General features: G+C 55.9%; 228 protein-coding genes, 3 tRNA genes, 1 other RNA gene and 1 pseudogene (1 of these 233 cut by a window edge). 128 read left to right on the top strand and 105 right to left on the bottom strand.

Annotated elements, in window-relative coordinates:
• Positions 1–1,881: the 5' portion of a type I DNA topoisomerase gene (gene topA / locus ACNY69_RS08775; RefSeq protein WP_293771029.1), read on the bottom strand. The gene continues 744 nt to the left of window position 1, outside the view; 1,881 of the gene's 2,625 nt are visible here — the first part of the coding sequence; its start codon is at positions 1,879–1,881; its stop codon lies beyond the left edge, outside the window.
• Between the two features lie 383 nt (positions 1,882–2,264).
• Here topA and ACNY69_RS08770 point away from each other — a divergent pair, with 383 nt between their 5' ends.
• Positions 2,265–2,513, top strand: coding sequence for a YciN family protein (locus tag ACNY69_RS08770; protein WP_111140071.1), 249 nt, complete (start codon positions 2,265–2,267; stop codon positions 2,511–2,513).
• A 27-nt stretch (positions 2,514–2,540) separates the two neighbouring features.
• Here ACNY69_RS08770 and sohB read toward each other — a convergent pair whose 3' ends face one another.
• Positions 2,541–3,587 (bottom strand): protease SohB, encoded by a 1,047-nt coding sequence (gene sohB, locus ACNY69_RS08765; protein WP_111140070.1) that lies wholly within the window; start codon positions 3,585–3,587, stop codon positions 2,541–2,543.
• Positions 3,588–3,762: 175 nt separating this feature from the next.
• Here sohB and ACNY69_RS08760 point away from each other — a divergent pair, with 175 nt between their 5' ends.
• Together ACNY69_RS08760 and cobO are read left to right on the top strand one after the other, a co-directional pair.
• Complete coding sequence (locus ACNY69_RS08760; protein WP_111140069.1) at positions 3,763–4,524, top strand: YciK family oxidoreductase; 762 nt, start codon at positions 3,763–3,765, stop codon at positions 4,522–4,524.
• Positions 4,524–5,114: a cob(I)yrinic acid a,c-diamide adenosyltransferase gene (gene cobO / locus ACNY69_RS08755; RefSeq protein ID WP_418797961.1), complete on the top strand. Its 591-nt coding sequence runs from the start codon at positions 4,524–4,526 to the stop codon at positions 5,112–5,114. The genes ACNY69_RS08760 and cobO overlap by 1 nt, the downstream gene beginning before the upstream one ends.
• A gap of 55 nt (positions 5,115–5,169) precedes the next feature.
• Here the strand turns inward: cobO and rluB are convergent, their stop codons facing one another.
• Positions 5,170–6,060, bottom strand: coding sequence for a 23S rRNA pseudouridine(2605) synthase RluB (gene rluB, locus ACNY69_RS08750; protein ID WP_293771031.1), 891 nt, complete (start codon positions 6,058–6,060; stop codon positions 5,170–5,172).
• Positions 6,061–6,839: 779 nt separating this feature from the next.
• Between rluB and ACNY69_RS08745 the strand changes: the two genes are divergently transcribed.
• Positions 6,840–7,487 carry a serine protease gene (locus ACNY69_RS08745; RefSeq protein ID WP_293771032.1) on the top strand — a complete coding sequence of 216 codons (648 nt, stop codon included), beginning with the start codon at positions 6,840–6,842 and terminating at the stop codon, positions 7,485–7,487.
• 12 nt (positions 7,488–7,499) lie between these two features.
• Here the strand turns inward: ACNY69_RS08745 and ACNY69_RS08740 are convergent, their stop codons facing one another.
• Together ACNY69_RS08740 and rnm are read right to left on the bottom strand one after the other, a co-directional pair.
• Positions 7,500–8,120: an L-threonylcarbamoyladenylate synthase gene (locus ACNY69_RS08740; RefSeq protein WP_111140065.1), complete on the bottom strand. Its 621-nt coding sequence runs from the start codon at positions 8,118–8,120 to the stop codon at positions 7,500–7,502.
• 12 nt (positions 8,121–8,132) lie between these two features.
• Entirely contained in the window at positions 8,133–9,017 is an 885-nt protein-coding gene (gene rnm, locus ACNY69_RS08735; protein WP_418797959.1) for an RNase RNM, read from the bottom strand.
• Between the two features lie 278 nt (positions 9,018–9,295).
• On the opposite strand from rnm, the gene ACNY69_RS08730 reads away from it, so the two are divergent.
• The 6 genes and pseudogenes from ACNY69_RS08730 to ACNY69_RS08705 all read left to right on the top strand — a co-directional run bounded on the left by ACNY69_RS08730 (position 9,296) and on the right by ACNY69_RS08705 (position 16,319).
• The gene (locus tag ACNY69_RS08730; RefSeq protein WP_418797957.1) at positions 9,296–10,861 is read left to right on the top strand and encodes an anthranilate synthase component 1; all 1,566 of its coding nucleotides are present in this window, start codon (positions 9,296–9,298) and stop codon (positions 10,859–10,861) included.
• Positions 10,861–12,454: pseudogene (gene trpD / locus ACNY69_RS08725) on the top strand (bifunctional anthranilate synthase glutamate amidotransferase component TrpG/anthranilate phosphoribosyltransferase TrpD). The gene ACNY69_RS08730 and the pseudogene trpD overlap by 1 nt, the downstream one beginning before the upstream one ends.
• A 2-nt stretch (positions 12,455–12,456) precedes the next feature.
• Positions 12,457–13,818: a bifunctional indole-3-glycerol-phosphate synthase TrpC/phosphoribosylanthranilate isomerase TrpF gene (trpCF, locus tag ACNY69_RS08720; protein ID WP_418797955.1), complete on the top strand. Its 1,362-nt coding sequence runs from the start codon at positions 12,457–12,459 to the stop codon at positions 13,816–13,818.
• Positions 13,819–13,862: 44 nt separating this feature from the next.
• Positions 13,863–15,053, top strand: a complete 1,191-nt coding sequence (gene trpB / locus ACNY69_RS08715) for a tryptophan synthase subunit beta (protein ID WP_111140059.1) — start codon at positions 13,863–13,865, stop codon at positions 15,051–15,053.
• On the top strand, positions 15,053–15,856 hold the full coding sequence (trpA, locus tag ACNY69_RS08710) for a tryptophan synthase subunit alpha (RefSeq protein WP_111140058.1): 804 nt from the start codon (positions 15,053–15,055) through the stop codon (positions 15,854–15,856). The genes trpB and trpA overlap by 1 nt, the downstream gene beginning before the upstream one ends.
• Positions 15,857–16,004: 148 nt before the next feature.
• Complete coding sequence (locus tag ACNY69_RS08705; protein WP_111140057.1) at positions 16,005–16,319, top strand: BON domain-containing protein; 315 nt, start codon at positions 16,005–16,007, stop codon at positions 16,317–16,319.
• Positions 16,320–16,365: 46 nt separating this feature from the next.
• Here the strand turns inward: ACNY69_RS08705 and ompW are convergent, their stop codons facing one another.
• Entirely contained in the window at positions 16,366–16,998 is a 633-nt protein-coding gene (gene ompW / locus ACNY69_RS08700) for an outer membrane protein OmpW (RefSeq protein ID WP_233498986.1), read from the bottom strand.
• 254 nt (positions 16,999–17,252) lie between these two features.
• Between ompW and ACNY69_RS08695 the strand changes: the two genes are divergently transcribed.
• The 4 genes from ACNY69_RS08695 to yciA are packed head-to-tail and all read left to right on the top strand — an operon-like array spanning position 17,253 to position 19,504.
• Positions 17,253–17,669, top strand: coding sequence for a YkgJ family cysteine cluster protein (locus tag ACNY69_RS08695; protein WP_111140055.1), 417 nt, complete (start codon positions 17,253–17,255; stop codon positions 17,667–17,669).
• A gap of 27 nt (positions 17,670–17,696) precedes the next feature.
• Complete coding sequence (locus ACNY69_RS08690; RefSeq protein ID WP_111140054.1) at positions 17,697–18,431, top strand: YciC family protein; 735 nt, start codon at positions 17,697–17,699, stop codon at positions 18,429–18,431.
• Positions 18,432–18,482: 51 nt separating this feature from the next.
• A complete protein-coding gene (locus ACNY69_RS08685) occupies positions 18,483–19,022 on the top strand; it encodes a septation protein A (RefSeq protein ID WP_111140053.1) in 540 nt (179 codons plus the stop codon).
• Positions 19,023–19,081: 59 nt separating this feature from the next.
• Positions 19,082–19,504 carry an acyl-CoA thioester hydrolase YciA gene (yciA, locus tag ACNY69_RS08680; RefSeq protein ID WP_111140052.1) on the top strand — a complete coding sequence of 141 codons (423 nt, stop codon included), beginning with the start codon at positions 19,082–19,084 and terminating at the stop codon, positions 19,502–19,504.
• Between the two features lie 35 nt (positions 19,505–19,539).
• On the opposite strand, the gene tonB is transcribed toward yciA, so the two are convergent.
• Positions 19,540–20,301 (bottom strand): TonB system transport protein TonB, encoded by a 762-nt coding sequence (tonB, locus tag ACNY69_RS08675; RefSeq protein ID WP_418797950.1) that lies wholly within the window; start codon positions 20,299–20,301, stop codon positions 19,540–19,542.
• Positions 20,302–20,498: 197 nt separating this feature from the next.
• On the opposite strand from tonB, the gene ACNY69_RS08670 reads away from it, so the two are divergent.
• Entirely contained in the window at positions 20,499–20,795 is a 297-nt protein-coding gene (locus ACNY69_RS08670) for a YciI family protein (RefSeq protein WP_111140050.1), read from the top strand.
• Positions 20,796–20,877: 82 nt separating this feature from the next.
• On the top strand, positions 20,878–21,063 hold the full coding sequence (locus ACNY69_RS08665; protein ID WP_111140049.1) for a hypothetical protein: 186 nt from the start codon (positions 20,878–20,880) through the stop codon (positions 21,061–21,063).
• A gap of 187 nt (positions 21,064–21,250) precedes the next feature.
• Here ACNY69_RS08665 and ycgZ read toward each other — a convergent pair whose 3' ends face one another.
• Positions 21,251–21,493 carry a regulatory protein YcgZ gene (ycgZ, locus tag ACNY69_RS08660; RefSeq protein WP_418797948.1) on the bottom strand — a complete coding sequence of 81 codons (243 nt, stop codon included), beginning with the start codon at positions 21,491–21,493 and terminating at the stop codon, positions 21,251–21,253.
• A 334-nt stretch (positions 21,494–21,827) separates the two neighbouring features.
• Between ycgZ and ACNY69_RS08655 the strand changes: the two genes are divergently transcribed.
• Positions 21,828–22,145 carry a hypothetical protein gene (locus ACNY69_RS08655; protein ID WP_367395532.1) on the top strand — a complete coding sequence of 106 codons (318 nt, stop codon included), beginning with the start codon at positions 21,828–21,830 and terminating at the stop codon, positions 22,143–22,145.
• A 38-nt stretch (positions 22,146–22,183) separates the two neighbouring features.
• Here the strand turns inward: ACNY69_RS08655 and ACNY69_RS08650 are convergent, their stop codons facing one another.
• Positions 22,184–22,357, bottom strand: a complete 174-nt coding sequence (locus ACNY69_RS08650; RefSeq protein WP_128084052.1) for a YciY family protein — start codon at positions 22,355–22,357, stop codon at positions 22,184–22,186.
• A 159-nt stretch (positions 22,358–22,516) separates the two neighbouring features.
• On the opposite strand from ACNY69_RS08650, the gene cls reads away from it, so the two are divergent.
• Positions 22,517–23,977 (top strand): cardiolipin synthase, encoded by a 1,461-nt coding sequence (gene cls / locus ACNY69_RS08645; RefSeq protein ID WP_111140046.1) that lies wholly within the window; start codon positions 22,517–22,519, stop codon positions 23,975–23,977.
• A gap of 45 nt (positions 23,978–24,022) precedes the next feature.
• Positions 24,023–24,346: an HI1450 family dsDNA-mimic protein gene (locus ACNY69_RS08640; protein ID WP_009089915.1), complete on the top strand. Its 324-nt coding sequence runs from the start codon at positions 24,023–24,025 to the stop codon at positions 24,344–24,346.
• 43 nt (positions 24,347–24,389) lie between these two features.
• Here ACNY69_RS08640 and oppF read toward each other — a convergent pair whose 3' ends face one another.
• The 7 genes from oppF to ACNY69_RS08605 form a co-directional block, all read right to left on the bottom strand.
• Positions 24,390–25,391, bottom strand: coding sequence for a murein tripeptide/oligopeptide ABC transporter ATP binding protein OppF (oppF, locus tag ACNY69_RS08635; protein ID WP_111140045.1), 1,002 nt, complete (start codon positions 25,389–25,391; stop codon positions 24,390–24,392).
• Positions 25,388–26,401, bottom strand: coding sequence for an ABC transporter ATP-binding protein (oppD, locus tag ACNY69_RS08630; protein ID WP_418797945.1), 1,014 nt, complete (start codon positions 26,399–26,401; stop codon positions 25,388–25,390). The genes oppF and oppD overlap by 4 nt, the downstream gene beginning before the upstream one ends.
• An 11-nt stretch (positions 26,402–26,412) precedes the next feature.
• Complete coding sequence (oppC, locus tag ACNY69_RS08625) at positions 26,413–27,321, bottom strand: oligopeptide ABC transporter permease OppC (protein WP_111140043.1); 909 nt, start codon at positions 27,319–27,321, stop codon at positions 26,413–26,415.
• Positions 27,322–27,335: 14 nt separating this feature from the next.
• Positions 27,336–28,256: an oligopeptide ABC transporter permease OppB gene (gene oppB, locus ACNY69_RS08620; protein ID WP_111140042.1), complete on the bottom strand. Its 921-nt coding sequence runs from the start codon at positions 28,254–28,256 to the stop codon at positions 27,336–27,338.
• An 89-nt stretch (positions 28,257–28,345) separates the two neighbouring features.
• Entirely contained in the window at positions 28,346–29,986 is a 1,641-nt protein-coding gene (gene oppA / locus ACNY69_RS08615; RefSeq protein WP_111140041.1) for an oligopeptide ABC transporter substrate-binding protein OppA, read from the bottom strand.
• A gap of 151 nt (positions 29,987–30,137) precedes the next feature.
• Positions 30,138–31,763, bottom strand: a complete 1,626-nt coding sequence (locus ACNY69_RS08610; protein ID WP_418797943.1) for an ABC transporter substrate-binding protein — start codon at positions 31,761–31,763, stop codon at positions 30,138–30,140.
• Between the two features lie 582 nt (positions 31,764–32,345).
• Complete coding sequence (locus tag ACNY69_RS08605; protein ID WP_111140040.1) at positions 32,346–32,993, bottom strand: YchE family NAAT transporter; 648 nt, start codon at positions 32,991–32,993, stop codon at positions 32,346–32,348.
• A 461-nt stretch (positions 32,994–33,454) separates the two neighbouring features.
• Between ACNY69_RS08605 and adhE the strand changes: the two genes are divergently transcribed.
• Positions 33,455–36,142 carry a bifunctional acetaldehyde-CoA/alcohol dehydrogenase gene (adhE, locus tag ACNY69_RS08600; RefSeq protein WP_293771061.1) on the top strand — a complete coding sequence of 896 codons (2,688 nt, stop codon included), beginning with the start codon at positions 33,455–33,457 and terminating at the stop codon, positions 36,140–36,142.
• Positions 36,143–36,199: 57 nt separating this feature from the next.
• Here the strand turns inward: adhE and tdk are convergent, their stop codons facing one another.
• Positions 36,200–36,832 carry a thymidine kinase gene (gene tdk / locus ACNY69_RS08595; protein WP_111140038.1) on the bottom strand — a complete coding sequence of 211 codons (633 nt, stop codon included), beginning with the start codon at positions 36,830–36,832 and terminating at the stop codon, positions 36,200–36,202.
• Positions 36,833–37,241: 409 nt separating this feature from the next.
• Between tdk and hns the strand changes: the two genes are divergently transcribed.
• A complete protein-coding gene (gene hns, locus ACNY69_RS08590) occupies positions 37,242–37,652 on the top strand; it encodes a histone-like nucleoid-structuring protein H-NS (protein WP_111140037.1) in 411 nt (136 codons plus the stop codon).
• Between the two features lie 82 nt (positions 37,653–37,734).
• Here hns and ACNY69_RS08585 read toward each other — a convergent pair whose 3' ends face one another.
• The 5 genes from ACNY69_RS08585 to rssA form a co-directional block, all read right to left on the bottom strand.
• Entirely contained in the window at positions 37,735–38,742 is a 1,008-nt protein-coding gene (locus ACNY69_RS08585) for an NAD-dependent epimerase (protein ID WP_293771064.1), read from the bottom strand.
• A gap of 14 nt (positions 38,743–38,756) precedes the next feature.
• A complete protein-coding gene (locus tag ACNY69_RS08580) occupies positions 38,757–40,097 on the bottom strand; it encodes a UDP-glucose dehydrogenase family protein (RefSeq protein WP_111140035.1) in 1,341 nt (446 codons plus the stop codon).
• A gap of 22 nt (positions 40,098–40,119) precedes the next feature.
• On the bottom strand, positions 40,120–41,028 hold the full coding sequence (galU, locus tag ACNY69_RS08575) for a UTP--glucose-1-phosphate uridylyltransferase GalU (RefSeq protein ID WP_111140034.1): 909 nt from the start codon (positions 41,026–41,028) through the stop codon (positions 40,120–40,122).
• Between the two features lie 192 nt (positions 41,029–41,220).
• Positions 41,221–42,237, bottom strand: coding sequence for a two-component system response regulator RssB (gene rssB / locus ACNY69_RS08570; protein ID WP_111140033.1), 1,017 nt, complete (start codon positions 42,235–42,237; stop codon positions 41,221–41,223).
• Positions 42,238–42,336: 99 nt separating this feature from the next.
• A complete protein-coding gene (rssA, locus tag ACNY69_RS08565) occupies positions 42,337–43,242 on the bottom strand; it encodes a patatin-like phospholipase RssA (protein WP_111140032.1) in 906 nt (301 codons plus the stop codon).
• A 96-nt stretch (positions 43,243–43,338) separates the two neighbouring features.
• On the opposite strand from rssA, the gene ACNY69_RS08560 reads away from it, so the two are divergent.
• From ACNY69_RS08560 to xthA, 6 genes are all read left to right on the top strand, one after another.
• Positions 43,339–43,794: a YchJ family protein gene (locus ACNY69_RS08560; protein WP_111140031.1), complete on the top strand. Its 456-nt coding sequence runs from the start codon at positions 43,339–43,341 to the stop codon at positions 43,792–43,794.
• Between the two features lie 55 nt (positions 43,795–43,849).
• On the top strand, positions 43,850–44,698 hold the full coding sequence (purU, locus tag ACNY69_RS08555) for a formyltetrahydrofolate deformylase (protein WP_111140030.1): 849 nt from the start codon (positions 43,850–43,852) through the stop codon (positions 44,696–44,698).
• Between the two features lie 144 nt (positions 44,699–44,842).
• A tRNA-Tyr gene (locus ACNY69_RS08550) sits at positions 44,843–44,927 on the top strand.
• 36 nt (positions 44,928–44,963) lie between these two features.
• Positions 44,964–45,048, top strand: a tRNA-Tyr gene (locus ACNY69_RS08545).
• A 42-nt stretch (positions 45,049–45,090) separates the two neighbouring features.
• Positions 45,091–45,218: non-coding RNA, RtT sRNA (locus ACNY69_RS08540), on the top strand.
• A gap of 199 nt (positions 45,219–45,417) precedes the next feature.
• On the top strand, positions 45,418–46,224 hold the full coding sequence (gene xthA, locus ACNY69_RS08535; RefSeq protein ID WP_111142072.1) for an exodeoxyribonuclease III: 807 nt from the start codon (positions 45,418–45,420) through the stop codon (positions 46,222–46,224).
• A 33-nt stretch (positions 46,225–46,257) separates the two neighbouring features.
• Here xthA and ACNY69_RS08530 read toward each other — a convergent pair whose 3' ends face one another.
• From ACNY69_RS08530 to ACNY69_RS08520, 3 genes are all read right to left on the bottom strand, one after another.
• Positions 46,258–46,566 carry a YnjH family protein gene (locus tag ACNY69_RS08530; RefSeq protein WP_418797939.1) on the bottom strand — a complete coding sequence of 103 codons (309 nt, stop codon included), beginning with the start codon at positions 46,564–46,566 and terminating at the stop codon, positions 46,258–46,260.
• The gene (locus ACNY69_RS08525) at positions 46,563–48,479 is read right to left on the bottom strand and encodes a DNA topoisomerase III (protein ID WP_418797937.1); all 1,917 of its coding nucleotides are present in this window, start codon (positions 48,477–48,479) and stop codon (positions 46,563–46,565) included. The genes ACNY69_RS08530 and ACNY69_RS08525 overlap by 4 nt, the downstream gene beginning before the upstream one ends.
• A 193-nt stretch (positions 48,480–48,672) precedes the next feature.
• Positions 48,673–49,224: an NAD(P)H nitroreductase gene (locus ACNY69_RS08520; protein ID WP_111142075.1), complete on the bottom strand. Its 552-nt coding sequence runs from the start codon at positions 49,222–49,224 to the stop codon at positions 48,673–48,675.
• A gap of 173 nt (positions 49,225–49,397) precedes the next feature.
• Here ACNY69_RS08520 and sppA point away from each other — a divergent pair, with 173 nt between their 5' ends.
• The 3 genes from sppA to pncA all read left to right on the top strand — a co-directional run bounded on the left by sppA (position 49,398) and on the right by pncA (position 52,984).
• Complete coding sequence (sppA, locus tag ACNY69_RS08515; RefSeq protein ID WP_367395535.1) at positions 49,398–51,260, top strand: signal peptide peptidase SppA; 1,863 nt, start codon at positions 49,398–49,400, stop codon at positions 51,258–51,260.
• An 85-nt stretch (positions 51,261–51,345) separates the two neighbouring features.
• On the top strand, positions 51,346–52,359 hold the full coding sequence (gene ansA / locus ACNY69_RS08510; protein WP_111142077.1) for an asparaginase: 1,014 nt from the start codon (positions 51,346–51,348) through the stop codon (positions 52,357–52,359).
• A gap of 16 nt (positions 52,360–52,375) precedes the next feature.
• Positions 52,376–52,984: a bifunctional nicotinamidase/pyrazinamidase gene (pncA, locus tag ACNY69_RS08505; RefSeq protein ID WP_111142078.1), complete on the top strand. Its 609-nt coding sequence runs from the start codon at positions 52,376–52,378 to the stop codon at positions 52,982–52,984.
• A 37-nt stretch (positions 52,985–53,021) separates the two neighbouring features.
• Here pncA and ACNY69_RS08500 read toward each other — a convergent pair whose 3' ends face one another.
• Together ACNY69_RS08500 and msrB are read right to left on the bottom strand one after the other, a co-directional pair.
• The gene (locus ACNY69_RS08500) at positions 53,022–53,303 is read right to left on the bottom strand and encodes a YeaC family protein (RefSeq protein WP_111142079.1); all 282 of its coding nucleotides are present in this window, start codon (positions 53,301–53,303) and stop codon (positions 53,022–53,024) included.
• A gap of 4 nt (positions 53,304–53,307) precedes the next feature.
• Entirely contained in the window at positions 53,308–53,718 is a 411-nt protein-coding gene (gene msrB / locus ACNY69_RS08495; protein ID WP_288361828.1) for a peptide-methionine (R)-S-oxide reductase MsrB, read from the bottom strand.
• Positions 53,719–54,059: 341 nt separating this feature from the next.
• Here msrB and gapA point away from each other — a divergent pair, with 341 nt between their 5' ends.
• Both gapA and ACNY69_RS08485 read left to right on the top strand, forming a co-directional pair.
• Positions 54,060–55,058: a glyceraldehyde-3-phosphate dehydrogenase gene (gene gapA, locus ACNY69_RS08490; protein WP_111141837.1), complete on the top strand. Its 999-nt coding sequence runs from the start codon at positions 54,060–54,062 to the stop codon at positions 55,056–55,058.
• A gap of 74 nt (positions 55,059–55,132) precedes the next feature.
• On the top strand, positions 55,133–56,032 hold the full coding sequence (locus tag ACNY69_RS08485; protein ID WP_111141835.1) for a D-hexose-6-phosphate mutarotase: 900 nt from the start codon (positions 55,133–55,135) through the stop codon (positions 56,030–56,032).
• Here ACNY69_RS08485 and ACNY69_RS08480 read toward each other — a convergent pair.
• The gene (locus ACNY69_RS08480) at positions 56,029–56,880 is read right to left on the bottom strand and encodes an aldo/keto reductase (protein WP_418797934.1); all 852 of its coding nucleotides are present in this window, start codon (positions 56,878–56,880) and stop codon (positions 56,029–56,031) included. The two genes, ACNY69_RS08485 and ACNY69_RS08480, sit on opposite strands and share 4 nt — an antisense overlap.
• A gap of 72 nt (positions 56,881–56,952) precedes the next feature.
• A complete protein-coding gene (locus ACNY69_RS08475) occupies positions 56,953–57,702 on the bottom strand; it encodes a MipA/OmpV family protein (RefSeq protein ID WP_111141831.1) in 750 nt (249 codons plus the stop codon).
• Between the two features lie 419 nt (positions 57,703–58,121).
• On the opposite strand from ACNY69_RS08475, the gene yeaG reads away from it, so the two are divergent.
• The 6 genes from yeaG (at position 58,122) to ACNY69_RS08445 (ending at position 67,022) form a co-directional block, all read left to right on the top strand.
• Positions 58,122–60,056: a protein kinase YeaG gene (gene yeaG, locus ACNY69_RS08470; protein ID WP_111141829.1), complete on the top strand. Its 1,935-nt coding sequence runs from the start codon at positions 58,122–58,124 to the stop codon at positions 60,054–60,056.
• An 88-nt stretch (positions 60,057–60,144) separates the two neighbouring features.
• Positions 60,145–61,422, top strand: coding sequence for a YeaH/YhbH family protein (locus tag ACNY69_RS08465; RefSeq protein WP_111141827.1), 1,278 nt, complete (start codon positions 60,145–60,147; stop codon positions 61,420–61,422).
• Between the two features lie 396 nt (positions 61,423–61,818).
• Positions 61,819–63,546, top strand: coding sequence for a potassium/proton antiporter (locus ACNY69_RS08460; protein ID WP_293771088.1), 1,728 nt, complete (start codon positions 61,819–61,821; stop codon positions 63,544–63,546).
• Between the two features lie 79 nt (positions 63,547–63,625).
• Positions 63,626–63,859: a DUF1480 family protein gene (locus ACNY69_RS08455; RefSeq protein ID WP_111141824.1), complete on the top strand. Its 234-nt coding sequence runs from the start codon at positions 63,626–63,628 to the stop codon at positions 63,857–63,859.
• Between the two features lie 374 nt (positions 63,860–64,233).
• A complete protein-coding gene (wbaP, locus tag ACNY69_RS08450; RefSeq protein ID WP_111141822.1) occupies positions 64,234–65,700 on the top strand; it encodes an undecaprenyl-phosphate galactose phosphotransferase WbaP in 1,467 nt (488 codons plus the stop codon).
• 128 nt (positions 65,701–65,828) lie between these two features.
• Complete coding sequence (locus ACNY69_RS08445) at positions 65,829–67,022, top strand: multidrug effflux MFS transporter (RefSeq protein ID WP_293771091.1); 1,194 nt, start codon at positions 65,829–65,831, stop codon at positions 67,020–67,022.
• Here the strand turns inward: ACNY69_RS08445 and dadX are convergent.
• Both dadX and ACNY69_RS08435 read right to left on the bottom strand, forming a co-directional pair.
• The gene (gene dadX / locus ACNY69_RS08440) at positions 67,015–68,085 is read right to left on the bottom strand and encodes a catabolic alanine racemase DadX (RefSeq protein ID WP_418797931.1); all 1,071 of its coding nucleotides are present in this window, start codon (positions 68,083–68,085) and stop codon (positions 67,015–67,017) included. The two genes, ACNY69_RS08445 and dadX, sit on opposite strands and share 8 nt — an antisense overlap.
• 18 nt (positions 68,086–68,103) lie before the next feature.
• Positions 68,104–69,405 carry a D-amino acid dehydrogenase gene (locus tag ACNY69_RS08435; RefSeq protein ID WP_111138886.1) on the bottom strand — a complete coding sequence of 434 codons (1,302 nt, stop codon included), beginning with the start codon at positions 69,403–69,405 and terminating at the stop codon, positions 68,104–68,106.
• A 503-nt stretch (positions 69,406–69,908) separates the two neighbouring features.
• Here ACNY69_RS08435 and ACNY69_RS08430 point away from each other — a divergent pair.
• Positions 69,909–71,444 (top strand): SpoVR family protein, encoded by a 1,536-nt coding sequence (locus tag ACNY69_RS08430; RefSeq protein WP_111138885.1) that lies wholly within the window; start codon positions 69,909–69,911, stop codon positions 71,442–71,444.
• 37 nt (positions 71,445–71,481) lie between these two features.
• Here the strand turns inward: ACNY69_RS08430 and fadR are convergent, their stop codons facing one another.
• Positions 71,482–72,201: a fatty acid metabolism transcriptional regulator FadR gene (gene fadR / locus ACNY69_RS08425; protein ID WP_111138884.1), complete on the bottom strand. Its 720-nt coding sequence runs from the start codon at positions 72,199–72,201 to the stop codon at positions 71,482–71,484.
• Positions 72,202–72,542: 341 nt separating this feature from the next.
• On the opposite strand from fadR, the gene dsbB reads away from it, so the two are divergent.
• Entirely contained in the window at positions 72,543–73,073 is a 531-nt protein-coding gene (dsbB, locus tag ACNY69_RS08420) for a disulfide bond formation protein DsbB (protein WP_111138890.1), read from the top strand.
• Positions 73,074–73,128: 55 nt separating this feature from the next.
• Here the strand turns inward: dsbB and ACNY69_RS08415 are convergent, their stop codons facing one another.
• The 3 genes from ACNY69_RS08415 to ACNY69_RS08405 form a co-directional block, all read right to left on the bottom strand.
• Entirely contained in the window at positions 73,129–73,575 is a 447-nt protein-coding gene (locus ACNY69_RS08415; protein WP_111138883.1) for a YcgN family cysteine cluster protein, read from the bottom strand.
• A 64-nt stretch (positions 73,576–73,639) separates the two neighbouring features.
• Positions 73,640–74,299: a fumarylacetoacetate hydrolase family protein gene (locus ACNY69_RS08410; RefSeq protein ID WP_111138882.1), complete on the bottom strand. Its 660-nt coding sequence runs from the start codon at positions 74,297–74,299 to the stop codon at positions 73,640–73,642.
• 316 nt (positions 74,300–74,615) lie between these two features.
• On the bottom strand, positions 74,616–74,891 hold the full coding sequence (locus tag ACNY69_RS08405) for a YcgL domain-containing protein (protein ID WP_111138880.1): 276 nt from the start codon (positions 74,889–74,891) through the stop codon (positions 74,616–74,618).
• Between the two features lie 155 nt (positions 74,892–75,046).
• On the opposite strand from ACNY69_RS08405, the gene minC reads away from it, so the two are divergent.
• The 3 genes from minC to minE are packed head-to-tail and all read left to right on the top strand — an operon-like array spanning position 75,047 to position 76,885.
• Positions 75,047–75,766 (top strand): septum site-determining protein MinC, encoded by a 720-nt coding sequence (minC, locus tag ACNY69_RS08400; RefSeq protein WP_111138879.1) that lies wholly within the window; start codon positions 75,047–75,049, stop codon positions 75,764–75,766.
• Between the two features lie 33 nt (positions 75,767–75,799).
• A complete protein-coding gene (gene minD / locus ACNY69_RS08395) occupies positions 75,800–76,612 on the top strand; it encodes a septum site-determining protein MinD (protein ID WP_111138878.1) in 813 nt (270 codons plus the stop codon).
• Positions 76,613–76,615: 3 nt separating this feature from the next.
• The gene (gene minE / locus ACNY69_RS08390; protein ID WP_111138877.1) at positions 76,616–76,885 is read left to right on the top strand and encodes a cell division topological specificity factor MinE; all 270 of its coding nucleotides are present in this window, start codon (positions 76,616–76,618) and stop codon (positions 76,883–76,885) included.
• Between the two features lie 53 nt (positions 76,886–76,938).
• Here the strand turns inward: minE and rnd are convergent, their stop codons facing one another.
• The 7 genes from rnd to ACNY69_RS08355 form a co-directional block, all read right to left on the bottom strand.
• On the bottom strand, positions 76,939–78,060 hold the full coding sequence (rnd, locus tag ACNY69_RS08385; protein WP_111138876.1) for a ribonuclease D: 1,122 nt from the start codon (positions 78,058–78,060) through the stop codon (positions 76,939–76,941).
• Positions 78,061–78,157: 97 nt separating this feature from the next.
• On the bottom strand, positions 78,158–79,831 hold the full coding sequence (gene fadD / locus ACNY69_RS08380) for a long-chain-fatty-acid--CoA ligase FadD (protein ID WP_146240824.1): 1,674 nt from the start codon (positions 79,829–79,831) through the stop codon (positions 78,158–78,160).
• A gap of 208 nt (positions 79,832–80,039) precedes the next feature.
• Positions 80,040–80,636 carry a Slp family lipoprotein gene (locus tag ACNY69_RS08375; protein ID WP_111138874.1) on the bottom strand — a complete coding sequence of 199 codons (597 nt, stop codon included), beginning with the start codon at positions 80,634–80,636 and terminating at the stop codon, positions 80,040–80,042.
• Between the two features lie 59 nt (positions 80,637–80,695).
• Positions 80,696–81,394 (bottom strand): tRNA (adenosine(37)-N6)-threonylcarbamoyltransferase complex dimerization subunit type 1 TsaB, encoded by a 699-nt coding sequence (gene tsaB / locus ACNY69_RS08370; protein WP_111138873.1) that lies wholly within the window; start codon positions 81,392–81,394, stop codon positions 80,696–80,698.
• 45 nt (positions 81,395–81,439) lie between these two features.
• A complete protein-coding gene (locus ACNY69_RS08365; protein WP_367395539.1) occupies positions 81,440–83,356 on the bottom strand; it encodes an ATP-dependent DNA helicase in 1,917 nt (638 codons plus the stop codon).
• Between the two features lie 193 nt (positions 83,357–83,549).
• On the bottom strand, positions 83,550–84,287 hold the full coding sequence (locus ACNY69_RS08360) for a carbonic anhydrase (RefSeq protein ID WP_418797925.1): 738 nt from the start codon (positions 84,285–84,287) through the stop codon (positions 83,550–83,552).
• 574 nt (positions 84,288–84,861) lie between these two features.
• Complete coding sequence (locus tag ACNY69_RS08355) at positions 84,862–85,029, bottom strand: hypothetical protein (protein WP_179895566.1); 168 nt, start codon at positions 85,027–85,029, stop codon at positions 84,862–84,864.
• Between the two features lie 336 nt (positions 85,030–85,365).
• Here ACNY69_RS08355 and ACNY69_RS08350 point away from each other — a divergent pair, with 336 nt between their 5' ends.
• Both ACNY69_RS08350 and ACNY69_RS08345 read left to right on the top strand, forming a co-directional pair.
• Positions 85,366–85,731 (top strand): hypothetical protein, encoded by a 366-nt coding sequence (locus ACNY69_RS08350; protein WP_111138870.1) that lies wholly within the window; start codon positions 85,366–85,368, stop codon positions 85,729–85,731.
• Positions 85,732–85,791: 60 nt separating this feature from the next.
• Complete coding sequence (locus tag ACNY69_RS08345) at positions 85,792–86,136, top strand: RidA family protein (protein WP_111138869.1); 345 nt, start codon at positions 85,792–85,794, stop codon at positions 86,134–86,136.
• A 12-nt stretch (positions 86,137–86,148) separates the two neighbouring features.
• Here the strand turns inward: ACNY69_RS08345 and ACNY69_RS08340 are convergent, their stop codons facing one another.
• Positions 86,149–86,343 (bottom strand): YoaH family protein, encoded by a 195-nt coding sequence (locus ACNY69_RS08340; RefSeq protein ID WP_111138868.1) that lies wholly within the window; start codon positions 86,341–86,343, stop codon positions 86,149–86,151.
• A gap of 110 nt (positions 86,344–86,453) precedes the next feature.
• Here ACNY69_RS08340 and pabB point away from each other — a divergent pair, with 110 nt between their 5' ends.
• The 4 genes from pabB (at position 86,454) to ACNY69_RS08320 (ending at position 91,697) form a co-directional block, all read left to right on the top strand.
• Positions 86,454–87,833, top strand: a complete 1,380-nt coding sequence (pabB, locus tag ACNY69_RS08335; protein WP_418797922.1) for an aminodeoxychorismate synthase component 1 — start codon at positions 86,454–86,456, stop codon at positions 87,831–87,833.
• Positions 87,817–88,380, top strand: a complete 564-nt coding sequence (locus ACNY69_RS08330) for a CoA pyrophosphatase (protein WP_418797920.1) — start codon at positions 87,817–87,819, stop codon at positions 88,378–88,380. Before pabB ends, ACNY69_RS08330 begins: the two co-directional genes overlap by 17 nt.
• Before the next feature lie 171 nt (positions 88,381–88,551).
• Positions 88,552–89,916, top strand: coding sequence for an L-serine ammonia-lyase (locus ACNY69_RS08325; RefSeq protein WP_111138865.1), 1,365 nt, complete (start codon positions 88,552–88,554; stop codon positions 89,914–89,916).
• A gap of 218 nt (positions 89,917–90,134) precedes the next feature.
• On the top strand, positions 90,135–91,697 hold the full coding sequence (locus tag ACNY69_RS08320; RefSeq protein WP_111138864.1) for an EAL domain-containing protein: 1,563 nt from the start codon (positions 90,135–90,137) through the stop codon (positions 91,695–91,697).
• Positions 91,698–91,797: 100 nt separating this feature from the next.
• Here the strand turns inward: ACNY69_RS08320 and ACNY69_RS08315 are convergent, their stop codons facing one another.
• Positions 91,798–93,378, bottom strand: coding sequence for a TerC family protein (locus tag ACNY69_RS08315; protein WP_367395543.1), 1,581 nt, complete (start codon positions 93,376–93,378; stop codon positions 91,798–91,800).
• Positions 93,379–93,627: 249 nt separating this feature from the next.
• Complete coding sequence (locus tag ACNY69_RS08310; RefSeq protein ID WP_418797917.1) at positions 93,628–93,846, bottom strand: hypothetical protein; 219 nt, start codon at positions 93,844–93,846, stop codon at positions 93,628–93,630.
• A 38-nt stretch (positions 93,847–93,884) separates the two neighbouring features.
• Here ACNY69_RS08310 and manX point away from each other — a divergent pair, with 38 nt between their 5' ends.
• Genes manX through ACNY69_RS08290 form a run of 4 tightly spaced genes read left to right on the top strand, consistent with a single transcriptional unit; the run spans position 93,885 to position 97,048 of the window.
• Positions 93,885–94,841 (top strand): PTS mannose transporter subunit IIAB, encoded by a 957-nt coding sequence (gene manX, locus ACNY69_RS08305; RefSeq protein WP_293771155.1) that lies wholly within the window; start codon positions 93,885–93,887, stop codon positions 94,839–94,841.
• Between the two features lie 56 nt (positions 94,842–94,897).
• Positions 94,898–95,698, top strand: a complete 801-nt coding sequence (locus ACNY69_RS08300; protein WP_111138889.1) for a PTS mannose/fructose/sorbose transporter subunit IIC — start codon at positions 94,898–94,900, stop codon at positions 95,696–95,698.
• A gap of 15 nt (positions 95,699–95,713) precedes the next feature.
• Complete coding sequence (locus ACNY69_RS08295) at positions 95,714–96,559, top strand: PTS mannose transporter subunit IID (RefSeq protein ID WP_111138860.1); 846 nt, start codon at positions 95,714–95,716, stop codon at positions 96,557–96,559.
• Positions 96,560–96,589: 30 nt separating this feature from the next.
• On the top strand, positions 96,590–97,048 hold the full coding sequence (locus ACNY69_RS08290; RefSeq protein WP_418797915.1) for a DUF986 family protein: 459 nt from the start codon (positions 96,590–96,592) through the stop codon (positions 97,046–97,048).
• Here the strand turns inward: ACNY69_RS08290 and rlmA are convergent.
• From rlmA to ACNY69_RS08270, 4 genes are all read right to left on the bottom strand, one after another.
• Positions 97,045–97,854, bottom strand: a complete 810-nt coding sequence (gene rlmA / locus ACNY69_RS08285) for a 23S rRNA (guanine(745)-N(1))-methyltransferase (RefSeq protein ID WP_111138858.1) — start codon at positions 97,852–97,854, stop codon at positions 97,045–97,047. The two genes, ACNY69_RS08290 and rlmA, sit on opposite strands and share 4 nt — an antisense overlap.
• Before the next feature lie 137 nt (positions 97,855–97,991).
• On the bottom strand, positions 97,992–98,201 hold the full coding sequence (gene cspE, locus ACNY69_RS08280; RefSeq protein WP_003852684.1) for a transcription antiterminator/RNA stability regulator CspE: 210 nt from the start codon (positions 98,199–98,201) through the stop codon (positions 97,992–97,994).
• 644 nt (positions 98,202–98,845) lie between these two features.
• The gene (locus tag ACNY69_RS08275) at positions 98,846–99,856 is read right to left on the bottom strand and encodes an MBL fold metallo-hydrolase (protein WP_418797913.1); all 1,011 of its coding nucleotides are present in this window, start codon (positions 99,854–99,856) and stop codon (positions 98,846–98,848) included.
• Positions 99,857–99,874: 18 nt separating this feature from the next.
• Positions 99,875–100,147: a YebO family protein gene (locus tag ACNY69_RS08270; protein ID WP_111138856.1), complete on the bottom strand. Its 273-nt coding sequence runs from the start codon at positions 100,145–100,147 to the stop codon at positions 99,875–99,877.
• A gap of 212 nt (positions 100,148–100,359) precedes the next feature.
• Between ACNY69_RS08270 and ACNY69_RS08265 the strand changes: the two genes are divergently transcribed.
• Entirely contained in the window at positions 100,360–100,596 is a 237-nt protein-coding gene (locus ACNY69_RS08265) for a YobH family protein (protein ID WP_111138855.1), read from the top strand.
• 30 nt (positions 100,597–100,626) lie between these two features.
• Here the strand turns inward: ACNY69_RS08265 and kdgR are convergent, their stop codons facing one another.
• The gene (kdgR, locus tag ACNY69_RS08260; RefSeq protein ID WP_111138854.1) at positions 100,627–101,418 is read right to left on the bottom strand and encodes a DNA-binding transcriptional regulator KdgR; all 792 of its coding nucleotides are present in this window, start codon (positions 101,416–101,418) and stop codon (positions 100,627–100,629) included.
• 185 nt (positions 101,419–101,603) lie between these two features.
• Between kdgR and ACNY69_RS08255 the strand changes: the two genes are divergently transcribed.
• Positions 101,604–102,974, top strand: coding sequence for an MFS transporter (locus ACNY69_RS08255; protein WP_111138853.1), 1,371 nt, complete (start codon positions 101,604–101,606; stop codon positions 102,972–102,974).
• Positions 102,975–103,028: 54 nt separating this feature from the next.
• On the opposite strand, the gene htpX is transcribed toward ACNY69_RS08255, so the two are convergent.
• From htpX to ACNY69_RS08235, 4 genes are all read right to left on the bottom strand, one after another.
• Entirely contained in the window at positions 103,029–103,910 is an 882-nt protein-coding gene (gene htpX, locus ACNY69_RS08250; RefSeq protein WP_111138852.1) for a protease HtpX, read from the bottom strand.
• A gap of 244 nt (positions 103,911–104,154) precedes the next feature.
• Positions 104,155–106,194, bottom strand: coding sequence for a carboxy terminal-processing peptidase (gene prc, locus ACNY69_RS08245; RefSeq protein ID WP_418797910.1), 2,040 nt, complete (start codon positions 106,192–106,194; stop codon positions 104,155–104,157).
• 19 nt (positions 106,195–106,213) lie between these two features.
• A complete protein-coding gene (gene proQ / locus ACNY69_RS08240) occupies positions 106,214–106,915 on the bottom strand; it encodes an RNA chaperone ProQ (RefSeq protein ID WP_111138850.1) in 702 nt (233 codons plus the stop codon).
• A gap of 96 nt (positions 106,916–107,011) precedes the next feature.
• Positions 107,012–107,512: a GAF domain-containing protein gene (locus ACNY69_RS08235; protein ID WP_111138849.1), complete on the bottom strand. Its 501-nt coding sequence runs from the start codon at positions 107,510–107,512 to the stop codon at positions 107,012–107,014.
• A gap of 214 nt (positions 107,513–107,726) precedes the next feature.
• On the opposite strand from ACNY69_RS08235, the gene yebS reads away from it, so the two are divergent.
• From yebS to rsmF, 3 genes are all read left to right on the top strand, one after another.
• Positions 107,727–108,971: a membrane integrity lipid transport subunit YebS gene (gene yebS / locus ACNY69_RS08230; protein WP_293771180.1), complete on the top strand. Its 1,245-nt coding sequence runs from the start codon at positions 107,727–107,729 to the stop codon at positions 108,969–108,971.
• On the top strand, positions 108,940–111,573 hold the full coding sequence (locus tag ACNY69_RS08225) for a PqiB family protein (RefSeq protein ID WP_111138847.1): 2,634 nt from the start codon (positions 108,940–108,942) through the stop codon (positions 111,571–111,573). Before yebS ends, ACNY69_RS08225 begins: the two co-directional genes overlap by 32 nt.
• A 141-nt stretch (positions 111,574–111,714) precedes the next feature.
• Positions 111,715–113,148, top strand: coding sequence for a 16S rRNA (cytosine(1407)-C(5))-methyltransferase RsmF (gene rsmF, locus ACNY69_RS08220; protein WP_418797907.1), 1,434 nt, complete (start codon positions 111,715–111,717; stop codon positions 113,146–113,148).
• 215 nt (positions 113,149–113,363) lie between these two features.
• On the opposite strand, the gene ACNY69_RS08215 is transcribed toward rsmF, so the two are convergent.
• The 3 genes from ACNY69_RS08215 to ACNY69_RS08205 form a co-directional block, all read right to left on the bottom strand.
• Entirely contained in the window at positions 113,364–113,612 is a 249-nt protein-coding gene (locus ACNY69_RS08215; RefSeq protein ID WP_418797906.1) for a DUF1272 domain-containing protein, read from the bottom strand.
• Positions 113,613–113,719: 107 nt separating this feature from the next.
• On the bottom strand, positions 113,720–115,135 hold the full coding sequence (locus tag ACNY69_RS08210; RefSeq protein WP_418797904.1) for an MFS transporter: 1,416 nt from the start codon (positions 115,133–115,135) through the stop codon (positions 113,720–113,722).
• Positions 115,136–115,269: 134 nt separating this feature from the next.
• The gene (locus ACNY69_RS08205) at positions 115,270–117,300 is read right to left on the bottom strand and encodes a choline transporter (protein ID WP_111138843.1); all 2,031 of its coding nucleotides are present in this window, start codon (positions 117,298–117,300) and stop codon (positions 115,270–115,272) included.
• 255 nt (positions 117,301–117,555) lie between these two features.
• Between ACNY69_RS08205 and betI the strand changes: the two genes are divergently transcribed.
• The 8 genes from betI to ACNY69_RS08165 all read left to right on the top strand — a co-directional run bounded on the left by betI (position 117,556) and on the right by ACNY69_RS08165 (position 124,442).
• A complete protein-coding gene (gene betI, locus ACNY69_RS08200) occupies positions 117,556–118,149 on the top strand; it encodes a transcriptional regulator BetI (protein ID WP_293771193.1) in 594 nt (197 codons plus the stop codon).
• Between the two features lie 14 nt (positions 118,150–118,163).
• Positions 118,164–119,636 (top strand): betaine-aldehyde dehydrogenase, encoded by a 1,473-nt coding sequence (betB, locus tag ACNY69_RS08195; RefSeq protein WP_111138841.1) that lies wholly within the window; start codon positions 118,164–118,166, stop codon positions 119,634–119,636.
• A gap of 23 nt (positions 119,637–119,659) precedes the next feature.
• Positions 119,660–121,342, top strand: a complete 1,683-nt coding sequence (gene betA, locus ACNY69_RS08190) for a choline dehydrogenase (protein ID WP_418797901.1) — start codon at positions 119,660–119,662, stop codon at positions 121,340–121,342.
• Positions 121,343–121,758: 416 nt separating this feature from the next.
• Positions 121,759–122,109 carry a multidrug/spermidine efflux SMR transporter subunit MdtJ gene (gene mdtJ, locus ACNY69_RS08185; protein ID WP_111138839.1) on the top strand — a complete coding sequence of 117 codons (351 nt, stop codon included), beginning with the start codon at positions 121,759–121,761 and terminating at the stop codon, positions 122,107–122,109.
• A complete protein-coding gene (gene mdtI / locus ACNY69_RS08180; RefSeq protein ID WP_111138838.1) occupies positions 122,096–122,425 on the top strand; it encodes a multidrug/spermidine efflux SMR transporter subunit MdtI in 330 nt (109 codons plus the stop codon). The genes mdtJ and mdtI overlap by 14 nt, the downstream gene beginning before the upstream one ends.
• A 199-nt stretch (positions 122,426–122,624) precedes the next feature.
• The gene (locus ACNY69_RS08175) at positions 122,625–123,767 is read left to right on the top strand and encodes an acyltransferase family protein (protein ID WP_288491759.1); all 1,143 of its coding nucleotides are present in this window, start codon (positions 122,625–122,627) and stop codon (positions 123,765–123,767) included.
• Between the two features lie 141 nt (positions 123,768–123,908).
• Entirely contained in the window at positions 123,909–124,169 is a 261-nt protein-coding gene (locus ACNY69_RS08170; RefSeq protein ID WP_111138836.1) for a hypothetical protein, read from the top strand.
• A gap of 87 nt (positions 124,170–124,256) precedes the next feature.
• Positions 124,257–124,442 (top strand): hypothetical protein, encoded by a 186-nt coding sequence (locus ACNY69_RS08165; RefSeq protein WP_288491823.1) that lies wholly within the window; start codon positions 124,257–124,259, stop codon positions 124,440–124,442.
• Positions 124,443–124,660: 218 nt separating this feature from the next.
• On the opposite strand, the gene ACNY69_RS08160 is transcribed toward ACNY69_RS08165, so the two are convergent.
• The 3 genes from ACNY69_RS08160 to ACNY69_RS08150 all read right to left on the bottom strand — a co-directional run bounded on the left by ACNY69_RS08160 (position 124,661) and on the right by ACNY69_RS08150 (position 126,636).
• Positions 124,661–124,798, bottom strand: coding sequence for a hypothetical protein (locus ACNY69_RS08160; protein WP_199559971.1), 138 nt, complete (start codon positions 124,796–124,798; stop codon positions 124,661–124,663).
• Between the two features lie 213 nt (positions 124,799–125,011).
• Positions 125,012–126,034: an alcohol dehydrogenase AdhP gene (adhP, locus tag ACNY69_RS08155; protein ID WP_293771268.1), complete on the bottom strand. Its 1,023-nt coding sequence runs from the start codon at positions 126,032–126,034 to the stop codon at positions 125,012–125,014.
• A 296-nt stretch (positions 126,035–126,330) separates the two neighbouring features.
• Positions 126,331–126,636, bottom strand: a complete 306-nt coding sequence (locus ACNY69_RS08150; protein ID WP_146240822.1) for a hypothetical protein — start codon at positions 126,634–126,636, stop codon at positions 126,331–126,333.
• Between the two features lie 686 nt (positions 126,637–127,322).
• Here ACNY69_RS08150 and ACNY69_RS08145 point away from each other — a divergent pair.
• Positions 127,323–128,333, top strand: a complete 1,011-nt coding sequence (locus ACNY69_RS08145; RefSeq protein ID WP_418797897.1) for a hypothetical protein — start codon at positions 127,323–127,325, stop codon at positions 128,331–128,333.
• 352 nt (positions 128,334–128,685) lie between these two features.
• Here ACNY69_RS08145 and ACNY69_RS08140 read toward each other — a convergent pair whose 3' ends face one another.
• The 5 genes from ACNY69_RS08140 to ACNY69_RS08120 all read right to left on the bottom strand — a co-directional run bounded on the left by ACNY69_RS08140 (position 128,686) and on the right by ACNY69_RS08120 (position 133,161).
• On the bottom strand, positions 128,686–129,111 hold the full coding sequence (locus tag ACNY69_RS08140; RefSeq protein ID WP_418797895.1) for an antiterminator Q family protein: 426 nt from the start codon (positions 129,109–129,111) through the stop codon (positions 128,686–128,688).
• Positions 129,112–129,453: 342 nt separating this feature from the next.
• Positions 129,454–130,494, bottom strand: a complete 1,041-nt coding sequence (locus tag ACNY69_RS08135) for a DUF4238 domain-containing protein (RefSeq protein ID WP_418797893.1) — start codon at positions 130,492–130,494, stop codon at positions 129,454–129,456.
• Positions 130,495–130,877: 383 nt separating this feature from the next.
• Entirely contained in the window at positions 130,878–131,501 is a 624-nt protein-coding gene (locus ACNY69_RS08130) for a hypothetical protein (RefSeq protein ID WP_418797891.1), read from the bottom strand.
• Complete coding sequence (locus ACNY69_RS08125; RefSeq protein WP_418797889.1) at positions 131,498–132,175, bottom strand: DUF6610 family protein; 678 nt, start codon at positions 132,173–132,175, stop codon at positions 131,498–131,500. Before ACNY69_RS08125 ends, ACNY69_RS08130 begins: the two co-directional genes overlap by 4 nt.
• A gap of 131 nt (positions 132,176–132,306) precedes the next feature.
• Positions 132,307–133,161: a helix-turn-helix domain-containing protein gene (locus tag ACNY69_RS08120; RefSeq protein WP_418798248.1), complete on the bottom strand. Its 855-nt coding sequence runs from the start codon at positions 133,159–133,161 to the stop codon at positions 132,307–132,309.
• Between the two features lie 114 nt (positions 133,162–133,275).
• On the opposite strand from ACNY69_RS08120, the gene ACNY69_RS08115 reads away from it, so the two are divergent.
• From ACNY69_RS08115 to ACNY69_RS08070, 10 genes are all read left to right on the top strand, one after another.
• On the top strand, positions 133,276–133,677 hold the full coding sequence (locus ACNY69_RS08115; RefSeq protein ID WP_418797887.1) for a hypothetical protein: 402 nt from the start codon (positions 133,276–133,278) through the stop codon (positions 133,675–133,677).
• Positions 133,678–133,708: 31 nt separating this feature from the next.
• Entirely contained in the window at positions 133,709–134,218 is a 510-nt protein-coding gene (locus tag ACNY69_RS08110) for a phage regulatory CII family protein (protein WP_418797885.1), read from the top strand.
• Positions 134,219–134,227: 9 nt separating this feature from the next.
• Positions 134,228–134,416 carry a phage filamentation protein Fil family protein gene (locus ACNY69_RS08105; protein ID WP_187507370.1) on the top strand — a complete coding sequence of 63 codons (189 nt, stop codon included), beginning with the start codon at positions 134,228–134,230 and terminating at the stop codon, positions 134,414–134,416.
• Positions 134,380–134,721: a DUF5347 family protein gene (locus tag ACNY69_RS08100; RefSeq protein ID WP_111208993.1), complete on the top strand. Its 342-nt coding sequence runs from the start codon at positions 134,380–134,382 to the stop codon at positions 134,719–134,721. The genes ACNY69_RS08105 and ACNY69_RS08100 overlap by 37 nt, the downstream gene beginning before the upstream one ends.
• Before the next feature lie 67 nt (positions 134,722–134,788).
• Positions 134,789–135,019 (top strand): DUF2732 family protein, encoded by a 231-nt coding sequence (locus tag ACNY69_RS08095; protein ID WP_111208992.1) that lies wholly within the window; start codon positions 134,789–134,791, stop codon positions 135,017–135,019.
• Complete coding sequence (locus ACNY69_RS08090; RefSeq protein WP_150029483.1) at positions 135,019–135,246, top strand: TraR/DksA family transcriptional regulator; 228 nt, start codon at positions 135,019–135,021, stop codon at positions 135,244–135,246. The genes ACNY69_RS08095 and ACNY69_RS08090 overlap by 1 nt, the downstream gene beginning before the upstream one ends.
• Positions 135,243–135,827 carry a hypothetical protein gene (locus tag ACNY69_RS08085; protein ID WP_418797882.1) on the top strand — a complete coding sequence of 195 codons (585 nt, stop codon included), beginning with the start codon at positions 135,243–135,245 and terminating at the stop codon, positions 135,825–135,827. The genes ACNY69_RS08090 and ACNY69_RS08085 overlap by 4 nt, the downstream gene beginning before the upstream one ends.
• Before the next feature lie 66 nt (positions 135,828–135,893).
• Positions 135,894–138,122 (top strand): replication endonuclease, encoded by a 2,229-nt coding sequence (locus tag ACNY69_RS08080; protein ID WP_418798246.1) that lies wholly within the window; start codon positions 135,894–135,896, stop codon positions 138,120–138,122.
• A 109-nt stretch (positions 138,123–138,231) separates the two neighbouring features.
• Positions 138,232–138,408, top strand: coding sequence for a hypothetical protein (locus tag ACNY69_RS08075; RefSeq protein WP_052270553.1), 177 nt, complete (start codon positions 138,232–138,234; stop codon positions 138,406–138,408).
• 490 nt (positions 138,409–138,898) lie between these two features.
• Entirely contained in the window at positions 138,899–139,978 is a 1,080-nt protein-coding gene (locus ACNY69_RS08070) for a M48 family metalloprotease (protein WP_418797880.1), read from the top strand.
• Positions 139,979–140,028: 50 nt separating this feature from the next.
• Here the strand turns inward: ACNY69_RS08070 and ACNY69_RS08065 are convergent, their stop codons facing one another.
• Positions 140,029–141,060: a phage portal protein gene (locus ACNY69_RS08065; RefSeq protein WP_418797878.1), complete on the bottom strand. Its 1,032-nt coding sequence runs from the start codon at positions 141,058–141,060 to the stop codon at positions 140,029–140,031.
• Positions 141,060–142,823, bottom strand: a complete 1,764-nt coding sequence (locus ACNY69_RS08060) for a terminase ATPase subunit family protein (RefSeq protein WP_418797876.1) — start codon at positions 142,821–142,823, stop codon at positions 141,060–141,062. Before ACNY69_RS08060 ends, ACNY69_RS08065 begins: the two co-directional genes overlap by 1 nt.
• Positions 142,824–142,967: 144 nt before the next feature.
• Between ACNY69_RS08060 and ACNY69_RS08055 the strand changes: the two genes are divergently transcribed.
• The 28 genes from ACNY69_RS08055 (at position 142,968) to ACNY69_RS07920 (ending at position 162,792) form a co-directional block, all read left to right on the top strand.
• Positions 142,968–143,816: a GPO family capsid scaffolding protein gene (locus ACNY69_RS08055; RefSeq protein ID WP_418797874.1), complete on the top strand. Its 849-nt coding sequence runs from the start codon at positions 142,968–142,970 to the stop codon at positions 143,814–143,816.
• A 52-nt stretch (positions 143,817–143,868) separates the two neighbouring features.
• On the top strand, positions 143,869–144,942 hold the full coding sequence (locus ACNY69_RS08050) for a phage major capsid protein, P2 family (RefSeq protein WP_418797872.1): 1,074 nt from the start codon (positions 143,869–143,871) through the stop codon (positions 144,940–144,942).
• A 3-nt stretch (positions 144,943–144,945) separates the two neighbouring features.
• Positions 144,946–145,614, top strand: a complete 669-nt coding sequence (locus tag ACNY69_RS08045) for a phage terminase small subunit (RefSeq protein WP_418797870.1) — start codon at positions 144,946–144,948, stop codon at positions 145,612–145,614.
• A 92-nt stretch (positions 145,615–145,706) separates the two neighbouring features.
• Positions 145,707–146,177, top strand: coding sequence for a head completion/stabilization protein (locus ACNY69_RS08040; protein WP_150045045.1), 471 nt, complete (start codon positions 145,707–145,709; stop codon positions 146,175–146,177).
• Positions 146,177–146,380 carry a tail protein X gene (locus ACNY69_RS08035; protein ID WP_418797868.1) on the top strand — a complete coding sequence of 68 codons (204 nt, stop codon included), beginning with the start codon at positions 146,177–146,179 and terminating at the stop codon, positions 146,378–146,380. The genes ACNY69_RS08040 and ACNY69_RS08035 overlap by 1 nt, the downstream gene beginning before the upstream one ends.
• A gap of 2 nt (positions 146,381–146,382) precedes the next feature.
• Positions 146,383–146,601, top strand: coding sequence for an HP1 family phage holin (locus ACNY69_RS08030; protein WP_418797867.1), 219 nt, complete (start codon positions 146,383–146,385; stop codon positions 146,599–146,601).
• Complete coding sequence (locus tag ACNY69_RS08025) at positions 146,585–147,094, top strand: lysozyme (protein ID WP_418797865.1); 510 nt, start codon at positions 146,585–146,587, stop codon at positions 147,092–147,094. The genes ACNY69_RS08030 and ACNY69_RS08025 overlap by 17 nt, the downstream gene beginning before the upstream one ends.
• Positions 147,091–147,513: an Rz-like lysis system protein LysB gene (gene lysB, locus ACNY69_RS08020; RefSeq protein WP_267369937.1), complete on the top strand. Its 423-nt coding sequence runs from the start codon at positions 147,091–147,093 to the stop codon at positions 147,511–147,513. Before ACNY69_RS08025 ends, lysB begins: the two co-directional genes overlap by 4 nt.
• Complete coding sequence (gene lysC / locus ACNY69_RS08015; protein ID WP_418797863.1) at positions 147,410–147,682, top strand: Rz1-like lysis system protein LysC; 273 nt, start codon at positions 147,410–147,412, stop codon at positions 147,680–147,682. The genes lysB and lysC overlap by 104 nt, the downstream gene beginning before the upstream one ends.
• Complete coding sequence (locus ACNY69_RS08010) at positions 147,615–148,082, top strand: phage tail protein (RefSeq protein WP_111207778.1); 468 nt, start codon at positions 147,615–147,617, stop codon at positions 148,080–148,082. Before lysC ends, ACNY69_RS08010 begins: the two co-directional genes overlap by 68 nt.
• Entirely contained in the window at positions 148,079–148,528 is a 450-nt protein-coding gene (locus ACNY69_RS08005; RefSeq protein ID WP_418797862.1) for a phage virion morphogenesis protein, read from the top strand. Before ACNY69_RS08010 ends, ACNY69_RS08005 begins: the two co-directional genes overlap by 4 nt.
• A gap of 33 nt (positions 148,529–148,561) precedes the next feature.
• A complete protein-coding gene (locus ACNY69_RS08000; RefSeq protein ID WP_418797860.1) occupies positions 148,562–149,095 on the top strand; it encodes a Pycsar system effector family protein in 534 nt (177 codons plus the stop codon).
• 9 nt (positions 149,096–149,104) lie between these two features.
• Positions 149,105–150,454 (top strand): nucleotide-binding domain-containing protein, encoded by a 1,350-nt coding sequence (locus tag ACNY69_RS07995; RefSeq protein WP_418797858.1) that lies wholly within the window; start codon positions 149,105–149,107, stop codon positions 150,452–150,454.
• Positions 150,455–150,521: 67 nt separating this feature from the next.
• Positions 150,522–151,106, top strand: coding sequence for a phage baseplate assembly protein V (locus tag ACNY69_RS07990; RefSeq protein WP_418797856.1), 585 nt, complete (start codon positions 150,522–150,524; stop codon positions 151,104–151,106).
• Positions 151,103–151,453 (top strand): GPW/gp25 family protein, encoded by a 351-nt coding sequence (locus ACNY69_RS07985; RefSeq protein WP_418797854.1) that lies wholly within the window; start codon positions 151,103–151,105, stop codon positions 151,451–151,453. The genes ACNY69_RS07990 and ACNY69_RS07985 overlap by 4 nt, the downstream gene beginning before the upstream one ends.
• A 4-nt stretch (positions 151,454–151,457) precedes the next feature.
• Positions 151,458–152,366 carry a baseplate assembly protein gene (locus ACNY69_RS07980; RefSeq protein ID WP_418797852.1) on the top strand — a complete coding sequence of 303 codons (909 nt, stop codon included), beginning with the start codon at positions 151,458–151,460 and terminating at the stop codon, positions 152,364–152,366.
• Positions 152,359–152,967 carry a phage tail protein I gene (locus ACNY69_RS07975; RefSeq protein ID WP_418797850.1) on the top strand — a complete coding sequence of 203 codons (609 nt, stop codon included), beginning with the start codon at positions 152,359–152,361 and terminating at the stop codon, positions 152,965–152,967. The genes ACNY69_RS07980 and ACNY69_RS07975 overlap by 8 nt, the downstream gene beginning before the upstream one ends.
• Positions 152,964–154,385, top strand: coding sequence for a phage tail protein (locus ACNY69_RS07970; protein ID WP_418797848.1), 1,422 nt, complete (start codon positions 152,964–152,966; stop codon positions 154,383–154,385). Before ACNY69_RS07975 ends, ACNY69_RS07970 begins: the two co-directional genes overlap by 4 nt.
• 5 nt (positions 154,386–154,390) lie before the next feature.
• The gene (locus tag ACNY69_RS07965) at positions 154,391–154,852 is read left to right on the top strand and encodes a tail fiber assembly protein (RefSeq protein WP_418797846.1); all 462 of its coding nucleotides are present in this window, start codon (positions 154,391–154,393) and stop codon (positions 154,850–154,852) included.
• A gap of 134 nt (positions 154,853–154,986) precedes the next feature.
• Entirely contained in the window at positions 154,987–156,156 is a 1,170-nt protein-coding gene (locus ACNY69_RS07960; protein WP_418797844.1) for a phage tail sheath protein, read from the top strand.
• A 12-nt stretch (positions 156,157–156,168) separates the two neighbouring features.
• Positions 156,169–156,678, top strand: a complete 510-nt coding sequence (locus ACNY69_RS07955) for a phage major tail tube protein (RefSeq protein ID WP_418797842.1) — start codon at positions 156,169–156,171, stop codon at positions 156,676–156,678.
• Positions 156,679–156,736: 58 nt separating this feature from the next.
• The gene (locus ACNY69_RS07950) at positions 156,737–157,015 is read left to right on the top strand and encodes a phage tail assembly protein (RefSeq protein ID WP_418797840.1); all 279 of its coding nucleotides are present in this window, start codon (positions 156,737–156,739) and stop codon (positions 157,013–157,015) included.
• A 32-nt stretch (positions 157,016–157,047) separates the two neighbouring features.
• On the top strand, positions 157,048–157,173 hold the full coding sequence (locus ACNY69_RS07945; protein ID WP_111207766.1) for a GpE family phage tail protein: 126 nt from the start codon (positions 157,048–157,050) through the stop codon (positions 157,171–157,173).
• Complete coding sequence (locus ACNY69_RS07940) at positions 157,163–159,625, top strand: phage tail tape measure protein (protein WP_418797838.1); 2,463 nt, start codon at positions 157,163–157,165, stop codon at positions 159,623–159,625. The genes ACNY69_RS07945 and ACNY69_RS07940 overlap by 11 nt, the downstream gene beginning before the upstream one ends.
• 3 nt (positions 159,626–159,628) lie before the next feature.
• Positions 159,629–160,156 carry a phage tail protein gene (locus ACNY69_RS07935; protein ID WP_061704108.1) on the top strand — a complete coding sequence of 176 codons (528 nt, stop codon included), beginning with the start codon at positions 159,629–159,631 and terminating at the stop codon, positions 160,154–160,156.
• A complete protein-coding gene (locus ACNY69_RS07930; protein WP_418797836.1) occupies positions 160,153–161,328 on the top strand; it encodes a phage late control D family protein in 1,176 nt (391 codons plus the stop codon). The genes ACNY69_RS07935 and ACNY69_RS07930 overlap by 4 nt, the downstream gene beginning before the upstream one ends.
• A 78-nt stretch (positions 161,329–161,406) precedes the next feature.
• A complete protein-coding gene (locus tag ACNY69_RS07925) occupies positions 161,407–161,622 on the top strand; it encodes an ogr/Delta-like zinc finger family protein (RefSeq protein WP_418798244.1) in 216 nt (71 codons plus the stop codon).
• A 105-nt stretch (positions 161,623–161,727) separates the two neighbouring features.
• On the top strand, positions 161,728–162,792 hold the full coding sequence (locus ACNY69_RS07920; protein WP_260058381.1) for a phage integrase: 1,065 nt from the start codon (positions 161,728–161,730) through the stop codon (positions 162,790–162,792).
• A gap of 295 nt (positions 162,793–163,087) precedes the next feature.
• Here the strand turns inward: ACNY69_RS07920 and ACNY69_RS07915 are convergent, their stop codons facing one another.
• Genes ACNY69_RS07915 through copC form a run of 3 tightly spaced genes read right to left on the bottom strand, consistent with a single transcriptional unit; the run spans position 163,088 to position 164,720 of the window.
• Positions 163,088–163,435: a YebY family protein gene (locus ACNY69_RS07915; RefSeq protein WP_111138829.1), complete on the bottom strand. Its 348-nt coding sequence runs from the start codon at positions 163,433–163,435 to the stop codon at positions 163,088–163,090.
• Positions 163,436–163,461: 26 nt separating this feature from the next.
• Positions 163,462–164,337, bottom strand: coding sequence for a copper homeostasis membrane protein CopD (gene copD / locus ACNY69_RS07910; RefSeq protein WP_418797834.1), 876 nt, complete (start codon positions 164,335–164,337; stop codon positions 163,462–163,464).
• 5 nt (positions 164,338–164,342) lie between these two features.
• Positions 164,343–164,720 carry a copper homeostasis periplasmic binding protein CopC gene (gene copC, locus ACNY69_RS07905; protein WP_111138827.1) on the bottom strand — a complete coding sequence of 126 codons (378 nt, stop codon included), beginning with the start codon at positions 164,718–164,720 and terminating at the stop codon, positions 164,343–164,345.
• 151 nt (positions 164,721–164,871) lie between these two features.
• Here copC and ACNY69_RS07900 point away from each other — a divergent pair, with 151 nt between their 5' ends.
• The gene (locus ACNY69_RS07900) at positions 164,872–165,105 is read left to right on the top strand and encodes a DNA polymerase III subunit theta (protein WP_111139805.1); all 234 of its coding nucleotides are present in this window, start codon (positions 164,872–164,874) and stop codon (positions 165,103–165,105) included.
• Positions 165,102–165,773, top strand: coding sequence for an exodeoxyribonuclease X (exoX, locus tag ACNY69_RS07895; protein ID WP_199560001.1), 672 nt, complete (start codon positions 165,102–165,104; stop codon positions 165,771–165,773). The genes ACNY69_RS07900 and exoX overlap by 4 nt, the downstream gene beginning before the upstream one ends.
• Here exoX and ACNY69_RS07890 read toward each other — a convergent pair.
• Both ACNY69_RS07890 and ACNY69_RS07885 read right to left on the bottom strand, forming a co-directional pair.
• Positions 165,767–167,830 carry a prolyl oligopeptidase family serine peptidase gene (locus ACNY69_RS07890; RefSeq protein ID WP_111139771.1) on the bottom strand — a complete coding sequence of 688 codons (2,064 nt, stop codon included), beginning with the start codon at positions 167,828–167,830 and terminating at the stop codon, positions 165,767–165,769. The genes exoX and ACNY69_RS07890 overlap by 7 nt on opposite strands.
• A 127-nt stretch (positions 167,831–167,957) precedes the next feature.
• The gene (locus ACNY69_RS07885; protein WP_111139772.1) at positions 167,958–168,611 is read right to left on the bottom strand and encodes a tellurite resistance TerB family protein; all 654 of its coding nucleotides are present in this window, start codon (positions 168,609–168,611) and stop codon (positions 167,958–167,960) included.
• Between the two features lie 165 nt (positions 168,612–168,776).
• On the opposite strand from ACNY69_RS07885, the gene purT reads away from it, so the two are divergent.
• Positions 168,777–169,955 carry a formate-dependent phosphoribosylglycinamide formyltransferase gene (purT, locus tag ACNY69_RS07880; RefSeq protein WP_418797831.1) on the top strand — a complete coding sequence of 393 codons (1,179 nt, stop codon included), beginning with the start codon at positions 168,777–168,779 and terminating at the stop codon, positions 169,953–169,955.
• 34 nt (positions 169,956–169,989) lie between these two features.
• Here purT and ACNY69_RS07875 read toward each other — a convergent pair whose 3' ends face one another.
• Positions 169,990–170,628: a bifunctional 4-hydroxy-2-oxoglutarate aldolase/2-dehydro-3-deoxy-phosphogluconate aldolase gene (locus ACNY69_RS07875; RefSeq protein WP_418797829.1), complete on the bottom strand. Its 639-nt coding sequence runs from the start codon at positions 170,626–170,628 to the stop codon at positions 169,990–169,992.
• 211 nt (positions 170,629–170,839) lie between these two features.
• On the bottom strand, positions 170,840–172,315 hold the full coding sequence (zwf, locus tag ACNY69_RS07870; protein ID WP_111139774.1) for a glucose-6-phosphate dehydrogenase: 1,476 nt from the start codon (positions 172,313–172,315) through the stop codon (positions 170,840–170,842).
• Positions 172,316–172,678: 363 nt separating this feature from the next.
• Between zwf and hexR the strand changes: the two genes are divergently transcribed.
• The 3 genes from hexR (at position 172,679) to ACNY69_RS07855 (ending at position 176,424) form a co-directional block, all read left to right on the top strand.
• Positions 172,679–173,557 (top strand): transcriptional regulator HexR, encoded by an 879-nt coding sequence (gene hexR, locus ACNY69_RS07865; protein WP_293771301.1) that lies wholly within the window; start codon positions 172,679–172,681, stop codon positions 173,555–173,557.
• A gap of 107 nt (positions 173,558–173,664) precedes the next feature.
• Positions 173,665–175,107, top strand: coding sequence for a pyruvate kinase (gene pyk, locus ACNY69_RS07860; protein ID WP_111139775.1), 1,443 nt, complete (start codon positions 173,665–173,667; stop codon positions 175,105–175,107).
• 84 nt (positions 175,108–175,191) lie between these two features.
• The gene (locus tag ACNY69_RS07855; protein WP_111139776.1) at positions 175,192–176,424 is read left to right on the top strand and encodes an MFS transporter; all 1,233 of its coding nucleotides are present in this window, start codon (positions 175,192–175,194) and stop codon (positions 176,422–176,424) included.
• A gap of 164 nt (positions 176,425–176,588) precedes the next feature.
• On the opposite strand, the gene lpxM is transcribed toward ACNY69_RS07855, so the two are convergent.
• The 3 genes from lpxM to znuA form a co-directional block, all read right to left on the bottom strand.
• On the bottom strand, positions 176,589–177,560 hold the full coding sequence (gene lpxM / locus ACNY69_RS07850) for a lauroyl-Kdo(2)-lipid IV(A) myristoyltransferase (RefSeq protein WP_418797826.1): 972 nt from the start codon (positions 177,558–177,560) through the stop codon (positions 176,589–176,591).
• Positions 177,561–177,683: 123 nt separating this feature from the next.
• Positions 177,684–179,015, bottom strand: coding sequence for a murein DD-endopeptidase MepM (gene mepM, locus ACNY69_RS07845; RefSeq protein ID WP_111139778.1), 1,332 nt, complete (start codon positions 179,013–179,015; stop codon positions 177,684–177,686).
• A 13-nt stretch (positions 179,016–179,028) separates the two neighbouring features.
• Positions 179,029–179,976, bottom strand: coding sequence for a zinc ABC transporter substrate-binding protein ZnuA (gene znuA / locus ACNY69_RS07840; RefSeq protein WP_418797824.1), 948 nt, complete (start codon positions 179,974–179,976; stop codon positions 179,029–179,031).
• Positions 179,977–180,053: 77 nt separating this feature from the next.
• On the opposite strand from znuA, the gene znuC reads away from it, so the two are divergent.
• Both znuC and znuB read left to right on the top strand, forming a co-directional pair.
• Entirely contained in the window at positions 180,054–180,809 is a 756-nt protein-coding gene (znuC, locus tag ACNY69_RS07835) for a zinc ABC transporter ATP-binding protein ZnuC (protein ID WP_111139780.1), read from the top strand.
• Positions 180,806–181,591, top strand: a complete 786-nt coding sequence (gene znuB, locus ACNY69_RS07830) for a zinc ABC transporter permease subunit ZnuB (RefSeq protein WP_293771312.1) — start codon at positions 180,806–180,808, stop codon at positions 181,589–181,591. Before znuC ends, znuB begins: the two co-directional genes overlap by 4 nt.
• Here znuB and ruvB read toward each other — a convergent pair whose 3' ends face one another.
• From ruvB to aspS, 6 genes are all read right to left on the bottom strand, one after another.
• Complete coding sequence (gene ruvB / locus ACNY69_RS07825) at positions 181,592–182,596, bottom strand: Holliday junction branch migration DNA helicase RuvB (protein ID WP_111139782.1); 1,005 nt, start codon at positions 182,594–182,596, stop codon at positions 181,592–181,594.
• 8 nt (positions 182,597–182,604) lie between these two features.
• Positions 182,605–183,219: a Holliday junction branch migration protein RuvA gene (gene ruvA / locus ACNY69_RS07820; RefSeq protein ID WP_111139783.1), complete on the bottom strand. Its 615-nt coding sequence runs from the start codon at positions 183,217–183,219 to the stop codon at positions 182,605–182,607.
• A gap of 96 nt (positions 183,220–183,315) precedes the next feature.
• Positions 183,316–183,843, bottom strand: coding sequence for a crossover junction endodeoxyribonuclease RuvC (ruvC, locus tag ACNY69_RS07815; RefSeq protein WP_111139784.1), 528 nt, complete (start codon positions 183,841–183,843; stop codon positions 183,316–183,318).
• Positions 183,844–183,880: 37 nt separating this feature from the next.
• Positions 183,881–184,624, bottom strand: coding sequence for a YebC/PmpR family DNA-binding transcriptional regulator (locus ACNY69_RS07810; protein WP_111139785.1), 744 nt, complete (start codon positions 184,622–184,624; stop codon positions 183,881–183,883).
• A 278-nt stretch (positions 184,625–184,902) separates the two neighbouring features.
• On the bottom strand, positions 184,903–185,334 hold the full coding sequence (gene nudB, locus ACNY69_RS07805; protein WP_418797821.1) for a dihydroneopterin triphosphate diphosphatase: 432 nt from the start codon (positions 185,332–185,334) through the stop codon (positions 184,903–184,905).
• The gene (gene aspS / locus ACNY69_RS07800; RefSeq protein WP_418797819.1) at positions 185,334–187,112 is read right to left on the bottom strand and encodes an aspartate--tRNA ligase; all 1,779 of its coding nucleotides are present in this window, start codon (positions 187,110–187,112) and stop codon (positions 185,334–185,336) included. Before aspS ends, nudB begins: the two co-directional genes overlap by 1 nt.
• 211 nt (positions 187,113–187,323) lie before the next feature.
• Between aspS and ACNY69_RS07795 the strand changes: the two genes are divergently transcribed.
• From ACNY69_RS07795 to cmoB, 4 genes are all read left to right on the top strand, one after another.
• Complete coding sequence (locus tag ACNY69_RS07795; RefSeq protein WP_367395559.1) at positions 187,324–188,145, top strand: DUF72 domain-containing protein; 822 nt, start codon at positions 187,324–187,326, stop codon at positions 188,143–188,145.
• 69 nt (positions 188,146–188,214) lie between these two features.
• Positions 188,215–188,610, top strand: a complete 396-nt coding sequence (locus ACNY69_RS07790; RefSeq protein ID WP_111139788.1) for an MAPEG family protein — start codon at positions 188,215–188,217, stop codon at positions 188,608–188,610.
• Between the two features lie 81 nt (positions 188,611–188,691).
• Positions 188,692–189,420, top strand: a complete 729-nt coding sequence (cmoA, locus tag ACNY69_RS07785; protein WP_111139789.1) for a carboxy-S-adenosyl-L-methionine synthase CmoA — start codon at positions 188,692–188,694, stop codon at positions 189,418–189,420.
• A complete protein-coding gene (gene cmoB / locus ACNY69_RS07780) occupies positions 189,417–190,385 on the top strand; it encodes a tRNA 5-methoxyuridine(34)/uridine 5-oxyacetic acid(34) synthase CmoB (RefSeq protein WP_111139790.1) in 969 nt (322 codons plus the stop codon). The genes cmoA and cmoB overlap by 4 nt, the downstream gene beginning before the upstream one ends.
• A 4-nt stretch (positions 190,386–190,389) precedes the next feature.
• Here cmoB and ACNY69_RS07775 read toward each other — a convergent pair whose 3' ends face one another.
• Positions 190,390–191,016: a LysE family translocator gene (locus ACNY69_RS07775; RefSeq protein ID WP_367396345.1), complete on the bottom strand. Its 627-nt coding sequence runs from the start codon at positions 191,014–191,016 to the stop codon at positions 190,390–190,392.
• 126 nt (positions 191,017–191,142) lie between these two features.
• Here ACNY69_RS07775 and ACNY69_RS07770 point away from each other — a divergent pair, with 126 nt between their 5' ends.
• Complete coding sequence (locus ACNY69_RS07770; protein ID WP_111139792.1) at positions 191,143–192,240, top strand: glycerol dehydrogenase; 1,098 nt, start codon at positions 191,143–191,145, stop codon at positions 192,238–192,240.
• 30 nt (positions 192,241–192,270) lie between these two features.
• Here ACNY69_RS07770 and ACNY69_RS07765 read toward each other — a convergent pair whose 3' ends face one another.
• Together ACNY69_RS07765 and cutC are read right to left on the bottom strand one after the other, a co-directional pair.
• Positions 192,271–193,134 (bottom strand): hypothetical protein, encoded by an 864-nt coding sequence (locus tag ACNY69_RS07765; RefSeq protein WP_111139793.1) that lies wholly within the window; start codon positions 193,132–193,134, stop codon positions 192,271–192,273.
• A 330-nt stretch (positions 193,135–193,464) separates the two neighbouring features.
• Positions 193,465–194,217: a copper homeostasis protein CutC gene (gene cutC / locus ACNY69_RS07760; protein WP_418797816.1), complete on the bottom strand. Its 753-nt coding sequence runs from the start codon at positions 194,215–194,217 to the stop codon at positions 193,465–193,467.
• An 85-nt stretch (positions 194,218–194,302) separates the two neighbouring features.
• Between cutC and ACNY69_RS07755 the strand changes: the two genes are divergently transcribed.
• Entirely contained in the window at positions 194,303–195,448 is a 1,146-nt protein-coding gene (locus ACNY69_RS07755; RefSeq protein WP_418797814.1) for a MalY/PatB family protein, read from the top strand.
• On the opposite strand, the gene ACNY69_RS07750 is transcribed toward ACNY69_RS07755, so the two are convergent.
• Positions 195,445–196,005, bottom strand: coding sequence for a VOC family protein (locus tag ACNY69_RS07750; protein ID WP_111139797.1), 561 nt, complete (start codon positions 196,003–196,005; stop codon positions 195,445–195,447). The two genes, ACNY69_RS07755 and ACNY69_RS07750, sit on opposite strands and share 4 nt — an antisense overlap.
• Before the next feature lie 647 nt (positions 196,006–196,652).
• Here ACNY69_RS07750 and argS point away from each other — a divergent pair.
• The 3 genes from argS to ACNY69_RS07735 all read left to right on the top strand — a co-directional run bounded on the left by argS (position 196,653) and on the right by ACNY69_RS07735 (position 200,516).
• Complete coding sequence (argS, locus tag ACNY69_RS07745) at positions 196,653–198,383, top strand: arginine--tRNA ligase (RefSeq protein ID WP_111139798.1); 1,731 nt, start codon at positions 196,653–196,655, stop codon at positions 198,381–198,383.
• Positions 198,384–198,464: 81 nt separating this feature from the next.
• Entirely contained in the window at positions 198,465–199,367 is a 903-nt protein-coding gene (locus ACNY69_RS07740; RefSeq protein WP_111139799.1) for a LysR family transcriptional regulator, read from the top strand.
• 150 nt (positions 199,368–199,517) lie between these two features.
• On the top strand, positions 199,518–200,516 hold the full coding sequence (locus ACNY69_RS07735) for an aldo/keto reductase (protein ID WP_418797811.1): 999 nt from the start codon (positions 199,518–199,520) through the stop codon (positions 200,514–200,516).
• Between the two features lie 494 nt (positions 200,517–201,010).
• Here ACNY69_RS07735 and flhE read toward each other — a convergent pair whose 3' ends face one another.
• From flhE to otsB, 18 genes are all read right to left on the bottom strand, one after another.
• On the bottom strand, positions 201,011–201,403 hold the full coding sequence (gene flhE / locus ACNY69_RS07730; protein ID WP_111139801.1) for a flagellar protein FlhE: 393 nt from the start codon (positions 201,401–201,403) through the stop codon (positions 201,011–201,013).
• Positions 201,403–203,496 carry a flagellar biosynthesis protein FlhA gene (flhA, locus tag ACNY69_RS07725; protein ID WP_111139802.1) on the bottom strand — a complete coding sequence of 698 codons (2,094 nt, stop codon included), beginning with the start codon at positions 203,494–203,496 and terminating at the stop codon, positions 201,403–201,405. Before flhA ends, flhE begins: the two co-directional genes overlap by 1 nt.
• A complete protein-coding gene (flhB, locus tag ACNY69_RS07720) occupies positions 203,489–204,640 on the bottom strand; it encodes a flagellar biosynthesis protein FlhB (protein WP_111139803.1) in 1,152 nt (383 codons plus the stop codon). Before flhB ends, flhA begins: the two co-directional genes overlap by 8 nt.
• Positions 204,641–204,833: 193 nt before the next feature.
• The gene (gene cheZ / locus ACNY69_RS07715; protein WP_111139804.1) at positions 204,834–205,475 is read right to left on the bottom strand and encodes a protein phosphatase CheZ; all 642 of its coding nucleotides are present in this window, start codon (positions 205,473–205,475) and stop codon (positions 204,834–204,836) included.
• 9 nt (positions 205,476–205,484) lie between these two features.
• On the bottom strand, positions 205,485–205,874 hold the full coding sequence (cheY, locus tag ACNY69_RS07710) for a chemotaxis response regulator CheY (RefSeq protein ID WP_010258559.1): 390 nt from the start codon (positions 205,872–205,874) through the stop codon (positions 205,485–205,487).
• A gap of 39 nt (positions 205,875–205,913) precedes the next feature.
• Positions 205,914–206,963: a protein-glutamate methylesterase/protein-glutamine glutaminase gene (locus ACNY69_RS07705; protein ID WP_293772093.1), complete on the bottom strand. Its 1,050-nt coding sequence runs from the start codon at positions 206,961–206,963 to the stop codon at positions 205,914–205,916.
• Entirely contained in the window at positions 206,963–207,835 is an 873-nt protein-coding gene (gene cheR, locus ACNY69_RS07700; RefSeq protein ID WP_111142288.1) for a protein-glutamate O-methyltransferase CheR, read from the bottom strand. Before cheR ends, ACNY69_RS07705 begins: the two co-directional genes overlap by 1 nt.
• 80 nt (positions 207,836–207,915) lie before the next feature.
• Positions 207,916–209,592, bottom strand: coding sequence for a methyl-accepting chemotaxis protein (locus ACNY69_RS07695; RefSeq protein ID WP_293771351.1), 1,677 nt, complete (start codon positions 209,590–209,592; stop codon positions 207,916–207,918).
• Between the two features lie 106 nt (positions 209,593–209,698).
• Entirely contained in the window at positions 209,699–211,261 is a 1,563-nt protein-coding gene (locus tag ACNY69_RS07690; RefSeq protein WP_111142240.1) for a methyl-accepting chemotaxis protein, read from the bottom strand.
• Between the two features lie 186 nt (positions 211,262–211,447).
• Positions 211,448–213,121 (bottom strand): methyl-accepting chemotaxis protein, encoded by a 1,674-nt coding sequence (locus ACNY69_RS07685; protein ID WP_293771356.1) that lies wholly within the window; start codon positions 213,119–213,121, stop codon positions 211,448–211,450.
• A gap of 163 nt (positions 213,122–213,284) precedes the next feature.
• A complete protein-coding gene (gene cheW / locus ACNY69_RS07680; RefSeq protein ID WP_111141558.1) occupies positions 213,285–213,782 on the bottom strand; it encodes a chemotaxis protein CheW in 498 nt (165 codons plus the stop codon).
• Positions 213,783–213,805: 23 nt separating this feature from the next.
• Positions 213,806–215,797: a chemotaxis protein CheA gene (gene cheA, locus ACNY69_RS07675; RefSeq protein WP_199560036.1), complete on the bottom strand. Its 1,992-nt coding sequence runs from the start codon at positions 215,795–215,797 to the stop codon at positions 213,806–213,808.
• Between the two features lie 11 nt (positions 215,798–215,808).
• Positions 215,809–216,753 (bottom strand): flagellar motor protein MotB, encoded by a 945-nt coding sequence (gene motB, locus ACNY69_RS07670; protein WP_111141560.1) that lies wholly within the window; start codon positions 216,751–216,753, stop codon positions 215,809–215,811.
• On the bottom strand, positions 216,750–217,637 hold the full coding sequence (motA, locus tag ACNY69_RS07665) for a flagellar motor stator protein MotA (RefSeq protein WP_111141562.1): 888 nt from the start codon (positions 217,635–217,637) through the stop codon (positions 216,750–216,752). Before motA ends, motB begins: the two co-directional genes overlap by 4 nt.
• Positions 217,638–217,766: 129 nt before the next feature.
• On the bottom strand, positions 217,767–218,345 hold the full coding sequence (gene flhC, locus ACNY69_RS07660; RefSeq protein ID WP_111141564.1) for a flagellar transcriptional regulator FlhC: 579 nt from the start codon (positions 218,343–218,345) through the stop codon (positions 217,767–217,769).
• Positions 218,342–218,695, bottom strand: a complete 354-nt coding sequence (gene flhD / locus ACNY69_RS07655) for a flagellar transcriptional regulator FlhD (protein WP_111141566.1) — start codon at positions 218,693–218,695, stop codon at positions 218,342–218,344. The genes flhC and flhD overlap by 4 nt, the downstream gene beginning before the upstream one ends.
• A gap of 997 nt (positions 218,696–219,692) precedes the next feature.
• A complete protein-coding gene (gene otsA / locus ACNY69_RS07650) occupies positions 219,693–221,129 on the bottom strand; it encodes an alpha,alpha-trehalose-phosphate synthase (RefSeq protein WP_111141568.1) in 1,437 nt (478 codons plus the stop codon).
• Positions 221,126–221,914 carry a trehalose-phosphatase gene (otsB, locus tag ACNY69_RS07645; RefSeq protein WP_418797806.1) on the bottom strand — a complete coding sequence of 263 codons (789 nt, stop codon included), beginning with the start codon at positions 221,912–221,914 and terminating at the stop codon, positions 221,126–221,128. The genes otsA and otsB overlap by 4 nt, the downstream gene beginning before the upstream one ends.
• 451 nt (positions 221,915–222,365) lie before the next feature.
• On the opposite strand from otsB, the gene eptA reads away from it, so the two are divergent.
• From eptA to ACNY69_RS07615, 6 genes are all read left to right on the top strand, one after another.
• Positions 222,366–223,994, top strand: coding sequence for a phosphoethanolamine transferase EptA (gene eptA, locus ACNY69_RS07640; RefSeq protein ID WP_418797804.1), 1,629 nt, complete (start codon positions 222,366–222,368; stop codon positions 223,992–223,994).
• Complete coding sequence (gene pmrA / locus ACNY69_RS07635; RefSeq protein ID WP_111141572.1) at positions 223,994–224,674, top strand: two-component system response regulator PmrA; 681 nt, start codon at positions 223,994–223,996, stop codon at positions 224,672–224,674. Before eptA ends, pmrA begins: the two co-directional genes overlap by 1 nt.
• The gene (gene pmrB / locus ACNY69_RS07630; RefSeq protein WP_418797801.1) at positions 224,671–225,729 is read left to right on the top strand and encodes a two-component system sensor histidine kinase PmrB; all 1,059 of its coding nucleotides are present in this window, start codon (positions 224,671–224,673) and stop codon (positions 225,727–225,729) included. Before pmrA ends, pmrB begins: the two co-directional genes overlap by 4 nt.
• Before the next feature lie 289 nt (positions 225,730–226,018).
• Positions 226,019–226,585: a flavin reductase family protein gene (locus ACNY69_RS07625; RefSeq protein ID WP_199560035.1), complete on the top strand. Its 567-nt coding sequence runs from the start codon at positions 226,019–226,021 to the stop codon at positions 226,583–226,585.
• Positions 226,586–226,644: 59 nt separating this feature from the next.
• Positions 226,645–227,178, top strand: coding sequence for a peptide-methionine (S)-S-oxide reductase MsrA (gene msrA / locus ACNY69_RS07620; RefSeq protein WP_111141576.1), 534 nt, complete (start codon positions 226,645–226,647; stop codon positions 227,176–227,178).
• A 256-nt stretch (positions 227,179–227,434) separates the two neighbouring features.
• A tRNA-Ser gene (locus ACNY69_RS07615) sits at positions 227,435–227,522 on the top strand.
• The last annotated feature ends 35 nt before the right edge of the window (positions 227,523–227,557 follow it).

Below are 227,557 nucleotides of genomic sequence, written 5' to 3'. Positions count from 1 at the left end.
GCCCAGGAAGACGCCGGTGCTGGCGGTGCGGATACCCATCTGACGACTACAGGTCGGGCAGTCAATCGAGGTCAGTACCATCTGGTTCGGCTGCATACCGCCCTCTTCGGGATCTTTCTCGGCCAGCTCAAGCTGCTGAGTAAAGTCGCTGAAGAAGTGATCGAGCACCGCTTTCCATTCCGCCTGATTGTTGGCGACCTGGTCCAGGCTGCTCTCCATGTGAGCGGTGAAATCGTAGTTCATCAGTTCGCGGAAGTTCTCTTCCAGGCGATCGGTGACGATTTCGCCCATTTTTTCCGCATAGAAGCGGCGGTTTTCCACTCTGACGTAGCCGCGATCCTGAATGGTCGAGGTGATGGCCGCATAGGTAGAAGGACGACCGATGCCACGCTTCTCCAGCTCACGCACCAGCGAGGCTTCGCTGAAGCGCGCCGGTGGCTTGGTGAAGTGCTGACCCGGCACCAGCGTCGTGAGATCCAGCACATCACCCACGCTGACCGCAGGCAGTGTGCGATCTTCATCGTTCTTGCGCAGTGCGGGCATCACTTTAGTCCAGCCGTCAAACCGCAGGATCCGGCCTTTAGCTTTCAGGCGGAAATCGCCAGCCGCGGCGGTAATGGTGCTGGAGTCATACTTCGCTGGCGTCATCTGACAGGCAACAAACTGGCGCCAGATCAGCTGATAGAGTTTCTGCGCATCCGCTTCCATATCCTTCAGCTTTTCCGCCACCACTTCCACGTCAGAAGGACGAATCGCTTCGTGCGCCTCCTGAGAGTTCTCTTTGCTGGCGTAGGTGATGGCGTTGTCAGGCAGATATTTCTTGCCGAAATGGTTTTCGATGTAGCCGCGCGCCATGGCAACCGCATCCTGACTCAGGTTGGTTGAGTCGGTACGCATATAGGTAATGTGACCCGCTTCGTAGAGCCGCTGGGCCATCATCATGGTTTTTTTCACGCCAAAGCCCAGACGGGTGCTCGCCGCCTGCTGCAGGGTCGAGGTGATATAGGGCGCGCCCGGCTTGCTGCTGGTCGGCTTATCTTCACGATCCACGATTTCAAAACGCGCTTTTTCCAGCAGCGCCACGGCGGCGTAGGTTTCGTCACGGTTGACCGGACGGAAGGCTTTGTCGCCGTGATGGGTGACATCCATCGACAGCTCATCGCCCTTCGGCGTGGTCAGCGCGGCATTGATTTCCCAGTACTCTTCAGGAACGAAGGCTTTAATCTCGCGTTCACGCTCCACCACCAGGCGAACCGCAACGGATTGCACACGTCCGGCCGAGAGGCCGCGGGCGATCTTCTTCCACAACAGCGGCGAGACCATGTAGCCCACCACGCGATCCATAAAACGACGCGCCTGCTGAGCATTGACCCGATCGATATTCAGTTCGCCCGGCTTTTCAAACGCCTGGCGGATTGCATTCTTTGTGATTTCGTTAAACACGACGCGGCTGAAGCGTGAGTCATCGCCGCCAATGACTTCCCGAAGATGCCAGGCGATGGCTTCCCCTTCGCGGTCAAGGTCGGTTGCGAGATAGATGTGGTCAGCACTGGCGGCTAACGCTTTCAGCTCGGCCACGACTTTCTCTTTGCCGGGCAGGATCTGATAATCCGCTTCCCAGCCGTGATACGGGTCTACGCCCATACGGCTGACGAGCGCGGCTTTCTCATCTTTTTTAACTTTTTTGACTTTCTTGTCGGTCGAAGCGTCTTTGGCTTTCTTCTCTGTCGAGGCGTCAGCACTCTTCTTTGCGGTTGACCCACTGGTCGGCAGATCCCGGATATGACCCACGCTGGATTTAACCACGTAGTCACTGCCCAGGTATTTATTGATTGTTTTAGCCTTTGCCGGGGACTCAACAATAACGAGTGCTTTACCCATATTTACCTTTACCTAATGAAAACATCCTGCTTAGCGGGAGAGAATTGGATGCCCAAAAACCCATTGGGTTCAATATTGCTGCGCCTGTTTAACATTTCAAGGCGGAGGGGTCAATCTCAGAACAGATGATGTGACTTTATGCAACTACATGATAAAGAGTGCTTTTTCCATCTGAACTTATCGCACATCCCGGTGCAAAATCCCTGAAATCGGAATCGCCCACACTCTACCTGATAAAATCTGTTACGCAACTTAATTAGCACTCCACCCGGACTTACGCCAGATTTCCGCACAGAATCCGGCATCTGGCTCCAGGTTGTCACGCCCTGTGGCTCGCCAGTAATATAGAAAGGATTTGGGTACTGTCAAAAAGGAGTGAATAAATGCAGAAAACGACTCAGGCTATTTCCCGCCAGGCATTGCTGGAAAAAGCCAACGCGCTGATCAGGGAACACGATGATTATGTCGCGGGAATGCAGGCGGATGAAGTCACCCAGCAGGGCGATGTGCTGGTCTTTCGCGGTCCGTTTTTTCTCGACGCCGATGGGCTGCCAACCCCCAAAACCACGGCGGTGTTTAACGTCTTCAAACACCTGGCCGTTGCGCTGTCGCCGCTCTACCACCTGGAATAAAAAACCCGGCTCGCGCCGGGTTTCGCATCACAGCAGCGGCTTCTCACCGCGCTGCCAGAGTTTCAGCAGCAGCCGCTCCGCCACTGAACCGGCGCTCTGCGTAAAACGGTCCATCATTTTACGCCGACGGGCGTAGTGCACGCCGAGGACGCTGAACCGCTCCATGTGACGGATGATCAGGTCGTCACTGGTGCCGATTTCGTCAACCAGACCAAGATCCAGCGCCTGACGGCCATACCAGTGTTCACCGGTTGCCACCCGATCGATATCCAGTGACGGCCGCATCTGGTGAACAAACTGTTTAAACAGCAGATGAGTCTCATCCAGATCTTCCTGGAATTTTTCCCGTCCTTCCGGCGTATTTTCCCCGAACAGCGTCAGCGTACGCTTGTACTGCCCGGCGGTGTGCAGCTCAACGTCAATGTCGTTGCGCTTCAGCAGACGGTTGAAGTTCGGGATCTGCGCGACGACGCCGATGGAGCCGATAATTGAGAACGGCGCGGCCACAATACGGTCGGCCACGCAGGCCATCATGTAACCGCCACTGGCCGCCACTTTATCCACCGCGGCGGTGATGCGCACGCCCTCATCACGCAGACGCTGCAGCTGCGAAGCTGCGAGGCCATAGCCATGCACCACCCCGCCCGGACTCTCCAGACGCAGCAACACCTCATCGCCCGGCTGCTTCACCGCCAGCACGGCAGAGATCTCTTCACGCAGTGAGCTCACCTCACCGGCGTCCATGCTGCCTTTGAAATCGAGCACATAAAGCGTGGGCTTCACACTGTCGGTCTGCCCCTGTTTCGCCGCCTGCTTTTCCGCTTTAGCTTTCTGCTTTTCGCTCTTTTTATGGTTTTTCAGCCAGACCTTTTGCGCCTGCGGTTTCATTTTTGCCAGCTGCAGATCATCTTTCATCTGCTGATAGTCATCACCCAGATGCGTCAGACGAAGCTGGCCGCTTTGTGCCCGCTTGCGGAGCGCAGCATTCATAATAATCATGACAATCGCAGCGACGGCAACCACCAGCGTCACCGCTTTCGCTAAAAACAGTCCATACGTCGAAATAAAATCCATCAGGTCGCCTTAGTAAACAGAAAATCGAAAACAGTCTGCCAGTTTAGCCGCTTTGCCCCGCCTCGTCGCCTGAAATGCCAGCAGCCGGCACAGAATGCGCACCCTGGCGATTGCGCCGATTCGTTATTTCAGGCATAAAGCGGAATCATGCTGTTTTCGCCGGAGGAACCCCGCTGTGCATTATCAACCGAAAAGCGACCTGCTCAATAACCGTATTATTCTGGTCACTGGCGCTTCAGATGGCATCGGCCGGGAAGCGGCGCTGACCTATGCGCGCTACGGCGCTGACGTGATTCTGATGGGTCGCAATCCTGAGAAACTTCAGCAGGTCGAACAGGCCATTAATCAGCTGAATAAACGCCCTGCTCACCGCCTGGTGTTCGATCTGGCCGAGGCGACCCCGGAACGCTGCCGCCAGGTCGCCGATCGGCTGCAGCAGCAGTTTCCGCGTCTGGATGGCGTGCTGCACAACGCCGGGATCCTCGGAGAAATCGTGCCGCTGGCCGAGCTGGAGCCGCAGATCTGGCAGGACGTGATGAACATCAACCTGGACGCCACCTTCTTCCTGACCCAGGCGCTGCTGCCGCTGCTGCTGAAGTCAGACGCAGGCTCTCTGGTCTTTACCACCTCCAGTGTCGGCCGCACCGGGCGCGCTGGCTGGGGCGCCTATGCCGTCTCAAAATTTGCGACTGAAGGGATGATGCAGGTGCTGGCTGACGAATATAAGAACCAGTCGCTGCGGGTCAACTGTATCAATCCGGGCGGCACCCGGACCAAAATGCGCGCCAGCGCGTTTCCGCAGGAAGATGCCAGTAAGCTGAAAACCCCCGCCGACCTGATGCCGCTCTACCTCTATCTGATGGGCGATGACAGTCGCCGCAAGACCGGCATCAGCTTCGATGCGCAGCCAGGCAGAAAACCGGGAGCCGCAGAATAATGGCGGACGATCGTCATCAGCAGCGTCAGCAGCGGCTCAAGGAGCAGGTGGATGCGCGGATTGCCGCGGCGACCGAGGTACGCGGCATCCTGATGGTCTTTACCGGCAACGGCAAAGGCAAGACCACCGCCGCCTTTGGCACCGCACTGCGCGCCACCGGGCACGGCAAAAGCACTGCGGCTATCCAGTTTATTAAAGGTGAGTGGCCGAACGGCGAGCGCAATCTGCTGGCGCAGCACGGCGTTGAATTTCAGGTGATGGCCACCGGTTTTACCTGGGATACCCAGAACCGGGAAACGGATACGGCCGCCTGCCTGGCCGTCTGGCAGCATGCAAAACGGATGCTGGCCGATGAACAGCTTGACCTGGTGATACTCGACGAGATCACCTATATGGTCAGCATGGATTATCTGCCGCTGGAGGAAGTGATCGCGGCCCTGCAACAGCGTCCGGCGCATCAGAGCGTCATTATTACCGGCCGTGGCTGTCATCGCAGTCTGCTGGAGATGGCGGATACGGTGACCGAGATGCGGCCGGTTAAGCACGCATTCGACGCCGGTATTCAGGCCCAGCAGGGCATCGACTGGTAGCAGAAAAAGAAAACGCAGCCCCGGGGCTGCGTTTTTTGTGTCGTCAGCGACGTCGTTATCCGGCGTTGCGTTTGCTGCCCGGATTACGGCGTGGCGTACGCGGCGTGCTGCTCACTTTGCTGTGGCGTTTCACGGCGCGGCGGATCTGATTCGCTTTGGTGCGACGACGATCTTTCTCCACCACCAGCTTTGTGACGGTTTCATCATCCATCCCGACCAGGTTACGCAGGTAGTTGACCGCTGGCAGATCCAGTTCGGTCCAGCCGCCCCGCGGCAGCCCTTTCGGTAAGGTAATATCGCCATAGCGGACACGCATCAGACGGCTGACCTGCACACCGACGGCTTCCCACAAACGACGGACTTCACGGTTACGTCCTTCGGTCAGGGTCACGTTGTACCACTGGTTGATCCCCTCTCCGCCACCAAAACGCAGGGTCTTGAAGGCAGCCGGGCCATCTTCCAGTTGCACACCCTTGCTCAGCTGACGGATTTTATCGTCATCAACCTGGCCAAAGACACGCACCGCATATTCACGTTCCACTTCACGGCTTGGATGCATCAGGCGGTTAGCCAGTTCACCATCGGTGGTAAAGAGCATCAGACCACAGGTGTTCACATCCAGACGGCCAACGGCAATCCAGCGTGAGCCGCGCAGACGCGGCAGGCGGTCAAAGACAGTCGGGCGACCTTCAGGATCGCTGCGGGTGCAGAGCTCGCCTTCCGGTTTGTAGTACGCCAGCACGCGGCAGACTTCGGTTGCTGATTCAGCAATCGACACCAGATGACCATCAATACGGATTTTCAGGGATTTGCTGCTCTCGACACGATCGCCCAGGGTGGCGATTTTGCCGTCGACGCTGACGCGGCCAGCAGCAATCATGGATTCGATTTCACGCCGCGAGCCATGACCGGCCCGGGCTAAGACTTTCTGTAACTTTTCGCTCATGGCGCTTCCTCTTTGTCGCCTTCCCAGGCGTCACGGTAGGGTGATAATTCTATATGAATCAACAGCTTAAACTATCAATTTGGGCCCATTATACAGATATTTAACCCCGAAGTAACGCCCTTTGTGAGCGAGCCTGTAACAAATAAAGAAGCCTCGATCGCTGAAAGTTTTATTCCGGATAATTCAACATCTCATTAATTTAACAGCAGAGGTTTGATTAGAGAATATGTTTAATAAAACGGCTTTCGCAGAAACTTTAGAGCTGATGGCAATTAAATTTTCTGTTCTGCCCTGCTCAACGGGCCTGTTGTTCTGATGATCAAAATATTAACACTATCTTACACTTCACCCGATTCCATCCCGCTTCCAATTCTCTGCAAAAAAGATTAAAGGTAGCATATAACACTGGATGATTGCGTTTAGTCAACCTGACCCATGGGCGTAAATGAAAAGGTCAGATTATTCTTAATGGAGATTTAATTAAAACCTTATTTTCAGAGATATTTCCTTTTTATCAGCATTAATAAATTGTATGACACTATTAAGCTGATACACTTTATCTCAGCAGCACCATAAAAAAGCAGAGCCTGCCGTTATAAGGGGGTCGCGAAAAGAAAGTTTTACCTTAGTGATTCGTTAATAAATATCGTGCTTTGATTAATCCAATAAACCGGCGCATACGGAATTATTGCGTTAATACGGTTCAGTGATGAACCTTGTTTGCATGTCAAAAGTCTTCACCAGGGATTTCCTGACATGCCAGAAGAAAGAAACCCATCATGAGAAACCTGACGCTGTTTCCGGTGCTTGCTGCACTGGTGCTGAGCGGGTGTTCTGTGGGCCACACCGAGTACAGTCGTACGGCGATGCAGCACGTAGATATGAGCGTGACTGGCATTCCGACGATCCTCGGGCTTGGCACACTGGGCACCAGCATTCCTTTGACGCCTGAATATAGCCTGACGGCGGCGCACGTCGCTAAAACGGCCGTGCAGCGCGTAAAGTCCTATCACCCCTATTGCGATCTTGCGATTATTTATCACAAGAACGATGCCGGAACGCTGGCTAAATTCCGCAGCGGTGATATTGGCGATCCCGTTAAAATGTATGGCTACAGTTTTATTTCCGCCATGCCGGTGGAGTCGAAGGGCGTTAATTTAGCCCGCACCGCTATCCGGAATAACTGGAATAAAAGCCCCTGCCTGGCGATGGCGTCAAATGCCGGTGTGGTTCAGGGCATGTCGGGCGGCGGCGTGTATAACAGTGATGACACGTTAAGCGGCGTTATTGTGGGATATTCCGATGCCATTAAAAATGGCCGTAATGGAAAAGTGATCCTGAAAGATGTTTCACTTTATATTCCCTACGGCCAGTTTAAAAACTGGTTGCAGTCAAACCTGCAACAGGCACCCGAACGCGGTGCCTGACACCCGGCTTAATTACTGAAACGGGCGGGTATCACCGACGCCTTCACGTACAATTTCCGGCGCATCGGTGGTCAGATCGATCACCGTCGTCGGCTGTTGCCCCAGCGTGCCGCCGTCAATAATCAGATCGACCAGCTTACCGATGCTGTGCTGAATTTCTTCCGGATCGGATTCGGTGAAATCGTTGCCCGGCAGGATCAGGGAGGTCGACATCATCGGCTCATTCAGCGCGTCCAGCAGCGCCAGCGCCACCGGATTGGACGGCACGCGCAGACCGATAGTTTTACGTTTTTCATTCATCAGGCGGCGCGGCACCTCTTTGGTCGCCTTGAGGATGAAGGTGTAGTTGCCTGGCGTATTATTTTTCAGCAGTCGAAACGCGGAGTTACCCACCTGCGAATAGACGGAGAGCTCCGAGAGATCACGACACATCAGGGTGAAATTGTGGTGCCCGTCGAGCTGACGGATACGACAGATCCGCTCCATCGCGCCTTTCTCCTCCAGCCGACAGCCCAGCGCGTAACCGGAATCCGTTGGATAAACGATGACGCTGCCTTTGTTCAGGTAGTCGACCGCCTGCTTAATCAGACGCGGTTGCGGGTTGTCCGGATGAATATGAAACAGTTGACTCATAGAAACCTCGTGTCACCTTTCCGTGATGGCCGGGCATGGCGCGAGTGCCGGGAAACGTTCCCAGACCGGCTCCACCCCTGCTGGCAGCCAGAGTTTGCGACCCAGCTCAATCCACGGGCAGGGTTGATGAAAATCAGAACCTTGTGATGCGGCCAGATCGTTATCTCTGGCGTAGTGCGCCAGCTGTGTCCGCTCATTCGGCGGCTGCTGGCACTGTGCGACCTCAATGGCATCGCCACCCGCCTCGCGGAAGTGGGCGATCAGACGTTTCAGCCACTTCGCCGATAAACCGTAGCGGCCCGGATGGGCCAGCACGGCACAGCCGCCAGAATGATGAATCGCATCAATAGCTTGTTTAATTGTACACCATTGTGGCGGGACGTAGCCGGTTTTGCCGCGCGCCAGATAATTTTTGAATACCTGGGCCATGTTGTCCGCTTTGCCCTGCTCAATCAGGAAGCGGGCGAAATGTCCGCGGGTAAGGATGCCGCCATCGGCCAGGCGCGTAGCGCCCGCCAGCGCATCGGGAATCCGCGCCCTTGCCAGCCGCTCGCCAATCTCGGCCGCCCGCGTCTGGCGGCAGGCCAGCTGCCCGGCCAGAAAGGTCACCATCGCCGGATGATCGATATCAATGTTCAGCCCCACGATGTGAATCTCATGGTTCTCCCACAGCGTTGAGAGCTCGGCTCCGGCCAGCACGCTGATCGGCAGATTCAGCTCACTCGCCGTCTGCTGCGCCTCTGCCACCCCGGCGGTGCTGTCGTGATCGGTGATCGCCAGCACGCCGACGCGCATCTCAACGGCCCGCTGCACCAGCGCGGCGGGCGACAGCAGACCATCCGAGGCGCGCGTGTGGCTGTGTAAATCGTAAACCGGGAAACGGGCGATATCGCTCAAGAGAACTCCTGCTGAAACTAAACCGGCCAGCATGATAACGATTTTCGCGGTCAGTGAAAAAGTGTATTGACATTTTCGACCTGAACCCGTTAACTAGTACACAAGTTCACACGCAAGGGGTATTCAGTCATGGCGGAAGTAATGATGCATTCAGAGGGTTGGCGCGCTGTTCCCGATTAAGGGCGACAGGATCGTGCACACTTTGCGTAAACGCCGTGTGAAAACCTGAGCCCGCCAAGACGCGGGCTTTTTTTTGAGCGAAATTCAGAGAAATCATCATGCCAAATGCGAAACCTACAGTGAAGTTGATTACCGGCACCGCGCCTTACCGCGAAGATCCGGCCGCAGTGTTTCACCAGCTTTGCGGCGCACGTCCGGCAACCCTGCTGCTTGAGTCTGCTGACATCGACAGCAAGCGCAATTTAAAAAGCCTGCTGATCGTCGACAGCGCGCTGCGCATCAGCGCAATGGGCCCTACTGTCACCGTACAGGCGCTATCGGAAAATGGCCGCGCCCTGCTGCCGCTGCTGGATGAGGCGCTGCCCGCCGCCGTGGGCAATCAGGTGCGCCCCGATGGACGCGAGCTGACCTTCCCGCCGAGCCACGACCATCAGCAGGATGAAGATTCCCGGCTGAAGGCGCTGTCGGTCTTTGATGCGCTGCGTCTGATCCCGCAACTGGTCAACTCCTCAGCCGACGAGCGCGAAGCCGTGCTGCTGGGTGGCCTGTTCGCCTATGACCTGGTGGCCGGTTTTGAGACGCTGCCCGTGCTGGATAATCAGCAGCGCTGCCCCGACTACTGCTTCTATCTGGCAGAAACCTTACTGGTGATCGACCATCAGACCCGCAGCGCGCGTCTGCAGGCCAGCCTGTTCTGCCCTTCCACCAGCGAGTTCCAGCGCCTGCAGCGCCGCATTGAGCAGCTGCATGGCCAGATCCTGCAGCCCGCTCCGGCGCTGCCGGTGCAGCCGGTGGCGCAGATGACGCTGACCACCAGCCAGAGCGACGAAGCCTATTGTGAGGTGGTGCGTGAGATGCAGCAGGCGATTCGCATCGGCGAGATTTTCCAGGTGGTGCCGTCCCGCCGCTTCTCACTGCCCTGCCCGTCGCCGCTGGCCGCCTATGACACGCTGAAAAACAGCAACCCCAGCCCCTACATGTTCTTTATGCAGGATCAGGATTTCTCACTGTTCGGCGCCTCGCCAGAGAGTTCGCTGAAGTATGACGCCACCTCGCGTCAGATCGAAATTTATCCGATTGCCGGTACGCGCCCGCGTGGCCGCCACGCTGACGGCTCGCTGGACCGCGATCTCGACAGCCGGATCGAGCTGGAGATGCGCACCGACCATAAAGAGCTGGCTGAACATCTGATGCTGGTGGATCTGGCACGAAACGACCTGGCCCGTATCTGTGTGCCGGGCAGCCGTTACGTCGCGGACCTCACCAAAGTGGACCGCTATTCGTTTGTGATGCACCTGGTGTCCCGCGTGGTGGGTACGCTGCGCGCCGACCTGGATGTGCTGCACGCCTACCGCGCCTGCATGAACATGGGCACCCTCAGCGGTGCGCCAAAAGTGCGCGCCATGCAGCTGATTGCCGGTGCCGAAGGCACACGCCGTGGCAGCTACGGCGGCGCGGTGGGCTACTTCACGGCGCAGGGCGATCTGGATACCTGTATCGTCATCCGTTCGGCCTATGTCGAAGATGGCGTCGCCACCGTGCAGGCCGGTGCGGGTGTGGTGCTGGATTCTCATCCGCAGGCTGAAGCGGATGAAAGCCGCAACAAGGCCCGCGCCGTTCTGCGCGCAATCGCGACTGCCCATCACTGCAAGGAGATCTTCTGATGGCCGATATTCTGCTGCTCGATAACATCGACTCATTTACCTACAACCTGGTTGATCAGCTGCGGACCTTTGGTCACAACGTGGTGATCTACCGCAATAACCTGCCTGCGGAGCTGTTGATCGAACAACTGCAGCGAATGGAAAACCCGGTGCTGATGCTCTCTCCGGGTCCCGGCGCGCCAAAGGATGCGGGCTGTATGCCCGCGCTGCTGCAGGCGCTGCGCGGTCGTCTGCCGATTATCGGTATCTGTCTGGGACATCAGGCGATTGTGGAAGCCTACGGCGGCCATGTCGGTCAGGCGGGAGAGATCCTGCACGGTAAAGCCTCCTCGATCGATCACGACGGCGAGGCGATGTTTGCCGGTCTGAGCAATCCACTGCCGGTGGCGCGTTATCACTCACTGGTGGGCAGTAACACACCGCAAGCGCTGACGGTCAATGCCAGTTACAACGGGATGGTGATGGCGGTGCGCCATGAAACCGACCGGGTTTGCGGCTTTCAGTTCCACCCGGAATCGATTCTGACTTCTCAGGGCGCGCGGCTGCTTGAGCAGACGCTGGCCTGGGCGCTGGCGAAGTAAAGGGAGAATAACGATGCAACAGACACTGGAAAAACTTTACCAGGCGCAGACGCTGAGTCAGGCGGAGAGTCACGCCCTCTTCAGCGCCATTATTACCGGACAGCTGGAGCCGGTACAGCTCGCCGCGGCGCTGGTCGCCATGAAAGTGCGCGGTGAGTCGCCGGAAGAGATCGCCGGGGCCGCCACGGCGCTGCTGGAAGATGCCAAACCCTTCCCGCGCCCGGGCTATGCCTTCGCGGACATCGTCGGCACCGGCGGCGATGGCAGCAACAGCATTAATATCTCCACCGCCAGCGCGTTTGTGGCCGCCACCTGCGGACTGAAAGTGGCAAAGCATGGCAACCGCAGCGTCTCCAGCAAGTCCGGCTCTTCCGATCTGCTGGCGGCCTTTGGCATCGATCTTGATATGCCTGCAGAGCGGGCGCGCCAGGCGCTGGACGATCTGAACGTCTGCTTCCTGTTTGCGCCGCAATACCATACCGGTTTCCGCCACGCGATGCCGGTTCGCCAGCAACTTAAAACGCGCACGCTGTTTAACGTGCTCGGCCCGCTGATCAATCCTGCACGTCCGCCGCTGGCCGTGATTGGTGTCTACAGCCCGGATCTGGTGATGCCGATTGCCCAGACCCTGAAAGTGCTGGGCTACCAGCGCGCCGCGGTGGTGCATGGCGGCGGCATGGATGAGGTGGCGCTGCACGACGTGACACATGTGGCCGAACTGCGCGATGGCGAGATCACCCGCTATCAGCTCTCGCCGGAGGACTTTGGTTTTGGCTTCCATCCCAAAGAGGCACTGGCGGGCGGCACGCCGGAAGAAAATCGTGACATTCTCACGGCTTTACTCCAGGGTAATGGCCAGCAGGCCCATGAAGAAGCGGTCGCCATCAACGTGGCGATGTTGCTTAAAGTATTCGGTCAGGAAGATCTGCGTGAAAACGCCCGGCAGGCGCTTAACGCCATCCGCAGCGGACAGGCGTATGAGCGCGTCGTCGCACTGGCAGCAAGAGGATAATCATGAAAGGCACCGTGTTAGAAAAAATTGTTCAGGATAAAGCGATCTGGGTGGAAGCCCGTCAGCAGCAGCAGCCGCTCTCTACCTTTCAGAACAGCATTGAACCTGCCAGCCGTCATTTCTACGACGCGCTGCAGGGTGCACGCACCGCGTTTATCCTGGAGTGCAAAAAAGCGTCCCCTTCGAAAGGCGTGATCCGCGAGGATTTTGACCCGGCCGCTATTGCCGGCGTCTATCGCCACTACGCCTCTGCGGTCTCCGTGCTGACCGATGAGAAATATTTCCAGGGCGACTTCGCCTTTCTGCCGATAGTCAGCGCGGCGATTACCCAGCCGGTGCTGTGCAAAGATTTCATTATCGATCCCTACCAGATCTACCTGGCGCGTTACTACCAGGCGGATGCCATTCTGCTGATGCTCTCTGTACTGGATGATGAGCAGTATCGTCAGCTGGCCGCCGTGGCGCACAGCCTGAAGATGGGCATCCTGACCGAAGTCAGCAACGAAGAGGAGCTGGAGCGCGCCATCGCTCTGCAGGCAAAAGTCGTGGGGATCAACAACCGCGATCTGCGCGATCTCTCTATCGATCTTAACCGCACGCGCCAGCTGGCTCCGCGCCTGTCGCATGGCGTGACGGTCATCAGCGAGTCGGGGATCAACAGCTATGCGGATATTCGCGAGCTCAGCCATTTTGCCAACGGTTTCCTGATCGGCTCCGCCCTGATGGAAGAGTCCGATCTGACCGCTGCGGTGCGTCGGGTCACGCTGGGCAGTAACAAGGTATGCGGCCTGACCCGCCCTGAAAATGCGCGTGCCGCTTATGAAGCCGGTGCCATCTATGGTGGCCTGATCTTTGCCGAAGGCTCACCGCGCCTGATCGACACGGCCACGGCGCAGTCGGTGATGGCGGCTGCGCCGCTGCGCTATGTCGGCGTCTTTCGCAACAACACAATAAGTGACATTGTCACGCAAACGGAAACCCTTTCGCTGTCAGCCGTTCAGCTGCATGGCGATGAGAGCCCCACGTTTGTAGCCGAACTGCGCGCCGCGCTGCCCGCAGAGGTTCAGATCTGGAAGGCGCTGCGCATTGAGGGAAGCGTCCCGGCCCGCGACTGGCCGCATGTGGACCGCTACGTGTTCGACAACGGCAACGGCGGCACCGGCGAACGTTTCGACTGGTCACTGCTGCAGGGGCAGGCCCTGGACAATGTGCTGCTGGCCGGTGGCCTCAGCGCAGATAACTGCGTTGAAGCCGCGCAGCTGGGCTGTGCCGGACTGGACTTCAACTCTGGCGTGGAAAGCGCGCCCGGCATCAAAGATGCCCGTAAAATCGCTGCTGTGTTTCAGACACTGCGTGCCTACTGATTTGCCTGGCCCGCTTTACCCGGGCCCGAGAAAGGAAGATAAAAATGACGTTACTCAATCCCTACTTTGGCGAATTTGGCGGAATGTACGTTCCGCAGATCCTGATGCCCGCGCTGCGCCAGCTCGAACAGGCGTTTGTCGACGCGCAGAAAGATCCGGCGTTTCAGGCCGAATTTACCGACCTGCTGAAGAACTATGCGGGTCGTCCGACCGCGCTGACGCTGTGCAAAAACCTGACCAAAGGCACCAGAACCCGTCTCTATCTCAAGCGTGAAGATCTGCTGCACGGCGGCGCACACAAAACCAACCAGGTGCTGGGTCAGGCGCTGTTAGCCAAACGCATGGGCAAAAACGAAATTATCGCTGAAACCGGTGCGGGTCAGCACGGTGTGGCATCCGCCCTGGCCTGCGCACTGCTGGGCATGAAGTGCCGCATCTACATGGGCGCAAAAGATGTGGAGCGTCAGTCACCAAACGTGTTCCGTATGCGTCTGATGGGCGCGGAAGTGATCCCGGTGCACAGCGGCTCTGCCACGCTGAAAGACGCCTGTAATGAGGCGCTGCGCGACTGGTCCGGCAGCTATGAAACCGCGCACTATATGCTCGGTACGGCGGCGGGTCCCCATCCCTTCCCGACGATTGTGCGCGAGTTTCAGCGCATGATTGGCGAAGAGACCAAAAAGCAGATTCTGGAAAAAGAGGGACGCCTGCCGGATGCGATCCTCGCCTGTGTGGGCGGCGGTTCCAACGCCATCGGGATGTTTGCCGACTTCATCGACGAGACCAGCGTGAAGCTGATCGGGGTCGAACCGGCGGGTCACGGCATCGAGACGGGCGAACATGGTGCGCCGCTGAAGCACGGTCGCGTGGGGATCTATTTCGGCATGAAAGCGCCGATGATGCAGACGCACGACGGCCAGATCGAAGAGTCCTACTCTATCTCTGCCGGCCTAGATTTCCCGTCGGTAGGCCCGCAGCATGCGCATCTCAACAGCATCGGTCGCGCAGACTACGTTTCGATTACCGATAATGAAGCGATGGACGCCTTTAAACAGCTCTGCCGCGCGGAAGGCATTATCCCGGCGCTGGAGTCCTCCCATGCGCTGGCTCATGCACTGAAGATGATCCATGCGGAGCCGGAGAAAGAGCAGCTGATTGTGGTCAACCTTTCCGGCCGTGGCGACAAAGATATTTTCACCGTTCATGACATTCTGACTGCGCAGGGAGAAATCTGATGGAACGTTACAATCAACTGTTTACCCGCCTGTCAGCGAACAACGAAGGCGCTTTCGTTCCCTTTGTGACGCTCGGCGACCCGTCCCCTGCGCTGTCACTGCGTGTGATCGACGCGCTGGTTGAAGGGGGCGCAGATGCTCTGGAGCTGGGGATCCCCTTCTCCGATCCGCTGGCCGATGGCCCGACCATCCAGAACGCGACGTTACGCGCTTTTGCGGCGGGCACTAACACCAGCCAGTGCTTTGAGATGCTGGCGACCATCCGCCGCAAATATCCGGATCTGCCGATTGGTCTGCTGATGTACGCCAATCTGGTCTTTACCAACGGCGTGGATGCGTTTTATGCCCGTTGTGCCGAAGCCGGTGTCGATTCCGTCCTGGTGGCCGACGTACCGGTTGAAGAGTCTGCGCCCTTCCGTCAGGCGGCGCTGCGTCACGGTGTGGCACCGATCTTTATCTGTCCGCCCAATGCCAGCGATGAGCTGCTGCGTGAGATCGCGTCACACGGTCGCGGTTACACCTATCTGCTGTCGCGTGCAGGCGTAACCGGTGCTGAAAACCGCGCCAGCCTGCCGCTGCAGCATCTGATCGACAGGCTACGTGAATATCACGCCGCGCCGCCGCTGCAGGGCTTTGGTATCTCGGAACCGGAACAGGTGAAGGAAGCGATCGCGGCGGGTGCGGCGGGCGCCATCTCCGGTTCAGCGATTGTCAGAATCATCGAAAAGCATCACGCCGAACCGGACGTGATGCTGAGTGAACTGAAGCAGTTTGTCAGCCGCCTCAAAGCTGCCAGCCGCTAATCCTGCCATCATGCCTTATCACCCGATAAGGCATGATTTGTTTCCTTTTTTATCCGCCGCCATTTGCCCTTTTCGTCAAATCTGCACCACAATGACAGTGCGCCGTTACGGTAACGTCGCATCCAATTTGTGACAGGGAGAGAAAGCAATGAAATTCGTTAAAATGCTGGCAGGTGCTGTACTGGCAGGCGTGGTTGCGCTGACACTGAGCGCCTGTGCGCCAACCGCAACTAAAGAGGGAACCGGTGGCTATATCGATGACACCGTCGTTACCACCAAAGTCAAAGGTGCGCTGCTGAAAGATGAGTCGCTGAAGTCGACGGAAATCAACGTAGAAACCTTTAAAGGCAAAGTTCAGCTGAGCGGCTTTGTTTCATCACCACAGATGGCCAACCGTGCCGTTCAGGTGACACGCAGCGTGGCGGGCGTAAGATCGGTTGTTAACAACATGCAGATCAAGTAACCTCTGATCGACAAAAAGGCCGCGGATTCAGCGGCCTTTTTTATTGTCAGAAACGGTAGCCCGCGCCGAAGAAGAACACCCAGGGATCGACGCGCATGTTGATGTTCTGCTGTTCGCCCCCCGCTTTAAACTTCACTTCCGTATCGATATCCATGTACCACAGCGACGCATTCAGCATCCAGTCGCGATTGATCTGATAATCGAGACCCACCTGACCCGCCACGCCCCAGGAGTCCTTCACGCTGAGGTCGGTCAGACCCGCATCACGGCCGGTCTGGTTGAATTTAGCATCGTAAAAAGTGGTGTAGTTCACGCCCACGCCCACGTAAGGACGCACCGGGCTTTTGCTGTCAAAGAAGTAGTACTGCGCCATCAGCGTAGGTGGCAACTGGCGCACCGTCGCCAGCGTACCGGTCGGGCCAAGGCCCACTTTATGCCGGAATGGCGTGGCGGCCAGCAGCTCGACCCCTATATTATCTGTTGCCATATAAGTAAATGTCAGGCCCAGCTGCGTGTCATTGGAGGCACTGAATTCCCCCATGCCTAACACGTTATCGGAACCCTCGGTGGGCCGGACGGTGGCACTGCCAGCCCGCATAAAGAAGTCACCCGCTTCGTGGGCCATTGCCAGCTGAGGCAACGCCAGTGCCAGCAGCATTGCGCATTTTGCCAGTTTCATTATCACTCCTTTGCTTAATGTTAACATCGCGAACGTCATCGCTTTTTTAGCTGGCAATTTTTTAACGTGATTTACAGAAAATTGCACTCTGAACGCTTCAGATAAACTGCTTATAAAACAATGAATTGATTTAGATCAATTTCAGCACCGGCTGGCTGCGAAAAATAGCGCTTGCTGAATAATTTCGGCCAGCCTATTTTGCTTCTCTTCCTTGTTGATTTTGGTTCGATGCCCTGGGAGGGGCGGGTGATCAAATGCATGAAATAACGAATCCCTGTGTCAGCTGTGGCGCCTGCTGCGCCCATTTCCGCGTCTCTTTTTACTGGGCCGAAGCCGATGATGCTGGCGGACTGGTGCCAACCCACTTAACCGAACCACTGAGCCTGTTGATGCGCAATATGCGGGGGACGAACGATCGCACGCCCCGCTGCGTCGCTCTTGAGGGCGAAATCGGTGGCTGTGTCTCCTGCGGGATTTATGAGCAACGTCCGACGCCCTGTCGGGAGTTTGCCATGTCTGGTGAGGCGGGCATTCCTAACGAAGCCTGCGATCGCGCCCGCGCCCGTTATGGTCTTCCTGCGCTTTTTGCGCCTTCTTTACCTGATATGACAGAAAGTTATGCCACGGCGGGTGCCCGCGAGCTGCCAGAACATGTACAATCGCCGGGTTAATTAACCCGGTTCCTCCAAGGAGTGTACATGTCTATCACGGCCAGCTCGTTATACCGTGACACAGGAAATTTTGCGCGTCATCAACTGGCTACGTTGCTGTTGCTGTCGCTGCTGACCGCTTTTATTACCGTTATGCTGGTGCATGTGCTGACACCCGGTGCCGACCAGATGGCCATACTCCAGCAGAGTGACGTCAGCGCCAGTTCGCTGTTTGAGATGGTGCAGAATATGTCTCCGGAGCAGCAGCAGGTCCTGCTGCACGCCTCGGCTGCCAGCACCTTTGCGGCGCTGATGGGCAATACGCTGCTGCTGGGCGGCATGCTCTGCCTGATCCCGCTGGTCTCTTCCGGCCAGCGTGTCAGCGCGCTGCGGGCAATTGGCGCCTCCGTGCCAATGCTGCCTAAACTGCTGCTGCTCACCTTCCTGATGACGCTGGTGGCGCAACTGGGCTTTATGGTGCTGGTAGTGCCTGGGATTCTGCTGACCATGCTGCTGTCGCTGGCGCCGGTAATGGTGGCCCGTGAGAAAATGGGCGTCTTTGCCGCCATGCGCGCCAGCATGCGGATGGCGTGGAAGAACGTGAAGCTGATCGCGCCCGCGATCCTGCTCTGGCTGCTGGCCAAAGTTGTGGTGATGCTGTTCTTCTCGTCGCTGACTGTGTTACCGCTTAATGTCTCATCGGTGATTTTCACCGCAGCGGGTAATCTGGTTTCGGCGATGTTGATTATCTATCTCTATCGTCTCTATATGCTGTTACGTTGATTCGCGATCTGCCCCCGGGCAGATCCGCAGCCAACTCTGAATGGAAAAACTATGAAGCAGCTACTCGACTTTCTTCCCCTGGTGGTTTTTTTCATCTTCTACAAGCTGTATGACATCTTTGTAGCTTCCGGCGCACTGATCGTCGCCACCGGCCTGGCGCTGGTCGTCAGCTGGGTGCTCTATCGTAAGCTGGAAAAGATGACGATTTTCACCTTTGTGCTGGTGGCCGTGTTTGGCACCCTGACGCTGGTATTCCACAACGATGAGTTCATTAAGTGGAAAGTTACCGTGATCTACAGCCTGTTTGCCGCCGCCCTGCTCTACAGCCAGTGGTTTATGCAGCAGACCCTGATTCAGCGTATGCTGGGCAAAGAGCTGCAGCTGCCCGACGCTGTCTGGCGACGGCTCAATATTGCCTGGGCGCTGTTCTTTCTCATCTGCGGCCTGGTGAATATCTATGTCGCCTTTTGGTTATCGCAGGCCTTCTGGGTTAACTTCAAAGTTTTCGGTCTTTCCGGCCTGACGCTCCTGTTTACCCTGCTCAGTGGGCTCTATATCTGGCGACAGATGCCGCAGCAGGAACAAAAATAATGACGCAGCCCGGTTCGCCGGGCATTTTTTTAGCACTAACCTGCAAATAAGTGGACGCAATGGACGAAAAACATAAATTGCCGCAAGGCGAAATGGTGCTGCGTACGCTCGCCATGCCGGCAGATACCAACGCCAACGGTGATATTTTTGGCGGCTGGCTGATGTCACAGATGGATATGGGCGGCGCAATTCTGGCTAAAGAGATTGCAGAAGGCCGCGTGGTGACCGTGCGGGTCGATGGCATGTCATTCATGAAACCGGTCGCGGTGGGCGACGTGGTGAGCTGCCATGCGAGCTGCATCCGCACCGGCAACAGCTCCATGACGATTAACGTCGAAGTGTGGATCAAAAAGGTGTCGTCTGAGCCGATCGGTCAGACTTACTGTGCCACGGAAGCGGTATTCATCTACGTGGCTGTCGATAACGAGGGCAAATCGCGCCCTCTGCCCGCCGGTCGCGCCAATCAGCCCGCAGGCGAGTGAGTGACGGGTCAGCCCTGGCGGTCTGACCCCCGCGCTTATTCGATACTGGCTCCGCCATTGATTTTGAACACGATATTCATGGTCATACCCTGCGCAGGACGGCCGCTCTGGTAGCGCCACGTTTTCATCGCCTGCTTAACGGTCCGTTCGAACATGTTCGCCGGCTGCGCGGAGAGAATGTCGATATTATCGACCCGTCCGTCACTGTCTACATCGAACTTCACCCTGACGCGCCCCTCTATCCGCAGGGCAAACGCGCGCGGTGGATAGCCCGGCTTGCTGATGCTTAAAGCTTTCGGTCCCGTTGACGCAGAGGCGCCGGGTGACGGCGTGGCTTGTGGCGCGGCGGCCGGCTTCTTCTCTTCAGCGGGTCTCTTTTGCTGGAAAGGATTGGCCTGCGGTTTGTTCTCCTGACGCGGCTTCACCTCGCGCACTGGCTGCCGGTGCTCAGGTTTGGGTTTAGGTTTTGGTTTAGGTTCAGCCTTCGGCTTTGGCTTTGGTGCAGGTTCAGGCTTCGGTATCGGCACCGGCTCCGCCTTTGGCGGTTCCGGAGCTGGCTGCGGTTCCGGTATCGGTTCAGGCTGGGGTTGCGGTTCCGGTGGCGCGACTGCTGTGGGCGCGGGCTGAATGTCCGGTGCCACCATGGTAACGCTGATGGGCTGCGATGCCTCAGGTACCGTGATCTCCTGCCCGAACGACGCGTAGAGAATTCCGGCGATCACGGCCCCATGCAGGATGACGGACAGCAGCATGGAGACAGACGTGCGTTTAGGTAGTGGCATAGTCAGCGTGGTCATAACGGTCGCAGTGATTGAGTGAAGCCGCAATTTTAAATGCAAATAGCAATCAGTTTCAATAACTCCCACTCTCCGCTCTGCATAAAAGCGCTTTTTAGCCCTTTATGCTGAGCCCTGCACTACCCACAGGTTTCGTTTGCACTCTGCCTGACGATCCCTTAACGTGTTGCGAAATTCTGAATACTGGGAGTTACTGAGTGCTTTACGTCATTTATGCAGAAGATACTGCAGATTCACTGGAAAAGCGTAATGCCGTCCGCCCTGCCCATCTGGCCCGGCTTAAACTACTGCAGGAAGAGGGACGCCTGATTGTCGCCGGTCCGATGCCTGCGGTTGACAGTAACGATCCCGGCGTGGCGGGTTTTACCGGATCAACCGTGATTGCTGAATTCCCGTCGCTGGAAGCCGCACAATCCTGGGCGCAGGATGACCCCTATTTTGCGGCGGGTGTGTACGCCCAGGTGTCGGTTAAGCCGTTCAAACGCGTCTTCTGACCGTCAGCGGGCTGTAAAAATGGCTTCTGTGTCTGACACAGGAGCCATTTTTCTTTGGGACAGGGTCAGGGTAAGAGAAAAGATGCAGAGTGTGATTATCGGTTTACTGGCGATTATCGCTGTATTGACTGGCGGTGCCGTTTATCTCTGGCGGACGCGGGGCTGGCGGAAGAGTAAGCAGTGGATTGTGATGCTGATTGTACTGGCGGCAGCATTGCAGATGGTTAACGTCACGCTGATGCTGAACGCGCAACGCCTGTTGGGATAATAGTCACTGAGACAAGCCGTATGAAAAGGTGATTGCGAACTGAACCTGCTGCTGACATTTCCGGCATATTGTCACTCACGAGCAGAGGCAGAGACGGAATGCGCGTTAAAAGGCAGCGACCGGTTATGTCAGCTTAGCGGGCCAGGTCGCGGTTACTGACCGCCCTGGCTCTGCCGCTACGCGCTGATTAACCACGATCCAGGATCAGGCCAATCAGTTCGTGATAATGCTGCTCTTCTTCGACGCTGGTCACATGCTGCAGGCGTTTGATCAGTTTTGAGCAGATAGCCTTGCGGTTAAGAGTGCGGCCTGAACCAATGATCTCAGCAACGACTGAACCCAGAATCGCCTGCTGTGAAGGCTGCGAAGCGCTGTGCAGATAGGCAGAGATATCAGATACTGAAGCGGGGATACGCGTGTTAGTCTGCATAATAGACCTCAAAGTGTTTAGTTAAGTTTGCTCACCGATAGGGTAAAGTTATACAACAACACCTCTATTGTACAGGTATTTCGCCAGAAAATTCCTGAAAGCCTGAGCTAATCTTAATAAAACCCTGAATAACATCCACTTAAACTAATGTAAAGTTGTACAAGTTTTCGGTATTGTCCTGTACATCCCCCGTTCGCCTCCTCTTTTTGCGTTAAAAAACGATCTCTCTATCATTTTTTCAGTCACGAAGAGGAATTTTCTGGCAGAGCTGTCTACATTTGGATCTTATGAGTTAACCCTCTGAATGGATGCGCATTGCAGTCGCGACTTAATTATGCATAAAACTTATCCTGGCCAGACCCTTACGCTGTTTCAGCCACTGCTGTCATGTCTTGCAGCGATTGCTGACCCTAAGATTGAAGTGATGAGCGGTTATCCGGCGCATTGCTCGGCGTGGCTGACGATCTACTATCAGCGAAAATCGGGACGCTGGTCCTGTGAATGGTACGATCGGCCGGGTTGTCGCCGGCCAGCGGCGCTGGGTGACAGGATGGTGTGTCTGATGCATGAGGTCAGCGACCGGGGGGCTACGCAGCAGGAGCACCTGATGGCGCGACGCCTGCTGGCCGAAGCGGGATTTATGGAAGCCTGACGAAGCGGTTATCGTCAGGCACCCCGCACCGGGTGAGGCTAGACCATCTGCGTAATAAACAGAATCGAGCGACGCTGCTGCTGTGCCAGCTGGTGGCGAATGCAGTGAATACGCTTATATCGTCGTGACTGCCCTTCCAGCCAGCGTGAACGGCGACGATGAACCTGTCTCAGCATTCTCCAGCGCGCCACTTCATTTCTGCTTCTTTTCATCACTTCCTCTCTGACATCGGATCCGCGTGGGCATTATAGAGATCTCTGTGCGAATGCCAAATCCGATTGCCCGCCCGGCGAGTCCAGGATAAAAGGTTTCGTTAGTACGCTTCTGCACGTAAACTTGCCAGACGAAAGCGCGAACGGGATGTCCACTTTATGACCACTTTTTATACGCTCATCAGCTGGTTGCTGCTGTTTGGATACTGGCTGCTGATTGCCGGTGTCACCCTGCGCATTCTGATGAAACGCCGGGCCGTAACATCTGCGATGGCCTGGCTGCTGGTGATCTATATCCTGCCGCTGGTAGGTATTATCGCTTATCTCTCTTTTGGCGAACTGCATCTGGGTAAACGTCGCGCGGAGCGCGCACGCACTATGTGGCCGTCAACCGCCCGCTGGCTCAACGATCTCAAACAGTGCCGTGAAATCTTCGCCACCGAGCACAGCGACGTGGCGCGTTCGCTGTTTGAGCTCTGCTACCATCGGCAGGGGATCGCCGGGGTCAAGGGCAATCAGCTCCAGTTGCTGACCAGCTCTGACGATGTGATGCAGGCGCTGATCCGCGATATCCAGCTGGCCCGACACAACATTGAGATGGTGTTCTATATCTGGCATCCCGGCGGCCTGGCGGATGAGGTGGCGGAATCTCTGATGGCCGCCTCACGCCGGGGTGTGCATTGCCGTTTGCTGCTCGACTCCGCAGGCAGCGTGAACTTTTTCCGCAGCCCCTGGGCGGGCATGATGCGCAATGCCGGTATCGATGTGGTGGAAGCGCTGCAGGTGAGCCTGCTGCGCGTGTTCCTGCGCCGAATGGACCTGCGTCAGCACCGTAAAATCGTCCTGATCGACAACTACATCGCCTACACCGGCAGCATGAACCTGGTCGATCCGCGCTTCTTCAAGCAGAGCGCAGGCGTCGGCCAGTGGATCGATTTGATGGCGCGAATGGAAGGCCCGGTGGCAACCGCGATGGGGATTGTCTTCAGCTGCGACTGGGAGATCGAAACCGGTAAACGTATTCTGCCACCGCCGCCCGATCGCAATATCATGCCGTTTGAACAGGAGAGCGGCCACACCGTACAGGTGATCGCCTCCGGTCCCGGCTTCCCGGAAGATATGATCCACCAGGCGCTGCTGACGGCGGTCTATTCGGCGCGAGAGCAGCTGATCATGACCACACCCTACTTTGTGCCCAGCGACGACCTGCTGCATGCCATCTGCACAGCGGCGCAGCGCGGCGTCAGTGTCAGCGTCATTATCCCGCGCAACAATGACTCTCTGCTGGTGGGCTGGGCCAGCCGCGCCTTCTTCAGCGAGCTGCTGGAAGCCGGTGTAAAAATTTATCAGTTTGAAGATGGCCTGCTGCACACCAAGAGCGTGCTGGTCGACGGACAACTGAGCCTGGTAGGAACCGTAAACCTCGATATGCGCAGTTTATGGCTGAACTTTGAAGTCACGCTGGTGGTGGATGATGCGGGCTTTGGCAGCGACCTGGCCTGTGTACAGGATGATTATATTGCCCGTTCCCGCCTGCTGGATGGCAAGCGCTGGGCAAAACGTGCCTGGTGGCAGCGCATCGTCGAACGACTGTTTTACTTCTTCAGCCCTTTACTGTAAAACGAGCCAGATTGTGTAAATGGCCACAGGCCGACAGGACAGACTATGGATTTAAATAATCGCCTTACCGAAGATGAAACGCTGGAACAAGCCTACGATATTTTTCTCGAACTGGCAGGCGACAACCTGGATCCGGCCGACATCATTCTCTTCAATCTGCAGTTCGAAGAGCGCGGCGGCGCGGAGCTGTTCGACCCCTCAGAGGACTGGAAAGATCATGTCGATTTCGATCTGAACCCGGACTTCTTTGCCGAGGTGGTCATCGGGCTGGGTGAAGCGGACGGCGAACCGATTACCGACGTCTTTGCGCGCGTGCTGCTCTGCCGCGAGAAAGATCACAAGCTCTGTCACATCCTGTGGCGGGAGTAATCGCCAGATAAGAAAACGCCGGGCTTCTGCCCGGCGTTTTGCTTTACAGCGGGTCGACCTTGAGACAGGAGACCGCATGGTGGAAACTGCCTTCCAGCAGTGGCCGGGTTTTGGCGCACTCCGGTCCGGCAATCGGGCAGCGGGTACGGAACACACAGCCTGACGGCGGATTGATTGGCGAGGGCAGCTCCCCTTCCAGCAGCTGAATCTGTTTATTCTTCTCCAGATCCGGATCGGGGATTGGCACGGCGGACATCAGCGCGCGGGTGTAAGGGTGCTGCGGATTGCTGTAGACCTCGTTATAGGTGCCCAGCTCCACCGCATGGCCCAGATACATTACCAGCACCCGGTCAGAGATGTGCTTCACCACTGCCAGATCGTGGGCGATAAAGATCAGCGACAGCCCCATTTCACGCTGCAGCTGCTGCAGCAGGTTAACCACCTGTGCCTGAATCGAGACGTCCAGCGCGGAGACCGGCTCGTCACAGATAATCAGCTTTGGCTCCAGAATCAGGGCGCGGGCGATACCGATACGCTGGCACTGCCCGCCCGAAAACTCGTGCGGATAGCGGTTAATCAGGTTGGGCAGCAGCCCCACCTTCATCATCATATTTCTGACGCGCTCTTTGACCTCCTGACGCGCCATTTTCGGATGATAGGTTCTGAGCGGCTCCGCGATGATATCGCCGATGGTCATACGCGGGTTCAGCGACGCCAGCGGGTCCTGGAAGATCATCTGGATATCGCTGCGCGCCTTGCGCCACTCCTCTTCGCTCTGGCCCAGCAGATCGCGCCCCAGCCAGGCGACACGGCCATCGGTTGCCTTAACCAGACCAATAATGGCACGCGCCAGGGTCGATTTTCCGCAGCCTGACTCGCCCACCACGCCCAGGGTTTCCCCCTCATAAAGACGCAGGCTGACGCCATCGACCGCTTTCAGGGTCTTCGACGGCTGCCAGAACCACTGCTTGCCATCTTTGATATCGAAATGCACTTTGAGATCGGCGATTTCGAGTAACACTCTTTTTTCCGCTACGGTGCTCATACTAACTCCTCCACCGGCTTAAAGCAGGCGCGCAGACGGCCATCGCCGAACGGTTTCAGCGGCGGTGCCTGGGTGCAGATATCCATCGCATGCGGACAACGCGGCTGGAACGGACAGCCCTGCGGCAGACGCAGCAGATTAGGCGGATTGCCCGGGATAGTGGTCAGGCTCTCGCCTTCCGCATCCAGACGCGGCACGGCATTCAGCAGGCCGATCGAATAAGGATGAGCGGGCTGATAGAAGACGTCGCGCGCCCGGCCATACTCCATGGTCCGGCCCGCATACATCACCAGCACCTTGTCGCAGATCCCTGCCACCACGCCGAGATCGTGGGTGATCATAATGATGGCCGTGTTGAACTCGCGCTTCAGCTCATTAAGCAGCGTCATGATCTGCGCCTGCACCGTCACATCCAGTGCGGTCGTCGGCTCATCTGCGATCAGCAGTTTAGGACGGCAGAGCAGCGCCATAGCGATCATCACGCGCTGGCGCATCCCGCCGGAGAACTCATGCGGAAACATCTTCATGCGCTTGCGCGCCTCCGGCATTTTTACCGCATCCAGCATCCGCACCGACTCTTCAAACGCCTGTGCGTTATTCATGCCTTTGTGCAGTTTCAGCACCTCCATCAGCTGCTCGCCCACCCGCATATAGGGGTTGAGTGAGGTCATGGGGTCCTGGAAGATCATCGCAATCTGCTCGGCACGCAGTTTATTCAGCTGATTTTCCGGCAGATTGAGGATCTCTTTGCCGTTGAAAATCGCCGAGCCGCCGATGCGGCCATTTTTAGCCAGCAGCCCCATCAGGGCAAACGCGGTCTGCGACTTGCCGGAGCCGGATTCACCGACAATACCCAGCGTCTCTCCCGCGCGCAGCGAGAAGTTAAGGTCATTGACGGCGGTGACGTCCCCGTCGTGCGTGCCAAAGGTCACGCGCAGATCTTTGACCGTCAGTAGCTGTTCGCTTCCCGCGCGGGCCGCCATCGCGGGCTGAAATTCATGAATGGTCATCGGGAAACTCCTTAACGATCTTTCGGGTCGAGGGCATCACGCAGGCCATCGCCGATAAAGTTGAAACAGAACAGTGTGACCACCAGGAACGCCGCCGGATAGAGCAGCAGCCACGGCGAGACTTCCATGGAGTTAGCCCCGTCGCTGAGCAGTGCGCCCCAACTGCTCAGCGGCTCCTGCGTTCCCAGGCCCAGGAAGCTCAGGAAGGATTCGAACAGGATCATGCTTGGCACCAGCAACGAGGCGTACACCACCACCACGCCCAGCACGTTCGGAACGACATGGCGCACGACGATCTTCCAGGTCGACACGCCACCGACATGGGCCGCTTCAATAAACTCTTTGCGCTTCAGGCTGAGCGTCTGGCCGCGCACGATACGCGCCATATCCAGCCAGGAGACCATGCCGATGGCGGCAAAAATCAGCAGGATGTTGCGGCCAAAGAAGGTCACCAGCAGGATCACAAAGAACATAAACGGAAAGGAGTTCAGGATTTCCAGAATACGCATCATCACCGAGTCGGTTTTGCCGCCCAGATAGCCGGCAATCGAGCCGTAGAGTGTGCCCACAATCACCGCGATCAGCGCAGAGGCGACACCCACCATCAGGGAGATGCGTCCGCCGATGGCCACACGCACCAGCAGGTCACGTCCCGATGAATCGGTGCCGAACCAGTGGCCGGAAGTGGTATCCGGTGGCGAGGACATCATGGCCCAGTCGGTGTCATCATAGGTAAACTGCGCCAGCATCGGGGCAAAGATTACAAACAGCGTAATCAGCAGCAGCACCAGCAGACTGATCAGGGCAGCCCGGTTATGAATAAAGCGACGACGCGCATCCTGCCAGAGGCTACGCCCTTCTACTTCCAGCTTCTCACTGAACGCATCCAGAGCTTCGCTGTTTTTCTTACTTAACATCATGGCGAACTCCGCAATCAGTAACGAATTTTCGGATCGATAACGGCGTAGAGCACGTCAACAATCGCGTTAAAGACAATGGTCAGCAGACCAACCAGAATGGTCAGGCTCATCACCAGTGAGTAGTCACGGTTCAGCGCGCCGTTGACAAACAGCTGGCCGATACCCGGCAGACCGTAGATCGACTCAATCACCATCGATCCGGTGATGATGCCGACGAAAGCCGGCCCCATGTAGGAGATCACCGGCAGCAGAGCCGGTTTCAGCGCATGGCGCAGCACGATGCGGCGCAGCGGTAAACCTTTCGCCCGTGCGGTGCGGATAAAGTTCGAGTGCATCACTTCGATCATCGATCCACGGGTAATACGGGCGATGCTGGCGATATAGGCCAGCGACAGGGCCACCATCGGCAGCAGCATGTAGTTCCACTGCCCGCCATTCCAGCCGCCGCCCGGCAGCCACTTCAGGCTGATGGCGAACAGCAGGACCAGCAGCGGTGCCACCACGAAACTCGGTATCACCACGCCGGTCATTGCCACCCCCATCACCGCAAAGTCCCACAGCGTGTTCTGCTTAAGCGCGGCGATCACACCCGCCGTCACGCCCAGCACTACCGCGAGCAGAAACGCGGCCAGGCCGAGTTTGGCCGAGACCGGGAAAGCGTGCGCGACCAGATAGTTGACCGAATAGTCTTTGTATTTAAACGACGGGCCGAAATCGCCGTGTGCCAGCTGCACCAGGTAATCGACATACTGTTTGCCGATCGGATCGTTGAGGTGATATTTCGCCTCGATGTTCGCCATTACTTCCGGGGCCAGCGTACGCTCGCCGGTAAAGGGGCTGCCCGGGGCCAGGCGCATCATAAAGAAGGAGATGGTAATCAGAACGAACAGCGTCGGTAGCGCTTCAAGCAAGCGACGCAGGATGAATTTTAACATTGCCGTACCTACCAGGCTGTTGCTTCACAACATAAAAATAGTAAAAGGCGGCGCCAGACGCGCCGCCACTGCTGATAGCCTGAATGCTATTAGTGTTTAATGATGTAGAAGTTTTTATCCAGGGTTTTATCCAGTGGATCTTTACCGGTGTAGCCGCCAACGTAAGGTTTAACCAGACGCGTGTTCACGTAGTAGTAGACCGGAACGATGGTGCTGTCTTTATCCAGAATCTGCTCCGCCTTCTGATAATCCGCGGCACGCGCTTTCTCATCAGAAGCCTTGATCGCGTCACGCACCACTTTATCGAACTCCTCGCTCTTATAGTGCGCGGTGTTACTGCTGCTGTTGGACAGCATGGTGTTCAGGAAGGAAGTCGGTTCGTTGTAGTCGGCACACCAGGCGGCGCGTGACACATCGAAGTTACCCTGATGACGGGTATCCAGGAAGGTTTTCCACTCCTGGTTTTCCAGCTTAATGTTCACGCCGATGTTTTTCTTCCAGATTGACGAGGCGGCAATCGCCAGCTTCTTGTGCAGATCGGAAGTGTTATAAAGCAGGTTAAAGGTCAGCGGTTTATCCGCGGTGTAGCCCGCTTCAGCCAGCAGCTTTTTCGCCTCGGCGTTACGTTTGTCCTGTGACCACTTGAACCAGTCTGGCGGCAGAATGTCCATGCCGTCGGTGGCTGGCGGCGTGTAGCTGTAAGCCGGCTTCTGGCCCTGCGCCAGCACTTTGTTGACCATGATGTCACGATCCAGACCCAGCTTCAGAGCAGCACGTACGCGCGGATCGGTGAATGGCGCTTTCTGGTTGTTAATTTCGTAGTAGTAGGTGCAGAGATAGGGATCGACGTGCAGCTCTTTGCCGTTGTCACGCTGCAGCTTTTTGAACAGCTCAATCGGCAGGTTGTTGTAGGTCATGTCGCTGCCGTTTTCGGAGAAGTAGCGGTTAACGTCGCTGACTTCTGAACTGATTGGCAGGAAGGTCACTTTGTTCAGCACGGTGTGCTCGTTGTCCCAGTAGTTCGGGTTACGCACCAGGGTGATGCGCTCATTGATAACGTGCGCGTCCAGCTTAAAGGCGCCGTTGCCGACCCAGTTCTGAGGCTGAGTCCACTGATCGCCAAACTTCTCGATGGCCGGTTTATAAACCGGGGACATCACGGAGTTGATCAGCAGCTTATCGAAGTAAGGTACCGGCTCGCTCAGGGTGACTTCCAGCGTGTGATCATCAATGGCTTTAACGCCCAGATCGGTGATCGGTTTTTTGCCGGCGATGATGTCATCGACGTTCAGGATATGGCCATATTGCGGGTAGCTGGCGTACGGTGAGGCGGTTTTAGGATCGACCAGGCGCTCCCAGCTGTAGACGAAGTCCTGTGCGGTGACAGGTTCGCCATTAGACCATTTGGCATTTTTGCGCAGGTGGAACGTCCACACTTTGAAATCTTTGTTTTCGTAACTTTCCGCCACGGCCGGGATCGGTTTACCGTTGCTGTCGTTGACCAGCAGACCTTCATAGAGGTCGCGCGCCACGTTGTCTTCCGGTACGCCCTCAATTTTGTGAGGATCCAGCGACTGCACTTCATCGCCATTGCCGCGTACCAGCTCCTGTTTTGCAGCCAGCTCAACGCCCGCAGGCACGGTAGCCGCCAGAGCCGCATTCCCTGCCAGGGCACTCACTGCGGCGAAAACGCCCGCTGCAATCAGGCTTTTTTTCGTGATGTTGTTCATTATTACACTCCAGTTTTATTATCGTCACCGTGGCGATGCACTGCCACGGCGTCCCCCGTCTCCGGGCTCCCCGGCCTGTACCAGGGATATTGACCCAAAATGGTCTTTATGCGGATGCGTTTTCTGACTGTCTCGCCGGACGGCGATCAGATCAGTGTTGTCTGATGAAGTAGTACTTCAGGTCTGTCATGTCCTGCGGGTCTTTGCCCGTAAAGCCGCCAACCCAGGGCTTTACCAGGCGCACACTTACGCGGTAGTAAACTGGCACAATTGGTGAGTCTTTGTCGAGTTGTGTTTCAGCCTGCTGATAGAGGTCAGCGCGTGACGCTTCACTGCCCGCCGTGAGGGTCTCTGACATCAGCCGATCGAAGGTTGCACTGCTGTAGAATGCGGTATTAATTGAGGCGTTGCTGATCAGCATATTCAGGAAGGTGGACGGCTCGTTGTAGTCGGCACACCAGGTTGCCCGCACCACGTCGAACTGGCCCTGATGCCGGGTCTCCAGCATGGTTTTCCACTCCTGATTCTGCAATGTGACTTTCGCGCCCAGGTTTTTCTGCCACATTGATGCGGCCGCAATCGCCTGACGTTTATTCTGATCGGAGGTGTTGTAGAGCAGTGTGAAGCTCAGCGGATGGGCGGCATCGAATCCCGCCTCTGCCAGCAGCTTCTTCGCCGCCTCATTGCGCTGCGCCTGCGTCCAGGTGAACCAGGCGGGTGGCGTCAGCCGGATACCGGCGGTAAAGGGTGGCGTCAGGCTATAGGCGGGGATCTGTCCCTGGGCCATGATCTTATTGGCGATGATATCGCGATCCAGCGTCATCTTCAGCGCGCTGCGCACCCGCGCATCGGTAAATGGCGGCTTTTTGTTATTAATTTCGTAGTAGAAGGTGCAGAGCAGCGGACTGACTTTCACTTCGTCGCCCAGCTCTTTGCGCAGTTTGCCAAACATCTCAGGCGGCACCGCGCTGTTGGTGATATCCGTGCCGCCGCTGCGGTAGCGGTTGATGTCGCTGTTTTCCGAGGCGATCGGCAGGAATGTCCCCTGCTCAATCACCGTATGGACGTTGTCCCAGTAGTGCGGATTACGCTTCACAACGATTTTCTCATTCACCACCCAGTCGCTGAGCTGGTAGGCACCATTGCCGACATAGTGTTCCGGGCGCGTCCAGGCCTCACCCCACTGTTTAATAGCGGGTGCGTAGACCGGCTTCATCGCCGTATGCGCTAACATCGCCACCAGATAAGGTACAGGCTCGCTCAGGGTAATCTGCAACCGATGCGCATCCAGCGCCTTAACACCCAGTTGATCGGGTGACGCTTTACCTGTCAGGATGGCGTCGATATTGGCGAAGTGCGCAGCCTGCAGATAGCTGGCATAGGGTGACGCGGTTTTCGGATCCACCAGACGACGCCAGCTATAGACAAAATCATCGGCGGTGACGGGCTGCCCGTTGCTCCACTTCGCATCCTGGCGCAGTTGAAAAATCCAGGTGTCAGGCTGCGGGTTCTCCCAGCTTTTCGCCACGCCAGGCACCACCTCACCCCGGTTATCCGTGTTGACCAGTCCATCCAGCAGATTGTGAATAATATTGGATTCCGGCACGCCTTCAGTTTTATGCGGATCCAGCGAGGAGACTTCACTGCCGTTATTAATCACGATCGCCTGACGGGCCGCCAGTGCGGTCCCCGGCGGAACCGTAGCGGCATAAGCTGGCGAAAACGCCATCAGCAGAACAGTTGCGATAAGTGATCGCTGTTGCTGCAATTTATTCATCCCAATCATGCGACACGCCAACCCTTTATTAAGTATCCCGACAGGCTTAAGCAAAAAGCGTTCTCACTTTGGGCTTTCGGAGAAAAAAATTACGCTGGGCCAGAAATTATCAGAAGCCCTTGTGGGGTGCCAAAGTAAAATAGCTAAAATGTTAACTAATTCTCTTTTATCATGAGAAGCGCGGCAGCGAAAGCGTTAATTTTTGTTCTGAAAATAACTTATGCTATTGATAAATAGATAAATTATTCGAAATCGCCGCATTAAAGGGATGAGAAGAAAAAAAATGTGCCCGATCTGTCAGTTATCGGGAAAAAAGGCGCCTCTCTGCGATGAAATCGATTTCCTGAGGCGTTATCTGGCGGTTTATGAGGCTGGCTGAAAAATTTGTAGCAGAAAATGATGTGAAAATAGTGACATTCTTTTGCAGAAAAAAGTCTGTGATCTGAAACGCAGTAATGAAATTTATAATTTCCAGCCCGAGTTAAGCTGCGCGAATAAATGCATCGTTATGGTGCAATGAAATTCCCTTTTTGCACCATAACGGTTCACCTGATCAATTCATTGCCTGAAATAAGTGCGCTGCTAATTGAGCAGACCGGGGAAAATGGCCTTCATGCCGGTGACAACAAATTCGATCCCCAGCGCCATCAGGAGCAGGCCCATGATACGCGTGATGACGTTAATCCCGGTCTGGCCCAGGATGCGCACCATTAAGGGTGCGGCCCGGAACAGCAGCCAGCAGCAGAAGGCAAAGATAGCTATCGCCAGGGTAAAGCCCAGCAGGTTGAGCCAGCTGTGATAGCGGGTGCTCCAGACGATGGTTGAACTGATCGCCCCCGGCCCGGCCATCAGCGGTAACGCCAGTGGCACCACACCCACGCTTTCGCGAATGGCGGTTTCTGATTTCTCCTGCTTGTTCTGTTTATCTTCACCCAGCTTGCCGCTAATCATCGACATTGCAATGGTGACCACCAGAATCCCGCCCGCAATACGGAAAGAGTCGATGGAGATGCCAAACACCCGCAGAATAGCATCGCCCAGAAAGAGCGACGTCCAGAGGATAATAGCGACCGCCAGATTGGCGGTAAGATTGGTTTTATTACGCTCAGCCACGCCCTGATAGCGGGTCATGCTGATAAACACCGGAATAATTCCCACCGGATTAACCAGCGCAAAGAGCCCGACAAAAAATTTTATATAGCCTGATAGATCTAACAGCGCAGGATTCACGACTTTACTCCGTACCGCAGGGGGGAAAACGCGCCTAATGTATGTGAAAACGGACACAGACGCCAGATGCGGGCTCAGCAATTTATGCTGTTGAACTGTGGCACATTTAGCGCTTTACGCCAGTGATTAAATAATGGCTGGCGATAGGCGCTGCCGGGCCCCGGTGCTTTGGATACGATAAGTTTGAGAAACCCGGGCGCTGAACCCGCAGCTGAATGGTGTCAGCTTGCGTTTAAATTGATCTGAATCAAAATCGCCCTACCCCGAACCAGGTAATCTTTTCGCAACGGAAGCATTAGCGGCAGCGAAGTAAACTCTCACGGCCGCCAGAAAAGACTTATTCAGTAAACAGTTGAAAATCCAGCCGTTCCTCCGCTATCAGACGCATTAAAGCAGCGTGACTATACTCAGGGACGCAGGATTGTTTACTAAAAAAGTTTAACTTCCTTCAGGAGAACACCATGGCCGTAACCAATATCGCGGAACTTAATGCACTGGTTGAACGTGTAAAAAAAGCCCAGCGTGAATATGCCAACTTTTCTCAACAGCAGGTCGACGCCATTTTTCGTGCCGCCGCCCTCGCCGCCGCCGATGCCCGCATTCCCCTCGCCAAGATGGCCGTTGCCGAATCCGGTATGGGTATCGTCGAAGATAAAGTCATTAAAAACCATTTTGCCTCTGAGTATATCTACAACGCCTATAAAGATGAGAAGACCTGTGGTGTGTTAGCCACTGACGATACCTTCGGCACCATCACCATCGCCGAGCCGATCGGCCTGATTTGTGGCATCGTCCCGACCACTAACCCGACCTCAACCGCCATCTTTAAAGCCCTGATCAGCCTTAAAACCCGCAACGGGATTATCTTCTCGCCACACCCACGCGCCAAAGATGCCACTAACAAAGCCGCAGATGTCGTTCTGCAGGCGGCGATTGCAGCCGGTGCGCCAAAAGACATTATCGGCTGGATCGACGCCCCTTCCGTGGAACTTTCCAACCAGCTGATGCATCACCCTGATATCAATCTGATTCTCGCCACCGGCGGGCCGGGCATGGTGAAAGCAGCCTACAGCTCCGGTAAACCCGCGATTGGTGTCGGTGCCGGTAATACGCCGGTCGTGATTGATGAAACCGCCGACCTGAAGCGCGCTGTCGCCTCTATTCTGATGTCAAAGACCTTCGACAACGGGGTGATCTGCGCCTCTGAACAGTCGGTGATTGTGGTGGATTCCGTCTACGACGCGGTGCGTGAACGCTTTGCCAGCCACGGCGGCTACCTGCTGCAGGGTGCCGAACTCCAGGCGGTGCAGGATATCATCCTGAAAAATGGCGGACTGAACGCGGCCATCGTCGGTCAGCCTGCGGTAAAAATTGCCGAAATGGCTGGCCTCCGTGTGCCTGCCGGCACCAGGATCCTGATCGGTGAGGTAAAACGGGTGGACGAGTCAGAACCGTTCGCTCACGAAAAACTCTCGCCAACGCTGGCGATGTATCGGGCGAAGGATTTCCAGGATGCCGTCGACAAAGCCGAGAAGCTGGTCGCCATGGGCGGTATCGGCCACACCTCCTGTCTCTACACCGATCAGGATAACCAGACCGAGCGCGTGCACTACTTTGGCGACAGAATGAAAACGGCGCGTATTCTGATCAACACACCGGCTTCGCAGGGGGGTATCGGTGATCTCTACAACTTTAAACTGGCACCTTCTCTGACGCTGGGCTGTGGTTCATGGGGCGGTAACTCGATTTCTGAGAACGTCGGGCCGAAACACCTTATCAACACCAAAACTGTCGCCAAGCGAGCTGAGAATATGTTGTGGCATAAACTTCCTAAATCCATCTATTTCCGTCGCGGTTCACTGCCGATTGCGCTGGAAGAGGTGGCAACAGATGGTGCAAAACGAGCCTTTATCGTCACCGACCGCTTCCTGTTCAACAACGGCTATGCTGACCAGGTGACCCGCGTACTGAAATCGCACGGCCTTGAAACGGAAGTCTTCTTCGAAGTTGAAGCGGACCCGACGCTGAGCATCGTGCGCAAAGGGGCGGAACAGATGAACAGCTTCAAACCGGACGTTATCATCGCGCTGGGTGGCGGTTCCCCGATGGATGCTGCCAAAATTATGTGGGTGATGTACGAGCATCCTGAAACCCACTTCGAAGAGCTGGCGTTACGTTTCATGGATATCCGTAAACGTATCTACAAGTTCCCGAAAATGGGCGTGAAAGCGCGCATGGTCGCCATCACAACCACTTCCGGTACCGGGTCAGAAGTCACGCCGTTTGCCGTGGTGACCGATGATGCCACCGGTCAGAAATATCCTCTGGCGGACTATGCGCTGACGCCGGATATGGCGATTGTCGATGCCAACCTGGTCATGGATATGCCGCGCTCACTCTGCGCGTTCGGCGGTCTGGATGCTGTGACCCATGCGCTGGAAGCCTACGTTTCTGTACTGGCGAATGAGTACTCTGACGGACAGGCGCTGCAGGCACTGAAGCTGCTGAAAGAGAATCTGCCGGCCAGCTATGCCGAAGGGGCGAAAAACCCGGTTGCGCGGGAGCGCGTTCATAACGCCGCGACCATTGCCGGTATCGCCTTTGCTAACGCCTTCCTCGGGGTCTGTCACTCCATGGCTCATAAACTGGGTTCAGAGTTCCATATCCCACACGGCCTGGCGAACGCGCTGTTAATCTCGAACGTCATCCGCTACAACGCAAATGACAATCCGACCAAACAGACGGCTTTCAGCCAGTATGACCGTCCTCAGGCTCGTCGTCGCTACGCCGAAGTGGCAGACCACTTAGGTCTGAGCGCACCTGGCGACCGCACCGCACAGAAAATTGAGAAGCTGCTGGCATGGCTGGATGAGATCAAAACCAAACTTGGTATCCCCGCCTCTATCCGGGAAGCCGGTGTGCAGGAAGCGGACTTCCTGGCGAAAGTCGATAAACTGGCCGACGATGCGTTTGACGATCAGTGTACCGGCGCGAACCCACGCTATCCGCTGATTGCTGAGCTGAAACAGATCATGCTCGACACCTTCTACGGTCGTGAATTTGTCGAGCCGTTCTCAGGCGTCGCTGAGGCGGTGGCTGCTGAGCCGGTAAAAGAGATGAAGAGCGAGAAAAAAGCGAAAAAAGTCTGATAGTCCCGCTTTAACAGGCTGATAAAAAAAACCCGCCACGGCGGGTTTTTTTCTGTCTCAGCAATGAGGATCGGGCAGCGGCGTCTGCGCGCCGTGAATCGCCTGCAGCGACCCCTGCTCTATCGCCTGTTTGTAGTGCTTGCGGCAGACGGAGATATAACGCTCGTTCCCCCCAATCACCACCTGTTCACCTTCGCTGAACGGTTTTCCTTCGCTGTCCAGACGCAGCACCATGCTGGCCTTACGGCCACAGTGACAGATCGTTTTCAGCTCAACCAGCTTGTCTGCCCATGCCAGCAGATACTGACTGCCAACAAAGAGTTCACCGCGGAAATCGGTTCTCAGACCATAGCAGAGCACGGGAATATCCAGGTCATCGACAACATCAGAGAGCGCTTTAACCTGCTCGCGGGTCAGAAACTGACTCTCATCAACCAGAACGCAGTGAACCGGACTGGCGGCGTGCTCGGCAGCGATCTCGCTGAAGAGCGACGTCTCTGCATTATAGAGAGAAGCTGGCGACGAAAGACCGATGCGGGAGCTCACCTGCCCGGCACCAAAGCGGTTATCAATTTCAGCGGTGTAGACCAGTGAACGCATCCCGCGCTCCTGATAGTTGTAGGAGGATTGCAGCAGTGCGGTCGACTTCCCTGCATTCATGGCAGAGTAATAAAAATAGAGTTGAGCCATAGAAACGTATCTTCATCAGGACTGAACGGAATGGCGCGCATATTAACACAAAGTGCCGGCATTACATTGTCGCTGATGCCCCTCTGAAGCGTAACGGCGGAGCGGCCCGAGGCTGGCAACCGGTTTATCCGGCGGATTCCGGGTGCGACCGGTGCGACTGAATTTAATTTCTTTAACCGTAATAACAGAGATGACATTTTTACTACGGTCCGAAATACATTAAATTTTTTTCACATCCACCCGTATGAAACTATTTTTTAAATTCTTCCTGACACCTTTTTTTTCAGCCGCGATTATTTTTTACCGCCTGGCTAAGTAGTGCTTTTATTTTTTTATGATTGAGTTTATTTAATGTCACCACTACTATTAGCGGGCAACACAACTTTTTCCTTATTCAGAGACCAGGACAATGAGCGAAGCACTAAAAGTTCTTAATAATATCCGTACGCTGCGCGCCCAGGCCAGAGAGTATTCCGTGGAGACACTGGAAGAGATGCTGGAAAAACTGGATGTGGTGGTAAAAGAGCGCCGTGAAGAAGAGTCACATTTTCAGGCTGAAAATGAAGAACGCACGCGTAAACTTAATCAGTATCGTGAAATGCTGCTGGCCGATGGTATTGACCCGAACGAACTGATTGGCTCGCAGGCTCCCTCTGCACGGACAACGGCAAAAGGTAAACGCTCAGTGCGCCCGGCTAAATATGGCTACACCGATGAAAAAGGCGAATCCAGAACCTGGACCGGCCAGGGACGGACACCAGCCGCGATTAAAAAAGCGCTGGAAGAACAGGGTAAAAAGCTGGACGATTTTTTACTTTAATCGCACCCGGTTTTGCGGTCTGAAACCTTCGTGACCCGATAGCCATTAAAAAAGGAAGCCAGAGCTTCCTTTTTCTTTTTCATCAGACGCGATAAAAATCCCGATACCACTCCACGAAGTTTTTAACGCCCTCTTCAACGCCCGTCCTGGGTTTAAAACCGATTGCCTTAAACAGCGCCTCGGTATCCGCACTGGTTTCCAGCACATCGCCGGGTTGCATAGGCATCAGATTTTTCTTCGCCGTAATACCGAGTGCTTTTTCCAGCGCCTCAATATAGTTCATCAGCGTGACAGGCTGGCTGTTACCAATATTATAGACGCGATAAGGCGCGGAACTGGTAGCAGGTGAACCGGTTTCAACGGTCCAGTTATCATCCTGCTGAGGAATAACAGCCTGCAGACGGACAATCGCTTCTGCAATATCGTCGATATAGGTAAAGTCGCGTTTCATCTGCCCCTGGTTATACACATCAATCGCCTCACCCGCAATCATGGCACGGGTAAATTTGAACAGCGCCATATCCGGGCGACCCCAGGGGCCGTAAACGGTAAAGAAGCGCAATCCGGTCGTCGGTAACTGATAAAGATGCGAATAGGTATGCGACATCAGCTCGTTGGCTTTTTTGGTCGCCGCATACAAAGAGACCGGGTGGTCCACGCTATCTTCAGTCGAGAACGGCATTTTACGGTTCAGTCCATAAACGGAACTGGATGACGCGTAGAGCAGATGTTCAATTTTATGATGACGGCATCCCTCAAGAATATTGAGGTGACCAATGAGGTTGGCATCGGCATAAGCATGCGGATTTTCGATGGAATAGCGGACGCCGGCCTGAGCACCAAGATGGATTACGCGCTGGAAGGCGTGCTGGTCGAACAGTGACGCCATTGCGTCACGGTCCGCCAGGTCCATCTCAATAAAAGTAAAACCTGGGTCGGTGTTAATTAAATTGAGACGGGCATGTTTGAGATTTACGTCGTAATAATCATTCAGGTTGTCGATACCGACAACCTGGTGACCGGCAGCCAGCAGACGTTGGCTGACATGAAAACCAATAAAACCTGCGGCGCCGGTGACCAGAAAGTTCATAAATCCCTCGTTAATTATGCAGGTTGAATAGACGCTCCGCGGCCGATTGCATAATAAACGAAACCGCGTTTGCTGATACGCTCTGGATCATACAGGTTACGACCATCAAAAATCACGGCTTCTTTCAGCGCATTTTTAATGATGTCGAAGTCAGGTGCACGGAAGTTCTGCCACTCCGTACAGATGACCAGCGCGTCAGCGCCCTGCAGTGCAGCTTCTTTGGTGCCCATCAGCTTAAGATCGCTGCGGTGACCATAGATGCGCTGCGCTTCATCCATCGCTTCAGGGTCAAACGCCTGCACAGAGGCGCCCGCTTCCCACAGCGTTTCCATCAGCACGCGGCTGGAGGCTTCACGCATATCGTCGGTATTCGGCTTGAATGAAAGGCCCCAGAGTGCAAACGTCTTACCTTTCAGGTCGTCACCAAAGTGACGCTTGATAAAGGTTGGCAGCTTGGTTTTCTGGCTGTCATTCACATCTTCCACCGCCTGCAGCAGGCGTGGCTGATAGCCGATGGACTCAGCGGTACGGATCAGCGCCTGCACATCTTTCGGGAAGCAGGAGCCGCCGTAGCCACAGCCAGGGTAGATAAAGTGATAGCCGATGCGGGGATCTGAACCGATACCCTGGCGGACTTTCTCAATATCTGCGCCTAAACGTTCAGCCAGGTTAGACATCTCGTTCATGAAGCTGATTTTGGTGGCCAGCATACAGTTGGCCGCATATTTGGTCAGCTCTGCACTGCGAATGTCCATCATAATCATGCGATCGTGGTTGCGGTTAAACGGCTCATAAAGCTCGCGTAACAGTTCAATCACTTCGTCGTTGTCGGTGCCGACAACGATACGCTCAGGACGCATACAGTCGTTGACTGCCGCACCCTCTTTCAGGAATTCCGGGTTAGAGACCACATCAAAGGTGATGTTGGCGTCACGCGCTTTCAGCGTTTCCGTCATTACTGCACGAACTTTATCTGCTGTGCCAACCGGAACGGTTGATTTGTCGATAACCACTTTGTGATCGTTCATATGCTGCGCAATAGTGCGCGCTACGGCGGTCACATATTTCAGATCGGCAGAGCCGTCTTCGTCCGGTGGTGTACCCACTGCAATAAACTGCATAACACCATGGTTTACGCCCAGTTCAGCATCAGTGCTGAACTTCAGTCGACCGGCTTCGTAATTTGACATTACCAGCGGCGTTAAACCTGGTTCGAAAATAGGAATGATGCCTTTCTTCAGATTTTCGACTTTATTCGCGTCGACATCAATGCAGAGAACGTCATGTCCGACTTCGGCTAACACCGCAGCCTGAACCAGACCGACATAGCCGATACCAAATACAGTGACTTTCATCGAGTTATCCTGTGTTTATGAATTACTTTTTGTTGCCAACTGCGCTATCGAGCCATTCAGAGAAATCTTTGCCCAATACCGGATGACGAACACCGTACTCAACGAAAGCCTGCATGTAGCCCAGTTTGTTACCACAGTCATGGCTGACGCCTTTCAGGTGATAAGCTTCAACAGTCTCTTTTTCCATCAGCATGGCAATAGAGTCAGTCAGCTGAACTTCGCCGCCTGCACCTGGAGGCGTCTTCGCCAGCAGTGGCCAGATATCAGAAGAGAGCACGTAACGACCTACAACGGCCAGGTTTGATGGCGCTTCTGCCGCTTTAGGCTTCTCAACCACACCGACCATTGGCGCGCTGTCGCCTGGGTTCAGTTCTGCACCCTGGCAATCGACTACACCGTACGCGGTGACATCGGCAACCGGCTCAACCATGATCTGGCTGCGGCCAGACTCTTCATAACGGCTCAGCATCTCTGCCAGGTTATCTTTGGTTGGGTTAGATTCATATTCGTCGATGATGACGTCTGGCAGGATAACCGCGAATGGCTCATTACCGATCAGCGGGTGTGCACACATAACAGCGTGGCCCAGGCCTTTTGCGATGCCCTGACGAACCTGCATGATGGTGACGTGTGGCGGGCAGATGGACTGGATTTCATCCAGCAGCTGACGCTTAACGCGTTTTTCCAGCATTGATTCCAGTTCGAAGCTGGTATCAAAGTGGTTTTCGATGGCATTTTTTGAGGAGTGCGTTACCAGCACAATTTCATTGATGCCCGCAGCAATACATTCGTTAACGACATACTGAATTAACGGCTTATCAACCAGCGGTAACATCTCTTTTGGAATCGCTTTGGTCGCAGGCAGCATACGCGTACCCAAACCCGCTACCGGGATTACCGCTTTTTTTACTTTGGTATTATTGGCAGACATTAAGATACCTCTCTCATAGGCCGTTCAAGTTAATACTTGATATGTCGGTTAAAATCGAAAATGAGTATATCAGTTAGTATCGAACGGATTTATCCTGGAAGGCATGAAACCGTCGAAATTAAGACTATTACCCAACTGTAAAGCTAAACTCTGGCCCTGCGATCAGCGCCAGAATCTTACTGTAATCAACCTCTATTCTTCCGTGGAAAGCATCAGCCGGATACGTCCTCCGGCGCCCCAGACGTGACATTGCCAGTTCTCGGCGCGCTGACTGATCTGGTTAAGATGGGTACTGCCCATAGTGCCAAGCGGTACACCATTACTGAGCTGAATCTGATGAGCCTGAACATGAAGGGTGGCGTTTAATCCGGCCGACACCAGGATCAGGTTTTTGAGACCGCGATGGTAATAGCCCACCAGCAAGGGGAACTGGCCGCTCAGGTTCGCCTGACGCAGCAGCAGATTGACCTGTCTGAGCAGACCATTCAGCTCCGGCAACCGCTGTTTTTGTCCGCTGAGCTGCTCCTGCAGCAGGCCGTTGAACAGCGCACGCAGCAGCAGGGCCGCCAGTACGCCATTGTCCCCGGCGCGCGTCACGTCGAGGCAGTAAAAGGCCAGATCCCTGTCGGAGAGCGCCGCGATGTCGAGCACCAGGCCGGGCTGCTCCGCCATCGTTAACTGACGGTAGTTCACCCGGCAGTTGGCAATGGTCTGCTGCACCGGCGGCTGCAGCTGCTTAAGCAGTTTAGCGGCGGCCTGTGGGTCGCGAACCAGCGCATCCCAGTCCTGGAATAGCTGCTCATCCTCTTCCACTTTGGAGGTGAACATTGAGGGATAGAGGCACTCGTAGACCGCTTCACGGAAGCGTTCAAAATTCTTTAATGGTTTAAGCAGCACATCCTGCACCCCAAGACGCAGCACATGGGCGATATCAGACATGTTCTCGGTGGCCGAGACGATCAGAATCGGTACCACGTTGCCGCGGGTACGAATATGCTCAACGAACTGGATCCCACTCATGCGGGGCATCTCCAGATCGCAGATAATCAGGTCGACAGTATGCTGTTGTAGTTGTGCAATTGCTTCCAGACCATCTTCCGCTTGTAACGTCACAGCACCCATCGATAACAAAAATTGGTCCAGCAACGAACGGAAAACAGCCTCATCTTCGACAATGAGTATCTTTTTGCCGAGTAGTGGTTTTTCCATTCTTTCCCCCTGCGTACCAGATATTTCAATAGTGGTTCATAAAACGCAGTTGCGCCTTTCAGAATTGCCCAAAGTCACCGCTTTGAATGAACAACCTGATTATCTGCCACGGACCAGTGGTAATAGTTCATCCATTTTCTTCTCTACGGCGGCCCTGCCTGCCTCAATCGCTTCTTCAGCCCGATGAAAGTCCAGCGTTGAAATCTGCGGGCAGACCGGCTGGATCAATACGTCGGGTGGATCGCCTGCCATCCGATTTCTTTTCAGACGATTCTCCAGCACCTGGATAGAGGTCGACATGATCTCCATCGCGCCGGGTGACTGCGAAGCCCGACGCTGGGTGAAATTCACCAGCCGCTGTCGGAGCTTTCCGCCCCAGCTTAAGGCCGCTGCGGCCGCTTCTTCTTCACTATTCTGAGGCGTGACGGAAAAGAGATCCTGCTGCATGAGATGCGCGTCATGCTGTAAGTCCACGGCGATCACAATGTCTGCCCCCAGGGCCCGGGTCAGTGAAATCGGCACCGGATTGACGACGGCACCATCCACCAGCCAATACCCATTGTAGCCCACGGGCGGTAATAAACCTGGCATACTGCAGGAAGCCCGAACGGCCTGATGCAGCCCCCCCTCTGTCAGCCAGAGTTCACGGCCGGTGCTGAGGTTGGTTGCCACCACGCCAAAGGGTTTGTGGCACGCTTCGATAGCATCATTCGGGATAAGCTGACGGACATGATTAAACACCCGTTCCCCGCGTAACAGGCCGCCACGCTGCCAGGAGACATCCATCAGGCGAATCACATCCCAGTAGCGGAATGCACTGACCCATTTTTCCATCAGCGGCAGGCGATGATTGACATAGGCAGATCCCACCAGCGCGCCCACAGAGCAGCCGGCGACGACGTCGATCTCAATACCTGCACGCTCCAGCGCATTAATCACGCCAATATGTGCCCATCCTTTGGCGGCTCCTGACCCCAGAGCCAATCCAATTTTTACCTTTCTCATTTGTACCTGGTCCTGCCGTCAATACGTAGCGTCACAACGTGGGGTCCGCTAACATAGCGCGCTTCTGAAATCGACTCATCATTCTCTGGAGATAATGTGTCAAAAATCTGCCCATGCTGTAGCGGGGAGCAGTATAGCGTATGTTGCGAGCCCTTTCTGCAGGGTAAACAGATTCCTGTTACCGCTGAACAACTTATGCGATCCCGCTATTGCGCCTATGTTGAGCATAATGCGGACTATCTGGTTGCAACCTGGCACCCTGACAAACGCCATCCGGGCCTGTCCGGGCTTTTATCTGAAAGTTTTCCGGGCACCGAATGGCTTAGCCTGAATGTAACCTGTTGTAATCATGGACGCCACGAGAACGAAGCCTCTGTGACCTTTTTTGCGCGTTATCGCGAGAAAACGAACATTCATGCCATTCATGAGTGTTCACGCTTTCTTCGCGAGGATCAACGCTGGTACTATGTTGACGGTACCGCGCCCTCAACAGGCCGTAACGACCCCTGCCCCTGCGGCAGTGGCAAAAAATACAAAAAATGTTGTGGCTAAGCTGACGGCTTCCCAACGGTTTCACCCCTAATGCTTTGACAGGACTCTGATTGAGATGCAAGCGCAAACCATGCAAAGAAAAGTTTTACGAACCATTTGTCCCGATGCAAAAGGTCTGATCGCCAAAATCACCAATATCTGTTACAAGCACGAGCTGAATATCGTGCAGAACAATGAGTTTGTTGATCATCGCACCGGGCGTTTTTTCATGCGCACCGAGCTGGAAGGGATTTTTAACGACAACACACTGCTTGCCGATCTCGACAGCGCCCTGCCGCAGGGCTCGGTACGTGAACTGCACAGTGCCGGCCGTCGTCGCGTCGTCATTCTGGTCACCAAAGAGGCGCACTGCCTGGGCGACCTGCTGATGAAGAGCGCGTTTGGTGGTCTGGACATGGAAATTGCCGCGGTGGTGGGCAACCACGATACCCTGCGTTCACTGGTCGAGCGTTTTGATATTCCGTTCGTACTGGTGAGCCATGAAGGGTTAACGCGCGAAGAGCATGACAATCGCATGGCAGAAGAGATTGACCGCTATCAGCCCGATTATGTCGTGCTGGCGAAATATATGCGCGTCCTGACACCCGCCTTTGTTCAGCGTTACCCGAACCAGATCATCAACATTCACCACTCGTTCCTGCCCGCCTTTATCGGCGCCCGTCCTTATCACCAGGCGTATGAGCGTGGGGTGAAGATCATCGGGGCGACTGCGCACTATGTGAATGACAATCTCGATGAAGGCCCGATCATCATGCAGGATGTGATCAACGTCGATCACAGCTATACCGCGGATGAGATGATGCGAGCCGGTCGTGACGTCGAGAAGAACGTCCTGAGCAATGCGCTGTACAAAGTACTGGGGCAGCGTGTGTTTGTTTACGGTAACCGGACGATCATTCTTTAATCAGCTAGCGCACTGAATTGACGGCAGATTCAGCGCTACGCGTAAAAAGTGGGCAAACAGTTACTGTTTTGTCAGTGGGCGCTTTACACCCTTATCGCATTTGGTATGATGCGCCCCGCTTTACGCAATAACGATTCAGGCCATGGTGGGATTCCCGAGCGGCCAAAGGGAGCAGACTGTAAATCTGCCGTCACAGACTTCGAAGGTTCGAATCCTTCTCCCACCACCATCTGAATCTGCATTCGCGTAAGCCAGCCATATCCCAGGTGGGATTCCCGAGCGGCCAAAGGGAGCAGACTGTAAATCTGCCGTCACAGACTTCGAAGGTTCGAATCCTTCTCCCACCACCATCTCATATAGTGCACCCTTTTCGCATACCGACATCTTATTCTCCTGTTCTGCGGGGGAGAGGGATGAGAACCTTCTATTAAGGTTCGGGTCGAGCTTTGCGAGACAACGCGCTTCAGCGCGGCCCGCAGGGTGAGGCGCAACGCGCCGAATTATCCTTCTCCCACCACCATCTCATATAGTGCACCCTTTTCGCATACCGACATCTTATTCTCCTGTTCTGCGGGGGAGAGGGATGAGAATCTTCGATCCGGCTTCCGTTATCCCTGCCCTTTCCTTTCTGCTGTAATTCTCCGCCTGTTCCGCCATGACTTTTTCAGCAAAAATCGCTACCATCTTCGCCCATCACTTGCTGAACAATGGTCGAACTCATGAAATTTGTTTCATTTAACATCAACGGCTTGCGTGCCCGTCCGCATCAGCTTCAGGCGCTCGTCGAACAGCATCAGCCCGATGTTATCGGTCTGCAGGAAACCAAAGTCCATGACGACATGTTCCCGCTGGAAGAGGTATCAAAGCTCGGCTATCACGTCTTCTATCACGGGCAGAAGGGCCACTACGGCGTCGCGTTGCTGACCAAAGCGCAGCCAGTCTCTGTCAGCCGTGGCTTCCCGGGTGATGACGAGGAGGCCCAGCGCCGCCTGATCACCGCTGAACTTCCCAGCCCGATAGGCGATATCACGGTCATCAACGGCTACTTCCCGCAGGGTGAAAGTCGCGACCACCCCACCAAGTTCCCTGCCAAAGAGAAGTTCTACCGCGATCTGCAGCGTCTGCTGACCGAGGATCTGCCTGCCGATAAGCCGGTGCTGATTATGGGGGATATGAATATCAGCAGCACCGACCTGGATATCGGTATCGGTGAGGAGAGCCGCAAGCGCTGGCTGCGCACCGGCAAGTGCTCTTTCCTGCCGGAAGAGCGTGAGTGGATGGACCGTTTGCTGGGCTGGGGTCTGGTGGATACGTGGCGTGAGCAGAATCCGGCGGTCGCCGATCGCTTCTCCTGGTTCGACTACCGGTCTAAAGGCTTCGATGACAACCGCGGACTGCGCATCGACCTGCTGCTGGCCAGCAAAAACCTGGCCGCGCACTGCGTGGAGAGCGGCATCGACTATGAGATCCGGCGCATGGAGAAGCCGTCTGACCACGCGCCTGTCTGGTCAACTTTCCGCTTTTAAGTAACGGTCGCGTGGCCGAACGCCACGCGATGATTATTTCACAATCTTCCAGATCAGATTGTTGGTACCCAGCGATTGCTCATCACGGGCACACTGCAGCAACACGCCTTCCGATTTCACCACCGCGCCTTCTGTATAGTTACGGTTTTCGAAGATGCAGCAGCGCAGACAGTCCGGCTGACGACGCTCTGCCTGCGTCCAGGCTTCCGGCGGCAGATCCACCACCACATCCGTGTTCGTCCCATTATTACCTGGTGGCATCGACTGATAACGGCCGTTAGCCTGCGCCAGCCCGCTCGCCAGCGACAGGGCCACGACCACTAAACCTGAATAACGCCTCATTCCGTCTCCTTTACTTTACGCCTGGTTTTGCGCACCGGACGTTTCTGTCCGGTGGACGGTAATCCCCGAAATGCATGCGCCGCAGGCTGCTGTCGCGCCTGCTGAATCAGGCCGGTCAGGGTCTGAACCAGCGGCTGCATAAAATCATCATAGCGGCACGCCTTTTCACTGATGCGCGTCAGTGTCGATTCCCACTGCGCCGTCATATCGGGACGCGCTGCCAGATCGGGCAGGGAGTGAATCAGGGCGCGTCCGGCCTCAGTTGAGTGGATATAACGCCCCTTTTTCACCAGGAAGCTACGACGAAACAGGAGTTCGATGATCCCCGCGCGTGTGGCTTCCGTTCCTAAACCATCGGTCGCACGCAGCACTTTCTTTAATTCTTTATCCTGAACGAAACGCGCGATGCCGGTCATCGCAGAGAGAATGGTGGCGTCGGTAAACGGCCGCGGCGGCTGAGTCTGCTTCGCCACTACTTCACCCCGCTCGCACAAGAGCTCATCCCCTTTGGCCACCACCGGCAGCGGCATCCCATCGTTCTCCTCATCCCGCTCTTTGTTGCCCAGCAGCGCGCGCCAGCCCGCCTCCGCCAGAAAACGCGCTTTCGCCACGAATTTTCCGCCCGCGATATCAAGATCGATGACACATTTGCGGAACACCGCATCCGGGCAGAACTGCATCAGATACTGCCGCGCCACCAGCGCATAAATCTGCTGTTCGTTTTCGGTGAGTTTTACCGCGCCGGATCGGGCGGTCGGAATAATGGCGTGGTGGGCATCCACCTTTTTATCATCCCAGCAGCGGTTCCGGCGATCGGCATCGAAATCGGCTGGCGGTGTCAGGGCAGACTGGTGCGACTGTATCGCTTTTAACACCGCATGACGGCCGGCAAAATGCTCTTCCGGCAGATAGCGGCTGTCCGAACGCGGATAGGTGATCAGTTTGTGGGTTTCATACAGGCGCTGACAGGTATCCAGCACCGTCTGCGCGCTCAGTCCGTAGCGTTTTGCCGCCTCAATCTGCAGGCTGGACAGCGAGAATGGCAGCGGCGCCACCTCATTTTCCCGCTTATCGCTGTAGGCAGAGACGATCGCAGGCTGGCCGGTAATGCGCGCCACCACATGGTCGGCCAGCGCCCGTTTCAGCAGACGACCCTCTTCATCCTGCCAGGGTTCACAGGCTTCGCTGGGGATCCAGCTGGCGACAAACCGGACACCCTCCGGCGTCAGGATATGCGCTTTCACTTCAAAGTAATCTTTTGGCACGAAGTTCTCGATCTCTTCATCGCGCCGCACCACCAGTCCCAGCACTGGCGTCTGAACACGTCCCACCGACAGCACCCCGTCATAGCCCGCATTACGGCCCAGCAATGTCCAGGCGCGGGTCATATTGATGCCGTAGAGCCAGTCTGCTCGGGCTCGCGCCAGCGCAGAGACGCAGAGCGGTATGAACTCGCGGTTTTCACGCAGCCGGTTAACGGCCCGGTCCACCGCCTGCGGGTTGAGATCGTTGATCAGACAGCGCTGCACCTTGCTGCGCTTTTCAGCCGACAGATTCAGGTAGTCGAGCACCTCATCCACCAGCAACTGCCCTTCCCGATCCGGGTCACCGGCATGTACCACTTCCGTGGCCTGCGCCAGTAATCCTTCGACCACTTTCAGCTGTTTTACCACTGAAGGGCGCGGCTGTAGCCGCCATTTCTCCGGGATGATCGGCAGATCGGCCAGCGACCAGCGCGCATAACGGCTGTCATAACTGTCAGGTTGCGCCTGCTCCAGAAGATGCCCCACACACCAGGTGACAATCTGATCGTTACCGCAGGCAATAAAGCCCTCACCGCGTCGATGCGGTTTTGGCAGCACATCTGCAATAGCACGCCCAAGGCTCGGTTTTTCCGCAATAAACAAACGCATTGAATCAGGTAATCCTTAACATCAGGGGTTACTCAGCGATAACCGGTTATCCACTGTCGGTTTGAATCCTGGCGCTATGTTAGCCTGGCAGGGACGCGGGTGTAAGCATGACGCACGGCCTTAGCGATCGTTCGCACAGGAACCGTGCAAACGGCAGGGGCAGACATCGTCCCTGCCGTTTGCTGCGGGCAGGTCAGAAGTAACGAACGAACGGCGCGGTGTCGGGCGGAAGAACCGTGGTGCTGGATTTCAGTTGCGGGGTCCCGAGATAGAGGAAGCCGACAATGGCATCCTGTTCGCGGCAGCCGAACCCCTGTCGTACCCGCTCATCCTCGGTCCAGATACCGCTGCGCCAGATACCGTTAAAGCCCTGAGCGACCGCCGCCATCTGCATGGCCATAACGGCACAACTGGCAGAGGCAATCTGTTCCCAGCGCGGCACTTTGTGGTGCGCTTCGCAATGGGCCACGACCGTGATTATCATGGGCGCGCGGAACGGCGACTGACTCGCCTTGTTAATCCCCTTCTCATCCAGCTGTTGATCGCGTGCGGCCTGCTCCAGCAGCTGGCTCATCCGATCGCGTCCTTCGCCCTCGACAATAATAAAACGCCAGGGTTGCAGCGTGCCGTGGTCCGGGGCGCGCATGCCTGCCCGCAGGATATTCTCCAGTGCGTCGCCCGCCGGGGCCGGTTCCGTCAGGCGTGAAGCCGAACGTCGGTTGACCAGTAACTCCAGTGCGTCCATGTTTCTCTCCCGATCTCTGTAATGTTGCCATTATCCTGGCACAGGCAGATTTTTTGTAACAGTACGCAGTGATTTCCTGCTGACTTTTAACACGCTGCTCTTTAGGATGAGCTCGTCGGGGAAGCCCGGGCCGCGCGGCGGCCACTTCCTGCTACATGAATATGGAGAGTCGGATGCGCACATTGTGGCGAATAATTGCAGGTCTGTTCCGCTGGAGCTGGCGGGTACTGAATTTTATCAGGGAATTCATTCTGAATATCTTCCTGATTTTTTTGATTGTGATAGGTGTCGGGATCTGGCTGCAGGTCAGCGGTTCCGGCGGCAGTTCAGCGCCGATTCAGCAGGGCGCGCTGAAGGTTGACCTCAGTGGTGTGCTGGTCGATAAACCCTCGGTCAGCAATCGCCTGAGTAAAATCGGTCGTCAGCTGCTGGGTGCCAGCAGCGACCGTCTGCAGGAAAATTCGCTGTTTGATGTGGTCGATGCGATCCGTCAGGCCAAAGATGACAGCAATATCAAAGGTATGGTGCTCGACCTGCGTGAGTTTGCCGGTGGCGATCAGCCATCGCTGCAATACGTTGGCAAGGCGCTGCGTGAATTCCGCGACAGCGGCAAGCCGATTTATGCCCTGGGCGACAGCTACAGCCAGGCGCAGTACTATCTTGCCAGCTACGCTACCCGCATCTATCTGTCGCCGCAGGGCACGGTCGATCTGCACGGTTTCGCCACCAACGGCCTCTACTACAAGACGCTGCTGGAGAAGCTGAAAGTCACCTCGCACGTCTTCCGCGTCGGCACCTACAAGTCGGCGGTAGAGCCTTTCCTGCGTGACGATATGTCTCCGGCTGCACGGGATGCCGACAGCCGCTGGATCGGTCAGCTCTGGCAGAACTACCTGAATACGGTCGCGGCTAACCGCCAGATTACGCCGGAGCAGCTCTTCCCGGGCGCGGCGGCGATCATTGCCGGACTGAACGCGGTAAATGGGGATACGGCGCAGTATGCGCTGGATAACAAGCTGGTCGATGTGCTGGGGTCGCGTGCGTCGGCCGATCAGGCGCTTATCAAGACTTTTGGCCTGGATAAGCAGAGCAACGATTATCGCAGCGTCAGCATCTATGACTATCCGGTGAAACAGGCCGCCACGCAGCAGGATGGCAACATCGCGGTGGTGATGGCCAGCGGTGCCATCATGGATGGCGAAGAGACGCCGGGCAATGTCGGTGGCGACACCACGGCGGCACAGATCCGCGACGCGCGTCTCGATCCTAAGATCAAGGCGATTATTCTGCGCGTCAACAGCCCGGGCGGCAGCGTCACCGCGTCGGAAGCCATCCGCGAAGAGCTGGCGGCGGCGCAGGCAGCAGGCAAGCCTATCGTGGTGTCGATGGGCGGTATGGCCGCCTCCGGCGGTTACTGGATCTCCACGCCCGCCAGCTACATTGTGGCAAACCCCAGCACGCTGACCGGTTCGATTGGTATCTTTGGCGTGATCAATACGCTGGAGAACAGCCTGGACAGCATTGGTGTTCACACCGATGGTGTGGCGACCTCGCCGCTGGCGGATATCTCCACCACCAAAGCCCTGCCGCCGGAAGTTCAGCAGCTGATGCAGCTGACCATCGAAAATGGCTATCGCAACTTTGTCGGCCTGGTAGCGAAATCGCGTCATAAAACGCCGGAGCAGATTGATGCGATCGCGCAGGGCCACGTCTGGACCGGCAGCGATGCCAAAGCCAACGGTCTGGTCGATGCGCTGGGTGACTTCGATGATGCCGTGAAGAAAGCGGGCGAGCTGGCGAAAGTAAGTAAGCCACAGCTGAGCTGGTATCAGGATGACCCGAGCTTCCTGGATATGATGCTGGGTCAGATGAACGCCTCTGTACAGGCTATTCTGCCGGATACGCTGAAAGCCTGGCTGCCTGCACCGATGCTGGATGTGATGAGCGCGATGAAAGCGCAGCCGGGTTTCTCAGATCATCTGAACGATCCTCAGAACCGTTACGCCTTCTGCCTGAACTGCGGCGAAGTGCGATAAACCTTGCAGCCCGGCCGCTGGTCGGGCTGCTTTTCCCCGCTATTCCCCTTATACTGCGCCTTTTATGGCGAGTCTGAGTTCTCTAATGCAAAAGAAAAACATCTACGTAGCCTACACGGGCGGGACCATCGGTATGCAGCGTTCGGCGCAGGGCTATATTCCGGTCTCCGGACATCTGCAGGAGCAGCTGGCAAACATGCCAGAGTTCCATCGCCCCGAGATGCCTGATTTCACCATTCATGAATATCAGCCGCTGATCGACTCCTCCGATATGACGCCGCAGGACTGGCAGTCCATCGCCGAAGATATCCGGCAGAATTACGATCGCTATGATGGCTTTGTGATTCTGCACGGCACTGACACCATGGCGTTTACCGCTTCTGCGCTCTCTTTTATGCTGGAAAACCTGGCCAAGCCGGTGATCGTGACCGGTTCGCAGATCCCCCTGGCGGAGCTGCGCTCAGACGGTCAGCAGAATCTGCTGAACTCCCTCTATGTCGCTGCCAATTACCCGATCAACGAAGTGTCGCTGTTCTTCAACAACACGCTCTATCGCGGTAACCGGACCACCAAGGCGCACGCCGACGGCTTCAACGCCTTCGCTTCCCCTAACCTCTCCGCACTGCTGGAGGCGGGCATTCATATTCGCCGCCTGAATACGCCGCCCGCCCCGGCCGGCCAGGGTGAGCTGAAAGTGCATACCATTACGCCACAGCCGATCGGTGTCGTCACCATCTATCCGGGGATCTCCGCAGATGTCGTGCGTAACTTCCTGCGCCAGCCCGTTAAGGCGCTGATCCTGCGCTCCTATGGCGTCGGCAATGCGCCACAGAACAAAGAGTTTCTGGCGGAACTTCAGCAGGCCAGTGAGCGTGGCATCGTGGTGGTCAACCTGACCCAGTGTATCTCTGGCAAAGTGAACATGGGCGGATATGCCACCGGCAATGCGCTGGAACATGCCGGGGTGATCAGCGGATTTGATCTGACGGTGGAAGCCGCGCTGACCAAGCTACACTTTTTACTGAGTCAGGATCTCTCTGCCGATCAAATTCGCGCGAAGATGCAGCAGAACCTGCGTGGCGAACTGACTGAAGACTGACACGGAGCGACATGTAATGAAGCGGGCTCTTATCATTATTGATATTCAGAACGATTTCTGCCCGGGCGGCCCGATGGCTGTCCATGAGGGGGACCACACCGTTGAGGTGGCGAATCGTTACGCGCGGATGTTCCATGAGCAGGGTGAGTGCGTGCTGGCCTTACAGGACTGGCATCCGGCCAATCACGGCAGCTTTGCCTCCGTCTCCGGCGAGCCGGTCTACACGCTGGGCGAATTAAACGGTCTGGCTCAGATCTGGTGGCCCGATCATGGCGTTCAGGGATCGGCTGGCGCAGATTTCCATCCGGGTCTGGATCGCTCGCTGTTTGATGCCACGTTCCATAAAGGTCAGGATCAGGATGTCGACAGCTACAGTGCCTTTTTTGACAATGGCCATCGCCGCAAAACCGAGCTGGACAGCTGGCTGCGCGAGCGCGGGATCACCCATCTGGTGATGCTGGGTCTGGCGACCGATTACTGTGTGAAGTACAGCGTGCTGGATGCGCTGGAACTGGGGTATCACGTTGAGGTGGTTAAAGAGGGCTGCCGTGGCGTCAATCTGAATCCGGAAGACAGCGAGATTGCTTTTGCGCAGATGACCGCCCAGGGGGCCATTCTGATCTGATAAAAAAGCTGGCAGGAGGCCAGCTTTTTTTTCGCCATCAGTGCAGATGGATTCGGGTCACGTCGGAGTCGATACCGAACTCTTCCTTCAGCTCTTTTTTCGACTTCATGACCATCTCACCGCCCTTGCCAATAGTCATATGCTGGGGCGTATCGTTGTGCCTGGCCTGCCACATCATCACCAGCTGCAGGCAGTTGTCGCGCTGCTCCTGCGTCAGGGCCACGCCATCCGGCCATTTACCAATCTCAACCGCCGTGGCCAGCCGCTGGTAAACTTCCGGCGTCATCGACGCAAGCATTGCTTCGAGTTGCTCCTTCATTATTTTACCCTTTGGTCTGAACGCCCTGCTCATCGGTGAAATTCAGCGAGGCGGAGTTGACACAGTAGCGCTCGCCGGTCGGTTGCGGACCGTCCGGGAAAACATGTCCCAGATGCGCATCACAGCTGCCACAGCGGATTTCGACGCGCTGCATGCCGTGGGAGTTATCTTCGATATAGCGAATCGCATCGTCACTGACCGGCTGGTAAAAGCTCGGCCAGCCACAGCCTGAATCATATTTGGTTTCTGAGAGGAAAAGAGGCGCCTCGCAGACCAGGCAGTGATAGATCCCTTCCTGCTTGTTGTGCAGCAGTGCGCCGCTGTAAGGCGGTTCCGTTCCGCGATGCTGAGTCACGTAACGCTGCATTTCGGTCAGCTGCGCAATTTTTGCTTCGGGTGCGGTGTCTTTAGCCATTTTAAGATTCCGGGAAGTGCCATTCTGAAAAATTCGACTATTATTCTAACAAATGATCAACATAACCCGGGTCTTTTTTTGTGCTCACCCTTTCACGTCGTCGTCCGCTACGCGGATTTGTGACTTCGATCACCTTTTCTCCGGAGCATCCCTATATATTCGGCGATTGATTCAACGAAGCGCGATATCATTGGCGGCGCGCAAGCGGTTGCGCATCGAATAATTCCTCTCAGGCGAATTGATTTGTCGCAACAATTGACACGATTCCGCTTGACGCCTGGTAAGGTTTTTGTAATTTTACAGGCAACCTTTTATTCACTAACAAATAGCTGGTGGAATATATGACTATCAAAGTAGGTATCAACGGTTTTGGCCGTATCGGTCGCATCGTTTTCCGTGCTGCTCAGAAACGTTCTGACATCGAAATCGTTGCTATCAACGACCTGCTGGACGCGGATTACATGGCGTACATGCTGAAGTATGACTCTACTCACGGTCGTTTCGACGGCACCGTAGAAGTTCAGGATGGCGCACTGGTTGTGAACGGTAAGAAAATCCGTGTTACCGCTGAGAAAGATCCAGCCAACCTGAAGTGGGATGAAGTGGGCGTTGACGTTGTTGCTGAAGCAACCGGTATCTTCCTGACCGACGAAACCGCGCGTAAACACATCACCGCAGGTGCCAAGAAAGTCGTTCTGACCGGTCCATCTAAAGATGACACCCCAATGTTTGTTCGTGGTGCAAACTTCGACAAATATGAAGGCCAGGATATCGTTTCTAACGCATCCTGCACCACTAACTGCCTGGCTCCACTGGCAAAAGTAATCAACGACAAGTTTGGTATCGTTGAAGGTCTGATGACCACTGTTCACGCGACCACCGCAACGCAGAAAACCGTTGATGGCCCGTCTCACAAAGACTGGCGCGGCGGCCGCGGCGCATCGCAGAACATCATCCCTTCATCAACCGGCGCAGCGAAAGCAGTAGGTAAAGTCCTGCCAGAGCTGAACGGCAAGCTGACCGGTATGGCTTTCCGCGTTCCTACTCCTAACGTTTCCGTTGTTGACCTGACCGTGCGTCTGGAAAAAGCGGCCTCTTACAAAGAGATCTGTGCAGCTATCAAAGCAGCAGCAGAAGGCGAGATGAAAGACGTGCTGGGCTATGTTGAAGATGACGTGGTTTCCACCGACTTCAACGGCGAAGTACTGACTTCCGTATTTGATGCTAAAGCAGGTATCGCGCTGAACGACAACTTTGTGAAACTGGTTTCCTGGTACGACAACGAAACTGGCTACTCAAACAAAGTTCTCGACCTGATTGCACTGGTTTCTGCTAAATAAGGCAGCCAGACATTATTGAGAATAAGGGCGACTTCGGTCGCCCTTTTTTTGATCCGTACAGGAAGGAATCGCACATGCAAGACAAACTGTTTTCTCTGCCGGTGGTCACGCAGATCTCCCCTTACCTTTCGCAGCGTCAGGCTGGCGACCTGCCGACGATTGTGGTGAGCCATCCCAGGGTCCGGGCAGCCATTACGCTGCAGGGCGCGCATCTCATCGCCTGGCAGCCCAGCGGTGAAAAACCGGTGCTCTGGCTGAGCGACAGGAGCCTGTTCGCGCCGGGTAAGGCGATTCGCGGCGGAGTGCCAATCTGCTGGCCGTGGTTTGGCCCGGCAGGTGAACCAGCGCACGGCTTTGCCCGCACCCAGCCGTGGAAACTGACGGCTCACGATGAAAATGAAGAGGGTGTGATGCTGACGCTGGTGCTGGAGAGCAATCCCCAGACCCTGAAACTCTGGCCGCATGATTTCACCCTGATTGCCCGCTTCCGTCTGGGTCAGCATTGCGAAATCGAGCTGGAAGCCTATGGCGACTTCGAAGCGACAGCGGCGCTGCACAGCTACTTCACCGTCAGCGATATTCAGGGCGTTGAGGTCTCCGGGCTGGGCGACAGCTTCATCGATAAAGTCAATGATGGGCAGGTGGGCAGCAGCGACGGCAGACAGCGTTATCCGGGCAGAGTTGACCGCATCTTTACCGCTCCGCAGGATTGCACCGTCATCAATGACACCGAGGGTCAGCGCCAGATCGAAGTTTACCATCATCATCACAGTGACGTTGTCACCTGGAACCCGGGTGTGGAGCTCTCCTGCAGCATGGCCGACATGGCAAATGAAGGCTATAAAACTATGGTCTGTGTGGAAACCGCGCGTATCAGCAAGCCGTTGCGCAGTGCGGGTGAAAAACCGGCCCGGCTGGCCACCACCTTCCGCCTGAAGAAGAAAGCCGCAGCCAGCGATAAAGCAGGCAGCTAAACTATATCCAGCGGCACCCTGTGCTGCGGTGCTGGCCAGACACGATCGATGCTGGCCAGCTCCTCATCCGTCAGTATCACCCCCAGTGCCGCCGCATTGTCCTGAACGTGAGCGACTGAGCTGGCTTTGGGAATGGCGATCACCCCCTGCTGCCGAACGACCCAGGCCAGCAGGAGTTGCGCCGCGCTGATGCCCTTTTGCTGTGCAATCTGCGTCAGACATGGATCGCTAAACAGCGATTCACGCAAGCGGCCTGCCTGAGCCAGCGGGCAATAGGCCATGACCGGCATCCCGCGCTGTTGACAGGCTGGCAACAGGTCAGACTCAATCCCGCGTGACGCGAGATGATAAAGCACCTGATTCGTCGCGCACTGATTGCCGCCAGGCTCATCCCACAGTTCCGCCATATCCTCATTATCGAAGTTCGAGACGCCCCAGTAACGGATCTTGCCCTGCTGCTGCAGGCGCTCCATGGCGCGCAGTGTCTCTTCCAGTGGAATGTTGCCTCGCCAGTGCAGCAGATAGAGGTCGAGGTAATCCGTCTGCAGGCGACGCAGACTGCGCTCGCAGGCGTCGATGGCATCCACTTCACCCGCGTTCCACGGATAGACCTTAGAGACCAGCAGCGCCTGCTCGCGACGTCCGCGCAGCGCCTCGCCGACCACCTCTTCAGCGCCGCCGTCCGCATACATTTCAGCGGTATCGATAAGCCGCAGTCCGCAATCAATCCCGGCCTGCAATGCCGTGATTTCAGCGGCACGCTGCGAGGCGGTTTCGCCCATATACCAGGTGCCCTGCCCAATCACCGGCAGCGCGTCGAATCCGGCAAAATTAATCGTGTTTCGCATTCTGCCCTCCCGCCCCATCACGAGGCCCCATAAAAGAACAGAGGGCCGTAAATGCCCTCTTTTAGTGCGTTATCAGAAGCTGTAGCTGACGCCCGTCCAGAGGGTCGCCTGCCCGCTCTTGTCGATCATCGGGCTGTCTTTAATTTCGCTGTCGAAGCGGGTATAGCGTCCGGTAATGCCGATGTTCCACTGTGTTGCAATCTGATAGCTGGCGGTCAGCTCAACATAAGGCGACCAGCTGTCATCCGGATTGTAGCGGCTGATACCGGTACGGGCGCTTTCATGTCCTGAAACGCCATAGTAGTAGCGGTTCTGATTGGCGCTGTTCCACATCGCACCGATACCCGGCGTCAGGCTGAAGTCGCCCAGCTGGAAACGATAGAGATAAGTGAGGTCCCAGATCATGCCGTTGCTGTTGTTCAGGACATCACCCAGTAAGGCGGTGCGGAGAATCCCCCACTCTGCGGTGTGACGATAAGTCAGGCCGCCCATCAGCGTCATGCGGCGCTTATCCAGTCCTTTCATGTCACCCAGATCGTTGTCACTGGGTTTGTATTCCTGCGGCGAACCCAGCAGCGTCAGCGACAGCTGGTCCTGGGGATCTTTCCAGAGGTAGTAACCGCCCTGCAGGCTGCGAAACCAGAAGTTTTCACCCTCATAGTTGATCACCGGAACCGGAAGATAACGGTCCTGACCACCACGATAAGGTGACTCAGCGTAGATGACTGATGCGCCCACAGAAAGCGGAGCGGCATTTGCCTGCGGCATCAGTAAATAACAGGGCAGAAGAGCAACAAGCGTCTTAAATTTGAATTGGTTCACAATTTATTCATTCCATAAATATAACAATCAAACAGGAAGTCTAACGGTTTTTCGCGGCTGGATTAACTTATATCGAAATCCTTTAAGGCGCTCACCAGATAAAGTGGCATTAAAGGTTAAAAACACGTTAAGTTAAAGCATCACCGATATGAACTCATCTCACAACAAACCAAATTACTTTTGAACACTCACCTTTTCACCCCAACTCATGGAGGAAATTTCCTAGAAGCCATCTACAGTTAGAAGTAACAGCAGAGATTTTGACCGAGCAGAGTAACCACAAACGTTGTGTATACCGATAAAAAAGATCAGGTTGGCATAAGGGTTGCTGTACTCAACAAAGAATATCTTCCGGGAGCTGCTACAAGCCTCTAATTACGCTCCTTACCTGTGCTAAAAACGAAAGGACGGGCATCGCTATGAATATATTCGATCACTATCGTCAGCGTTATGAAGCGGCCAAGGACGAAGAGTTCACACTGCAGGAATTTCTTGCCATCTGTAAGCAGGATCGCAGTGCATACGCCAACGCGGCAGAACGACTGTTAATGGCTATCGGTGAGCCGGTAATGGTCGACACTGCCCAGGAGCCACGCCTTTCCAGAATCTTTTCCAACCGTGTGATGGGACGCTATCCGGCGTTCGAGGAGTTCTACGGCATGGAGGAAGCGATTGAGCAGATCGTCTCCTACCTGAAACATGCCGCCCAGGGACTGGAAGAGAAGAAACAGATCCTCTATCTGCTGGGCCCGGTGGGTGGCGGTAAATCCTCCCTGGCGGAACGGCTGAAGTCGCTGATGCAGCGGGTGCCGATCTATGTGCTCAGTGCCGACGGCGAGCGCAGCCCGGTGAACGACCATCCGCTTTGCCTGTTCAACCCCCAGGAAGATGCGCATATTCTTGAAAAAGAGTATGGCGTGCCGCGTCGTTACCTGGGCACGATTATGTCGCCGTGGGCGGCGAAGCGCCTGCACGATTTCGGTGGCGATATTTCACGCTTCAAGGTGGTCAAGGTCTGGCCGTCGATTCTGGAGCAGCTGGCGATCGCCAAAACCGAACCGGGCGATGAGAACAACCAGGATATCTCTGCGCTGGTCGGCAAAGTGGACATCCGCAAGCTGGAAAATCATGCCCAGAACGACCCCGATGCCTACGGATACTCCGGTGCGCTCTGCCGCGCTAACCAGGGCATCATGGAATTCGTCGAGATGTTCAAAGCCCCTATCAAGGTGCTTCATCCGTTACTGACGGCGACTCAGGAGGGGAACTACAACGGAACCGAGGGGATCTCGGCGCTGCCGTTTAACGGCATTATTCTGGCGCACTCCAACGAATCTGAGTGGGTTACGTTCCGCAATAACAAGAATAATGAGGCGTTCCTGGACCGCGTCTACATTGTTAAAGTGCCTTACTGCCTGCGGGTCTCTGAAGAGATCAAAATTTACGACAAGCTGCTTGCCCACAGTGAGCTGGCGACCTCGCCCTGCGCACCCGGCACGCTGGAAACATTGGCACGCTTTTCTATCCTGTCGCGTCTGAAAGATCCTGAGAACTCCAGCATCTACTCCAAAATGCGGGTTTATGATGGGGAAAGCCTGAAAGACACGGATCCCAAAGCGAAATCCTGGCAGGAGTACCACGATTACGCCGGTGTGGATGAGGGGATGAACGGTCTTTCCACCCGCTTTGCCTTTAAGATCCTGTCGCGTGTATTTAACTTCGATCACGCGGAGGTGGCGGCTAACCCGGTGCATCTGTTCTACGTGCTGGAGCAGCAGATTGAACGCGAGCAGTTCCCGCAGGAGCAGGCAGAGAAGTACCTTGAGCATCTTAAAGGCTACCTGATCCCCAAATATGCGGAGTTCATCGGCAAAGAGATTCAGACTGCCTATCTGGAATCTTACTCTGAATATGGTCAGAACATCTTTGACCGCTATGTCACCTATGCCGACTTCTGGATTCAGGATCAGGAGTATCGCGATCCCGATACCGGACAGCTGTTTGACCGTGAGTCGCTTAACGCGGAACTGGAGAAAATCGAGAAGCCAGCCGGCATCAGTAATCCGAAAGATTTCCGTAACGAGATCGTTAACTTTGTGCTGCGCGCACGGGCACATAACAACGGTCGCAATCCGAACTGGACCAGTTACGAGAAACTGCGCACCGTGATTGAGAAGAAAATGTTCTCTAACACGGAAGAGTTGCTGCCGGTCATCTCGTTCAACACCAAGACCTCGACGGATGAGCAGAAAAAACATGATGATTTTGTCGATCGCATGATGGAAAAAGGCTATACCCGCAAGCAGGTTCGTCTGCTCTGCGAATGGTATCTGCGTGTGCGTAAATCGTCCTGATCAGAGTCTGTAAGCTTGCCGGTAAGTGATACCGGTCTGAAAGGTCGGGTTCGCCCGGCCTGCTTACAATGTAGTTTGGGGGAATACCATGGCCTATTTCATCGATCGCCGGCTTAACGGCAAAAACAAGAGCGCGGTTAACCGCCAGCGATTCTTGCGCCGCTACAAGTCTCAAATCAAGCAGTCGATTTCCGAGGCCATCAATAAACGCTCGGTGACCGACGTAAGCAGCGGTGAGTCTGTCTCGATCCCGATCGACGACATTAACGAGCCGATTTTTCATCAGGGCCGCGGCGGCAATCGCCATCGGGTCCATCCGGGCAATGACCATTTTGTTCAGAATGACCGCGTAGAGCGTCCGCAGGGTGGCGGCGGTGGCGGCGGCAGCGGCCAGGGCAACGCCAGTCAGGATGGTGAGGGTCAGGACGAATTTGTCTTTCAGATTTCCAAAGATGAGTATCTGGATCTGCTGTTCGAAGATCTGGCGCTGCCTAACCTGCGCCGCAACCAGCATCGCCAGATGAATGAGTACAAGACCCACCGTGCCGGTTTTACCTCGAATGGCGTGCCGGCCAACATCAGCGTCGTGCGTTCGCTGCAGAACTCGCTGGCGCGGCGTACCGCGATGACGGCGGGTAAACGCCGGATGCTGCATGAACTGGAAGAGACGCTGCAGGAAGTGCAGAAAAGCGAACCGGCCCGGCTGCTGGAGGAGGAGCGGCTGCGCAAAGAGATTGCCGAGCTGCGGGCGCGCATCGACCGGGTGCCCTTTATCGACACTTTCGATCTGCGCTACAAGAACTTCGAGAAACGCCCGGAGCCCTCCAGCCAGGCCGTAATGTTCTGTCTGATGGACGTTTCCGGCTCTATGGATCAGGCCACCAAGGATATGGCAAAACGCTTTTATATCCTGCTCTACCTGTTCCTGAGCCGCACCTACAAAAACGTGGATGTGGTTTATATCCGCCATCACACTCAGGCGAAAGAGGTGGATGAACAGGAGTTCTTCTATTCGCAGGAAACCGGCGGCACCATCGTCTCCAGTGCCCTGAAGCTGATGGATGAGGTGGTCAAAGAGCGTTATGACCCGGCGCAGTGGAATATCTATGCTGCTCAGGCGTCCGATGGCGATAACTGGGCCGACGATTCACCACTCTGCCATGAAATCCTGGCGAAGCAGATTCTGCCGGTGGTGCGTTACTACAGTTACATTGAGATCACCCGTCGCGCGCATCAGACGCTGTGGCGCGAATATGAACATCTGCAGGCGACGTTCGATAACTTTGCGATTGAACATATTCGTGAGCCGGAAGATATCTATCCGGTATTTCGTTCGCTGTTTCATAAGCAGGCAACGGAGGCCTGACGCTGCAGAAGCGCTGAAACGCCTCACGGCGCGATCCGGGTCTGTGTGCACTGTGCGAAAACGTCATTTCTGGCGGCCGGATGCGGGCTATCTGAGCTCCGTGCTGCGTTGCTGAAGACAAAAGCGTCTCTCGCTTTGACAAGCTGTATCCCCTGAGCCGGTTTATCACCGGCTTTTTTTATCAGCCGAATAACCTGTTAAAACAGTCTCTTTTCCTCCACTTGCCTGCCAACCCCCTCATTCTTCACATTAATCTGATACCGCAATGGGTTAAGCAATTCGTATAATACGCATTTTCACAATGACAACTCCTTGATAAAACATTATCTTTCAGAGATAGCATGGATATTTGTCACCAGTTGCGCCTTCGCACTGTCATATCTCAGGAGACCGGGTTTGAACCACACTATTGTCTACAGTCTGTTTATCATCGGTTCCGTGCTGGTAGCATCGAGTATTTTGCTAAGTTCCTTCTCTTCCCGGCTGGGGATCCCGATTCTGGTGATCTTCCTCGCGCTGGGTATGCTGACCGGGGTGGATGGCATCGGCGGTATCGCCTTCGATAACTACCCGGCAGCCTATCTGATCTCAAACCTGGCGCTGGCCATCATCCTGCTGGATGGCGGAATGCGCACCAAAGCCAGCTCGTTTAAGGTGGCGCTCGGCCCGGCACTGTCGCTGGCGACCGTCGGCGTGATGATTACCGCCGGTCTGACGGGTGTAGTGGCCGCCTGGCTGTTTAACCTCGATATGATGCAGGGCTTCCTGATCGGCGCGATTATCGGCTCCACCGATGCCGCCGCCGTCTTTTCACTGCTGGGTGACAAAGGGCTGAATGAACGTGTCAGCTCCACTCTGGAGATTGAATCGGGCAGTAATGACCCGATGGCGGTCTTTCTGACCATCACCCTGATCGAGATGATCGAGCAGGGCCGCAGCGGCCTCGACTGGATGTTCCTGGTACATCTGGTGCAGCAGTTCGGTCTGGGTATCGTGCTGGGTCTGGGTGGCGGCTGGGCGCTGCAGCAGCTCATTAACCGCATCAGCCTTGCCGGGGGGCTCTATCCGCTGCTGGCGTTGAGCGGCGGGATACTGGTGTTCGCCCTGACAACGGTGTTAGAGGGCAGCGGCATTCTCGCTGTCTATCTGTGCGGCTTTCTGCTGGGCAACAGCCCGATTCGCAACCGTCACGGCATCCTGCAGACCTTTGACGGGATGGCGTGGCTCAGTCAGATTGGCATGTTCATCGTGCTGGGGCTGCTGGTGACGCCGTCCGATCTCTGGCACATCGCCCTGCCCGCGATGATCCTTTCGCTGTGGCTGATTCTGGTGGCGCGTCCGCTGTCGGTCTTTATCGGCCTGCTGCCGTTCCGCAGTTTCACCACCCGCGAACGGTTCTTTATCAGCTGGGTCGGCTTGCGCGGCGCGGTGCCGATCATTCTGGCGGTATTCCCGATGATGGCCGGATTAGAGAATGCCTCGCTCTATTTTAATATCGCCTTCTTTGTGGTGCTGGTCTCCCTGATGCTGCAGGGTACCTCGCTGGGCTTTGCTGCCAAAAAAGCCAAAGTGGTGGTGCCGCCGACCGCCTCGCCCATCAGCCGGATCGGTCTGGATATCCATCCGGAGAATCCGTGGGAGCAGTTTGTCTATCAGCTCAGCGCAGACAAGTGGTGTGTGGGCGCGGCCCTGCGCGATCTGCAGATGCCACGAGAAACCCGCATCGCCGCCCTGTTCCGTGACAATGTGCTGATGCACCCCAATGGCGGCACGCGGCTTAAAGAAAACGACGTGATCTGCGTCATCGGCCGTGAGCGCGACCTGCCTGCGCTGGGCAAGATGTTCAGTCAGACGCCGCCGGTTTCACTCGACCAGCGCTTCTTCGGCGACTTTATTCTGGATGCGGAGGCGCGTCTGCGTGACGTTGCGCAGATCTACGGCCTTGAGCTGGATGAGAGCACCAACGATCAGCAGTCGCTGGGGCAACTGGTGCTGGCGATGCTGGGCGGCGCGCCGGTCGTCGGCGACCAGGTTGAGTGGAATCAGCTGACGTGGACCGTTGCGGAGAAAGAGGATAACCGCATCGTTAAGATTGGTGTCCGTCCGGCTGAAGAGAAGGAATAATCCTAATCATTCAGTGACGTTATTTTCTGCTGATACGCTAAGCTTAATACTCTGTGTCAGTAAAAAACGGGAGAAATGAATGGGACACGTCGTTAAAATTGGTCGTTATGAGATTGTTGATGCCGATCTTGACGGTGAGAACACCGACACCGTCAGTATCCCCTGCCATACCAATCCCGGCTTAATTACCCAACTCGACGGATGGGATCGCGATACCAGCGTGCCAGCCTGGATTGATGGGGAACCGGTGGATCTGCAAATCGGTCATTATGATAAACAGCAGGACCGCTGGATTTTAAAAAAACCTGCCTGAATTTTTTCATTACCGCCAGTCTGAAGTACTGGCGGTAATTCCTAAAAAGCGTCTTAAACGGTTTGGTTATAATTGACTGCACTCTTATTTTATCTCAATTAATCATCAGCTTAGCCATTTAAAACTTTAATCACTTTCGCGGTTTTCAGATTTTTTCCGTATTAACTCTGTCAAATATCTCCTGCATACTCATTCTCAATGCTGCAACATTTCGTGAGTACCATCACGCTTTAATCGTTATCTTTTTGCAGCTGTACTGGCTTGACTGACTGCACCAGCCTGAAAATGACTTTTTGAATTTTCAGCAGCCCACTCCTGAGCGCGTACCTGATTCTGATCAGGCCATCTTTTACTTAAGAAAGAGAGCAGGTTTTATGGCAAGTACATTGATAATGAATAGCCCGAGCCGCTCGTGGAGCGGCACGCGCAAAAATATCATCGTGAAATTCGCCCTGAGTTTTTCCGATCTGATTGCACTTAATCTGGCTTTGTTTTTATCTGCCGCCACAATACAGGGTATTTGGGGCGAGCTGGACACCTTTATTCCCCCGCATCAGATTGAATATCGTTTTATCGCGCAGTTTATTATGTCGGTGCTCTGTACCGGCTGGTTCTGGGTCCGTCTGCGCCATTACACCTACCGCAAACCTTTCTGGTTTGAGCTGAAAGAGATCGTCAAAACCTTATTTGTTTTCTCACTGCTCGACCTCGCGCTGATTGCCTTCTCGAAGTGGGACTTCTCGCGCATGGTGTGGGTCTTCAGCTGGACTTATGCGCTGCTGCTGCTGCCGCTGATGCGGGCGATGGTCAAACGCGCTATCAACAAGGCGGGCCAGTGGCAGAAAGAGACGATCATCATCGGTTCCGGCCGTAACGCCACCGAAGCCTATGCGGCGCTGCAGAGTGAAGAGATTCTGGGCTACAACGTGCAGGCGTTTATCTCGGTGGATGATGTTCCAGCTGAACAGAGTGTCAATGGCGTACCGGTGATCACCTGGAAAGATATTAACTGGCAGACCATCGACCGTGACAACGTGCAGTTTATCGTGGCCATGGAGTATGAGCAGCAGCCGATGCGCGACCGCTGGCTGAAGTTCCTCTCGAAGATGAACTGCCGATCGGTCTCCGTGATCCCGACGCTGCGCGGCGTGCCACTTTATGGCACCGACATGTCATTTATTTTCAGCCATGAAGTGATGATCCTGCGCGTCAGCAATAATCTGGCGAAGCACTCTTCTCGTTTCATGAAGCGCGCCTTTGATATCGTGGTGGCGTCGATGCTGCTGCTGTTCCTCGCTCCTGTCTTCGCCCTGCTCTGCTTTATGGTGAAGCGGGATGGCGGCAATGCGATCTATGGTCATGAGCGTGTCGGTCAGAACGGCAAAAAATTTAAGTGCCTGAAGTTCCGTTCGATGGTGACCAACTCCAGAGAAGTGCTGGAGAAGCTGCTGGCGACCAGCGAAGAGGCGCGCAGAGAGTGGGACAAAGACTTCAAACTGAAGAACGATCCGCGTATTACCGCCATTGGTGGATTCCTGCGTAAAACCAGCCTTGATGAGTTGCCGCAGCTGTGGAACGTTATTCGCGGTGAGATGAGCCTGGTCGGCCCGCGTCCGGTGATTGAAGCGGAGCTGGAGCGTTATGCCGGTGACGTGGATTATTACCTGATGGCTAAACCGGGCATGACAGGACTCTGGCAGGTAAGCGGACGAAACGACATCGACTACGATACCCGGGTCTATTTTGACTCCTGGTATGTGAAGAACTGGGCGCTCTGGACCGACGTCGCCATTCTGTTTAAAACCGCCGGTGTGGTGCTGCGCCGCGACGGTGCCTACTGAGTCTGACCCAGCGATGCCTGTTTACGGCAGGCATCGCACTTTCCGCACCCCTTTCCTCTATCTTTTTTGCCCCTGAATCATTACCCTTTGCGATCGTTTTTTAACAGACCGTTTACCCTCTGGTTGTTATGCAAAAATTTACTCTGCTTTTATTAAGCCTGGTGCTGCTGGCACCTTTAGGCATCGATCTCTATTTGCCCACGCTGCCGCAAATCGCGGTCGGGCTGAATACGCCGGTTACCCTGGTGCAGACCACCATTCCCCTGTTCCTGCTGGTGATGGGGCTGGGACAACTGGTCACCGGTCCGCTGGTGGATAACTACGGCCGTAAGCCGATCGCGCTGCTGGGCCTGGCGCTCTACATTACCGGCAGCGCCATCGCGGCAACCGCCACCTCTTTCCCGCTGTTTGTCATCGCCCGCCTGGTGCAGGGCTGTGGCGTCTGCTGCAGCGCGGTTGTGGCCTTCAGCGGCGTGCGTGACCGGCTCAGCGGGGATGATGCGGCCCGTGCCTATGGCTTTCTGAATGGTGCGCTGAATATCGTTCCGGCCCTGGCGCCGCTGCTGGGGGGCCTGCTGGCCAGCGCCTTCGACTGGCGCGCGCCCTTCTGGTTCCTCTGTGGCTACGGCGCGCTGATTACGCTGCTGGTGCTGATCTGGCTGCCGGAGACCCGCCCGGCGGATACCCTGCGCGTCAAAGGGTTGCCGGTTAAACAGTATGCCGCGATCCTGCGTCAGCCCCGCTTTCTGGCGTTTGCCTTTGCCAATGCCGGCGCCCTGGGTATGGTGCTGACCTATGTATCGCTGGCACCGCAGGTGTTGATGAGCGAAGGTGGCCTGACCCCGATCCAGTTCTCCTTTGCGTTTGGCGCGAACGGCTTCTGGATCATGTTTGTCAGCATGTTCGTCAACAAAGCGATTCGTAAAGCGGGACGCCCGTTCTGTCTGGCGATGGGTTTCCTGACCATGCTGCTGGGCGCGCTGCTGCTGGTGGCCGGTATGCAGATCTTTCCGGCCGCGCTGCAGACCCACTGGGCGCTCTATATGTTCCCGGTCGCCGTGGCGGTGGCCGGACTGGCCTTTACCGTGGGGCCTGCCACCAGCTATGCGCTGGAGCCGTATCAGCAGCAGGCGGGCGTTGCGTCGGCCCTGCAGGGCTTTATTCAGATGGCAGGGGGGGCGGCAGGCAGCCTGATTATCGTGGCGCTGCCGGTGGCAGAGAAGCTCTCACTGAGCCTGATGATGCTGGTGGGTGCAGCGCTGGCGTTCATCGCCTGGCGCTGCAGCAGGAAGATGCGCGGCACGCTGACCGCGCTTAAATAGCCGTTACCGGCACGCGGGGGGCGAGCGCACACATCAACTCGTACCCTACCGTTCCGGCCGCTTTGGCGACCTGATCGATTTTGACCTGCTCGCCCCACAGCTCGACGGCAGAGCCGATGCCCGCCTGAGGACAGGGGGTCAGGTCCACCGTAATCATATCCATGGAAACCGCGCCCACCACCTGGGTCATCACCCCATCCACGCAGACGGGGGTGCCGGTTGGCGCATGACGCGGATAGCCGTCGGCGTAGCCACAGGCGACGACACCGATTCGCTGGGCACTGCTGGCCCGGTAGCGGTAGCCGTAGCCGACGCCATCACCCGCCTGAAGCTGCTGCACCGCGATAATCTCGCTGCTCAGGGTCATCACCGGCTGCAGGCCGCTGCCCGCGATATCCTGCCAGTCGCCGCTGGGCGAGGCCCCATAAAGCACGATGCCAGGGCGAATCCAGTCATAGTGCGCTTCAGGGTGCCACAGGGTACAGGCGGAGTTGGAGAGAGAACGCGGGCAGTTCAGCCCTTCGGCCGCCTGCTCAATGCGCTGCAGCGGGGCAATCAGCCCCTCGGGATTCTCCGCATCGGCAAAGTGTGCCATCAGCGTCATCTCACCCACGTTATTCAGCGCGCGCAGCTTCTGCCATGCGTTACTGACCTGTTCCGGGCGGAAGCCCAGTCGGTTCATGCCGCTGTTAACCTTGAGATAGATATCCACGGGCGCAGAGAGCCTGGCCGCGGCCAGCGCGTTGATCTGCCAGTTGCTGTGAACACTGGTTGTCAGGCGATAGCGGTCGATCAGCTGCAGATCGTCGGGATGAAAAAAGCCCTCCAGCAGCAGAATCGGTTTTTTCCAGCCCTGCTCACGCAGCTGTATCGCCTCTTCCATATTGAGCAACGCAAAGCCGTCGGTGGCAGACAACGCTTCGCGCACGCGATCTATGCCGTGGCCGTAGGCATTCGCTTTGACCACTGACCAGACGCGGGATGCGGGGGCTGCCTGGCGCACAATCGTCAGGTTATGACGTAACGCCTGCTGGTTAATGGACGCGACAATCGGACGTGACATCTTCCTCTCCCTGAATACTTAACGAGTTGCGTTAGCGTTACGCAGCGGGGATGACGCCGCCGCGAAGCCGGGTAAGTAGCGGAACACCGCCAGGTCATCGGCAGCGATGGCGGGTTTTTTACCGGAGATGAGATCGGCCAGCAGCTGACCCGATCCACACGCCATTGTCCAGCCCAGCGTACCGTGACCGGTATTCAGGTAGAGGTTAGAGATGGGCGTGGCACCTACGATTGGCGTTCCGTCTGGCGTCATCGGGCGCAGGCCGGTCCAGAAACTCGCCTGCGCGACATGACCGCCTTCAGGATAGAGATCACTGACGACCATCTCCAGCGTTTCCCGCCGCGCTTCGGTGAGTCTGGTGTTAAAACCAACAATTTCCGCCATTCCCCCTACGCGGATGCGATCGTCGAAGCGGGTTACCGCCACTTTGTAGGTCTCATCCAGGATGGTTGACACTGGCGCCGCATCCGGGTTTTTAATCGGAATGGTCAGCGAGTAGCCTTTCAGCGGATAGACCGGAATGTCGATGACATTCTTCAGCAGCGCAGTCGAGTAGGAGCCAAACGCCACCACGTAGCTGTCTGCTTTAACGATCTCGTCGCCGCACTTCACGCCATAGATGCGGTTGCCATCGCGCAGCAGGTGGTCAACGGTGGTGTTATAGCGGAAGATCACGCCCGCCTCTTCGGCCATCTTCGCCAGCCGCTGTGTAAAGAGCTGGCAGTCGCCGGTTTCATCGTTAGGCAGGCGCAAGCCGCCTGTGAGCTTATGCCGTGTCGCCGCCAGCGCCGGTTCAACGCGCGACAGCTCGTGCGCCTCTAACAGCTCATAGGGCACGCCCGCATCACGCAGCACGGCAATATCCTTGCTGGCGCTGTCGAACTGCTGCTGGGTGCGGAAGAGCTGCAGCGTGCCGCCCTGACGGCCCTCATAGGCGATGCCGGTTTCACTGCGCAACGCTTTCAGGCAGTCACGGCTGTATTCGGCGATCCGCACCATCCGGCTTTTGTTCTGCTGATAGTGGTTGATGTCGCAGTTGCGCAGCATGTGCCACATCCACTCCAGCTGGAAACTGCTGCCATCCAGCCGGATAGCCAGCGGCGCATGACGCTGGAACATCCATTTCACCGCCTTCAGGGGTACGCCGGGGGCCGCCCAGGGGGCCGCATAGCCCGGTGAGATCTGTCCGGCATTACCCGCACTGGTTTCCATCGCCGCCGCAGGCTGACGATCGATAACGGTAACCTGATGTCCGGCACGGGCCAGATACCAGGCGCTGGCCACACCGACTACCCCACTTCCAAGAATGACAACGTGCATAGCTCCCCCACCCGACCTCTAAAAGCATAATTCACTGTTCAAATGATGATAACCAGCGGATTAACACAGCGGATATCACCCCGGAATTTCATCTTCTATTTCACATCTTTTTTACTTTTCAGGTAACTGAAATCTTATGGCACGGCTCATTTCAGCAATTTATGCGTCTTAATCCTTAAATGCAGAAATAAATGACAACAAACGCAGTGAAATCTGCCTGTTTCAGGAGAATCCTTCAACCCCATACATTCTGCTTATAAACAGGATGATATTCCGTGATCGGCGCCATAGCCCGGATGAAAAACGGTTAAATATGCCTTTGCTTCTATCTGAATGATTTTGTGCCAAAGATTTCGTTTGAGTTCGCATTTCGGATAGGCGACAGTGGGCTATCATTGTTGTGTTCGCCTAGTTTTTTTGGGTTCCCTTTTTCAGGACGAAGCCTTAAATAACCAGAACGGGTTGTCTCTCGGGTCAGCCGGTTTGCAAACAAGAGGTGCGCTATGACGATAATCTTTGACGAAGCCATCAGAGACAGCAAACGACTCAACGACGGACCAGACTGGACATTCGAACTGCTGGATGTCTATTTAGCCGAGATCGACCGGGTCGCAAAACTCTACCGGCTGGATACCTACCCGCACCAGATCGAAGTCATTACCTCTGAACAGATGATGGATGCCTATTCCAGCGTAGGTATGCCGATCAACTACTCTCACTGGTCATTCGGTAAAAAGTTTATCGAGACCGAGCAGCGTTACAAACATGGGCAGCAGGGCCTGGCCTATGAAATCGTCATTAACTCCAATCCCTGCATCGCCTATCTGATGGAAGAGAACACCATGACCATGCAGGCGCTGGTGATGGCGCATGCCTGCTACGGTCACAACTCATTCTTTAAAAATAACTATCTGTTCCGCAGCTGGACTGACGCCGGATCGATCGTTGACTACCTGCTGTTTGCGAAAAATTACATCAGCGACTGCGAAGAGCGCTACGGCGTTGAAGAGGTCGAACGCCTGCTCGACTCCTGTCACGCCTTAATGAATTATGGCGTCGATCGCTATAAACGCCCGCAGAAAATCTCTCTGCAGGAGGAGAAGGCGCGGCAGAAGAGCCGTGAAGAGTATCTGCAGAGTCAGGTAAATACGCTCTGGCGCACGCTGCCGCGCCGTGAGAAAGAGGCGGTGCCCTTTGAAGCTGCGCGCTATCCCTCTGAGCCGCAGGAAAACCTGCTCTACTTTATGGAGAAAAACGCCCCGCTGCTGGAGCCGTGGCAGCGCGAGATCCTGCGCATCGTGCGCAAGGTCAGCCAGTATTTCTATCCCCAGAAACAGACTCAGGTGATGAACGAGGGCTGGGCAACCTTCTGGCACTACACCATTCTTAATCACCTCTACGATGAGGGTAAAGTGTCGGAACGCTTTATGATGGAGTTCCTGCACAGCCACACCAACGTCGTTTATCAGCCGCCCTATAATAGTCAGTGGTACAACGGCATCAACCCCTACGCATTAGGCTTTGCCATGATGCAGGACATCAAGCGAATCTGTCAGTCACCGACGGAAGAGGATCGCTACTGGTTCCCGGATATCGCCGGATCCGACTGGCTGGAAACGCTGCATTTCGCCATGCGCGAGTTCAAGGATGAGAGCTTCATCAGTCAGTTCCTCTCGCCGAAGGTGATGCGCGATTTCCGTCTCTTCACCGTACTGGACGATGACCGCAATAACTACCTTGAAATCGCCGCGATCCACGATGAGGCAGGCTACCGGGCCATTCGCCAGCAGCTCTCGGCCCAGTACAACCTGAGTAATCTGGAACCCAATATTCAGGTCTATAACGTCGATCTGCGTGGCGACCGCTCACTGACGCTGCGCTATGTGCCGCAGGGCCGCACGCCGCTGGATAAGAGCCGTCGCGAAGTGCTGAAGCATGTTCATCGCCTGTGGGGATTTGATGTGATACTCGAACAGCAGAATGAGGATGGCAGCGTCGAGCTGCTGGACCGCAATCCGCCACGCGGCGTTGCACTCTGAAGAGATAAAAAAAACCGGACGCGAAGTCCGGTTTTTTTTAACGTTTGTTGCCGAGATCGTCAGGCAGGTTCTTCTGCATGCTGTGCCAGATCTCACCGCTGCGGCGGCCATAGTTACGCACCACCTCAACAATCTCATCCTGCCCTGGCGAGGTGTCGCACAGCGCCAGCAGCTTCAGATAGAAATCACGCGCCACCTGGCGGGCTTCAGGGTTGGAAAAGTAGTGGCGACCCACGCGCGTATAGAGACCTTTCAGCCCATTCAGGATCAGGCCGTAAATCGGGTTGCCTGAGGCAAAGGCCAGGCCCCGGAAGACCCGATAGTCGAGTTCAGTATAGGCATCCGCCTGGTCGGCGACTGCGCTGACCGTTTCCAGCACTTCACGCGCTTTATCGGGATGGTGGCGCAGGGCCCGGCTGATAAAGATCGATGAAATGTTACTGCGCACCGACAGCAGGTTGTCGATCAGCACCGGCACGCTGTCGTGATCGAGACGGGCCAGGGTTTCCAGGATGTTCAGCCCGGATGTTTCCCAGAAGTCGTTTACCCGCGTTGGCTTACCGTGCTGGATCGTAAGCCAGCCATCGCGCGCCAGGCGCTGCAGCACTTCACGCAGTGTGGTGCGCGTCACCCCAATCAATTCAGAAAGCTCACGCTCAGCAGGAAGAATCGACCCGGGCGGAAAGCGACTGTTCCAGATGCTTTCAATAATATACTCTTCAGCAAATCCCGCTGGACTCTGAGCCTTTATAACCATAGCAATGTGTTCTCGTTGCTTTTCTAATCATGATGGGCACTCATCATACCAGACGCCCTATAGCGGATATAGCCTGCGTCACCATTAAAACCGGGCGCGGGCGCATATTTCAGACTGGCCGTCAGCCAGCGCGACGGCCAATGGCGGCGGCCTTGCTGGCTGCCGCGCGCCGCCTGTCGCCACCAGTGAATGTCCGCTTCGGCCTTTGCGGCGTCTCCCCCTGTAACCTGCGGTGGATCAGCATCAGGTTATGTTTACACACGATTTTTCCCTGGCTGTGGCTGGTTTGCCTGCGCTTTTGGTTTACACTGCGTGGCATTCACGTTTACAGGGAATGCAATATGTTGAGATATCTGAATCGCTGCTCACGCGGTCGCGGTGCCTGGTTATTACTGGCCCTGACTGCGCTGGCGCTGGAGTTGGCGGCGCTCTTTTTTCAGCACGTCATGGGTCTGAAACCCTGCGTGATGTGCATCTATGAGCGGAATGCGCTGTTCGGAGTGCTGGGCGCGGGGCTGGTGGGGGCGATTGCGCCGAAATCGCCGTTGCGCCTGGGGGCGCTGGCGCTCTGGATCTACAGCGCCTGGGAAGGTCTGCGCCTCGCTTATGAACACACCATGATTCAGCTGCATCCAAATCCTTTTACCACCTGCGATTTTGCGGCCCGCTTTCCCGGTTTTCTGCCGCTCGACAGGTGGCTGCCGTCGGTCTTTCTGGCCAGCGGTGACTGCGCAGAACGCAGCTGGACGTTTCTGACGCTGAGTATGCCGCAGTGGATGATTGTAGTGTTTGCCGGCTATCTGCTGGTGGCGGCGCTGGTCCTGATTGCGCAGCCCTTCAGACCGAAACAGCGCGACCTCTTTGGCCGCTGACAGAAAAAAGGCTGCCCGAGGCAGCCTTTTTTTCATCCTTCCGCGTTTACGACACTCAGCCGTTGCGGTCGGGCCGATCAATGATGTGATCTTCCCAGTCGCGCACTTCACTTTCCCGCACCGCGATATAACGCACCGAAATGCGCTGGGCATGCATGGCGCTTTTCGAACCGGCACGCAGCGGATGCCAGGCCGGAAGCGGTTTGCCCTCGCCCAGCAGCCGGTAAGCACAGGTGCGCGGCAGCCAGTCAAAAGTGGTCAGATTTTCGCGGGTGAGCTTGATGCAATCCTCTTCTAACTCGAAGCGGCGCTCATAGTTGCGGCACTGGCAGCTTTTGATGTTGAGCTGATTACAGGCGACGTTGGTGAAGTAGATCTCATCCGTGTCGGCGTCCTGTAACTTGTTCAGGCAACACTGACCGCAACCATCACACAAGGATTCCCACTCCTCATCGCTCATTTGTGCCAGGCGTTTGTGTTGCCAGAAAGGGGTATCAGTCATGATGATTGTCCGGGTTGTGCCTGAAACGCACCTTATAAAGCCTCTGCCGCAGTGATGCAAGTGTTTAGAGTACGCGTGTGCTGATGCCGTGGCCCGCTAATGAGACCTCCAGCTGATCCCCGGAACGCATCGGGCCGACCCCTTCCGGCGTGCCGGTCAGGATCACATCGCCGGCGCGCAGCGTAAAGTAGTGGCTCATATGAGCAATCAGCGGCAGGATTTTATGGATCATATCCGCAGTGGTGCCCTGCTGGCGGACCTCGCCGTTAACCAGCAACTTAAGCTCACTGTTCTGCGGGTCACCACTGAACCCGGCGGCCGGAATAAACCCGGAGATGGGACAGGCATTATCAAAGCCTTTGGACTTCTCCCACGGCTGACCCGCTTTTTTCAGTCCGGCCTGCAGGTCCCGCAGCGTCAGATCCAGCGCCACACCATAACCTGCGATAGCCTGAGCCACATGCGCTTCAGTAGCCTGCTTCAGGGTGGCACCGATCAGCACCGCCAGTTCTACTTCATGGTGAACGTCGCCAAAGCCGTCGGGAATCGAGAGCGGCTGGCGCAGATCACACAGCGCAGTTTCCGGTTTAATGAAGATAACGGGTTCAGTCGGCGTTGCACTGCCCATCTCTTTAATGTGTTTTGCGTAGTTACTGCCGACGCAAACCACTTTGCTGACCGGAAAATCTATCAGAGCGCCTTGCCAGTTCCGATGCTGATACATGCTCATCCCCTGTTCAGGTTAGGTGTGATGCCAGCGTTGCTGGCGGATTGATGTTTGCCTGTGAGCTGATCGAAATGCCAGCCTCATGGCGTGATAATAAGATCCTTTTAACGGTCCGGGGGGTAGAATTTGTCAATAAGCGTAAACAGGGGCGCATAATCGCTGAAGTTTCGACCAATCCGGGAGGGAATTCAGGCGAAAAATTTAAGAAGCGGAGAAAACAGATAAGCTGCGCCGTCTATTTTGCGCAGCCTTAAAGTCATATTATCCTGGCAGCATCGCGCTGAGAGGATTTATATTTACAGATGAATCTGAGTTAAACTTTTTTATCAGCCTGTAAATGAATTTTTAGCAGACTTTCGATTGGTGGAGGAAGCTGTAAATAATAGCCCTGTTCACTCAATCCCTGCTTAACTTTATTGATATCCGCATTAGCCAGTCTGTCGCGGCCCTCCAGCTTCAACACCATTGCCAGCTGGGGCTTGCCAAATCCTTTCAGCAACGCTTCAGGAACGCGCGAAAAATCGTCCTTTTTTTCAACATAGAGATAAGTCTGGTCACGTAACGGGCTTCTGTAGATCACACAAAACATATTTTTTACTCGAATTAACCGGCGTTGAGGCTTGTCTGAATATAGCTGTAACTATAACATGCTTGCAGAACTTCGAATATTCACCGTAAGCGCATAAACGATGATTTTATCATCGCCTGGCTGACGGTAGTGAAAACAGGACTGAGTCGGGACTGATGTCGCAAACGCCAATCGAATTTAAAGGTAGCAGTTTCACCCTGTCTGTCGTCCATCTGCATCACCATGACCCTGTGGTGATCCGCAAGGCACTCCAGGACAAGATTGACCAGGCGCCAGATTTCCTGAAGAACGCTCCGGTGGTGCTTAACGTCGCCACACTGAGTGCAGATGTTAACTGGAAGCAGCTACAGCAGGCGATTCTTGCCACCGGTTTACGCATTGTCGGCGTGAGCGGCTGTAAAGATGATGCCCTGAAACGCATTATCGTCCGGGCCGGCCTGCCGGTACTGGCTGAAGGTAAAGAGGCCCGGCCGCGCAGTGAAGCGCCCGCCCCTGCGCCTGCACCGGTTCCTGAACCCCAGCCTGTGATGGCTGAAGCCGTCGCCGCCAAAACCCGCATCGTGAATACCCCGGTGCGCTCAGGCCAGCAGATTTATGCGCGTGACGCTGACTTAATCGTCACCAGCAGCGTCAGCGCCGGGGCCGAACTGGTCGCCGATGGCAACATTCATATTTACGGCATGATGCGCGGCCGTGCGCTGGCAGGCGCCAGCGGTGACCGCAACTGCCAGATTTTCTGTACCCATCTGGCCGCCGAGCTGGTCTCGATTGCCGGGGAGTACTGGATCATGGATCAGATCCCGCAAGAATTTTTTGGTAAAGCTGCGCGCCTGTGCCTGCAGGATGGCGCGCTGACTATCCAGACACTTAATTAGGCCCCTTTTCTTTTGTTAAGGAAATCAACATTTATGGCACGCATTATTGTAGTTACATCCGGTAAAGGGGGCGTTGGTAAGACCACGTCAAGCGCGGCCATCGCCACCGGTTTAGCGCAGAAAGGCAAAAAGACGGTTGTGATCGACTTTGATATCGGTCTGCGTAACCTGGATCTGATCATGGGCTGTGAACGCCGTGTGGTCTATGACTTCGTTAACGTCATCCAGGGCGATGCCACGCTGAACCAGGCGCTGATTCGCGACAAACGCACTGAGCAGCTCTACATCCTGCCTGCGTCACAGACCCGCGATAAAGATGCGCTGACCCGTGAAGGTGTTGAAAAAGTCCTGAACGACTTAGCCGCAATGGAGTTCGATTTCATCGTCTGCGACTCACCGGCGGGTATCGAAACCGGTGCGCTGATGGCGCTCTACTTTGCCGATGAAGCCATCATTACCACCAACCCGGAAGTCTCCTCTGTTCGCGACTCCGACCGTATTCTGGGCATCATCTCATCTAAATCCCGTCGCGCTGAAAACAGTCAGGAGCCGGTAAAAGAGCATCTGCTGCTGACCCGTTATAATCCTGGCCGCGTAAGCCGTGGCGACATGCTGAGCATGGAAGATGTGCTGGAGATCCTGCGCATTCCGCTGGTCGGTGTGATCCCTGAAGATCAGTCAGTCTTGCGCGCCTCTAACCAGGGCGAGCCGGTGATCCTTGACAGTGAGTCAGATGCTGGCAAAGCCTATGCCGATACCGTTGAACGGTTGCTCGGTGAAGTTCGTCCCTTCCGCTTTATCGAAGAAGAGAAGAAGGGTTTCCTGAAACGCCTGTTCGGGGGATAAACCATGGCATTACTTGATTTCTTTTTATCCCGGAAGAAGAACACTGCCAATATAGCCAAGGAAAGGCTGCAGATTATCGTGGCAGAACGGAGAAGGGGCGACAGTGAGCCCCACTATCTTCCGCAACTTAAGCGCGACATTCTGGAAGTGATTTGCAGATATGTAAAGATTGACCCGGAAATGGTGACGGTGCAGCTGGATCAGAAAGGGGATGATATCTCCATTCTGGAGCTGAACGTCACGCTGCCGGAAACGGATGACGTGACGAAATGACGCTGACCGTTTCCTGAATTTCCCCTGCGCTCTGGCAGGGGAAATTTTATCGGTCAGACATCCGCCAGAATGGCATCAATGCCAGGCTTCAACAGTTCGCCCCGCCATCCGGTGAGTAACTCCGGCTGACGTCCCTGTGGCTTCAGGCCCCAGTGCTGGCTGAGAACCTGATTGATCTGACGGCGTGACGCCAGCAGTTCCTGACTGAACCCACTCTGCTCACTCACCTGCTGCACCAGTGCTTTTACTGCTTTAAACACCTGCTTATAGTGCGGATGATCGATCAGATTACCCAGCGGTGCGGGTAATTCACTCTCGTCCAGCGCCGCAGCGTCGGCGACCAGCGCCACCAGCGTTTTGCCGTGGAAACGAATCTCATGTCCCGACAGCCCCAGATGGTCCAGCTCGCCCAGTGAGCCAGGCATAAAGCGGGCGACCTTCCAGAGATGCTCTTCGCGCACCACAAAATTGACCGCCATATCCTTTTCACGCGCCAGCTTCAGACGCCAGGCCGCCAGCCGCTGTAATGCCGCCAGCTGACGGGGGCGCAGCTGCCAGGCATTGGTGATATCCCGCCAGGCATCATCCGGTACAACCGTGTCGAGACGGCGCTGACAGAGGTTTTCGCACTCGCTGAGCGCCGCTGCCATATTACCGGCAGCCTCAGTATTCGCCATCAGCTGACGGGCAATCGGCAGCAGATAGTGGACATCTGCTGCTGCATAGGCGCACTGACGCTCGGTCAGCGGACGCGCCAGCCAGTCTGTGCGTGATTCACTTTTATCAAGCTCAACCTGGGTGAAATGGGCCACCATGGCGGCAAAACCCCATGAGAGTGGCTGGCCGGAGAAGGCTGCCAGAATCTGGGTGTCGATCATCGGCGTCGGCAGAACGCCGAAGCGGTGCAGGAAAACTTCCAGATCTTCCCCGCCGGCATGCAGGAATTTGGTGACGCGCGTATCCGTTAAGAGTTCGATAAAGGGTGACCAGTCACGGATATTCAGCGGATCGATCAGCACCAGTTGCTGATCGTCAAACAACTGGATCAGACCCAGCTGAGGATAGTAAGTGCGGGTACGGACAAATTCGGTATCCAGTGCCACCGCCGCGTGCTGGCGCGCTTTCTGACACACGTCTGCCAGTTGATCATCCTGGTCGATAAGGGAATAGTTCACGTCTTATTTTCACCGCAGCCAACAACGCGCGGCGCTCCATGTTAAACACAATAAAAACGCCGGACATGCCGGCGTTCAACCTCAATTCAGTCCTGCTTCAGCGCCCGGACTTTGCCTCGTCGCGCAGTTCACGTCGCAGTATCTTGCCAACGTTGGTTTTAGGCAATTCATCCCGGAACTCGATGATCTTCGGCACTTTGTAACCGGTCAGCTGACGGCGACAGTGGTCGAGCACCTCCTCTTTTGTCAGCGAGGGATCTTTTCTGACGATGCAGACTTTCACCGCTTCGCCCGAGAGATCGCTGGGCACGCCAATCGCCGCCGCTTCACGTACTTTAGGATGTTGCATCAGCACATCTTCGATCTCATTCGGGTAGACATTAAAGCCTGACACCAGAATCATATCTTTTTTGCGGTCGACGATGCGAATAAAGCCTTCCTCATCAACGGTAACAATATCACCGCTGTGGAGCCAGCCATTTTTCAGCACCTCGGCCGTGGCTTCGGGGTGCTGCCAGTAACCCAGCATCACCTGCGGACCGCGGATGCAGAGCTCGCCCGGTTCACCCGGTGGCACCTCATTACCGGCATCATCCAGAATCAGGACATCGGTAGAAGGCACCGGCAGGCCGATACTGCCGGTGTGACAGCTGATGTCATAGGGATTGACCGACACCAGCGGCGAACACTCGGTCAGGCCATAGCCCTCCAGCAGATAGTGCCCGGTGAGCTTTTCCCAGCGCTCAGCCACCACTTTCTGCACCGCCATTCCGCCGCCCGCAGAGAGACGCAGCGTGGAAAAATCGAGTTTATTAAACTGCTCATCGTTGAGGAGCGCGTTAAACAGCGTGTTCACGCCGGTGATGGCGGTAAAGGGCACCCTGCCCAGCTCTTTGACAAAGCCGGGGATGTCGCGCGGATTGGTGATCAACAGGTTCTGACCGCCCAGTTCCAGGAACAGCAGGCCATTCACGGTGAGTGCAAAGATGTGATACAGCGGCAACGCGGTGACCACAAACTCTTTGCCATCGCGCAGCATTTTGCCATAGGTCGCCCGGGTCTGCTCAATGTTCGCCTGCATGTTGCGATGGGTCAGCATCGCCCCTTTGGCAACGCCAGTGGTGCCGCCGGTATACTGGAGGAAGGCGAGATCGTCATTGGAAACCGTCGGACGCTGATAAGGCAGCGCGGCCCCACTCTCCAGCACCTGACGAAACGAGATGGCGCCCGGCAGATGGTATTTTGGCACCAGCTTTTTCACATATTTGACGACAAAGTTTACCAGTGTGGCTTTAAGCGGGGCCAGCTGATCGCCCATCCGGGTCAGAATGACGTGGCGAACCGGGGTTTCTGCCACCACTTTTTCCAGCGTGTGGGCAAAATTGGAGACGATAACGATGGCGCTGGCGCCGCTGTCATTAAGCTGATGCTTCAGTTCACGCGGCGTATAGAGCGGATTGACGTTGACCACGACCATGCCCGCACGCAGCACGCCAAACAGGGCCACCGGATACTGGAGCAGGTTAGGCATCATCAGCGCCACCCTGTCTCCGGCTTTCAGGCCCAGCTGTTGCTGGAGATAGGCAGCAAACGCGCGGCTCTTCTCCTCCAGCTGGCGAAACGTCATTTTCTGACCCATGTTCAGAAAGGCGGGTTGATCGGCGTAGCGTTTTACGGCCTGCTCAAACAGATCGACCAGAGAAGTATAACGATCTGCACTTATTTCGGCAGGCACATCTGCCGGGTAGCGTTTCAGCCAAACCTTATTCAAGGATCCACCCCGATAATTATGTTGTATTTCCATCGCTGCCTCAGCCAATCTGGTTTGTTAACAATATTTTAACTGATTGTACCAGTTTGCCTGTTTCGGCATGTTGAGGTTGCGAAGTCCATCACTAAATTTCGTGCTGATAAAACAGACAAATAAAAAGCCCGGCTGCGAGCACCGCGACCGGGCTGAATAAAGACGATGTTCACACTTACTCGGTCAGGATAGTCTGCACCTCTGTCGGGCCGGTATTCATCATGCCCCAGTAAGGATTAGGCCCCCAGTAGCCCCCGCGATGGCGGGTAGGCCCATACCAGATCCAGGGATCCACAGGCTGAGGCGGCGCCATCACCTGCTGCGTCAGCCGCCAGCGCTGATAGCCGCGCACATCGATGACCACGAATTTATAATCCGCCTCTCCGATTTTGCCCTGCTCGGTGCCCTTCAGCGTGCCCAGCACCGTAACATACTGATTACGGACATCCACCGGATCGACAAAACCGTGGATGTCGGCAAAGATCCGGCCAACTGACGCCGCCCCCAGACGCGGTCTGGCGCTGTCATCCAGCGGCTGAGCCGCAATCTCCAGCCGGGTTTTGCCATTCAGATTGGTAACATTGACTACCTTGCCGCCAAAGCGCGACTCCTGCCCGACAAACAGCGACGGATCGCTCATCACCCGCAACAGATCCTGTTGCGGCTGCGGCGAACTGCCCTGCAGCGTGTCAGGAATAGAGACACAACCGGTTAACGCCAGCACGCAGGTCAGCAACAGACCTGAAAGCCCTTTACCACAGATTGACGACATAGAGATTCTCCCATCAGGTAAAGATTAGACTGGACGCATAACAATAAGTTGCGTCTCTTTTACCGGCCAGGTAACTTTTTCCAGGCGACCTCATTGCGCAGATAGGTCGGCTCTGCCGTTTCCGGCAGACACGTTTCACCACGGGCCAGCGCCAGGGCGGCCAGCGGCAGCATATCCTCTGCGGCAGGCAGGGCTACGTCGCTGGCGCTGAGCGTCAAAGAATGGCCCTGCTGAAGCCCCGGATAAGCCTGCCAGCCGGTGCCTGCGGTCATCCATTGGCCGGACAGCGCCTGCATGCGTGCCAGCGCCGCCTCCGGTGAGAGCACGCTTTCGGTGGCCTCGCCCTGCCAGACACCCTGCTCATCGCGCTGATATTCGGCCCAGTAGACCTCCCCCATGCGCGCATCAATCGCGGTTAACACCCGCGTGGCACCGTGCAGACGCCATGCACCTTCCGCCAGGGTTGCCAGAGTAGAGACGGCGATCATCGGCAGAGCGGCACCCAGTGCCAGGCCTTGCGCAATCCCAATCCCGATTCGTACACCGGTAAAACTGCCGGGACCGCGGCCAAACGCCAGCGCGTCAAGATCGGTCAGTTCCAGCCGCTGCGCCAGCAGCAGCTCCTCGACCAGCGGCAGAATGCGCTGGGTGTGATCGCGCGGGGCGATCTCAAATCGGGCATCCATCTGTTGCTGATTCAGCAAAGCGGCTGAACAGGCTTCTGTTGCCGTATCCAGCGCTAAAATTCGGGCTGACATGACTACCTCAGAAGAAAGAAAAACGGCGCGCATCTTAGCACAGAATTACGCGTCTGGTTCGGGTTGCTGGCGGATAAAGGCGATGGCGCGGGCGATATCCCGGGTACGCGGCGTGGGCGGCAGGCTGTTGAGAAACAGTGCACCATAGGGCCGCGACACCAGCCGCTGATCGCAGATCACCAGCACACCGCGATCGTTCGTGTCGCGGATCAGGCGTCCCACCCCCTGCTTCAGGGTGATCACCGCATCCGGCAGCTGCACGTCGGCAAAAGGGTCGCCGCCGCGGATACGACAATCTTCCATCCTCGCCTTCAACAGCGGATCTTCCGGTGAGGTAAAGGGAAGCTTGTCGATGATCACCAGCGACAGCGCATCGCCGCGCACGTCCACGCCCTCCCAGAAGCTGCTGGTCGCCACCAGCAGAGCATTGCCCTTCTCAATAAATTGTTTCAGCAACTGGCCTTTACTGGTTTCACCCTGCACCAGTACCGGCAGCGTCATTGAGGCGCGAAACTCTGCGGCCAGCTCGCGCATCATAAGGTGCGAGGTGCAGAGAAAGAAACAGCGGCCTTTGTTGGCGTCAATCAGCGGCTTCATCATCGCGGCCAGCTGGCGCGCGCCACCAGGCCGGTTCGGTTCCGGCAGATTACGCGGCACGCAGAGCAGCGCCTGCTTCGCAAAGTCGAACGGGCTGTTGAGGATCAGGCTCTTCGCTGCATTGACCCCCAGCCGTTCGGCGAAGTGCGCCATGTTCTCGTCGACCGCCAGCGTTGCAGAGGTAAAGATCCATGCGGCCTTGCGGTTGTCCATCACTTCACGGAAGCGTTCCGCTACCGAAAGCGGCGTCAGCGCCAGGATAAAGTGGCGTGAGGTGCATTCATACCAGTAGCTGTAGCCCGGCTCGTTAATTGCCCGCAGCCGTTTCAGCCGCCCACGATAGAGCGCGGCCCGCTCAAAGGCGGCATCCAGCAGGGCCGATCGGCCCAGCGACAGTTTGATGACGTCGTAGCAAAGCTCAAGCGCGTCATCCAGCAGCGTGAACATGCGCAGAATCGCGTTATCGCTCAGCAGTTCGCGCAGATTACCGCGAAAGCCGGGATCGCCTAATGCCAGCCGGAAATCCTGCGCGCACTGCGCCAGCCGGTCTGCCGATTTCTGCAGCTGCCGGGCATCACGCACTTCGGTGCGGTAGGCGGTAATAATGTCTTTGGCCAGATCGAGTAACTGGCGGCTGGAGAGTTGCTGACCAAAATAGTGGCTGGCGATATCGGGCAGCTGATGGGCTTCGTCGAAGATCATCACATCCGCTTCGGGGATCAGTTCACCAAAGCCCCCCTCCTTTACCACTAAGTCGGCAAGGAACAGATGGTGGTTAACCACTACGACATCGGCGTCCATCGCACGCTTTCGCGCTTTGACCACAAAACACTCTTTGTAACGCGGACAATCGGTGCCGAGGCAGTTATCGTTGGTGCTGGTGACCAGCGGCCAGACCGGGCTGTCTTCGGTTACGCCTGCGCAGCTGCTGATGTCTCCATCTTCCGTCTGCGACGACCAGCTTCGCAGCGTCACCAGGTCGGTCAGCGCCTGAACAGTGAGATCGCCTCCCGCCATCGACTGCTGTTCCAGCCGTTCCAGGCAGAGATAATTTGAGCGCCCCTTCAGCAGGGCGGTTTTACCCGTGAACTTCAGCGCGCGGGTCATAGTGGGCAGATCGCGGCCATAGAGCTGATCCTGCAGCGCTTTGGAACCGGTGGAGACAATCACTTTTTTACCGGCCCGCAGAGCGGGCGCCAGATAGGCATAGGTTTTGCCGGTGCCAGTGCCGGCTTCCACCACCAGTTCACCCTGCTGTTTTACGGCTTCTGAAACCGCCTGCGCCATCTCACGTTGTGCTTCGCGCGGCCTGAAACCTGCGATCGCCTGCGCCAGGGCGCCATCCACTGCAAAATCGTCTGCCACATACCCTCACAAAGAACGGCAAAAACACTGTAATTATGTCAGTATTGCCATAACAAAGCAAAATAGAGGTTTTTCAACAGATTAGGCAATTATGGCAGAAACAAGCGGGCCCTGTAACCGCTTCGCGGAAACAAAAAGGCGGCACATGGCCGCCTGAGGATATGGGCTCCCTGCCAAAGCACCGGGTTGGGGCTTACTCGACGATCATGCGGCCGTTAAGGTGCTGCAGCGGACGATTGTTGGTGGTTTTCAGAGCCCGCTTAAAGGCGTCGAGCTGGGCCTGCGAGAGTGTGACCGGCTGCTTCATCACCAGCCAGCGGATGCCTTCGCTGCAGGGAGGCGTGGTCAGCGAACCGCTGAAACGATAATAGTGCAGGTCTTCCGGGAAGAGCTCGCGCAGATCGACCTGACGATTGATGCTGACCTGCTGATTCTCCTTTTTCGGCATCGCGTCAATCAGGGGAGTCAGCGCCGGGTTCTCTTTGCCGACTTCAAACATCACCGCGACTACGGCCAGGTCGCCATCCTCTTTGCTGTGAACAAAATGGGCTTCCAGCGGAAAGGTATGTCCATTGATCTGGTTTTCACCGGGCGTGTGAAAATGATACTGACGCAGAGTGAACTTTTCACCGTCCAGAATAAAGTCATCTTCATGATCGACGGTAACCTGAATAGTGTGGCCATTATTAATGACTTTTTCCGCCGACGCCTGATAAGCCAGATTCAGGGGCTGCAGATGCCCCTGTATGGGATCTTTAATATTTATGGGCGACTGCGCCTTTCCTTCGTGGCAGAGGTGAAAATCGCTGCTCAGTTCGCTCCAGTGCTTCGGCCCTGCTTTGCCTTCGTAGCTCCAGTGCGGCTCTGCTGCGCTGGCGACACCCATGGACGACAGCGCGATGATCAGACTTAACCGTGTTAATCGTTTCATTTTTATCCCTGCTGATAAGCTAATGTGCGGCAGCGATAATATTCCGCGCCCTTTTATATCAGCAAGGTGACAAAATGCGATCGTTCACCTTCTTCAGGAATAATGAGTTTACTATTTTTATCGATGTTAATTTAATTAACATTCTCGTTTTATCATTATTCAGAATTAAATGGCCGGTGTGGTCCGGGCGCTGAATATGTCCGTTAACGATTAAATGCCAGAGCATTTTTCAGAAGCTGAAGGAAAAAAGAAACCGCAAAACGGGCGTTTTGCGGTTTATCTGTCACGCAGAAGAGACGGGCGGCCCGTTCCCGGTTAGCAGATCAGACATCCTTTTCCAGCGGATCCTCTTCCTCATCCTCTGCGTCATCTTCAGGATAGATCTCAGCATCATCTGGCAGGGGTTCATCGTAATCAGGACGTTCAGACATAATTACCTCCGGTGATAAATAGCAGTGCTGCTATTTCAGATGAGCATAGTTAACCGGCACGCCCCGCCGCACAATTTCCGCCTGAAGTGTGAGCCGGGCTTAAGATCGCTGTAAGAGCGTGAAAAGGTTCAAACGGCTCTGCGTTAATGGTGTATGTAGAGCGCGCCCGCCAGCATAATGATGAAGAGCACAGCAAACGTTATTACTCCCTGCCGGGTGCCTTTGGATAACCCCACAAAGGCCGCGATAACAATAAAGAGCAGCGTCAGTGCGCCCGCCATCACCCAAAACAGATACTGCGTATTCGCCATGTGTTCATCCTCATTCTGTGGCGCTATCTTTTGATTGATTTATAACATTTTTCAGCCCGTCCTGCCGGAGTTTCACCGCAGACAGCGGCTGATTGCGCGATTTGCAGACGTGCGCCCGGTCTGACGCCCGCCATGGCGCGGCGGACAGTGTGATGCAGTTATCAAATGCAGAGGAACGCCGCGAGGAAACTAACACCCGGATTATACTAATCAAATCAGCTGACCGTTGGGATGTGGCACCTGCTGGCTGATGTGCCGACACTGGCTTAACGTTGCCTCAGGCACTGTTAAGCAGATGGCCTTAACCCGACTGCCTGACTCAGGCGGAGGAATGTGATGAACTATTTCCGCATCGGCTCTCTCGCCGGCGTGCTGCTGCTCTGCGGCTGCCAGGCCCCCACGCCCGACCAGGCTCGTCAGCAGGCACCGCTCTTTCAGGGCCAGAGCACCCGAACCGCCCCCCAGCTCAGCGACTGTATCTATCGCGGCTGGTCCACCACGACAGTCATTGCCAGCGATAACACTACCCACACTCAGCCCAGAGGCAGTGACATCAGCGTTTACACCTGGGAGGATTCCATTTTTGCGGATATCACCCCACAGCGGAAAGGATCGGAGGTGAAATATTTCACCACGTTCAGGATGGCGCCTCAGGTGATGGCGGACAGGCAGGCAATCGTTCAGCGCTGCCTGCGGGCGTAAAGGGTGACAGCGGTGTCAGGAGTGTGCCAGGCTAATGCGCAAATAACGAGGGAGAAACCGATGAGCATTACCCGCATTGATCCGGAACACCGCATGTCCGAGGCTGTCATTCATAACGACACCATCTACTACACCAGCGTGCCAGAAAACCTGGACGCCGATGCCGAAGCACAGACAGCGAATGCGCTGGCCGTCATTGATGCGATGCTGACGCGCCTGGGCAGCGACAAAAGCAAAATCCTGGATGCAACGCTGTTTCTGGTCGATAAAGCCGACTTCCCTGCGATGAACCGCGCCTGGGACGCCTGGGTCTCGCCGGATAATGCGCCGGTGCGCTGCACGGTTCAGGCCGGACTGTTGAATCCGAAATATAAAATCGAAATTAAGATTATCGCGGCCCGTTAACCGCGCCGGGCGTTATTCCTCTTCGTTTTCATCATCTTCGTCGTCGAATAGCGCCCGAATCTGTTCACCCGTATGGCTCTCACGAATTTCCTGCGCCACCTGGGCGATCGCCTGGCCGCTCGTCAGCCCGCCAGCCATTAATTCCTGAATGCGTTCGACGGCCTGTTGCTGCTGCTCATGAGAGAGCGCCGGTAATCCTGTTATCATGTTCTACTCCTGCGTTGGGGCTGACAGTATCCCACGCCGAACTAACAGGTGCCAGTCAGGAAAAAATATGTCAGTCTGACCGCCTCTTTGCCTGCTGATTTCTCTGCACGATGATTGTTGAAACCCTGACGCTTGATTACACCCCGGATGCGCTGATACAGCGCTTCGCGCCCCTTTCCTCTCTGCCGTGGGCGATGCTGCTCTCCTCCGCGCAGGCCAGCCACAGCGACAACCGCTTTGATATTCTGACCGCCGACCCGCGTGCGACGCTGGTTACCCGGGGAGCCACCACCACTATCAGCGACCGGAACGGCAGCCGCGACTCCACCGCCGATCCGCTGCTGCTGGTTCAGCAGCAGTGTGATGCACTCGGCGTCACGCCGGTGACCAGCGAAGCTTTACCGTTTCAGGGCGGGGCGCTGGGCCTGTTCGGTTACGATCTGGGCCGCCGGTTTGAATCCCTGCCGCAGCACGCCGAGGCCGATCTCACCACGCCGGACATGGCGGTGGGGATCTATGACTGGGCGCTCATTGCCGATCACCACCAGCAGACGCTGACGCTGGTGGCGACAGAAAACGTAGCGGCGCGGGCCGCCTGGCTGACAGCCTGGCCCGCGCGCAAAACCACGCCTTTTTTACTGACCAGCCGCTGGCGTTCGAATCTGAGCTATGCCGACTACGCCGCACGCTTCGACCGGGTACAAGCCTACATTCAGGCGGGCGACTGTTACCAGGTCAACCTGGCCCAGCGTTTTCAGGCGGGCTATCAGGGGGATGAGTGGCAGGCGTTTACCCGGCTGAATGCGGCCAACCGCGCGCCGTTCAGTGCGTTCCTGCGTCTGCCTGGCAGTGCGATCCTCAGCCTGTCGCCCGAGCGTTTTCTCTCCCTGAATCAGAAACAGATCGAGACCCGACCGATAAAAGGCACCCGGCCACGTTGCAGCGATCCCGTCGCCGATGCGCAACAGGCCGAGGCGCTGCGCAGTGCGGAGAAAGATCGGGCCGAAAACCTGATGATTGTCGATCTGCTGCGCAACGATATCGGCCGCGTCGCCGTGCCCGGCTCGGTGACGGTGCCGGAGCTGTTTGTGGTTGAGCCCTTTCCTGCGGTGCATCACCTGGTGAGTACGGTGCGGGCGCAGCTGCCTGAGACCCTGCAGGCCACCGATCTGCTGCGCGCCTGTTTCCCGGGCGGATCGATAACCGGTGCGCCCAAAATCCGGGCGATGGAGATTATTGATGAACTGGAGCCGCAGCGCCGCAATGCCTGGTGCGGCAGTATCGGCTATCTCAGCCTCTGCGGAAGGATGGATACCAGTATCACCATCCGCACGCTGATCGCCGAGGGGCAGCAGATCTACTGTGCCGCGGGAGGCGGGCTGGTGGCCGACAGCGATCCGGCGGCGGAATATCAGGAGACGCTCGACAAAGTGAGCCGGATTTTACCGGCGCTGGAACAGATCGGAGGTACCGTTGGCCCTGACGCTTGAGACCTTCCGCAGCCGTTTTCTGTTGCAGCAGCCCGCCCGCAGCACGCAGCGCCTCTCAGGACGTCATGCTGCGGTGCTGGTGCCGGTGGTGGCGCGGGCTGAACCTGGCCTGCTGCTGACGCAACGCTCGCATGCGCTGCGAAAACATGCCGGGCAGGTGGCCTTTCCCGGCGGGATGCAGGATGCCACCGACGCCTCGCTGATCGCCACCGCACTGCGCGAAGCGCAGGAAGAGGTCGGGCTGGACCCGCAGCAGGTCGAGGTGCTGGGCGCGATGCCTGCCGTAACCAGCAGTACCGGTTTTCAGGTGACGCCGGTGCTGGGGATTATTCCGGCCGGTCTGCGCTTGACCCTGAATCAGGATGAGGTCAGCAGCGCCTTTGAGATGCCGCTGGCCGAGGCATTACAGCTCAGCCGCTACAGCGTGCTGGAGATCAACCGGGCAGGCGTCCGCCATCCTGTCTGGCTGTCACGTTACCAGGATTATCTGGTCTGGGGCATGACCGCCGGGATTATCCGTTCGCTGAGTACGCAAATCGCTTTCTGAGATTCCCTGCCCCGGCCCGTCAGCTCCCTGCCGGTTTACGCTATAATTTTTTCTACTGGTTTTAATAAGTTTATTTCATGCGAAAAGCTGCTCTTTTCCGGTGCATGACCTTTACTATTAGCGCCATAAACTGCCGCGGCAGACTGATAATAATTGTGAGGAGTGTCACCTGTGATTAGTGTTTTCGACATGTTCAAAGTGGGCATCGGCCCCTCAAGTTCGCATACTGTCGGCCCGATGAAAGCGGGTAAACAGTTTGTGGATTTGCTCAGCGAACAGGGAAAGCTGCAGGAGGTGACCCGGATCGCCGTGGATGTCTATGGGTCGCTCTCACTGACCGGTAAAGGCCACCACACGGACATCGCCATTATTATGGGTCTGGCGGGCGAATCACCGGATACCGTAGACATCGATGCGATCCCCGCCTTTATCAAGGATGTGGAACAGCGTGAGCGGCTGCTGCTGGCAAAAGGCGCGCATGAGGTGGACTTTCCGCGCGAAGGCGGCATGGTGTTCCGCAGTGAGAACCTCTCCCTGCATGAGAACGGCCTGCGCCTGCTCGCGTTTGCGGGCGACCTGCTGATCCTTTCAAAAACCTACTACTCGGTAGGCGGCGGTTTTATTGTCGATGAAGAGCACTTCGGCCAGTCGGCGCTGGATGAGGTCTCTGTTCCCTGGCCGTTCCACTCCGCCAAAGATCTGCTGGCTCACTGCCGCGAAACGGGCCTGTCGCTCTCGGGCCTGGTCATGAAGAACGAACTGGCGCTGCACAGCCGTGATGAGATTCAGGCCTATTTCGCCACCATCTGGCAGACCATGCAGGCCTGTATCGATCGCGGCCTGAATACCGAAGGTGTGCTGCCTGGCCCGCTGCGGGTGCCGCGCCGCGCCGCCTCGCTGCGTCGTCTGCTGACCTCCTCCACCAAACACTCCAGCGATCCGATGATCGTCATCGACTGGATCAATATGTTTGCGCTGGCCGTTAACGAAGAGAACGCTGCGGGTGGCCGGGTGGTGACGGCTCCGACCAACGGCGCCTGCGGCATCGTGCCTGCGGTGCTGGCCTACTACGATCACTTTATCGAGCCGGTCACGCCCGATATCTTCCTGCGCTATTTCCTTGCCTCAGGCGCGATTGGCGTGCTCTATAAAATGAACGCCTCCATCTCTGGTGCCGAAGTGGGCTGCCAGGGTGAAGTCGGTGTCGCCTGCTCAATGGCGGCAGCCGGTCTGGCCGAGCTGCTGGGTGCCAGCCCGGAGCAGGTCTGCGTGGCCGCCGAGATCGGCATGGAGCATAACCTGGGGCTGACCTGTGACCCGGTGGCGGGTCAGGTGCAGGTGCCCTGCATTGAGCGCAACGCGATCGCCTCAGTGAAAGCGATCAACGCGGCGAGAATGGCGCTGCGCCGCACCAGCGAACCACGCGTCTCGCTGGATAAGGTTATCGAAACCATGTATGAAACCGGCAAAGATATGAACGCCAAATATCGTGAAACCTCACGCGGCGGGCTGGCAATCAAGGTTCAGTGCGATTAACGCCCCCAGCGGTTTAAATAACGCGCAAACATAATAAAATCCGTATCCTGCGCTATCTCAGCGCAGGATTACACGGTAGAGTGATTTCCGCGCAGCCGTCCGGCTTGCCCTGCTTTCCAGACCCGCTTTTCTGCATTACGGCCTCAGTTCTGGCCTGACCGTGCCGATACTCATCCCGTTGTGTTGCTTTTTTCTGGCTTTAGGGAAGGTGGAAACTGATGTTGATGGCCCAGCAATATGTTGGACAATTCAGACGCAAGCGTTTGCTGATCGCGCTGATGATCGCCACCCTGGTGCTGATTCTGACGCTGGCATTCCGCTATATCGAAGAAAAAGCGCGCATCGAGCAGCAGGCGATGGATTTTGCCGACAAGGCGATAATGCGGTTCGACCGGATGTTCTCCCCGCTGGAGGTGTCAGCCAGTAATATGCTGGGGCTGGTTGGCGTGCCCTGCCAGGATGTTCGCTTTCCGCTCATTGAGAAGATCTCCTCGCTGCAGACGGTGCGGGCGATTCTGCTGGTCGATAACGATATGCTCTACTGCTCCAGTATCTATGGCCCGCGCACGATCCCCTTTGGAGAGACCTACCCCGACCTGGCCTTTAACGGCCAGCGCATGACGCTCTCTACCGATCGCTATCTGCTGAAAGGGTCACCGATACTCCTGCTGTGGACGCCCAGGAGTCTGGATAACCGCTCCGGCATTCTGCAGGCTATCAATATCGAAATGATGAGCAACTACCTGCTGGAGCCGGAGCTGCCCTGGGTGGAGCGCGCCGTCTTCAACGTCAATGGTCAAAGCCTGGAGTATGGCAATCCATTGATTGAGGCCACGGTGCCGGCCGATGATGAGGTGAGCTACGAGCAGGATTCCCTGCGCTACCCCTTCAGCCTGACGCTCTATGGCCCCTCTCCGACCCGGCTGGCGCTGGCGACGCTGCCTTCCCAGCTGCCGCTGGCGCTGCTGCTGAGCCTGCTGGTCGGCTACATCGTCTGGCTGGCCACCGCGAACCGCATGAGCCTGAGCTGGCAGATCAGCTACGGCATTACCGCGCGCGAGTTTATGGTCTACTGTCAGCCGCTGATTAACAGCAAAAGCGGCGAGTGCGACGGCATCGAGTTACTGCTGCGCTGGCACAATGCCCGCCAGGGCTGGATAGCGCCGGATCTCTTTATTCCGCTGGCCGAGCGGCAGAACCTGATTAAACCCCTGACGCGCTTTGTGCTGGCTGAGGTGGTCAGCGCGTTACCGCAGTTGCCCGACGATCCCGACTTTCATATTGCCATTAACGTGGCGGCCAGCCATTTCCGCGATCGGGCCATTCTGGAGGATCTGCAGACGCTCTGGTGGCCCGCGACGCCTGTGCCGAAACTGGTGGTGGAGCTGACCGAGCGGGATGCGTTGCCGGTCGTGGATCAGTCGGTGATTTCCCAACTGCATGATATCGGCGTGCGGCTGGCGATCGATGACTTCGGCACCGGCCACAGCTCGCTCTCCTATCTGAAAGATCTCCATCCCGATGTGCTGAAAATCGACAAGATTTTCACTGCGGCCATCGGCACAGACGCGATTAACGCCACGGTGACGGATATGGTGATCTCGCTGGCGCAGCGTCTGAATATCAGCCTGGTGGCCGAGGGGGTCGAAACCGCCGAGCAGGCGGCCTACCTGCGCGAGCGCGGCGTGGATCATCTTCAGGGCTACTATTATGCCCGACCGATGCCGCTGGCGGATTTCCCGGCCTGGCTGGCCGCGCATCAGGCCGATGTCCGGCCCTGAGTCCGCGACCGCGCAGGCGACGGACAAAAAAACAGCCGCGGCGGTGAGGCAGCGGCTGTCAGAGAAGTTCAGCGTGGCAGATTAACGCTGCCGCAGACGATTACCCCTCTTCATCTTCATCGTATGGCTTGTCTTTGGTGACGCGCACCAGATCGATACGGTAGTCGGTCGCCTCGATAATCTGGAAGTGCAGCGGCGTAATATCAATCACATCGCCAGGCAGGGGTAACTGCCCTTTCTGGGCAATCAGCAGGCCCGCCAGAGACGCGTGATCTTCGGCCGGATCGACCAGTTCATGGAAGTCGAGCAGCTGCTGCAGCGAGTGCAGGTCAGTGCCGCCTTTGACCAGCCAGCCGTCGCCATCTGCAATGATATCGGGCGTTTCATCCTCATCCGGGAATTCCCCGGCAATCGCCTCCAGCACATCCAGCGGAGTAATCAGCCCCTGCACCACGCCAAACTCGTTGGTAACGATGACAAAACTGCCCCGGGCGCGACGCAGCACGCCGAGCAGGTTGATCGGGTCCAGCGTTTCCGGTACCACAATAGTCGGGGTACTGGCCGCAAAGGCCGCCACATCCATCCCATGATCCAGCGCCACCAGCAGCTCTTTGGCGCGCACGACGCCGACAATCTCATCCAGCTCGCCCCGGCAGACCGGGAACAGGCTGTGCGGCGTATCGAGCAGCTGCATGCGGATCTCATCAACGGGACGGTTCGCATCAACCCACGAGATTTCACCGCGTGGCGTCATGATGCTGCGAATCGAACGTGACGCCAGCGTCAGCACGCCGTTAATCATATAGCGCTCTTCGTCCTTAAACGCCTCCTGCGGCATCGCTTCCGCCAGCGCCACCTCTTCGCTGGATCCGCTGTTGTTGTTGCTGGCGGTCTGGGCGCGGTTGCGGCCGCCCATCAGGCGCAGAATCGCTTCGGCGGTGCGCTCACGCATCGGGCGATTCGACTGATGGCGGATAAAGTTGCGTCGGGCAATCTGGTTAAACAGCTCGATCAGAATTGAGAAGCCAATAGCCGCGTAGAGGTAGCCTTTAGGAATATGGAAACCAAAGCCTTCTGCCACCAGCGACAGACCGATCATCAGCAGGAAGCTCAGGCAGAGCACCACCACGGTCGGATGCGCGTTGACAAAGTTGGTCAGCGGTTTCGACGCCAGTAGCATCACACCCATCGCAATCACCACGGCAGTCATCATCACCGGCAGATGGTTCACCATTCCCACCGCCGTGATCACGGCATCCAGCGAGAAGACAGCGTCCAGCACCACAATCTGTGTCACCACGGCCCAGAAACTGGCGTAGCCGCGATTGCCGGAACCCTCAAGCTGTCGGTTCTCCAGCCGCTCATGCAGCTCCATTGTCGCCTTGAACAGCAGGAACAGGCCACCCGCCAGCAGGATCAGATCGCGGCCCGCAAAGCTGAAACCGCCTACGCTGAACAGCGGTGTCGTCAGCGTCACCATCCAGGAAATCAGCGACAGCAGGCCCAGACGCATCACCAGCGCCAGCGACAGACCAATCAGGCGCGCTTTGTCACGCTGCTTTGGCGGCAGCTTGTCGGCCAGGATGGCGATAAAGACCAGGTTGTCGATGCCGAGAACAATTTCCAGCACCACCAGCGTCAGTAAACCCGCCCAGATTGAGGGGTCGAATAAAAATTCCATTATTTATGACTCCAGAACAGGGATCCAGACGAGCCGGGACGTATCAGCGCAGCAAAGCGTGACATCGGGATAGTCGGGAAAACGTGGAAAACGCCGTAAGGCGAGAGGTGACGCGCCAGCAGGCGCAAAGAACAGATCAAGCGACGTCGGTGACGATCCATAAGGTGGGCTGATGCCCGTTACTCCTGAGTAATAAACAGAAGGTTAATGTATCAGTTCGGAAAACGGCGTCAAAAAATTTTCTCATTTTTACAAACTGTAGCAGAGATAATCGGCCACATAGAAAAGCGCACGGTTTCCGGCAGCGGGTAAATAACAGACAGGCATCACATCATTTATTTTTTCGCTCACTAAAATAAGCCCCGACTTCATGGCTTTTACCAACGCAATTCCCTTTTTTCGACGCGATACCTGACTGTTGAGACAGCCGGTTAACGCGATATCAAAGCAAAATTCAAAACCGTTCATCCCCCCAGATGAGCATCTCTGGCATAAGGAGGTAGCAGGTGACCATAGCAATTGTCATTGGTACACACGGCTGGGCAGCGGAACAACTGCTGAAAACAGCAGAAATGCTGTTGGGCGAGCAGGAGAATGTCGGCTGGATAGATTTTGTGCCCGGTGAAAATGCTGACACGCTGATTGAAAAATATCAGGCAAGGCTGGCAGAACTCGATACCGGCCAGGGGGTGCTGTTTCTGGTCGATACCTGGGGCGGCAGCCCGTTTAACGCGGCCAGCCGGATCGTGGTGGACCGGCCACAGTATGAGGTCGTGGCCGGGGTCAATATTCCGATGCTGGTTGAAACGCTGATGGCGCGCGACGATAACCCATCCTTTGAGGCGCTGGTCGCCGTGGCCGTTGAGACCGGTCGCGAGGGGGTAAAAGCCCTGAAAGCTCCCGACGCGGCGCCCACCCGCGTCGAACCGGCCGTGGCCGCGCCTCCGGTAAAACCGATGGCACCGGGCGATCATATGAAGATCGGTCTGGTGCGGATCGATGACCGCCTGATCCATGGACAGGTCGCGACACGCTGGACCAAAGAGACTAACGTCCAGCGCATTATCGTCGTCAGCGATGAGGTGGCTAACGATCAGGTGCGTAAGACCCTGCTGACCCAGGTCGCTCCGCCGGGCGTGACGGCACATGTGGTGGATGTCGATAAGATGGTGCGGGTGTGGAACAACCCGAAGTATGGTCAGGATCGCGTCATGCTGCTGTTTACCAATCCCACCGATGTCGTGCGGGTGGTGGAACAGGGTGTTGAGATTAAATCCGTCAACATCGGCGGGATGGCATTTCGTCAGGGAAAAACGCAGGTCAATAACGCGGTTTCGGTCGATGAAAAAGATATCGCCGCCTTCCGCAAACTTAACGAGCGCCATATCGAACTGGAAGTCCGCAAAGTTTCCAGCGACCAGAAACTGAAGATGATGGATTTGATCGCGAAAATGAATGCGTAAAAGGCGCCTGCGTTTCCGGGTGCATTACCATTATCCTGCTGAGGACACGACGTATGATGGAAATAACCTCGCTACAGATTATTTTGATTTTTATCGTTGCCTGTATTGCCGGGATGGGGTCGATTCTGGATGAGTTCCAGTTTCACCGTCCGCTGGTCGCCTGCACTCTGATCGGTATCGTGCTGGGGGATATGAAAACCGGCATCATTATCGGCGGTACGCTGGAGATGATCGCGCTGGGCTGGATGAACATCGGGGCCGCCGTGGCGCCGGATGCCGCCCTCGCCTCGATTATCTCGACCATTCTGGTTATCGCGGGCGGTCAGAGCGTCGGAGCCGGTATCGCGCTGGCGATCCCGCTCGCCGCCGCCGGACAGGTTTTGACGATTATCGTGCGGACGCTGACCGTCGCCTTCCAGCATGCGGCGGACAAAGCGGCCGAAAAAGGCAATCTCACGGCCATCTCCTGGATCCATGTCTCAGCCCTGCTGCTGCAGGCAATGCGTATCGCCATCCCGGCCCTGATCGTGGCGATTTCTGTCGGCACCAGCGCGGTGCACGCCCTGCTCAGTTCAATCCCGGAAGTGGTGACCAACGGGCTGAATATCGCGGGCGGCATGATTGTGGTGGTCGGTTACGCGATGGTGATCAACATGATGCGCGCGGGCTACCTGATGCCCTTCTTCTACCTGGGCTTCGTGACGGCGGCTTTCACCAGCTTCAACCTGGTGGCGCTGGGCGTGATTGGCGTGGTGATGGCAGTGCTCTACATCCAGCTCAGCCCGAAATATAACCGTGCGGCGGGTGCGCCCGCCGCTGCCGCGACCCCAAACGATCTCGATAACGAACTCGATTAAGGAACAGGTGAGCACATGGTCGATATAACCAAGGTCGAAAAGAAACTGACACCCGGCGATGTCCGCGCCGTTTTTCTGCGCTCCAACCTGTTCCAGGGTTCATGGAACTTTGAACGTATGCAGGCGCTGGGCTTCTGCTTCTCAATGGTGCCGGTGATCCGCCGTCTCTATCCTGAGAATAATGAGGCGCGTAAACAGGCGATTAAACGCCATCTGGAGTTCTTTAACACGCATCCTTATGTGGCCGCGCCGGTGCTGGGCGTCACGATGGCGATGGAGGAGCAGCGGGCCAACGGCGCGGCCATCGACGATGGGGCGATTAACGGCCTGAAGGTCGGGCTGATGGGACCGCTGGCCGGGGTGGGCGATCCCATCTTCTGGGGCACGGTGCGACCGGTCTTTGCCGCGCTGGGGGCCGGTATCGCCATGAGCGGCAGCCTGCTGGGCCCGCTGCTGTTCTTTGTGCTGTTCAACCTCGCGCGCCTGCTGACCCGCTACTACGGTGTGGCCTATGGCTACCGCAAAGGGATCGATATCGTCAGCGACATGGGCGGCGGTTTCCTGCAGAAACTCACGGAGGGCGCCTCGATCCTGGGGCTGTTTGTAATGGGGGCGCTGGTCAACAAGTGGACGCACGTTAACATCCCGCTGGTGGTGTCACGCATCACTGACTCGACCGGTAAAACCACAGTAACCACGGTGCAGTCGATTCTCGATCAGCTGATGCCGGGCATCGTGCCGCTGCTGCTCACCTTCGGCTGCATGTGGCTGTTGCGCCGTAAGGTGAATGCGCTGTGGATTATCGTCGGCTTCTTCGCCATCGGTATCTTCGGTTACTGGATAGGCCTGCTCGGTCTGTAATCTTATCCCGCCCTGTCTGAGGCCGATGTTATGTCTTTAACCGATGCGCTGATCGCGCTCTGTGTTGCCGCCCTGCTGCTGTTTGCGATTTATGATGAGGCGATCCTGCCCCGCCGTCGTGGTCTGACCCGGTTAAGGGTGACGCTGCGGAGACGGCATAAAATCGACAGCCTGATTTTTATCGGGCTGCTGCTGATGCTGCTCTGGAATAATCTCAGCCATCAGGGCCCGCCGCTCACCACCTCCCTGCTGATGGTGCTGAGTTTTCTGGCGTTCTGGCTTTTCTGGCTGCGTAAACCCACGCTACTGATGAAGAACGCGGGACTGTTTTACGCCGGTGTCTGGGTCGATTACCGGCGGATTCAGGGCATGAATCTTTCTGAGGATGGCATTCTGGTGGTGCAGCTGGAGCAGCGCCGGCTGCTGATTGCCGTGCAGCAGCTCGACGATCTGGAGCGCATCTACCATACGCTGGTGGAGGCGCGTTAGTCGCGCTGCCAGAGTGTCAGGCTGAAGTCTGCATCGCAGCTGAACTGCTCACTCTGTTGCAGGGTCTGCCAGACCGCTTCACGCGCACGCCAGGCGAACGGCGTCATCTGCAGCAGGGTTGTCGCGGCCGCGCCCGTCAGCGCCATCGGGTAGCGCAGCGCATGCTGAGCCCGCTGGCGGAAACCGGGATAGGATTTCTGTTCCGGCACATGCAGCTGCACTTCACGATAGATCAACGCCTTAAACTGCTGCAGATGGTGCGGGCCGGGTGTGACGGTCAGCACCAGCCCCCCCGGCTTCAGTACGCGCGCCAGCTCGGCTTCATTGCAGGGCGCATAAATCCGCACAATCGCATCCAGCGATCCATCGGCAAAAGGTAAGCGCTGGCTGGAGGCGACACAGAAACGTACCGCCGGATAGCGCTTTGCCGCCAGCCGGATCGCTGTTCTGGCGACATCCAGCCCATAGATCGTTGCCGCCTCACCGGCGGCTTCGGCCAGCGCGGCGGTGTAGTAACCCTCGCCGCAGCCGATATCCAGAAGGCGGCACGCAGGCTGCTGGAGTACGGACGCGAGCAGCGTGACGACCTGCTCCCGCAGCGGCTGATAATAGCCTGCCTCAAGAAATTCCCGTCTCGCCTGCATCATCTCTGCACTGTCACCCGGTTCCCGCGACCGTTTATGCTGAACGGGTAGCAGATTGACATACCCTTCTTTCGCCTGGTCAAACTGATGGCGATTTTCACAGCACCAGCTGCGTTCTTTCAGGGTGAGAGAAGTGTGACAAAGAGGGCAAATCAGGGACATAAGGTGCTCCGGCATCAGATAACGCGGCGCAGTGTAACCTTATCATTTCCGCATCGGAAGCATAAAGAAAGCCCCGGCTATGCAGCCAGGGCTTTAAAATTCCAGGTCAGGGTGCGATGCACCGGGCTGGCATCGGATCAGATAGCAGTGACGTTAACAGCTGCCGGGCCTTTCTGGCCATCCTGAATTTCAAACTCAACGCTCTGGCCTTCAGCCAGGGTTTTGAAACCATTGCCCTGGATTGCAGAGAAGTGTACGAACACATCTTTGCTGCCGTCTGCAGGGGTGATGAAGCCAAAACCTTTAGACTCGTTGAACCACTTAACCTGACCTTTAATCTTTGCCATTTTGCAAATTCCTTTAGATGTTTATTAAGCCCGAAGGCTGTCTTACAGAAAAACCAGAGACATTACTGCATGAGGCACTAATTAAGGTTCGGCAAGGAAGCGGTATTCAACGTCAACGTCTTTACTCGTACTTCTTTACTGAAGATGCCATGCATAAACAGAACTGTACCTCGTTTAACCCACGAATTGTTATCACATATCCCAAAAATAATGGCAAGCCATTTTTAATGCCTCAGCGAGGCTGCGCACACAATTGACGTCAGGCTCACATTGCCTGTTCAGAGAGGTGGACAAAACGCGGTGTGAATAATGCTCTGCCGCGGCCAGCCCCCTTTTTAACGCGCGGTTTCCGGCGCTAACCTGATGGATACCATAAGAAATAAATATTGCATAAATATGGCAGCGGCAGAATGAATAAGCAGAGCGGCACCCATGTCTGTTATGTGAAATCAGCCGTCAATCCTGTACAGCGACGCTTATTTCGTACAGGTAACACTTTTTTTGCACCAAAAGCAGGAGCCAGACATAAGCACTGCTCCAAATAAAAGCAACGGCATCCTTTTTACTTATTAAGAATTTAACTTTCGATTTGAAAAAATTGATGCCGGATAAAAAAATGCTGGCTTTTATTTGCCCGCCAGGCTTTAGGACGTTTCCTGGGCAGCGTTATTCAGACGGCGGCTTTCCCCTATTCGCCACGGCGCGAAGTCGCCGTTACGCTCATGCGCCCGGTACAGCGCCTGCGCCAGTTCCTGCGGAGGGGCATCCAGCGACTCATCGGCCAGTTCGAAAACCCCCCAGTGGATGGGCAGCGTCAGCGGCCTGCCGGCCTTCTGCCACAACGCCACCGCCTGATCCGGGTCCATATGCTGCCCGGCCATAAACCAGCGCGGCGCATAGGCACCAATGGGCAGCGCAGCCAGCGTGAACGGCCCCAGCCGGGCGATGATCTCCGCGAGGCTGTCGCTGTAGCCGCTGTCGCCGGAGAACCAGAAACGGCAGGCGGCTGAGCGCACTACCCAGCCGCACCAGAGTGAGCGGTTACGGTCAAAGGGCGTCCGCATACTCCAGTGACGCGCCGGTACGGCATCGATGTGCAGTTCGCCGAGCGTGATCGACTGCCACCAGTCGAGCTGATGCATCTCTCTGACGCCGCGCGCCCTGCACCACTTCGCCAGCCCCAGCGGCACAACAAAGGTCGCCTGCGGAAATCGGCGGACAATCGCCTTCACCGTCGATCGATCCAGATGATCGTAATGATTGTGTGAAATCAGCACCACATCAAGACGCGGCAGATCGGCGATGCTGAGCGGCGCGGGCGTTTTCCGCTGCGGACCGGCAAAGGGCAGCGGTGAGGCGCGGGAAGAGAGCACCGGATCGATCAGGATATAGCGCTGGCTGAGGCGCAGCAGCACGGCGGCATGGCCGAGCCACCAGATACGATCGTCGCTGCCGCTGAGATCGGCAGGCTGCCACCACTCCCGGACAAAAGCCGCGTAGCCCTGCCGGGGCGGCAGCGGCAATCCCCCGGCTTTACGCTCACGGCGCCAGCGCTTCAGATCGCCTGGCTGCCGCAGATCCGGTTCAGGATTCGAGAAGCCCTGAGGCGTATGGTGCGCTTTGCGGCTGTCGTACCACGGATTTTTCCAGGCCATCCCGCCTCCCTGCTGTGATTATCGCTCCGGGATTAACCGGATAAAGTCGCGCTTCTCCCGATCGTCATCGGTTTTTTTTGGCTCTGCGCCTGGCTGCATCTCAATCAGCCGACGCAGCAGCTGATTTTGTTTCTTCTGCTCTTCGAGCAGCGACTCCAGTAACCGGATCTGTTCACCGGCGCGCACGCTGGCCCGGTTAACAAAGAACCAGGCGATAAACGCCACAATCACCATGATGACCAGCAGGCCATAACTGACCAGCGATCCCGAATTTGCGGCTAACTCATTCATAACTGCCTCGTAAAACTAAGTGGAAATACCAGAACATCACAGCCGCCTATTCTACCTGTCGGCACTGCAAAAGATAATGGGGCGAACAGCAATGCAGAATTTGCCGTTTCAGTTATCTCTGATCGATTCCGCCAGAAAAGCCGGGCATGCTGATATCATTATACCCGGCGGCACCCTGTGCGGCGCTGAGCTATCTTTCACAAGGAGACTTCATGAAACTGTTTATTCGCGCAACAGGCCTGCTGGCGGTGATCTGGCTGGCGATGCTGTTTACGGGTTACGGAGTGCTGACCGGCAGTACGAAGAATGCGGCCGGGCTCGGCCTGCAGTGCAGTTACCTGACCGCGCGCGGCGTGATCAGCGCACAGTATCTGCACACCGACAGTGGCGTAGTGGGCGTCACGGATTGTCCGCTGCTGAAGAAAAGCGGCGAAGTGATCGACAATTAACGACAGGCGGGCCGGATGGCCCGCTTTTGCTCAGAACGGATAGTCGTGGTAGCCCATCTCTGCAGAAAGCGTGCGCGCCGCCCGGTGCAGCATATTGACATAGTCCTGACGGGCATCCTCTGAGAACCGGATAGTGGGAAACGAGATACTGAGGCCGGCAATCACCACGCCAAAACGGTCAAACACCGGCACAGCGAGGCAGCGTAACCCCTCTTCCTGCTCTTCATTATCTTCGCCATAGCCCTGCACCCTGACCTGATCCAGCACCGCCAGCAGTGCTTCTGCGCTTAGCAGGGTATTGGCGGTGCTGCGCCTGAACTCCACTTCCCGCAGGATCTCATTCACTTCGCTGCGATCGCGCCATGCGAGCAGGACCTTGCCGATGGCGGTGGTGTGAAGCGGATTACGGCGGCCAATGCGCGAATACATACGCAGATTATAGAGCGAGTCGATTTTGTGGATGTAGACAATGCTGTCCTCTTCCAGCGCGCCCAGATGAATAGTCTCTCGGGTCAGGCGCGAGAGCTCACGCATCTGCACATCGGCGCTGCGGATTAAATCGACGTTCTGCAGCGCCTTCGCGCCCAGTTCAAACAGCTTCAGCGTGAGGGAGTACTTTTCGCTCTCGCCCTCCTGGGTGACGTAGCCCAGCGACTTCATGGTCTGCAGAAAACGGTAGACGGTGCTTTTTGACATCATCACACGCTGCGCGAGCTCGGTAATACCGTGATCGCGCTCTTCACCCAGCGCCTGCAGAATGCCAAACACTTTGAGAACCGAAGAGACCGAATCGGGCTGTTTATCATTTTCAGCAGAGGACATCACGCACCTTGTTAAGCTGTTTCAAAAAAAATGGAACGGACTGTCAGTATAGAGCGAGGCCCCGCAGGGCAGCAATCCTTTAACCATTAAGTCATATTTTAAGACAGTTTTTATTTACCGCATCGCTGCATTTCCCGGCTAACTTGATTAGCATGATGATATTCACCCTCTTTAGTAGTTAACTTATGACCCCTTCTCCCCCGCAGGATGGCTTACCCACGGCGCAGCGCTACAAGGCGATTGTCACCATCGCCCTCGGCCTGACGATGGCGGTGCTGGATGGCGCGATTGCCAACGTCGCGCTGCCGACGATTTCGCGTGAGCTGAACGCCAGCCCGGCGCAGTCGATCTGGATTGTGAATGCTTATCAGATAGCTATTATTGTCTCACTGCTGTCGCTCTCGTTTCTCGGCGACATGCTCGGTTACCGTCGCGTCTATCAGGCGGGCCTTGCGCTATTTATCGTCACCTCGCTGTTCTGCGCCTTCTCGACTTCACTGACGATGCTGACCTTCGCCCGCGTGCTGCAGGGGCTGGGCGGCGCGGCGCTGATGAGTGTGAATACGGCGCTGATACGCATCATCTATCCGCAGCGCTATCTGGGGCGCGGCATGGCGATCAACTCGCTGGTCGTAGCCGTCTCCACCGCGGCCGGGCCGACGGTGGCGGCCGCCATTCTGTCGGTGGCGAGCTGGAAATGGCTGTTTCTGATTAACGTGCCGCTGGGGGCCGTGGCGCTCTGGCTGGCGCTGCGCACGCTGCCGGATAACCCGCAGAAGGCGACCACCCAGAAATTCGACGTGCCCAGCGCCATCATGAACGCGCTGTTCTTTGGGCTGATCATCTCTGCCCTGAGCGGGTTTGCCCAGGGTCAGCGTCATCTGCTGGTGCTGGCGGAAGTCGTGGCGCTGCTGATTATCGGCGGGTTCTTCATCCGGCGTCAGCTGAACATGGCGGTGCCACTGCTGCCGGTGGATCTGCTGCGCATTCCGGTTTTCAGCCTGTCGATGGGCACCTCAGTCTGCTCCTTCTGCGCGCAGATGCTGGCGATGGTTTCCCTGCCCTTCTTTCTGCAGAACGTCCTGCAGCGCGGTGAGGTGGCGACGGGGTTACTGCTGACGCCGTGGCCGCTGGCGACGATGGTGTTTGCGCCGATTGCGGGCCGGCTGATTGAGCGTTTTCACGCCGGGCTGCTGGGCGGCATCGGCCTGGCCATGTTTGCCCTGGGGCTGTTCCTGCTCGCCTGGCTGCCGGCTAATCCCACCGATGGCGATATCATCTGGCGCATGATGCTGTGCGGTGCCGGGTTTGGCCTGTTTCAGTCGCCCAACAACCATACCATCGTCACCTCGGCACCCCGCCATCGCAGCGGCGGCGCCAGCGGCATGCTGGGCACCGCGCGCCTGCTGGGACAGAGTATGGGCGCGGCGCTGGTTGCGCTGATGTTTAATCTGTTTGATGAGCGGGGTACGCATGCGTCACTGCTGCTGGCGGGCAGTTTCGCCGCTGTCGCGGCACTGGTCAGCGTCTCGCGCATGACGCAGAGTCGCGCCTGACGGTGGCAAAACAAAAAGGCGACCCGGAGGTCGCCTTTTTTATGCTGCTGAGCACTATTTCAGATACTGACCGCTGCGCAGGGCTTCAATACGTTTGTCCAGCGGCGGATGCGACATAAACAGCTCGCTGAAGGATTTCCCTTTTCCGTTGATACAGAACGCCATCATGCTGCTGGGCTCCTGCGGTTCGTAGCTGGTTTTCAGGCGCTGCAGGGCCGCAATCATCTTCTCGCGTCCCACCAGCTTCGCTGAACCGGCATCGGCGTGGAACTCACGGTGACGGGAGAACCACATGGTGATGATGCTGGCGAGAATACCAAACACCAGTTCCAGCACCATTGATACCGCAAAATAGACCAGCGGGTTACCGTTGCTGCTCTCTTCATCATCGCGGTTGCCGGACATAAAGCCCGCTGCGATCTGCGCCAGAATCCGTGACACGAAAATCACGAAGGTATTCACCACACCCTGAATCAGCGTCATGGTGATCATGTCGCCATTTGCGATGTGCGACACTTCATGCGCCAGCACCGCTTCCGCTTCGTCGCGACTCATGTTCTGCAGCAGACCGGTCGAGACAGCGACCAGCGAGGCGTTACGTCGCGCCCCCGTGGCAAAGGCGTTGATGTCAGGGGCGTGATAGATCGCCACCTGCGGCATCGCAATGCCCGCCTGCCGGGCCTGACGGCCAATGGTTTCCATCAGCCAGCGCTCGGTTTCGTTGCGTGGCTGTTCAATCACTTCACCGCCAACCGATCGCAGCGCCATCCACTTCGACATCAGCAGTGAAACAAACGCACCGCCGAAGCCAAACAGACCTGCCATAATCATCAGGCCCTGAACACTGCTTGACTGGATCCCTGTCAGGCTGAGAATCAGCCCGAATACCAACATCACAGCCAGGTTGGTCATCAGGAAAAGAGCAATACGCATCATTTTGGTTAATCTTCCTCAGTAGTTCACGCGCCTATACGCGGATCCATATCCTATGAGCATTGTGCTGGTTTTCAAGCAACCTTAACGTTTAAGTGCCTAAAAAGACATAACTTTACATTCTGACACGTCTGAAGCCGGGACCGGCATTCCGGCGGCTTTCGGCGCGCTAATCCCGGATTACCGGAAACTTTTTCAGCTGCAAAAAAAAGCACCGCTGAGCGGTGCTTTTGCGGACAACAGCGGGTTATTTCGCCGCCGGTGCTTCTGGCTGGGCTTTCTCCAGCTGCGCAAGATCGTTGGCGATCTTCACCGTCTCATCGAGGTAAGGATCGGGTTCTTTATAATCTTTCGGCAGCTCATCCAGGTTTTTCAGCGGTTTTTTGCCTTCGGCCTGGTAGCGCGCGTTGATACGTTCCAGACGTGACGCATCATCTTCGCGATTCTCTTTCTCGCGCTGCGCCAGGTTCAGCGACACGATGTTGCGTTTATCCTTCATGGCATTGAAACGTGCAATATCCTTCATGATGTACTGGAACTCGCGATCCTGAGCGATACGCTCAGCATGCTGCTTCGTCAGCTGCGCAACCAGCGGTTTAATATCACCGGTTTTGACATAGGTTGCAGCCTTGATGCTGTCCCACGGCAGGGCGTTGTCCTCAAATTTCTCACCGGTTTCCGCCGCTTCCACGCCGGTTGGCATCAGCAGATCGGGCGTGACGCCTTTACGCTGGGTGCTGCCGCCGTTGATGCGATAGAACTTCTGAATGGTGTAGGAGACGGAGCCTAACGCCGGCCACTCCGGACGCAGCATCTGGTCGTAGATACGATTCAGCGAACGATACTGCTGAACGGTGCCTTTACCAAAGGTCGGTTCGCCGACAATCACCGCACGGCCATAATCCTGCATGGCGGCTGCGAAGATCTCAGAGGCGGAGGCGCTGAAGCGATCGACCAGCACCACCAGCGGACCTTTGTAGTAGACTACGCCGTCGTTGTCGCTGTCTTCACGCACACGACCGTTGTTGTCGCGAACCTGCACTACCGGACCACTCGGAATAAACAGCCCGGAAAGTGACACGGCTTCGGTCAGTGCGCCACCGCCGTTGGTGCGCAGATCGATCACCACGCTGTCAACGTTCTGCTTCTGCAGTTTCTGCAGCTGCACTTTCACGTCATCGGTCAGACCGACATAGAAGCCCGGGATATCCAGCACGCCCACTTTCTGCTTGCCGACATTTTTAACGCTCATTTTTACCGCGCGATCTTCCAGACGGATCTTTTCGCGCGTCAGCGTTACGGTACGGGTTTTGGTGCCCTTACCGGCAGGCAGGATCTCAAGGCGCACTTTGCTGCCCTTCGGTCCTTTGATTTTGGCGACGACATCATCCAGACGCCAGCCGATCACATCTTCCATCGGCTTGCCTGGCTGACCCACGCCGACGATGCGATCGCCTACCGTGATGGCTTTGCTTTTCGCTGCCGGGCCGCCTGCGACCATCGAGTTAATGACGGTGTAGTCATCATCCATCTGCAGCACGGCACCGATCCCCTCCAGGGAGAGGCTCATTTCGGTGTTAAACTGCTCGGTGTTACGCGGCGACAGATAACTGGTGTGCGGATCGATTTCGCGGGCAAAGGCGTTCATCACCAGCTGGAAAACGTCTTCGCCATTGCTCTGAGCCAGACGACGGATGGCGAAGTTGTAACGCTTAGTCAGAACGTCGCGGATCTCCTTATCATCTTTGCCCGCCAGCTTCAGACTCAGCTGATCATATTTCACCTTGGCATCCCAGAGCGCGTTGAGTTCCGCTTCATCTTTCGGCCACGGGGCTTTTGCGCGATCAATGTCGATAGTGTCATTGCCGCTGAAATTCATCGGACGCGCCAGCACCGTCAGCGCATACTGATAGCGCTCGAAACGGCGTTTCTGCGCCAGATTATAGATGTCGTAAAAGAGATCCAGCTTGCCGCTGCGCAGCTCATCGCCAACGGTCCCTTTCTTGCTGGCAAACTGCGCCACATCTGACGCCAGCAGCACATTGTGGCTGTAGTCGAGCATGTTCAGATAGCGATCGAAAATCTTCGCTGAAAAGTTCTGATCCAGGTCGAACTGACGGTAGTGGGAACGGGTGAAGCGCGAGGTTACGCGCTCACTGACCGTAGGGTCCTGCGGGTCTTCATGAAGCTGGGGGATCTGATCGGCGCGCGTGATGTTCTCTGCGCCGAAGGCAGGGCCTGCTAACAGCAGGCCCGCAATAAGTCCAACTCTTAAAAGGGTGTTCATGCCGGGGTTAGCCTCCGTTTCAGAACTGCAAATGTTCTGCGCGCACAATCATTGCCATGCCGGAAGCGAGCTGGACCCGAACGCCGTCTTTCGATACTTCCAGAACGGTGGCGTCCATCGCACTTTTGCCTGCTTTAACTTTAATACTCTGGCCGGGTTGCAAAGTTGAGGTATCAGTGATGGGTTTGGCTTCCTGCTCCGGACGCGGAGCGGGCTTGCGATGTTGTGAAGCGGTCGCACGCGGTGCCGTGTTCTGAGGACGCGGTTTACGCGGTGCATCGCCTTCTGCAGGCTTACGCGCGGCCGGCTTGCGTGGACGACGCGGTGCTGCACCCTCTTCGCTCTCGCCTGCTTCACGACGTGCGGCACGCTGCTGATCGCGCTGCGCCTGAACGCGCGCTTTGGCTTCTTCGAGCTGCTTGCGTGCATGCTCAACGTGCTGCTCGTCCAGCACGCCACAGGCGTTGCCGTCGAGATCGACACGAATCGCACCGGCTTTGATGCCGTAAAGGTAACGCCAGCTTGACGTATAGAGACGCAGCGCAGAACGCAGCTGTGTTTTGCTCAGACCCATTTCGCCCTGAACACGCTCGACCAGATCCTGAAAGATACCGATTTTGAGCGGACGCGCTTCACCTTCAGCGCTAAAGCAGTGCGGAAAACGCTCCGCCAGAAACGTGATGACTTCTTTACTGCTATTCAACTTAGGTTGATTTTCCATGAAATTTCCTGATTACAACGGGTTTGCCGACCAGCGCAGGCATGAACAGGCGACATTATAATGACAACATCGCTAAATGCCATGTGATCCAGTCGATTAGCTGCGTGTCAGCTGCAGATATTTTTCTAAGTCGCTGTTCGCAAGCACTTCACAAAGCCCATCAGTCAGCGTGACCAGGCCCGATTCGTCGTCGCTGTCAAAGCGATTAAACACTACGCTGTCAATGTCCAGCACCCCAACCACAGTGCCATTCACTTTCAGAGGAATCACAATCTCAGCATTGCTGGCTGCGTCACAGGCGATGTGGCCCGGGAAAGCATGCACATCATCCACGCGTTGCACTTTTTCTTCTGCCAGCGCCGTGCCACACACACCTTTACCGACCGGAATACGCACACAGGCGATTTTGCCCTGGAACGGGCCCAACACCAGCGTATCGGCTTCCGTCAGCAGGTAGAAACCTGCCCAGTTCACGCCTTCGAGACGTTCGTACAGCAGCGCGCTGAAGTTTCCCATTGCGGCGAGGAACGCCGTTTCTCCCGCCAGCAAGGCGCGCATATCGCGATTCAAATCGGCGTAAAAGGCAGTTTTGTTCATTATTTAACCATTACCAATGACATCTGAACGGAGCAACTGAGACCGTTCGTTAAAAATAAGTTTTAAATATCCAGAGCCACAAGGTGAATCATAGCGTTAGTTGCTATACCCTTAGCATTCTGTGGATCGAAGCGTGATGCCCGAGACAGGCACACAGACAATGTCTTGACGACCAATAATAGTTACTTCTGAAGAGCGAAGACTGCCTCACCCTATGAAAATTCACGCTATCAGCCAGACATTGCCTCACGCACGTTATCAGCGTTGTCCGCAATGCGATACCCTTTTTTCCTTACCGGATGTGAAATCGCATCAGTCGGCTTACTGCCCGCGCTGCCATGCTGAGATTCTCAGCGGTCGAGACTGGTCCATGACCCGCCTGATGGCGATGGCCGCCACCATGATTGTGTTAATGCCCTTTGCCTTCTCGCTGCCGCTGGTCGATATCCGGCTGCTCGGTATGCGCATCAACGCCAGCGTGCTGGAAGGCGTCATCCAGATGACCCAGCAGGGTGATGTGCTGACCGCCTCAATGGTAGCGTTCTGTACTATCGGCGCGCCCGTGACGCTGGTCGTCGGCATCTGTTACCTCGGCATCGGGCGGCGTCTGGGTATGAACCTGCGGCCTGTGCTGCTGATGCTTGAGAAGCTCAAAGAGTGGGTGATGCTCGATATCTACCTGATCGGTATCGCCGTGGCGTCCATTAAAGTCCAGGACTATGCTTCGCTGGAGATTGGCTACGGGCTGGCGGCTTACATTGCCCTGACGGTGCTGAGTGTGCTGACGCTGATCCACCTGAATATGGAGCAGTTGTGGGAACACTTTTACCCGCAGCGGCCGGGAAATATGGCCCGTGACGCGATGCAGGTCTGCCTGAACTGCCACCATACCGGCCTGCCCGACGCCCGTGGCCGCTGTCCGCGCTGTCACACCCCGCTCGACTTCCGGCGTCGTCACAGCCTGCAAAAATCCTGGGCCGCGCTGATCGCCTCGATTGTGCTGTTGATCCCCGCCAACCTGATGCCCATCTCGGTGGTCTACGTCAACGGGTCGCGCCGCGAGGATACGATCTTCTCCGGCATCCTGTCGCTGGGGGAAGGCAATGTACCGGTGGCCGCGATTGTGTTTATCGCCAGTATTCTGGTGCCCTTTACCAAGGTACTGGTGATGCTGACCCTGCTGCTCAGCATTCATTTTCGCTGTGAACAGGGGCTCAGAACCCGCATCCTGTTACTGCGGTTCGTGACCTGGGTCGGCCGCTGGTCGATGCTCGATCTGTTTGTCATTTCGTTAACCATGTCGCTGGTCAACCGCGACCAGCTACTGGCTTTTACCATGGGACCGGCGGCGCTGTTTTTTGGCGCGGCCGTTATCCTGACCATTATGTCTGTTGAGTGGCTGGACAGCCGCCTGCTCTGGGATGCACATGCAACAGGAAACGCCGACTACACCGACTAACGCCACGCTGCGCAATAAGCGTAAAATTTCGCCCTTCTGGCTGCTGCCAATTATTGCGATGTTGATCGCCTGCTGGCTGCTCTGGACCAATTACCAGGAGCGCGGCACCACCATCACCATCAATTTCCAGACGGCGGATGGTATCGTGCCGGGCCGCACCCCGATTCGTTATCAGGGTGTGGAAGTGGGCACCGTGCAGGGCATTAATCTCAGCGACGATTATCGCAGCATTCAGATCAAAGCGAGCATCAAGAGCGATATGCGTGACGCGCTGCGCGAAGATACGCAGTTCTGGCTGGTGACGCCGAAAGCCTCCCTGGCTGGCGTATCGGGACTGGATGCGCTGGTGGGGGGTAACTATATCGGGATGATGCCGGGTAAAGGCAAACCCCGCGACGCGTTCACTGCGCTGGATACGCAGCCGAAATACCGGGTCAATACCGGCGAACTGCTGATCCACTTACATGCGCCCGACCTGGGATCGCTCAGCACCGGGTCACTGGTCTACTACCGCAAAATTCCGGTGGGCCGGGTCTATGACTACAACATTAACAGCAAGACCGACGGCGTTGCGATCGATGTGCTGATCGACCGTCGTTTTGTCAATCTGGTGAAAACCAGCAGCCGCTTCTGGAACGTCTCGGGTGTCAACGCCGACGTCAGCCTGAGCGGCGCAAAGGTTCAGCTGGAGAGTCTGGCGGCGCTGGTGAATGGCGCTATCGCCTTTGACTCACCCGAGGGCGCACAGGCGGCGAAGTCGGAGCAGCACTACCGGCTCTATCCCGATCTCGCCCACAGCCAGCGCGGAGTGCTGATCACCCTGGATCTGCCCGACGGCAGAAACCTGAAAGCGGGCAGTACGCCGCTGATCTATCAGGGGCTGGAGGTCGGTACGCTGACGAAACTCAACCTGCAGGATGGCGGTAAAGTCACCGGCGAGCTGACCATCGATCCTTCGGTGGTCGGCCTGATGCGCAGCGGCACCCGGATTGAGATGCACAGCCCGAAAATCAGCCTGACCGATACCAGTCTCAGCGCACTGCTGACCGGCAATACGCTGGAGCTGGTGCCGGGCGAAGGCGAGCCGCAGCAGCACTTTACCGTGCTGGCGTCGAATGAAACCCTGCTGCAGAAGCCGAATGTTCTGACGGTCAGACTCAGCGCACCGGAGAGCTATGGCATCGACCAGGGTCAGCCGCTGATGCTGCACGGTATGCAGATTGGCCAGGTGATGTCGCGTTCGCTGGATGAGAATGGCGTGAATTTCGTGGTGGCGGTCAACCCGGAGAATCGCAACCTGGTGCACGGCGACAGTAAATTCATCGTTAACAGCCGCCTCGATGTGAAGTTTGGTCTGGATGGGATGCAGGTGTTAGGCGCCAGCGCCCGTGAGTGGGTCGATGGTGGTATCCGGCTGGAGCCGGGTAAAAAAGGCGCGCCGAAAAGCGCCTATCCGCTGTTTGCCGACGCGGAAAAAGCGGAAGAAGGCATTACCGGCGATGCCCCCTCTACGACGCTGATGCTGACGGCGAACAGCCTGCCTGACGTGCAGGCCGGTTCTGTGGTGCTCTACCGCAAATATCAGGTCGGGGAGATCGTGAAAGTAACGCCGCGCGCCGACGCCTTCGATATCGCCGTGCACATCAAGCCGGAGTATCGCAAGCTGCTGACCAGCGAAAGCGTCTTCTGGGCCGAGGGCGGCGCGCGCGTCAGCCTGAACGGCAGCGGCCTGACCGTGCAGGCGTCTCCGCTGAACCGGGCGCTCAAAGGGGCGATCAGCTTTGACAACATGAGTGGTGCACAGTCGGCTAAAGGGGCTAAACGGGTGCTCTACTCCTCTGAAACGGCGGCCCGCGCGGTCGGCAGTCAGATTACGCTGCATACCTATGACGCCAGCAAACTCTCGGCCGGGATGCCGATCCGCTATCTGGGAATTAACGTCGGCCAGGTCGAGTCGCTGTCGTTGAGCAAAGATAACAATCAGGTGGTGGCGAAAGCGGTGCTCTACCCTGAGTACGTCAACGACTTTGCCCGTCTGGGCAGCCGCTTCTCGGTGGTGTCGCCGGAGATCTCCGCGACCGGCGTCAACCATCTGGAGACGCTGCTGCAGCCTTACGTCAACGTTGATCCGGGTAAAGGCAGCGCCGCGCGCACGTTCGAGCTGCAGGAGAGCACAATTACCGATTCGCGTTACCTGAACGGCCTGAATATCTATGTGGATGCCACCGAGGCAGGCTCCCTGTCGCTGGGTACGCCGGTGCTGTTCCGCGGAGTGGAAGTGGGCACCGTGACCGGCACCTCGCTGGGAAATATGGCGGACCGCGTACAGATCGCCCTGCGCATCAGCAAGAAGTATCAGCATCTGGTGCGTAATAACTCGGTGTTCTGGCTGGCGTCCGGCTATAACCTTGACTTCGGCCTGGTGGGCGGCGTGGTGAAAACCGGCACCTTCCAGCAGTTTATCCGTGGCGGCATCCAGTTTGCGACGCCGCCGACGGTGCCGCTGGCGCCGCAGGCGAACCCGGATAAGCACTTCCTGCTACAGGATGAAGCGCCGAAAGAGTGGCGCAACTGGGGAACCGCGATTCCGTCGCCGCGCTGAGCATACCTGGGATGGCGTCTTTTGCATCTATGCGAAAAACGCATGCTCCCTGAGCGTTCACGTTATTCACTCTCAGACGGGCAGCCTCGCTGCCCGTTTGCTTTCCGCGTGATACACTGCCGCCTTTGCCTTAACTGGAATATGCCCGTGTCAGATGCTTCTTCACGTTTCCCCACCGAGTTTCTCTCTTTAATGCGTCAGAGCCTGCCCGACGAGGCAAGCTTCGACCAGTTTATTGCCATCAGCCAGCAACCGCTGCGCCGCAGCCTGCGCGTCAACACCCTGAAGATCAGCGTGCCTGACTTCCTGGCGCTGACGGCTGACTATGGCTGGCAGCTGACGCCGGTGCCGTGGTGCGAAGAGGGCTTCTGGATCAGCCGGGAGGATGAGAGCCTGCCGCTGGGCAGCGTGGCTGAACATCTCAGCGGCCTCTTCTATATTCAGGAAGCCAGCTCCATGCTGCCGGTAACTGCGCTGTTCGATGCGCAGCCCGACGTCAGCGCCGTGATGGATATGGCCGCCGCACCGGGTTCGAAAACCACCCAGATCGCTGCGCGGATGAAAAACAAGGGGGTGATCCTGGCGAATGAGTTCTCCTCCAGCCGGGTGAAAGTTCTGCACGCCAACATCAGCCGCTGCGGCGTCAGCAACAGCGCGCTGACCCACTTTGACGCACGGGTGTTTGGCCCGGCGCTGCCGGAACAGTTTGACGCCATCCTGCTGGATGCGCCCTGTTCAGGCGAAGGGGTGATCCGCAAAGATGCCGAAGCGTTGAAAAACTGGACGCTGGCCAGCACCGAAGAGATTGCCGGGACGCAGCGCGATCTGCTCGACAGTGCGTTCCATGCCCTTAAACCGGGGGGCACGCTGGTCTACTCCACCTGTACCCTGAATCCGATCGAGAATCAGCAGGTGATCGGCTGGCTGCTACAGCGTTATCCCGGCGCAGTTGAGGTATTACCGCTGGATGAGCTGTTTCAGGGCGCGGATCAGGCCGCAACGCCGGAAGGCTATCTGCATGTCTTCCCGCAGATTTTTGACAGCGAAGGCTTCTTCGTGGCCCGCCTGCGTAAAACCGCGTCGGTCGCGCCTCTGCCCTCACCGGGTTATAAGGTTGGCAAGCTGCCCTTTTCTCATCTCAGCCGCAAACAGGAGAGTGAGATTATCGCTGCTGCCGCTGCGGTCTCCCTGAAATGGGATGCGTCCCTGACGCTGTGGCAGCGCGACAAAGAGATCTGGCTCTTTCCAGACGCCGTCACGCCGATGCTGGGTAAGGTCCGTTTTTCACGTATCGGCCTGAAGCTGGCCGAAACCTTTGCAAAGGGTTATCGCTGGCAGCATGAGGCGGTGGTGGCACTGGCGCAGCCTGATACCGCCCGGCGTTTTGAACTCACGGCGGCAGAGGCGGAAGAGTGGTATCGCGGCCGGGATATCTACCCGGAAACGGCACCGGCCAGCAATGAGATGATTGTGACCTATCAGCAGCAACCGCTGGGGCTGGCAAAGAAAGTGGGCAGCCGGATTAAGAACAGCTATCCGCGGGAACTGGTGCGCGACGGACGCCTGTTCCGTTAGTCGTAAACCAGAACCGGAAAACCTGCCGGTTTGTGCTGAAGGCAGGCTGGTCGCGTGTGAAGGCGGTGGCGGGCAGAGCACGGGGAACAGGCGTCGGGCCTCTGTCGTTACCCTGACGCGCACACAGCCGCCGCGCAATAGTGACACTGTCACGCGCAAACCCGGTTTCTCGCTGCATCCCCCACCGTTCATCCCGGCGTGTACTCCGTGAAGAGTCAGTAAGGCCTGCCGTGTCTGGCTGGGTCGCGGCCCTGTTCACGCGTTTTCGCCGGGAATGCTGCCAGCTTTTCCGCCGGACGCACCGGACGCCGCACCAGCTCGCCGCCACAGTTGGGGCAACGGTGGGCGAGTTGTTCAGCACAGGTCACACAGAAGGTGCATTCAAACGAGCAGATGTGAGCCGCCAGCGAAGATGGCGGCAGATCGCCGTCGCAGCGTTCACAGTTGGGGCGAAGTTCCAGCATACTCTCTCCTGAAAATGTTATATCCGATCCGCAAGGTCAGATGTCTGGTTTAGCGACCGACAGCCTGGGGCGGTCGCCCCGCCGATCAGCGTGCGACCGGACCGCAGCTAGGGGTGTCGCTTCTCCTCGTCTGCGTCCGCAGAGCGAGCCTCGTAATCAACGTTGTCAGCCATCATATCGTTATCAGCCAGGTCATCATCGATAAAGCTACTTCTGGCTAACGCATCATCTGCAACCTCTTCACCGCTCTCTGCTTCCGGCTCCTGGCCCCCCATCGACGCCTGGATCACCTCCTCTTCCAGCGTCGGGATAAGGGCGGCGCCCAGCGGCGAGGTCGCCAGACTGTCCGGCATCACCACGTGAGGCAACGGCACTTCGGTTGTGGGCAGCGGACGTGGCGCTCGGGTGTAGCTCAGCCCGCCAATCACCAGCGCGCAGAGGGCAAAGAAGAGATAGAGCATATTGCTGCCCAGCGGCTGCATCAGCGCGCCGACCAGCAGCGGCCCGATACTGGCCCCGATGCCAAACGCCATCAGCAGGCAGGCGGTTAACGACACGCGCCGTTCGGCGGCCACCTGGTCGTTGGCCAGCGCCACCTGTAACGGATAGAGCGCAAACTGCATCATGCTGGCGGCAAAGGCAATGCCGATCATCCAGTGGAAGGTCAGATGCGGCAGCACCACCAGCGGCACGCAGGCCACCGCAAACAGCACCGCGATCAGGAAGAGCAGCCGCTGACGGTCGAAGCGGTCAGAGAGCCAGCTCAGCGGAAACTGCGACACCAGCCCGGCAAAAATCGTCAGGCTCATGAAATAACCGGTCTGGCTGGTGGTAAAACCTTTGCTGCTGGCATAGACCGGCGCCAGGCCGTAGAAGGCGCCGATCGCCATGCCGGTGACCAGCGTGGTGCTCAGCAGCCGGGGAATGGTGCGCAGAAAATAGCCCAGCTCCATCGGCGCTGGCGTCATCGGTCTGACGTGGGTGCGGGTTGTGAGTGCGATGGGCACCAGACAGAGAGCGAAACAGAGCGCGACAATCAGCAGCGTACTGACCCCGAAGCCGGTCTGCAGACTCAGCACCACCTGGCCGCCACTCAGGCCGAGATAGGTGGCGACCATGTATAAGCCAAAAATCATGCCGCGCTGGGAGGATTCCGCCTGGTCGTTGAGCCAGCTCTCCAGCACCATATACTGACACATCATACAGAGGCCGATAATCAGGCGCAGAAAGACCCACAGCAGCACCACGTCCGTCAGCCCGTGACCGATCACCGAGGCCGTGATGATCCCGGCGCAGGCAACATAGGCGCGGATATGGCCTACGCGGGCGATCAGGTTATGGCCGACCTTGCCGCCGATCACCAGCCCGATATAGTTCGCCGCAATGATGGCACCAATCATCGCGCCGTTAACCTGCTCGCTGGCCAGCCGCAGCGACACATAGGTGGTCAGCAGACCGGAACCGAGCAGCATCAGCAGCGTGGTGGTGTACAGCGGCAGAAACGTACTGAAAATTTTTCCCATGGGACTCCCTGTCTGCAACGTCTGGCATCGAATCAGTCACGCCTGACTATAGCCGATTCCGGCAGCCGCCGGAGTCAGCCACGGCGTTGCGGCCAAAAAAAAAGCCCGCCAGCGCTAAGCTGACGGGCCTGGGGTCAGGCGCTCGGGAAACTGATGTTACTGCCCGGCGCTTCACGGTTGAGATGGATGAAGTTCAGGTGTCGTTCGTACTGATCGAGAATATCGATGATCACCTGCTCTTTGCTGTAGTCCATCAGGTCGTTGCCCTGACTGCCCTCCAGCAGGAAGGTTTCCAGCCGGTAGTAGGTCGATTTACCGCTGCGGGCGCGATAGGTAAAGCCCGGAATGGAGTACTGCTGCGGCCAGACCTGATAGATAAAGTCCTGCTCCTCGCCCAGATGAACACGCAGATCCAGATAGCCGATCGGGTTAGCCTCATCCGGTGCCACGCTCTCCAGCGACACCCGGCCATCACGCAGCTCCAGCTCTTTCGCCACCTCCTGCATCGCCGGGAAGATGGTCTTCTCCATCATCTGCTGAGTGTAGCGCGAGCCAGGGTAGTTCATCAGGCGCGACAGACGTTTCTTCCAGGTCAGACGGTCGGTGGCATGCGCCAGATAAGGCGCGGTGTCACGCGTGGCGCTGGCCCGGCGGTGGTCTTCAATCTTCAGCGATTTAAACAGACCCGCCATCACGAAGAAGATCACAAAGCTGAACGGCAGCCCCATGATAACCGTGGTGTTCTGCAGGGCCGTAATCCCGTTGGTCATCAGCATGCTCAGCGTCAGTACGCCGATCGCCACCGACCAGAAGATACGCAGCCAGTTAGGCGCATCGCTGTTGATGTCTTTAAGCCGCGAGGTAAAGTTACCCAGCACCAGCGAGCCGGAGTCGGCCGAGGTAACGTAGAAAAGCATCCCGGTAATGGTGGCAATTGAGGCGCTGAGTTTAAACGCCGGGTACTGCGCCAGCAGGCTGTAGAAGCCGCGTTCCGCATGCGCCATCACTTCCTGCGCAAAGCCCGCGTTACCGTGGATGATCTGATAGAGCGCCGCGTTACCAAACACCGACAGCCACAGCAGCGTAAAGGTGAACGGAATGATCAGCGTGCCCAGCACAAACTCACGGATGGTACGGCCACGGGAGATACGCGCCAGGAACAGGCCGACGAACGGCGACCAGGCAACCCACCAGGCCCAGAAGAAGAGCGTCCAGCTGTTCATCCACTGCGTTGGCCGGTCGAAGGCAAAGGTGTTCAGCGTCATGCCCATGAAGCGGTTGATGTAATCGCCCACGTTCAGCACCAGCGCATTCAGCAGGAACTCGGTGTTGCCGAAGAAGAGTACAAACAGGATCAGGCCCAGCGCCATGATGACGTTCAGCTCGGAGAGGAAACGGATCCCCTTATCCACGCCCGACGTCACCGAGATGGTGGCGATCACCACGGAAAGCACGATCAGCGCCGTCTGCGCCGTCAGGCCTTCCGGCACATCGAACAGCACTTTCAGGCCGTAGTTAAGCTGCACCACCCCTATCCCTAATGTGGTAGCGATACCGAAGATGGTGCCGATGACCGCCGCGATATCCACCGTGTGGCCGATCGGTCCATAAATGCGTTTACCGAAGATGGGATAGAGCGCCGAACGAATGGTCAGCGGCAGATTATAGCGGTAGCTGAAGTAGCCCAGTGCGATGCCCATCAGGGCATACATCGACCAGCCGGTCAGCCCGTAGTGGAACAGCGTCCAGACCATCGACTGGCGGGCGGCCTCCAGGGTCTGCCCTGCGCCCTCCGGCGGCTGCATGTACTGCGTCACCGGTTCGGCGACCGAGAAGAACATCAGGTCGATGCCGATCCCGGCGGCGAACAGCATCGCCGACCAGCTGAGCACGCTGAATTCGGGTTTGGAGTGCTCCGGTCCGAGCTTGATGGAGCCAAAGCGTGAGCAGGCCATGTAGAGCACGAAGACGATGTAGAGCGTGGCAGCCAGCATGTAATACCAGCCGAAGGTGGCGGAAACCCAGTTGACCGCCTTAAGGATCCAGCTCGCGGCCACTTCACTGTAGAGAATCGTCACGAGTGAAAACGTCAGAATCAATCCGGCAGAGGTATAAAATACAACGGGATTGAGTCTGTCTTTTTCACCGGCAGGTGGATTATTCATCGATTACCTCTGGTTAATGTCCTGAAAATACGCAATGGATACGTTGTGCCGCCCCCGGTTGACGGGTCGTGCGGCTATGTTTCTATCTGTGACTTCCTGTTAAAGCTTGCAGCAAACAAGTCTATTTTAGCACTCAATGCCGTTTCGCTTACGCTACATTTAAAGAACAGCATCCTAACAAGTTTTCTTTTTATATTGAACGTACAATCAAAAAAAGTTTTAATAGGGGCTCGATTTGAGGGTGGAGCGGGAGCTATGCCAAAGGTAGGGATGCAGCCGATACGACGTCGGCAACTGATTGATGCGACCCTGAGCACGATTAATGAAGTCGGGATTAATGATGCCACGATTGCCCAGATCGCCCGTCGGGCGGGCGTCTCAACCGGCATCATCAGTCACTATTTCAAAGACAAGAACGGATTGCTGGAAGCCACGATGCGTGATGTCACGCGTCAGTTGCGGTTAGCGGTACTGGCGCGGCTGCAGCCGCTGGCCAATGCCTCTGCAGAACAGCGGCTGTGTGCCATCGTCGACGGTAACTTTGACGAAACGCAGGTGCACACCGCCGTGATGAAAGCCTGGCTCGACTTCTGGTCGAGCAGTATGCATCAGCCCCAGCTTAACCGCCTTGAGCGGGTCAGCAGCCGGCGGCTCTACTCCACGCTGGTGGTTGAGTTCCGTCGTGAACTGCCGCTGGAAACGGCCCGCCTGGCCGCACATGGTCTGGCCGCCCTGATCGACGGTCTGTGGCTGCGCGCCGCGCTGAGTGGGAAACCCTTCAGCCCGGTTCTCGCCCGTACACTGACCACTCAATTCATCCGTCAGCAACTGGCTGGCGAGCGCGAATAACGGAAGGAGAAAACATGTCCCGATTTACCGAGCAGAAACTCTACATCGATGGCGCTTATGTTGCCGCAGCGTCTGGCGAAACGTTCCAGACGATTAACCCGGTCAACGGCGACGTACTGGCAGAGGTTCATGCCGCCGGCCAGGAAGATGTCGATCGCGCCGTTGCTGCCGCCAGAAAAGGCCAGAAAGTCTGGGCCGCGATGACCGCGATGGAGCGTTCGCGCATCCTGCGTCGCGCCGTGGACATTCTGCGCGAGCGTAACGACGAGCTGGCCGAGCTGGAGATGCTCGACACCGGTAAGCCTTTCAGCGAAACCGCCAGCGTGGATATCGTGACCGGCGCAGACGTGCTGGAGTATTACGCGGGCCTGGTTCCGGCGCTGGAAGGTCAGCAGATCCCCCTGCGTGATACCTCCTTTGTCTATACCCGTCGCGAGCCGCTGGGCGTGGTCGCCGGGATTGGCGCCTGGAACTACCCGATTCAGATCGCCCTGTGGAAATCTGCGCCTGCGCTGGCCGCCGGTAACGCAATGATCTTCAAACCCAGCGAAGTCACGCCGCTCACTGCCCTGAAACTGGCGGAAATCTACACCGAGGCGGGCCTGCCGGATGGCGTCTTCAACGTCCTGCCGGGCATCGGTTCGGTCACGGGCCAGTTACTGACAGAGCATCCTGGCATCGACAAAGTCTCATTCACCGGCGGCGTCGTCAGCGGTAAAAAAGTCATGGCCAATGCGGCCGGCTCAACGCTGAAAGAAGTCACGATGGAGCTGGGCGGCAAATCACCGCTGATCATTTTTGATGATGCCGACCTCGATCTGGCTGCCGACATCGCGATGATGGCGAATTTCTACAGCTCCGGCCAGGTCTGCACCAACGGCACCCGTGTCTTTATTCCGGCCAGACTGCAGGCCGCATTTGAGGCGAAGATCAGCGAACGCGTGGCCCGCATTCAGGCTGGCGATCTGCGCGATCCGGCGACCAACTTCGGCCCGCTGGTCAGCTTCAGCCATCGTGACAACGTGATGCGTTACATCGAATCCGGCATCGCCGAAGGCGCGCGTGTCCTGTGCGGCGGCAAACGTCTGACCGGTGGTGAGTTCGACCAGGGTGCGTGGGTTGCGCCGACCGTCTTCACCGACTGCCGCGATGAGATGAAGATTGTGCGTGAAGAGATCTTCGGACCGGTGATGTCGATCCTGAGCTACGAAAGCGAAGAGGAAGTGATCCGCCGCGCCAACGACACCGAATTCGGTCTGGCTGCGGGTCTGGTGACTCAGGATCTCAACCGGGCGCACCGCGTCATTCATCAGATTGAAGCGGGTATCTGCTGGATCAATACCTGGGGCGAATCCGCGGCAGAGATGCCGGTGGGCGGCTACAAGCACTCCGGTATCGGCCGCGAGAATGGCCTGATGACGCTGCAGAGCTACACCCAGGTCAAGTCAGTTCAGGTTGAGCTGACCCGTTTTCAGTCAGTCTTTTAATCCCTTAACCTGAGGAACGACGAATGGAATATGATTACATCATTATTGGAGCCGGATCCGCAGGAAATGTGCTGGCAACCCGCCTGACCGAAGAGAGCAACGTGAGTGTCCTGTTGCTGGAAGCGGGCGGCCCGGACTACCGTTTTGATTTTCGCACCCAGATGCCTGCGGCCCTGGCCTTCCCGCTTCAGGGAAAACGCTATAACTGGGCCTATGAAACCGAGCCAGAGCCCTACATGAATAACCGCCGCATGGAGTGTGGCCGCGGTAAAGGCCTGGGCGGTTCATCGCTGATTAACGGCATGTGTTACATCCGTGGTAACGCAATGGATCTCGATGGCTGGGCCGAGGCGCCCGGTCTGGAGCACTGGAGCTATCTGGACTGCCTGCCTTACTACCGTAAAGCGGAAACCCGCGATATCGGCCCCAACGATTTCCACGGCGGTGATGGCCCGGTGTGCGTCGCAACCCCGAAAGCGGGCAACAACGTTCTGTTTGAAGCGATGATTGAGGCGGGCGTGCAGGCGGGTTATCCGCGCACGGACGACCTGAACGGCTATCAGCAGGAAGGTTTCGGTCCGATGGACCGCACCGTCACCCCGAACGGTCGCCGCTCCAGTACCGCACGCGGCTATCTCGATATGGCAAAAGGCCGTGCGAACCTGAAGATCGTGACGCACGCCACCACCGACCGCATTGTCTTTGAGGGCAAGCGCGCAGTCGGCGTCGAGTATCTGCAGGATGACAGCAACACCATTAACAAAGTGACCGCACGACGCGAAGTTCTGCTCTGCGCCGGGGCAATCGCCTCTCCGCAGATCCTGCAACGCTCCGGCGTAGGTTCACCGGAACTGCTGAAGCAGTTCGACATCCCGCTGGTGCACGATCTGCCGGGCGTGGGTGAGAACCTGCAGGACCATCTGGAGATGTATCTGCAGTATGAGTGTAAAGAGCCGGTCTCTCTCTACCCCGCACTGAAGTGGTGGAACCAGCCGAAAATCGGCGCGGAGTGGATGTTCAACGGCACCGGCATCGGTGCCAGCAATCAGTTTGAAGCGGGTGGATTTATCCGCAGCCGCGAAGAGTTCAGCTGGCCGAACATTCAGTATCACTTCCTGCCGGTGGCAATTAACTACAACGGCTCCAATGCCGTTGATGCGCACGGTTTCCAGTGTCACGTCGGTTCAATGCGCTCGCCAAGCCGCGGCCATGTCCGCCTGAAGTCACGCGATCCACGTCGTCATCCGGCGATTCTGTTCAACTACATGTCGCATGAGCAGGACTGGCATGAGTTCCGTGATGCAATTCGTATTACCCGCGAGATCATTAATCAGCCTGCGCTGGATAAGTATCGTGGCCGTGAAATCAGTCCGGGACTGGATTGCCAGACCGATGAGCAGCTGGATGAGTTCGTGCGTAATCACGGCGAAACTGCCTACCACCCGTGCGGCACCTGTAAGATGGGTAACGACCCGATGGCCGTTGTGGATGGCGAAGGCCGTGTACATGGGCTGCAGGGCTTACGCGTGGTGGATGCGTCAATTATGCCGCTGATCATCACCGGAAACCTCAACGCCACGACCATCATGATCGGTGAGAAGATTGCCGATATGATCCGTGGACGTGAGCCGCTGCCACGCAGTACGGCGTCCTACCATGTCGCGGGTGATGCGCCGGTCCGCACTGCCCCACAGCGCGCCAGCTAAAGCGTTACGGCGTCACTTAATGACTGCCGGGCACCTTTGCCCGGCATTTTTTTACCTTTAAACAAATCTTTCACCACCCCTTCCATCCATAGCGTATCTGACCCTGATCGGCGTCAAATAAAGCTTTTTATGACGTTGATCCTGACATCAACAGAATGATATAAATTCGCCACCTGTTTAACCGGAGGCCCTCTTCGTCCACTGATGAGAAGCAACAACGTGGATGCGTCGTGAATGTTATGCGTGAAATGTTCAACTCACCGATCCTGATCTCCCCTGCCCGCCTTTCTGGCTGGAATGCTGCCGAGCAGCACTGGCGCAACGCCCTTTAGTTCCTCTCTGCTTCGACAAATTTCTGGCCTGTCTGCACCCTGAGCGGTGTCGCGGGTTGTGTTTATCGTTGCCGGAGAGCTTTTATGCACGCCTGGATTTTACTGTCACTCGCTATTGTCACCGAAATAATGGGCACCCTGTTGATGAAATGGTCCAGCCTCAACGGCAGCCATATGGGGTACCTGATGATGCTGGGCCTGATCGCCTGTTCCTATATTCTGCTGAGTTTTGCTATTAAACGTATCGCCCTGGGGGTCGCCTATGCCCTGTGGGAAGGGATTGGCATCCTGCTGATTACCCTCTTCAGCGTGCTGCTGTTTGAGGAGTCGCTGTCACTCCTGAAGGTCTGCGGACTGATGACCCTGACTGGCGGCATCATCCTGATCAAGACCGGCACCTGTTCATTAGCGGGGGTGAAGCATGAACCTCGCTGATTTCAGCCATGTGGGCTGGCTGGCGCTGGCGATTGTGCTGGAGATCACCGCCAATATATTCCTTAAATATTCTGATGGATTTAAGAAACCCCTGCATGGCCTGCTGTCGCTCTGCTGTGTCCTGCTGGCATTCAGTGCGCTCGCTCAGGCGGTAAAAGGCATCGATCTGTCGATCGCCTACGCTGTCTGGGGCGCTTTCGGAATTATCGCTACGGTCGGGGCGGGCTGGATATTGTTTAATCAGCGGCTGAACCCAAAAGGCTGGGCGGGCCTGACCCTGCTGCTGGCCGGAATGCTCCTGCTGAAGCTGGCCTGATCGGGGTTTTCAGTCATTTAATCTGCTTAAGGATGTGCCTCTGCGCATCCTTATCTTCCTGTGCTTTTTTCATGCCGTTACGGTTGATTTCACCACCGATCCGTGGTCGGAATTTTCTCACTTTTGTAAAGGGCCGTTTACATAACTCCCGCCTTAGGGCTTAGTGAGCGCCAGAAACAGAATGACACGAGGAAGAATTATGTCTGCCACACGCGGCTGGTCCACCGAGCTGGAGGGATTGCGCGGCCTTGCCTCTCTCTGGGTGCTGGTTGGCCACATCAGCTTACTGATCCATTGCCATATCACGCTTATTTCATCGCCTGGCATCGGGGTCGATCTGTTTATTCTGCTGTCAGGCTATCTGATGGCAAAAAACTACGTTGAGCGCCAGCAGAAAGAGCCGTGGCAGCGTGCAGAGACCATCAAAACGTTCTGGATCCGCCGCTTCTTTCGCATCGCCCCGCTCTACTATCTGCTGTTAATCATCGCCCTGATTTACGGCCCGTGGTTCGGTGAAATGCGCGACACCATTGCTCATTTTTATTCCGGCACCGCGACAGAATCCTCGCGTTACAGCGACCAGTCGCTGGCGAATATCCTGACCCACTTCAGTTTCCTGTTCGGCCTGCTGCCGGAATATGGCTTTAACACCGTGCTGCCTGACTGGAGTATAGGACTGGAGATGCAGTTCTACCTGCTGTTCCCCTTTATCATGCTGCTTACGCTGCGCCTGGGCTATGCGGCCTCACTGACTGGCATCATGGCACTCTGCTGCGCCGGGCGTTATCTGCTGGCGGAGTATTATGAGGCGTTCGAGATGCCCTCAATGATCCTGATAAAGCTGCACATGTTCCTGGCCGGTATGCTGCTGGCGGAAGCCGTCCGCCGGAAATCTTTGCTCTACGTCGCCTTTGCGCTGCTCGGTCCGGTCGCCAGCGTGGCAATGGGGATGGGTGTGATCAAACTGCAGGTGATTATGGAAGCGCTGATGATTGTGGGGATGGCGGCGATTTTGTGGCAATACCCGCAGGGCAGCCTGAGGGCAACGCTTATCGCCCTGCCGCGCAAGCTGCTGAACAACCGCCTCAGCACCTGGCTGGGCGACGTGTCGTTCTCGGTCTATCTGCTGCACCTGCTGATTGTTATCCCGATGATTGCGCAGTTGCTCAACCACACGGACATTGAGTTTAAGAGTGATATGACGCGCTTCCTGATTGTCTGCGTTTGCGCGATTCCGCTGACCTATGCGCTGGCCTCGCTGCTCTATAAGTATGTCGAGAAGCCGGGTATCCGGATGGGCAAGCGCGTGCTGAAGCCGAAACTGGCTGAGCAGGCGCAGTGAGTAAGCTGGCCCTTCTTAACCAAGCCCCAGACGGGGCTTTTTTTACGGCCCCTGTTTATCAATTCCTCTGCACAGAAACCCGCATGCCCGCTGGGGTGAACTACACTTTCCCGGTTAGCAATCTGACCCAGAGGAGAGAACATGAGCATTCAGCATCTGCTGTTGTCGAATGACGGTGGCGCGGTGATCGTTGACGCAGAACAACTTGAAAGTGAACTGGTGATTCCGCCCCACCTGCAGACCCTGGGTGGCGGAGAGGCCGACAGCAACACCGGTCATCGGGTGGCGGTCACGAAGCACTACTGTAAAGGACGATACTATGCCGTTGCCCTCGATCGCCACGCGGCCAGCAATGAAATCGATGATGTGATCGATCTGCTGCACCCTGCCCCGCTGGATTAGCCTTCATCAGGCAGACATCGTGCCGTTTTTGCTGCCATCCGGCGAAAGCCGGAATGGGGCTTACCTGTTCAGAAAAGGATAAATAGTATGGAAAAGAAAAAATGGTTTGTTTCCTACGTGATTAAGCCCGAAGGCGAAAATCATATTACCACGCACGCTTTTATAGAAGGCGACAATGTCGAAGAGGCGCTGGAAGCCTTTATGTTTGAGACGAAAAAGAGCCTGTCTCTGGATACTGAAGAGCTGACGCTCCTTTCGGTCAGTCTGGTGTAGATACGTTGTAACCTCGCGATGGCGGGGTTTTTATTTTTCAGCGGCAGGAACAAAAAGATTCAGCTCTTTGCGCCCATACGATAGTTCATGCATATCGCTGAATCTGAAAGCTATGCTGCAGTTCAGACCTCATTTTTCCTGCGGTGAAAACTTGCCGTCAGGGGCAAAAATATTTATCAGAATTATGTTTACGTCGTTTTCCCTGGTGCTGCATTCAGTTACTTAGTGGGATAAGGCCAGGCGTGATCCATCCCGGTCGATGACATCAGACCGGTTACCGCCAGGTACGCCAGCAATAGTACAAACAGCACAATTGCCGCCATTTCAATGGATTTGAAAAAATGGTGCTTCGCCATAAATACCCCTCCTTCAGATGTGTGTAATCAGACTTCCACCTTTAAATTAGAATGTTACCGGTAAAGTTCAAGTAAAAATCACATCATGAAACATAAAGCAGATCTTATTAATGCTTCTGCGTAATGATTTTCAGCGCGTCAGGAATAGCGGACCTGACGAATCAGGCACAAAAAAGCCCGCACCAGGCGGGCATCTGCTTTTAACCGGGGGCCTTATTCCGTCGTCTGGCCGCTAAAATCGATCACCATCCTGCCGCGGATTTTTCCCTGAACCATCTCATCGAAGATGGCATTAACCTCGCCAATCTTCCTTTTTGTTACTTTCGGCACCACTTTGCCTTCTGCGGCAAACTGGAATGCTTCAGCCAGATCGTTACGCGTGCCGACCAGCGATCCCACCACCTGAATTCCGTCGAGGACCAGACGCGGGATATTCAGGCTCATCGCTTCCGGTGGCAGCCCGACGGCGACGACCCGTCCGCCGGCCCTGACGGCATCCACCGCCGAGTTAAAGGCCGCTTTTGCTACGGCCGTGACCACAGCCGCATGCGCCCCACCTGTTTTCTCCTGAATGAAGCGTGCCGCGTCTTCGCTGGCCGAATTAACCACCAGATCGGCACCCATCTCTTTCGCCAGAGCCAGCTGTCCGTCACTGACGTCAACCGCAATAACCTTCGCGTTGAAGACGTTTTTTGCATACTGCAGAGCAAGGTTTCCCAGTCCGCCCAGGCCATAAATAGCCAGCCACTGACCCGGTTTTACCTCAGAGACCTTCACCGCCTTATAAGTGGTGACCCCGGCACAGGTCACGCTGCTGGCAGCGTAGGGATCAAGACCTTCTGGCACTTTGACCGAGTAATCGGCCACCACGATGCACTCTTCCGCCATGCCGCCATCCACCGTATAACCGGCATTGACGACTTCACGGCAGAGCGTTTCATTACCGGAGTTGCAATATTCGCAGTGTCCGCAGCCCTTGAAGAACCAGGCGACGCTGGCCCGATCGCCCGGCTTTAACGAGGTAACATCGGGGGCAACCTCTTCCACAATACCGATCCCTTCATGACCCAGCGTCACGCCGGTCTTATCACCGAAATCACCGTTCTTCACGTGTAAATCGGTGTGGCATACGCCGCAGCATTCCATCCTGAGCCGGGCTTCACCGGTTTTGAGAGGGCGCAGCGTCTTCTCAACCACTTCAACCTGATGTTCACTGGTAGCAATTGCTGCTTTCATAAACGTTCCTCCATTTGATTGGGCATTCAGAATAAGCCAAACGGAGATGATGACAAGATGACGGATAAGCTTCAGATGCGAGACTGGCGACGTTGTTTTTTACTTTTGCGAGCGGGGTCGGCTTTCAGGGGTGAATTAATAAAGTGACACTTTACGAAGGCGAAACAGGATAAAGCGGGAAACAACTATCTGCCTGGTAAGAATACTGTTAACAGTGAAAATCGTGTGGCTTGATTTAAACAGTGAAAAAAGGGGCAATAAAATGCCCCTGTCGCCGGATGAGAATGGATGGCAGATTAAGGCTGCCAGCGATGGATGCCACCATCAGAAGGTGGTCCCATATGCTGAGCGGCACTGCCCGGTGCCGGCGGTGGTCCCATGTGCTGAGAAGCACTGTCCGGTGCTGGCGGTGGCCCCATGTGCTGTGAAGCAACATTGACAGGGGACGCCGGGCCATACTCATTCCAGCTCTGCGCAGAATGATGGTGATGATGCCAGCCAGACGCCGGACCATAGTGACCCGGTTCGGCCATAACGCAACCTGACATTGAGACACTGCCCAATGCGACAATCAGACACGGAATAATTTTTTTCAAGAACATAACCTATCCTGATTTAATATGACCCCGTCAGGTTACGACTGCCTTTTTATACGGTGAGTAAACGTCTCAGCTTGTCCGGGGCCTCTTGCGAAGTAGATTGATCTGGGTCAAATTTGGGGAATTTGTACCGAAGATTGGTCTGAGGTTTTATCGCATTCCCAAAGTTGAGAGTGTTGTAGGTGTCATTCCCATCATTTGCACGGAACCGCGTCGCCGCCTCATGCAGCCAGGCGAATTAGGGTCGCTGAAGTATTCCTGCAGACAGTACAGTTTATGATTGATATCCGGTTCCAGTAGGTGAAACTCGCTACCGGACACAATTCTCGCGGCTTTTTTCAGTCGTTTACAAATCAATAAACGCCATTCTTAACGCCCTTTCAGTAAAAAAAGTGCCTTCAGGCCTCATATATAAAGCGAATGAATGAACTCGCGAATGAAACGCATCAGGGGGGGCACTTTTATAAAAATAGCTTTTTTCTCAAAATAAATACGCACACTCGTGGTGAGACTTCGGGCGCTTGCATCTCACACACTTTGTAAATAATCCTTAATAGCAAGTAGCAGTACGTAGTAACCAACCATGACAGACAACAACATTTTTTGCGTAATGTAGTAGATTTATTTATATTAGATGCAATTTTTTTGCCGTCTGTAGCTGGCGGTACCGATCGATGGAGAAAGGATTCATGGCTCGTAACCTGGCCCCCGGATATTGTATTGTTGAGCGCCCCGGCTCGCTGGATCATCAGGCAAGACAGCTTTTCACGGACATTCGCAGCCCGGCCGGTAATATGTTCATGCAACTGAATGCCGATACTCCCTGGTTAAGACCGGGACAAATCCTTATCGTGGCCGATCCCGACACTCCTGCACCTATGACCATACATGCGCTTAAAACGCTAAGACAGGCAAAAACAAAAACTGATAGGGCATTAATCGGCGTTAGTGCCGAAGAGTCTGGCTTTATGCAAAAGCACTACGGGACAATTGCAGCGCTAACAAGTGTTGGTGATAAGATTTTTGGAACCGCAGGTGATGCGGGTGAAAAATATTTCAACGCTATAGAACAAACCCTTAAGAAAATTGAAGCGAGTTATCAGAATCAGTTTCGCACTCAGGGAACGCTGATTGGACAGCAGTTTTTTGTCGAGCGAAATCATTTACTCAATCAGTTAAAGGATTTAGTTAATAAGCCCATACTTAAAGACCTTGCTCGTTACTCAATTAATTTCCAGCAGTATGAAAATATGAAAAGAGCGCTAAACCTATCTAGCCGCTCGATTGTGCATGAATGGTCCACTGTAGGCGTCGGGGCAATTCCAGGATATTCAACTTATGTCGGTAACGCTGCTAAAGCAGCACGTTTCCTTAAAAGGGGTGGCTACATCGGAATAGGCTTCTCTTTTTTTGGCACCACTAACAATGTTGTTAATACCTGTACCACAGGACGAGAAGGCGAGTGTAGTAAAACAGCTTTTAAAGAATATTCTAAATTTGGACTTTCTACAGCTGCTGGAGTGGGTGGTGGTATAATAGGTTCAGCCGCTGGATTAGGCATTTGCGCCGCAGTTGGAATAACCACTGCTGGAGTCGGAGGTGTTGCTTGTGCTGCAATAGGTTCAGTCGCAGCTGGTTACGCAGCTGGCGAGTTTATGAACTGGGGTTTAGATTCCTTTTATCAAGGCATAGGCTTCTGAATGACAATAAAATTCATCGGATTATCACTCATCTGTATTTGTTTGCTAAGCTTTATTGCGTCAATATTAATTTATGCAGCCAACAGAAAAAAATATTATAAAATTCTGGAAATATTCCAAAGGCGTTACGAGTTCCCGGCACCCTACTCATTTCACTGTCACACGGGATTTTTTGGTGCTACACCCCTGGCATATTTCTTTATTGGGTTAGACAGAAAAAAGAAGGTTTTCTTCCTTGAAAGCAACAGTGAAGCCTACAGTTTTTTTGAAAAAAACGACCGTGACTTAATTAAATGGATGCCAGCATTTTTTTATACTTCTGCATTCAGTTTTGTATGCTGCGCTCTTATTGCTACATTAGGCGGCTTACTTGCATTGAAACACAGCTACTTTCCTTAATTGCATAGGGTAATATGCCATAATCTATGGCTTTGACCCTACTGATATGGCCATCCATGTCCGGTTCTATGCCTGGCGTTAGCCTGGTTCTTTCAGGAAGCCCCTCTCCTAGCGGGAGTTTAATGCGGATCATACCTTCTGAAGTTAAACTTTTTCCAATGCCCGCTTTCACATGTTTGCTGTAATGTTTAACTATAAAGGCATATTCATCCGGGCGCTTCAGATTCAGCTTCAATTTATCAGGATAACTATCCATTATCAGTGTGTTATTGTCGGTACAGCTAATATCTTTGGATTTATTCCGGGTAAGATAACCCGCGAGGGCGCGACAGACCAGGCTATCGAAGCCAACAACTATAATGAGAAAACCACTCTCCATTGCCCCTTCTTGAACGGCTTTAAAAAAGGGCCTGATATAATTCAACATTGAGCAAATGGCTTGAATCGCACCACGTCATCATGGAGCGGCGCAGGGCGACGCCAGGCGCCATGAATCTACGCAGCAATCAGTAGCTGATCATTCAGGCTGAGTCAGGTTGCTTGCCAATAGCCGGGATAGTGTGCTTGATATTGCTTTGTTCCCTGAATCTTATGTCCGGGGGAGAAGCACAGCATAGCAAAGTCTTCGTACATCTTAGCGCCAAAAAAAGACCGAATACTTTAGGAAAGTCTAAAAATCAGTACGTTATAAGCATGATTGGCGATTTAATGGCTTTAGCGGTTATTGAGAAAGTTGCTCTCTGATGACATCTTTAAGGATAATTTTCATTTCAGAATCAGTGAGAAGAGCGCAGTTTTTCCCTATGTAGTGTTGAAGTGAAGAAAAATCAGAGCTAATTTCAGAAGCTATAAAGAAATCACTTGAGCATTTTGCACTCATTTCGTTGATAACTTTGAGATTTGGTACAGAATTATCTTTTGTCCCATAAATTAAAATATTAGCTGATATTGGTAAATACACTGACTTTAAAGTATTTTTAATATCATAGAACGGTTTAAAATCTTTAATATTTTCAAACTCAAAAATAACCATAGAGTCACTTAGTATAAGACTAAAATCAGTATTGATTATTCCATAATCTAGAGACTCGTAAATTTTTAACTTTTTATTTTCCGAAACAGGTTTGAGCATACCATCTATATGTCCTTTTTTTATGACATCTTTCAACCTTTCATTTACAGCTAACTTAAATGAATTCTTAATGGGTTCTATAGAAAACTTTAAGTAATGCTCGATATTCACCTCTATCATGGGCAGGATGCGTTCAAATAGAGCATCACGATCTTGCCCATGAATTTCAAGATTATTGAATACATTATCAATGATACCACCCTTTAAAAACTTCTTTTTAAGTTCATTCAGAATCAAAGAGTTAAGCACATTAATATCTAAAAAAGCATCCGCCATTTTATCTAAGAATAATGTACTTGAAGATAAAAAACTTTTTCTCAAGTTATTAGTTCGCACTTCAAAGTGACCAATGATTTTAGCTAGGTCAGAGCTATTAAGCTCATTAAATGAATGCACTCTTATTTTATTTATTATTGACGCATAATCATTTTCCAAATTTGTGTACATATCATCTAATTCAGCATCACCATCTATTGAATAAAAAAACCCTTCAACGCCAACATTATTAATATTAGAAGATCGCACTCCTCCCCCATTCAAATACATGTATGTGTTTTGTTTTTTTAAATCCCCCGTTAGGAAACCACGCTGTAAGAATCTAGGTATGTAATGTTGTCTTTTACCTGCCATGATACCCTCACCATTAATAACTATTTGTCTTGAGTAAAGCCTGTTATTAGCGAACTCTTATAGACGCGACCCAGACCAATTATAATATTAAAAAGACCCACAAGCGTCACTAAAGATGAATTTCATCCTAACCAACTATGCAGGCCTGAGGAGTTCACTAACAAAGATAATAAAACCCACTCAATTATAGATTATAATCTCTACTCTTAAAATCATGGTGCTTTCAACCTTTTAAAATTAAGAAAGCGACTCATCACTTATTAATACTTCATTTACCAAGATGAGATTAATTGAGAGCTAATATTTTCAATCTATTTAATAGCACCTAACATAATATATGTTTAGGTGCCCTTTAATATGAATTGCTTTTATTAAAATTGTCATCACTTCGTAGGATGACCTACACCATAGGTTACACTGCTTGTATCTATGACTTTACCCGGTGAATTACGGATGAATTCTTCGTACTTCTCGTTTGTTACTTTTATCTGCTTAGGAATGTAAAATAAACTCCATAAAACTACAAAATATGGGAGAACCCTTAAGGGATCAATGTTATCCAAGGTTAATGGTAGAGAAAAGCCACTATATACCCTTGTCAAAAAATGATAACCTATCACAATTAAGGCAAGCCCAACCCCAAGATTTCTTTGAATTTTTAAATGCGTTAGCATTTTATTTTTTGAACGATGCGAACCAAAGTAGTAATGAATTTCTTTTTGATCACCAACGGTTAGAAATTGCCTTTCAATATTTGCTATCATTACTAAGTTTCTGTTATACCAATATCCAGAGTCAATTAGATGGTCAAATAACCAAGTAATTAGAAGCAATATTATACTAATTGCAACATCAATATTCATGATGTTTTTTTCTACCAAAGAAAGTAATGTAAACGCACCTACAACTACACTTATACTTTGCCATATAACAGTTATATGCCTGCTTATCTCATTATTTAGAACCTCATACATCTTCAATAGCAAGTCTTCTCTTCCAACGCTCATATCGCCCCCTCATAAATAAAGTTACTTCTAGTATTAAAGTCAGAATTATAGCCCTTCCAAATTAAAAAGATATTCCTTATCGACTCCTCAAGACAATAATCATAGCTATTTATTTTGTTTTTAACAAACCTAATACCATCAAAGTAATATCCAAAACTTGCATCTAGAGTAAATCTATTTCCATCAATGGAAAAAACATCTAATTTATCACCAAGAGCTCTCTGTATATCGGGCCTTCCACCTAGCAAATGAACTTTTCGATCAAAACTATTTAAACTGACCTGTGTTCCGCCATACCTTGTAGGAACACTATATGCCAATATATACTCTTTTGGTATGAGCGAGGTTATATTTCCATTCATACGAATATCTTTTGGCACTATAGCAACGTGCTCACAATGCTTTTTTAATACTTCAGCTTGCTTGAGTATGCTATCAAGTTGATATATATCCTCAACATCTCTGGCAATAGTTAAAAAAGGCTTCTTTTCAATTACTGCAGACAAATGCCTTTCAAAAGAATAATTCTTCCAATCAATATCCAGAAAACCTTTTTTTTCAAAATCAACACCTTTTATATTCCGCAGGTTCGTATATTTAACCCCGGGCAACCAGCCATGCTTTTCTGAGATAGACAGCACTTTCTTACCATGCGAAACGAATTTATGAACCATATAAATCCTTTTAATAGCAAAAAAAATGATAAAACTTAATTTCTACGAAAATTAAAAATCATAGTTTATAGCATTTAATATTTAGAAAAACCCTATACATCAACCACTTGAATTTTATTCCGCCGCAAGGTTTAGATATTATTTTCTAAAGTTTGCACTACTACTCCAAGTGGAATAACCTCACTAACACTACACTCAAAGCCAGATGATCTTCCAACAATGCTAATCTTGTTTCCGGGAACTCTAGTAACATCGTAAACATCTAGATTACCATCAATATTAATAACCCATCTTCCGTTGCTGATGTCTTTTTGTCCCATATCAACTAACCAAGATTTAGTCACTGACTCAATAAATGTCGGGTCGATTATATCTTTAGAAATAAACGAACTATCGAAATAATAGAACCCATCCTCTATTAATTTCCCAGCAACCAACTTACTTTTAACAATTTTTCTAATTTGAGAGAATTCAGGCAAACTGTTACTGTCAAACCGATTCGCCTTATTTTTTCCCGTAGCCAACCATTCCAGAGAGACTCCCGTATCAAGTGCGCAAGTTACAACAACATCACCTGGAAAATAATTTCGACGCACCCAAGTGCTAACTGTACCAGACGAAATTTTTAGCAATTCACAGAGTTGCTTTTGCATAGTAAAACCATAAGCATCGAGGATACGCCGTAGAACTGGTTTTCCACCATTTGCCATCACCTCTGCATGTAACGCAGCACCCGACAGGCTTTCCTTAGAAACCTCATAACTTGCTTTTGCAAGTTTACCCTGCACTAACCAGCGCAAATCCGCGTCTGTATCTAATGCACATTTGATAATCGCATTACCAGGTACATTGTCTCTCTGCGTCCAGCCACTGATGTTGTTAGCTGGTATACCCAGAGCAGCAGCCAATTCTTTTTGGGTATTAACCCCATAAGAAGACATAAGTCTTTCGAGAATCTGAGCACTACCGCCCTTCTCTTCAATCATAAAAACACCAATAAGTGATAAATAATCATTTACCAAATCGTTTTTACGATCTAAAGTGCATTCACACCACATGAAACACCATAGAACAAAACGATCATAAGGAGATATTGCGTTATGCATACTGAAAATGCAAACAGCCAGAACGCATTTGACTTAGTGCAATCTCAAGATTTTATTGCCAATGTCGCCGCCATTTTAATGCCTGCTATCAGCAAAGCGGTAAACGACGCCGTAAACAAAGCCGTCACGCTCGCCACATCCCCAACAATGTCCAAGCAGGACTTCGCTGCAGCCAACCGCATTAGCCTGTCAGTGCTGGAAAAATGGATTGCTAACGGAGTTGTGCTGCTCGCCCCTACCCCATCTTTCACCTACACGCAGAACCGAACCAATCGTAAGACCGGCGAAGTAGTTGAAACCACCATGACCAAACATGGTAACCCGCTTATCAATGTTGCTGCATGGCGTGAGAAGAACCGCCAACAAGCAATCAAATGCCGCTACATCAAACCATAACTTGATTTTGCAAGTTAAGAAGGATCTGAGCATGTTTGATTTCAAGGTTTCTACCCATAACCATTACGACGATGCCTGTCGTAAATTCGCCTTAGCTCACAACATGGAAGACGTCGCTAAGCAGTCCGGCATGCGTGCACAAACGCTGCGTAACAAACTGAATCCAGATCAGCCGCATCAGCTTACCGTCTTAGAGGTTTTAGCTCTCACTGATGTCACTGAAGATGCAACATTAGTTGATGGTCTGCTGGCGCAAATCCAGTGCCTCCCCTGCGTGCCAGTAAATGAAGTCGCTAATGAGAAGTTTCCCCTGTATGTGATGAAGGCTACTGCAGAAGTGGGCCAGTTGGCAGCTGGCGCAATCTCTAAAGAACCTATGACAGCCAACTGTAAACGTGGCCTGCTGCAAAACGTTAATAGCGGTATTCGCTGCTTAACACTGGCCGCAATGGCAGTACAAGCGCGTATTCAGGCTAACCCGGCACTGTCCTCAACTGTCGATGCTATCAGCGGCATCGGTGCATCATTTGGCATGAGTTGAGGGGTAATCATGATCTCATTGGCAGCAAGGCTTAAACGCCAAAGCCCATCCATGTCATACGGACACGGCTGGATCATGGGAGAAAACGGTAAGCGCTGGAATCCAGTAACGCCGTCAGCTTCAGAAGTCAAAGCACAGGCATTACCCAAGAGGAGCAAATCATGGCTATCGAAGGCGATTCCATGCTGGTCGAACTGACAACCGGTCAACGCGTTGCAGCGTTGAATCATGTCGCTCTACTCCGCGCGCAACTGATGGGCGGTAATTGCGAAAAAGATGTAGCCCGTTTTATTGCTGAAATGCGCGATGTGACTGACAGTAATTATCAGGATAACAAACGTGTGTTAAGCGCCATTTTTTTCCTAGCGCACATCGGCAAAGACCGGCACTCAGCCGATTTTACTGATCTCACTACCGATGAAAGAAACGCACTGATTCGCGCAATGAACCATCTGAAAGCCGTTGTGAGTTTGTTCCCCAAACGAATGACTCTTTCGAACTAAATAAATAAAAGCGATTAATTGGCGTAAACCCGCCGGGATTCGCTTTGCCTGAATACGAGGAAATCATATGCTGAATAAATTACCTGGTACCACTAAGCCTGATTCTTATATCGAACTCGATATGATGCTGAATGATGCGCGTCGCGAAGAGCGTCTTGCTCGTGCAGAACTTATGGCCTCCCGCCTCAATGTATTGGCGTGGAAAATTCGTAGTGATGGAATGACACACATCGAAGCAGCCGAGCTGCTTAATCAAGAAGCGGAAAAAATCCAGGCACAGATTGAGGAGGCGCACTAATGGCTGACTCAATGGACATCGTACAGCAGCGCACCGACGAAATGCTGGCTCGCAATATTGCGTTAATCACTAATCGACCTGTCGGTGTATCTGCATTTTTCTGTGAAGACTGCAACGCTCCTATCCCTGAAAAACGTCGCCGCGCTATTTACGGAGTTACACGCTGCGTTAATTGCCAGGACATCGAAGAAAGATTCGGCAATTCACGCAAAGGCGGTGCGGCATGAGCAATTCTAAATCTCACGTTCAGCATAAATCGGATGCAGCCCATTACGGCATCCCGGTGTCATTTCGCTATCAACCGTTGCGATCCATGCCGGACTCACAGTGCCGGCAACAAGTGAGCAAAGAAATTTCCCGAAGTGATCAGGGACCAAGAACAGGTCTGTCGGCATTGGCAGAAATCGCGGGTCGCCCGCGCAGAAAAACTCAACAGTCTTGCGAGTCGCTTGAAGCGAGATGTGAATATCTGACTGTAGAGATTCCCAATCGTCCCACTCATCGAATTCGTGTCTACGGTTGCTCATTAGCTGTTGGCGCACGCTATTCAATGCGCGCTGAACTGAGCCTTTCCATTCTCCGTGAGGTAGCCACTCTGCTCCAAAACTCCATACGAAAAGACGAACAAGATCGTCTCGACTGGATTTTGAGCCAAGCCAGCGCTCTGGTCGGTAGTTTTGTGTCTGACCCAAAAACGCGTCGCAAGCAGCATACATGTCGTGCGCTGATAAAAGTCTTACAGCGCGTAGAGGCGCTCTCACGCCATCCAGAAAATGAATATTCTCGGCGTAATAAGGGCGTTGAGTAGATGATTCCGGTTCCATTGGATGCCTCCCTTCTTAATATCAGCGAAGAAACTAATACTATTTCTGATGTGCCGCAAGCATACGCTTACCCGTGGAATGCTCCACGGGAAGCCATTGCCAGCCCATACCCAACCTATGAGGAAATGCACAGCCGCACTCAGATGATTGCGGCTTTAGTGCGTGCGCAGGAACTACTCGAAAAGCAACCGACGCTGATTCAGATTGATGTAAAGCGTCGGTTTAGTGAGTTGGAAAAAACACAGGGTATTGAGCGTGCCAATGCGTACTTAACGAAAACCTTCGTTGAGCGCACATTGCCACGCGTCGAAACCGTTAACGCTCAATATCGCCTCCGTGAAATGAGCGGCGGCGCATTTAACTTGCTGGCAGGTAATGCCACTAAACAGGATGGCGCGGCCAGCGCAGGTGGTCAGCTATGGGAGCTGATGCGCCGCTTCAACCGACTGCCGGATATGGCTCGCGCCGACGTCGATTTGCTGGCCGGGGATGTGGCTAATTTCATCCTCGCCGAGCTGGTACAGGCTCACGCGCAGTCCAGCGACGAGTCAGATTACAAATACACGCACCGCGTTTACATGATTGCCGCTACCATCACCCGCGAACTGAGCCAGACGCCGCCATTGTGGGATAAAGTCACGTCGCGGCTGTTTGACCCGGAGGAAATTACCCCGGCGATCATACGTATGCAGACGGAAAAATGGTGGAAAGGCCGACTGCGCCGCGTGGCCGCATCATGGCGTGAGCATCTTCAGATTGCCCTGGCTAACGTCAGCAAAAAACACACACCCTACGCCAGCAGCATGACCGTTTCAGAGTGGCGCGAGCAGAAGCGCCGCACCCGTGAATTTCTGAAGGGAATGGAGCTGGAAGACGAAGAAGGCAACCGCATCAGCCTGATTGAGAAATACGACGGCAGCGTGGCCAACCCGGCGATCCGCCGCTGCGAGTTGATGACCCGTATTCGTGGCTTTGAAAACATCTGCAATGATATGGGCTTTATCGGCGAGTTCTACACGCTGACCGCCCCCGCGCGCTATCACGCCACAATCAAAACCGGGCATCGTAACCGTAAATGGAACGGTGCCAGCCCGGCCGACACGCAGCGTTATCTCTGCAGCGTCTGGCAGAAAATCCGAGCCAAGCTGCATCGCGAAGAAATCCGCATCTTCGGGATCCGCGTTGCTGAGCCTCATCATGATGCGACCCCGCACTGGCACATGCTCATGTTTATGCGCCCGGAACAGGCTGAGCGTGTGCGCGAGATTATTCGCGACTACGCCTGTCAGGTAGACGGCAGCGAGCTGACAACCGACAAGGCCCGTAAGGCCCGTTTTCACGCCGAGGCTATCGATCCGGAGAAAGGCAGCGCAACGGGTTACGTTGCTAAATACATTTCCAAAAATATCGACGGCTATGCGCTGGACGGTGAGACAGACGACGAAAGCGGCAAAGACCTTAAGGAAACCGCCTCGGCCGTTTCTGCCTGGGCAGCACGCTGGCATATCCGGCAATTTCAGTTTGTGGGCGGTGCGCCGGTCACTGTTTACCGCGAGCTGCGCCGCATGGCTGACAGCGAAACCGCACACGGCCTGAGCATTGAATTTGCGGCCGCGCATGACGCCGCCGACGCGGGAGACTGGGCCGGATACGTTAACGCCCAGGGCGGGCCGTTCGTGCGCCGTGACGATCTGGCTGTGCGCACCTGGTATCAGGCAAGCGAAGATATGAATGAGTACGGCGAGGAAACCTTGCGCATCAAGGGCGTTTACGCAACTGAAGTTGGCGACGATACACCAATTTTAACCCGTCTGATGCAATGGAAGATTGTCCCGAAACGTGCCGTTGATTTGGGTTTTGAATTTAAGGACGCGTCCGCGTCCTCTCGGAGTTCTGTCAATAACTGTACGGAGCCGACAGGCTCTGAAGCCGCTATCGATTTCACAAAGCCCCCTACTCGCGCCGAGCGCAGAAAGATTCTTAAGCGATTGAAAGAAAAGCCAGCGCAGGAGCAACCTGAGCCGGACAAATATCACTCTGAACTGAGTCAGTATAGAGAGCGTGAGTCTTTGAAAAAGAGTTTCTATGAGATCTCCAGGTTAACACTGTCCGACGGTGAAGCTGTGCGTATGATGAAAGGCCACACAATCAAGGTTGGGGAGCTTTCTTACTGGAGCGGTACAAGCGGCTACCTCTTCCATAAACGGCGTAAAAATCCCACTCCACTAAAGCGCTCTATTGCGCTCGCGAGAAAAAGAGGCATACAGCTGTCTGATTAATAAAACGGCAGTCGGACTAATCTGAGCTGCACGATTGTTTACGATTCCAAAACGTCATGATACTGTTTATACATACAGTATATTTTGACTAGAAGGAGTTAATCAATTGATGGATATAGATAATCTAAGCGAGACGGTTGCACGCATCCAGTTCATTGCTGACGTTTCATTGATCGCACACTGCAAAGAAGATGAATTAAAAATGGCACTGTCGATGATCAGCGACATGGCAGGGACAATCGACACATCTGTTTTCGAAGCTGCCATATACCGCCAGGCAGAATGATTAAGCCCCCCTTCCCTCCCCTTCACTAGCCACCTTTCAGGTGGCTTTTTGCTTCTGCATCAAAGTGCATATTGTTGCATGAATCCGCATGATCCAAATTGGATCGTTAAGCGTTAGTAAGGCCAGAGCTGGCGCGGTCAGAGATGGTACATGCACCTGCATGAAAAGCGATGCATAAAGCGGGCAGGCGTGGCGGGGATAGCATTGCGCGCGAGGGGTACAAACATGTGTGCGAAAGTGACAAAGAACTTAGAGTAAAGTTAGAAAGTAAACCATGGATGCGACAGAAAAAACCACATGACAAGTTCGGGAGCACTTACGTGGTACATGCATAGAAAAAAATGCATAAACCTTTGGGCGTGGCGGGAAAAGGAATCCGTGCTAAAGTGTAAAATCATGCTGTGTATGCTTTTTTAATTGCTCAATATTTAAGTTATGACATACATTTTGGTCAAGTTTTTAGGCTTAATAAGGATTAATGGAGATGACTATGGATTTGGAAACTTATGACTTGTCGTTTTACATGTCGTTATGTAATAAAGATGAAATAGATAGAATCAAAGACCCTAAAAACGAAAGCGATTATCTGCTAAAACTTAGGGCAAATGTTACAGTTGAACAAGTGAGGATATTTAGAGTCTTTCTTGCCAGAATGAGGAAGGCCGGCAATGAATGGAGTTTTAGCAATAGCTTTGAAAGTAAAGTATTTGATGATTATTTGTCGAGGATTTCCTCTGATGATGCTGAGTTGGTCAAACACATTCCGGCTGGGCTGGTATTTTGCAATGATCCCAATGGGAGGATAATAAAAACTAAGTATGGAAATATAATTACGATTTCAGAGTCTCTTAAATACTTTTTATACTTCATGACTTTGTCACTTGCTAGTTATGAAGATTGTGATATACCATATGATGTAAGATATGCTGCGCTTAAAATAGGCTTGAGAATTATGCTTAAGTCAGAAGCTTTAGATTTTGATATCGACCCGAGGGGAGAAATTCCTGATGCGGTTCACTCACAAACTTTAGATTATGTTGATCAACAATTGCTTTTTATTGTTGCTCATGAGTATTCACATTATTTTTTAGGGCATATGGGTGATCCTAACCTAATAGATGATGTAGCGCATAATATTTTGGAGGGCGTGGGAAATAAAATTCCTAAGTACTACACTCATGAACAACAGGAAGAATTTGACGCTGATATAGATGCGATTGAAAGGCAATGCATTTCACCTGCCTCGATGCATAAGATGATAACATCAGCTGCATTCTTCTTTTCTTATTTAGAACTGCTTAGGAATGTTAATGACCAGATAGCACCATCCTTCAACAGAATTAAGACCCATCCTGATCCGCTTGATAGAATAGATAATTTGATTAACCATTTTTCTGATAGGTGTGATATTGATTTTGAAAACATTCAAATGATAAAGAAAAACATTGAAATTCTTATCCCTTTTGTTCAGGAAGATATTGCGGTGAATATTGAATCTTGGGAAGATTATGGGTCTGTATACTTGGGAGGGTGGAGAGGGAAAGTGCTTATAGATCGGGTCGATTATTAATTGATTACGCAGCCCATGCTTGAGCTGCGTAATATATCTAACATAACATTTTACACTAGCTCATAAGGTATAAAGTCTATAACGTCTTTACCAATCCAGTTGTTCATCTCTTTCATCCTTTCTTGAAGAGGTGTTAGCTCATTCCTCACAAATACCTGCGCTGCCTTCACCGCGTCACCGAATCCGCCGGAGTTGTCCGGGATAATCCCCATCATCTGCGGCGGCACACGGTGCGCACTTAACAGGTCATCGCGGCTGGCCTTCTTGATGTTAAAGAAATCGTCTTTCGTCGCGACTTCACTGAGCGGCAGGATCTTGATTCCGTCCGGCTTACCGTTCGGCGCGTACATAAACAGGTTGCGGAAGTTACCCAGCCCTTTCGTGTCGCGCATCGCCTGGCGCATCCGGTCAACGTCGCTGCTGCTCTGCGCCGCGTCGGTCATATACAGGATGTAACCGGCGTGTGCGCCGTTCTGGTAATACTTGCGGCGGAACAGCGTTGCCGCCTCATTCAGCCAGGCTGAGTTAAGCGCGCTGAGGTATTCCGGCAGGCCGTAAAGCTCCTGATTAATATCCGGCTCCAGCAGGTGAAACACGCTGCCGGCCGAAAATTCGTGCGGCTCTTTCCAGTCATTCACAAACCAATAAACGCCATCCTTCACGCCCCTGCGGGTGAATTTGGCCGGGGTGGTTTCAAGGCGCAGCGGCTCACCCAGGCCATTACGGCGCAGCTCGGCAAAAGCATTGCCAAAGACCAGATAATCCAGCGCAAACTTGCTGAACTCCTGCTGGCTCATCATCGGGTGCGGGATAAAGGTTGATGCCAGAATGTTGCGCTTTACGTAAATCGGCGAGCTGTGATGCACGGCCGAGCGCAGGCTTTTAGCCAGCCCGCTAAAACTGACCGGCGGCTCAAACCAGCGCCCGTTACCGATGCACTCTGCATAATCCAGAATGTCGCGCTTATCCATAACCGGCGTGGGGTCGCCAAAGGTAAACGCCTCGGCGTGCTGCTGCGGTGCGGTTGCCTGTACCGACTGCGCGGTGGCGGTGTGAGCCTTGCGGCCTCTGCGTTTGCTCATCAGTAAAATTCCAGAATTGAGGGGTTAGCGCCGCCGCTGGCTGCGGTAAGCGGTTCGTTTAACAGTGCGTGCATGATGGCCCAGGCGACGTCGGCGTGGCTGGCCTCTTCGCTGCGGCTCGCCTCATAGGTTGAGCGGTTGCCGCTTGCCGTCATGGTTTTGCGGATAGCCATAAAAGACTGCGTGATGTCCGTCGCCCCGGCGTCATACTCAAGCCGCCCGCTGCTGATGGTGTCCTTCGCTTTCAGCACCATTGCGGTTTTCACTTCCGGCGAGTATTTGATTTCCCGCGCGGCCGGGTAAAACTGGCGTACCAGCTGGAAAACGCCCTGGCCGATGCCGGTTGCATCCACGCCGATATATTCCACAGTGTATTTTTTCGTTAAGTCCTCAATTGATTTTGCCTGCGCGGCAAAGTCCATGCCCCGCCACTGGTGACGCTCCAGCACGCGGAATTTACCGCCCGCAACGAGCGGCGGCGCGATTACCGCACAGCCTGCGCTGTCGCCGGTATGCGACGGGTCATAGCCGATCCAGACCGGCCGGTATGCGAACGGACGCGGCAGGTATGGATTAAAGTCCTCCCACTCCTCCAGGCTGTCGATCATGCAACTCTGCAGCTCGGCGAACGGGAACACGCTCGCCTCATCGTCGACGAACTCACACATCAGCAGGTTCTGATATTCCGCCGGGCTGTACTCAAGCTGCAGCTGGTCAATATCGAAGAGGTTGCAGCCGCCGGTCAGCGCATCCTCAACGGTGACAATCTGCCGCCACTGCCCGTCACCGCACAGCGCGCCTTTTGCCAGGTGAGAATGCGACAGGTCTATCTCGATGCGATCAGCCTTGCTGCGACGCCCTTTGTTGAACAGCTCGCCCGACCAGAACGGATAGGCGCTGTGCGACAGGGCTGACGGCGTGGAAAAGTAAGTTGTACGCCACTTTTTGTGTAATGACATGCCGCTGGCGACTTTGCGCAGCTCCTGGAATTTCGGTATCCAGAAATATTCGTCCAGGTACAGGTTGCCGGTGTAGCTCTGCGCGGTGCGCACGTTGGTGCCGAGGAATATCAGACGCGCGCCGTTCGGCAGCACGATGGGATCGCCTTTCAGGTCAACATCAGCCTGGCGGGCGAAGTCGATAATGTAGTTTTTGAAGACGTACGCCTGCGCCTTGCTGGCCGAAAGAAATATCTGGTTGCGGCCGGTGGTCAGCGCATCGATCAGCGCCTCGCGGGCAAAGTAGAACGTTGCGCCAATCTGGCGCGACTTCAGGATATTGCGGATGCGGTGAGTCAGCCCCGCGCGGTGCCAGTTGAGCTGATACTCAAAGCAGTTATCCATAAACACGCCGGTCAGCTTATCTGTCTGTTCGTCGCTGAACTCGTTTTTAACGACCGGCTGGCGCTCGCCCCGGTTGCGGTTGCGCACGTTAGGATTCAAGTCGGCCTCGTTGCCGCTGCTGCGGTAACGCTCAACGCGGGCAAGGCGCTCAATCTGACGGCCCAGCGCGTCTATCTCTTTGTAATCACCATTCCCCTTTACCTCTTTCATGATGAGCTGGATCAGCCGGGCTTCCATGCTGGATTCAACGCGACTGATGGGCGCAACGTCCTCCCACGCGTCGCGCAGCTTCCAGCTCTGCACGGTTGGCGTTTTCTGTCCGAGCGTCTCCGCAATCTGGCGCACGGAATAACCCTGCCAGTAAAGCAGCGCGGCCTGACGGCGCGGATCGCTGATGATGGTTGTTGGTGTCGTTTTCATACCGGCAAGGCTACCGGGGTCGAAAATGGCGCGCCTGCTGTGCCTGTTTACTGATGCATCAGCGGGCTGGCATTCGTTGAGGGATTGTGTGGCGACGGGGAAACTGGCCCCGAACCGACCCAACACCTGACCGGAGCCTGATTAATGGCAGCAATCAAAGCAAAGCGTTTTCGTATCGCAACAGAGGGCGCAACCACTGACGGCCGCGTTATTTCCCGCGACTGGATTTCGCAGATGGCGAAAAACTATGACCCGGCGATGTACGGCGCACGCATCAACATGGAACACATCCGGGGCTATGCCGCCGACAGCACTTTCCGCCGCTTTGGTGACGTGACCGCCGTCGAGGCTGAAGAAATCGGCGACGGCCCGCTCAAGGGCAAGCTGGCGCTGTATGCCTGGATTGATCCGACGCCTGAGCTTATTGAGCTGACTAAAGCGCGTCAGAAAATCTACACGTCCATTGAGGTTAACCCTGAATTCGCCGACACGGGCGAGGCGTATCTGGTCGGCCTGGCCGTCACCGACGACCCGGCCAGCCTCGGCACGGAAATCCTGAGCTTCAGCGCCACGGCAAAAGTTAATCCGCTGGCATCCCGCAAGCTGGATAAAGGCAACCTTTTTACCGCCGCCGAAGAAACCGTGATCGAGTTTGAAGAAGCAGCGGAGCCGTCACCGTCTCTGCTGGCGCGCATCTCGGCGATGTTCTCAGCGAAAAAGAAAACCGATGGTGAGCAGTTCGCCGACGTCAGCGCAGCAGTAACGGCCGTCGCCGAGCAGGTGCAGCTGAACGCGGAGAGCCAGACGCAGGAGCTGTCGGCGCTGGAGCAGTCCGTCACCGCACGCCTGGAGGCTATCGAGCAGCAGGCCGGGGAAGACCGTGCCGCTTTCGCTGCGCTGCAGGGCCAGCTTTCACAGACCGACGGCAGCTTTAATCGTCGCCCGGCGGCAACCGGCAGCGATCCGAAGTCCGGCGCGCAGACCGACTGCTAATCAGGCGTTGCCTGAACGTTAAAACCCAACACAGAGATAAACAGGAACGCCAATGCGCAAGAATACCCGCTTTAAGTTTAACCAGTTCATGACCCGCCTCGCCGAGCTGAACGGCGTCGAAACCGACGACATGAACAAGAAATTTACCGTTGAGCCGTCGGTCACTCAGACGCTGATGAACCGCGTGCAGGAGTCTTCCGACTTCCTGACCCGCGTCAACATCGTGCCGGTGTCCGAAATGAAGGGCGAGAAAATCGGGATCGGCGTATCCGGCTCGATTGCCAGCGTGACCGATACGGCAGGCGGCGACGAGCGCGAAACCGCTGACTTTGCCGCGCTGGATAAGCAGGGTTATGAGTGTGTGCAGGTCAACTATGACTTTCATATCCGCTATAACACCCTAGATCTGTGGGCGCGTTATGAAGATTTTCAGGCCCGCCTGCGTGACGCCATCGTGAAGCGCCAGGCACTTGACCGCATCATGATCGGCTTCAACGGCGTGACCCGCGCCAAAACCTCAAACCGTGCCAGGAACCCGATGCTGCAGGACGTGGCCGTAGGCTGGCTGCAGAAGTACCGCAACGATGCGCCTGAACGCGTGATGAGCAAAGTCACCGAGGAAGACGGCACCGTTGTCTCTGAAAAAATCCGCGTCGGCAAAAACGGCGACTATGCCAGCCTCGACGCGCTGGTTATGGATGCCACCAACACCCTGATCGAGCCGTGGTATCAGGAAGACCCGGAGCTGGTTGTCATCGTGGGCCGTCAGCTGCTGGCTGATAAATACTTCCCGATCGTCAACCAGTCGCAGGCCAATACCGAGCAGCTGGCCGCTGACGTCATTATCAGTCAGAAACGCATCGGCGGTCTGCCAGCGGTGCGCGTGCCGTACTTCCCGGCCGACGCCATGTTTATCACCCGCACCGATAACCTGTCGATTTACTTCCAGGAAGGCACGCATCGCCGCCTGATTGACGAGGTGCCGAAGCGCGACCGCATCGAAAACTATGAGTCAATCAATGAGGACTACGTGATCGAGGATTACGCGGCCGGTTGCCTGGTTGAAAACATCGAAGTCGGTGTGTTCGCTGCACCCGCAGCCACTATGCAGGAAGTGGAGGCATAACGCATGTTAAGCCCTGCCCGACGTCATCGCATGCGCCAGCAGGCTATTGAAGCCTCGCAGAACGCCGACAACCCGCTGCGCCACGCCAGCGGCTATGAGCAGATGCTCATCAAGCTGAATGACGACAAACGCCGCCTGAAAAAAGTGCACTCCAACGAGCGCAAGGCGGAAATTAAGCGTCAGCTGCTGCCTGAGTACCTGCCGTGGGTGTCCGGCGTGCTGGAGAAAGGCAAAGGCGCACAGGATGCCGTGCTGATGACCGTCATGATCTGGCGGCTCGATGCGGGCGACGTACCCGGCGCGCTGGAAATTGCCCGGTACGCGCTGATGCATGGCCTTGTGTCGCCGGACGGCTTCAGGCGCGCCAGCCTGCCGTATCTGCTGGCCGAGGAAGTCGCCAGCGCGGCAACGCGCGCCTGGACGGCAAAAGCGCCGGTCGATGTTGACCCGCTGCTGGCAACCATTGTGATGACGGAATCCGAAGACATGCCCGACCAGGTTCGCGCCAAGCTGCACAAGATAACCGGGTATGTGCTTCGCGATGCGGGCAGGGCTTCGGAGGCGATGACCCATCTTGCAAGGGCGCATCAGCTGCACGACGGCTGCGGCGTCAAAAAAGACATAGAGCGGCTGGGAACGGCGATGAAAAAACAGGCCATCGCCAGCCGCTGACCGAACGCGACCCCGCGCACGGGCGGCAGGACGGCAACGCACTTTCAGTGTCTGCGCCGTCCTCCACCGCCCACCTATTTCAAAGGCCGATTATGAATAACACGGTTGTTATCCCCGCCCCGCGACCGGCAGACGCTGCCGAGCCGCCGGTAAAGAATACGTTTTTCTGGCCTGACGTTGACCTGCAGCAGCTGCGCGATTCGCTGCGCTATGAGGGAACGGTCACGGCGCAGCGCCTGCGCCTGGCCGTGAAAACGGCGATTTCAGAAGTAAACGCCGAGCTGTACGACTGGCGCGCCGCGCAGATGGCGGCGGGCTTTAAGACGCTGGCCGACGTGCCTGCGGAATCGCTGGACGGCGAGAGCGAAAAGGTTACGGCCTACCTCGCCGCCGTCGGCGCGCTGACCGCCGCCACCATCGCTGAACGCTATCGCGGCTATGACGCCAGCGGCACAAAAAAGGCGGGCGAAATCGAGGCCAGCGCCGACGAGTACTGGCGCGATGCGCGATTCAGTATCAGCCGCATCGCCGGTAAGCCCGGCTGCATTGTGGATCTGCTCTGATGATCGTTTACGCACAGCAGGGCGATACCGTTGACGAAATCTGTCAGCGCTATTACGGGCGAACCGGTCAGGCTGTCGGGCTGGTTTACTCGGCTAATCCGGGCCTGGCCGAAAGCGGGCCGGTGCTGCCGCACGGCTGCGAGGTGACGCTGCCTGAGCTGCCGGAATCATCAGCAGGCGAAACCGTTAACCTGTGGGACTAAAAATGGAAAAAATCAGCTCTGCGATCAACTACCTGATAGGCCTCATCCTGATGTGGTTCGGCCGTCATACGCCGCAGGATATCGCCTTTATGGTCGGTTCCGGCGTAGCGGTTATCACGCTTATCACTAACGTCGCGACGTTCTTTATCAACTGGCATTACCGACGCAAAACCTACGAGCTGCAGCGCCTGCGGGGGGTGAGCCTTGAGCCAGACCGTTAAACGCTGCGCCGTGGTGGCCGTGCTGGCAATTGCCGCGCTGCTGCCACAGTTTAAAACCCTGAAAACGTCCGAGGCCGGACTGGCGCTCATTGCCAACACCGAGGGGTGCCGCACCTCGCCCTATCAGTGCAGCGCCGGAGTCTGGACGAACGGCATCGGTCACACCGAAGGCGTGACGCCGCAAAGCCAGATCAGCGAGCGGCAGGCGGCGGTTAATCTCGTGTATGACGTGATGCGAGTCGAGCGCGGGATCGATGCCTGTATGTCGGCTGAGATGCCGCAGCCGGTCTATGACACGGCCGTGTCATTCGCCTTTAACGTCGGCGTGCGCGCGGCCTGCAGCTCGACCTTTGCCCGTTATATCAGGCTGCAGCACTGGCTTGATGCCTGTAATGAGCTGCGGCGCTGGGTATTCGTTAAGGGCGTGAGAAATCGCGGGCTGGAAAACCGCCGCGCTGCGGAAACAGCCTACTGCCTGCGGGGTGTGTCATGACGCGCCTGATTGCCGCCCTGCTGGCCGTCGCGCTGCTGGCGCTGGGCGTGACCGGATGGCAGTGGAAAGTCGCAAAAGATGACCTGACCAGCGCGCAGCGCATTATCGGCACGCTGTCGGCCGGTATCGAGAGCCGCGACAAAGCTATAGCCAGGCTGGATGCGGATGCGAGAGCCAGCCAGAAGCGCGAAGCCGAGCTGCGGCTGATGCAGGGACGCGCCAGCACGGCCGCGCTTAACCGTGAAATGACCATACAGAGAGAAACCGATGCGAATCCGATACTGCGTGACTGGTCTGCTGCTGCTTTGCCTGACGATGTTATCCGGCTGCACGCCCGCCCGGCCTTCGCCAGCGCCAGAGATTATCTGGATTGGGTGTCCGCGCGTGACAAGCTGCCCGGTGCCGGGAAACAGCCTTAAAACCGCTGGCGATCTGGCGGCTGACAATCGTCAGCTTGAGGCCGCACTCGCCGCCTGCGGGCTGCAGGTCGAAATAATCAAAGACTGCCAGGAACAACACGATGCTGAAACCACAACAACTGCGCCAGGCGCTGACCGACAGCGTGCCGGAGCTGCAGCGAAATCCTGACGCGCTGAACGTGTTTATCGACAGCGGGCGCATCGTCTCGACGCTTGCCAGCTCGCTGTCGTTTGAATACCAGTACCGGCTTAACATGGTCATTACCGATTACGCCGGTAACATCGACCTGCTGATCGTGCCGCTGCTGGCATGGCTGCGTACAAATGAACCCGACATTATGGCAACCGAGGAAAAGCGCCGGACGGGCTTTACCTTCCAGGCGGATGTTATCAGCGACACGGCCAGCGATATCAGCATCGAGCTGCAGCTGAGCGAGCGCGTGATCGTGAAGCGGGCCGACGACGGGCTGCACGTGACTCACGTCGGCGAGAACCCGCTGCCGGAGAATGACGCGCGGCCGGTGCAGCTTTACGTTAAGGGCGAGCTGGTCAGCGAGTTGCAGACATGAGCGAGCTGCAGCTGATAAATGACCGGCTGGAGGCGCTTATCAGCAGCCTGTCGGCCCCGGCGCGTAAGGAGATGGCGCGCAGCATTGGCCGCAAACTGCGCGCGAGTCAGCAGCAAAACATCAAGCGACAGCAGGCTCCAGATGGCACGCCGTTTAAGCCCCGCAAAACGCAGCCGGTGCGCAGCAAAAAGGGCCGGATAAAGTGCGAAATGTTCGCAAAGCTGCGCACTGCTAAGTACATGAAAACGCAGGCCAGCCCGAATGAGGCCGTGATCGAGTTTGCGGGTAACGTGCAGCGCATGGCCCGCGTGCATCATTTCGGGTTGCGCGACCGGCCAGCGCGGAAAGGTAAAGAAATACAGTATGAAGCCCGCCAATTGTTAGGAATTAACAAAGGCACACTTGACATGATTGAGGCGTTGATCATTAATGTCATTAAAGATTAATCTTATTGACTGGGGGTTTTTTTGGGCCGCTTTATGGATAACCGCAGGGATGATTCTCAGCAAAAAATTGAGCTAATGATAAAAATAATACTAAGAACAGATGGTTACATAAGTAGCGCCAACACTAAATCAACTATATTACTAAGCTTGTCATCTGCGCTATTTGCAGCAATTTTACTTAACTATGATAAGTTTCTTAATAGGCTAACTAATGTTGGAGATAAATATGTATTATCAGTTATAGCTATAGCATCAATGATTCTATTATTAATGGCCATCTTTCATTCTTTACAGGGCATAGTTCCTCTTATGGAACCTTCCAGTAAAAAAAACATATTTTCTTTTGTTGACTTATTGCATTATCACAATGATGTAAATAAATATATTGATGCCATTAATGAAAAAAAATCAGCGGAAATGATTGGATCCTTAGCTTCATTGAATTTTAATTTATCTACATCCCTAAAGAGCAAATATAATAATCAAAAAAAATCCATTGAATATATTACTTTAGCTTTGATGTCGATTGGATTAATGATTGTAATTATAGTTTTTTCTCAAATATAGAGGCGCAAAATGTCTATTGAAGATATTTATAAAGGATTAGGTCGCTCGCTCGATGCTAAACTTGCAAAATCTAAAACAAGCAATGTTATCAAAAGTCAAATAGTAAACGATTCGAATGAGGCGTTATCCGAAGCAAGTTGGAGCGGCTCCCTGGTAGGCTTAGAGCATTTTACGCCTTCACCTGAAAGTTACGGGGTCAAAAATTTAGTAAGGCACAAGTTTGGAAAGCATGGCCAGATGAAAAAAAGTTTTGGTTGCCATCCTGATTTCGAAGATATAGAAAATGAAGACGAAATGCGGTATGGTTATGCTATAACACTTTTTATGGATATAATAGGATCAACAAAACTTGGAGTTACTTACACCCCTCTCGAAGTGTTCGGAATAAAAAACGACATTATTCGCTGCGCAATCGAAACTATTGATTCCTTCGATGGGCATGTCCATCGAATTATGGGCGATGCGGTAATGGCTTTCTTCAGAAGTAACAGAAAGCAGGAAAATGGTTTAGTTATGGACCATGCTATTGATGCATTAAACTGTTCTGTATTTTTGATAGAGATGATAAAAAAAGTTGTCTCCCCTAGGCTTGTCGATATGGGAGCAGAAAAAATAGGTATTCGTATTGGTATCGATTATGGCAGAGATGAGGAAGTTATCTGGGGAAAATATGGATATCAAGGTTCCCATGAGGTGACTGCTACTTCATATCATGTAGATGTAGCAGCTAAACTTCAGCAAAAGGCACCAAAGAACTCCATATTGGTAGGGGATAACTTCGTAAAGCTTTTAGGTTTTGATAAGCCATTCATTAGTGTTTTAGAGAAAATGAAATCTGGTGTTTATGAAAAGCAAGAGTTTGTCAAGCCAAACTATTTAACTAAGAACGGGCAGCCAAGGAATTATAGGCAATTTTTAATAGACCATGAGGCTTATAAAAAATTAACGCCAATAGACTCCTACTCAGATAGTCTGCAAATTAGTGCAACGCTAAAAAAAGATAAAGACACCCCCTCGGATGATGAATATGAAAGATGTTCCCGGAGTATAAAGAAAGGATTCGGAATATCATTTAAAGCTAGATATGAAAGTGTACCTGGTAGAGATTTGCGCTTTCTGTTTAGAGTTGAAAATACAGGCACAGAAGCTAGCGAACAAGAAGATAACGCGAATCATGAAGAATACGTTGATGCGGTGCATCAAGGTGATGGTGTTTACTTTGCTAAGCACTGGGAAGGCACGGAGTATAAAGGAATACATCATATGTTTGTGTCAGTGTGGTCTGGTGAAACCAGGATTACTCAGGAAGAGGTCTTCTCAATATTCATTACAGACTCTATGGAAAGCTTAGATATTTAGTTCGTTAGTCAGTCAGCAAACATACCTAAATTGAGAATGCATGAAGGTTTAGTGCATTCTCAATGTCATGAATGAACAACTCTTCGAAATTCAGCGCCTGCTGCGCAACCTCATCCGCATCGGAACCGTGTCGGCTGTCAATCTTGACGGCGGGCTGTGCCGTGTCGATACGGGAAAAAACACAACCGGCTGGCTGCACTGGCTGAGCGCCCGCGCGGGTAAAACCCGCTCCTGGAATGCGCCGTCAGTGGGTGAGCAGGTGCTTGTGCTGTGCCTCGGCGGCGAACTCGATACCGGCTTTGTGCTGCCGGGTATTTTCTCTGATGACAACCCGGCTCCGTCGGCCTCGGCCGATGCGCTGCACTGGTCATTTCCTGACGGCGCGGTGATCGAGTATGAGCCGGAAAACGGCGCACTGACCGCAACTGGCATACAGACGGCAACCATCAAAGCGGCGGTAAAAATCCTGTTCGACTCGCCAGAAGTGGAATGCACAACGCTGCTAAAAACCGCGCAGCTGGAAGTTACAAAGGGCGCAACGATGAAAGGCGACGTGACGCACACCGGCGGCAACCTGTCCTCAAACGGCAAAGTGCTGCATACGCATATCCATCCGGGCGACAGCGGCGGCAAGACGGGGGCACCAGTATGACGACCGCAAAATATATCGGCATGAACCGGGAAACCGGCGGCGCGCTGACCGACCTTGATCATATCCGGCAATCGGTGCGTGACATTCTGCTGACCCCTGTCGGCACCAGGGTGATGCGCCGCCAGTATGGTTCGCTTTTATCCGCGCTGATTGACCAGCCGCAAAACGAGGCGCTGCGCCTGCAGATTATGTCGGCCTGCTATATGGCCCTTCTGAAATGGGAGCCGCGCATAAAACTGACCGCCATCAGCTTTGAGTCGGATATCAACGGCGCAATGGTGGTTGAGCTGTCCGGCAACCGCACCGACAACGCGCAGCCTTTTTCCTTAACCGTTCCTGTGAGCTGAGACTATGGCAACTATCGACCTGAGCCAGCTGCCTGCCCCTGACGTGGTGGAGGCGCTGGATTATGAAAGCCTGCTGGCCGAGCGAAAGGCAACGCTGATTTCCCTTTACCCGGCTGACCAGCAGGAGGCCGTCGCCCGCACGCTGACGCTGGAGTCGGAACCCATCGTTAAGATGCTGCAGGAAAATGCATATCGAGAGCTGATCCTGCGCCAGCGCATCAACGAGGCGGCAAAAGCCGTCATGGTGGCGTATTCACTGGATGCCGACCTTGACCAGCTCGGCGTAAACAATGGCGTAACCCGCCTGACGATTACCCCGGCTGATGATACAGCCATACCGCCGACAGCCGCCGTGATGGAAAGTAACGACGATTTCCGGCTACGCATTGCCTCGGCGTTTGAGGGGCTTAGCGTTGCCGGGCCGACCGGTGCATATGAGTATCACGCCAGAAGCGCCGACGGCCGCGTAGCCGATGCATCAGTCATAAGCCCGTCGCCTGCAGTGGTCACGGTGACAGTGCTCGCGCGTGAGGGCAACGGCGTGGCCGGTGATGATTTGCTGGCCGTGGTTAGCGCTGCGCTCAATGACGAAGACGTGCGCCCGGTTGCCGACCGGGTGAGCGTGCAGTCAGCGAAGATTGTTAATTACGAAATTGAGGCCGAGCTGTACCTCTATCCGGGGCCGGAAGCTGAACCGATCCGCGCCGCCTCTGAGGCAAAGCTCGCCGCCTTTGTCAGCGCACAAAAGCGCCTCGGCCGGGACATTCGCCTCTCTGCGCTCTATGCCGCCATGCACGTTGAGGGCGTGCAGCGCGTCAACCTTATCAAGCCTTCTGCTGACGTGGTGCTCGACAAAACGCAGGCCGCTTACTGCACAGGCTACACGCTGACCGTTGGAGGCTCGGATGAGTGATCGCCTGCTGCCGACCGGCTCGTCAGCGCTTGAGGTTGCCGCCGCTGAGGCGCTGGCAAGCCCCGGCGCGATGAGCGTGCCGCTGCGCCAGTTATGTAATCCGCAAACCTGCCCGGTGGAGCTTCTGCCCTATCTGGCGTGGGCGTGGTCAGTTGACCGCTGGGATTCAGCCTGGCCGGAATCGACAAAGCGCGCCGTGGTTGCCGCCTCGCAGTACGTGCACCGGCACAAGGGAACGATAGGTGCTATCCGCCGCGTCGTTGAGCCGCTGGGCTATCTCATCAGGATAATTGAGTGGTGGAAAACCAACGAAGCGCCAGGCACGTTCCGGCTTGATGTGGGCGTACTCGATACCGGCATTACCGAGGAAATGTATAACGAGCTTGAGCGCCTGATAGCGGACGCGAAGCCCTGCAGCCGTCACCTGATCGGCCTGTCCATTAATCTCGATGTTAACGGAGTTGTGCCGGTCGCCGTTGCCAGCTATAGCGGCGACGAGCTGACCGTTTATCCCTATACCCCTGAACTTATCAGCGTCGGCGGGCCGGGTTATTCCGGCGTGGCGGTGCATCTTATTGACCTGACGGAAGTGAGCGCATGACGACAAAATATTTTGCCCTGCTGACCAATCAGGGCGCGGCTAAGCTGGCGAACGCCGCCGCACTCGGCACGAAAGTGAATATCACCTCAATGGGGGTCGGGGACGGTGGCGGCACACTGCCGACGCCTGAAGCGGCGCAGACTAAGCTCATCGGCGAGAAGCGCCGCGCGCAGCTTAATTCGCTGACCGTTGACGCGGCAAACAGCAGCCAGATCATCGCCGAGCAGATTATCCCGGAAAGCGAGGGCGGTTTCTGGATCCGTGAAATCGGCCTGTACGACGCTGACGGCGTGCTGATTGCCGTTGCTAACTGCCCGGAAACCTACAAGCCGCAGCTGGCAGAGGGCAGCGGCCGGACGCAGACGGTGCGCATGATTTTAATCGTGAACAGCACGAGCGCCGTCACGCTGAAGATTGATCCGGCTGTTGTGCTGGCAACACGCCAGTACGTCGATAATGCAATAATTGAGGTCAAAGCCTATGCCGATGACCTGATGGCAAAGCACGTCGCCGCAGCCGATCCGCATAAACAGTACGCACCCAAAGACAGCCCGGTATTTACCGGCACGCCAAAAGCGCCGACACCCGCTGCGGGCAACAGCTCTACGCTTCTGGCTACGACGGCCTTTGTGCAGGCGGCAATCGCGCAGCTGGTTGCCTCTTCCCCGGAGGCGCTGGATACGCTGAATGAGCTGGCGGCGGCGCTGGGTAACGATCCGAATTTTTCGGCAACGATGATGAATCAGCTGGCGGCGCGCGCGCTGCTTGCGGGTAACGTTAATCAGCAGTTTTCCGTTAAAGACGCCACCGCAGACGGCCATGCGGTGAACCGCGGGCAGGTTAATACTCTGCTGGCGCAGAAAGCCGCTCTCAACGGTAACGCGAATCAGGATTTTCAGGTCAGAAATTCAGGTGACCTTAGCAACGCTGTTAACAATGCCCGGCTTAACTTTGTGCTGGGCGCGTATGCGCTTCTGGGCGGTAACCCTAACCAGAAATTCCAGGTGGCCAGCGCGCCCGGTGACAGTGCTGCAGCGGTTCCGGTATCGCTGTTAAACAGCAGCCTGGCAAATAAGGCAGATATCAGCGGGAATCAGTTCACCCCGTTCAGCGTAGGTGGTGCAACAGCAGCAACACATGCCGTGCGGCTTGATCAGTTCCTGTCAGGTTCCAACGGCAACGGAGCATGGACTAAGTTTCCGGGTGGCGGCCAGTGGTGCCGTGCGAACCTGAGCGTACCGGCGAAAACTAATATCACCTGGACATACCCGGCAGCATTTCCGGCTGCGCCTGCCGTTTTTATTACGGGCATCAATGGGGATCCGGCGGTGTGGTTAACCGGCGTGGGGCCGGGCAACGTCGGTATTTATAACAATAATGATTCCGCACTTAACGTTAACCTTCTGGCAATCTGGTGATGAAAATGAGCGAAGACAAAGCAGGCATTGTTGAGGGATCCGGCATGGAGCCGGTCGTAACTTACGAAAGCCGTTATTTTGTGGCGGTCAATGAGCGGCTTTACGTTGATGCGATGCTGATTGCTTTCACGCAGTCGGATGCTGACAGCTACGCTGCGCAGGGCCTGGCCGAACTGAGCCGGGCAGAATTTGAGTCAGTCGGGCCTGACTGTCAGCTGATCAAGGGCAGGGTTGTTAAGGGGCCGCCGCTTGTGCCTGTGCTTAGTGACGAAGCCAGCAGGGCTATCCTGTCAGCCCGCATCCGGGATGCAAGCGAAAAAATACAGATGTTTACCGATGCGACTGAGCTGGATATGGCGCAGGAGGGAGATAGCGAGCGCCTGGCGGCCTGGAAAAAATACCGTGTCAGCCTGAGCCAGAGTGACATTTCAGCGCCACTGACTGACTGGCCCGTTTCGCCCGACTGAGCCGGATACCTGAAGCCCCGATAAGGGGGCTTTATCCCGCCTTTTGTCCGCCTGTCTTCCAGCAAACTGCAACCGAATGCACGGCCCCGCCTGACCTGACACCCTGAGCACACCCTCAAAACGGAGTGCATCAGATGTCTGATTATCATCATGGTGTCCGCGTCATCGAAGTTAACGACGGCACGCGCACCATTACCACCGTATCAACCGCAATCGTGGGCATGGTCTGCACCGCGCAGGATGCAGATGCGGCAACTTTCCCGCTCAATAAGCCGGTACTTATCACTAACGTGCAAGGTGCTATCGGCAAGGCTGGCAAGAAAGGCACGCTCGCAGCTGCGCTTCAGGCCATTGCTGACCAGTCAAAACCCGTGACCGTCGTCGTGCGCGTGGCTGAAGGTGCCGACGAAGCCGAAACCACCTCCAATATCATCGGCGGCACGGATGAAAACGGCCAGTATACCGGCATGAAAGCGTTGCTCGCCGCGCAGACCCAGCTCGACGTTAAGCCGCGCATCCTCGGCGTGCCGGGACTCGACTCACTCGCGGTGGCGACCGCGCTTGCCAGCATTGCGCAGCAGCTTCGCGCCTTTGCCTATGTCTCGGCGTGCGAATGCAAAACCATTTCCGAAGCCCGTTTGTATCGTCAGAACTTCAGCCAGCGTGAAATCATGGTTATCTGGCCGGACTTTCTCACCTGGAACACCACGACCAGCAAATCCGATACCGCTTTTGCGACCGCCCGCGCGCTGGGCCTGCGCGCCAAAATCGACAATGACACAGGCTGGCATAAAACCCTGTCTAACGTCGGCGTTAATGGCGTGACCGGCATTTCCGCATCTGTGTTCTGGGATCTGCAGCAGACTGGCACCGACGCCGACCTGCTCAACGAGGCCGACGTTACGACGCTGATCCGTAAAGACGGTTTCCGCTTCTGGGGCAACCGCACCTGCAGCGATGACCCGCTGTTTCAGTTTGAGAACTACACCCGCACGGCGCAGGTGCTGGCCGACACGATGGCCGAGGCGCACATGTGGGCGGTTGATAAACCGCTGACGCCGGTTCTGGTGCGCGAAATTATAGCGGGCATCAATGCGAAATTTCGCGAGCTGGTCAGCGCCGGTTATCTGCTGGGCGCGTCTGCCTGGTATGACGAAAGCGCCAACGACAAAGACAGCCTTAAGGCGGGCAAACTCTTTATCGATTACGACTATACGCCGGTTCCGCCGCTGGAAGACCTGACGCTGCGCCAGCGCATTTCCGACAAATATCTGGCGAACTTCGCCGCATCCGTAAACAGCTGAGGAGCCGGATAAATGGCATTTCCACGCAAACTGAAGGGCATGAACCTTTTCAATAACGCAAATAGCTATCAGGGCGTCGTGACTGCCGTCACCCTGCCGAAGCTGGCGCGCAAGCTCGACCCGTTTCGCGCAGGCGGCATGAGCGGCGCGGCCTTTATCGATAACGGTCTGGAAGATGACGCGCTTGATATTGAGTGGAGCATCGGCGGTATTGATGAGCTGGTACTCACGCAGTGGGGAGCCTCTGACATTCCCCTGCGATTTACCGGCTCTTATCAGCGCGACGATACCGGCGAGGAAATCGCGGTAGAGATTGAGGTGCGCGGTAAGCATCAGTCGTTTGATTTCGGCGAAGCCAAACAGGGTGAAGACACCGAAACCAAAATCACCAGTAAAAACACCTATTACAAGCTGACCTTTAACGGCAAAGAGCTGATCGAAATCGACACCATCAACATGGTGGAGAAGGTCAACGGCACTGACCGCCTTGAGCAGCGCCGTAAAAACCTCGGCCTGGTATAAACCCTGACGCCAGCGCCCGTCGCTGGCTTTACATGACTGCAGTGAACAGAGAACAATCATGGAAAAGAAAGAAAACGTTGTAGAGTTTGAAACCCCGCTGCTGCGCGGCGAAACCGAAATCAACAGCGTGGAGCTGATTAAACCGACCGCCGGAAGCCTGCGCGGCGTGCGCCTGGCCGATCTGTGCCAGTCGGATGTTGACGCCCTGCTGACCGTGCTGCCCCGCATTACCCTGCCAGCCCTGACAAAGGCCGAATGTAACGCTCTCGATCCGGTTGACCTGATTGCGCTGGGCGGCAGGGTGATTGGTTTTTTGCAGTCGAAGTCGGACAAATAGACTGGCCCCGCGGCCTGACGGTCAACGACCTGATGGCCGACATTGCCACAATATTCCACTGGCAGCCCTCCGAGATGTACGACATGCCGCTGGCCGAGCTGATGGACTGGCGGCACAAAGCCTTTATCCGCAGCGGAGCAACCCCGGATGAGCAATAACCTTAAAGTGCAGGTACTGCTGAACGCGGTAGACAAAGCCTCGCGCCCCTTCAAAGCCGTGCAGACCGCCGCTAAAAATCTGTCGTCTGACATACGCCAGACACAATCAACGATTAAGGAGCTGGACGCGCAGGCCGGGAAAATTGACGGCTTCCGCAAGGCCAGCGCACAGCTGGCCGTCACGCAGCAGAGCCTCAAAGACGCAAAGCAGGAGGCTGCAGCGCTGGCCGTGCAGTTTAAAAACACGGAGCGCCCCACGACGCAGCAGGCCCGCGCACTGGAAAAGGCCCGACAGGCTGCGGCAGAGCTGCAGACGAAAACCAACAGCCTGCGCCTGTCGGTGCAGCAGCAGCGCGAGGCGCTTAACGCGGCGGGTATTTCCACCAAAAGCCTCAGCAGCGAGCAGCAGCGCCTGAAATCCGCATCAGCGCAGGCAACCGTCAGCCTGAGCCGTCAGAAAATGGAGCTTCAGCGGCTGAATGCACAGCAGGAGCGGCTTAATCAGACCAGCGAGCGTTACCGCAAAGGACAGGAGCTGTCGGGAAAGGTACGGAACGCGGGCGCGGCCGGTGCCGGTGCTGCAACGGTCGGCGGGATGGCAGCAACCTCGCTGCTGATGCCTGGCTTTGAGTTTGCACAGAAAAATTCCGAGCTACAGGCCGTGCTCGGCGTGGCGAAAGATTCAAAGGAGATGACCGCCCTGCGTGCGCAGGCGCGCCAGCTCGGTGATACAACCGCCGCATCTGCCGATGATGCGGCAGGGGCGCAAATCGTTATCGCCAAAGGCGGCGGCGACGCCGCTGCTGTTGAGGCGGTCACGCCGGTTACGCTCAATATGGCGCTGGCAAACAAGCGCACGATGGAGGAAAACGCTACGCTGCTGATGGGGATGAAGTCTGCCTTTCAGCTTTCAAACGATAATGTCGCTCATATTGGCGACGTGCTTTCAATGACGCTGAATAAAACGGCTTCTGACTTTGACGGGCTGAATGATGCGCTGACCTATGTTGCCCCGGTAGCGAAAAATGCAGGTGTCAGTATTGAGCAGGCGGCGGCAATGATCGGCGTTCTGCATGACGGCAAAATCACCGGCTCAATGGCCGGTACGGGTAGCCGCGCCGTACTGAGCCGGCTGCAGGCTCCTACCGGCGAATCATTCAAGGCTATCAGAGAGCTGGGAATTAAAACCGCAGACAGCAAAGGCAATACCCGCCCGATCTTCACCATTCTGAAAGAAATGCAGGCGAGTTTTCAACGTCACAGGCTGGGAACGGGCCAGAAAGCCGAGTACATGAAAACCATTTTCGGCGAAGAGGCCACCTCATCAGCCGCTCTGCTGATGACAGCCGCCTCAACCGGCAAGCTCGACCGGCTGACCGCCGAGTTTAAAGCCTCTGATGGCAAAACGGCCGAGCTTGTCCAGGTCATGCAGGATAATCTCGGCGGCGACCTTAAGGAGCTGCAGTCTGCGTATGAGGCCGTCGGCACAGACCTGTTTGATCAGAACGACGGCAGCCTGCGCGCACTTACCCAGGACACGGCGGCACTGCTGCTGACGGTTGATAACTGGATTAAAGCTAACCCTGCGCTGGCAGGCGGTATAGCAAAAGTGGTAATGGGCGGGCTGATGTTAGCCGGGGCGCTGGGCGCAATCGGGCTGGTAGCCTGGCCGGTAATTGCGGGCGTGAATACCCTGATTGCCGGTGCGGGGTTTCTCGGCACGGCATTCAGCATCGCTGGCGGAGCTATTGCGGCCGCGCTCGGCGCTATCACGCTGCCGGTGGTGGCCGTCGTGGCGGCAATCGTGGCCGGGGCGCTACTGGTGCGCAAATACTGGGAGCCTGTCAGCGCCTTTATAGCAGGCATGGCCGAAGGGTTTACCGCAGCGATGGGGCCGATCAGTGATTCCTTCGGTTCGCTGAAGCCGGTTTTTGAGTGGGTAGGTGGCAAGGTCAAAGAGCTGTGGGACTGGTTCGGCAAACTGCTGGAGCCGGTAAAATCCACGCAGACCGAACTTGCCGCCGCCGGAGACATGGGTAAGAAGTTCGGCAACATGCTGGCCGCGGCGCTGAAAATCCCGAGCCACGCGCTCGATCAGCTTATGGGCGGCATCAACTGGGTGCTGGATAAGCTCGGCATTATCGACACGAAATCCGATGGCCTCAAAGACAAAGTCCCGTCCCCGGATCCGGTAGCAACCGGTGGCGCGGGCGCAGATACCGGCGGGCTGCAATACAACATCGCCTATGGTGGAGCGCCTTACCGCCCGGTTTCAGCTCCGTCAGCCGGGGGCGGATTCACCGACCGCAGCCAGAATACTTATCAGTATGAAATCAACATGCATGAGGGTATGACCAAAGACGACGCAATGGCGCTGATGGCGCAGCACCAGGCAAAAGAGCAGCGCAACCGGCAGGCACAGAACCGCAGCAAAATGGGCTGGGAGGATTAAACGATGATGATGATTTACGGCATGATGCCGTTTATGCGACAGACCCTGCCTTACGGGGATATGCAGCAGAATATCGACTATCGCTGGCCCACTAACAGCCGGTTCGGGCAGCGTCCGTCGGCGCAGTTTATCGGGCCGGGCGATGAAAAAATCACGCTATCCGGGGAGCTTCGCCCGGAAATCACGGGCGGCTCGGTGTCGCTGATGACCGTCCGTCTGATGGCCGACGAGGGGATGGCGTGGCCGCTGATTGGTGGCAGCGGCATGATTTACGGCATGTACGTGATTGAGAGTATTTCTAACACCTTCAGCGAGTTTTACCCCAACGGGACGGCCAGTAAAATCATGTTTACCCTGAGCCTGAAGCGCGTTGACGAGTCGCTTACCTCAATGTTTGGCGATCTGAAGAAACAGGCTGACGGGCTTATCAGCGGCTCCGCCAGTCTTCCAGGGCAGCTCACGTCAGCAATCGACGGCGTGAAGTCGGCGGCCGGTAGCCTGATTTCATCTGCAGGGGGGCTGCTCGGATGATCGGGATAAGCAGCCTGCCGGTGCAGGCCGGGGCGCAGCTGACGCCGGATTTCATGCTGAAGGTTAATTCTAAAGACGTCACAACCAATATCCGGGATCGCCTTATCTCGATGACGCTGACCGATAATCGCGGCTTTGAGGCTGACCAGCTGGATATTGAGCTGGACGACGCCGATGGCCAGCTGGCAATGCCGGTACGCGGCGCAGTGATAACGCTGTTTCTCGGCTGGAAAGGACAGGCGCTTTTCGGTAAAGGTGATTTCACCGTTGATGAGGTCGAGCATCACGGCGCGCCGGACACCATGACAATCCGCGCCCGCAGTGCCGATTTTCGCGGCTCACTCAATTCCCGCCGGGAGGTGTCCTATCACGACACTACCCTGGGCGATGTCGTGACGCAGATAGCCGGGCGGAATAATTTAAAGCCAGTGCTGGCCGATGGCTTCGCCGGAATTGCCGTGGCGCATATTGACCAGACGCAGGAGACTGACGCTAAATTTCTGACGCGCCTCGCCACGCTGTACGGCGCGGTTGCAGCAGTAAAGGCCGGGCGGCTTCTGTTTATAAAGCCCGGCAACGGCGTTACAGCCAGCGGCAAGCCAATCCCGCAGATGACCATTACGCGACAGGATGGCGACCGGCACAGCTTCAGCATTGCCGACCGAGGCGCATACACGGGCGTCTCTGCGAGCTGGCTGCATACCAAAGACCCGAAGCCAAAGAAAGTTAAGGTGAAGCGTAAGCCGAAGGTAAAGCACCTGCGCGCGCTGGAGCACCCGGCGGCGAAAAAGAAAAAGACGACCGCGACAAAGACGCCGGAGGCCCGAGAGGGGGATTATCTGGCTGGCACGGAAGATAACATATTTACGCTGACGACTGTGTATGCGACGAAAGCAGCCGCGATGCGGGCGGCTAAAGCGAAGTGGGAGAAGCTGCAGCGTGGCGTCGCTGAGTTTTCGATCACGCTCGCAATGGGGCGCGCCGACCTGTACCCGGAGACGCCAGTCAGGGTGAGCGGCTTTAAGTCGGTGATCGATGCGCAGCCGTGGATTATCAGTAAAGTGACGCACAGCCTGAGCGGCAGCGGGTATACAACGACGCTTGAGTTTGAGGTGCTGCTTTCAGATGTTGAATATCAGTCAGAAACAGAGGGTAAAACAGAAACTGCTTAATTCGGGTGTAATTTGCAAAACACAATTTGCATATTCAAACTAAGTGGCTCTCCCCTGCCCTTTTTGAGGATATTGATGATGATGCACTGCCCTTTATGCCAGACAGCAGCCCACGCAAAAAGCAGCCGCTATGTTTCAAAAGAAACAAAAGAACGTTATCACCAGTGCCAGAATATTAATTGCAGCTGCACATTCAAAACGCACGAGACCGTGACTGGAATGATTGTCTCGCCTGGGCAAATCAATAATGTGCCACTCTACACCAGCCAACAGCAACCTTCCCTTCTGCATTAATTTAGCCCGCTCAGCGGGCTTTTTCATGTTTGAAAATCCATAATCAAACATTGAATACTGGTTTTATATACAGTAACTTAATCCCCTTTTATCAAGGGGGACTGCATGGCAATAAGGAAATTAAATACAGGTAAGTGGCTCTGCGAGTGCTATCTCAATGGAAGGGATGGTAAACGAGTGAGACGACAGTTCAGGACCCGTGCCGAAGCCATTGCCTTTGAGCAATACACTCAGGACGAAATGAAGGCTAAACCCTGGCTGGCTGAGAAAGAGGATAACCGCAAGCTTAGCGAACTTATCGAACTATGGTACAAACTGCACGGTTGCTCGCTAAGTGACAGAAAAGGCCGACTCGGCAAACTCAATATTATTTGCAATGGCATGGGAAACCCCGTTGCTGCCTCTATCACTTCGAAGGATTGGGCACATTATCGGGATCGGCGTTTACAGGGCCTCATACAGAACGGATACAAAACCAGTGATAAATCGTTAAAGGTCTCACCGGGTACCATTAACTGTGAACATGCATTCCTTCGCGCTCTTTTCAATGAGCTGGAACGGCTTGGCGAAATCAGCTACCCCAACCCACTTAAAAATATACGGGAGTTTGATCAGCCAGAGAAAGAAATGGCATGGTTGACTGAAACCCAGATACAAAAGCTTTTTGCCGCCTGCAAAGTTCACGATAACCCCGATCTGACGCTGATTATCAAAATCTGCCTTTCAACCGGGTGCCGGTGGAGTGAAGCCGCGAATCTTAAAGCCTCACAATTGTCTCCAAACAAAATCACTTTCATCAATACCAAAGGCAAAAAGAACCGCTCGGTACCCATCGACAACGCCCTGTATAACGAATTGAAAAACAAAGAGGGCCGTTTTTTTGCAGAGTGCTATCGCCAGTTTTATCGGGTCATTCGCCTGGCCGGTATTGAATTACCCGAAGGCCAGATGAGCCATGTACTGCGCCATAGCTTTGCCAGCCACTTTATGATGGCCGGAGGAAATATCATCGTTCTGCAGCGTATTCTCGGGCATTCCGACATCAGGGTGACGATGCGTTATGCGCACTTCGCGCCCGACCATCTTGAAGATGCAATTCGCTGCAATCCGCTGGCGTTGATGGCGAAGAAAAATGGCGACAAAGTGGCGGCACAGAGTCCAGCAGAGTAGAACAGAAGGTAACACGATCGGGTTTAACTGATTGATTATATTGTAAGTTACTGTTTTTAAATGCCAACCAAAAAAAGACCGAATACGATTCCTATATTCGGTCCAGGGAAATGGCTCTCAGGGAGCCGTGCGCTAAAAGTTGGCATTTATGAAGGCGGTGACGCCTTGCCATTTAAGGTTAGATCAGCGCGGGGGAAATGCCAGTAAGCGGAGGGCAAGAGGCCATAAACCGGACCAGTTTGTGATCGCAACGGCAAAAAAGATCAGGCGCAGCGGGCTGCCGCACCCGATGGGCCTATTTACCGCACAGTGCCTGGGTGCGCTCGATAATCGGCTGCAGACTCATCATCTGGCCCGGATGCGCTTTATCTTCGCTCTGAATCACGCTGATTGGCTGCGCTTTCACCTGTTTGTTCTTAAACAGCTGGTCTGCGATGTCGTTCAGCGGATATTGCATCAGGGTGCTCGGATTGATGGCAAACAGCGCCCCATCTTTCTCGCAGGTCAGCATCACCTCTTCACGATTGAAGGGCCACTTCTCCTTGCCAATCTCAAAGCGGCTGACGGTAATGATTTGTGCCGCCAGCGCCTGGCCGCAGAGGGATAACAACAGGATTGCGGGGACCACTTTCTTCAGCAACATAACGACCCTTTTCTCTCTTAACAATTTCAGGCTGGCGACAGCGTGGCAAAAACGCTGACCAGCCCAACCACTCCGCACGCCAGCAGCAGTTCAAGCTGCGTCATGCGAATAAATTTCTGCTGCGTTCCACTGCCCGCCAGACGAAAGCGCGGAACCAGCCAGTAACGGTTAAACAGCGCCACGCCGACCATCAGGGCAACCAGCAATACTTTGCACAGCAGCAATTCAATATAGCGCGAATCCTGCCAGGTCAGCGGCCAGCCCGCGATAATCAGGCTATTGATGACGCCGCTCAGCAACGTCAGTGCCACCGCCAGATGCCCGTAGCGTGAAAACCGCATCATGGTGCGGATAGCATCGGTGCGGCGATCGATGTGACGCGCCTCACCCATCAGCAGCAACAGGGGCAGTAATCCCCCCGCCCAGAATGCGGACGCTATCAGATGCAGCGCATGGTTGAACGGCTGCAGCACGCCGGGCCAGCCATCGCGCATCGCGGCGTGCCCAATCAAGGCCATCGCAACCAGTTGCAGCACGCCCGCCAGCAAGAGCAGTTGAGAGCGAATGCTGCCGGTCACGAACAGTGCGCCAGCGGCCAGCAGGCTGAACAGGATCTCGCCCTGCCAGACTCTACCAAAATGGGTGCCGAGCACCGCCAGCCAGATATCGGCGTCAGCCAGATGTGTACTGTCACCGCTCATCAGCACATTCTGACAGGCCAGCATCGCCAGCGCGCTGACCAGCGCCAGCCAGACACTTCCTCTTATCAGCGGAAAGAGTCGCTGCGCCAGTTGCGGGCGATAACGCCGGGGTGCCAGCAGCGCGCAGTAACAGGCGCTGCCCGTCAGCAGCATCACGGCGGCGAAGTGCAACGCCCGCAAGAGTATCCAGAGGGTAGTCACCGGCCTTACTTCACGCTGAAGCGATAGCGTCCTGCCGTTTTATGCCCATCGACCGACAGAACATGCCAGTTAACCTGGTAATCTCCCGCCTTCAGCGGCTGCGGCAGCCCGACAATCAGCTGCTTTTTCTGGTCAGCGGCCACGCGGGCTTTATCGGTGGCAACGGGCTTCTGATGGCTGTCCAGCAGCGTCACGCCACTAAAGGCCGCTTCGATATCTTCGCTGAAATTCAGCGTCAGGGTATCGGGGGAGGATGACACCTGCGCGTTGTCAGCAGGGACTGAGGAGCGAAGATGCGCGTGGGCCGCGGCCAGCGAGCTGAATGCCATTGCACCGGCGGCCATCAGTGCCGTAACCACCCGGGAAATACGTATTTTCTGCATAAGATCATCCTTTTAACCGCTGCCAGGGCGACAAACAGTGCAAAAGGATACGCTGCTCTATTTGCACTGTCGAGGCCAGCGATGCGATCCTTAATCCTTGATTCAGACCGGCGAAAACATTACTTTTGCCCGCTATATCCAGGAGAAAATTATGAGCCATAACCTTGCCCGACTGCCCCAGGAAGAGAAAGACAAAATCAATGTCGATTTGGCGGCCGCGGGCGTGGCGTTTAAAGAGCGCTATAACATGCCGGTGGTTGCCGAAATGGTTGCGCAGGAGCAGCCCGAAGCACTGCGCGACTGGTTCCGCCAGCGCCTGATGCACTATCGCCAGGCGTCACTCAGCCTGTCGCGCCTGCCTTATGAACCGAAGATGAAATCATGATGTTTCGCGTTATCGATACCGAAACCTGCGGCCTGCAGGGCGGTGTGGTCGAAGTCGCCTCTGTGGATGTGGTGGATGGGCAGATTGTTAATCCCATGAGCGATCTTATCCTGCCCGACCGTCCGATCAGCCGGCAGGCGATGGCGGTGCATCGCATTACCGAAGCGATGGTGGCCGGTAAACCGACCATCGAAGAGGCGATCCCACGCTATTACGGCAGTGCTTTTTATGTGGCGCATAACGCCAGCTTTGACCGCCGGATGCTGCCGGAGATGTTCGGTGAATGGATCTGCACGATGCAGCTGGCGCGTCAGCTCTGGCCGGGCATTAAATATGGCAACCAGGCGCTGCGCCATTCGCTGAAGCTGGATGTGACGCCCCCTGCCGATCTGCATGCCCACCGCGCACTCTATGACTGCTATGTCACGGCGGCGCTGCTGATCCGCATCATGGAGACCTCTGGCTGGAGCGCGTCGGAAATGATTGTCCGTTCACAACCGGCAGCCCAGCGCGACGACATCCTGCCGTTCGGCAAATATCGCGGCCAGGCAATCGCGGTGATTGCCCGCAAGGATCCGGGCTACCTGAAGTGGGTGCTGGATAATGTCACCGATCTGCGCCCGCCATTGCGACAGGCGCTACGAAAATACCTGACCGAGCCTCAGTAATCCTGGGCTGGCGGCAACGTGCCCTGCGCCAGCCCCAGCAGGAAGGTATATTCCATCGCGATCCCCTCGTAGGCTTTGTAGCGCCCCGACTTACCGCCGTGCCCGGCATCCATATCGGTGCAGAGCAGCAGCAGGTTATTGTCGGTTTTCAGCGACCTCAGCTTCGCCACCCATTTCGCTGGCTCCCAGTACTGCACCTGCGAATCGTGCAGTCCGGTAGTAACCAGCAGATGGGGATAGGCTTTCGCCTCCACGTTATCATAAGGGCTGTACTGGCGGATGTAGCGGTAGTACGCCGGATCGCTGGGGTTGCCCCACTCGTCATATTCGCCGGTCGTCAGCGGGATCGACTCATCGAGCATCGTCGTGACCACATCCACAAACGGCACCTGCGCCACGACCCCGTGAAACTGCTGGGGTGCAAGGTTAATCACCGCGCCCATCAACAGGCCGCCCGCGCTGCCGCCCATCGCATAGAGCCGTTCAGGATGGCCGAAGCCGCGCGCCACCAGCGCCTCTGTCACCTCAATAAAATCGGTGAAGCTGTTCATTTTGTTGAGCAGGCGGCCACCGTCATACCACTGCTGCCCCAGCTCGCCGCCGCCACGCACCTGGATAAGCGCATAGACAAAGCCGCGATCCAGCAGGCTCAGGCGGCTGACGCTGAAATCGGCGTCCATGCTGCTGCCGTAGGCACCGTAGCCATAGACCAGCATCGGGTTCTGTCCCGGCTGATAATGTTTACGGTGATAGACCAGCGACACCGGGACTTCAGTGCCGTCGCTGACTTTGATCCAGTGATGTTCGCTTTTGTAATCGTCTGCGTTAAAACCTTTTACCGCGCTCTGTTTCAGGATGCGCCGTTCGCCGGTGTCCATATCCAGCTCGAACAGCGTGGTCGGCGTCGTCATGGATGAGTAGCCGTAGCGCAGTTTGCTGGTGCGCGGCGAGGGGTTGTAGGCCAGCCAGGTGACATAGGTCGGATCGTCAAAGGCGATGCCGCTGGTTTCGCCGCTGGCCCAGTTGATCTGCCGCAGGCTGGTTAAGCCACGCTGACGCTCCTCCACCACCAGCCAGTCGCGGAACAGCTGAAAATCTTCCATTACCACCGATTCCCGCGCCGGGATCAGCGTCTCCCAGCGCGACTCATCCAGATAACGGCTGCGGTAGAGCCCGAAGTTTTTGCCTTCCCGGTTAGAGCGAATAAAAAACTGGTGATCGTAATGGTCGATGCTGTACTCATGACCGCGACGGCGTGGCAGAAAGACATGCGGCAGCGCATCGGGAAAGTTCGCGTCAATCAGCTGAATTTCGCTGGTGTTGGTGCTGTAGAGCGCGATCAGGATGAACTGCTTGGAGGTGCTCTTATGCACGCTGAGATGATAGGTATCATCCTGCTCTTCATAGACCAGCTGGTCATCCGACTGCGGCGTGCCCAGTTCATGACGCCAGACCTGATAGGAGAGCAGGGTCTGCGGATGCTTGCGCACATAGTAGACGGTGCGCGAATCGTTGCCCCAGGCAAAGCTGGAAGAGGCGTTGCTCAGCACCTCAGGATACCAGCTGCCACTCTCCAGATTGCGGAAGCGGATGCCGTACTGACGTCGCGACAGAAAGTCTTCCGCCAGCGCCATCAGACGATTGTCCGGGCTGATATGCAGCGCGCCCATGGTGTAGAACTCGCTATGCGAGGCACGCTGGTTGGCGTCCAGCAGCAGGCTCCACTCCCCGGATTCGTCGCTCGCGGCGGGCTGACGGTAATAGGCCGGATATTCGTTACCGCTCTGATAGCGGCTCTGATAGCGGTAGCCATTTTTTACATAAGGCACCGAGTGATCTTCCGGGGGCAGCCGATCGATGATCTCTTTTAATACCCGATCCTGCAGCGGCTGCTGCGACGACATGATCTGTTTGCCGTAATTGTTCTCGGCGCGCAGGTAATCAAGGACTTCGCTGTTTTCACGTTTGTCGTCGCGCAGCCAGTAGTAGTTATCAATGCGCGTCTCGCCGTGCAGCGTCATCTCATGAGGAATTTTTTTTGCGATGGGAGCTTTCATCCATCTCTCTCCGTGAACGTCATGATCTTTAAGCGTAACACTTCAGCAGCCGGAAGCCAGAGGCGGGATAGCAGGGTTACGCTGGCGGGGGCGATAGCCTGCCCCGCCAGCGGTTGGTCAGCGGAAATTAACCGGCGGGGAGTCGGGCTTTCTCTTCATTGAGATCCTGCTGAATGCCGTCGCGGACATCCTGCGGGATTTTCAGGGCGTCGCCCAGCGCAGAGAGATAGCTGCGCTCCATAAAGTGATCGATGTCGATAGCTGCACAGCTCAGGAAATAGAGCTCCAGCGCCTCCTCCTCATTTCTGACATCGGCGGCCAGCCACTGCGGGTCGAGCGGGCGGTTCATCGCCCTCTGGATCAGCTGTTCCGCCTCCTGACCGTAACCGGACTGATGAATATTCTGTTCGATGGCGGCGCGCTCCTGATCGTCAATGTGCCCGTCGCTTTTGGCGGCAAACACCAGCGCCGTGACCAGGCGTTCAGCTCGTTTATCGATCGGCGTCTGCGCCACCCCAAAGTCAGGTTCGTTCTGGTGCGCTTCGCTGACCCGCTGCTTATATTTGCTCCACAGCACTGCGCCTGCGGCGGCCCCACCGCCAATTATCAGGGCTTTGCCACCATATTTCGTCAGCAGCTTTCGCGACGATTTACTGGCGACCAGCATCCCGGCCAGACCGCCCAGCGCACCGGGCGCGAGCATATCGCTTAAGCTGCCGCCCGCTTTACCCTCGCCCTTTTTTGCCAGCACGGACTGAATCTGTTGCAACCAGTTAGTCATCATCCACTCCTTTTACAGTGTCAGCCTGCTATCCTGGCGAAACGGATGTCAGGAAACGTCAGAGCGGGAAAAGTAAGGCAAACGGCAGCGTGACCAGGAGGAAGGATGAGAACGCAAACGTTTTCGTTTATACTGCGGCCGAATTCTGACTGCTTAGGTGAATGTATGACAACTCTCGGAACCGCGCTGCGCCCGGCAGCGACGCGCGTGATGTTATTAGGTTCAGGTGAACTGGGAAAAGAGGTGGCGCTGGAGTGTCAGCGTCTGGGGGTAGAGGTGATCGCGGTGGATCGTTACGCCGATGCGCCAGCGATGCACGTCGCGCATCGCAGCTATGTGATCAATATGCTCGATGGCGCAGCCCTGGCCGCGCTGATTGCAGAAGAGAAACCTGACTTTGTCGTACCGGAAATCGAGGCGATCGCCACCGATATGCTGGTTGAGCTTGAGCAGCAGGGTCAGCGCGTCGTGCCGACCGCCCGTGCCGCCCGGCTGACGATGAATCGCGAGGGCATCCGTCGTCTGGCCGCCGAAGAGTTATCCCTGCCGACCTCCCGCTACTGCTTTGCCGACAGCAGGGCGAGCTTCGATGACGCCGCCGCTGGAATCGGCTTCCCCTGTATCGTGAAGCCGGTCATGAGTTCATCCGGAAAAGGCCAGAGCTTTATCCGCGACGCCAGCCAGCTTGATCAGGCGTGGGAGTATGCGCAACAGGGTGGCCGCGCCGGTGCCGGTCGCGTCATCGTCGAAGGCGTGGTGAATTTCGACTTTGAGATCACCCTGCTGACCATCAGCGCGGTTGACGGCATTCATTTCTGTGCGCCGATTGGTCACCGTCAGGAGGATGGCGACTATCGCGAATCCTGGCAGCCGCAGCAGATGAGCGATGTGGCGCTGCAGCGGGCGCAGGATGTGGCCGCGCAGGTGGTGAAGGCGCTGGGCGGCTATGGCCTGTTTGGCGTTGAGCTGTTCGTCTGCGGTGATGAGGTGGTCTTCAGCGAAGTGTCGCCACGTCCTCACGACACCGGGATGGTGACGCTGATTTCGCAGGATCTGTCAGAGTTTGCGCTCCACGTCCGGGCATTTCTCGGTCTGCCGATTGGCGGGATCCGCCAGTATGGTCCGTCCGCGTCCGCCGTGATCCTGCCGCAGCTGACCAGCCAGAACGTACAGTTTGTGAATGTGGAAGCGGCGCTGGGCGCGGGTCTGCAACTGCGCCTGTTCGGTAAGCCGGAGATCAGCGGGCAGCGTCGTCTGGGCGTTGCGCTGGCCAGCGGTGACAGCACCACTCAGGCGCTTGCGCGTGCGGTTGCCAGCGCAGCGGCGGTCACCGTTCAGGAGTAACGGTGTGCGGTGAGCCGAAGCTCACCGCCATCACTTACTTCGCGCCCTCGACCGCTTCGCGGGCCAGGCGGGTGATGCGATCCCAGTCGCCCGCTTCCAGCGCGTCGTTTGGCACCAGCCAGGAGCCGCCGATACACAGTACGCTTTTCAGCGCCAGATAGTCGCGGTAGTTCGCAGGCGAGATACCGCCGGTCGGGCAGAAACGCACCTGCGGGAAAGGTCCGCCAATCGCCTGCAGCGCCTTCACCCCGCCATTCGCTTCCGCCGGGAAAAACTTGAACTCGCGCAGACCGTAATCCATGCCGGTCATTAATTCAGAGACGGTGCTGATCCCCGGGATCAGGGGAACCGATCCCTCGACGGCGGCTTTCAGTAACGATTCGGTCACGCCAGGGCTGATGACAAACTGTGCACCCGCATCGGTAACTTCCTGCAGCTGCTGCGGGTTGATGACCGTGCCCGCGCCCACGATCGCCTCCGGCACCTCTTTGATCATCGCACGTAAGGCATCCATGGCGACGGGCGTGCGCAGCGTGACTTCCAGCACTTTAACGCCGCCCGCCACCAGCGCCTTCGCCATCGGCACCGCATGTTCCAGTTTATTGACAACGATGACCGGCACCACAGGTCCGGTGGTCAGAATCTGTTCAGCACTCATTTTCCAGTTTTTCATCAGTTCCCCTTGCTTGATAACACCGGGATTGCGGCCCGGTCATGGAGCATCCGCTCCTGCCCTGTAAGTTGCGTCACTACCATACATGATCCCCTTCCTGAGCGTCTATCATCCTGCCGCCATTTTGAAACAGCAGTTCACTTTTCTCTCTCCGGCGGGCTGACGCAGGGCGAAAAAAAAGCCCGCGTTGCGGGCTTCATCATGACGTGGGTTATTCAAACTCGTTCCACGAGCGACCATCGCGGGTGATCATCGCGACCGAGGCCACCGGGCCCCAGGTGCCCGCCTGATACGGTTTGGAGGAGTCGCCATCGGCAGCCCAGGCGTTGATAATGGAATCCACATAGGTCCATGCGGCTTCCACCTCATCACGGCGGACGAACAGCGCCTGAATACCCCGCATACTCTCCAGCAACAGACGCTCGTAGGCATCGGCCAGATGTGACTGGTTAAAGGTCTCGGAGTAGCTCAGGTCCAGCTTGGTGGTCTGCAGTTTGTGCTTATGATCCAGACCCGGCACTTTGTTCAGGATTTCGATATCCACCCCTTCATCCGGCTGCAGACGGATCGTCAGCTTGTTCTGCGGCAGCTCAGAGTAGGAATCCTTGAACAGGTTCATCTCCGGGTTTTTGAAGTACACCACGACTTCGGAGCATTTGGTCGGCAGACGCTTACCGGTACGCAGGTAGAAGGGTACGCCCGCCCAGCGCCAGTTGTCGATATCCACCCGAATCGCCACAAAGGTCTCCGTTGAGCTGGACTTATTGGCCCCCTCTTCTTCCAGGTAGCCCGGCACTTTTTTACCCTGCACGAAGCCCGCGGTGTACTGACCACGAACGGTTTTCTCGCGCACGTTGGTCTGGTCGATACGGCGCAGCGAGCGCAGCACTTTGACTTTCTCGTCACGGATGCTGTCGGCGCTGAGATCGGACGGTGGTGACATGGCGATCATGGTCAGGATCTGCAGCAGGTGGTTCTGGATCATGTCGCGCATCTGACCCGCTTTGTCGAAGTAACCCCAGCGGCCTTCGATCCCCACCTCTTCTGCCACGGTGATCTGCACATGGTCGATGGTGCGGTTATCCCAGTTGTTGACGAAGATAGAGTTAGCAAAGCGCAGCGCCAGCAGGTTCAGCACGGTCTCTTTGCCAAGATAGTGGTCGATACGGAACACCTGGCTCTCATCAAAATATTCGCCAACGCTGTCGTTGATCTCCTGCGACGTTTCCAGTGAGGTGCCCAGCGGCTTCTCCATGACCACACGCGCCGGCTTCGCATTCAGCTTCGCGGTGCCCAGCCCCTGACAGATCGCGCCAAAGGTGCTTGGCGGCATCGCAAAGTAGTTAATGGTGGTGCGGTTCTTCTGGTCCAGCATCTTGCCCAGTTTCGGGAAGTGCGTGGTGTCGTTGACATCGAGGTTGCAGAAGTCGAGACGATTGCTGAGTTTGTCCCACAGCGCTTCGTCAATCTTCTCCTTCATGAAGGTTTCCAGTGCTTCACGTACCACTTTGGTGTATTCCGCTTTGTCCCATTCAGCACGGCCCACCCCAATAATGCGGGTTTCAGCGTGGATCTGACCCGCTTTCTCTAACTGATACAGTGAAGGCAACAGTTTACGGCGTGCAAGATCGCCTTTGGCACCGAAAATCACCAGATCGCATGCCTGGGCTGTTTGTGTTACCGCCATTTTCCTCTCCTCATTGCAGGATAGTCCGGTGGGGATGCATCCTCTGCCACCGGGTCCAGGTTATTATTTTACTGAGCACACTCTACTTTTTTCCCCGCGCCAGGTAAACCGACTCGCCGGGTCAACCGCATTAACTCTGTACCGGATAAGCGCAGTGCGTGTGATGACCCGTGCGGATGGCCGTTTTTTTCTGTTTCTGCTGGTGTCAGGAAAATCTGACGCGGGTCAAAGTATCTCAAATCAGCAGCCATTCGGCTTGTCCGCCGTTGCGCTTGCCGGCTGCTGACGCGATATAGTCTCTGTTATTCCGCAGCGACGACAGTGATAATTGAAATTGATAAAAGTGATGATGGTCATTGCCTTATGAATATGCTGGAAAAGATTGAGGCGCAGTTCGCTGCGCTGAGCAAAGCGGAACAGAAAGTCGCCCGGCAGATTCTGGCCGCGCCACAGGCAGCGATGCACTCCAGCATTGCGACGCTGGCGCGGGAAGCCTGCGTCAGCGAACCCAGCGTGAATCGCTTCTGCCATCGGCTGGGCGCACGCGGCTTTCCCGACTTCAAACTGCATCTGGCGCAGAGCCTGGTAACAGGCAGCAGCTGGGTCAGCCGGGGCGTGGCAGACGATGATGACGCAGAGAGCTATAGCCACAAAATCTTCGACTCGGCGCTGGCCGGGCTGCAGCAGGTGCGGGATCAGCTGAACAGCGTCCATCTGCAGCAGGCGGTCACCCGGCTGGCGCAGGCCGACAAACTCGCCTTTTTTGGTCTGGGTGCTTCCGGCGTGGTGGCGCATGACGCTTTTACAAAGTTTCTGCGCTTTAATCTGCCGGTCATCTGGTCGGACGATATTGTGATCCAGCGCATGAGTTGCATAAATAGTCGAGCCGGTGACGTTTTTGTTCTTATTTCGCATACTGGGCGCACAAAAAATATGATAGAACTGGCTCGCCTGGCCCGTGTAAACGGTTCCACCGTTATTGCCATCACCTCTCCCGATTCACCCCTGGCCCGTGAAGCAGCGATCGCTTTAGTGCTTGATGTACCGGAAGATACTGATGTCTATTTGCCGATGGTATCGCGCCTGGCCCAGCTGACCGTGATCGATGTTCTGGCGACCGGTTATACCCTGGAACGGGGAGCGCCCTTCCGGGAAAACCTGAAACGCGTGAAAGAAGCGTTGAAAGCGTCGCGTTACGAAAAGCCCACACTGCGGGAAGAGGATGAGCAGCAAAAAAATTAACATCACATTTACAATGTGAGTCGTATCACAACCCGTCGATCATATAGAATAGATAACCATGTTGTGTCCTCCCACCGGGACACGCTTAAATGTTTACGGAGTCCTCGATGTCAAGACGTCTCAGAAGAACCAAAATCGTTACAACCCTCGGCCCGGCAACCGATCGTGATAATAACCTCGAAAAAATCATCGCAGCTGGCGCGAACGTTGTACGACTCAACTTCTCTCACGGCACACCGGAAGATCATCAGCTACGTGCCGATAAAGTGCGCGAGATCGCCGCAAAACTGGGGCGCCATGTCGCCATCCTCGGTGACCTGCAGGGCCCGAAAATCCGCGTGTCGACCTTTAAAGAAGGCAAAGTTTTCCTGAATATCGGCGACCGTTTTCTGCTGGATGCCAGCCTGGGTAAAGGCGAAGGTGATAAAGAGCGCGTCGGTATCGACTATAAAGGGCTGCCGGAAGATGTGGTGCCGGGCGATATCCTGCTGCTGGATGATGGCCGCGTGCAGCTGAAAGTGCTGGAAGTTCAGCAGATGAAGGTTTTCACCGAAGTGACCGTAGGTGGCCCGCTGTCGAACAACAAAGGTATTAACAAGCTGGGCGGCGGTCTGTCGGCGGAAGCGCTGACTGAGAAAGATAAGGCGGATATCATCACCGCTGCGAAGATTCAGGTCGATTATCTGGCCGTCTCCTTCCCACGCTGTGGCGAAGATATGAACCTGGCACGCCGCCTGGCGCGCGAAGCGGGCTGTGACGCGAAGCTGGTCGCTAAAGTGGAACGTGCCGAAGCGGTCGCGACGCAGGAAGCGATGGATGACATCATTCTGGCCTCCGACGTGGTGATGGTGGCGCGTGGCGATCTGGGCGTTGAAATTGGCGACCCGGAACTGGTCGGCATCCAGAAAGCGCTGATCCGCCGCGCGCGTCAGCTCAACCGCACCATTATTACCGCCACGCAGATGATGGAGTCGATGATCACCAATCCGATGCCTACCCGTGCCGAAGTAATGGACGTGGCGAACGCCGTGCTGGATGGCACGGACGCGGTCATGCTCTCCGCGGAAACCGCAGCGGGCCAGTATCCGGCGGAAACCGTCTCGGCGATGGCGAAGGTTTGCCTGGGCGCAGAGAAGATCCCCAGCGTTAACGTCTCCAAGCACCGTCTGGATGTACAGTTCGACAACATCGAAGAGGCGATCGCGATGTCCTCGATGTACGCCGCGAACCATCTGCAGGGCGTCACAGCGATCATCACCATGACCGAGTCGGGCCGTACCCCGCTGATGACCTCACGCATCACATCGGGCCTGCCGATTTTTGCCATGTCACGCCATGAGCGCACGCTGAACCTGACCGCGCTCTACCGTGGCGTTACGCCGGTCTTCTTCGACAGCAACAACGATGGTGTCGCAGCGGCCCACGATGCGGTTAACCTGCTGCGCGACAAGGGCTTCCTGGTGTCCGGTGATCTGGTCATCGTGACGCAGGGTGATGTGATGGGTGCGACCGGCACCACCAACACGTCGCGTGTACTGCGAGTGGATTAATTGAGCCCGGGTTGACAGTGTCAGTGTAGAATCAATAACGCGACTGCCTGGCAGTCGCGTTTTCTTTTCTGACAAGGAGGCCAGATGGCCCGTTTTCACCCCATCAGCCAGCTTACCGGCCGAATTTTGCTCTTCCCTCTGGCGTTAGTGCTGTTCGAATTTGCCACCTATATTGCGCATGACATGATCCAGCCGGGTATGCTGATCGTCACCCGCGAATTTTCCGTCGGCCCGGAATGGGTCTCTACCTCCCTGACCGCCTATCTGATTGGCGGCGTGGTGCTGCAATGGCTGCTCGGCCCCCTCTCTGATAAATATGGCCGTCGTCCGGTGATGCTCTCCGGCATCCTCTTCTTTGCCGTTGCCTGCATCCTGACCCATTGGGTCAGCTCGATTGAAGAGTTTGTCACTCTGCGCTTTATTCAGGGCATCAGCCTCTGCTTTATCGGCGCGGTGGGTTATGCGGCGATTCAGGAGGCATTTGATGAGGCACTCGCGGTGCGCATGATGGCGCTGATGGCCAACGTCGCGCTGCTGGCTCCGCTGGCTGGCCCGCTGGCCGGTGCCGCCTGGCTCACCCTGGGCAGCTGGCGCAGCATGTTCTGGCTGTTTGCCGCCTGCAGCGTGGTGGCGTTTGTGGTGCTCTGGCGCGTGATGCCGGAAACCGCCGGCGACCGCAGTCACTCTATCGCCCTGCCCAATCTGGCACGTAACTATGGGCGGCTGATGAAAGATCGGCTGGTGATGTCCGGCTCCTTTGCCATCGGGCTGGTATTTATTCCGATCCTGACCTGGGTGGCGCTTTCCCCGGTCATCCTGATGCATGACGAGGGATTATCCCGCATGCAGTATGCTCTGCTGCAGCTGCCGGTATTTATGGCGATGATTGCGGGCAACCTGACGCTGAGTAAGCTGGCGGGTCGGGTGCCGATTGAGCGGCCGGTGATCTTCGCCGCCTGGCCGATTCTGATCGGCCTCACACTGGCGCTGGTGGCGAGCCTGCTCAACAGCCACGCCTGGCTGCTGGTGACGGCCGGGCTGAGCCTCTACGCCTTTGGCGCGGGGATGGTCAACGCCGGGCTCTATCGCCTGACACTCTACGCCAGTCAGGAAGGTAAAGGCAGCGTGGCGGCAATGCTGGGGATGATCAGTATTCTGACGCTGGCGGTGGGGATTGAACTGGCGAAGAGCGGTTACTTCAGCGGCGGTATGCTGTGGTTCTGCCTGATTAACTTTATCAGCGGCGTGCTCTGGTTCGGGCTGGTGAAGCTGTTTATGCGCGAGCGTAAACGCCGCAGCACGCTGGAGGCGTTGTAACACTGCGCGCAGCGTGGTGTGACGGGCGTAGAGGACGGGAGGCCAGGGAGACAGCGTCAGCTCCGTGGCCGGCACGCTCTCCTGTTCTCTGCGTTTCTGGTTGTTCGCCGGACGCGGTCGACTGAGCGAGAATAAAAAAGGCCGCTTATGCGGCCTTTCTGCTATTAGCGCGGATAGAGCTCTTTGCGCGAATAGGGTTCGATATCACCCTCTTTGCGGGTCTTGAGCAGCTTCAGTATCCAGGTGTACTGCTCGGGATGCGGACGGACAAACACCTCCACTTCCTCATTCATCCGGCGCGCCAGCTGGCGATCGTCGGCTTCCAGCAGGTCATCCATCGGCGGACGCACATAGATCTCAAGTTTATGTGTTTCGCTGTTATAGACCGGGAACAGCGGCACCACGCGGGCGCGGCACACCTTCATCAGTCGGCCGACTGCAGGCAGCGTCGCTTTGTAGGTCGCGAAGAAATCGACAAACTCGCTGTGCTCTGCGCCGTGGTCCTGATCGGGCAGATAGTAGCCCCAGTAGCCCTGCCGAACCGAGCTGATGAAAGGTTTAATCCCGTCATTACGGGCATGCATCCGGCCGCCAAAGCGACGACGCGCGGTGTTCCAGGCGTAGTCCAGCAGCGGGTCACTCTGATTGTGGAACATCGCGGCCATTTTCTGGCCTTCTGACGCCAGCAGCATGGCGGGAATATCCACCGCCCAGCCGTGTGGCACCAGGAAAATCACATTCTGCTGGTCGGCCTTCATCTGATCGATGATCTCGCGGCCGTGCCACTCCACGCGCTCACGGATGCGCGCCGGATCGCGCAGAACCAGCTCGGTCATCATGGTCATCGCCTGCGGCGCGGTCGCAAACATCTCATCGACCACCGTGGCACGCTGCGCCTCGCTGAGTTCCGGCAGACAGTAATAGAGGTTAATCAGCGCACGGCGACGTGCCCCTTTTGCCAGCTTACCGGCAAAGCGGCCTAAACGGCCCAGCAGCGGATCACGTACTTTTGGCGGCAGATAAGCCAGTCCGGCCAGCGCACCAATTGCCAGCCAGCTGCCCCAGTATTTAGGTTTCAGAAAAGAACGTTCAAAAACGGGAATAAATTCAATGTTATTTTTTTTACGGGTTTCCATGCACTCGCCTCAAGCAATGAGCGGCTAATGATAGTGACCACCTGAAAATTTGCAATCATCCTGCGCCAGATAGCAAAAAACCGACGGTAAACCATCGGTTTTCTGGCGAGCTGACGAATCTGCTTACTTCAGGCCGAGCTGAGGCAGCCAGGATTTCACCTGGGCCAGATAATCGCTGCGCGCTTTGCCCGTCAGACCTTCCATACGTGGAAGTTTAGCTGTTAACGGATTCACCGCCTGATTATTGATCCAGATTTCAAAATGTAGGTGCGGCCCGGTTGAGCGTCCGGTGTTTCCTGACAGACCAATTCGGTCGCCACGCTTCACCTTCTGGCCAGGCTTCACCAGCACTTTCTTCATATGCATATAGCGCGTCATGTACTGACGGCCATGACGAATCGCCACGTAGTTGCCGGCAGCACCGCCATTTTTCGCCACGACGATCTCGCCATCCCCCACGGCCAGTACCGGCGTGCCGATTGGCAGGGCAAAGTCGACGCCTTTGTGTGGCGCAATACGCCCGGTGACCGGATTAAGACGACGCGGATTAAAGTTCGATGAAACCCGATACTGCTTCACGGTCGGGAAACGCATAAAGCCACGCGCCAGACCGGAACCGCTGCGGTCGTAGAACTTGCCATCTTCGGCACGGAAGGCGTAGTAGTCTTTACCACCGCTGCGCAGGCGGACGCCCAGCAACTGGCTCTGCGCACTCTTTCCATCCAGCATTTCGCGTGACATCAGTACGCTGAACTGGTCGCCTGCACGGAGCTTACGGAAATCCATCTGCCACTGCAGCGCCTTAATGACACTGCTGGCTTCGGCACCTGTCAGCCCGGCACGCTGCGCGCTGGCCGCGAAACTGCCACGCACTTCGCCCTGCATCACGCTGTTACGCCACTCACCCTTCTGCATCTCGGCGCTCATCGTAAAGCCGCCTTTCGGGTTGCGTTCATAAGTGCGGGTTTCGCGGCGGGAGATCTCCCAGCTCAGGGTTTTCAGGCCGCCATCATCATCCAGCGTCCAGCTCAGTTGCTGACCGACCTGCAGATTACGCAGATCGCGATCGCTCACCACCAGCGCATTAATGTCGCCAATGTCGATGCCATACTGATTCAGGGCACTGCTGAGCGTGTCACCGGAGGAGACGGTATAGTCGTGGACGCCTGCGGTGTCCGGCACGTCGGTGTCGACATCATCTGCTGGCAACTCTTCGTCCGGTTCCGGTGTGCTCTGATCGATTGGCTCACTGGCTTCCGGCAGCAGCGTACGAAGTTCGTTTTTATCCAGGTCGATGGTTTTGACGACAGGCGCCACGTCATCGGTGGGATGGTAAACATAAGGCCGCCAGACAGCGACGGCCAGAGTAACAACGGTTAATGAACCCAGCATAACGCGGTGGGGGCGCGGCAAATTGTTAAATGCGAGGGCGACAGAGCGGGCTATCTGCTGCACTTTTACCTATTCCTCATGCTCCTTTCAGGCAGCTTTCATACTGGCTCGACAGTTGTGAGAGGAATTTCACATAGCTGTCTTTGGCTAAGCTGATGTCTGTGCCCAGGGGGTCGAGCGTGCCTTTACGCACCTGCGTTCCGCGGGCAACAGCATCGATGACTGCTGGCCTGAATTGTGGCTCAGCAAAGACGCAGACCGCCTTTTGCTCAACCAACTGTGTTCGTATCTGGTGTAAACGCTGAGCGCCCGGTTGAATTTCAGGATTTACGGTAAAGTGCCCGGCAGGCGAGAGACCGTACTGTTTTTCAAAATATGTGTAAGCGTCGTGAAAAACGAAATATCCTTTATTTTTAACCGGAGCGAGTTGTGCGCTGACGCGTTTGTTCGTGTCTGCCAACGCTACCTCAAACTGCTGGAGGTTGGCGTCAAGTTTGGCTTTATCTTGCGGCATAAGTTCCAATAATTTTCCATGGATTGCAACCGCAGTCTTACGCGCAATCTCTGGCGACAACCACAGGTGCATATTAAACTCGCCATGATGATGGTGATGAGCCTCAGCCGCCTGTTCTTCAGATTTTTCCGCTGCGTGCTCATCTTCATCTTCACCGCCGCTAATCAATAACGGTTTTACGCCGTCGATGTTCACCATGGCGAGATTTTTCTGTGCCGGCAGTTCGGCCACCGATTTGGCCATAAACGCTTCCATTTCCGGCCCGACCCAGACGACTAAGTCTGCGTTTTTTAAGCGTTTTGCATCAGAGGGACGCAGGGAGTAGTCATGCTCAGAGGCCCCGTCCGGCAGCAGCACTTCGACCGGCGTTACCCCGTCCGCAATGGCGGAAGCGATGAAGCCGACCGGTTTGATAGATGCCACCACGTCAGAGTGTGCGGGAAGGCTTAACAAAGCGGTAACGGATAAAGCCGATAAGGCGAAAATTGCGCCCTTTTTATTATGTAACATATTGCGTCATTCCATCGTGACCATGAAGTGGAATGTGATATTATAACATTCGAAATTCTGTGCAACCTGTAAATACTATGACCTCACTTGTCACGCTCGAAAACGTTTCGATAAAATTTAACCAGCGTAATGTGTTGTCAGGCGTCAGCCTGGCCTTGCAGCCTGGTCGCATTCTCACCCTTCTGGGCCCCAATGGTGCCGGAAAATCCACCCTGGTCCGCGTTGTGCTTGGCCTGCTCGTCCCAGGGAGCGGCACTGTTCAGCGTCTGCCCGGCCTGCGTGTCGGCTATGTTCCTCAGAAACTGCACATCGACCCGACCCTGCCGGTTACGGTTGAACGCTTTATGCGTCTGACGCGGGGCAGTAAAAGCGCCGATATCCTGCCCGCCCTGAAGCGGGTGCAGGCGGGCCATCTGCTGCATTCACCGCTGCAGAAACTCTCAGGCGGGGAAACCCAGCGAGTGCTGCTGGCGCGTGCGCTGCTGAATCAGCCTCAGCTGCTGGTACTGGATGAACCGACTCAGGGCGTGGATGTGAACGGTCAGGTTGCGCTCTATGATCTGATTAATCAGCTGCGCGTTGAGCTGAACTGCGGCGTGCTGATGGTCTCCCACGACCTGCACCTGGTGATGGCGAAAACCGACGAAGTTCTCTGCCTGAACCATCACATCTGCTGTTCCGGCACGCCCGAGGCGGTCTCACAGCATCCGGAGTTTATCGCGATGTTCGGCCCGCGCGGTGCACAGGAGCTGGCGATCTATCGTCACCATCATAATCACCGTCACGACCTTCAGGGACGTATCGTTTTACGCAAAGGACAGGGTTCATCATGATTGAGTTGTTATTACCGGGCTGGATTGGCGGCGTGATGCTGGCGCTGGCGGCCGGCCCGCTGGGTTCGTTTGTGGTCTGGCGCAAGATGTCCTACTTTGGCGATACGCTGGCGCACGCCTCGCTGCTCGGCGTAGCCTTTGGCCTGCTGCTGAACGTGAACCCCTACTACGCGGTGATTCTGGTGACCGTCTGCCTGGCGCTGGGGCTGGTCTGGCTGGAGCGTCGTCCGCATCTGGCTATTGATACCCTGCTGGGGATTATGGCGCACAGCGCCCTGTCGCTGGGCCTGGTGGTGGTCAGCCTGATGAAGAACGTGCGTGTGGATCTGATGGCTTATCTGTTTGGCGATCTGCTGGCGGTGACGCCGGACGATCTCTGGATGATGGGCGGCGGCGTAGTTGTCGTGCTGCTGGTGATGGCGTGGCAGTGGCGTGCCCTGCTGTCGATGACCATCAGCCCGGAACTGGCCCAGGTCGATGGCGTGAATATTCAGCGCACCCGGCTTATCCTGATGCTGGTCACGGCGCTGACCATCGGGGTGGCCATGAAGTTTGTCGGCGCGCTGATTATCACCTCACTGCTGATCATCCCGGCCGCAACCGCCCGCCGTTTCGTGCGTTCGCCGGAAGGCATGGCGGCTACCGCCGTGATTATCGGGGTGATAGCCGTCACTGGCGGCCTTACCTTCTCCGCCTTCTACGACACCCCTGCCGGTCCGTCCGTGGTGCTCTGCGCCGCCATCCTGTTCATCATCAGCATGGTGCGCAAACCGGCGATGTAACTACTCTTCGCGCGTGATGCCGAAGTGACGGTAAGCATGCTGCGTGGCAAGACGGCCACGCGGCGTGCGCTGAATGAATCCCTGCTGAATCAGGAAGGGTTCAATCACATCTTCGATGGTTTCGCGCTCTTCACCGATCGCGGCCGCGAGGTTATCCAGCCCCACTGGCCCGCCCATAAACTTGTCAATGATCGCCAGCAGCAGCTTGCGGTCCATGTAATCGAACCCTTCGCTGTCGACGTTAAGCATATCGAGCGCGCTGCAGGAGACCTCACCGCTGAGATCGCCATTGGCCCGCACCTCGGCAAAGTCGCGCACCCGGCGCAGCAGGCGGTTGGCGATACGCGGTGTACCGCGTGCACGGCGGGCAATCTCCAGCGCCCCGTCGTCACTCAGCGCCAGGCCGAGGCAGGCGGCGCTGCGGCCCACGATGTGCTGCAGATCTTTTACCTGATAGAACTCCAGCCGCTGGACGATGCCAAACCGGTCGCGCAGCGGCGACGTCAGCGAGCCTGCACGGGTCGTGGCACCGATCAGGGTAAACGGCGGCAGGTCGAGCTTGATCGAGCGCGCAGCGGGCCCTTCACCAATCATGATGTCCAGCTGATAATCTTCCATCGCCGGATAGAGCACCTCTTCCACCACCGGTGAGAGGCGGTGGATTTCATCGATAAACAGCACGTCATGCGGTTCGAGGTTGGTCAGCATTGCGGCCAGATCGCCCGCCTTCTCCAGCACCGGACCTGAGGTGGTGCGCAGATTGACGCCCATCTCATTGGCTACGATGTTCGCCAGGGTGGTTTTTCCCAGCCCCGGCGGCCCGAAGATCAGCAGATGGTCGAGCGCATCGCCACGCAGCTGCGCCGCCTTGATGAAAATCTCCATCTGCTCACGCACCTGCGGCTGACCGACATACTCGTTCAGCAGTTTCGGACGAATGGCGCGGTCGATTAACTCTTCTTCGTTAACGCTGGCAGCAGAGACCAGACGGTCGGCTTCAATCATGACTTACCTCAAATGGCGGCGCGGAGTGCTTCGCGGATCAGCGTTTCGCAATCCGCATCCGGTCGACCGACTTTACTGATCATACGGCTCGCTTCCTGCGGTTTATAACCCAGGGATACCAGCGCTGCAACCGCTTCGGATTCGGCGTCGTTCGTTTCCGGCTCCGGACCCGGCGTGGTGAGGGTAAAGGCAGAGTCGCCGCCAAACAGGTCGCCATGCATCCCCTTGAAGCGGTCCTTCATCTCTACCACCAGGCGCTCAGCGGTCTTTTTACCGACGCCCGGCAGTTTCACCAGCGAGGCGATCTCCTCTTTCTCCACCGCCGTGACAAACTGCTGCGCCGACATGCCGGAGAGGATCGCCAGCGCCAGCTTGGGCCCGACGCCGTTGACTTTGATTAACTCGCGAAACAGCGCGCGCTCCTGCTTGCTGTTGAAACCAAACAGCAGCTGGGCATCTTCACGCACCACGAAGTGGGTAAAGATCACCGCTTCCTGCTGAAGGTCAGGCAGCTCATAAAAACAGGTCATGGGCATGTGAATTTCATAGCCTACGCCGTGTGCCTCAAGCAGCACCAGTGGCGGCTGCTTTTCCAGAATATTGCCCCGTAAACGACCTATCACCTGAATGCTTCCTTAACTGACGAATGTGGCGGATTTTATAACATAAAAAAGGCTGGATGAATATCCAGCCTGAGAGTCAGCCCTGCGCGTGTGTTGCTAACCTGAGCGTAATCGCCCGCGCGTCAGCACCAGCTTGCTGTCACTCATCCGCGCTGCGTTCTGAGCGACGTGGCAGTGCGTGATGGCAATCGCCAGCGCATCGGCGGCATCCGCCTGGGGGTTGGCGGGCAGCTTGAGCAGGGTTCGCACCATGTGCTGCACCTGACTTTTTTCGGCGCTGCCGATGCCGACCACGGTCTGTTTAACCTGACGGGCGGCGTACTCAAATACCGGCAGATCGTGGTTCACCGCGGCCACAATGGCGGCCCCGCGCGCCTGGCCCAGCTTCAGCGCCGAGTCAGCATTCTTCGCCATAAACACCTGTTCGATGGCGAAGAAATCGGGTGAAAACTGCGTGATGATTTCGCAGACGCCCGCGTAGATCAGCTTCAGTCTGGCGGGCAGCTCGGCGGTATTGGTGCGGATACAGCCGCTGCCCAGATAGGTGAGCTGGCGGCCGGTCTGACGGATAACGCCATAACCGGTGATGCGTGAGCCGGGATCGATACCCAGGATAATCGACATTACGCCTCTCCGGTTAACGTGATGACAGCAGACGCCATTACAGCGTTTCCGCCACCTCGTCTGAGATTTCACCGTTGTGGTAAACCTCCTGCACATCGTCGCAATCTTCCAGCATGTCGATCAGACGCAGCAGTTTTGGTGCTGTTTCTGCATCCATTTCCGCTTTGGTGGTCGGGATCATCGACACTTCGGCGGTATCGGCTTTCAGGCCAGCCGCTTCCAGCGCATCACGCACCGTGCCCATCTCTTCCCAAGCGGTGAACACATCGATCGCGCCGTCGTCATAGCTGACAACATCTTCGGCGCCCGCTTCCAGTGCCGCTTCCATCACCGCATCCTCATCCTGACCCGGCGCATAGGAGATCACACCCCGTTTGTTGAACAGATAGGCGACCGAGCCGTCTGTGCCGAGGTTGCCACCGGTTTTAGTGAAGGCGTGACGCACTTCGCCCACGGTACGGTTACGGTTGTCGCTGAGGCATTCGATCATGATGGCGGAGCCGCCCGGACCGTAACCTTCATAGATGATGGTTTCCATGTTGGCGTTGTCTTCGCCGCCCACGCCACGGGCGATAGCGCGATCCATGGTGTCACGCGTCATGTTGTTCGCCAGCGCCTTATCCATTGCGGCACGCAGACGCGGGTTTGAGCCCGCATCACCACCGCCCAGCTTGGCGGCCGTCACCAGTTCACGAATGATTTTGGTGAAGATTTTGCCGCGCTTGGCGTCCTGTGCTGCCTTGCGGTGTTTGGTGTTTGCCCACTTACTGTGTCCAGCCATTTCTCTTTTCTCCGATCTTTTACAGGGTGCAGACTCTCTGCGCTGCGGACTGCGCCTCCGGCCCGGCTCTTACAGGATCTGCCTGTATGCCCGATAAGGGCGTCCCTGGCGGGGCGAGCTTCGTGAATCGTGCGCTGACGACGTCACGCTGGCGGCGGACAACCTCGCGGCACCGATTACGCCTGACTGTTTAAAAGCCTGGTGCAGTCCTGTTAAAACTCACCATATTAATAAAATTTACGCGACCGGCCGCCGGAAAAGCGGGCGGTGGCGCGCATTCAGGCAAATTCTTCAATTGCCTGGCGGTTACTCCATGATCGGGTTAATGCTGCTGCCTCCGCCGCCGCCAGCCAGCGAAACGCCAGATGTTCGGTCAGCGTGATATCACGCTCCTGCGGCAATTGCAGGCGAAACCAGTGCTCGTGATTATGGGTGACGCCCGGCGCGTAGCGATGGCGGAAATGGGGGAAGATTTCAAAGTCAATCTGACGCTGACAATCCTCCATCTCCAGCTGCTCAGCCACGACGTCGATGCCGACCTCTTCATTCACTTCACGACACGCGGTCGCCAGCGGCGACTCCCCCGGTTCCAGGCTGCCGGTCACCGACTGCCAGAACGAGGGATCGTCACGCCGCTGCAGCATTAACACCCGGCCAGTATCCCGCGCCGAAATCACGACCAGCACTGAAACCGGGTGTTTGTAGCCCATTATTTGTTCTCGAGCTTTTCTTTTTTCACGACCTTAATGCCCAGCTCCAGCAGAGAAGCGGGGTTCGCTTCGCTTGGTGCTTCGGTCATCATGCAGGCCGCTGCCGTGGTTTTCGGGAAGGCGATAACGTCACGGATGTTGTCGGTGCCGGTCAGCAGCATGGTCAGGCGATCCAGACCAAAGGCCAGGCCCGCATGTGGAGGCGTACCGAACTTCAGCGCGTCCAGCAGGAAGCCAAACTTCTCGCGCTGCTCGTTCGCTTCAATCCCCAGAATGCTGAAGACCGTCTGCTGCATTTCGCCGTTGTGGATACGCACGGAACCGCCACCGACTTCGTAGCCGTTGATCACCATGTCGTAGGCGTTAGCCACGGCCCGGGTCGGATCGGCGGCCAGCTCTGAGGCGCTCATCTCTTTCGGCGCGGTGAACGGATGGTGCATCGCCGCCAGACCGCCCTCTTCGTCCTCTTCGAACATCGGGAAGTCAATGACCCACAGCGGCGCCCAGGCGTTCTCGTCGGTGATGCTGAGATCGCGGCCCACTTTCAGGCGCAGCGCGCCCAGGGCGTCAGCCACCACTTTGGCACGGTCGGCACCAAAGAAGATGATATCGCCATCCTGCGCGCCGGTGCGGCTCAGGATGCCTTCGACGATCTCCGCGTTCAGGAACTTAGCGACCGGGCTCTGCACGCCTTCAAGGCCGTCAGCACGGACATTGACCTTCATCCATGCGAGGCCTTTTGCGCCATAAATTTCGACGAACTTACCGTACTCATCAATCTGCTTGCGACTCAGCTGCGCACCGGCAGGCACACGCAGCGCGGCTACACGGCCTTTGGCATCGTTCGCCGGGCCAGAGAAGACCTGGAACTCCACGTTTTTCAGCAGGTCGCCCACGTCCACCAGCTCCATCGGGTTACGCAGATCGGGCTTATCGGAACCGTAGCGATGCATCGCTTCCGCAAAGGTCATCTGCGGGAATTCACCGAGGTCAACGCCCTGCACGTCCTGCCACAGGTTGCGGATTAAACGCTCCATGATCTCACGCACCTGAGGCGCGGTCATGAAGGAGGTTTCGACGTCGATCTGGGTAAATTCTGGCTGACGGTCAGCACGCAGATCTTCATCGCGGAAACATTTAACGATCTGATAGTAGCGGTCAAAACCGGACATCATCAGCAGCTGCTTGAAGAGCTGCGGTGACTGCGGCAGCGCGTAGAATTTACCTTTGTGAACCCGGCTCGGCACCAGATAGTCACGCGCGCCCTCAGGGGTCGCCTTGGTCAGCATCGGGGTTTCGATATCCAGGAAACCTTCGTCATCCATAAAACGACGGACAAAGCTGGTGATTCTGGCGCGGGTTTTCAGGCGCGTCACCATCTCAGGACGACGCAGGTCCAGATAGCGATATTTCAGACGCGCTTCTTCGCTGTTGGTCTGGTTAGAGTCCAGCGGCAGTGGCTCAGAGCGGTTGATGATAGTCAGCGCCTGGGCGAACACTTCCACTTCACCGGTCGCCATGTCGCTGTTTTTATTCTTCTCATCACGCGCACGCACGGTTCCGGTGATCTGGATGCAGAATTCGTTACGCAGTTCAGAAGCCAGCTTAAACGCGTCCTCACGATCGGGATCAAAAAACACCTGCACGATGCCTTCGCGGTCGCGCATATCGATAAAAATCAAACTGCCCAGATCGCGACGGCGGTTTACCCAGCCGCAGAGCGTGACTTGCTGACCCACATGAGACAGATTGAGCTGTCCGCAATATTCTGTACGCATAACACTATCCTTTTAACTTCGCCGCTGCAGCTGACAGCATCCAGCCGCGTTGCCTTATGTGATGCTGTCGCAAAAATGGCGGCTATTATAATGGAAAAAGGCAGGCAGGATAAGCAGATCCACGCCAAAGCGCCGATTTCCCCTGTGCATTTGCCCCTCAGCCCGACGCTGGAGGATAATGGGCTATCTTAACCTGTCGTCAGGAGCACGCGTGACACTTCGTATTGGCCTGCCTCAGTGGCAGCATTCACACTGGAAACGCTGGGGTATCGGCAGCCTGGCGGATTATGCCCGCTATTTCCACTGTGTGGAGGGAAATACCACGCTCTATGCGCTGCCCAATGCCGAAACGGTGATGCGCTGGCGCGACATGACGCACGAGGCGTTTCGCTTCTGCTTTAAGTTTCCAAACACCATCAGCCATCAGGCAGCACTGCAACACAGCGACGATCTGCTGACCGATTTTCTGCGCCTGATGGAGCCACTGGCCGATCGTATCGGTCAGTACTGGCTGCAGCTGCCGGCCAGCTTCTCACCGGCGGAGCTGGAGGCGCTCTGGACGTTTCTGGATAGCCTGCCGCGCCGTTTTCACTACGGCGTCGAGGTTCGCCATCCGGCATTCTTTGCCAAGGGTGAGGCGGAGCGGGCGCTGAACCGGGGTCTGCTGGCGCGCGGCGTCAACCGCGTGATGCTCGACAGCCGCCCGGTACACGCCTCTACCTCGCAGAGTCCGGCCGCGCTGGTCGCGCGTTCTCAGAAGCCCCGCGTGCCGCCGCACGCCCTGCGCACCGGATCGCAGCCGATGGTACGCTTTATCGGCAGTGACAGCGTGGAAGAGAGCGTGCCGCTGTTTCAGATCTGGCATGACAAGCTCATGGCGTGGCAGCAGCAGGGCGATGTGATGCTGTTTCTGCATACGCCCGATATGGGCCAGGTTTTTCCGCTGGTGCAGGCACTCTGGCCGCAGCTTCAGCAGATCGACCCCGGCATCGGCAACGGACCTGACTGGCCGCAACAGAGCTCACTGTTTTGATGAGACAACAGGACAGCGCCCGATCCGCTGGCTAGAATAACCACTTTACCCTGAGTGACAGGAGTCACGATGATTAGCGCATTATATGTGGTGCTGGGTGCAATACTGGTGATGAAATTTACGCTGGATGTGGTGCGTTATCGTCGTTTCTATCATGTGGCCTACGGCGACGGTGGCTATCACGACCTGAAAATGGCCATTCGTATTCACGGCAATGCCATCGAAACCGTCCCGCTGGCGCTGCTGCTGCTGGTCATGATGGAGATGAACGGCGCTGATATCTGGATGGTGCATCTCACCGGTCTGCTGTTTTTCATCAGCCGTCTGCTGCACGCCTGGGGTTTACGCAGCAGCGCGATGGCAGGCCGCAAATATGGCATGATGCTGACGCTGTTTTCACTGTGTGGCATGGTCATTTTTAACCTGATCTACCTGCCGTGGGAGCTGGTCCTGACGCTGCATTGAGCCAGCCGGGGTTAAGGGGTGCAGCCCGCCCCACTTTCTGCCAGAATAGCGCCCTTTCCGTCGTCTCTTCGGATTTTCGATATGTCTGACCGCGATCAACTTTTCTCAGCGCCCATTGCAAAACTGGGCGACTGGACCTTTGACGAGCGCGTTGCTGAAGTCTTTCCTGACATGATTCAGCGCTCGGTGCCGGGCTACTCCAATATCATTTCGATGATTGGTATGCTGGCTGAACGTTTTGTCACCCCGGACAGCCAGGTTTACGATCTGGGCTGTTCGCTGGGCGCGGCGACCCTGTCGGTGCGCCGCAATATTCATGTGCCGGGTTGCCAGATTATTGCCGTGGATAACTCTCCGGCGATGGTCGAACGCTGCCGTCGTCATCTGGATGCCTTCCGCGCTGACACGCCGGTCACGGTGCTGGAAGCGGATATCCGCGATATTCCCATCGAAAATGCCTCGCTGGTGGTGCTCAACTTTACGCTGCAGTTTCTGGAGCCGCCTGCCCGACTGGCGCTGCTGCAGAAGATCTGGCAGGGACTGAAACCGGGTGGCGCGCTGGTGCTGTCGGAGAAGTTCAGTTTTGAAGATGCCGATGTCGGCGAACTGCTGTTCAACATGCACCACGACTTCAAGCGCGCCAACGGCTACAGCGAACTGGAGATCAGTCAGAAGCGCAGCATGCTGGAAAATGTGATGCTGACGGACAGCGTTGAAACCCATAAAGCCCGCCTGAAACAGGCCGGTTTCCCGCACGCCGAACTCTGGTTCCAGTGCTTTAACTTTGGTTCACTGGTGGCGTTGAAATGATCGACTTTGGCCGTTTTTATCAGCAAATCGCCGTGGGTCCGCTGGCGAAGTGGCTGGAGGTATTACCGGCGCAGATCAGCGAATGGCAGCGTGAAAACCTGCATGGACACTTCCGTGACTGGTACAAGTCGCTGGAGTATCTGCCGCTGCTGGAACCGCAGAAGCTCGACCTGCTGCACAGCGTGACCGCCGACCGCGATGACATCAGCGATCGTCATCGTCAGGGCATAGAAAAATTACTGCGCAACCTGATGCCGTGGCGCAAAGGCCCCTATTTCCTCTATGGCACCCATATCAATACCGAATGGCGCTCAGACTGGAAGTGGGAGCGCGTGATTCCGCACATCTCCCCGCTGGCGGGCCGGACGGTGCTGGATGTCGGCTGCGGCAGCGGCTATCACATGTGGCGGATGATTGGTGCAGGCGCCCATCTGGTGGTCGGCATCGACCCGATGCAGCTGTTCCTGGTGCAGTTCGAAGCGGTGCGCAAGCTGCTGAATGACGATCGCCGGGCGCATATGCTGCCGCTGGGGATCGAGCAGTTACCGGCGCTGCAGGCCTTTGACACCGTTTTTTCGATGGGGGTGCTCTATCACCGCCGTTCTCCGCTGGATCACCTGCTGCAGCTGAAGAATCAGCTGGTGAGCGGCGGCGAACTGGTGCTGGAGACGCTGGTCATTGAGGGGGAGGTTAACCAGGTACTGGTGCCGGGCGAGCGTTATGCACAGATGCGCAACGTCTTCTTTATCCCCTCCGCCGATGCCCTGAAGAGCTGGCTGGAAAAAAGCGGGTTTGTCGATGTCCGCATCGTCGATTTCGCCCGCACCACCACCGAAGAGCAGCGCCGTACCGACTGGATGACCAGCGAGTCACTGGCGGAATTCCTCGATCCCGACGATCCCGCCAAAACGATTGAGGGCTATCCCGCGCCCCTGCGTGCCGTGCTGGTCGCCACTAAACCTTAAGGCCTTAGCGGCGAGACAATGCCAGTTTCGCCGCAAAACCAATAAACACGCAGCCGGTCAGGCGATCCATCACCTTCAGGACCGACGGTTTCCGCAGATGACCGGCGAAATAGTGGCTGCCCGCAATCAGCGCCGCATTCCAGATCAGTCCCAGCAGCATATGCGCCAGCGCCATCAGGCTGCACCAGAGCGCCACTGACGCGCCCGCCGGAATAAACTGCGGCAGGAAGGTAACATAAAACACACCCACTTTCGGGTTCAGCAGATTTCCCGTTAATCCCCGCATAAAGCAGGCCAGATAGCCCTGCGGCCTGGCCGCTGCCTCATCTTCCGCTGTCACCGGCTCCTGACGCGGGTTGAGCAGCAGCCGGATCCCCAGATAGAGCAGCCAGGTTGCGCCAGTCCACTTCAGCAGGTTATAGGCGAGTTCAGAGGCCATCAGCAGCGCCCCCAGCCCCAGCCCCACCGCAATCCCCCAGAGCAGACAGCCCAGCGTGACACCAAAGGCGGTAGCCCAGGCGCGCTGCCAGCCCTGCGCAATCGCGGTGCGCAGCACCAGCGCCGTATCAAAGCCAGGGGTCAGCGTCAGGATGGTTATCGCAAACAGAAAGGAGAACAGCGTGGCGGTCATCATAATCTCTTTATCACTCCCTACGTTTTTTCACGCCAGGTAACGGCGCGGGCAGCCGGGTGCCAGGACAGCCAGAATGTGCCAGGCTGGATCAGGTTAATTCATTCCTGTCACGGAGTTGTGGTTATGAGCAAATTTATTTTTTCGTCACCCCGAAAATATGTGCAGGGCGCCGGCGTACTGGATGAACTGGGAACCTGGCTGGCAGAGCTGGGCGATCAGGCGTTTCTGGTGGCGGACGATGTCGTCTGGAAACTGATTGGTGAACGCACGCAGCGGACGCTGCAGTCGGCCGGTATCCGCTTCAGCTGGCAGCAATTTAACGGCGAGGCCTCCAGTAACGAAATCACCCGCCTCAGTAAGCTGGCGCAGGATCAGGGCTGTAACGTGGTGGTCGGGCTGGGCGGCGGTAAAACGCTGGATACCGTGAAGGCGATAGCGGATGAGCTGAAACAGCCGGTGGCGATCGTGCCGACGATCGCCTCCACCGATGCGCCCTGCAGCGCCCTGTCGGTGATCTATTCCGACAGCGGGGTTTTCGAGAGCTATCGCTTTTACAGCAAAAACCCTGACCTGGTGCTGGTCGATACGGCCGTCTGCGCCAGCGCCCCGGCACGTCTCTTCGCCTCGGGCATTGCCGACGGTCTGGCTACCTGGGTTGAAGCGCAGGCGGTGGCGCGTTCCCATGCCAAATCGATGGTCAATGGGGATCCGACCCTGGCCGGACTGGCGATTGCCCGCACCTGTGAAGAGACGCTGCTCAAATGGGGTTACAGCGCCTATATCGCCGTGACGGAAAAGCGGGTCACGCCCGCCGTGGAGGCGGTGGTCGAGGCGAACACGCTGCTCTCGGGGCTGGGTTTTGAAAACGGGGGACTGGCTGGGGCGCACGCGATCCACAATGGGTTTACCGCGATTGAGGGTGAGATCCACCATCTGACCCACGGCGAAAAAGTGGCCTATGGCACGCTGACGCAGATGGTGCTGGAGCAGCGCCCGGATGAAGAGATTGCCCGCTATATTCGCTTCTATCGCGCAATCAACATGCCGACGACGCTCAGGGAGATGCATCTGGAGAATGAAAGCTGGGAGAATCTGGTGAAGATCGGTGCCCTGGCAAACAGCGACGGCGATACGCTGAAAAACCTTAATCCTCATCTTGCGCCGGAGGATATTGCCAACGCGCTGCTGGCGCTGGATGCCTTCAGCCGCACGGTGAAATAGTCCTTCAGCAGGCGATCGCCGGATCGCCTGTTACTCTTTCGCCGCAGATTCCGCCGCAGACGGCGAGTCCCAGTACTCATATTTGTAGGCGGAGCTGAGATGACGTTCCAGGGTGCCACGCGTGAAGACTTCTGTCTCATGCTGGTAACTCAGGGTGCAGTTACCGACCTCATCCCAGGACTGACACTCATCGACTGAGCGGATAGTGCTGAGTGGGGTCGTCTCCTGCGTGTCGAGTCGTTGTTCACGCCATTGCGCATCATAGCTGTATCTGTCGCTGCCGCGGGCAGAGGTAGTATGCGTCACCAGCCCCTGCGGATTCCAGTGATAGTAAAATTCACCGTTGCTCAGCGGATCGCTGCCGCGTGCCACGCTCTTTTCCAGCCGGAGCTGGCGATCGTAGTGATAGGTGGTGTCGGTAAAGCCGCTTTTGCCCATCGAGGTAAAGCGGTCAGAGGCGCTGGTGATATTGCCGTGCTCGCCCTTCTGCCAGTTGATTGTCCCCTGCCGGTTTTCGACCACCTCCTCTTTTCCCGCTTTCAGCACTTTAACCAGCCAGGCATAGTCGGCGACCCAGCCGCCCTGTACCCGGGCGATGTGCTGCTCCATGCTGAGGGTCACATTGCGTTCGCTTTTGTCATAGCTGACGTCGGCCACCGTCAGTTCGCCGCAGGCATCAAATTGTCCCAGCACCCGCTTCTGCGAGTTCACATCCTTACCAAACTCCCCGGCCACCACCTGCTTCACTGCCCCTCTGGCGTTGCCGCCCAGCAGAATCAGCTGATTGCTGTTAGCCACGGCCGCCCGGTTCGGGAGGCATCCGCTGGTCGCAGCATGGCTGCTGCAGGAGGCCGTCAGCGTCAGGATCAGAAGAGCCATCAGATTCCGTTTCATAGGGTAAGCTCCAGGCGATGATGCTTTGAGTGTAAACGCTGCGGCGGCGGGCCGCCGCCCTCCCGGCAGATTCCAGCCCGCGACACCGCGTAGCGGACAGACGCACAGTCTGATAGCCAATAGTCTGAACATGCCGGGTGGCCTTAAATCTCTCCAGGCCGGAACGGGAAGTAAACGGATAAGAATCGCCCGGCCACAGGAACGTGGGAACGAGAATCAGTGTCCGCAGCAAACGTTGCACAAAAAGAACCCCAGCAAGCGTACTGGGGTTTGGTACTTGCAAACATCACGTCAATGATCGGCGTGCTGCGCGGCAAAATCTGTTGTGGTTCAGGCGACCCGAACGGTGCTCATCTGCATCACGCTTTTCATCGCCTCGACCACGTCGCCATCAACACAGTAGCGACTGAACTCATCGGTTTCGGCTTCAGAACACATGGAGACGCCCGCTTTGCGGTAGCGCATCGGCGACACCATCAGGTGACTGGCCGAGCTATGCACTTCATTTATCCCCATGTCGAGAAACTTTTGCAGGTTGCTGAGGCGTACGCCCGCACCCGCCATAATAATAGGACCGGTGCTGCTCTCATTTAGTTCCCTGAGTAATGCAATTCCGTTTTCCGCACTCTGCTGCTGACCCGATGTCAGAATACGCGCTACCCCTAAATCCGTGAGCATATCCAGGGCGCGCCTGGGGCTGTGACAGAGATCAAAGGCACGATGAAAGGTCACCGCCAGGCCATCACACAGCGCCATAATCTGCCGCATCTGCCCCAGATGAACGTGGGCATCCTCATCCAGCATCCCGATAACCAGACCGGGAAAACCGAGTTCGCGGATCAGCGCTACATCGGATTTCATCGCCTCAAACTCCCGGGAGGTATAACAGAAATCGCCACCACGGGGCCGGACAATCGGATGAACCGGAATCGAAACGTCACGACGGGCAGCCTGCAGTGCCCCTATCGAGGGGGTCAGTCCGCCTTCACGGGGAGCGGCACAGAGTTCAACCCGATCGGCGCCCGCCTGCTGTGCGGTCACGGCGCAATCCACGCCATAGCAGCAAATTTCCAGTGTGGTCATTCTTTTCTCCTGTACATGACTCTGGTTCAAGGCAGATTCATCAGTTAGTCTGGCTGCTGGAATGAGTTTACCGGGAAAGTTAACTATGGCATTCAATTTCGACCAACGGATAGACCGTCGTCACAGCGATAGCCTGAAATGGAACAAATATGCGGACCAGGACATTCTGCCGCTGTGGGTGGCCGATACGGATTTCCGATCGCCTGACTGTGTGATCGAGGCGATTAAAACCCGCGCTGAGCATGGGATTTTTGGCTATGGCGATACGCCAGTGGCTTTTATCGACAGCGCAGTGTCGTGGCTCGCCTCGCGCTATCAGTGGCACGTTAATCCCGAGTGGATCGTGGTTCTGCCGGGCGTCGTCAGCGGGCTTAACCTGGCCGTGCGGGCGTTTACCGCCCCTGATGAGCTGACCATTGCGCCCACGCCTATCTATCCACCGTTTCGCGGTGCCGCCAGACTGGCCGAGCGGGGTCAGCTCAACCTGCCTCTGACGCTGCAGCAGGGCCGCTGGTTGCCTGATATGGCGAGCGCGGAAGATGCACTGACCGGAAAAGAGCGGCTGTTAATGCTCTGTAACCCGCAGAATCCGGGCGGCACCGTCTATCGTCGCGAGGAGCTGGAAGCCCAGCTGAAATTTGCGCAGAAGCACGATCTGATCGTCTGTTCCGATGAGATACACAGCGATCTGCTGCTGGAGCCAAGCGTTCAGCATATTCCGTTTGCTTCACTGAGTGAGGATGCGGCGCAGCGCAGCGTCACGCTGATGTCCCCTTCAAAGACCTTTAATATCGCCGGGCTGGGTGCCTCCATCGCCATTATCCCCAGCGCAGAGCTGCGTGCCCGCTTTAACCGGCTGCGGCGCGGCATTGTGCCGGAGGTGGATATTCTGGCGATCACGGCCGCGGCGGCCGCCTGGCGCGAGGGGGAACCCTGGCTTAAGGCCCAGATTGCCTATCTGCGCAGCAACCGCGACTGGCTGGTTTCCCAGGTCAACAAGATGAACGGCCTGAGCGTCGCCTCACCGGAGGCGACCTATCTCGCCTGGATCGACGCCAGCGCGCTGAACGTTGCCAGTCCGGCACTCTATTTTGAAAAATATGGACTCGGCCTGACGGCCGGACGCGAGTTTGGCAACGATCAGTTTGTGCGGCTCAATTTCGGCTGTACCCGTGCGCTGCTGGATGAGGCCGTTGCGCGCCTGAAGCGCGCGCTGGCCGCCCGCATTTAGGCCTGTTCGCTGGCGACAATCTCTTCCAGCCGCCACGGGTGAAACTTAATGGTCGTCTGCCCGTCCGTCACCGCCAGGGTCGGATTGGGCAGGCGTTCATTTTCGCCCTGTGGCGAGCTGGTTTTAAAGGAGATACCCGGCTGCGTCAGGGCCTCGTCGGAGAGCAACGCCATGGCGCGTACCCCCAGCGTCTGATGATCGCCGCGCAGCACTACCTCGATATGCTCCCAGCCCTCGTGACGATACCGTTTTTCACCCGGCCAGGGCAGCTCTACCACATCGATCGCCCGATCGGCCACCCGCAGTGGATCATGTAGCTTAAACAGGCAAATCTGCCGTCCGTTGATCGTGGCGGCCGAAAATTGATGCCCCATCTGCTGCAAGCCTTGCTGCCAGCGCATCGCGGTCGTCTCCTGATGACAACGCACGGCAATATGGTCAATTTCCAGATCGTTAAGGCGTACACCCAGTCGCTGCGCAAAATTCAGCAACGATTCTTCAAAACGCGCTAAATCTGTCTTTAAATCATCCAATTCTGCCGGAAAAGATCTTTCCACTATCCTGATTCCTCATAATTTGTTTAGCATTTATAATCAGTCTGGTTTATTGTGCGCCGCCTGCCTGGCGCTACATAATGATAAGATTCATCTTATTTGCCCGGAAATTTAACGCAAAACCTTATAATAACATCTTTCATTTCGGATTTATCTTCTGTTTAGGACCATGAATTGCTTGATGAATGCATCATAAGCAAATGATTTATATAGACTTCTTTGATACAATAAGATAACTCTTATTTGAAGACGAAACAATTGCAGCCCTCCCTGCCTTCCTATAAATTTGACCTAACACAACTAAAAGGAATGGCTCTATGTCTATGCTCATCGTTGTCGCTGTCCTTATCGCACTGATGGGATTTGCAATTTCCCGCCATTGGAAGGTGCGTGAAGATAAAAGCGTAAAGAATCCTCGCCGTCACTTACGACGCCGTTAATGCCTCCGGGAAACATCTTATTCAGCTCTGTTTCCCCACTTCATCCAACTACTGACGCCCACTGACATTTCACGTATACTTTTCCCCTCATTTTTTTCCGTTTTGTCTGACCTGTCCGTTTCGCTGTTCCGGTGACGCGGTCTGTTCAGGCAGGATGATGACAGCCCGGCTTCGCAGGCAGGGCGTTGTTCAGCACATGAAGGTAACGCGGTGAATATTCAGGCACTTCTTTCCGAAAAAGTCAGTCAGGCAATGGTTTTAGCCGGTGCGCCCGCCGATTGCGAACCTCAGGTTCGTCAGTCCGCACGGGTTCAGTTTGGAGACTATCAGGCTAACGGCATCATGGCCGTGGCGAAAAAGCTGGGACAGGCTCCGCGACAGTTAGCGGAAGCGGTGATCCAGCACCTCGATCTGACCGGTATCGCCAGTAAAGTTGAAATCGCCGGCCCGGGCTTCATCAATATCTTTCTTGACCACGCCTGGCTGGCAAAACATGCCCGCGAAGCGCTGACGCTGCCGCGTCTGGGCGTGCAGCTGGCTGAACCCCAGACCATTGTGGTGGATTACTCTGCGCCTAACGTGGCGAAAGAGATGCACGTCGGCCACGTCCGCTCCACCATCATCGGTGATGCGGCGGTACGTACGCTGGAGTTTCTGGGTCACAATGTAATCCGCGCCAACCACGTCGGCGACTGGGGTACGCAGTTCGGTATGCTGATTGCGTTCCTGGAAAAGCAGCAGAATGAAGATCACGCCGAGATGGCGCTCGCCGATCTCGAAGGCTTCTACCGTGAAGCCAAACGCACCTATGACGAAGATCCTGAATTTGCCGAGCGCGCGCGCGGTTACGTGGTGAAACTGCAGGGCGGCGATGAATATTGCCGTCAGATGTGGAAGAAGCTGGTTGACATCACCATGAGTCAGAACCAGAAAATCTACGATCGAATGAACGTCACGCTGACGCGCAACGATGTGATGGGTGAAAGCCTTTACAACGATATGCTGCCCGGCATCGTCGCCGATCTGAAGCAGAAAGGCCTGGCGGTCGAGAGTGAAGGCGCGACGGTGGTGTTCCTGGATGAGTTCCTGAACAAAGAAGGTGAGCCGATGGGCGTCATCATCCAGAAAAAGGATGGTGGCTATCTCTACACCACCACGGACATCGCCTGTGCGAAATACCGCTATGAAACCCTGAAAGCCGACCGCGTGCTCTACTACATCGACTCCCGTCAGCACCAGCATCTGGTGCAGGCCTGGACTATCGTCCGTAAAGCGGGCTACGTGCCGGAATCGGTGCCGCTGGAGCACCACGCGTTTGGCATGATGCTGGGCAAAGATGGCCGTCCGTTCAAGACCCGCAGCGGCGGTACCATCAAGCTCGCCGATCTGCTGGATGAAGCCTGGCAGCGTGCTTACACGCTGGTGCGTGAGAAGAACCCGGAGATGAGCGAAGAGGAAGTGAAAGCGCTGGCCGAAGTGGTGGGGATCAGTGCGGTGAAATATGCCGACCTCTCCAAGAGCCGCACGACTGACTACATCTTCGACTGGGACAATATGCTGGCCTTCGAAGGCAACACGGCGCCTTACATGCAGTACGCCTACACCCGCGTGCTCTCCGTGTTCCGCAAGGCGGGCATCGACGCCGGATCGCTGGATGCGGAGATCGTAATTAGCGAAGAGCGCGAAGCGCAGCTCGCTACACGTCTGCTTCAGTTTGAAGAGATCATCATGCAGGTGGCGCGTGACGGGACGCCGCACGTCATGTGTGCCTACCTTTACGATCTGGCCGGGCTGTTCTCGGGCTTCTATGAGCACTGCCCGATCCTCAGTGCCGAATCAGAGGCCATCCGTCTGAGCCGACTGCAACTGGCCGCGCTGACTGCGAAAACGCTGAAGCAGGGTCTGGATACGCTGGGCATCGATACCGTCGAGCGCATGTAATCCTGGAAACGGAGAGGACTCCCCTCTCCGTTTTTGATCCTGCCCTTTTTATCGCCTCCTTCTCAGCCGCAGGATGACCTGATGTCTGTAGCCACGCACCTTATCAGCAGTCACCTTCCCTCGATTAAGCAGCTGCAGTGTTTCCTGGCCGTCGCGCACGAGCTTAACTTTCGCCGGGCTGCAGAACGGCTCAGCATGACGCAGCCGCCGCTGACCCGACAGATTCAGAGTCTGGAAGGTCTGCTGGGGCAGGCGCTGTTCGATCGCAATACGCATGCTGTGACGCTGACCCATGCGGGCCAGGCTCTGGTGGGGAAAGCGGAAGCGATCCTGAGTGCGCTGAGCGCGCTGAAGCAGGAGGCACAGCCCGCGCCTTCCCGTGTGCGCATCGGCCTGACCCGGACACTGAACATTGAACGGATTGCGCCCCTCAGCCGGCAGCTTGCGGAGCTGCACGCCCGCGATGAGATAGAGATGCCCAGCCAGACCTCTCTCCAGCTGTTGCAGAGCCTGATCCGAAACAACCTGGATCTGGTCATTACCGGCGAAAAAGGATCGGAGAGCCTGCGATACGTATGGCTCTGCCGCGAGCCACTGCTGGCGGCGATACCCGCCGCGCACGCGGCCAGCCGGGAAGCGCAGGTTTCGCTGGCGATGCTGGCTGACCTGCCGCTGTTCTGGTTTACGCGCAGTGCCAACCCGCTGTTTTATGATAAATGTGAGCGCTACTTTTCCACGCTGAACTTTGCCCTCAGGCGCGTCAGGGAGCCGGATGACGCTCTGCTGATGCTGTCGCACATTGCCCGCGGCAAAGGCTTTGCCCTGCTGCCGCAGTCGAAATGTACCTTTGAACAGGCAGGACTCTGCTACCGTCCGCTTACCGCCGATGCCAGCGGGCCGCTGGCGATTGATGTGTACGCCGCCATTCGTGCTGATGAAAAGCGCGAGGCGGTTCTCACTGCCCTGCACCACCTCTCTCCCTGATCACCCAGCCGCTTAGCGTGGCGCAGAGAATCCGTCGCTGCCCTTTTCGCTACCGCCCTGCGTGGTGATACCTTTTTTGCATAACGCAAAGAGCAATTCAGTGTCACCGGCGGGAGTGGAACAATCGCCGCTCACTCACGAGGAGAGACAATGGAAAAGCGAACCTTAGGTCAGGATCTGGAAGTCAGCGCAATCGGCTATGGCGCGATGGGGCTCAGCGAATTTTATGGTCAGACCGATGACCGTCAGTCACTGCAACTGCTGAACACGCTGCACGACCTGGGCATCACCTTTATCGACAGCGCCGATCTCTATGGTCGCGCTCACAATGAGCAGCTGATCGGGCAGTTTCTGTCCGGGCTGAGGCCGGCCGATCGGCTGAACGTCAGCGTTGCCACCAAATGCGGTATTGAGCGCCCGGCTGAAGAGGCGTATGCCCGTACCATCAATAATCAGCCCGACTACATTACCCGCTGCTGCGAGGCCTCCCTGAAACGGCTGGGTGTCGAACGTATCGATCTCTTCTATCTGCATCGCATCAGCCCGGTGACGCCGATTGAGGAGAGCATGCAGTGCCTCAGCCGTCTGGTGCAGGCGGGAAAAATCGCCCGCATCGGGTTATGTGAAGCCGCCGCATCGACGCTTGCGCGGGCCCATGCTGTCCATCCGCTGACCGCTCTGCAGACGGAGTATTCACTCTGGACGCGTGACATTGAAGAGCAGATCCTGCCAATGGTGAAGCAACTCGGTATCGGCCTGGTGCCCTACTCACCGCTGGGCCGGGGCTTTCTGACCGGGAAATACCGCAGGAACAGCGATTTTGCCGAAGGCGATTTCCGCAAAAACAATGACCGCTTCCGCCAGGAAAATCTCGACCACAATCTGCGACTGCTGAATGTGATGACGCCGCTGGCAGAAAAATATCACGCGACCACCGGGCAGATCGCGCTCGCCTGGCTGCTGGCTCAGTATGAAAAGATTGTGCCGATTCCGGGCACCAAACAGCTGACCTATCTGACCGAGAATGCGAAAGCCGCCGATCTGATACTGGACGCGGACGATATCCGGTTGCTGAACACCCTCCATCAGCAGGTGGAGATAAAAGGCGGTCGTTACTCTGAAGAAGGCATGAAAGGCGTTAACGCCTGAGGAGTTGTGGCGCACTAGCGCACCGTGCTGCGGTGCGTTGATCTCATTTCACCCTGATACAGGGGGTGATCCGGTGGCGATGTTAAGAAACATTAAAGGCTGAATCCGCCCCCTGAAGGGTACGCTTCGATCCGGGTCAATGAGCAACAGCGGCTGATCTTCAGATGAATCGAAGGCAAGGCCGTCGGCCTTTTCTGGATAAACATTGTTATAAAACGCACAGGTAATGCGCGGCTTCAGGTGCGGTCGGGCAGCATGAAATCCCCTCTTTCCGCTCAGTGAATAAAGAGAGCAAAACTATGGATCAGGCAACCCGTAAACCGGCTACCTTTATGACGCAGAAAGAGAATCAGGTGGCATAAAACGCGCTGCCACGCTGGCGGCACAGGGGCGTTAAGCGGGCGTATCCTGAGGAGTGGCAGCCCGCACCATTATGAAAAGGAATGCTGTCGTTATTGGCTGACTCGCGCAGGGTGATGGCAGCAGAGCGTCACTTACTCGTAATTCACCATCACTTCGCTGCTGACCACCCGTAATCCGGGCGGCAGCGCCCCGCTGCCGGCAAAGCCAAACACCATGTGCAACGTTTCGCTGGCGTTCAGGTGAGCCAGCCCGCGCGTGATGCCGCTGGCGCCCTCCAGCGTTGTGCAGCGCTGCTCACCGCACAGCCGCACTTCCAGTCCCGAGGGGGCCGGTCGGCTCAGCTGATAACGCCAGCTGATGACGCTGACCTCACCCGCGATATCCGCAGGCGGAACCAGCGGCTGCGAACGCTGCCAGCTGCCGCGATTCGCCAGCGGCGGGCCGCTGGCACTGGCGTTCCATGCGCCGCCGCCCGCCTGCGCCGCCAGAGGCAGCAGCATCAGCGCCAGGATTAGCCCACGCATTATTTGCCTCCGATCGTTGCCGTCATGCGGATCTGGCGGTTATCGCTCAGCTCCAGATTAGAGAGCACCACCAGTTGCGGCAGATTGCGGCGCAGGAAGCGCGCCAGCAGCGCCCGCAGCGGATGATTGACCAGCAGCACCGGCGGCGCACCCAGCATCTCCTGACGCTGCAGGGCCGCCTGAGCCTGACTTAACAGCCGGTCGGCCAGGCCCGGCTCCAGTCCGCCGCCGCCCTGCAACGCCTGCAGCAGCAGGCGTTCCAGCGTGGAATCCAGACCGATCACCTGCACCTCGTCGTTGCCCGGGAACCACTGCTGCGTAATCGCGCGGCCCAGCGCCACACGAACCACGCTGGTCAGCTCCTGCGGATCGCTCTGCACCGGCGCATGTTCCGCCAGCGTCTCGATAATGGTGCGCATATCGCGAATCGACACCCGCTCAACCAGCAGGTTCTGCAGCACCTTATGCAGCGTGGTCAGCGTAATCACGCCTGGCACCAGATCTTCGGTCAGCTTCGGCATCTCCTGCGTCACCCGATCCAGCAGCTGCTGCGCTTCCTGACGGCCAAACAGCTCGCTGGCATACTGACCAATCAGATGGTTCAGGTGGGTCGCCACAACGGTACTTGCCTCCACCACGGTAAAGCCCTGAATCTGCGCCTGCTCTTTCAGCGCGCTATCGATCCAGACCGCCGCCAGCCCAAAGGCGGGATCGACCGTCGCTTCGCCCGGCAGCGAACCCGCCGCCGTACCGGGGTTAATCGCCATCCAGCGCCCGGGATAGGCATCACCGCTGCCAATCTCCACGCCTTTCATCAGAATGCGATAGCGTGCCGGTGGCAGCTCCATATTGTCGCGGATATGCACCACCGGCGGCAGGAAACCGACATCCTGCGCCACTTTCTTACGGATACTGCGGATACGGCCCAGCAGTTCGCCGTTTTGCTGATGATCGACCATCGGAATCAGGCGATAGCCCACTTCCATGCCCAGCGTGTCTTCCAGCTGCACATCGGTCCAGGAAGCCTCCGTCGTGGCGGGGGTATCCGGCGTTTTGGTGATGCCGCCTGTCACTTCCGGTTTTTTCTTCGGCTGCATTTCGCGGCCACGCAGCCACCAGGCCAGCCCCAGTAAGGCGGCAGTGAAGAGCAGGAAGACGAAGTTCGGCATACCAGGCACCAGACCCAGCAGGCCAATCACCCCGGCGCTGAGCATCAGAACCCGCGGATCTTTGAACAGCTGCGTCACCATCTGCTCGCCGACATCCTGATCGGTGGCAACGCGCGTCACGATAACACCGGCTGCGGTTGAGATAACCAGCGCCGGGATCTGCGCAACCAGACCATCACCGATGGTCAGCAGCGTATAGGTCTCGGCAGCATGTCCCGCATCCATCCCGTGCTGAACCACGCCCACCAGCAGGCCGCCGATGACGTTGATCACCATAATCATGATCCCGGCAATGGCATCACCGCGAACGAACTTACTGGCACCATCCATCGAACCGTAGAAGTCCGCTTCCTGGGTAACTTCGGCACGACGGCGCTTGGCCTCATCCTCACCGATCAGACCGGCGTTGAGGTCGGCGTCAATCGCCATCTGCTTACCGGGCATCCCGTCCAGCACAAAGCGTGCGCCCACTTCGGCGATACGACCGGCACCCTTGGTAATGACCATAAAGTTGATGATGACCAGGATGATAAACACCACGATCCCGATGGCGAAGTTACCGCCTACCAGAAAGTGGCCGAACGCTTCAACCACCTGACCGGCCGCTGCGGCACCGGTATGCCCTTCCATCAGGATGATACGGGTGGAGGCCACGTTCAGTGCCAGGCGCAGCAGGGTTGAGAAGAGCAGAATGGTCGGGAATGCCGCAAACTCCAGGGTTCGCTGGGTGAACATCGCCACCAGCAGGACCATGATCGACAGTGCGATGTTAAAGGTGAACAGCAGATCGAGGATGAACGGCGGCAATGGCAGAACCATCATCGACAGGATCATCATGATCAGCACCGGCCCGGCCAGCACCTGCCACTGCATATCTTTCAGGTTGCCCGGTAAACGTAGTTTTGCGGCCAGGTTATTAGCCATCGTTTTTGCTCTCTCCTGCAAAGTCCATCTCTGCCGGCACCGGCAGGTTTTTAGGTTTGGCTGGGATCAGGCCGCCTTCGCGCTTCCAGCGACGCGACTGCCAGACCCACGCCAGCACTTCGGCCACGGCCGCATAGAGCGCGCCGGGAATGTGCTGACCAATCTCAGTGTGACGGTATAACGCACGCGCCAGCGGCGGTGCTTCCAGAACCGGGATGCGGTGTTCGGCACCCAGTTCACGAATTCTCAGGGCGATTTCACCCGCGCCTTTGGCAATCACTTTTGGCGCACTCATCTTCTTCTCGTTATATTGCAGCGCCACCGAGTAGTGCGTCGGGTTCGTCACGATGACGTCGGCTTTAGGCACATCGGCCATCATGCGGCGGCGGGCGGCGGCACGCATCTGCTGGCGGATACGCCCCTTCACATGCGGGTCACCCTCCTGCTGTTTGTGCTCGTCGCGGATCTCCTGCATCGACATCTTCAGCTTTTTAAAGTGGCTGTAGAGTTGCCAGAAGACGTCATACCCCACCATCGGGACCAGCCCCAGCATGACCAGCGAACAGCAGACCGCGATCATCTCCATGCCGTGAATGAGCGCGGTGACCGGTGATTCGCTGATCAGCCGGAGCATCTCGGGCCAGTGGCTCCAGATGTACCACCAGCCCACGGCACCGACTAAGATCGTTTTGAGGATGCCTTTAAACAGTTCGGTCCAGGCCTGAGCGGCAAACATGCGTTTGAAGCCCGCCATCGGGCTGAGTTTTTTCAGGTCGAACTTGATCGATTTTCCGCTGAATACGATGCCACCGAGCAGCATGGGGGCCGCGATCGCCACCAGCACCAGGCCGCCCATCAGCGGCAGCAGCGCCATCAGTGCCTGGGTAATCAGGCTGCCGATATGGCCGACAATAATCTTATCGTCCCTGACCATGCCGTGGTCAAAGCGCAGTCCGGTGGCCACCATCGCCGCCAGCCGGTGCGCCATCATGTTGCCGCCAATCCACAGGATCATGATGCCTGCCAGCAGCATCAGTAAGGATGTCAGTTCGCGCGAACGCGGAATCTGGCCCTCTTCACGCGCTTTCTCAAGTCGGTGGGCCGTGGGCGATTCTGTTTTGTCCTCGTCACTTTCTTCAGACACGACAAACCTCGGTTGGCAGGAATTCTGAGCATAGGATGCCAAATCTGGCTTAAGTCAAAGCGGGGATAAGATGGGGAAAACAGGCGTTCTTTCGGGGATGAGTCTGACAATGCGGAACGGGGCCACCGTCGGGGTGCCCCTGTATTGCTTAACCGCTGGCCGATCGGCCGCCCGCAGGCGGGCGATCGGAGGATTAGAATCCTAAGCTGTCCAGCAGGTCATCAACCTGATCCTGGTTCGCGACCACGCCTGGTGCATCGGCGTGGATCTGCGGACCGTTCAGCAGGCTGGTGCCCTCCTGACGCTTCTCGGCGCTGACTTCTGGCATGTTTTCCAGCAGCACCATCAACAGCTGGCGCTCGATCTCCTGGATCACATCCATCATGCGCTTGATAACCTGGCCGGTAAGATCCTGGAAATCCTGCGCCATCATGATGGCAAGCAGTTGCTTGTTGGTAAATGAGGTATGCTCGGGAACATCGGTGAGGAATGCGCGCGTATCCGTCACCAACTCACGCGCATCGCTCAGCTCGATTGGGTTCTCGAACCACTCATCCCAACGTTTTTTCAGCTGGGTTGCCCCGGCTTCCATTTTATCCTGATGAGGTTGTGCTGCTTCAACGCAGTTCAACGCACGATCGGCGGCCTGCGCGGTCATCTGTACAACGTAGTCCAGACGATCGCGGGCATCAGGAATGGCTTCAGCCGCATCGGCAATGGCTTTATCCAGTCCCAGCTCGCGCAGACTGTCGCGCAGCATACGCGTCAGAGAGCCAATGCGGGTAATGATGTCGTGTGCCGAGGCATCCATCGTTGGTTTCGGAAGGTCGCTCATCACATCTCCTTACATGCCCAGTTTTTCGAAAATTTTACCCAGCTTCTCTTCCAGGGTAGCCGCCGTGAATGGCTTCACGACATAGCCGCTGGCTCCCGCCTGGGCGGCGGCGATAATGTTCTCTTTCTTCGCTTCCGCAGTGACCATCAACACCGGCAGTGAACTCATCGCCGCGTCGGCACGAATGGTCTGCAGCAGCTGCAGGCCATCCATGTTTGGCATGTTCCAGTCGGAAATCACGAAGTCGAAACCACCCGCTTTCAGTTTGCCGAGGGCATCCACACCATCTTCCGCTTCTTCTACGTTATTGAAGCCCAGCTCTTTCAGCAGGTTACGTACAATACGACGCATCGTATTGAAGTCGTCTACTACCAAAAAGCGCATGTTTTTATCAGCCATATCTACTCCTGAGTTGTCTCGCCCGGCAGGACGGGCCTGTTAAATACGCAATGCCTGTCCGGCGCTAATTTTCGCCAGCATATGCTGGCTGATGTTGCTTAAATCCACGACTTCGCTCACGCCGCCTGTGGCAATCGCCTCACGCGGCATGCCAAATACCACACAACTGGCTTCATTCTGGGCAATGGTCCAGGCACCCGCCCGGTGCATCTCCAGCATTCCGGCGGCCCCGTCGTTGCCCATGCCGGTGAGGATCACCCCCACCGCATTCCGGCCTGCGTTGATTGCCACCGATTTAAACAGCACATCCACGGAAGGTTTGTGCCGGTTAACCGGTGGCCCTTCATTCAGCTTCACCACATAGTTGGCGCCGCTGCGGGCCAGCTCCATGTGCATCGCGCCCGGTGCGATATAGGCGTGGCCCGGCAGAATACGCTCACCATCTTCCGCCTCTTTTACCGTGATCTGGCAGAGCTTGTTCAGACGCTCGGCAAAAGAGCGGGTAAAGCCTGGCGGCATATGCTGCGTGATCAATAACGCCGGGCTGGTCGCCGGTAGCGGCTGCAGCACATGGCGTATCGCCTCGGTGCCACCGGTGGAGGAGCCAATCGCAATCAGCTTCTCACTACTCAGCAACGGCCCCGCTTTCAGCGAGGCGGGCACCGGCATCGCGGCACGGTTATGCACGCGGGCACGGGCAGCCGCACGGATTTTGTCGCCAATCATCTGGCTGTAAGCCAGCATCCCTTCACGGATCCCGAGCTGCGGCTTGGTAACGAAATCGACCGCGCCCAGCTCCAGTGCCCGCAGGGTGATTTCAGAGCCTTTGCCGGTCAGCGATGAGACCATCACCACGGGCATCGGCCGTAACCGCATCAGTTTTTCCAGGAAATCGAGGCCATCCATGCGCGGCATTTCCACATCCAGTGTCAGCACCTGCGGATTAAACTGCTTAATCAGATCGCGGGCGACCAGCGGATCGGGCGCCGTAGCGACCATCTCCATATCCGGATGGCTGTTGATGATTTCTGTCATCAACTGCCGCATCAGCGCAGAGTCATCCACGCACATCACGGTGATTTTGCTCATCATCTTTCCTTCGTCAGTCCATAGACGGTTTGTCCACGCAGCCAGAACTCTTTACTGATCTGGCTGAAGTTTTCAGAGTGACCGGCAAACAGGATGCCGCCGGGCTTCAGCAGCGGGACAAACCGACGCAGAATCTTCTCCTGCGTCTCTTTATCGAAATAGATCATCACATTGCGACAGAAAATGGCGTCAAACGGTCCCGGCAGCGACCACTCATTTGCCAGCAGGTTAAGCTGCGCATAGGTGACCATATTGGTCAGCTCGGGTCGCGCCCGCACCATCCCCGCATGGGGACCGGTGCCGCGCAGGAAGAAGCGCTGCATCTGAGCCGGTGACAGCGTGCGCAGCTCCTCCTGGCGATAGACACCCGCTACCGCTTTTTCCAGCACCTGGGTGTCGATATCGCTGGCATGAACCTGAAACTTACCTGGCCCGGTGCCCAGCGTTTCCGCCAGGGTCATGGCGATGGAGTACGGCTCCTCACCAGTTGACGCAGCCGTGCTCCAGACGCTGTAGTTGCCGTGACGCTTGCGCGCGTGCTCCGCCAGAATCGGAAAGTGATGCGCTTCGCGAAAGAACGCGGTCAGGTTCGTGGTCAGGGCGTTAATAAAGGCCTGCCACTCGGCGCTGTTGGGGTCGGACTCCAGCAGCGCCAGGTAACGACCAAAATCGTCAATATTCAGCGTGCGCAGACGACGAACCAGGCGGTTGTACACCATCTCACGTTTGTGGTCGGCCAGTACGATACCGGCACGCTGATAGATCAGCTGGCTGATACGGCGAAAATGCGTATCGGAGAGCGGTAAACGCTGCACCATCTGCGACAGCAGCGTTGTCGTCTCGTTTTGATCTAATACTGTCGATTTCTTCATCATTGCACCTGGCCCGAACTGAATAGAATAACTGTCTGCTGCGATGCCCGGCGGCTTCATGGCGGCCGGGCGACGGGCGATTAAAAGGTTTCCCAGTTGTCGTCGCTGCGTGCCGCAGCGGAACGACCAACGGCTAACGGTGCGTCTGACTGGCGCGTTTTTATCGCCGTTGTCTTGTTAACGGCCTGAGCGACAAATTCTTTACCAATATTGAACACTGAAACCGCTTGTTTGAGATGACTTGCCTGATCTTCGAGCGCGGCAGCCGCCGCAGCGGACTCTTCCACCAGCGAGGCGTTCTGCTGAGTAACGCGATCCATCTCGGTAACGGCCAGGCCCACCTGGTCGATACCACGGCTCTGCTCGTCTGATGCTGAGGCGATTTCACCCATGATGTCGGTGACGCGGGTGACCGCGCTGACGATATTGCTCATGGTGTCACCGGCGCTCTCTACCAGCACCGAACCGGTATTCACACGGCTGACCGAATCCTCAATCAGGCTCTTGATCTCTTTGGCCGCCTGGGCGCTACGTTGCGCCAGGCTGCGCACTTCTCCTGCCACCACCGCGAAGCCTCGCCCCTGTTCACCGGCACGCGCAGCTTCCACTGCGGCGTTCAGCGCCAGAATGTTGGTCTGGAAGGCGATACCGTCGATTACGCTGGTGATATCCGCAATTTTTTTGGAGCTGCCAGCAATCTCTTTCATGGTGGTGACCACGCCATCCACCACTTTGCCGCCCTGCTGCGCGGTTTCGGAGGCGGTCAGCGCCAGCTTCGACGCCTGACGGGCGTTTTCGGCATTCTGCTTCACGGTCGCCGTCAGCTCCTCCATGCTGGCCGCCGTCTGCTCCAGCGCGGCAGCCTGCTGCTCAGTGCGTGAAGAGAGGTCGTTGTTGCCGATGGAGATCTCGCTGGCGCCGGTATAGATGGCTTCCGAGCCGTCGCGTACGGTACGCACGGTGCGCACCAGCTCCTGCTGCATATGCTGTAATGAGGTCAGCAGGTCGCCAATTTCATTACGGACGTTAATCTCAACAGGCTGGGTCAGGTCGCCGCGTGCGATGTGCTGGATATGTTCAATACTCTGACGCAGGGGGCGGATCAGCACCGTGCGCATCAGGTTCCAGACCAGGATAATCATCAGCAGCGTAACGGCGAGCGTTGCGATGACGATGGTGATAGAACGGCTGTAAGCCTGCTGGTTAGCTTCCACACCCTGCTGGGCCAGCTCTTTGTTATGCTCCAGCCAGGCGCTGTAATCTTTCTGAAACTTGTCCTGATAGCTCTGGGTCGGTTGATCCACAAACCCTTTGAAGTTGCCGGTGGTGAAGAAAACCATCAGCTCGGCCAGCGCATCGTGATAGGCCTTGTAATTCGCCTGCAGTGTCAGAACGTTTTCGGCTGTTTTGCCCTGCTCTGACAGGTTGTCGTTAAAGATCTGATAGTTTACTTCCGCCTGTTTCAGCTCCTCGCCTGCCAGTGCCACCAGATCTTTTACGCTGGCACCGGAACCTGACATCTGCGCATCCTGCAGAAAACGAATACCGGCGCGGTTCAGGGTGTTGCGCGCCTGAACCAGCGAAACCCATGAAGTGCCCATCGCCTGTTGCAGGGTGTTTAAACGCTGGTTATAAGCAAAATTCTCTTTATCTGAACTGACCGTTTTAAAAAACATACCACCGGAAAAGAGCTGCAGCAGCGCAAAGAGCGCCAGCACACACAGCAGGCCGGTAACAACACGAACTCGACTAAACATAAACACCTCATTGGTTGGCGATTCGTGTTTATTTATCGGCGGCGAGGGGGGGAACTTTATGCACAGCGACGGCTTAACGCCGCCGCTGTGGTGGACGGGGGGAAAATCAGGCGCGGGAAATCCTGAAAACAGAGACCGCCTGGGTCAGTACGCTGGCCTGCTGCTCCAGCGCGGCGGCCGCGGCGGCTGACTCCTCAACCAGCGAGGCGTTCTGCTGCGTCACCCTATCCATCTCGGTGACGGCCTGCCCGACCTGCTCAATACCGCGACTCTGCTCATCGGAGGCAGAGGCAATCTCGCCCATGATGTCAGTCACGCGGGTCACGGCACCCACGATCTCACTCATGGTGCTGCCGGCGCTTTCCACCTGCAGTGAGCCGCTGTTAACGCGGGAGACGGAGTCTTCAATCAGCCCTTTGATCTCTTTGGCCGCCTGGGCGCTGCGCTGCGCGAGGCTGCGCACTTCCCCGGCGACGACGGCAAAACCGCGCCCCTGCTCTCCGGCCCGGGCCGCTTCCACTGCCGCGTTCAGCGCCAGGATGTTGGTCTGGAACGCGATGCCGTCGATCACGCTGATGATGTCGGCGATCTTCTTCGAGCTACCCGCGATCTCTTTCATGGTGGTCACCACGCCATCCACTACTTTGCCGCCCTGCTGCGCGGTTTCAGAGGCGGTCAGCGCCAGCTTCGACGCCTGGCGGGCATTGTCAGCATTCTGCTTCACGGTCGCGGTGAGCTGCTCCATACTGGCTGCGGTCTGCTCCAGCGAGGCGGCCTGCTCTTCGGTGCGGGCAGAGAGGTCATTGTTGCCGGCGGCGATTTCGCTGGCGCCTGTGAAGATGGCATCCGAACCGTCGCGCACGTTGCCCACCGTCATCACCAGCGACTGCTGCATCTCATGGATCCCGGCGGCCAGCTGGCTCATCTCATTGCGTCCTTCCACCACAATCGGCTGCGTCAAATCCCCGGAGGCGATAGTGCGAATCTGCACCAGCAGCTGCTGCAGCGGCTGAATCAGTACCTGACGCAGGCCAAACCAGCAGGTGATAATCACCGCCAGCACGACCACGCCAATGGTGGCCAGCAGCCACATCATCTGCGTAAAGGCTTTCTGATTCTGCGCCATACCCTGATCGGAGAGCGCGGTCTGGCGGGCCCGCCACTGGTCATAACTGCCCTGCATGGCGACCTGCTTCTGTTCAATGTTCTCTCTGAACATCCCTTCCAGATCGCGCGCCTGCAGACTCTTTACCATCGCCTTCAGGCCATTCTCGTAGCTGGCGTAGTCGGCTTCCAGCTTATCGCCCAGGGTTTCATCCAGGCCCGGCGTGGTCGGCAGGTGGTAGTAGATCTTAAAGTGGCGATCGGCTTCCACTAACTGTTTCTGTGCTTTCGCGATCAGCTCATCAAGCTGACCGCCGTTCATCTGCGAGGCCATGCTGGTCTGCAAGCGCAGCATGCCGCGGTTGAGTGTGGTACGGCTGTTGTTTAACGAGATATAGGCGTCCGTCATCTCGGTGACATTGCGATTAGAGACCTGCGACAGTGCAAAGGCCGTTTTGTCTTTGTTGAGTGCTGACCAGAAAAGGCTGCCAGAAAGTAACTGGAGTGCGCCAAAGATCACCAGTACCGCGATAAGACTGGTGACCACTTTTATTTTTTTTAACATCTTGTTCCCCTGCAGGTTGATTAAGGTGCAGCGGCTATATCGGCGCAGTTACGCGATTAATTAACGCTTTTCGACGCTTTCCGGTAAGAATGCGCTTTTGTAACTATTTTTATCATTCAGGAGGGCTGAGGTTGCGGAAGCGCCGCAGGCGGGGGCTGCGCATCCCGCAGAATGCGCAGCCTGTTTTCAGAAGGTTTCCCAGTGGGTATCACTGACCGGCGCGGTCAGCGCTTTGCGCGGCGTCTGTGCCGCCGTAGCAGGCGCCGCAATCGGCAGATGTTTCGTCAGGCTCTGCTGCACGGTGTCGCGTTTGATTCTGAACAGGGCAACAGACTGGCTTAACCGGCTGGCCTGATCTTCCAGCGAGGCGGCAGCCGTGGCAGACTCCTCAACCAGTGAGGCGTTCTGCTGGGTCACGCGATCCATCTCGGTGACCGCCTGGCCGACCTGATCGATGCCGCGACTCTGTTCATCTGACGCCGAGGCGATCTCGCCCATGATATCGGTGACGCGTGTAACCGCATTGACGATGTCACTCATGGTTTCGCCTGCGGTGCCGACCAGCTGAGAACCGATATTGACCCGGTTAACAGAGTCATCGATCAGCCCCTTGATCTCTTTGGCTGCCTGCGCACTGCGCTGAGCCAGGTTGCGCACCTCGCCCGCGACCACCGCAAAACCGCGCCCCTGTTCACCCGCGCGCGCAGCTTCCACCGCAGCGTTCAGTGCCAGAATATTGGTCTGGAAAGCGATGCCATCGATCACGCTGGTAATGTCGGCAATCTTTTTCGAACTGCCCGCGATGTCACTCATGGTTTTCACCACCCCATTGACCACGCTGCCCCCTTTCTCTGCCGTTTCCGACGCGCTGAGCGCCAGTTTCGACGCCTGACGGGCATTTTCGGCGTTCTGTTTTACCGTGGCCGTGAGCTGCTCCATACTGGCCGCGGTCTGCTCCAGGGAGGCCGCCTGCTGTTCCGTACGGGCAGAAAGATCGTTGTTACCGGCGGCGATTTCACTGGCACCGGTCAAAATCGCATCTGACCCTTCACGCACCTGGGTGACGGTCCGCACCAGAGACTGCTGCATGTCGTGCAGGCTGGCCGCAAGCTGCGCCATCTCGTTGCGCCCCACTACCACAATCGGCTGGGTCAGATCGCCCTGGGCGATGTGCTGAATATGATTGATGCTGCTGTTCAGAGGGGTCAGCACGATGCGGCGCAGTCCGGCCCAGCAGAGCACGATCACCGCAAGCACTGCGGCCATAATGCACGCCAGGACCCACATCATACTGCTGTATGCTTCGCTGTTCTTCTCCACACCCAGCATCGCCAGGCGATTCTGGTCGGCACGCCATTCGCGGTAAAGCGTCAGGAAGGCGCTCTGGCTGGGGGCGACCGGGATTTTTCCGGCAGCCGCCAGATCGCTGGCCTGCAGCGCGTTTTGCATGCTGTTCAGTGCGGCAGCATAGTCGTTAAAACGCTGGTCGAGCTGACGGTTAAGCTGCGGGTCCGATCCCGGTGTATCCGGCGTGGATTTATAATCTTTGTAGTAGCCGTCAGCCGCCTGCAGAAAACCTTTGCTCTCCCCGAAGAGACCGGCCACGTCCGCCGTTTTTCCCTCCAGTTTGCTGGTCGCGAAGCGCAGCTGAATGCGGGTCAACAGCACACGACTCTGGTTAAGGCTCATATAGGCATCATTGAGCGACTGCGTGTTTTGCGTTGCCAGCTGCGAGACAGCGAAGCTCTCTTTATCGTGGCTTAACGCCGAATAGAAAACAGAACCGGACAAAGCCTGCAGCAGCCCAAAGACCAGCAACACCAGAAACAGGCTGGTGACAACACGGATTTTCGTTAACATAATTAACCCTGACAAAAGTAGGTGATTAAGGGGTGACGCAAAGGTTATCGGCAGCAGCGGGCGGGAAATTAGGATCAGATCGTGCTGAGATGATGATTTTAAAAGGATTTATTGCGAGATGAAACTATCACGGGCCGGTTATGACCGGCCCGTTATGCGGGAATTACGCGCTACGCAGGTTATCGACCAGCGCCATCTCGTCGCTGCTCAGCAGCTTCTCGATGTCGACCAGAATCAGCATACGTTCACCCAGCGCACCCAGACCCGTCAGGTACTCGGTGGACATGGTGACAGCGAACTCCGGCGAAGGACGGATCTGATCCTGGGTCAGAGAGAGCACATCTGACACACCATCAACCACGATACCGACCACACGGCTTTCCAGATTCAGCACGATTACCACGGTGTTCTCATTGTACTCCACATCGGGCTGCGCAAATTTCACGCGCAGGTCGATAATCGGCACGATCACACCGCGCAGGTTCGTGACGCCGCGGATGAAATCAGGGGTATTCGCGATGCGCGTGACCTGATCGTAGCCGCGAATTTCCTGAACCTTAAGGATATCGATGCCGTACTCTTCGTCGCCGAGTGTGAAGACCAGAAACTCCTGACCCACAGTTTCGTCAGCGATTTTTGTCACGGTTGCCATTCCATTCATAATATTTACCCTTTCGTTATCAATCAGGCGGCAGCGCCGGCCACACGTTTTTCACGGTTAAGTGACTGCAGTGCTGAAACATCAACAATCAGCGCCACGCTACCATCACCCAGAATGGTTGCTGCTGAGATGCCCGGCACCTTGCGATAGTTACTTTCCAGGTTCTTCACTACCACCTGATGCTGACCAATCAGCTGATCGACCAGCAGCGCGTAGCGTTTGCCCGCGCTCTGCAGGATCACCACAATGCCCTGTGTGGCTTCGGTTTTCGCGCCCTGCACATCAAAGACGTTCCACAGCTCGACCAGCGGCAGATATTCGCCACGCACTTCCAGCACGCACTCGCCACCGGCCAGCGGTTTCAGCTCTTCGGCGCGCGGTTGCAGCGATTCCATCACCGCATTCAGCGGCAGGATAAAGACTTCATCAGCTACCCGGACGGACATACCATCCAGGATCGCCAGCGTCAGCGGCAGCAGGATACGGATGGTGGTGCCTTTGCCCTGCTTCGAGGCGATTTCGACGTGACCGCCCATCTCCTGAATGTTTCGTTTCACCACGTCCATTCCGACGCCGCGCCCTGACACATCCGTCACCTGTTCGGCGGTGGAGAAGCCCGGCGCGAAGATCAGCATGCCGACCTCTTCGTCGCTCATATTTTCATGGACCGGCAGGCCGGAAGAGAGCGCCTTGGCCAGAATACGTTCACGGTTCAGACCTGCACCATCGTCTGAGACTTCGATGCAGATGTTGCCGCCCTGATGTTCCGCAGAGAGCGTCAGATTACCGGTTGCCGTTTTACCGGTTGCCAGACGTTTCTCCGGCGTTTCGATGCCGTGGTCAAGGCTGTTACGCACCAGATGCGTTAACGGATCGATGATGCGCTCAATCAGGCTCTTGTCGAGTTCGGTTGAGCTGCCCAGCAGCGTCAGTTCGACCTCTTTGCCCAGTTTGCTGGCCAGGTCACGCACCAGACGCGGGAAGCGGCTGAAGACATATTCCATCGGCATCATACGAATCGACATGACCGATTCCTGCAGGTCGCGGGCGTTACGCTCCAGCTGACCCATGCTGTTCAGCAGGTCGCCATGCGCCACCGGATCCAGTTCACCGGAACGCTGAGCGAGCATTGACTGGGTAATCACCAGTTCGCCTACCAGGTTGATCAGCTGATCGACCTTCTCGACCGCCACACGGATACTGGTGGATTCGCTCGATTTGGCTGGCGCCGCAGCGCGCTTGCTCTCACGCTTCACCGCTGCCACCGGCAGTTCGGTGACGCTGGCGGTATGGACCTCTTCAACCTGGGGTGCAGCGGCCAGCGCCACCGGAGCGGCTGTGGCATTGTCGGCTTCAGGGAAGCGGATCTGCGCTTCGTCGATAACGAAACAGAGCACGGCGACGATGTCATCTTTACCCACGCCATCGATGCAGACATCCAGCGTGCTGGTGCCCTTCTTCACGTCGGTCAGGGTGCCAAGATTGCTCATCTCTTCCAGCATCAGATCGACCTCTTTCTCTTTGAGATCGATCAGCTGAACACGCAGGCCGCCGGTGCTGGCCGCGCCTGCGCTCACCGGTTCAGCAGTGGCCGCGACAGCAGGGGCAGGCACGTCAACCGGCAGACCTTTTGCCTCCAGCGCCAGCTGGCGCAGTGCTTCACAGATATATTTGAAGCTCTCCGCGTTAGGCTCCTGCGCGGTTTTATAAGCATCGAGCTGTTCCTGCATAATATCTTTGGTTTCCAAAAACAGGTTGATGATGTCGGTGCTGAGCTGCATCTCGCCGCGACGAGCACCATCCAGAATGTTTTCCAGGATATGAGTCGTTTCCTGTAATACCGTAAAACCAAAGGTTCCGGCCCCACCCTTGATGGAGTGAGCGGCACGGAAGATGGCGTTGAGCTGCTCCGAATCTGGCTCCTGTGGGTCAAGACCCAGCAGGTGTTGTTCCATATCCGCTAATAGCTCATCGGCTTCATCAAAAAACGTCTGGTAAAAATCGCTGATGTCCATACTCACGGGAATCACCTCGGTTGTGAGGGGGCTGCTGTATTCACCGCGCTGCCTGGTGTTGCCAGCGGTGCGCGAATCTGTTCAATCGCCGCCGGATCGCTGATCTGGACGGCATCACTTTCTGCATTTTCTTTTTCTATTGCTGCTTCGGTGTCGTGGTTCAACACCAGCAGGCTGATGCGGCGGTTTACTGCGTCATTCCCGCCGCGATTTTTCAGGCGCATGGTGTCGGCCATGCCTAACACCCGTAAAACTTTGCCGCTATCCAGACCGCCCATCACCAGTTCCCGGCGGGAGGCGTTGGCGCGGTCGGCCGACAGTTCCCAGTTGCTGTAGCCTTTTTCGCCGCTGGCATACTGAAAATCGTCGGTATGTCCGGCCAGGCTGATGCGGTTAGGAATGTCATTCAGAATCGGCGCTATCGCGCGCAGAATGTCGCGCATGTAGGGCTCAACCTCGGCCCGGCCGGTCTTGAACATCGGGCGGTTCTGACTGTCGATAATCTGAATACGCAGCCCCTCTTCCACCATGTTGATAATCAGATGCGGACGCAGCGTTTTCAGGCGCGGGTCGGCTTCAATCATCTGGTCCAGCTTTTCACGCAGCCGGTTAAGTCGAATCTCATCCAGCTGACGTTTCTGGGCATCCATATCGACAGCCTTTTTTACTTCGCCCTCTTTTTTCGTCGGATCGTCACCGCCACCCGGAATGGGGCTTTCGCTGTCACTGCTGCGCGCCCCGCCGGTAATCGCCACCTTCAGCGGCGTTTTGAAATACTCTGCGATCTGCACCAGCTGCTGCGGGTTGGCGATCGACAGCAGCCACATCACCATAAAAAAGGCCATCATCGCCGTCATAAAGTCGGCGTAGGCAATCTTCCACGATCCGTGGCTGCCTTCATGGCCTTTATGTTTGCGCTTTTTGATCAGCACAATTGGGCGATTGCCGTGTTTCATGAAGTCTCGTCCGAAGTTTGTTTAGCCGGGTTCTTGGCGTTACGCACATGCTCTTCCAGTTCGCTGAACGACGGGCGCTCGGCGGAGTAAAGCGTTTTACGACCAAATTCCACCGCAATCTGTGGCGCATACCCGTTGAGGCTCGACAGCAGAGTCACCTTGATGCACTGCATCATCTTGGTGGTTTCCGCACACTTCTGGCGCAGCACCGACGACAGTGGCGAGATAAAGCCATAAGCCAGCAGGATCCCCAGGAAGGTGCCCACCATCGCGTGGGCCACCAGCGCACCCAGCTCTGCCGCCGGACGGTCAGCTGAGGCCAGCGCGTGCACAACCCCCATCACCGCGGCCACGATACCAAAAGCCGGCAGACCGTCACCCACCGCAGCAATACTTTGCGCTGGTACGTCACACTCGTGTTCGTAGGTCTCGATCTCTTCATCCATCAACGCTTCGATCTCAAAGGCGTTCATGTTGCCGCTCACCATCAGGCGTAAATAGTCAGTAATAAAATCCACTAACTGTTTATCGGCAAGAATACGGGGATAATTAGCAAAAATTTCGCTCTGGCTGGGATCTTCAATATCGCGTTCCAGCGATAACATCCCCTGCTGACGCGACTTTGCCATCAGGCGATATAGCAGCGCCATCAGATCCATGTAAACCGCTTTGTTGTATTTTGACCCGCGAAATAATAAAGGCAGCGCCTTCATCGTTTTTTTAATCGACTTACCGTTGTTGCCGACTAAAAAAGCACCGGCACCGGCGCCCCCGATCATTAATAATTCGGCCGGCTGATAAAGCGCGCCCAGATGGCCACCTACCAGCGCGTATCCGCCTAACACGGAGCCTAAAACAACCAGGTAACCTATAATTATCAGCACAAAAATTCCTTACGTCCGAAACGTGTTGGTGGAAGTGACGCCAGCGCCGCAGCTGTTATTCCTGAACCGCAAGCAAAAAAAAGCAGCGGTATTAACCGCTGCTGGATGACTTCCACAATGCGAACAAACTTAAACGGCGTGTTTAACCTGTTCATCCAGCAGTTGTGGAAACATATCGGCAGGTTCTGCAGAAAGTTTACGTCTTTTTACGGCGCGTGATGGCGGCTGGCACAGGCTGCAGGTGAAGCTGCCAACTGGCTGATGCGCATGGTTAATAAAGCTGCCATTGCAGCACTTGCAATCCGCCAGCTCCAGCATGCCGCTTTCAACGAATCGGACCAGGGTCCAGGCGCGGGTCAGCGCCAACAGCGGGCCCTCGTCCGATTGCGGACATTGTTCAAGATATAACCGGTAGGCTTTGATCACAGCATCGACGCCGCTGCACAGTCCGGTTTTCAGCAAAAATTTCCACGCGTTGCAGAAAATCGAGGCGTGAATATTCTGCTCCCAGGTCATGAACCAGTCAGTCGAGAACGGCAGCATACCTTTTGGTGGCGGGCTGCCACGCAGCTCTTTATAAAGCTTAATTAATCGGCCACGGCTCAGCTGGGTTTCGCTCTCTAACATCTGCAGGCGCGCACCTAAGGTGATCAGTTCCATCGCCAGCTGAATATCACGGGCTTCCTGAACAATACTTTTTTCACTCATGACATCGCTCTCTTTTTAGCAGGCAGATCATCTTTAGACGCATTACGCAGTAAACCACTCGATAATAAAATACCGGTGTGGATTTGTTGTAAATCATCCACGCGCGATTCCTGTGTCAGACGATTGATCGCTGTGCTGTCGGTAAAACGGAACTGACAAACCAGTTGATTGGTTTCCGCCATTTTTACCATCTCAGGCAATGTTAATTCAGATAAGGCATTCGCCATTTTCTCATCGATTCCGAGGCGAAACATCGCAGAGGCTTTATCCTGGTTAATTAAACGCTGCGCGAGCAGTAAATAAGACAAGTTGAGGTCGTAAATATGTTTCAGTACTTCAGAGGTGCCCATTTTTTTCCATCCTGAGAGATGAGACGTAACTGTATCGCAGAAAATTATCTGCGGTTCGAGCTGCTGTTTATTAAATCAAAAGATGGCAAAGAAACCTTCAGCTAACCTTAATGCCATGCTTTCTGCCTTCTGTTTTTTGTGGGTTTCAGACCCACCGAAGGTCAAAAATCCATGCCATTTTATTTTCGAGTTCTGGTCACCTTCCGTGATGTCTTCTTACGTTTTTTAGGACTAATCCGAAAACAACGCAAATCTATATCGTCTGTTTTCGACATACAACGACAGCCAGATGAAATTTTAGATAAAGTGTGACGTAGATCACACTTTTAAGGCAAATTTCTTCAGCAACCCTTTACCATCGCTAACCTTCTGGTCAAATTCTGAGCAAAAATTTGCGTTTTTAAGTCCAATTTGTCCTGAGAAAGGTTTAATAGGGGGTAAATACAGCGTTATTCGACGCTTTAAACATGATGAAATGGATATCAGGTGTTAATCGTTTTATCACCCTATTTAGAACCAACTAATAAGAGATTGTCAGCATTTTATGCTGCACAGGGAGGTCGGTATTTACTGTTAAATTAGTCACTTAAAGGAAGTGTCGCGGAGCGTGAGTAATGAAAGCGTTAAGGTTTTAGCGGCAGTGTGGGGGGTTTCAGACAACCTGTTGTTAACAATTGCAGCAGAACGTTAAGGCTCCGGCAGCCTGTGTAACAAGGGTTTATATAAGAAAGATGAATGAATTAACAACAAGTTATGCTTCGCCTCTGTCTCTATCGGCAGCCTGGCGAAAAACTTGAGTAAAAAAGCTAAAGAAAGTGACCAGCCACGGGCGACAGGGGCTTGCAGCGATCCCTGCAGGAATCGGGCCACTCTGTGCCGCGCGTCACGGACGCAGTAAGGAACAGGGCGCTGGCAATGTGAAACAAAAAAGGGGGCGTGGGGCGAGAAAAGCAAACGGCAGCGGTATCACAGGATACCGCTGCCGCTGTCAGCCTAATCAGGCGAGTTTCGGGAAGGTCGCAACTTTGTTGGCGGTGTTATGATCCACACTGCGCGGATCGATGCGTTCCAGGTCTTTCAGGAAGCTCTCACGCCAGGCGGTAATGTCGTTCTTACGTAAAACGGCCATCATGTCGTTATAGCGGGAGATCCTTTCCGTACGCGGCATGGTGATCGCCTTATCCAGCGCAGCGGCCACCTCATCACGGTCATAAGGATTGACGATTAACGCAGAGGTCAGCTCGTTGGCCGCACCGGCAAAGCGCGACAGCACCAGCACACCCGGATCGTCCGGGTCCTGCGCCGCCACATACTCTTTCGCCACCAGGTTCATACCGTCACGCAGCGGCGTGACCAGACCCACATCGGTCAGGCGGAAGATCTTCATCAGCAGGCGACGGTCAAAATGCTGGTTAAGGTAGTAGAGCGGGGTCCAGCCCAGCGTACCGTACTTACCATTGATGCGCCCTGCCTCGGTCTCCAGCTGATGACGGATATCCTGGTAGGCCTGCACATCTCCGCGTGAAGTCGGTGCAATCTGCGAGTAGCGGATTTTGCCACGGTGCTCCGGGTAGTTTTCCAGCAGGGCTTCATAGGCAAGAAAACGTTCCGGCAGACCTTTGGAGTAGTCGAGGCGTTCGCAGGCGATAATATTGCGCGCATCACCCAGCTCTTTTTTCATTGCGGCCATTTTTGGCGGCAGCGGTCCTTCGGCCATCTCTTTAATACTGTCTGGCTCGATCCCGATCGGATAAACCTCAGTCATAAAGGTATTGCCAAAGGCGCGATGTTTTTTGTCGCCTTTGTTCTGCAACTGCGTCAGCTGGCTGACACTGTCCAGGAAGGCCACGCGATCCGATTCCGTCTGGAAGCCCAGCAGGTCATATTCACACAGCATCTCCAGCAGCTCTTTATGCGGCGGCAGCGCGTTGAATATTTCCGGGGTCGGGAAAGGAATGTGCAGGAAGAAACCGATACGGTTATTAATGCCTGCCCGACGCAGCGCGGCAGCGAAGGGTAAAAAGTGATAATCGTGGATCCAGACAATATCATCCGGCTTAATCAGCGGCTTTAAACGCTGCGCCACCGCGTCATTGACGTCACAGTAGCCTTCCCAGGCTTCACGCTGGAACTGCACCAGATCGAGACGATAGTGGAAAGCGGGCCAGATGACCGTATTCGAAAACTGGCAATAATAGAGATCGTAATCGTTCTGGCTCAGCGGGAAGGAGGCATATTCGATACCTTCGTGCTCCTGGACTTTGACCTCTTCCTCTTCTTCGCCAGAGAACTCGCTGATTTCGCCGTTCCAGCCAAACCACAACCCACCAGTGCTTTTCAGTGCATCGAGAATGCCGACGGCCAGGCCGCCTGCGCTGGTTTTAGACCCATCTGGCATGGCGACACGGTTAGATACAACCACTAAACGACTCATAACCTAAACTCCTTACCGACGTTGTCTTGTTCTGATAGTAATAATGTTTTTTCCAGCCAGCCGTAAACCGCATTGACATCCTTCAGCCGGTAGTGCGCCTGCGTGGCACCCTCACCCACTTTGATGGAGATGCCCTGCCGGGCGTTCACGGCGGCAAAGCCCTTCTCATCTGTCAGATCGTCGCCGATGAAAACCGGCGTCCGTCCGGCAAACGGGGGCTGCTGCATAAAGTCGCTGATGGCAGCGCCTTTATCGATACCTTGCGGTTTAATCTCGACCACACATTTTCCCGGCTGGAGCGCCAGCCCCGGAAAACGTTTTACGGACTGTTCAGCCAGTCGCAGCACATCCTGTTCATGCTGCATCGCCTGGCGATAGTGAAGAGCAAAGGCCATGCCCTTAACTTCCAGCTGGGTGCCCGGCCAGGCGGCCATCGCATCCTGCAGTTCTGTCCTGAGTGCCTGCTCGACCTCAACGGGCAGGCTGATGCGCTGCAGCTGCCCTTCCGCATTACGGCGTTCAGCGCCGTGCACGCCCGCCGCCGGCCCCTGCCAGGGCGCGGCCAGCGCATCGAGTTGTGTAATGGGTCTGCCGGAAACCAGCGCAAGTGCGCCCTGCGCATGGGCAGAAAGTTGCCGGAGTTGGGCGATAACCTGCTCAGGAATAAAGACCGCTTCGGGACGGGACTGAATTGCTGCCAGCGTTCCATCGACATCAAAAAAGAAGGCGTACTCTCCGCCCGCTAATGTCGGGTAACTGGGATGGGGGTCTGCCACCTGGTTCACGTCACTTCTCCTGAAATCGTATTAAATAAATCATTGAGTTAAAACAAGAATGTCCTGACGCAGTCAGGTCAGCAAGCGGGAAATTCTGAAAGGCGGTGATTGAGGGGTAAAACGTGGTACCTGGATAGATCACTCTCCTCAAACGTGCAAACGCGTTGCTGACAATACTGGCTAACTGAGAACACCTTTGCATTAAGTGTAGTCATTGACAGGGGTTACGCCAGAAATATGCAGTTTTTATGCCAGCCGCTGCGGTTAAATAAGCAGAAAATCGCTCCGTCAGCATGCGCTCTTTCAGAGGATGCCGCCGGTTCCGGTCCGCCAATGGCTGGAGTTCATTCTGTGCAGCGGGCTGTCCAACAGGCCGCGCTCAATCCTTAAGGCTCTTAAGGTATTCCTAATATTGAAAGCGCACTCTCATGACACTTTTATTATTCTGGTTTCTGCTCACATGGCGTTTACCCTTAAAAGGCCGCTGATTAGCCGCCTCAGCTTGCTGATCGTCGCTGCGATCTACATCGCAGTATTTCTGAATATCGCCTATTACCGGCAGGTGCTGGCGGTGATGCCGCTGGATAGCCTTCGCACCACGCTGGTATTTTTATCGATGCCGCTGGTCGCCTTCAGCGTCATCAATATCGTGCTTACCCTGGCCTCATTTCTCTGGCTGGACAGGCTGCTGGCCGCCCTGTTTATCCTGGTCTCCGCCTCGGCGCAGTTCTTTATTCAGACCTATCACATCGTGATCGATCGCTCGATGATCACCAATATGATGGATACCACGGCGTCAGAAACCTTTGCACTCATCACGCCGCAGCTGATTTTTACGCTGCTGACCTCTGGCGTGCTGATGGCCCTGCTGGTGTTCTGGCCACGGGTGAAACGGCAGCAGTGGCGCGGGATGCTGGCACGCCTGCTCAGCGTGGTACTTTCGGCTGCGCTGATCGTGCTGGTCGCCCTGCTCTTCTACAAAGATTACGCCTCGCTGTTCCGCAACAACCGTGAACTGGTAAAAGCACTGAGTCCGTCGAACAGCATCGCCGCGACGCTCTCCTGGTATAAGCATCAGGAGTTGCAGAACGTACCGCTGGTGCGCATCGGTGAAGATGCGCATCTGCTGCCCGATCACAGCACAGGTAAACCTCAGCTCACCATTCTGGTGCTGGGCGAGACCTCGCGCGCGCAGAACTTCTCGCTGGGCGGTTATGCGCGGCTGACCAACCCTCTGCTGGCGAAAGATGATGTCATCTACTTCCCGCACACCACCTCCTGCGGCACGGCGACCGCAGTGTCGGTGCCCTGCATGTTCTCCAACATGCCGCGCGCCCACTACGACGATGTGCTGGCCGCCCATCAGGAGGGGCTGCTGGATGTGATTCAGCGTGCCGGGATCCGCGTGTTGTGGAATGAGAATGACGGGGGCTGTAAAGGCGCCTGCGATCGGGTTCCGCATCAGGATATGACCAGCCTGAATCTGCCCGGCATGTGTATCGATGGCGAATGCTATGACGATGTCCTGTTCCACGGTCTGGAGACGTACATCAGCCAGCTGAAGGGCAACGCGGTGATTGTGCTGCACACGATTGGCAGCCACGGGCCGACTTACAGCCATCGCTATCCGCCGCAGCTGCGTCAGTTTGCCCCGACCTGTGACACCAATCAGATTCAGGATTGCTCGCAGCAGCAGCTCATCAACACCTATGACAACACGATATTAAACGTGGATCACATTGTTGATAAGGCCATCGGCATCCTGCGTGCGCATCAGGATCGCTTTACCACCAGCCTGGTCTATCTTTCTGATCACGGGGAATCGCTGGGCGAAAATGGTGCCTATCTGCATGGCCTGCCCTACGCTATCGCCCCGGACACGCAGAAACATGTCCCGCTGCTGCTCTGGCTGTCACAGGATTATCAGCAACGTTTCGCGGTTAACCGCAGCTGTCTGAACAAACTGGCCGCGACAGACGATTTCTCTCAGGATAATCTGTTTTCCACTCTGCTGGGATTAACCGGCACCGCAACCCACGAATATGTGCCTGCGGATGATATTTTGACATCGTGTCGGAGCCAACCTTAATGAAGATACTGATTGTTGAAGATGACGCCCTGCTGCTGCAGGGGTTGATGCTGGCGCTGGAAGGTGAAGGCTATGTCTGCGACGGCGTGTCGCGGGTGCGCGATGCCGAGGCGCACTTTGCCAGCGGCCTCTACAGTCTGGTGGTGCTGGATCTGGGTCTGCCCGACGAAGATGGGCTCCATTTCCTGATCCGTCTGCGGCGGCAGAAGAAGATGACGCCGGTGCTGATCCTGACCGCGCGCGACACCATCAGTGAGCGCATCGCCGGACTTGACGCAGGCGCTGACGACTATCTGATTAAACCGTTTTCGCTGGATGAACTGCTGGCGCGGATCCGCGCCCTGATCCGTCGTAACGTCAATCAGGGTGACACTCAGGTGAGAGTGGGCGCACTGGCGCTGGATATGACGCATCGTCAGATCTCGCTCAGCGATGTGTTACTGGACCTGACGCCTAAAGAGTTCGCGATTCTGTCACGCCTGATGCTCAAGGCCGGCAATCCGGTGCACCGCGAAATTCTCTATCAGGATATCTACAACTGGGAAACTGAGCCTTCGACCAATACCCTGGAAGTGCATATCCATAATCTGCGCGACAAGATTGGCAAAAGCGCCATCCGCACCGTGCGCGGCTTTGGTTATGCGCTGGTCACGCAGGATGCGCTTCGTGAGGCAACATGATAAGACGTTTCGATCATCGCAGTATGCGCTTTCGCCTTATTCTGACCATTGGCCTGATCCTGCTGGTGTTCCAGGTGATCAGCGTGGTCTGGCTCTGGCACGAGAGTAAAGAGCAGATTCAGTTTCTGGTGGAAGCGCATCTGCAGAAGCGCAATATGGACAGCAACGTCGAGCGCGAAGTCCGCGAAGCCGTGGCCAGCCTGGCGGTGCCGAGTCTGGTGATGATCACCCTGACCCTGCTGCTCTGCTATCAGGCGGTGAAATGGATCACCCGGCCGCTTTATCGCCTGCAGAGAGAACTGGAAAGCCGCAGCGAAGAGAATCTCGACCCGGTGGCCTGCCACAGCCAGGTACAGGAGATCGATGCGGTGACGCAGGCGATCAATCAGCTGGTGGCCCGTCTCAACAGCAGCCTGGAGCGCGAGCGCCTCTTTACCGCCGATGTGGCGCATGAGTTACGCACCCCGCTGGCCGGTCTGCGCCTGCATCTGGAGTTAATCGAACGTCACAGCGATGTCAAAGTTCAGCCGCTGGTTCAGCGACTGGATCAGATGACCCACAGCGTGTCACAGCTGCTGAGTCTGGCGCGCGCCGGACAGTCATTTACCTCCGGCACCTATCAGAACGTGGGGCTGATTGAAGATGTGATTCTGCCGATGGAGGCGGAGCTGAGCATCATGCTGGAGGCGCATCAGCAGACGCTGCTGCTCGATCTGCCGCAGGAGCAGTTTGTACGGGGTGATGCGACGCTGCTGAAGATGCTGCTGCGGAATCTGGTGGAGAATGCCCATCGCTACAGCCCGGAGAACAGCACCATCAGTGTGCATCTGCTCGCGTCACCGCAGCCGATGATGGTGGTGGAAGATCAGGGACCGGGGATCGATGAGAGTAAAAGTGGCGAACTGAGCAAAGCTTTTATCCGGATGGATAGCCGCTATGGCGGGATAGGTCTCGGGCTGAGCATCGTCAGCCGCATCGTCCAGTTACACCGGTTTAAGTTTTTCCTGGAGAACCGTCGCGATCAAAGCGGCTGTCGGGCCGTGGTCCGGTTTTAGGCGCTGAACCAGGCCGAGAGAAACAGAACGACCGTCGCGGCGGCAATCAGCAGTGCAGCATATTCGCTGACCGGACGCGGGGTGGTAACAGGCAGGTCAGCAGAGACAGTTTTCATGGCATCCTCCTCAGTTGGAGCAGGCAGTATCGCGACTGCATATTAAGGAAACCTTAAGCTCAGGATGCTGCCGCGAAAATGGCGGTAAACCGTCCGTCTAACCCGCCACCCGCCTGCTGCATCCGCAGCGTGCTCTACACTTAATGGCTACGTTCCGTTGACGGAGTGACGCTATGAGCCCGCGCATGCACAAATATGCTTTTCCGGTCAGTAAAGCCCGCAAATATCTGGAACCTGGTCCGGTGCTGCTGCTCAGTTCGCAGTATCAGGATCACCATGACATCATGACCCTCGGCTGGCACACCGTGCTGGAGTTTTCGCCCTCCCTCGTCGGCTGTATGATCGCGGGGGTGAATCACAGCCATGAGCTGATCCGCCACAGCGGCCAGTGTGTCCTGAATATCCCCTCCGCCTCGCTGATTAATGAAGTGGTTGCCATCGGCAACAGCCACGGCGATCGGCTGGATAAATTCAGCGCCTTTAACCTGACGCCGGAACCGGCCCAGGTGGTGAACGCGCCGATGATCGCCGAATGTTTTGCCAGCTTCGAATGTCAGCTCTATGACGACGCGATGGTGGACCGCTATAACCTGTTTGTTTTTGAAATTGTCAAAGCACATGTCGCTGAACAGCCGGAGTACCCCGCGACCCTGCACTATACCGGCGAAGGCCGGTTCAGCGTGATGGGCGATAAAATGCTGGATAAGAGCGGCGATTTTAAACCTGAGATGCTGTTTTAGTTGAAAGCCCGTTATCCCGCCCCCATTCAACTCTTTCGACCTGACAGGAGTAAAATATTATGGCAATCGAATATGCAGTGATCGCAGGTGGCTGTTTCTGGTGCACCGAAGCCGTGTTTAAGGATGTGATTGGCGTTGAGTCAGTGGAAAGTGGCTATACCGGCGGCGCCCGGCCTAATCCTACCTATGAGCAGGTCTGCAGCGGCGCCACCGGTCATGCCGAAGCGATTCGTATTGGCTTTGACCCGGAGAAAGTGAGCTTCGGCGATCTGCTGGATATCAGCTTCGTAACGCATGATCCGACGCAGCTTAACCGTCAGGGTAACGATATCGGCACGCAGTATCGCTCGGCGATTTTTCCGGCCAATGCCGAACAGGAAGCGGAAGCACGCGCCGCCATTGCACGCGCCCAGGCTGACCATGAGGTGCCGATAGTCACCACCATTGAGCCGCTGAAAGAGTGGTATCCTGCCGAAGCCTATCACCAGGATTACTGGGAAGGTGCAGGCCAGCGCAACGGCTACTGCATGGCGGTGATCCCGCCCAAGCTGCAGAAACTGCGTAAAAGTTTCGCTAACCGCGTAAAAAGCTGATTCACCGGGGGGACATCGTGCGGTCAGTTACGCCGCGGATGTCGCCCTCATGCGATCTTTATCGCTGGCCTGGACCGCGTAACGCTGAAGATTTCGGCAGAGAAAGGCGTATAAATCGGCGGTTTTGCAGTGTGGCAAATCGATTCGTACAGAGCTTAAGCGAATAGATCAAAAGAAAAAAATAGTGCTTGACCGTTTTCAGCCGACTCCCTATAGTAGCGCCCCGTTGACCCAGCGCGGTCAGCGAAGTAAATGTGGTGAGGTGTCCGAGTGGCTGAAGGAGCACGCCTGGAAAGTGTGTATACGGCAACGTATCGGGGGTTCGAATCCCCCTCTCACCGCCACATTCCAAAGAAGAGCCTGAACGAAAGTTCAGGCT

It is taken from the genome of Pantoea graminicola (assembly GCF_048452665.1).
Taxonomy (GTDB): domain Bacteria; phylum Pseudomonadota; class Gammaproteobacteria; order Enterobacterales; family Enterobacteriaceae; genus Pantoea.
This window is presented reverse-complemented; position numbering and strand designations above follow the sequence as displayed.

Excerpts from the sequence above, each read along its gene's own strand:
- ACNY69_RS08165 (WP_288491823.1), top strand. The coding sequence starts at position 124,257 with ATGGAAAAGAAAAAATGGTTTGTTTCCTACGTGATTAAGCCCGAAGGC.
- oppD (WP_418797945.1), bottom strand. The coding sequence starts at position 26,401 with ATGACCATTCATGAATTTCAGCCCGCGATGGCGGCCCGCGCGGGAAGC.
- ACNY69_RS08210 (WP_418797904.1), bottom strand. The coding sequence starts at position 115,135 with ATGGGAAAAATTTTCAGTACGTTTCTGCCGCTGTACACCACCACGCTG.
- ACNY69_RS08770 (WP_111140071.1), top strand. The coding sequence starts at position 2,265 with ATGCAGAAAACGACTCAGGCTATTTCCCGCCAGGCATTGCTGGAAAAA.
- ACNY69_RS07975 (WP_418797850.1), top strand. The coding sequence starts at position 152,359 with ATGAGTGATCGCCTGCTGCCGACCGGCTCGTCAGCGCTTGAGGTTGCC.
- ACNY69_RS07695 (WP_293771351.1), bottom strand. The coding sequence starts at position 209,592 with ATGTTTAGTCGAGTTCGTGTTGTTACCGGCCTGCTGTGTGTGCTGGCG.
- ACNY69_RS07955 (WP_418797842.1), top strand. The coding sequence starts at position 156,169 with ATGGCATTTCCACGCAAACTGAAGGGCATGAACCTTTTCAATAACGCA.
- lysB (WP_267369937.1), top strand. The coding sequence starts at position 147,091 with ATGACGCGCCTGATTGCCGCCCTGCTGGCCGTCGCGCTGCTGGCGCTG.
- ACNY69_RS07940 (WP_418797838.1), top strand. The coding sequence starts at position 157,163 with ATGAGCAATAACCTTAAAGTGCAGGTACTGCTGAACGCGGTAGACAAA.
- sppA (WP_367395535.1), top strand. The coding sequence starts at position 49,398 with ATGCGCACATTGTGGCGAATAATTGCAGGTCTGTTCCGCTGGAGCTGG.
- ACNY69_RS08355 (WP_179895566.1), bottom strand. The coding sequence starts at position 85,029 with ATGGCGAATACGCAGTATCTGTTTTGGGTGATGGCGGGCGCACTGACG.
- ACNY69_RS07930 (WP_418797836.1), top strand. The coding sequence starts at position 160,153 with ATGATCGGGATAAGCAGCCTGCCGGTGCAGGCCGGGGCGCAGCTGACG.
- ACNY69_RS08585 (WP_293771064.1), bottom strand. The coding sequence starts at position 38,742 with ATGAACTTTCTGGTCACCGGCGCCGCAGGTTTTATTGGTTTTCATGTC.
- cheZ (WP_111139804.1), bottom strand. The coding sequence starts at position 205,475 with ATGAGCGACCTTCCGAAACCAACGATGGATGCCTCGGCACACGACATC.
- oppF (WP_111140045.1), bottom strand. The coding sequence starts at position 25,391 with ATGAGCACCGTAGCGGAAAAAAGAGTGTTACTCGAAATCGCCGATCTC.
- ACNY69_RS08610 (WP_418797943.1), bottom strand. The coding sequence starts at position 31,763 with ATGAATAAATTGCAGCAACAGCGATCACTTATCGCAACTGTTCTGCTG.
- ACNY69_RS08160 (WP_199559971.1), bottom strand. The coding sequence starts at position 124,798 with ATGGCGAAGCACCATTTTTTCAAATCCATTGAAATGGCGGCAATTGTG.
- gapA (WP_111141837.1), top strand. The coding sequence starts at position 54,060 with ATGACTATCAAAGTAGGTATCAACGGTTTTGGCCGTATCGGTCGCATC.
- mdtI (WP_111138838.1), top strand. The coding sequence starts at position 122,096 with ATGAACCTCGCTGATTTCAGCCATGTGGGCTGGCTGGCGCTGGCGATT.
- ACNY69_RS08255 (WP_111138853.1), top strand. The coding sequence starts at position 101,604 with ATGACCCCTTCTCCCCCGCAGGATGGCTTACCCACGGCGCAGCGCTAC.
- flhA (WP_111139802.1), bottom strand. The coding sequence starts at position 203,496 with ATGGCTAATAACCTGGCCGCAAAACTACGTTTACCGGGCAACCTGAAA.
- rsmF (WP_418797907.1), top strand. The coding sequence starts at position 111,715 with ATGCCCGTGTCAGATGCTTCTTCACGTTTCCCCACCGAGTTTCTCTCT.
- ACNY69_RS08000 (WP_418797860.1), top strand. The coding sequence starts at position 148,562 with ATGGATAACCGCAGGGATGATTCTCAGCAAAAAATTGAGCTAATGATA.
- yeaG (WP_111141829.1), top strand. The coding sequence starts at position 58,122 with ATGAATATATTCGATCACTATCGTCAGCGTTATGAAGCGGCCAAGGAC.
- ACNY69_RS08265 (WP_111138855.1), top strand. The coding sequence starts at position 100,360 with ATGAAACTGTTTATTCGCGCAACAGGCCTGCTGGCGGTGATCTGGCTG.
- oppB (WP_111140042.1), bottom strand. The coding sequence starts at position 28,256 with ATGTTAAAATTCATCCTGCGTCGCTTGCTTGAAGCGCTACCGACGCTG.
- flhC (WP_111141564.1), bottom strand. The coding sequence starts at position 218,345 with ATGAGTGAAAAAAGTATTGTTCAGGAAGCCCGTGATATTCAGCTGGCG.
- ACNY69_RS08095 (WP_111208992.1), top strand. The coding sequence starts at position 134,789 with ATGCTGAATAAATTACCTGGTACCACTAAGCCTGATTCTTATATCGAA.
- ACNY69_RS08315 (WP_367395543.1), bottom strand. The coding sequence starts at position 93,378 with ATGGAATTTTTATTCGACCCCTCAATCTGGGCGGGTTTACTGACGCTG.
- ACNY69_RS08690 (WP_111140054.1), top strand. The coding sequence starts at position 17,697 with ATGTCTATCACGGCCAGCTCGTTATACCGTGACACAGGAAATTTTGCG.
- ACNY69_RS08205 (WP_111138843.1), bottom strand. The coding sequence starts at position 117,300 with ATGAATAATCCACCTGCCGGTGAAAAAGACAGACTCAATCCCGTTGTA.
- ACNY69_RS08650 (WP_128084052.1), bottom strand. The coding sequence starts at position 22,357 with ATGAAAAGAAGCAGAAATGAAGTGGCGCGCTGGAGAATGCTGAGACAG.
- ACNY69_RS08455 (WP_111141824.1), top strand. The coding sequence starts at position 63,626 with ATGGGACACGTCGTTAAAATTGGTCGTTATGAGATTGTTGATGCCGAT.
- ACNY69_RS08270 (WP_111138856.1), bottom strand. The coding sequence starts at position 100,147 with ATGAATGAGTTAGCCGCAAATTCGGGATCGCTGGTCAGTTATGGCCTG.
- ACNY69_RS07945 (WP_111207766.1), top strand. The coding sequence starts at position 157,048 with ATGGCCGACATTGCCACAATATTCCACTGGCAGCCCTCCGAGATGTAC.
- ACNY69_RS07970 (WP_418797848.1), top strand. The coding sequence starts at position 152,964 with ATGACGACAAAATATTTTGCCCTGCTGACCAATCAGGGCGCGGCTAAG.
- ACNY69_RS08375 (WP_111138874.1), bottom strand. The coding sequence starts at position 80,636 with ATGTCGTCAATCTGTGGTAAAGGGCTTTCAGGTCTGTTGCTGACCTGC.
- ACNY69_RS08705 (WP_111140057.1), top strand. The coding sequence starts at position 16,005 with ATGAAATTCGTTAAAATGCTGGCAGGTGCTGTACTGGCAGGCGTGGTT.
- ACNY69_RS08225 (WP_111138847.1), top strand. The coding sequence starts at position 108,940 with ATGCAACAGGAAACGCCGACTACACCGACTAACGCCACGCTGCGCAAT.
- ACNY69_RS08445 (WP_293771091.1), top strand. The coding sequence starts at position 65,829 with ATGCAAAAATTTACTCTGCTTTTATTAAGCCTGGTGCTGCTGGCACCT.
- flhE (WP_111139801.1), bottom strand. The coding sequence starts at position 201,403 with ATGCGTGGGCTAATCCTGGCGCTGATGCTGCTGCCTCTGGCGGCGCAG.
- ACNY69_RS07875 (WP_418797829.1), bottom strand. The coding sequence starts at position 170,628 with ATGAAAAACTGGAAAATGAGTGCTGAACAGATTCTGACCACCGGACCT.
- ACNY69_RS07925 (WP_418798244.1), top strand. The coding sequence starts at position 161,407 with ATGATGCACTGCCCTTTATGCCAGACAGCAGCCCACGCAAAAAGCAGC.
- ACNY69_RS07690 (WP_111142240.1), bottom strand. The coding sequence starts at position 211,261 with ATGTTAAAAAAAATAAAAGTGGTCACCAGTCTTATCGCGGTACTGGTG.
- tdk (WP_111140038.1), bottom strand. The coding sequence starts at position 36,832 with ATGGCTCAACTCTATTTTTATTACTCTGCCATGAATGCAGGGAAGTCG.
- htpX (WP_111138852.1), bottom strand. The coding sequence starts at position 103,910 with ATGATGCGTATTGCTCTTTTCCTGATGACCAACCTGGCTGTGATGTTG.
- ACNY69_RS07775 (WP_367396345.1), bottom strand. The coding sequence starts at position 191,016 with ATGACCGCCACGCTGTTCTCCTTTCTGTTTGCGATAACCATCCTGACG.
- ACNY69_RS08040 (WP_150045045.1), top strand. The coding sequence starts at position 145,707 with ATGAATAACACGGTTGTTATCCCCGCCCCGCGACCGGCAGACGCTGCC.
- pmrA (WP_111141572.1), top strand. The coding sequence starts at position 223,994 with ATGAAGATACTGATTGTTGAAGATGACGCCCTGCTGCTGCAGGGGTTG.
- cheW (WP_111141558.1), bottom strand. The coding sequence starts at position 213,782 with ATGAATGGAATGGCAACCGTGACAAAAATCGCTGACGAAACTGTGGGT.
- ACNY69_RS08150 (WP_146240822.1), bottom strand. The coding sequence starts at position 126,636 with ATGTTCTTGAAAAAAATTATTCCGTGTCTGATTGTCGCATTGGGCAGT.
- xthA (WP_111142072.1), top strand. The coding sequence starts at position 45,418 with ATGAAATTTGTTTCATTTAACATCAACGGCTTGCGTGCCCGTCCGCAT.
- ACNY69_RS08435 (WP_111138886.1), bottom strand. The coding sequence starts at position 69,405 with ATGCACGTTGTCATTCTTGGAAGTGGGGTAGTCGGTGTGGCCAGCGCC.
- ACNY69_RS07990 (WP_418797856.1), top strand. The coding sequence starts at position 150,522 with ATGAATGAACAACTCTTCGAAATTCAGCGCCTGCTGCGCAACCTCATC.
- ACNY69_RS07810 (WP_111139785.1), bottom strand. The coding sequence starts at position 184,624 with ATGGCTGGACACAGTAAGTGGGCAAACACCAAACACCGCAAGGCAGCA.
- ACNY69_RS08580 (WP_111140035.1), bottom strand. The coding sequence starts at position 40,097 with ATGAAAGTCACTGTATTTGGTATCGGCTATGTCGGTCTGGTTCAGGCT.
- lysC (WP_418797863.1), top strand. The coding sequence starts at position 147,410 with ATGTTATCCGGCTGCACGCCCGCCCGGCCTTCGCCAGCGCCAGAGATT.
- pyk (WP_111139775.1), top strand. The coding sequence starts at position 173,665 with ATGTCAAGACGTCTCAGAAGAACCAAAATCGTTACAACCCTCGGCCCG.
- hexR (WP_293771301.1), top strand. The coding sequence starts at position 172,679 with ATGAATATGCTGGAAAAGATTGAGGCGCAGTTCGCTGCGCTGAGCAAA.
- ACNY69_RS08145 (WP_418797897.1), top strand. The coding sequence starts at position 127,323 with ATGGCTCGTAACCTGGCCCCCGGATATTGTATTGTTGAGCGCCCCGGC.
- adhP (WP_293771268.1), bottom strand. The coding sequence starts at position 126,034 with ATGAAAGCAGCAATTGCTACCAGTGAACATCAGGTTGAAGTGGTTGAG.
- ACNY69_RS08320 (WP_111138864.1), top strand. The coding sequence starts at position 90,135 with ATGTTGATGGCCCAGCAATATGTTGGACAATTCAGACGCAAGCGTTTG.
- rssB (WP_111140033.1), bottom strand. The coding sequence starts at position 42,237 with ATGGAAAAACCACTACTCGGCAAAAAGATACTCATTGTCGAAGATGAG.
- motB (WP_111141560.1), bottom strand. The coding sequence starts at position 216,753 with ATGAAACACGGCAATCGCCCAATTGTGCTGATCAAAAAGCGCAAACAT.
- ACNY69_RS08520 (WP_111142075.1), bottom strand. The coding sequence starts at position 49,224 with ATGGACGCACTGGAGTTACTGGTCAACCGACGTTCGGCTTCACGCCTG.
- betA (WP_418797901.1), top strand. The coding sequence starts at position 119,660 with ATGGAATATGATTACATCATTATTGGAGCCGGATCCGCAGGAAATGTG.
- lpxM (WP_418797826.1), bottom strand. The coding sequence starts at position 177,560 with ATGGAAACCCGTAAAAAAAATAACATTGAATTTATTCCCGTTTTTGAA.
- hns (WP_111140037.1), top strand. The coding sequence starts at position 37,242 with ATGAGCGAAGCACTAAAAGTTCTTAATAATATCCGTACGCTGCGCGCC.
- purT (WP_418797831.1), top strand. The coding sequence starts at position 168,777 with ATGACAACTCTCGGAACCGCGCTGCGCCCGGCAGCGACGCGCGTGATG.
- ACNY69_RS08085 (WP_418797882.1), top strand. The coding sequence starts at position 135,243 with ATGAGCAATTCTAAATCTCACGTTCAGCATAAATCGGATGCAGCCCAT.
- ACNY69_RS08430 (WP_111138885.1), top strand. The coding sequence starts at position 69,909 with ATGACGATAATCTTTGACGAAGCCATCAGAGACAGCAAACGACTCAAC.
- minD (WP_111138878.1), top strand. The coding sequence starts at position 75,800 with ATGGCACGCATTATTGTAGTTACATCCGGTAAAGGGGGCGTTGGTAAG.
- cmoA (WP_111139789.1), top strand. The coding sequence starts at position 188,692 with ATGTCTGACCGCGATCAACTTTTCTCAGCGCCCATTGCAAAACTGGGC.
- cheY (WP_010258559.1), bottom strand. The coding sequence starts at position 205,874 with ATGGCTGATAAAAACATGCGCTTTTTGGTAGTAGACGACTTCAATACG.
- ACNY69_RS08295 (WP_111138860.1), top strand. The coding sequence starts at position 95,714 with ATGGTCGATATAACCAAGGTCGAAAAGAAACTGACACCCGGCGATGTC.
- adhE (WP_293771061.1), top strand. The coding sequence starts at position 33,455 with ATGGCCGTAACCAATATCGCGGAACTTAATGCACTGGTTGAACGTGTA.
- rssA (WP_111140032.1), bottom strand. The coding sequence starts at position 43,242 with ATGAGAAAGGTAAAAATTGGATTGGCTCTGGGGTCAGGAGCCGCCAAA.
- nudB (WP_418797821.1), bottom strand. The coding sequence starts at position 185,334 with ATGGGCTACAAACACCCGGTTTCAGTGCTGGTCGTGATTTCGGCGCGG.
- ACNY69_RS08525 (WP_418797937.1), bottom strand. The coding sequence starts at position 48,479 with ATGCGTTTGTTTATTGCGGAAAAACCGAGCCTTGGGCGTGCTATTGCA.
- ACNY69_RS07790 (WP_111139788.1), top strand. The coding sequence starts at position 188,215 with ATGATTAGCGCATTATATGTGGTGCTGGGTGCAATACTGGTGATGAAA.
- ACNY69_RS08045 (WP_418797870.1), top strand. The coding sequence starts at position 144,946 with ATGTTAAGCCCTGCCCGACGTCATCGCATGCGCCAGCAGGCTATTGAA.
- ACNY69_RS07965 (WP_418797846.1), top strand. The coding sequence starts at position 154,391 with ATGAGCGAAGACAAAGCAGGCATTGTTGAGGGATCCGGCATGGAGCCG.
- exoX (WP_199560001.1), top strand. The coding sequence starts at position 165,102 with ATGATGTTTCGCGTTATCGATACCGAAACCTGCGGCCTGCAGGGCGGT.
- ACNY69_RS08100 (WP_111208993.1), top strand. The coding sequence starts at position 134,380 with ATGGCTATCGAAGGCGATTCCATGCTGGTCGAACTGACAACCGGTCAA.
- ACNY69_RS08010 (WP_111207778.1), top strand. The coding sequence starts at position 147,615 with ATGCTGAAACCACAACAACTGCGCCAGGCGCTGACCGACAGCGTGCCG.
- ycgZ (WP_418797948.1), bottom strand. The coding sequence starts at position 21,493 with ATGCAGACTAACACGCGTATCCCCGCTTCAGTATCTGATATCTCTGCC.
- ACNY69_RS08120 (WP_418798248.1), bottom strand. The coding sequence starts at position 133,161 with ATGATTGAAGAGAAGGGCGGTAGTGCTCAGATTCTCGAAAGACTTATG.
- ACNY69_RS08170 (WP_111138836.1), top strand. The coding sequence starts at position 123,909 with ATGAGCATTCAGCATCTGCTGTTGTCGAATGACGGTGGCGCGGTGATC.
- ACNY69_RS07980 (WP_418797852.1), top strand. The coding sequence starts at position 151,458 with ATGGCAACTATCGACCTGAGCCAGCTGCCTGCCCCTGACGTGGTGGAG.
- ACNY69_RS08310 (WP_418797917.1), bottom strand. The coding sequence starts at position 93,846 with ATGAACGGTTTTGAATTTTGCTTTGATATCGCGTTAACCGGCTGTCTC.
- ACNY69_RS08300 (WP_111138889.1), top strand. The coding sequence starts at position 94,898 with ATGGAAATAACCTCGCTACAGATTATTTTGATTTTTATCGTTGCCTGT.
- proQ (WP_111138850.1), bottom strand. The coding sequence starts at position 106,915 with ATGGAAAATCAACCTAAGTTGAATAGCAGTAAAGAAGTCATCACGTTT.
- trpB (WP_111140059.1), top strand. The coding sequence starts at position 13,863 with ATGACGTTACTCAATCCCTACTTTGGCGAATTTGGCGGAATGTACGTT.
- ACNY69_RS08055 (WP_418797874.1), top strand. The coding sequence starts at position 142,968 with ATGGCAGCAATCAAAGCAAAGCGTTTTCGTATCGCAACAGAGGGCGCA.
- tonB (WP_418797950.1), bottom strand. The coding sequence starts at position 20,301 with ATGACCACGCTGACTATGCCACTACCTAAACGCACGTCTGTCTCCATG.
- wbaP (WP_111141822.1), top strand. The coding sequence starts at position 64,234 with ATGGCAAGTACATTGATAATGAATAGCCCGAGCCGCTCGTGGAGCGGC.
- ACNY69_RS07625 (WP_199560035.1), top strand. The coding sequence starts at position 226,019 with ATGAGCCCGCGCATGCACAAATATGCTTTTCCGGTCAGTAAAGCCCGC.
- ACNY69_RS08275 (WP_418797913.1), bottom strand. The coding sequence starts at position 99,856 with ATGGCCTGGAAAAATCCGTGGTACGACAGCCGCAAAGCGCACCATACG.
- betI (WP_293771193.1), top strand. The coding sequence starts at position 117,556 with ATGCCAAAGGTAGGGATGCAGCCGATACGACGTCGGCAACTGATTGAT.
- ACNY69_RS07900 (WP_111139805.1), top strand. The coding sequence starts at position 164,872 with ATGAGCCATAACCTTGCCCGACTGCCCCAGGAAGAGAAAGACAAAATC.
- ACNY69_RS08485 (WP_111141835.1), top strand. The coding sequence starts at position 55,133 with ATGCAAGACAAACTGTTTTCTCTGCCGGTGGTCACGCAGATCTCCCCT.
- ACNY69_RS07770 (WP_111139792.1), top strand. The coding sequence starts at position 191,143 with ATGAGCAAATTTATTTTTTCGTCACCCCGAAAATATGTGCAGGGCGCC.
- ACNY69_RS08405 (WP_111138880.1), bottom strand. The coding sequence starts at position 74,891 with ATGTTTTGTGTGATCTACAGAAGCCCGTTACGTGACCAGACTTATCTC.
- ACNY69_RS08005 (WP_418797862.1), top strand. The coding sequence starts at position 148,079 with ATGAGCGAGCTGCAGCTGATAAATGACCGGCTGGAGGCGCTTATCAGC.
- yciA (WP_111140052.1), top strand. The coding sequence starts at position 19,082 with ATGGACGAAAAACATAAATTGCCGCAAGGCGAAATGGTGCTGCGTACG.
- rlmA (WP_111138858.1), bottom strand. The coding sequence starts at position 97,854 with ATGTCCCTGATTTGCCCTCTTTGTCACACTTCTCTCACCCTGAAAGAA.
- ACNY69_RS08345 (WP_111138869.1), top strand. The coding sequence starts at position 85,792 with ATGAGCATTACCCGCATTGATCCGGAACACCGCATGTCCGAGGCTGTC.
- znuC (WP_111139780.1), top strand. The coding sequence starts at position 180,054 with ATGACCTCACTTGTCACGCTCGAAAACGTTTCGATAAAATTTAACCAG.
- ACNY69_RS08730 (WP_418797957.1), top strand. The coding sequence starts at position 9,296 with ATGCCAAATGCGAAACCTACAGTGAAGTTGATTACCGGCACCGCGCCT.
- cutC (WP_418797816.1), bottom strand. The coding sequence starts at position 194,217 with ATGACCACACTGGAAATTTGCTGCTATGGCGTGGATTGCGCCGTGACC.
- ACNY69_RS08115 (WP_418797887.1), top strand. The coding sequence starts at position 133,276 with ATGCATACTGAAAATGCAAACAGCCAGAACGCATTTGACTTAGTGCAA.
- znuB (WP_293771312.1), top strand. The coding sequence starts at position 180,806 with ATGATTGAGTTGTTATTACCGGGCTGGATTGGCGGCGTGATGCTGGCG.
- pabB (WP_418797922.1), top strand. The coding sequence starts at position 86,454 with ATGATTGTTGAAACCCTGACGCTTGATTACACCCCGGATGCGCTGATA.
- ACNY69_RS08105 (WP_187507370.1), top strand. The coding sequence starts at position 134,228 with ATGATCTCATTGGCAGCAAGGCTTAAACGCCAAAGCCCATCCATGTCA.
- ACNY69_RS08035 (WP_418797868.1), top strand. The coding sequence starts at position 146,177 with ATGATCGTTTACGCACAGCAGGGCGATACCGTTGACGAAATCTGTCAG.
- ACNY69_RS07960 (WP_418797844.1), top strand. The coding sequence starts at position 154,987 with ATGTCTGATTATCATCATGGTGTCCGCGTCATCGAAGTTAACGACGGC.
- ACNY69_RS07915 (WP_111138829.1), bottom strand. The coding sequence starts at position 163,435 with ATGTTGCTGAAGAAAGTGGTCCCCGCAATCCTGTTGTTATCCCTCTGC.
- ACNY69_RS08125 (WP_418797889.1), bottom strand. The coding sequence starts at position 132,175 with ATGGTTCATAAATTCGTTTCGCATGGTAAGAAAGTGCTGTCTATCTCA.
- oppA (WP_111140041.1), bottom strand. The coding sequence starts at position 29,986 with ATGAACAACATCACGAAAAAAAGCCTGATTGCAGCGGGCGTTTTCGCC.
- ACNY69_RS08360 (WP_418797925.1), bottom strand. The coding sequence starts at position 84,287 with ATGAAACGATTAACACGGTTAAGTCTGATCATCGCGCTGTCGTCCATG.
- fadR (WP_111138884.1), bottom strand. The coding sequence starts at position 72,201 with ATGGTTATAAAGGCTCAGAGTCCAGCGGGATTTGCTGAAGAGTATATT.
- ACNY69_RS07740 (WP_111139799.1), top strand. The coding sequence starts at position 198,465 with ATGTCTGTAGCCACGCACCTTATCAGCAGTCACCTTCCCTCGATTAAG.
- dadX (WP_418797931.1), bottom strand. The coding sequence starts at position 68,085 with ATGTCACGTCCGATTGTCGCGTCCATTAACCAGCAGGCGTTACGTCAT.
- ACNY69_RS08530 (WP_418797939.1), bottom strand. The coding sequence starts at position 46,566 with ATGAGGCGTTATTCAGGTTTAGTGGTCGTGGCCCTGTCGCTGGCGAGC.
- ruvB (WP_111139782.1), bottom strand. The coding sequence starts at position 182,596 with ATGATTGAAGCCGACCGTCTGGTCTCTGCTGCCAGCGTTAACGAAGAA.
- ACNY69_RS08130 (WP_418797891.1), bottom strand. The coding sequence starts at position 131,501 with ATGAGCGTTGGAAGAGAAGACTTGCTATTGAAGATGTATGAGGTTCTA.
- msrB (WP_288361828.1), bottom strand. The coding sequence starts at position 53,718 with ATGGCTAAAGACACCGCACCCGAAGCAAAAATTGCGCAGCTGACCGAA.
- ACNY69_RS07985 (WP_418797854.1), top strand. The coding sequence starts at position 151,103 with ATGACGACCGCAAAATATATCGGCATGAACCGGGAAACCGGCGGCGCG.
- ACNY69_RS07935 (WP_061704108.1), top strand. The coding sequence starts at position 159,629 with ATGATGATGATTTACGGCATGATGCCGTTTATGCGACAGACCCTGCCT.
- cobO (WP_418797961.1), top strand. The coding sequence starts at position 4,524 with ATGGCGGACGATCGTCATCAGCAGCGTCAGCAGCGGCTCAAGGAGCAG.
- ACNY69_RS08290 (WP_418797915.1), top strand. The coding sequence starts at position 96,590 with ATGTCTTTAACCGATGCGCTGATCGCGCTCTGTGTTGCCGCCCTGCTG.
- kdgR (WP_111138854.1), bottom strand. The coding sequence starts at position 101,418 with ATGTCCTCTGCTGAAAATGATAAACAGCCCGATTCGGTCTCTTCGGTT.
- betB (WP_111138841.1), top strand. The coding sequence starts at position 118,164 with ATGTCCCGATTTACCGAGCAGAAACTCTACATCGATGGCGCTTATGTT.
- msrA (WP_111141576.1), top strand. The coding sequence starts at position 226,645 with ATGGCAATCGAATATGCAGTGATCGCAGGTGGCTGTTTCTGGTGCACC.
- rluB (WP_293771031.1), bottom strand. The coding sequence starts at position 6,060 with ATGAGCGAAAAGTTACAGAAAGTCTTAGCCCGGGCCGGTCATGGCTCG.
- ACNY69_RS08465 (WP_111141827.1), top strand. The coding sequence starts at position 60,145 with ATGGCCTATTTCATCGATCGCCGGCTTAACGGCAAAAACAAGAGCGCG.
- ompW (WP_233498986.1), bottom strand. The coding sequence starts at position 16,998 with ATGAAACTGGCAAAATGCGCAATGCTGCTGGCACTGGCGTTGCCTCAG.
- ACNY69_RS08740 (WP_111140065.1), bottom strand. The coding sequence starts at position 8,120 with ATGAGTCAACTGTTTCATATTCATCCGGACAACCCGCAACCGCGTCTG.
- ACNY69_RS08655 (WP_367395532.1), top strand. The coding sequence starts at position 21,828 with ATGCATAAAACTTATCCTGGCCAGACCCTTACGCTGTTTCAGCCACTG.
- ACNY69_RS08665 (WP_111140049.1), top strand. The coding sequence starts at position 20,878 with ATGCAGAGTGTGATTATCGGTTTACTGGCGATTATCGCTGTATTGACT.
- ansA (WP_111142077.1), top strand. The coding sequence starts at position 51,346 with ATGCAAAAGAAAAACATCTACGTAGCCTACACGGGCGGGACCATCGGT.
- mdtJ (WP_111138839.1), top strand. The coding sequence starts at position 121,759 with ATGCACGCCTGGATTTTACTGTCACTCGCTATTGTCACCGAAATAATG.
- ACNY69_RS07755 (WP_418797814.1), top strand. The coding sequence starts at position 194,303 with ATGGCATTCAATTTCGACCAACGGATAGACCGTCGTCACAGCGATAGC.
- aspS (WP_418797819.1), bottom strand. The coding sequence starts at position 187,112 with ATGCGTACAGAATATTGCGGACAGCTCAATCTGTCTCATGTGGGTCAG.
- ACNY69_RS08350 (WP_111138870.1), top strand. The coding sequence starts at position 85,366 with ATGAACTATTTCCGCATCGGCTCTCTCGCCGGCGTGCTGCTGCTCTGC.
- ACNY69_RS07765 (WP_111139793.1), bottom strand. The coding sequence starts at position 193,134 with ATGAAACGGAATCTGATGGCTCTTCTGATCCTGACGCTGACGGCCTCC.
- otsA (WP_111141568.1), bottom strand. The coding sequence starts at position 221,129 with ATGAGTCGTTTAGTGGTTGTATCTAACCGTGTCGCCATGCCAGATGGG.
- cspE (WP_003852684.1), bottom strand. The coding sequence starts at position 98,201 with ATGGCAAAGATTAAAGGTCAGGTTAAGTGGTTCAACGAGTCTAAAGGT.
- ACNY69_RS08415 (WP_111138883.1), bottom strand. The coding sequence starts at position 73,575 with ATGACTGATACCCCTTTCTGGCAACACAAACGCCTGGCACAAATGAGC.
- znuA (WP_418797824.1), bottom strand. The coding sequence starts at position 179,976 with ATGTTACATAATAAAAAGGGCGCAATTTTCGCCTTATCGGCTTTATCC.
- yebS (WP_293771180.1), top strand. The coding sequence starts at position 107,727 with ATGAAAATTCACGCTATCAGCCAGACATTGCCTCACGCACGTTATCAG.
- zwf (WP_111139774.1), bottom strand. The coding sequence starts at position 172,315 with ATGGCGGTAACACAAACAGCCCAGGCATGCGATCTGGTGATTTTCGGT.
- trpCF (WP_418797955.1), top strand. The coding sequence starts at position 12,457 with ATGAAAGGCACCGTGTTAGAAAAAATTGTTCAGGATAAAGCGATCTGG.
- cls (WP_111140046.1), top strand. The coding sequence starts at position 22,517 with ATGACCACTTTTTATACGCTCATCAGCTGGTTGCTGCTGTTTGGATAC.
- ACNY69_RS08685 (WP_111140053.1), top strand. The coding sequence starts at position 18,483 with ATGAAGCAGCTACTCGACTTTCTTCCCCTGGTGGTTTTTTTCATCTTC.
- tsaB (WP_111138873.1), bottom strand. The coding sequence starts at position 81,394 with ATGTCAGCCCGAATTTTAGCGCTGGATACGGCAACAGAAGCCTGTTCA.
- cheA (WP_199560036.1), bottom strand. The coding sequence starts at position 215,797 with ATGGACATCAGCGATTTTTACCAGACGTTTTTTGATGAAGCCGATGAG.
- ACNY69_RS08235 (WP_111138849.1), bottom strand. The coding sequence starts at position 107,512 with ATGAACAAAACTGCCTTTTACGCCGATTTGAATCGCGATATGCGCGCC.
- ACNY69_RS08500 (WP_111142079.1), bottom strand. The coding sequence starts at position 53,303 with ATGAAGGAGCAACTCGAAGCAATGCTTGCGTCGATGACGCCGGAAGTT.
- ACNY69_RS08090 (WP_150029483.1), top strand. The coding sequence starts at position 135,019 with ATGGCTGACTCAATGGACATCGTACAGCAGCGCACCGACGAAATGCTG.
- oppC (WP_111140043.1), bottom strand. The coding sequence starts at position 27,321 with ATGATGTTAAGTAAGAAAAACAGCGAAGCTCTGGATGCGTTCAGTGAG.
- minC (WP_111138879.1), top strand. The coding sequence starts at position 75,047 with ATGTCGCAAACGCCAATCGAATTTAAAGGTAGCAGTTTCACCCTGTCT.
- ACNY69_RS07885 (WP_111139772.1), bottom strand. The coding sequence starts at position 168,611 with ATGACTAACTGGTTGCAACAGATTCAGTCCGTGCTGGCAAAAAAGGGC.
- ACNY69_RS08060 (WP_418797876.1), bottom strand. The coding sequence starts at position 142,823 with ATGAAAACGACACCAACAACCATCATCAGCGATCCGCGCCGTCAGGCC.
- ACNY69_RS08640 (WP_009089915.1), top strand. The coding sequence starts at position 24,023 with ATGGATTTAAATAATCGCCTTACCGAAGATGAAACGCTGGAACAAGCC.
- pncA (WP_111142078.1), top strand. The coding sequence starts at position 52,376 with ATGAAGCGGGCTCTTATCATTATTGATATTCAGAACGATTTCTGCCCG.
- minE (WP_111138877.1), top strand. The coding sequence starts at position 76,616 with ATGGCATTACTTGATTTCTTTTTATCCCGGAAGAAGAACACTGCCAAT.
- trpA (WP_111140058.1), top strand. The coding sequence starts at position 15,053 with ATGGAACGTTACAATCAACTGTTTACCCGCCTGTCAGCGAACAACGAA.
- ACNY69_RS08110 (WP_418797885.1), top strand. The coding sequence starts at position 133,709 with ATGTTTGATTTCAAGGTTTCTACCCATAACCATTACGACGATGCCTGT.
- ACNY69_RS07685 (WP_293771356.1), bottom strand. The coding sequence starts at position 213,121 with ATGTTAACGAAAATCCGTGTTGTCACCAGCCTGTTTCTGGTGTTGCTG.
- ACNY69_RS08695 (WP_111140055.1), top strand. The coding sequence starts at position 17,253 with ATGCATGAAATAACGAATCCCTGTGTCAGCTGTGGCGCCTGCTGCGCC.
- eptA (WP_418797804.1), top strand. The coding sequence starts at position 222,366 with ATGGCGTTTACCCTTAAAAGGCCGCTGATTAGCCGCCTCAGCTTGCTG.
- dsbB (WP_111138890.1), top strand. The coding sequence starts at position 72,543 with ATGTTGAGATATCTGAATCGCTGCTCACGCGGTCGCGGTGCCTGGTTA.
- purU (WP_111140030.1), top strand. The coding sequence starts at position 43,850 with ATGCAAGCGCAAACCATGCAAAGAAAAGTTTTACGAACCATTTGTCCC.
- prc (WP_418797910.1), bottom strand. The coding sequence starts at position 106,194 with ATGAACACCCTTTTAAGAGTTGGACTTATTGCGGGCCTGCTGTTAGCA.
- galU (WP_111140034.1), bottom strand. The coding sequence starts at position 41,028 with ATGTCTGCCAATAATACCAAAGTAAAAAAAGCGGTAATCCCGGTAGCG.
- ACNY69_RS07995 (WP_418797858.1), top strand. The coding sequence starts at position 149,105 with ATGTCTATTGAAGATATTTATAAAGGATTAGGTCGCTCGCTCGATGCT.
- flhD (WP_111141566.1), bottom strand. The coding sequence starts at position 218,695 with ATGGGCACCTCTGAAGTACTGAAACATATTTACGACCTCAACTTGTCT.
- ACNY69_RS07950 (WP_418797840.1), top strand. The coding sequence starts at position 156,737 with ATGGAAAAGAAAGAAAACGTTGTAGAGTTTGAAACCCCGCTGCTGCGC.
- ACNY69_RS08215 (WP_418797906.1), bottom strand. The coding sequence starts at position 113,612 with ATGCTGGAACTTCGCCCCAACTGTGAACGCTGCGACGGCGATCTGCCG.
- ACNY69_RS07890 (WP_111139771.1), bottom strand. The coding sequence starts at position 167,830 with ATGAAAGCTCCCATCGCAAAAAAAATTCCTCATGAGATGACGCTGCAC.
- copC (WP_111138827.1), bottom strand. The coding sequence starts at position 164,720 with ATGCAGAAAATACGTATTTCCCGGGTGGTTACGGCACTGATGGCCGCC.
- ACNY69_RS08745 (WP_293771032.1), top strand. The coding sequence starts at position 6,840 with ATGAGAAACCTGACGCTGTTTCCGGTGCTTGCTGCACTGGTGCTGAGC.
- cmoB (WP_111139790.1), top strand. The coding sequence starts at position 189,417 with ATGATCGACTTTGGCCGTTTTTATCAGCAAATCGCCGTGGGTCCGCTG.
- pmrB (WP_418797801.1), top strand. The coding sequence starts at position 224,671 with ATGATAAGACGTTTCGATCATCGCAGTATGCGCTTTCGCCTTATTCTG.
- ACNY69_RS08065 (WP_418797878.1), bottom strand. The coding sequence starts at position 141,060 with ATGAGCAAACGCAGAGGCCGCAAGGCTCACACCGCCACCGCGCAGTCG.
- ACNY69_RS08175 (WP_288491759.1), top strand. The coding sequence starts at position 122,625 with ATGTCTGCCACACGCGGCTGGTCCACCGAGCTGGAGGGATTGCGCGGC.
- ACNY69_RS08075 (WP_052270553.1), top strand. The coding sequence starts at position 138,232 with ATGGATATAGATAATCTAAGCGAGACGGTTGCACGCATCCAGTTCATT.
- ACNY69_RS08050 (WP_418797872.1), top strand. The coding sequence starts at position 143,869 with ATGCGCAAGAATACCCGCTTTAAGTTTAACCAGTTCATGACCCGCCTC.
- ACNY69_RS07735 (WP_418797811.1), top strand. The coding sequence starts at position 199,518 with ATGGAAAAGCGAACCTTAGGTCAGGATCTGGAAGTCAGCGCAATCGGC.
- ACNY69_RS08410 (WP_111138882.1), bottom strand. The coding sequence starts at position 74,299 with ATGTATCAGCATCGGAACTGGCAAGGCGCTCTGATAGATTTTCCGGTC.
- ACNY69_RS08070 (WP_418797880.1), top strand. The coding sequence starts at position 138,899 with ATGGATTTGGAAACTTATGACTTGTCGTTTTACATGTCGTTATGTAAT.
- ACNY69_RS07855 (WP_111139776.1), top strand. The coding sequence starts at position 175,192 with ATGGCCCGTTTTCACCCCATCAGCCAGCTTACCGGCCGAATTTTGCTC.
- ACNY69_RS08140 (WP_418797895.1), bottom strand. The coding sequence starts at position 129,111 with ATGGAGAGTGGTTTTCTCATTATAGTTGTTGGCTTCGATAGCCTGGTC.
- cheR (WP_111142288.1), bottom strand. The coding sequence starts at position 207,835 with ATGAAGAAATCGACAGTATTAGATCAAAACGAGACGACAACGCTGCTG.
- ACNY69_RS07705 (WP_293772093.1), bottom strand. The coding sequence starts at position 206,963 with ATGAGCAAAATCACCGTGATGTGCGTGGATGACTCTGCGCTGATGCGG.
- ACNY69_RS08030 (WP_418797867.1), top strand. The coding sequence starts at position 146,383 with ATGGAAAAAATCAGCTCTGCGATCAACTACCTGATAGGCCTCATCCTG.
- ruvC (WP_111139784.1), bottom strand. The coding sequence starts at position 183,843 with ATGTCGATTATCCTGGGTATCGATCCCGGCTCACGCATCACCGGTTAT.
- ACNY69_RS07920 (WP_260058381.1), top strand. The coding sequence starts at position 161,728 with ATGGCAATAAGGAAATTAAATACAGGTAAGTGGCTCTGCGAGTGCTAT.
- sohB (WP_111140070.1), bottom strand. The coding sequence starts at position 3,587 with ATGGATTTTATTTCGACGTATGGACTGTTTTTAGCGAAAGCGGTGACG.
- ACNY69_RS08480 (WP_418797934.1), bottom strand. The coding sequence starts at position 56,880 with ATGCGAAACACGATTAATTTTGCCGGATTCGACGCGCTGCCGGTGATT.
- ACNY69_RS08135 (WP_418797893.1), bottom strand. The coding sequence starts at position 130,494 with ATGGCAGGTAAAAGACAACATTACATACCTAGATTCTTACAGCGTGGT.
- ACNY69_RS08340 (WP_111138868.1), bottom strand. The coding sequence starts at position 86,343 with ATGATAACAGGATTACCGGCGCTCTCTCATGAGCAGCAGCAACAGGCC.